The 230,144-nt window shown below is 57.7% G+C and carries 214 protein-coding genes, 3 tRNA genes and 4 pseudogenes (2 of these 221 cut by a window edge); 104 read left to right on the forward strand and 117 right to left on the reverse strand.

All coding sequences use genetic code 11. From position 1 onward, the window contains the following. Both mnmD and G6R15_RS13235 read left to right on the forward strand, forming a co-directional pair. Window positions 1-508, forward strand: partial view of a tRNA (5-methylaminomethyl-2-thiouridine)(34)-methyltransferase MnmD gene (gene mnmD / locus G6R15_RS13230; protein WP_164660371.1) — the 3' portion only. 158 nt of this gene lie to the left of the window's left edge; the window shows 508 of its 666 coding nt (coding positions 159-666); its start codon lies off the left edge, out of view; its stop codon occupies window positions 506-508. A gap of 35 nt (window positions 509-543) precedes the next feature. Next, entirely contained in the window at window positions 544-1,380 is an 837-nt protein-coding gene (locus tag G6R15_RS13235; RefSeq protein ID WP_164660901.1) for a DMT family transporter, read from the forward strand. Here the strand turns inward: G6R15_RS13235 and G6R15_RS13240 are convergent. Beyond that, on the reverse strand, window positions 1,339-3,321 hold the full coding sequence (locus G6R15_RS13240) for a lytic transglycosylase domain-containing protein (RefSeq protein ID WP_164660373.1): 1,983 nt from the start codon (window positions 3,319-3,321) through the stop codon (window positions 1,339-1,341). The genes G6R15_RS13235 and G6R15_RS13240 overlap by 42 nt on opposite strands. A 133-nt stretch (window positions 3,322-3,454) precedes the next feature. Between G6R15_RS13240 and dapA the strand changes: the two genes are divergently transcribed. Both dapA and G6R15_RS13250 read left to right on the forward strand, forming a co-directional pair. After that, window positions 3,455-4,327, forward strand: a complete 873-nt coding sequence (gene dapA / locus G6R15_RS13245) for a 4-hydroxy-tetrahydrodipicolinate synthase (protein ID WP_164660375.1) — start codon at window positions 3,455-3,457, stop codon at window positions 4,325-4,327. Window positions 4,328-4,578: 251 nt separating this feature from the next. Beyond that, window positions 4,579-5,655: a DUF2652 domain-containing protein gene (locus G6R15_RS13250; RefSeq protein WP_164660377.1), complete on the forward strand. Its 1,077-nt coding sequence runs from the start codon at window positions 4,579-4,581 to the stop codon at window positions 5,653-5,655. A gap of 180 nt (window positions 5,656-5,835) precedes the next feature. Here the strand turns inward: G6R15_RS13250 and G6R15_RS13255 are convergent, their stop codons facing one another. The 7 genes from G6R15_RS13255 to G6R15_RS13285 all read right to left on the reverse strand — a co-directional run bounded on the left by G6R15_RS13255 (window position 5,836) and on the right by G6R15_RS13285 (window position 15,823). Continuing rightward, window positions 5,836-6,708, reverse strand: a complete 873-nt coding sequence (locus tag G6R15_RS13255) for a DmsC/YnfH family molybdoenzyme membrane anchor subunit (RefSeq protein ID WP_164660379.1) — start codon at window positions 6,706-6,708, stop codon at window positions 5,836-5,838. Then, complete coding sequence (locus G6R15_RS13260; RefSeq protein WP_164660381.1) at window positions 6,708-7,472, reverse strand: 4Fe-4S dicluster domain-containing protein; 765 nt, start codon at window positions 7,470-7,472, stop codon at window positions 6,708-6,710. The genes G6R15_RS13255 and G6R15_RS13260 overlap by 1 nt, the downstream gene beginning before the upstream one ends. Beyond that, on the reverse strand, window positions 7,472-10,294 hold the full coding sequence (locus tag G6R15_RS13265; protein WP_164660384.1) for a molybdopterin oxidoreductase family protein: 2,823 nt from the start codon (window positions 10,292-10,294) through the stop codon (window positions 7,472-7,474). Before G6R15_RS13265 ends, G6R15_RS13260 begins: the two co-directional genes overlap by 1 nt. 26 nt (window positions 10,295-10,320) lie before the next feature. Then, window positions 10,321-11,352 carry a YeiH family protein gene (locus G6R15_RS13270; RefSeq protein ID WP_164660386.1) on the reverse strand — a complete coding sequence of 344 codons (1,032 nt, stop codon included), beginning with the start codon at window positions 11,350-11,352 and terminating at the stop codon, window positions 10,321-10,323. A 73-nt stretch (window positions 11,353-11,425) separates the two neighbouring features. Then, window positions 11,426-12,433: a phosphate acetyltransferase gene (gene pta / locus G6R15_RS13275; RefSeq protein WP_164660387.1), complete on the reverse strand. Its 1,008-nt coding sequence runs from the start codon at window positions 12,431-12,433 to the stop codon at window positions 11,426-11,428. Between the two features lie 23 nt (window positions 12,434-12,456). Next, window positions 12,457-14,232, reverse strand: a complete 1,776-nt coding sequence (gene xsc / locus G6R15_RS13280; protein ID WP_164660389.1) for a sulfoacetaldehyde acetyltransferase — start codon at window positions 14,230-14,232, stop codon at window positions 12,457-12,459. A gap of 130 nt (window positions 14,233-14,362) precedes the next feature. Then, the gene (locus G6R15_RS13285) at window positions 14,363-15,823 is read right to left on the reverse strand and encodes a PLP-dependent aminotransferase family protein (protein WP_164660391.1); all 1,461 of its coding nucleotides are present in this window, start codon (window positions 15,821-15,823) and stop codon (window positions 14,363-14,365) included. Window positions 15,824-16,100: 277 nt separating this feature from the next. On the opposite strand from G6R15_RS13285, the gene G6R15_RS13290 reads away from it, so the two are divergent. Together G6R15_RS13290 and G6R15_RS13295 are read left to right on the forward strand one after the other, a co-directional pair. Beyond that, the gene (locus G6R15_RS13290; protein ID WP_164660392.1) at window positions 16,101-16,409 is read left to right on the forward strand and encodes a helix-turn-helix transcriptional regulator; all 309 of its coding nucleotides are present in this window, start codon (window positions 16,101-16,103) and stop codon (window positions 16,407-16,409) included. Beyond that, the gene (locus G6R15_RS13295; RefSeq protein WP_164660395.1) at window positions 16,402-17,430 is read left to right on the forward strand and encodes a permease; all 1,029 of its coding nucleotides are present in this window, start codon (window positions 16,402-16,404) and stop codon (window positions 17,428-17,430) included. The genes G6R15_RS13290 and G6R15_RS13295 overlap by 8 nt, the downstream gene beginning before the upstream one ends. 48 nt (window positions 17,431-17,478) lie before the next feature. Here the strand turns inward: G6R15_RS13295 and G6R15_RS13300 are convergent, their stop codons facing one another. Further along, entirely contained in the window at window positions 17,479-17,862 is a 384-nt protein-coding gene (locus G6R15_RS13300; RefSeq protein WP_164660398.1) for a hypothetical protein, read from the reverse strand. Between the two features lie 127 nt (window positions 17,863-17,989). Here G6R15_RS13300 and G6R15_RS13305 point away from each other — a divergent pair, with 127 nt between their 5' ends. Together G6R15_RS13305 and G6R15_RS13310 are read left to right on the forward strand one after the other, a co-directional pair. Then, complete coding sequence (locus G6R15_RS13305) at window positions 17,990-18,496, forward strand: hypothetical protein (RefSeq protein WP_164660401.1); 507 nt, start codon at window positions 17,990-17,992, stop codon at window positions 18,494-18,496. Between the two features lie 126 nt (window positions 18,497-18,622). Continuing rightward, complete coding sequence (locus G6R15_RS13310; RefSeq protein ID WP_164660403.1) at window positions 18,623-19,123, forward strand: hypothetical protein; 501 nt, start codon at window positions 18,623-18,625, stop codon at window positions 19,121-19,123. 36 nt (window positions 19,124-19,159) lie between these two features. Here G6R15_RS13310 and G6R15_RS13315 read toward each other — a convergent pair whose 3' ends face one another. Next, complete coding sequence (locus G6R15_RS13315) at window positions 19,160-19,789, reverse strand: ribonuclease T2 (protein WP_164660405.1); 630 nt, start codon at window positions 19,787-19,789, stop codon at window positions 19,160-19,162. Window positions 19,790-19,917: 128 nt separating this feature from the next. On the opposite strand from G6R15_RS13315, the gene G6R15_RS13320 reads away from it, so the two are divergent. Next, window positions 19,918-20,688, forward strand: a complete 771-nt coding sequence (locus tag G6R15_RS13320) for a DUF1013 domain-containing protein (RefSeq protein ID WP_164660406.1) — start codon at window positions 19,918-19,920, stop codon at window positions 20,686-20,688. A 71-nt stretch (window positions 20,689-20,759) separates the two neighbouring features. Here the strand turns inward: G6R15_RS13320 and G6R15_RS13325 are convergent, their stop codons facing one another. The 4 genes from G6R15_RS13325 to G6R15_RS13340 all read right to left on the reverse strand — a co-directional run bounded on the left by G6R15_RS13325 (window position 20,760) and on the right by G6R15_RS13340 (window position 24,744). Beyond that, window positions 20,760-21,302 (reverse strand): NADPH-dependent FMN reductase, encoded by a 543-nt coding sequence (locus G6R15_RS13325; RefSeq protein ID WP_164660408.1) that lies wholly within the window; start codon window positions 21,300-21,302, stop codon window positions 20,760-20,762. 849 nt (window positions 21,303-22,151) lie between these two features. Continuing rightward, entirely contained in the window at window positions 22,152-22,814 is a 663-nt protein-coding gene (locus G6R15_RS13330) for an OmpA family protein (RefSeq protein WP_164660410.1), read from the reverse strand. Between the two features lie 90 nt (window positions 22,815-22,904). Beyond that, window positions 22,905-23,636: a YafY family protein gene (locus tag G6R15_RS13335; RefSeq protein WP_164660412.1), complete on the reverse strand. Its 732-nt coding sequence runs from the start codon at window positions 23,634-23,636 to the stop codon at window positions 22,905-22,907. Between the two features lie 256 nt (window positions 23,637-23,892). Further along, window positions 23,893-24,744 (reverse strand): bifunctional helix-turn-helix domain-containing protein/methylated-DNA--[protein]-cysteine S-methyltransferase, encoded by an 852-nt coding sequence (locus tag G6R15_RS13340; protein ID WP_164660414.1) that lies wholly within the window; start codon window positions 24,742-24,744, stop codon window positions 23,893-23,895. A gap of 135 nt (window positions 24,745-24,879) precedes the next feature. On the opposite strand from G6R15_RS13340, the gene G6R15_RS13345 reads away from it, so the two are divergent. The 3 genes from G6R15_RS13345 to G6R15_RS13355 are packed head-to-tail and all read left to right on the forward strand — an operon-like array spanning window position 24,880 to window position 27,346. After that, window positions 24,880-25,674, forward strand: coding sequence for a class I SAM-dependent methyltransferase (locus G6R15_RS13345; RefSeq protein WP_164660416.1), 795 nt, complete (start codon window positions 24,880-24,882; stop codon window positions 25,672-25,674). A 41-nt stretch (window positions 25,675-25,715) separates the two neighbouring features. After that, a complete protein-coding gene (gene nth, locus G6R15_RS13350; protein WP_164660418.1) occupies window positions 25,716-26,360 on the forward strand; it encodes an endonuclease III in 645 nt (214 codons plus the stop codon). Continuing rightward, window positions 26,357-27,346: an adenosine kinase gene (locus G6R15_RS13355; protein WP_164660419.1), complete on the forward strand. Its 990-nt coding sequence runs from the start codon at window positions 26,357-26,359 to the stop codon at window positions 27,344-27,346. Before nth ends, G6R15_RS13355 begins: the two co-directional genes overlap by 4 nt. A gap of 104 nt (window positions 27,347-27,450) precedes the next feature. Here the strand turns inward: G6R15_RS13355 and G6R15_RS13360 are convergent, their stop codons facing one another. From G6R15_RS13360 to G6R15_RS13370, 3 genes are all read right to left on the reverse strand, one after another. Further along, entirely contained in the window at window positions 27,451-28,299 is an 849-nt protein-coding gene (locus G6R15_RS13360; RefSeq protein ID WP_240336762.1) for a DUF547 domain-containing protein, read from the reverse strand. Beyond that, on the reverse strand, window positions 28,296-29,681 hold the full coding sequence (locus tag G6R15_RS13365; protein WP_164660420.1) for a radical SAM protein: 1,386 nt from the start codon (window positions 29,679-29,681) through the stop codon (window positions 28,296-28,298). Before G6R15_RS13365 ends, G6R15_RS13360 begins: the two co-directional genes overlap by 4 nt. A 492-nt stretch (window positions 29,682-30,173) precedes the next feature. After that, window positions 30,174-30,659, reverse strand: coding sequence for an RNA pyrophosphohydrolase (locus G6R15_RS13370; protein WP_164660421.1), 486 nt, complete (start codon window positions 30,657-30,659; stop codon window positions 30,174-30,176). A gap of 253 nt (window positions 30,660-30,912) precedes the next feature. Between G6R15_RS13370 and G6R15_RS13375 the strand changes: the two genes are divergently transcribed. After that, on the forward strand, window positions 30,913-32,940 hold the full coding sequence (locus tag G6R15_RS13375) for an NADPH-dependent 2,4-dienoyl-CoA reductase (protein WP_164660422.1): 2,028 nt from the start codon (window positions 30,913-30,915) through the stop codon (window positions 32,938-32,940). 116 nt (window positions 32,941-33,056) lie between these two features. Beyond that, on the forward strand, window positions 33,057-34,577 hold the full coding sequence (locus G6R15_RS13380; RefSeq protein WP_164660423.1) for a trimethylamine methyltransferase family protein: 1,521 nt from the start codon (window positions 33,057-33,059) through the stop codon (window positions 34,575-34,577). Window positions 34,578-34,612: 35 nt separating this feature from the next. Here the strand turns inward: G6R15_RS13380 and G6R15_RS13385 are convergent, their stop codons facing one another. Next, complete coding sequence (locus G6R15_RS13385; protein WP_164660425.1) at window positions 34,613-35,053, reverse strand: DUF4399 domain-containing protein; 441 nt, start codon at window positions 35,051-35,053, stop codon at window positions 34,613-34,615. A 96-nt stretch (window positions 35,054-35,149) separates the two neighbouring features. Further along, window positions 35,150-35,482, reverse strand: coding sequence for an NIPSNAP family protein (locus G6R15_RS13390; RefSeq protein WP_164660427.1), 333 nt, complete (start codon window positions 35,480-35,482; stop codon window positions 35,150-35,152). A gap of 71 nt (window positions 35,483-35,553) precedes the next feature. Between G6R15_RS13390 and G6R15_RS13395 the strand changes: the two genes are divergently transcribed. Continuing rightward, window positions 35,554-36,234: a helix-turn-helix transcriptional regulator gene (locus G6R15_RS13395; RefSeq protein ID WP_164660429.1), complete on the forward strand. Its 681-nt coding sequence runs from the start codon at window positions 35,554-35,556 to the stop codon at window positions 36,232-36,234. Between the two features lie 171 nt (window positions 36,235-36,405). Then, window positions 36,406-37,311, forward strand: a complete 906-nt coding sequence (locus tag G6R15_RS13400; RefSeq protein ID WP_164660431.1) for a LysR family transcriptional regulator — start codon at window positions 36,406-36,408, stop codon at window positions 37,309-37,311. Window positions 37,312-37,387: 76 nt separating this feature from the next. Here G6R15_RS13400 and G6R15_RS13405 read toward each other — a convergent pair whose 3' ends face one another. From G6R15_RS13405 to G6R15_RS13420, 4 genes are read right to left on the reverse strand one after another with little or no spacing between them, the layout of a single operon-like run. Next, on the reverse strand, window positions 37,388-38,287 hold the full coding sequence (locus tag G6R15_RS13405; protein WP_240336763.1) for an OmpA family protein: 900 nt from the start codon (window positions 38,285-38,287) through the stop codon (window positions 37,388-37,390). Between the two features lie 5 nt (window positions 38,288-38,292). Next, complete coding sequence (locus G6R15_RS13410) at window positions 38,293-38,865, reverse strand: peroxidase-related enzyme (protein ID WP_164660435.1); 573 nt, start codon at window positions 38,863-38,865, stop codon at window positions 38,293-38,295. Between the two features lie 15 nt (window positions 38,866-38,880). Beyond that, window positions 38,881-39,591 (reverse strand): GNAT family N-acetyltransferase, encoded by a 711-nt coding sequence (locus tag G6R15_RS13415; protein ID WP_164660436.1) that lies wholly within the window; start codon window positions 39,589-39,591, stop codon window positions 38,881-38,883. Further along, entirely contained in the window at window positions 39,588-40,310 is a 723-nt protein-coding gene (locus tag G6R15_RS13420) for a molybdopterin-binding protein (protein WP_164660437.1), read from the reverse strand. Before G6R15_RS13420 ends, G6R15_RS13415 begins: the two co-directional genes overlap by 4 nt. A 408-nt stretch (window positions 40,311-40,718) precedes the next feature. Here G6R15_RS13420 and sfsA point away from each other — a divergent pair, with 408 nt between their 5' ends. Continuing rightward, window positions 40,719-41,426, forward strand: coding sequence for a DNA/RNA nuclease SfsA (gene sfsA / locus G6R15_RS13425; RefSeq protein ID WP_164660438.1), 708 nt, complete (start codon window positions 40,719-40,721; stop codon window positions 41,424-41,426). Window positions 41,427-41,431: 5 nt separating this feature from the next. Next, complete coding sequence (locus G6R15_RS13430; RefSeq protein ID WP_164660439.1) at window positions 41,432-41,665, forward strand: hypothetical protein; 234 nt, start codon at window positions 41,432-41,434, stop codon at window positions 41,663-41,665. A 13-nt stretch (window positions 41,666-41,678) separates the two neighbouring features. Here the strand turns inward: G6R15_RS13430 and G6R15_RS13435 are convergent, their stop codons facing one another. Next, a complete protein-coding gene (locus G6R15_RS13435; RefSeq protein WP_164660440.1) occupies window positions 41,679-42,050 on the reverse strand; it encodes a VOC family protein in 372 nt (123 codons plus the stop codon). Between the two features lie 226 nt (window positions 42,051-42,276). Here G6R15_RS13435 and map point away from each other — a divergent pair, with 226 nt between their 5' ends. After that, entirely contained in the window at window positions 42,277-43,083 is an 807-nt protein-coding gene (gene map / locus G6R15_RS13440; RefSeq protein ID WP_164660441.1) for a type I methionyl aminopeptidase, read from the forward strand. Here map and G6R15_RS13445 read toward each other — a convergent pair. The 4 genes from G6R15_RS13445 to G6R15_RS13460 all read right to left on the reverse strand — a co-directional run bounded on the left by G6R15_RS13445 (window position 43,077) and on the right by G6R15_RS13460 (window position 45,779). Beyond that, window positions 43,077-43,259 (reverse strand): hypothetical protein, encoded by a 183-nt coding sequence (locus G6R15_RS13445; protein WP_164660442.1) that lies wholly within the window; start codon window positions 43,257-43,259, stop codon window positions 43,077-43,079. The two genes, map and G6R15_RS13445, sit on opposite strands and share 7 nt — an antisense overlap. Before the next feature lie 24 nt (window positions 43,260-43,283). After that, window positions 43,284-43,919 carry an HAD family phosphatase gene (locus G6R15_RS13450; RefSeq protein WP_164660444.1) on the reverse strand — a complete coding sequence of 212 codons (636 nt, stop codon included), beginning with the start codon at window positions 43,917-43,919 and terminating at the stop codon, window positions 43,284-43,286. A gap of 91 nt (window positions 43,920-44,010) precedes the next feature. Further along, a complete protein-coding gene (rsmD, locus tag G6R15_RS13455) occupies window positions 44,011-44,571 on the reverse strand; it encodes a 16S rRNA (guanine(966)-N(2))-methyltransferase RsmD (protein ID WP_164660446.1) in 561 nt (186 codons plus the stop codon). Next, the gene (locus G6R15_RS13460; RefSeq protein ID WP_164660448.1) at window positions 44,568-45,779 is read right to left on the reverse strand and encodes an NAD(P)/FAD-dependent oxidoreductase; all 1,212 of its coding nucleotides are present in this window, start codon (window positions 45,777-45,779) and stop codon (window positions 44,568-44,570) included. The genes rsmD and G6R15_RS13460 overlap by 4 nt, the downstream gene beginning before the upstream one ends. Window positions 45,780-45,877: 98 nt before the next feature. On the opposite strand from G6R15_RS13460, the gene G6R15_RS13465 reads away from it, so the two are divergent. Further along, window positions 45,878-46,363, forward strand: a complete 486-nt coding sequence (locus G6R15_RS13465) for a peroxiredoxin (RefSeq protein ID WP_164660450.1) — start codon at window positions 45,878-45,880, stop codon at window positions 46,361-46,363. A 145-nt stretch (window positions 46,364-46,508) separates the two neighbouring features. Here G6R15_RS13465 and G6R15_RS13470 read toward each other — a convergent pair whose 3' ends face one another. From G6R15_RS13470 to G6R15_RS13485, 4 genes are read right to left on the reverse strand one after another with little or no spacing between them, the layout of a single operon-like run. Next, on the reverse strand, window positions 46,509-46,802 hold the full coding sequence (locus tag G6R15_RS13470) for a 4a-hydroxytetrahydrobiopterin dehydratase (protein ID WP_164660451.1): 294 nt from the start codon (window positions 46,800-46,802) through the stop codon (window positions 46,509-46,511). Further along, entirely contained in the window at window positions 46,799-47,986 is a 1,188-nt protein-coding gene (locus tag G6R15_RS13475) for a GNAT family N-acetyltransferase (RefSeq protein ID WP_164660453.1), read from the reverse strand. Before G6R15_RS13475 ends, G6R15_RS13470 begins: the two co-directional genes overlap by 4 nt. A 46-nt stretch (window positions 47,987-48,032) precedes the next feature. Next, window positions 48,033-48,803 (reverse strand): glycerophosphodiester phosphodiesterase family protein, encoded by a 771-nt coding sequence (locus G6R15_RS13480; protein WP_164660455.1) that lies wholly within the window; start codon window positions 48,801-48,803, stop codon window positions 48,033-48,035. After that, window positions 48,800-49,258, reverse strand: coding sequence for a RidA family protein (locus tag G6R15_RS13485; RefSeq protein ID WP_164660457.1), 459 nt, complete (start codon window positions 49,256-49,258; stop codon window positions 48,800-48,802). The genes G6R15_RS13480 and G6R15_RS13485 overlap by 4 nt, the downstream gene beginning before the upstream one ends. 317 nt (window positions 49,259-49,575) lie before the next feature. Between G6R15_RS13485 and G6R15_RS13490 the strand changes: the two genes are divergently transcribed. Together G6R15_RS13490 and G6R15_RS13495 are read left to right on the forward strand one after the other, a co-directional pair. After that, a complete protein-coding gene (locus G6R15_RS13490) occupies window positions 49,576-50,367 on the forward strand; it encodes a VacJ family lipoprotein (RefSeq protein WP_164660458.1) in 792 nt (263 codons plus the stop codon). Further along, window positions 50,357-50,965, forward strand: a complete 609-nt coding sequence (locus tag G6R15_RS13495; protein ID WP_164660460.1) for a phospholipid-binding protein MlaC — start codon at window positions 50,357-50,359, stop codon at window positions 50,963-50,965. The genes G6R15_RS13490 and G6R15_RS13495 overlap by 11 nt, the downstream gene beginning before the upstream one ends. A 294-nt stretch (window positions 50,966-51,259) precedes the next feature. Here the strand turns inward: G6R15_RS13495 and G6R15_RS13500 are convergent, their stop codons facing one another. After that, a complete protein-coding gene (locus G6R15_RS13500) occupies window positions 51,260-53,452 on the reverse strand; it encodes a transglycosylase domain-containing protein (protein WP_164660462.1) in 2,193 nt (730 codons plus the stop codon). 257 nt (window positions 53,453-53,709) lie between these two features. On the opposite strand from G6R15_RS13500, the gene G6R15_RS13505 reads away from it, so the two are divergent. Then, a complete protein-coding gene (locus tag G6R15_RS13505) occupies window positions 53,710-54,048 on the forward strand; it encodes a P-II family nitrogen regulator (protein WP_085793953.1) in 339 nt (112 codons plus the stop codon). A 34-nt stretch (window positions 54,049-54,082) separates the two neighbouring features. Continuing rightward, entirely contained in the window at window positions 54,083-55,396 is a 1,314-nt protein-coding gene (locus G6R15_RS13510) for an ammonium transporter (protein WP_164660464.1), read from the forward strand. A gap of 104 nt (window positions 55,397-55,500) precedes the next feature. Here G6R15_RS13510 and G6R15_RS13515 read toward each other — a convergent pair whose 3' ends face one another. Beyond that, window positions 55,501-56,685: an amino acid aminotransferase gene (locus G6R15_RS13515; protein ID WP_164660466.1), complete on the reverse strand. Its 1,185-nt coding sequence runs from the start codon at window positions 56,683-56,685 to the stop codon at window positions 55,501-55,503. Then, on the reverse strand, window positions 56,685-57,539 hold the full coding sequence (gene sseA, locus G6R15_RS13520; protein WP_164660468.1) for a 3-mercaptopyruvate sulfurtransferase: 855 nt from the start codon (window positions 57,537-57,539) through the stop codon (window positions 56,685-56,687). Before sseA ends, G6R15_RS13515 begins: the two co-directional genes overlap by 1 nt. Window positions 57,540-57,742: 203 nt before the next feature. Between sseA and G6R15_RS13525 the strand changes: the two genes are divergently transcribed. From G6R15_RS13525 to G6R15_RS13535, 3 genes are read left to right on the forward strand one after another with little or no spacing between them, the layout of a single operon-like run. Continuing rightward, the gene (locus G6R15_RS13525) at window positions 57,743-58,069 is read left to right on the forward strand and encodes a hypothetical protein (RefSeq protein WP_205520525.1); all 327 of its coding nucleotides are present in this window, start codon (window positions 57,743-57,745) and stop codon (window positions 58,067-58,069) included. A 48-nt stretch (window positions 58,070-58,117) separates the two neighbouring features. Further along, window positions 58,118-58,840 carry a HupE/UreJ family protein gene (locus G6R15_RS13530; RefSeq protein ID WP_164660470.1) on the forward strand — a complete coding sequence of 241 codons (723 nt, stop codon included), beginning with the start codon at window positions 58,118-58,120 and terminating at the stop codon, window positions 58,838-58,840. A gap of 19 nt (window positions 58,841-58,859) precedes the next feature. Continuing rightward, a complete protein-coding gene (locus G6R15_RS13535) occupies window positions 58,860-59,465 on the forward strand; it encodes a transmembrane anchor protein (RefSeq protein WP_164660472.1) in 606 nt (201 codons plus the stop codon). A 37-nt stretch (window positions 59,466-59,502) separates the two neighbouring features. Here the strand turns inward: G6R15_RS13535 and smpB are convergent, their stop codons facing one another. The 3 genes from smpB to G6R15_RS13550 form a co-directional block, all read right to left on the reverse strand. Beyond that, window positions 59,503-59,979, reverse strand: coding sequence for an SsrA-binding protein SmpB (gene smpB, locus G6R15_RS13540; protein ID WP_164660474.1), 477 nt, complete (start codon window positions 59,977-59,979; stop codon window positions 59,503-59,505). Window positions 59,980-60,035: 56 nt separating this feature from the next. Continuing rightward, the gene (locus tag G6R15_RS13545; protein ID WP_164660476.1) at window positions 60,036-60,305 is read right to left on the reverse strand and encodes a hypothetical protein; all 270 of its coding nucleotides are present in this window, start codon (window positions 60,303-60,305) and stop codon (window positions 60,036-60,038) included. Window positions 60,306-60,380: 75 nt separating this feature from the next. Beyond that, window positions 60,381-61,277 carry a LysR family transcriptional regulator gene (locus G6R15_RS13550; protein ID WP_164660478.1) on the reverse strand — a complete coding sequence of 299 codons (897 nt, stop codon included), beginning with the start codon at window positions 61,275-61,277 and terminating at the stop codon, window positions 60,381-60,383. 85 nt (window positions 61,278-61,362) lie between these two features. Between G6R15_RS13550 and G6R15_RS13555 the strand changes: the two genes are divergently transcribed. Then, the gene (locus G6R15_RS13555; protein ID WP_164660480.1) at window positions 61,363-62,001 is read left to right on the forward strand and encodes a class I SAM-dependent methyltransferase; all 639 of its coding nucleotides are present in this window, start codon (window positions 61,363-61,365) and stop codon (window positions 61,999-62,001) included. A 15-nt stretch (window positions 62,002-62,016) separates the two neighbouring features. On the opposite strand, the gene G6R15_RS13560 is transcribed toward G6R15_RS13555, so the two are convergent. Next, window positions 62,017-62,832: a sulfotransferase family protein gene (locus tag G6R15_RS13560; protein WP_164660482.1), complete on the reverse strand. Its 816-nt coding sequence runs from the start codon at window positions 62,830-62,832 to the stop codon at window positions 62,017-62,019. A 146-nt stretch (window positions 62,833-62,978) separates the two neighbouring features. Between G6R15_RS13560 and G6R15_RS13565 the strand changes: the two genes are divergently transcribed. Further along, window positions 62,979-64,556, forward strand: a complete 1,578-nt coding sequence (locus G6R15_RS13565; RefSeq protein WP_164660483.1) for a DUF5928 domain-containing protein — start codon at window positions 62,979-62,981, stop codon at window positions 64,554-64,556. Between the two features lie 146 nt (window positions 64,557-64,702). Here the strand turns inward: G6R15_RS13565 and G6R15_RS13570 are convergent, their stop codons facing one another. From G6R15_RS13570 to G6R15_RS13605, 8 genes are all read right to left on the reverse strand, one after another. After that, window positions 64,703-65,344, reverse strand: a complete 642-nt coding sequence (locus G6R15_RS13570) for a DUF1523 family protein (protein WP_164660485.1) — start codon at window positions 65,342-65,344, stop codon at window positions 64,703-64,705. An 11-nt stretch (window positions 65,345-65,355) separates the two neighbouring features. Continuing rightward, window positions 65,356-65,622 (reverse strand): hypothetical protein, encoded by a 267-nt coding sequence (locus G6R15_RS13575; RefSeq protein WP_164660486.1) that lies wholly within the window; start codon window positions 65,620-65,622, stop codon window positions 65,356-65,358. Next, complete coding sequence (locus G6R15_RS13580) at window positions 65,623-66,960, reverse strand: DUF6638 family protein (RefSeq protein WP_164660488.1); 1,338 nt, start codon at window positions 66,958-66,960, stop codon at window positions 65,623-65,625. Then, window positions 66,961-67,515: a hypothetical protein gene (locus tag G6R15_RS13585; RefSeq protein ID WP_164660490.1), complete on the reverse strand. Its 555-nt coding sequence runs from the start codon at window positions 67,513-67,515 to the stop codon at window positions 66,961-66,963. Window positions 67,516-67,653: 138 nt separating this feature from the next. After that, on the reverse strand, window positions 67,654-69,591 hold the full coding sequence (locus G6R15_RS13590) for an ATP-binding protein (RefSeq protein ID WP_164660492.1): 1,938 nt from the start codon (window positions 69,589-69,591) through the stop codon (window positions 67,654-67,656). 91 nt (window positions 69,592-69,682) lie between these two features. After that, entirely contained in the window at window positions 69,683-70,801 is a 1,119-nt protein-coding gene (locus G6R15_RS13595; protein ID WP_164660493.1) for a hypothetical protein, read from the reverse strand. Continuing rightward, window positions 70,794-71,015: a hypothetical protein gene (locus G6R15_RS13600; RefSeq protein WP_164660495.1), complete on the reverse strand. Its 222-nt coding sequence runs from the start codon at window positions 71,013-71,015 to the stop codon at window positions 70,794-70,796. Before G6R15_RS13600 ends, G6R15_RS13595 begins: the two co-directional genes overlap by 8 nt. A gap of 1 nt (window position 71,016) precedes the next feature. Continuing rightward, window positions 71,017-72,096: a hypothetical protein gene (locus G6R15_RS13605; RefSeq protein ID WP_164660497.1), complete on the reverse strand. Its 1,080-nt coding sequence runs from the start codon at window positions 72,094-72,096 to the stop codon at window positions 71,017-71,019. 303 nt (window positions 72,097-72,399) lie between these two features. Here G6R15_RS13605 and G6R15_RS13610 point away from each other — a divergent pair, with 303 nt between their 5' ends. Then, complete coding sequence (locus tag G6R15_RS13610) at window positions 72,400-73,521, forward strand: serine/threonine protein kinase (RefSeq protein ID WP_164660501.1); 1,122 nt, start codon at window positions 72,400-72,402, stop codon at window positions 73,519-73,521. A gap of 123 nt (window positions 73,522-73,644) precedes the next feature. On the opposite strand, the gene G6R15_RS13615 is transcribed toward G6R15_RS13610, so the two are convergent. Beyond that, complete coding sequence (locus G6R15_RS13615; RefSeq protein ID WP_164660503.1) at window positions 73,645-74,862, reverse strand: aminopeptidase P family protein; 1,218 nt, start codon at window positions 74,860-74,862, stop codon at window positions 73,645-73,647. Window positions 74,863-75,132: 270 nt separating this feature from the next. Here G6R15_RS13615 and G6R15_RS13620 point away from each other — a divergent pair, with 270 nt between their 5' ends. Then, on the forward strand, window positions 75,133-76,608 hold the full coding sequence (locus G6R15_RS13620; protein ID WP_164660505.1) for an NAD-dependent succinate-semialdehyde dehydrogenase: 1,476 nt from the start codon (window positions 75,133-75,135) through the stop codon (window positions 76,606-76,608). Between the two features lie 15 nt (window positions 76,609-76,623). Here G6R15_RS13620 and G6R15_RS13625 read toward each other — a convergent pair whose 3' ends face one another. Beyond that, complete coding sequence (locus tag G6R15_RS13625) at window positions 76,624-76,956, reverse strand: globin domain-containing protein (protein ID WP_240336764.1); 333 nt, start codon at window positions 76,954-76,956, stop codon at window positions 76,624-76,626. A 551-nt stretch (window positions 76,957-77,507) separates the two neighbouring features. Between G6R15_RS13625 and G6R15_RS13630 the strand changes: the two genes are divergently transcribed. Further along, window positions 77,508-78,755, forward strand: a complete 1,248-nt coding sequence (locus G6R15_RS13630; protein WP_164660508.1) for an Hsp70 family protein — start codon at window positions 77,508-77,510, stop codon at window positions 78,753-78,755. Window positions 78,756-79,007: 252 nt separating this feature from the next. On the opposite strand, the gene G6R15_RS13635 is transcribed toward G6R15_RS13630, so the two are convergent. From G6R15_RS13635 to G6R15_RS13665, 7 genes are all read right to left on the reverse strand, one after another. After that, window positions 79,008-79,475 (reverse strand): Hsp20 family protein, encoded by a 468-nt coding sequence (locus G6R15_RS13635; protein WP_164660510.1) that lies wholly within the window; start codon window positions 79,473-79,475, stop codon window positions 79,008-79,010. Between the two features lie 147 nt (window positions 79,476-79,622). Next, a complete protein-coding gene (locus G6R15_RS13640) occupies window positions 79,623-80,381 on the reverse strand; it encodes a serine protease (RefSeq protein ID WP_240336765.1) in 759 nt (252 codons plus the stop codon). Between the two features lie 41 nt (window positions 80,382-80,422). Beyond that, window positions 80,423-81,235, reverse strand: a complete 813-nt coding sequence (locus G6R15_RS13645) for a serine protease (protein ID WP_164660514.1) — start codon at window positions 81,233-81,235, stop codon at window positions 80,423-80,425. Window positions 81,236-81,333: 98 nt separating this feature from the next. Further along, on the reverse strand, window positions 81,334-82,563 hold the full coding sequence (locus G6R15_RS13650; protein WP_240336766.1) for an iron-containing alcohol dehydrogenase: 1,230 nt from the start codon (window positions 82,561-82,563) through the stop codon (window positions 81,334-81,336). A 27-nt stretch (window positions 82,564-82,590) separates the two neighbouring features. Continuing rightward, window positions 82,591-83,913 (reverse strand): glycolate oxidase subunit GlcF, encoded by a 1,323-nt coding sequence (glcF, locus tag G6R15_RS13655; RefSeq protein ID WP_164660516.1) that lies wholly within the window; start codon window positions 83,911-83,913, stop codon window positions 82,591-82,593. 3 nt (window positions 83,914-83,916) lie between these two features. Next, on the reverse strand, window positions 83,917-85,002 hold the full coding sequence (locus G6R15_RS13660) for an FAD-binding protein (protein ID WP_164660517.1): 1,086 nt from the start codon (window positions 85,000-85,002) through the stop codon (window positions 83,917-83,919). A gap of 46 nt (window positions 85,003-85,048) precedes the next feature. Further along, window positions 85,049-86,497: an FAD-linked oxidase C-terminal domain-containing protein gene (locus G6R15_RS13665; RefSeq protein WP_164660519.1), complete on the reverse strand. Its 1,449-nt coding sequence runs from the start codon at window positions 86,495-86,497 to the stop codon at window positions 85,049-85,051. Window positions 86,498-86,577: 80 nt separating this feature from the next. Here G6R15_RS13665 and G6R15_RS13670 point away from each other — a divergent pair, with 80 nt between their 5' ends. Both G6R15_RS13670 and G6R15_RS13675 read left to right on the forward strand, forming a co-directional pair. Then, window positions 86,578-87,288: a DUF599 domain-containing protein gene (locus tag G6R15_RS13670; protein WP_164660521.1), complete on the forward strand. Its 711-nt coding sequence runs from the start codon at window positions 86,578-86,580 to the stop codon at window positions 87,286-87,288. A 36-nt stretch (window positions 87,289-87,324) separates the two neighbouring features. Next, complete coding sequence (locus G6R15_RS13675; RefSeq protein WP_164660522.1) at window positions 87,325-87,672, forward strand: hypothetical protein; 348 nt, start codon at window positions 87,325-87,327, stop codon at window positions 87,670-87,672. Between the two features lies 1 nt (window position 87,673). On the opposite strand, the gene rlmH is transcribed toward G6R15_RS13675, so the two are convergent. Together rlmH and rsfS are read right to left on the reverse strand one after the other, a co-directional pair. Next, window positions 87,674-88,144, reverse strand: coding sequence for a 23S rRNA (pseudouridine(1915)-N(3))-methyltransferase RlmH (gene rlmH / locus G6R15_RS13680; RefSeq protein ID WP_164660524.1), 471 nt, complete (start codon window positions 88,142-88,144; stop codon window positions 87,674-87,676). A 40-nt stretch (window positions 88,145-88,184) separates the two neighbouring features. After that, entirely contained in the window at window positions 88,185-88,547 is a 363-nt protein-coding gene (gene rsfS, locus G6R15_RS13685; protein WP_164660904.1) for a ribosome silencing factor, read from the reverse strand. A 227-nt stretch (window positions 88,548-88,774) separates the two neighbouring features. Here rsfS and G6R15_RS13690 point away from each other — a divergent pair, with 227 nt between their 5' ends. The 7 genes from G6R15_RS13690 to G6R15_RS13720 all read left to right on the forward strand — a co-directional run bounded on the left by G6R15_RS13690 (window position 88,775) and on the right by G6R15_RS13720 (window position 94,640). Next, the gene (locus G6R15_RS13690; RefSeq protein WP_235820224.1) at window positions 88,775-88,873 is read left to right on the forward strand and encodes an isopropylmalate isomerase; all 99 of its coding nucleotides are present in this window, start codon (window positions 88,775-88,777) and stop codon (window positions 88,871-88,873) included. Between the two features lie 53 nt (window positions 88,874-88,926). Further along, window positions 88,927-90,333 (forward strand): 3-isopropylmalate dehydratase large subunit, encoded by a 1,407-nt coding sequence (leuC, locus tag G6R15_RS13695; RefSeq protein WP_164660525.1) that lies wholly within the window; start codon window positions 88,927-88,929, stop codon window positions 90,331-90,333. Window positions 90,334-90,371: 38 nt separating this feature from the next. After that, window positions 90,372-90,914: an HdeD family acid-resistance protein gene (locus G6R15_RS13700; RefSeq protein WP_164660527.1), complete on the forward strand. Its 543-nt coding sequence runs from the start codon at window positions 90,372-90,374 to the stop codon at window positions 90,912-90,914. A 56-nt stretch (window positions 90,915-90,970) separates the two neighbouring features. Beyond that, window positions 90,971-91,798: a hypothetical protein gene (locus G6R15_RS13705; RefSeq protein ID WP_164660529.1), complete on the forward strand. Its 828-nt coding sequence runs from the start codon at window positions 90,971-90,973 to the stop codon at window positions 91,796-91,798. Beyond that, complete coding sequence (gene leuD / locus G6R15_RS13710; RefSeq protein ID WP_164660530.1) at window positions 91,798-92,403, forward strand: 3-isopropylmalate dehydratase small subunit; 606 nt, start codon at window positions 91,798-91,800, stop codon at window positions 92,401-92,403. Before G6R15_RS13705 ends, leuD begins: the two co-directional genes overlap by 1 nt. 333 nt (window positions 92,404-92,736) lie before the next feature. Beyond that, window positions 92,737-93,570 (forward strand): hypothetical protein, encoded by an 834-nt coding sequence (locus tag G6R15_RS13715; RefSeq protein ID WP_164660531.1) that lies wholly within the window; start codon window positions 92,737-92,739, stop codon window positions 93,568-93,570. Beyond that, window positions 93,567-94,640: an endonuclease/exonuclease/phosphatase family protein gene (locus tag G6R15_RS13720; protein WP_164660533.1), complete on the forward strand. Its 1,074-nt coding sequence runs from the start codon at window positions 93,567-93,569 to the stop codon at window positions 94,638-94,640. The genes G6R15_RS13715 and G6R15_RS13720 overlap by 4 nt, the downstream gene beginning before the upstream one ends. Here G6R15_RS13720 and G6R15_RS13725 read toward each other — a convergent pair. Continuing rightward, window positions 94,587-95,495, reverse strand: coding sequence for a sugar nucleotide-binding protein (locus tag G6R15_RS13725; protein WP_164660535.1), 909 nt, complete (start codon window positions 95,493-95,495; stop codon window positions 94,587-94,589). The two genes, G6R15_RS13720 and G6R15_RS13725, sit on opposite strands and share 54 nt — an antisense overlap. A gap of 88 nt (window positions 95,496-95,583) precedes the next feature. On the opposite strand from G6R15_RS13725, the gene G6R15_RS13730 reads away from it, so the two are divergent. Further along, on the forward strand, window positions 95,584-96,495 hold the full coding sequence (locus tag G6R15_RS13730) for a LysR family transcriptional regulator (RefSeq protein ID WP_164660537.1): 912 nt from the start codon (window positions 95,584-95,586) through the stop codon (window positions 96,493-96,495). Here G6R15_RS13730 and G6R15_RS13735 read toward each other — a convergent pair. Next, the gene (locus G6R15_RS13735) at window positions 96,471-97,004 is read right to left on the reverse strand and encodes a redoxin domain-containing protein (protein ID WP_164660539.1); all 534 of its coding nucleotides are present in this window, start codon (window positions 97,002-97,004) and stop codon (window positions 96,471-96,473) included. The two genes, G6R15_RS13730 and G6R15_RS13735, sit on opposite strands and share 25 nt — an antisense overlap. Window positions 97,005-97,097: 93 nt before the next feature. On the opposite strand from G6R15_RS13735, the gene leuB reads away from it, so the two are divergent. Beyond that, window positions 97,098-98,201: a 3-isopropylmalate dehydrogenase gene (gene leuB, locus G6R15_RS13740; RefSeq protein WP_164660541.1), complete on the forward strand. Its 1,104-nt coding sequence runs from the start codon at window positions 97,098-97,100 to the stop codon at window positions 98,199-98,201. 228 nt (window positions 98,202-98,429) lie between these two features. Here the strand turns inward: leuB and G6R15_RS13745 are convergent, their stop codons facing one another. Beyond that, on the reverse strand, window positions 98,430-98,669 hold the full coding sequence (locus G6R15_RS13745) for a hypothetical protein (protein WP_164660542.1): 240 nt from the start codon (window positions 98,667-98,669) through the stop codon (window positions 98,430-98,432). Window positions 98,670-98,784: 115 nt separating this feature from the next. Here G6R15_RS13745 and G6R15_RS13750 point away from each other — a divergent pair. Beyond that, window positions 98,785-98,861: transfer RNA gene (locus G6R15_RS13750), tRNA-Pro, on the forward strand. 220 nt (window positions 98,862-99,081) lie between these two features. Here the strand turns inward: G6R15_RS13750 and G6R15_RS13760 are convergent. The 3 genes and pseudogenes from G6R15_RS13760 to G6R15_RS13770 form a co-directional block, all read right to left on the reverse strand. Then, window positions 99,082-100,249 (reverse strand): annotated as a pseudogene (locus G6R15_RS13760) (IS3 family transposase). A 228-nt stretch (window positions 100,250-100,477) separates the two neighbouring features. After that, entirely contained in the window at window positions 100,478-101,884 is a 1,407-nt protein-coding gene (locus G6R15_RS13765; protein ID WP_240336767.1) for a Fic family protein, read from the reverse strand. A gap of 1,111 nt (window positions 101,885-102,995) precedes the next feature. Further along, window positions 102,996-103,070, reverse strand: a tRNA-Asn gene (locus tag G6R15_RS13770). A 691-nt stretch (window positions 103,071-103,761) separates the two neighbouring features. Between G6R15_RS13770 and G6R15_RS13775 the strand changes: the two genes are divergently transcribed. From G6R15_RS13775 to G6R15_RS13785, 3 genes and pseudogenes are all read left to right on the forward strand, one after another. Then, window positions 103,762-103,995 carry a hypothetical protein gene (locus tag G6R15_RS13775; RefSeq protein ID WP_164660544.1) on the forward strand — a complete coding sequence of 78 codons (234 nt, stop codon included), beginning with the start codon at window positions 103,762-103,764 and terminating at the stop codon, window positions 103,993-103,995. Between the two features lie 144 nt (window positions 103,996-104,139). After that, window positions 104,140-104,415, forward strand: a complete 276-nt coding sequence (locus tag G6R15_RS13780) for a phage protein Gp36 family protein (protein WP_164660545.1) — start codon at window positions 104,140-104,142, stop codon at window positions 104,413-104,415. Window positions 104,416-104,503: 88 nt separating this feature from the next. After that, window positions 104,504-105,527: pseudogene (locus G6R15_RS13785) on the forward strand (IS5 family transposase). Window positions 105,528-105,884: 357 nt separating this feature from the next. On the opposite strand, the pseudogene G6R15_RS13790 reads toward G6R15_RS13785, so the two are convergent. After that, window positions 105,885-106,549: pseudogene (locus G6R15_RS13790) on the reverse strand (helix-turn-helix domain-containing protein); the annotation flags it as partial. A gap of 570 nt (window positions 106,550-107,119) precedes the next feature. Between G6R15_RS13790 and G6R15_RS13795 the strand changes: the two are divergent. Continuing rightward, window positions 107,120-108,046: an aminotransferase class IV gene (locus G6R15_RS13795; RefSeq protein WP_164660546.1), complete on the forward strand. Its 927-nt coding sequence runs from the start codon at window positions 107,120-107,122 to the stop codon at window positions 108,044-108,046. A 4-nt stretch (window positions 108,047-108,050) separates the two neighbouring features. On the opposite strand, the gene argE is transcribed toward G6R15_RS13795, so the two are convergent. Genes argE through G6R15_RS13810 form a run of 3 tightly spaced genes read right to left on the reverse strand, consistent with a single transcriptional unit; the run spans window position 108,051 to window position 111,786 of the window. After that, a complete protein-coding gene (argE, locus tag G6R15_RS13800) occupies window positions 108,051-109,208 on the reverse strand; it encodes an acetylornithine deacetylase (protein ID WP_164660547.1) in 1,158 nt (385 codons plus the stop codon). A 3-nt stretch (window positions 109,209-109,211) separates the two neighbouring features. Then, on the reverse strand, window positions 109,212-110,396 hold the full coding sequence (locus G6R15_RS13805) for a M24 family metallopeptidase (RefSeq protein WP_164660548.1): 1,185 nt from the start codon (window positions 110,394-110,396) through the stop codon (window positions 109,212-109,214). A gap of 16 nt (window positions 110,397-110,412) precedes the next feature. Continuing rightward, a complete protein-coding gene (locus G6R15_RS13810; RefSeq protein WP_164660549.1) occupies window positions 110,413-111,786 on the reverse strand; it encodes an aspartate aminotransferase family protein in 1,374 nt (457 codons plus the stop codon). Between the two features lie 540 nt (window positions 111,787-112,326). Between G6R15_RS13810 and G6R15_RS13815 the strand changes: the two genes are divergently transcribed. The 5 genes and pseudogenes from G6R15_RS13815 (at window position 112,327) to G6R15_RS13840 (ending at window position 115,952) form a co-directional block, all read left to right on the forward strand. Continuing rightward, window positions 112,327-112,797, forward strand: coding sequence for a 7-cyano-7-deazaguanine synthase (locus tag G6R15_RS13815; protein ID WP_255456169.1), 471 nt, complete (start codon window positions 112,327-112,329; stop codon window positions 112,795-112,797). A gap of 28 nt (window positions 112,798-112,825) precedes the next feature. Then, window positions 112,826-113,426: pseudogene (locus tag G6R15_RS13820) on the forward strand (IS5 family transposase); the annotation flags it as partial. 179 nt (window positions 113,427-113,605) lie between these two features. Beyond that, window positions 113,606-113,911: a zinc ribbon domain-containing protein gene (locus G6R15_RS23120; RefSeq protein ID WP_164660551.1), complete on the forward strand. Its 306-nt coding sequence runs from the start codon at window positions 113,606-113,608 to the stop codon at window positions 113,909-113,911. Between the two features lie 79 nt (window positions 113,912-113,990). Further along, on the forward strand, window positions 113,991-114,677 hold the full coding sequence (locus G6R15_RS13830) for a hypothetical protein (protein WP_164660552.1): 687 nt from the start codon (window positions 113,991-113,993) through the stop codon (window positions 114,675-114,677). A 960-nt stretch (window positions 114,678-115,637) separates the two neighbouring features. Then, window positions 115,638-115,952 carry a hypothetical protein gene (locus tag G6R15_RS13840; protein ID WP_164660312.1) on the forward strand — a complete coding sequence of 105 codons (315 nt, stop codon included), beginning with the start codon at window positions 115,638-115,640 and terminating at the stop codon, window positions 115,950-115,952. A 487-nt stretch (window positions 115,953-116,439) separates the two neighbouring features. Here the strand turns inward: G6R15_RS13840 and G6R15_RS13845 are convergent, their stop codons facing one another. Continuing rightward, the gene (locus tag G6R15_RS13845) at window positions 116,440-117,174 is read right to left on the reverse strand and encodes a Crp/Fnr family transcriptional regulator (protein WP_164660554.1); all 735 of its coding nucleotides are present in this window, start codon (window positions 117,172-117,174) and stop codon (window positions 116,440-116,442) included. 122 nt (window positions 117,175-117,296) lie between these two features. Between G6R15_RS13845 and G6R15_RS13850 the strand changes: the two genes are divergently transcribed. Then, window positions 117,297-119,222 (forward strand): DUF3604 domain-containing protein, encoded by a 1,926-nt coding sequence (locus G6R15_RS13850; RefSeq protein WP_164660555.1) that lies wholly within the window; start codon window positions 117,297-117,299, stop codon window positions 119,220-119,222. A 759-nt stretch (window positions 119,223-119,981) separates the two neighbouring features. Here G6R15_RS13850 and G6R15_RS13855 read toward each other — a convergent pair. Continuing rightward, entirely contained in the window at window positions 119,982-120,899 is a 918-nt protein-coding gene (locus G6R15_RS13855) for a LysR family transcriptional regulator (RefSeq protein ID WP_164660556.1), read from the reverse strand. Between the two features lie 256 nt (window positions 120,900-121,155). On the opposite strand from G6R15_RS13855, the gene G6R15_RS13860 reads away from it, so the two are divergent. From G6R15_RS13860 to G6R15_RS22925, 4 genes are all read left to right on the forward strand, one after another. Beyond that, on the forward strand, window positions 121,156-122,736 hold the full coding sequence (locus G6R15_RS13860) for a DUF1254 domain-containing protein (protein WP_164660557.1): 1,581 nt from the start codon (window positions 121,156-121,158) through the stop codon (window positions 122,734-122,736). An 83-nt stretch (window positions 122,737-122,819) separates the two neighbouring features. Then, on the forward strand, window positions 122,820-123,221 hold the full coding sequence (locus tag G6R15_RS13865) for a hypothetical protein (protein ID WP_164660558.1): 402 nt from the start codon (window positions 122,820-122,822) through the stop codon (window positions 123,219-123,221). A gap of 54 nt (window positions 123,222-123,275) precedes the next feature. Continuing rightward, window positions 123,276-124,256 carry a DUF1214 domain-containing protein gene (locus G6R15_RS13870; RefSeq protein ID WP_164660559.1) on the forward strand — a complete coding sequence of 327 codons (981 nt, stop codon included), beginning with the start codon at window positions 123,276-123,278 and terminating at the stop codon, window positions 124,254-124,256. Window positions 124,257-125,595: 1,339 nt separating this feature from the next. Beyond that, window positions 125,596-125,733, forward strand: a complete 138-nt coding sequence (locus G6R15_RS22925) for a helix-turn-helix domain-containing protein (RefSeq protein WP_240336768.1) — start codon at window positions 125,596-125,598, stop codon at window positions 125,731-125,733. Between the two features lie 211 nt (window positions 125,734-125,944). Here G6R15_RS22925 and G6R15_RS13880 read toward each other — a convergent pair. Next, window positions 125,945-126,031: transfer RNA gene (locus G6R15_RS13880), tRNA-Leu, on the reverse strand. Window positions 126,032-126,252: 221 nt separating this feature from the next. Here G6R15_RS13880 and G6R15_RS13885 point away from each other — a divergent pair. After that, entirely contained in the window at window positions 126,253-127,236 is a 984-nt protein-coding gene (locus tag G6R15_RS13885) for a complex I NDUFA9 subunit family protein (protein WP_164660560.1), read from the forward strand. Here the strand turns inward: G6R15_RS13885 and G6R15_RS13890 are convergent, their stop codons facing one another. Beyond that, window positions 127,237-128,040, reverse strand: a complete 804-nt coding sequence (locus G6R15_RS13890) for an undecaprenyl-diphosphate phosphatase (RefSeq protein ID WP_164660561.1) — start codon at window positions 128,038-128,040, stop codon at window positions 127,237-127,239. It abuts the gene before it with no gap. 230 nt (window positions 128,041-128,270) lie between these two features. Between G6R15_RS13890 and G6R15_RS13895 the strand changes: the two genes are divergently transcribed. The 5 genes from G6R15_RS13895 to G6R15_RS13915 all read left to right on the forward strand — a co-directional run bounded on the left by G6R15_RS13895 (window position 128,271) and on the right by G6R15_RS13915 (window position 136,602). Then, complete coding sequence (locus G6R15_RS13895; RefSeq protein WP_164660562.1) at window positions 128,271-129,704, forward strand: NAD(P)-dependent oxidoreductase; 1,434 nt, start codon at window positions 128,271-128,273, stop codon at window positions 129,702-129,704. Between the two features lie 129 nt (window positions 129,705-129,833). Next, window positions 129,834-130,508 carry a hypothetical protein gene (locus G6R15_RS13900; protein WP_164660563.1) on the forward strand — a complete coding sequence of 225 codons (675 nt, stop codon included), beginning with the start codon at window positions 129,834-129,836 and terminating at the stop codon, window positions 130,506-130,508. Between the two features lie 12 nt (window positions 130,509-130,520). Then, window positions 130,521-130,958, forward strand: coding sequence for a GFA family protein (locus G6R15_RS13905; RefSeq protein ID WP_164660564.1), 438 nt, complete (start codon window positions 130,521-130,523; stop codon window positions 130,956-130,958). Beyond that, window positions 130,955-135,487 (forward strand): glutamate synthase large subunit, encoded by a 4,533-nt coding sequence (gene gltB, locus G6R15_RS13910; protein WP_164660565.1) that lies wholly within the window; start codon window positions 130,955-130,957, stop codon window positions 135,485-135,487. The genes G6R15_RS13905 and gltB overlap by 4 nt, the downstream gene beginning before the upstream one ends. 200 nt (window positions 135,488-135,687) lie before the next feature. Beyond that, a complete protein-coding gene (locus tag G6R15_RS13915; RefSeq protein ID WP_164660566.1) occupies window positions 135,688-136,602 on the forward strand; it encodes a Hint domain-containing protein in 915 nt (304 codons plus the stop codon). Window positions 136,603-136,606: 4 nt separating this feature from the next. On the opposite strand, the gene G6R15_RS13920 is transcribed toward G6R15_RS13915, so the two are convergent. Beyond that, on the reverse strand, window positions 136,607-137,947 hold the full coding sequence (locus tag G6R15_RS13920; RefSeq protein ID WP_164660567.1) for a FliI/YscN family ATPase: 1,341 nt from the start codon (window positions 137,945-137,947) through the stop codon (window positions 136,607-136,609). Between the two features lie 86 nt (window positions 137,948-138,033). On the opposite strand from G6R15_RS13920, the gene G6R15_RS13925 reads away from it, so the two are divergent. From G6R15_RS13925 to G6R15_RS13965, 9 genes are read left to right on the forward strand one after another with little or no spacing between them, the layout of a single operon-like run. Beyond that, complete coding sequence (locus G6R15_RS13925; RefSeq protein ID WP_164660568.1) at window positions 138,034-138,423, forward strand: FlgB family protein; 390 nt, start codon at window positions 138,034-138,036, stop codon at window positions 138,421-138,423. Window positions 138,424-138,434: 11 nt separating this feature from the next. Further along, complete coding sequence (flgC, locus tag G6R15_RS13930; RefSeq protein ID WP_164660569.1) at window positions 138,435-138,827, forward strand: flagellar basal body rod protein FlgC; 393 nt, start codon at window positions 138,435-138,437, stop codon at window positions 138,825-138,827. 29 nt (window positions 138,828-138,856) lie between these two features. Then, entirely contained in the window at window positions 138,857-139,147 is a 291-nt protein-coding gene (fliE, locus tag G6R15_RS13935; RefSeq protein WP_164660570.1) for a flagellar hook-basal body complex protein FliE, read from the forward strand. Between the two features lies 1 nt (window position 139,148). After that, window positions 139,149-139,421, forward strand: a complete 273-nt coding sequence (locus tag G6R15_RS13940) for a flagellar biosynthetic protein FliQ (RefSeq protein ID WP_164660571.1) — start codon at window positions 139,149-139,151, stop codon at window positions 139,419-139,421. Then, the gene (locus tag G6R15_RS13945; RefSeq protein WP_164660572.1) at window positions 139,421-140,134 is read left to right on the forward strand and encodes a flagellar hook-basal body complex protein; all 714 of its coding nucleotides are present in this window, start codon (window positions 139,421-139,423) and stop codon (window positions 140,132-140,134) included. Before G6R15_RS13940 ends, G6R15_RS13945 begins: the two co-directional genes overlap by 1 nt. A gap of 21 nt (window positions 140,135-140,155) precedes the next feature. After that, window positions 140,156-140,941 carry a flagellar basal-body rod protein FlgG gene (gene flgG / locus G6R15_RS13950; RefSeq protein ID WP_164660573.1) on the forward strand — a complete coding sequence of 262 codons (786 nt, stop codon included), beginning with the start codon at window positions 140,156-140,158 and terminating at the stop codon, window positions 140,939-140,941. Continuing rightward, window positions 140,941-141,357 carry a flagellar basal body P-ring formation chaperone FlgA gene (flgA, locus tag G6R15_RS13955; RefSeq protein WP_164660574.1) on the forward strand — a complete coding sequence of 139 codons (417 nt, stop codon included), beginning with the start codon at window positions 140,941-140,943 and terminating at the stop codon, window positions 141,355-141,357. The genes flgG and flgA overlap by 1 nt, the downstream gene beginning before the upstream one ends. After that, window positions 141,357-142,091 carry a flagellar basal body L-ring protein FlgH gene (flgH, locus tag G6R15_RS13960; protein ID WP_164660575.1) on the forward strand — a complete coding sequence of 245 codons (735 nt, stop codon included), beginning with the start codon at window positions 141,357-141,359 and terminating at the stop codon, window positions 142,089-142,091. Before flgA ends, flgH begins: the two co-directional genes overlap by 1 nt. Before the next feature lie 12 nt (window positions 142,092-142,103). After that, on the forward strand, window positions 142,104-142,613 hold the full coding sequence (locus G6R15_RS13965) for a flagellar basal body-associated protein FliL (protein ID WP_164660576.1): 510 nt from the start codon (window positions 142,104-142,106) through the stop codon (window positions 142,611-142,613). 52 nt (window positions 142,614-142,665) lie between these two features. Here the strand turns inward: G6R15_RS13965 and G6R15_RS13970 are convergent, their stop codons facing one another. The 10 genes from G6R15_RS13970 to fliL all read right to left on the reverse strand — a co-directional run bounded on the left by G6R15_RS13970 (window position 142,666) and on the right by fliL (window position 152,505). Then, the gene (locus G6R15_RS13970) at window positions 142,666-143,079 is read right to left on the reverse strand and encodes a hypothetical protein (protein ID WP_164660577.1); all 414 of its coding nucleotides are present in this window, start codon (window positions 143,077-143,079) and stop codon (window positions 142,666-142,668) included. After that, complete coding sequence (gene flhB / locus G6R15_RS13975) at window positions 143,079-144,164, reverse strand: flagellar type III secretion system protein FlhB (protein ID WP_164660578.1); 1,086 nt, start codon at window positions 144,162-144,164, stop codon at window positions 143,079-143,081. The genes G6R15_RS13970 and flhB overlap by 1 nt, the downstream gene beginning before the upstream one ends. Then, window positions 144,161-144,925, reverse strand: coding sequence for a flagellar biosynthetic protein FliR (locus G6R15_RS13980; RefSeq protein WP_164660579.1), 765 nt, complete (start codon window positions 144,923-144,925; stop codon window positions 144,161-144,163). Before G6R15_RS13980 ends, flhB begins: the two co-directional genes overlap by 4 nt. 3 nt (window positions 144,926-144,928) lie before the next feature. Beyond that, the gene (flhA, locus tag G6R15_RS13985; protein ID WP_164660580.1) at window positions 144,929-147,019 is read right to left on the reverse strand and encodes a flagellar biosynthesis protein FlhA; all 2,091 of its coding nucleotides are present in this window, start codon (window positions 147,017-147,019) and stop codon (window positions 144,929-144,931) included. 1 nt (window position 147,020) lies between these two features. Then, the gene (locus G6R15_RS13990; protein WP_306432349.1) at window positions 147,021-147,767 is read right to left on the reverse strand and encodes a transglycosylase SLT domain-containing protein; all 747 of its coding nucleotides are present in this window, start codon (window positions 147,765-147,767) and stop codon (window positions 147,021-147,023) included. A gap of 81 nt (window positions 147,768-147,848) precedes the next feature. After that, on the reverse strand, window positions 147,849-150,038 hold the full coding sequence (locus G6R15_RS13995) for a hypothetical protein (protein WP_164660581.1): 2,190 nt from the start codon (window positions 150,036-150,038) through the stop codon (window positions 147,849-147,851). After that, window positions 150,035-150,904 carry a flagellar motor stator protein MotA gene (gene motA / locus G6R15_RS14000; protein ID WP_164660582.1) on the reverse strand — a complete coding sequence of 290 codons (870 nt, stop codon included), beginning with the start codon at window positions 150,902-150,904 and terminating at the stop codon, window positions 150,035-150,037. The genes G6R15_RS13995 and motA overlap by 4 nt, the downstream gene beginning before the upstream one ends. Before the next feature lie 57 nt (window positions 150,905-150,961). Continuing rightward, window positions 150,962-151,546 carry a MotE family protein gene (locus G6R15_RS14005; protein WP_164660583.1) on the reverse strand — a complete coding sequence of 195 codons (585 nt, stop codon included), beginning with the start codon at window positions 151,544-151,546 and terminating at the stop codon, window positions 150,962-150,964. After that, window positions 151,543-151,989, reverse strand: coding sequence for a hypothetical protein (locus G6R15_RS14010; RefSeq protein WP_164660584.1), 447 nt, complete (start codon window positions 151,987-151,989; stop codon window positions 151,543-151,545). The genes G6R15_RS14005 and G6R15_RS14010 overlap by 4 nt, the downstream gene beginning before the upstream one ends. Before the next feature lie 9 nt (window positions 151,990-151,998). Beyond that, window positions 151,999-152,505, reverse strand: coding sequence for a flagellar basal body-associated protein FliL (gene fliL / locus G6R15_RS14015; protein ID WP_164660585.1), 507 nt, complete (start codon window positions 152,503-152,505; stop codon window positions 151,999-152,001). A gap of 119 nt (window positions 152,506-152,624) precedes the next feature. On the opposite strand from fliL, the gene fliF reads away from it, so the two are divergent. The 4 genes from fliF to fliP are packed head-to-tail and all read left to right on the forward strand — an operon-like array spanning window position 152,625 to window position 155,848. Next, window positions 152,625-154,226: a flagellar basal-body MS-ring/collar protein FliF gene (fliF, locus tag G6R15_RS14020; RefSeq protein ID WP_164660586.1), complete on the forward strand. Its 1,602-nt coding sequence runs from the start codon at window positions 152,625-152,627 to the stop codon at window positions 154,224-154,226. Further along, entirely contained in the window at window positions 154,226-154,825 is a 600-nt protein-coding gene (locus G6R15_RS14025; RefSeq protein WP_164660587.1) for an ABC transporter ATP-binding protein, read from the forward strand. Before fliF ends, G6R15_RS14025 begins: the two co-directional genes overlap by 1 nt. Continuing rightward, window positions 154,818-155,105 (forward strand): FliM/FliN family flagellar motor switch protein, encoded by a 288-nt coding sequence (locus G6R15_RS14030; protein WP_164660588.1) that lies wholly within the window; start codon window positions 154,818-154,820, stop codon window positions 155,103-155,105. The genes G6R15_RS14025 and G6R15_RS14030 overlap by 8 nt, the downstream gene beginning before the upstream one ends. Beyond that, complete coding sequence (gene fliP, locus G6R15_RS14035; RefSeq protein WP_164660589.1) at window positions 155,102-155,848, forward strand: flagellar type III secretion system pore protein FliP; 747 nt, start codon at window positions 155,102-155,104, stop codon at window positions 155,846-155,848. Before G6R15_RS14030 ends, fliP begins: the two co-directional genes overlap by 4 nt. 375 nt (window positions 155,849-156,223) lie before the next feature. Here fliP and G6R15_RS14040 read toward each other — a convergent pair whose 3' ends face one another. The 7 genes from G6R15_RS14040 to G6R15_RS14070 form a co-directional block, all read right to left on the reverse strand. After that, window positions 156,224-157,324 carry a flagellar basal body P-ring protein FlgI gene (locus G6R15_RS14040; protein ID WP_164660590.1) on the reverse strand — a complete coding sequence of 367 codons (1,101 nt, stop codon included), beginning with the start codon at window positions 157,322-157,324 and terminating at the stop codon, window positions 156,224-156,226. Next, window positions 157,321-158,208 carry a flagellin gene (locus G6R15_RS14045; protein ID WP_164660591.1) on the reverse strand — a complete coding sequence of 296 codons (888 nt, stop codon included), beginning with the start codon at window positions 158,206-158,208 and terminating at the stop codon, window positions 157,321-157,323. Before G6R15_RS14045 ends, G6R15_RS14040 begins: the two co-directional genes overlap by 4 nt. 123 nt (window positions 158,209-158,331) lie before the next feature. Further along, window positions 158,332-159,783, reverse strand: coding sequence for a flagellar hook-associated protein FlgK (flgK, locus tag G6R15_RS14050; RefSeq protein WP_164660592.1), 1,452 nt, complete (start codon window positions 159,781-159,783; stop codon window positions 158,332-158,334). Between the two features lie 36 nt (window positions 159,784-159,819). Further along, window positions 159,820-161,121 (reverse strand): flagellar hook protein FlgE, encoded by a 1,302-nt coding sequence (locus G6R15_RS14055; protein ID WP_205520526.1) that lies wholly within the window; start codon window positions 161,119-161,121, stop codon window positions 159,820-159,822. Between the two features lie 98 nt (window positions 161,122-161,219). Further along, entirely contained in the window at window positions 161,220-162,059 is an 840-nt protein-coding gene (locus G6R15_RS14060) for a flagellar motor protein MotB (protein WP_164660594.1), read from the reverse strand. 123 nt (window positions 162,060-162,182) lie between these two features. Further along, window positions 162,183-163,808, reverse strand: coding sequence for a long-chain-fatty-acid--CoA ligase (locus G6R15_RS14065; protein WP_164660595.1), 1,626 nt, complete (start codon window positions 163,806-163,808; stop codon window positions 162,183-162,185). A gap of 18 nt (window positions 163,809-163,826) precedes the next feature. Then, entirely contained in the window at window positions 163,827-165,455 is a 1,629-nt protein-coding gene (locus G6R15_RS14070; RefSeq protein ID WP_164660596.1) for a GMC family oxidoreductase, read from the reverse strand. 201 nt (window positions 165,456-165,656) lie between these two features. On the opposite strand from G6R15_RS14070, the gene G6R15_RS14075 reads away from it, so the two are divergent. The 6 genes from G6R15_RS14075 to thpR all read left to right on the forward strand — a co-directional run bounded on the left by G6R15_RS14075 (window position 165,657) and on the right by thpR (window position 173,511). Next, on the forward strand, window positions 165,657-167,198 hold the full coding sequence (locus G6R15_RS14075; RefSeq protein WP_164660597.1) for a class I adenylate-forming enzyme family protein: 1,542 nt from the start codon (window positions 165,657-165,659) through the stop codon (window positions 167,196-167,198). A gap of 186 nt (window positions 167,199-167,384) precedes the next feature. Then, a complete protein-coding gene (locus G6R15_RS14080; protein WP_164660598.1) occupies window positions 167,385-169,487 on the forward strand; it encodes a hydantoinase/oxoprolinase family protein in 2,103 nt (700 codons plus the stop codon). After that, complete coding sequence (locus G6R15_RS14085) at window positions 169,484-171,133, forward strand: hydantoinase B/oxoprolinase family protein (protein ID WP_164660599.1); 1,650 nt, start codon at window positions 169,484-169,486, stop codon at window positions 171,131-171,133. The genes G6R15_RS14080 and G6R15_RS14085 overlap by 4 nt, the downstream gene beginning before the upstream one ends. After that, window positions 171,130-172,197: a histidinol-phosphate transaminase gene (locus G6R15_RS14090; RefSeq protein ID WP_164660600.1), complete on the forward strand. Its 1,068-nt coding sequence runs from the start codon at window positions 171,130-171,132 to the stop codon at window positions 172,195-172,197. Before G6R15_RS14085 ends, G6R15_RS14090 begins: the two co-directional genes overlap by 4 nt. Then, window positions 172,194-172,931: an Asp/Glu racemase gene (locus tag G6R15_RS14095; protein ID WP_164660601.1), complete on the forward strand. Its 738-nt coding sequence runs from the start codon at window positions 172,194-172,196 to the stop codon at window positions 172,929-172,931. The genes G6R15_RS14090 and G6R15_RS14095 overlap by 4 nt, the downstream gene beginning before the upstream one ends. Before the next feature lie 43 nt (window positions 172,932-172,974). Continuing rightward, window positions 172,975-173,511: an RNA 2',3'-cyclic phosphodiesterase gene (gene thpR / locus G6R15_RS14100; RefSeq protein WP_164660602.1), complete on the forward strand. Its 537-nt coding sequence runs from the start codon at window positions 172,975-172,977 to the stop codon at window positions 173,509-173,511. Here thpR and G6R15_RS14105 read toward each other — a convergent pair. Both G6R15_RS14105 and G6R15_RS14110 read right to left on the reverse strand, forming a co-directional pair. Beyond that, complete coding sequence (locus G6R15_RS14105) at window positions 173,508-175,046, reverse strand: trimethylamine methyltransferase family protein (protein WP_164660603.1); 1,539 nt, start codon at window positions 175,044-175,046, stop codon at window positions 173,508-173,510. The genes thpR and G6R15_RS14105 overlap by 4 nt on opposite strands. A 7-nt stretch (window positions 175,047-175,053) precedes the next feature. Beyond that, window positions 175,054-176,406, reverse strand: a complete 1,353-nt coding sequence (locus tag G6R15_RS14110) for an MmgE/PrpD family protein (protein WP_164660604.1) — start codon at window positions 176,404-176,406, stop codon at window positions 175,054-175,056. Between the two features lie 196 nt (window positions 176,407-176,602). Between G6R15_RS14110 and G6R15_RS14115 the strand changes: the two genes are divergently transcribed. Next, on the forward strand, window positions 176,603-177,490 hold the full coding sequence (locus G6R15_RS14115) for a LysR substrate-binding domain-containing protein (RefSeq protein ID WP_164660605.1): 888 nt from the start codon (window positions 176,603-176,605) through the stop codon (window positions 177,488-177,490). Between the two features lie 167 nt (window positions 177,491-177,657). Here G6R15_RS14115 and G6R15_RS14120 read toward each other — a convergent pair whose 3' ends face one another. Further along, window positions 177,658-180,075: an FAD-dependent oxidoreductase gene (locus G6R15_RS14120; RefSeq protein WP_164660606.1), complete on the reverse strand. Its 2,418-nt coding sequence runs from the start codon at window positions 180,073-180,075 to the stop codon at window positions 177,658-177,660. A 414-nt stretch (window positions 180,076-180,489) separates the two neighbouring features. Here G6R15_RS14120 and G6R15_RS14125 point away from each other — a divergent pair, with 414 nt between their 5' ends. Together G6R15_RS14125 and G6R15_RS14130 are read left to right on the forward strand one after the other, a co-directional pair. Beyond that, window positions 180,490-181,587 (forward strand): SRPBCC family protein, encoded by a 1,098-nt coding sequence (locus G6R15_RS14125; RefSeq protein WP_164660607.1) that lies wholly within the window; start codon window positions 180,490-180,492, stop codon window positions 181,585-181,587. A gap of 109 nt (window positions 181,588-181,696) precedes the next feature. Next, window positions 181,697-182,431 (forward strand): hypothetical protein, encoded by a 735-nt coding sequence (locus G6R15_RS14130; protein WP_164660608.1) that lies wholly within the window; start codon window positions 181,697-181,699, stop codon window positions 182,429-182,431. Between the two features lie 428 nt (window positions 182,432-182,859). On the opposite strand, the gene G6R15_RS14135 is transcribed toward G6R15_RS14130, so the two are convergent. The 3 genes from G6R15_RS14135 to betB form a co-directional block, all read right to left on the reverse strand. Further along, window positions 182,860-184,125, reverse strand: coding sequence for an aminotransferase class V-fold PLP-dependent enzyme (locus G6R15_RS14135; RefSeq protein ID WP_164660609.1), 1,266 nt, complete (start codon window positions 184,123-184,125; stop codon window positions 182,860-182,862). A 147-nt stretch (window positions 184,126-184,272) separates the two neighbouring features. After that, window positions 184,273-184,773: a lactoylglutathione lyase family protein gene (locus G6R15_RS14140; RefSeq protein WP_164660610.1), complete on the reverse strand. Its 501-nt coding sequence runs from the start codon at window positions 184,771-184,773 to the stop codon at window positions 184,273-184,275. A 134-nt stretch (window positions 184,774-184,907) separates the two neighbouring features. Next, window positions 184,908-186,362 (reverse strand): betaine-aldehyde dehydrogenase, encoded by a 1,455-nt coding sequence (gene betB / locus G6R15_RS14145; protein WP_164660611.1) that lies wholly within the window; start codon window positions 186,360-186,362, stop codon window positions 184,908-184,910. A 184-nt stretch (window positions 186,363-186,546) separates the two neighbouring features. Between betB and G6R15_RS14150 the strand changes: the two genes are divergently transcribed. The 7 genes from G6R15_RS14150 (at window position 186,547) to G6R15_RS14180 (ending at window position 193,167) form a co-directional block, all read left to right on the forward strand. After that, on the forward strand, window positions 186,547-186,879 hold the full coding sequence (locus tag G6R15_RS14150) for a hypothetical protein (protein WP_164660612.1): 333 nt from the start codon (window positions 186,547-186,549) through the stop codon (window positions 186,877-186,879). A 687-nt stretch (window positions 186,880-187,566) separates the two neighbouring features. After that, a complete protein-coding gene (locus G6R15_RS14155) occupies window positions 187,567-188,829 on the forward strand; it encodes an imelysin family protein (protein ID WP_164660613.1) in 1,263 nt (420 codons plus the stop codon). A gap of 28 nt (window positions 188,830-188,857) precedes the next feature. Next, on the forward strand, window positions 188,858-189,136 hold the full coding sequence (locus G6R15_RS14160; protein ID WP_164660614.1) for a bacterioferritin-associated ferredoxin: 279 nt from the start codon (window positions 188,858-188,860) through the stop codon (window positions 189,134-189,136). After that, window positions 189,099-189,584 carry a bacterioferritin gene (gene bfr, locus G6R15_RS14165; RefSeq protein ID WP_164660615.1) on the forward strand — a complete coding sequence of 162 codons (486 nt, stop codon included), beginning with the start codon at window positions 189,099-189,101 and terminating at the stop codon, window positions 189,582-189,584. Before G6R15_RS14160 ends, bfr begins: the two co-directional genes overlap by 38 nt. Beyond that, window positions 189,544-191,082 carry a di-heme oxidoredictase family protein gene (locus G6R15_RS14170; protein ID WP_164660616.1) on the forward strand — a complete coding sequence of 513 codons (1,539 nt, stop codon included), beginning with the start codon at window positions 189,544-189,546 and terminating at the stop codon, window positions 191,080-191,082. The genes bfr and G6R15_RS14170 overlap by 41 nt, the downstream gene beginning before the upstream one ends. Continuing rightward, window positions 191,082-192,086 (forward strand): imelysin family protein, encoded by a 1,005-nt coding sequence (locus G6R15_RS14175; protein WP_164660617.1) that lies wholly within the window; start codon window positions 191,082-191,084, stop codon window positions 192,084-192,086. Before G6R15_RS14170 ends, G6R15_RS14175 begins: the two co-directional genes overlap by 1 nt. Then, window positions 192,076-193,167 carry a DUF1513 domain-containing protein gene (locus G6R15_RS14180; protein ID WP_240336769.1) on the forward strand — a complete coding sequence of 364 codons (1,092 nt, stop codon included), beginning with the start codon at window positions 192,076-192,078 and terminating at the stop codon, window positions 193,165-193,167. Before G6R15_RS14175 ends, G6R15_RS14180 begins: the two co-directional genes overlap by 11 nt. Here G6R15_RS14180 and G6R15_RS14185 read toward each other — a convergent pair. Then, entirely contained in the window at window positions 193,154-193,669 is a 516-nt protein-coding gene (locus tag G6R15_RS14185) for a potassium channel family protein (protein WP_164660618.1), read from the reverse strand. The genes G6R15_RS14180 and G6R15_RS14185 overlap by 14 nt on opposite strands. A gap of 213 nt (window positions 193,670-193,882) precedes the next feature. Next, window positions 193,883-194,800 carry a rhodanese-related sulfurtransferase gene (locus G6R15_RS14190; protein ID WP_164660619.1) on the reverse strand — a complete coding sequence of 306 codons (918 nt, stop codon included), beginning with the start codon at window positions 194,798-194,800 and terminating at the stop codon, window positions 193,883-193,885. A gap of 173 nt (window positions 194,801-194,973) precedes the next feature. Here G6R15_RS14190 and pncA point away from each other — a divergent pair, with 173 nt between their 5' ends. From pncA to pncB, 3 genes are all read left to right on the forward strand, one after another. Then, complete coding sequence (pncA, locus tag G6R15_RS14195) at window positions 194,974-195,567, forward strand: bifunctional nicotinamidase/pyrazinamidase (RefSeq protein WP_164660620.1); 594 nt, start codon at window positions 194,974-194,976, stop codon at window positions 195,565-195,567. Window positions 195,568-195,642: 75 nt separating this feature from the next. Further along, window positions 195,643-197,862, forward strand: coding sequence for an ATP-binding protein (locus G6R15_RS14200; protein ID WP_164660621.1), 2,220 nt, complete (start codon window positions 195,643-195,645; stop codon window positions 197,860-197,862). Between the two features lie 62 nt (window positions 197,863-197,924). Next, window positions 197,925-199,214, forward strand: a complete 1,290-nt coding sequence (gene pncB / locus G6R15_RS14205) for a nicotinate phosphoribosyltransferase (protein ID WP_164660622.1) — start codon at window positions 197,925-197,927, stop codon at window positions 199,212-199,214. Here the strand turns inward: pncB and G6R15_RS14210 are convergent. From G6R15_RS14210 to G6R15_RS14240, 7 genes are all read right to left on the reverse strand, one after another. Further along, entirely contained in the window at window positions 199,211-200,131 is a 921-nt protein-coding gene (locus G6R15_RS14210) for a DMT family transporter (RefSeq protein WP_164660623.1), read from the reverse strand. The two genes, pncB and G6R15_RS14210, sit on opposite strands and share 4 nt — an antisense overlap. Beyond that, a complete protein-coding gene (locus G6R15_RS14215; RefSeq protein WP_164660624.1) occupies window positions 200,124-201,575 on the reverse strand; it encodes an aldehyde dehydrogenase family protein in 1,452 nt (483 codons plus the stop codon). The genes G6R15_RS14210 and G6R15_RS14215 overlap by 8 nt, the downstream gene beginning before the upstream one ends. Window positions 201,576-201,632: 57 nt before the next feature. Next, on the reverse strand, window positions 201,633-203,231 hold the full coding sequence (locus G6R15_RS14220) for an ABC transporter ATP-binding protein (protein ID WP_164660625.1): 1,599 nt from the start codon (window positions 203,229-203,231) through the stop codon (window positions 201,633-201,635). Then, on the reverse strand, window positions 203,228-204,043 hold the full coding sequence (locus tag G6R15_RS14225; RefSeq protein WP_164660626.1) for an ABC transporter permease: 816 nt from the start codon (window positions 204,041-204,043) through the stop codon (window positions 203,228-203,230). The genes G6R15_RS14220 and G6R15_RS14225 overlap by 4 nt, the downstream gene beginning before the upstream one ends. A gap of 121 nt (window positions 204,044-204,164) precedes the next feature. Beyond that, window positions 204,165-205,112: an ABC transporter permease gene (locus G6R15_RS14230; RefSeq protein WP_164660627.1), complete on the reverse strand. Its 948-nt coding sequence runs from the start codon at window positions 205,110-205,112 to the stop codon at window positions 204,165-204,167. Window positions 205,113-205,122: 10 nt separating this feature from the next. Continuing rightward, complete coding sequence (locus tag G6R15_RS14235) at window positions 205,123-206,166, reverse strand: hypothetical protein (protein ID WP_240336770.1); 1,044 nt, start codon at window positions 206,164-206,166, stop codon at window positions 205,123-205,125. A 98-nt stretch (window positions 206,167-206,264) separates the two neighbouring features. Next, on the reverse strand, window positions 206,265-207,752 hold the full coding sequence (locus G6R15_RS14240) for an ABC transporter substrate-binding protein (protein ID WP_164660629.1): 1,488 nt from the start codon (window positions 207,750-207,752) through the stop codon (window positions 206,265-206,267). A 174-nt stretch (window positions 207,753-207,926) separates the two neighbouring features. Between G6R15_RS14240 and panB the strand changes: the two genes are divergently transcribed. From panB to G6R15_RS14260, 4 genes are all read left to right on the forward strand, one after another. Continuing rightward, window positions 207,927-208,766 carry a 3-methyl-2-oxobutanoate hydroxymethyltransferase gene (gene panB / locus G6R15_RS14245; protein ID WP_164660630.1) on the forward strand — a complete coding sequence of 280 codons (840 nt, stop codon included), beginning with the start codon at window positions 207,927-207,929 and terminating at the stop codon, window positions 208,764-208,766. After that, window positions 208,763-209,614, forward strand: coding sequence for a pantoate--beta-alanine ligase (panC, locus tag G6R15_RS14250; protein WP_164660631.1), 852 nt, complete (start codon window positions 208,763-208,765; stop codon window positions 209,612-209,614). Before panB ends, panC begins: the two co-directional genes overlap by 4 nt. A 69-nt stretch (window positions 209,615-209,683) precedes the next feature. After that, window positions 209,684-211,162 (forward strand): glycerol kinase GlpK, encoded by a 1,479-nt coding sequence (glpK, locus tag G6R15_RS14255; RefSeq protein ID WP_164660632.1) that lies wholly within the window; start codon window positions 209,684-209,686, stop codon window positions 211,160-211,162. Beyond that, window positions 211,159-211,644: a VOC family protein gene (locus tag G6R15_RS14260; protein ID WP_255456172.1), complete on the forward strand. Its 486-nt coding sequence runs from the start codon at window positions 211,159-211,161 to the stop codon at window positions 211,642-211,644. The genes glpK and G6R15_RS14260 overlap by 4 nt, the downstream gene beginning before the upstream one ends. A gap of 163 nt (window positions 211,645-211,807) precedes the next feature. Here G6R15_RS14260 and G6R15_RS14265 read toward each other — a convergent pair whose 3' ends face one another. The 11 genes from G6R15_RS14265 to G6R15_RS14315 all read right to left on the reverse strand — a co-directional run bounded on the left by G6R15_RS14265 (window position 211,808) and on the right by G6R15_RS14315 (window position 221,262). Then, window positions 211,808-213,061 (reverse strand): flavin-dependent oxidoreductase, encoded by a 1,254-nt coding sequence (locus tag G6R15_RS14265; RefSeq protein ID WP_164660634.1) that lies wholly within the window; start codon window positions 213,059-213,061, stop codon window positions 211,808-211,810. Between the two features lie 68 nt (window positions 213,062-213,129). Continuing rightward, on the reverse strand, window positions 213,130-213,672 hold the full coding sequence (gene idi / locus G6R15_RS14270) for an isopentenyl-diphosphate Delta-isomerase (protein WP_164660635.1): 543 nt from the start codon (window positions 213,670-213,672) through the stop codon (window positions 213,130-213,132). 198 nt (window positions 213,673-213,870) lie between these two features. Beyond that, window positions 213,871-214,284, reverse strand: a complete 414-nt coding sequence (locus G6R15_RS14275; RefSeq protein WP_164660636.1) for a cytochrome c family protein — start codon at window positions 214,282-214,284, stop codon at window positions 213,871-213,873. Between the two features lie 104 nt (window positions 214,285-214,388). Further along, window positions 214,389-215,405: a P1 family peptidase gene (locus G6R15_RS14280; RefSeq protein ID WP_164660637.1), complete on the reverse strand. Its 1,017-nt coding sequence runs from the start codon at window positions 215,403-215,405 to the stop codon at window positions 214,389-214,391. Window positions 215,406-215,409: 4 nt separating this feature from the next. Further along, on the reverse strand, window positions 215,410-215,763 hold the full coding sequence (locus G6R15_RS14285; RefSeq protein WP_164660638.1) for a cupin domain-containing protein: 354 nt from the start codon (window positions 215,761-215,763) through the stop codon (window positions 215,410-215,412). Next, window positions 215,760-216,506 carry an SDR family oxidoreductase gene (locus G6R15_RS14290; RefSeq protein WP_164660639.1) on the reverse strand — a complete coding sequence of 249 codons (747 nt, stop codon included), beginning with the start codon at window positions 216,504-216,506 and terminating at the stop codon, window positions 215,760-215,762. Before G6R15_RS14290 ends, G6R15_RS14285 begins: the two co-directional genes overlap by 4 nt. Before the next feature lie 216 nt (window positions 216,507-216,722). Then, window positions 216,723-217,142 carry an alternative ribosome rescue aminoacyl-tRNA hydrolase ArfB gene (arfB, locus tag G6R15_RS14295; RefSeq protein ID WP_164660640.1) on the reverse strand — a complete coding sequence of 140 codons (420 nt, stop codon included), beginning with the start codon at window positions 217,140-217,142 and terminating at the stop codon, window positions 216,723-216,725. A 296-nt stretch (window positions 217,143-217,438) separates the two neighbouring features. Continuing rightward, on the reverse strand, window positions 217,439-218,068 hold the full coding sequence (locus G6R15_RS14300) for a queuosine precursor transporter (RefSeq protein WP_164660641.1): 630 nt from the start codon (window positions 218,066-218,068) through the stop codon (window positions 217,439-217,441). A 97-nt stretch (window positions 218,069-218,165) separates the two neighbouring features. Continuing rightward, on the reverse strand, window positions 218,166-219,050 hold the full coding sequence (locus G6R15_RS14305) for an esterase-like activity of phytase family protein (RefSeq protein ID WP_164660642.1): 885 nt from the start codon (window positions 219,048-219,050) through the stop codon (window positions 218,166-218,168). Continuing rightward, window positions 219,023-219,892: a penicillin-insensitive murein endopeptidase gene (mepA, locus tag G6R15_RS14310; protein WP_164660908.1), complete on the reverse strand. Its 870-nt coding sequence runs from the start codon at window positions 219,890-219,892 to the stop codon at window positions 219,023-219,025. Before mepA ends, G6R15_RS14305 begins: the two co-directional genes overlap by 28 nt. 5 nt (window positions 219,893-219,897) lie before the next feature. Next, window positions 219,898-221,262 carry an MFS transporter gene (locus G6R15_RS14315; protein WP_164660643.1) on the reverse strand — a complete coding sequence of 455 codons (1,365 nt, stop codon included), beginning with the start codon at window positions 221,260-221,262 and terminating at the stop codon, window positions 219,898-219,900. Between the two features lie 203 nt (window positions 221,263-221,465). Between G6R15_RS14315 and G6R15_RS14320 the strand changes: the two genes are divergently transcribed. The 3 genes from G6R15_RS14320 to yaaA all read left to right on the forward strand — a co-directional run bounded on the left by G6R15_RS14320 (window position 221,466) and on the right by yaaA (window position 224,691). Beyond that, the gene (locus G6R15_RS14320) at window positions 221,466-221,753 is read left to right on the forward strand and encodes a YggT family protein (RefSeq protein ID WP_164660644.1); all 288 of its coding nucleotides are present in this window, start codon (window positions 221,466-221,468) and stop codon (window positions 221,751-221,753) included. A gap of 95 nt (window positions 221,754-221,848) precedes the next feature. After that, the gene (recQ, locus tag G6R15_RS14325) at window positions 221,849-223,888 is read left to right on the forward strand and encodes a DNA helicase RecQ (protein WP_164660645.1); all 2,040 of its coding nucleotides are present in this window, start codon (window positions 221,849-221,851) and stop codon (window positions 223,886-223,888) included. Between the two features lie 32 nt (window positions 223,889-223,920). Further along, window positions 223,921-224,691, forward strand: coding sequence for a peroxide stress protein YaaA (yaaA, locus tag G6R15_RS14330; RefSeq protein ID WP_164660646.1), 771 nt, complete (start codon window positions 223,921-223,923; stop codon window positions 224,689-224,691). On the opposite strand, the gene G6R15_RS14335 is transcribed toward yaaA, so the two are convergent. Continuing rightward, window positions 224,682-226,910 (reverse strand): response regulator, encoded by a 2,229-nt coding sequence (locus tag G6R15_RS14335; RefSeq protein WP_164660647.1) that lies wholly within the window; start codon window positions 226,908-226,910, stop codon window positions 224,682-224,684. The genes yaaA and G6R15_RS14335 overlap by 10 nt on opposite strands. A 137-nt stretch (window positions 226,911-227,047) precedes the next feature. Here G6R15_RS14335 and G6R15_RS14340 point away from each other — a divergent pair, with 137 nt between their 5' ends. Further along, on the forward strand, window positions 227,048-230,144 hold the 5' portion of the coding sequence (locus G6R15_RS14340) for an alpha-2-macroglobulin family protein (protein ID WP_164660648.1). The gene runs 2,333 nt beyond the window's last position; only the first 3,097 of its 5,430 coding nucleotides appear in the window; it begins with the start codon at window positions 227,048-227,050; its stop codon lies beyond the right edge, outside the window.

Genomic DNA, 230,144 nt, shown 5'->3' on the forward strand with positions numbered 1-230,144 from the left:
TCGCATTGCCGAGCTGGGATTTGGCACCGGTCTGAACATGCTGACTGTTTGGGCGGAATGGGAACGGTCAGGGCAGACGACCCCCCTGCACTTCACCAGTTTTGAAGCCTATCCGATGGACCCGGCCGACATGTCCCGCGCGCTGCAGGCCTTTCCCGAACTGTCGGATTGGTCGGCACGGTTTCTGGCGCACTGGAACGGCAAGACCTGCGATTTGGGTACGTTGCAAGTGCACGTCATTCAAGGGGATGCACGCCAGACGCTCGCAAATTGGAAGGGCGCGGCAGATGCCTGGTTCCTGGACGGGTTTTCGCCCGCCAAAAATCCCGAACTGTGGGAGTCGGATTTGATGGCTCATGTCGCAAACCACACAGCACCGGGCGGTACGGCTGCCACATATACCGCAGCAGGTTTCGTGCGCCGTGGGCTTGACGCAGCGGGCTTCACCGTCACGCGCACCCCCGGATACGGACGCAAACGGCATATGACACGGGCGGTTTTGGATTGACGCAAAAGAACAACATTCCTGCGGGCATTGCCCTGATGGTGGGCGCGACCGTGGTCTTTGCCTTGCAGGATGGCATGTCGCGGCATCTGGCGGGCACCTACAACACCTACATGGTCGTTATGATCCGCTATTGGTTTTTTGCGGCCTTTGTTATTGCTCTGGCCGCGCGCGCGCCTGGGGGACTGCGCGAGGCCGCGCATACCGAACAGCCTGTGCTGCAAATTTTTCGTGGAATGCTGCTAGCCGGTGAGATCTGTGTCGCGGTCTATGCCTTCACTATCCTTGGATTGATCGAAAGCCAGGCGGTGTTTATCAGCTATCCGCTCTTGGTTGCCGCACTCAGCGGGCCAGTGCTGGGTGAAAAGGTCGGCTGGCGTCGGTGGGCCGCGATCGGAGTGGGGTGCATCGGGGTTCTGATCATCTTGCAACCGGGCGTGGGCGTGTTCAACCCGGCAGCGATCATCCCGTTGATCTCGGCCCTGATGTTTGCGCTTTATGGTTTGCTAACCCGCTACGCGGCGCGCAAAGACAACACTGCAACGTCGTTCTTCTGGACTGGTATCTCTGGCGCCGTGATGATGACCGCGATTGGTTTGTGGTTTTGGGAACCGATGGCACCTGCCGATTGGGGCTGGATGGCGATGCTGTGCGTGTCAGGGGTTACTGGCCACTGGTTGTTGATCAAATGCTACGAGATGGCCGAGGCCAGCGCGGTACAGCCTTTCGCCTATTTTCACCTGATGTGGACTGCGATCGTGGGCATTACAATCTTTGGCGAGACCCTGCGCGATGCCGTGGTCATTGGCACGGCGCTGATTATCTCGGCAGGTCTATTCACTCTGTGGCGCGAACGCGCGCAAAGTCGAGCCTGACAGCTCTTTTGAGAAGGGGATCGGTAGAGCCTCTTTCCCCAGTCGGGCGCGGTAAACCGGCAGGCTTTCAGTCACGCGCATGACGTAATTCCGAGTTTCGTTGAAGGGGATGTGTTCGATCCAGTCGACCATGTCCGGCGTGCCCGTGCGAGGATCACCAAAACGCTCCATCCACGAAATAGGTCGGCGGGGACCTGCGTTGTAGCCGGCAGACATCATCACAACGTTACCGACAAAATCACCTGCCAGACCCGCCAGATAGTTGGCGCCGAGCTTGGCATTGTATTCCCAATCCCGTGTTAGTCGATCGGTTTTGTGACCACCAAGCAAGCCAAGATCCGTCGCCACCAGCTTGGCCGTTGCAGGCATAACCTGCATCAATCCGCGCGCCCCTGCACCGCTGATGACCACATGATCAAATTCACTCTCGCGACGCGCGATGGCGAGCGTCATTTCCTTGGCCATGGGCAGTTCTTTGCTCGCAACCGGGTGCAATGGGTAATAAGCAGATGGGATTACAACGCCTTGGCGCGCGGCGCGTTTTGCAACCATCACTGCAAGGTGGGGTTGGCCCATGTCGATCACCATATCCCCCAGTTGCGCGGCTTGCTCGGCTGGCAGGTCCTCGACCAGATGAGTCAAGAAACGCTCTGCCAGATTGGTTTCACCTGCGCTCAGGAAGAGAAGCGACGCCTCAAGAACGCTCGACTTCATGAATGTAGCCTCTCGCCACGGCGGGTTCTCTGGCGGATTTGCCAGATCGGGATCGAACCCACGACCGATTTGCTCGGCAGCCAGCAGCCCATAAAACGACGTCTGATAGTTCGCGCCCGAGGCATAAGCCTCTTGCGCTTTGTCCACATCCCCCAGTTCAGCATAAGCGCGGCCGCGCCAGTATCCACCGCGACCTTTGGAAATCGGTGACGCAATCGCTGCCTCGAACCGCTCGAAATGGCGCACGGCAGTGGCTGGATCGCCCAATTTGCGTAGGGCAATAAAGCCTGCCAACCATTCCAGATCGGCATAGGCGTAGCCCATTTCGGGTGTCATGTGATGGCGTGCGGCAACGCGGTAAGCCCGTTGATTGTTGCCTTGTCGCATTTCCAGCCTTGCCAACCTGCGCCGTCGTGGACCCCATTTGTCTGGCTCACCCAAAGCCTCAGGGCTGGTGGAACGTTCCAGCATCAGGTCTACGGCACTGTCGTCCAGCTCTTTACGGTCGCGCCAGACAAATCGTTGATAGGCCAGACCTGGAGAGTCCGACAGGGACTTGGGGATCGCGGTGATCTTGGTGTCCACTCCCGGCTCCATCTCGAACAATGCGATCCGCGCCTCGGCCAGCTTGCGCTGTCCTTCGCTGACCAGAGACAACATACGTTTCGAGCTGATCATGTGCTCGTCCCAGATCAGCCGATCCAGACGCGCAGCATGATGTGGTTTCAGCAACTTGCCAAAGTTTTCCAGGTAGTCCTTTTGTAACCCGCTGCCCATCGGCATCGTGCGCCAGGCCTTGACCAGTTCCGCCTCGGCATCACCCCGCTGGCCCGTGGCCATCAAGGCCGCGGCGTAGTTTAGGGCGCCCTCGGCGGTTTGTGGGGGCATCTGGGCATAGAATTTCAGCACCCGGTCCGGGTCGGCGTTGGTAAACGACGGCTCGCTCTTGCGGCGCAGAAAGTCCAACCCCGGCCAGTCAGGCCGCCGGGCCAGAAACACCAGCACATCGCCCGATGTGCCAAATCCCTTACGCAGCCAATGCCACACAATGATGTCGCGCGGCACCGACCCACGACCGCCCGAAACGCGCAGTGCGTCGTTCCAATTTCCGGCCCGCATTTCCTTGAGACCTAGTTTCAGATCATCTGCCGGTCCTGCACCTGCAGAGCCCCCTATCGCAGCGCCAAGCAAAATTAGGGCCACAACAGCGGCCAGAACGCGCGTCATCACTTGCATTTCCCAATCAACCAAGGCTAGAGCCTGTTACGTTAAGCCGTGTTCGGCCGGGATCAACACACAATCCCGAAAGAATGCAAGTTCGGCGGGTCACTGCCCGCATTGCCAACCAGGGAGCATCCCAATGTTCACAGGCTCTATGCCAGCCCTCGTCACCCCGTTCCTCAATGGTGAGTTGGACCTGGATAGGCTCAAACACCTGGTGGAATGGCATATCAGCGAAGGCTCGACTGGCCTTGTGCCCGTGGGCACCACGGGCGAAAGCCCGACCCTGAGCCATGACGAGCACGAAGCCGTTATCGCCGAGGTGGTCAAAGCTGCAGCCGGTCGCGTGCCGGTCATCGCCGGTGCTGGGTCGAACAACACGGTCGAGACGATTCGCTTTGTTGAATTTGCTGCCCGCGTCGGTGCGGACGCTGCATTGGTCGTGACGCCATATTACAATAAACCGACACAGCGTGGCATGGTCGCGCATTTCACGGTGGCACATGACTGCGCCGATATCCCGATCATCATCTACAATATCCCGGGCCGTTCGATGGTAGACATGACCCCGGACACCATGGGTGAGCTGGCCAAGCTACCGCGCATCATTGGCGTCAAGGATGCCACGGGCGACATCGCCCGAGTCAGCCAGCAGCGCGGCTCATGTGGTGCGGACTTCTGCCAGTTGTCGGGCGAAGACGCGACCGCGCTTGGGTTCAACGCACATGGTGGCGTGGGCTGCATCTCGGTCACTGCAAATGTGGCGCCTAAGCTGTGTGCTAAATTCCAGCAGGCGACGCTTGCGGGCGATTATGCCAAAGCGCTGGAGTATCAGGACAAGCTGATGCCGTTGCACGAAGCGATCTTTATCGAGCCGGGTCTTGTCGGTGCGAAATACGGCCTGTCGAAACTGGGCCTGTGCAGCGAAGAGGTCCGCTCGCCGCTGACTGGTCTGGAAGACAGCACCAAAGCCGCCATCGACGCGGCCATGGCGCACGCAGGATTGATCTAATTGGCTAAAGTCGGGCAGCCGTCGAAAAGGGCGGTGCCAAAGCGGGTAAGCCTCTGACCAAGAGGGTTGCTGATCATGCGCTTGCGGGTGCGCGATCAGCAACACCTCAATGACCGGTTTGAGCCCAAATCTGCCGGATGCCGCTGCTCTAAATCAATGCGTCAAACTACCGATTTCTGCTTGTGTATGAATGGTTTCCGCATACTCTGAGTGCTCTCTATCGTTTTCACTTCAATACGGGAGGTCCAACAATGTCGACGCACACTGGATATCTGCTGATCGCTGATATCACCGGCTACACTCAATTCCTGACCTCCTCAGAAATGGATCATGCCAATCCCATCTTGCAATCCTTGCTGAGTGTTTTGCTCGAGCAAATTGGTGACCCGCTGAACTTTTGGAAAACCGAGGGTGACGCTGTTTTGGCGTATTCGACGCGTCAGGACTTCCCGTCTGGTGAGACGTTTCTCACCATCTGCGAGACCATTTATAATGCGTTTACTCAGAGGCGGCAGGACATAATCGCCAATACGACATGCCCATGCCAAGCCTGCGCCAATGTCGGAAATCTGGACCTCAAGATCATCGCCCATCATGGCAAGTTCGATGAGATGCAACTTGGCCCCACCAAAGACATTTCCGGCCCCGATGTCATCTTGGTGCACAGAATGACGAAGACCGACGTCACTGAACGTACCGGTATTGGCAGCTATGCCCTGTTCAGTGAAGCAGCCGCACAAGCAATGAATATCAGTGACATAATGGAACCTTTTTCGCAGGACTTTGAGCACTTTGGCGAAGTCAAAATGAAGGTCTACGATTTGGCCAAATCATGGGAAAAGATGCGTGCCACCCGCGAACGCGATTTCCTTGAAGAAGATGACGGCATCTGGACAATACGATACCATTTCGACGCTCCAAAGGGAGTTGTTTGGGAAGCGATCGTCGCTCCCGAACACAAGGTGAAGTGGACAGCCGATGTCACTGATATCAGGATGGAAAACCCGCTTGGACGTCTTGGCCCAGGGTCCGGCTACCATTGCGCACACGCAATGTCCGATTTTTTCTTTCGGGTCACCTACTGGGAACCCTTTGAATATTTTTCGACGCAAATGCTCCACCCTGCGCGGCCAGAAATCAGCTTCCCAGACACGTACCATCTGATGGAGACCGATACCGGTACCGAAGTGCGCTATACCATTGGTATTGCTACTGACGCTGATGGAGTGCGATCGGAAGTTGCCGAACAAGAGCTATTGGCATTTGCTGCGGAATTCTGGGCGGCTTCATTTGCCGACTTGGATGCGCAACTCAGCGCTTCCAAATAGACCACCATTATCAGAGCGAATCGAAAGCTCTATCATTGGACAGAGCAACGGCGGCTTTGTCCGCACATTTGCCTTTTGAAATGGCAGCACCCTCGCAGAAATCTGCGAGGGTGCTTGTATCTTGGGGGCCGCTGCTTTCTTTGTGTGAAGCCGGGGGAACCTGCCCCAACCCCGCGCAGTTTATCGTTTGCCGTAGTAAAGGCCGACCACGTGTTCGGCCTGAGCAAAGAACAGCCAGCGTGATGTGGCGATACCTGCCAGGTGCGACAGCACCGCGATCAGCGCGCCAAAGTGGTGGGGCGAGAGCAGCAGGATCAGGATCGGGAGTACAAAGGCCAGAGTGAAGGAAATCACCCGCAGCTTGGCCGCGTGTTTGCGACCGACCACATGCACAAACTCGCGCAGCAGATAGTTGGTGCCGGTGTGGGGCGGTTCAAAGGCGCGGACCTTACCGCGCGAGCCCAGACCCGTTGCCGTGCCCATATCGGTGCCCGAGTTGGCAAACGCACTGTCGCCCTGTTTCCAATAGGCGAGTTGCACCAGCGCAGCGATGGCCAGCAGGATCATGGCTGCATCAACCTGGCCAGCCAGCAATGCGCCACCTGCGATTGAGAATGACAGGAACATCGCCGGAGTCAGCTTCATGTTCCAGCGCGGGATGGTCTTGAGCTGGGTATAAATCATCGAGGTGGTAAAGACTGTCAGCAGGCTGAACAGTGCTCCGATCAGACCCAAGGCAGTGTAGCTTGTGTCAAGGAACACCAGACCGGCCCCGTAAGGTGCCATGACCAGCAGCGCGATGACCGCGCACCATCCTTCACGGCTGAGCCAGCTTGAGCGCCACTGTGTGAATGCCTTCATTGCGCGCTCGGGGTGACCCAGGTGAAAGGTCGACGCCATCAGGCCACCAACCGCCAATGCATAGGCGATGGCAAAGAAGACAAACGCGACCCAACCTGTCACGTCAGGATATCCCAAGCCCAGGAACAGCAGCAGGCCAAAGCCCAGGCCCGACAGGGTGGTGAATACGATAACTGAAGGTGCGGGATGCATCAGGCGTTACCTCCGGGGAGTTTGTCGAGGGCTTTGTCCAGCCATCCCATGAAGCCCTGAGGCTCTTCGGCCACGGGGGCCAGCAGGGGGGCGAGAATGTCGATTTGTTCTTCAATCGTGTCCTTGGGGCGGGGCGGCAGGTATTTGTTGACGGGCTTGGTGCCCATTTCGGGCATCAGGTCCATGCCACCACGCTCATCGACTAGTTTCGAAACTTCGCTGTTAGGGTCACCCAGATCGCCAAAGTGACGAGCACCGGCGGGGCAGGTCCGTACACAAGACGGGACACGGTCAACCTCTTCGAGGTTCTCGTTGTAGATCCGGTCAACGCACAAGGTGCATTTCTTCATCACACCTTCGGTCACGTCCAACTCGCGCGCGCCATAGGGGCAGGACCACGCACACAGGCCACAGCCGATGCAGTCGCTTTCGTTGACCAGAACGATGCCGTCCTCGACTCGCTTGTAGCTGGCCCCAGTGGGGCAAACGGTGACGCAGGGCGCGTCCTCGCAGTGCAAGCAGGATTTCGGGAAGTGGACCAGCTGTGCGTGGCCCTGTTCGGGCTGCACCTCAAAGCTGTGGACACGGTTCAGGAATGTGCCCGACGGGTCCGAGCCGTAGGCATCTTGATCCGATAGCGGAGCACCGTAGTTTTCTGTGTTCCAGCCTTTGCACGAGATCACGCAGGCGTGGCAGCCGACACAGGTATCCAGGTCGATCACCAGACCCATCTTGCGGTCAGTGGATTGGGGGAGTTGGGTCATTATTTGCCTACCTTCCACGCCAGGTTCTTGGGACCGGTTCCCACCGGTGATTTGATCGGTTCAAAGACCGGCTGACTTTCAGCCAAATCTTCGGGCGCGCCTGCCTTTTCGATTTTGACCTTCAGGTCGAACCATGCGGCCTGACCGGTTACGGGGTCCGAGTTTGCCCACCGCATTCCGTCACCCTTGGCGGGCAACAGTTCGTGGATCAGGTGGTTGAGCAGGAAGCCTTTGGTCGCTTCGGGCGCGTCTTCTTCCAAGGCCCACGCGCCTTTACGTTTGCCGATGGCGTTCCAGGTCCAGACGGTGTTGTCGTTCAGCGCCGCCATCTCCATCACCGGGACGGTGATCTCGCCGTGGGGCGAAGTGACTTTGGCCCAATCGCCGTCCTGCAAGCCATGCTCGCGCATCAGCTTGGTCGGGACATACAGCGGGTTGCGGCCATGCAACTGACGCAGCCAGGCGTTCTGGGTGCCCCACGAGTGGTACATCGCCATGGGGCGCTGTGTCAGCGCGTTGACGGTGAAACCTTCGTTGCCCTGCTGATCGGTTTCGTACCAGATCGGCATCGGGTCCAGCTTTTCCTTGATCCGCTCGCGCAGATGTTCGGGCGGCTGGCGGTCGCCATGACCTTCGGCAGCCAGCTGGAATTTGCGCATTGGTTCCGAATACAGCTGGAACAGATAGGGCTGCGGGCTGTCATAGATACCCATGTCCACAGCCCAGTTCTGATAGGACGTGTTCCAGGGTTTATAGTAATCCGCACCATCCGGGATGTGGGCCACGTAAAAGCCGCCATTCTCGATGTAGCGATCCAGCTGCTCGGGGTTCACTTCGCCCCGGCCTTCTTTGTCGCCGTTTTCACCACGGAATCCTGCGAGCGGGCCAATGCCCGGTTTACGCTCGTGGTTGACGATGTAGTCGGCGTAATCCTGCCATTTGGCACTGCCGTCTTCGTGTGTAAAACCGGGCAGTTTCATCTTGTTGGCCAGCTGCACCAGAGCGGTCTGGAAGCCACGCACATCACGGTCAGGTTCGATCACCGGCCAGCGGATGGCGTCTGCTGCTGCATCGGCTTCACAGATCGGGCGATCCAGCAGCGAGATACAATCGTGACGCTCCAGATAGGTGGTGTCAGGCAGGATTAAGTCGGAATAAGCCACCATTTCCGAGCTGTAGGCGTCGGAATAGATGATGCGCGGGATGACGTATTCGCCGCTCTCATCCTTGTCGGTGAGCATCTCCATGACACCTTTGGTGTTCATGGACGAGTTCCACGACATGTTCGCCATATACATGAATAGCGTGTCGATCTTGTAGGGATCACCCGCATGTGCGTTCGAGATCACCATATGCATCAGCCCGTGGCTGGACATCGGGTTTTCCCAAGTAAACGCCTTGTCGATCCGCGCCGGGCTGCCGTCTTCTTTCAGCGCCAGGTTTTCCGGTCCACGCACAAAGCCCAAGTGCGGGCCGTCCAGCGGCGCGTCAGGGGTCACTTTGGAGTGCGGTGCAGGGTGCGCCTCTACCGGTTTGGGATATGGCGGCTTGAAACGGAAACCGCCGGGGACTTCGACGGTGCCCAGAATGATCTGCAGCACATGCAGCGCGCGGCAGGTCTGGAACCCGTTGGCGTGGGCAGACACACCGCGCATCGAGTGCATCGAGACCGGGCGGCCAATCATCTTGGTGTGCTTTTCGCCGCGGAAGTCGGTCCATTCCTTGTCGAGCTCGAACGCTTCGTCGAACGCAACGCGGGCCAGTTCACCGGCGATGGCACGGATGCGCTGAGCCGGGATGCCACACCGATCAGCCACGGCCTCGGGCGCATATTCGTCCGACATGTAACGTTCGACCATGTCGTGGAACACGGGGCGGTGGGTGACGCCGTCTGTTTCGTATGTCGCGGACAGGTCGGGCCGGACGCCTGGCTTGTCGAACGCGGTCAGTTCGCCTGTTACGCGGTCGATGACCAGCGGCTTGTCGTCTGCATCGCGCAGGAACAGACCTTTTTCGGGGCCTTCGCTTGCGTTGATCAGAACCGGCGCGTTTGTGTAGCGGCTAAGGTAATCAAGGTCGATTTTACCGGCCTTGAGCAGCACGTGGATCATCGACAGGATGAACAGACCATCGGTGCCGGGCGTGATGCCGACCCAGTCGTCGGCAATCGCGTTATAACCCGAGCGGATCGGGTTGACGCCTATCACCCGCGCGCCGCGCGCTTTGATCTTGCCCAGACCGATCTTGATAGGGTTGGAATCGTGATCTTCGGCGACGCCAAACAGCATGAACAGCTTGGTGTGGTCCCAGTCGGGTTGACCAAATTCCCAGAACGCACCACCCATGGTATAGATGCCGCCCGCCGCCATGTTGACCGAGCAAAAACCGCCGTGTGCCGCATAGTTGGGCGTGCCAAAGTTCTGCGCAAAGAAGCTGGTGAAAGATTGCGACTGATCACGCCCTGTAAAGAACGCCAGCTTTTCGGGGCTGTCCTTGCGGATCGGCTCCAGCCAACCTGCCGCGATTTCCAGCGCCTCGTCCCAGCTGATTTCTTCGAACTCACCCGAACCACGGGGGCCGACGCGTTTCATCGGCGCCTTCAGCCGCGATGGGGCGTTGACCTGCATGATCCCTGCCGAACCCTTGGCGCACAACACGCCTTTGTTCACCGGGTGGTTTCGGTTGCCCTCGATATAGGCGACCTTGCCGTCCTTCATGTGCACGTTGATGCCACATCGACAGGCGCACATGTAACAGGTGGTCTGCCGGATCTCGTCCGAGACCTTCGGAGACGTGTCGATCTTAGGTTGCTGGATTGTCATCTGGCGTCCTTCTGTTGGGCGGCGTCTCAGGTCAGGAAAGTCATTCCCCCGAGGATCACTCCGGCAATGAATAAGGTTTCAACGATGATCAGGGCGATGGCGGCGCCGCCGACCGAGAGTACTTGTTTGAGGTTGGTCTTCATGCCCACCGCTGCGATGGCGACGAGCAAGAGCCAGCGCGAGGCTTGGCTCAGGAAATCCGAGATCACGGGCGGGATCAAACCAAACGAGCTGGCAGCGGCCAGAACCAAGAATCCGATCACGAAACCGGGCAGGATTGGCGGCCGATCACCACCTTCGTCCATTTCGGTAAAGCGGCGAATGATCAGCGAAGCGACCAGAACGATGGGGGCTAGCATGGCAACGCGAAAGAGTTTGACGAGCGTTGCGGTGTCTCCGGTCTGTTCCGAGATCGAGAAACCCGCACCAACGACCTGCGCCACGTCGTGGATCGTGCCACCCAGGAATACACCGCCTGCGACGTCGTTCATGCCCAGCGTGCGCACCAGGATCGGATAGGCGATCATGGCGATGGTCGACAGGACGGTCACCCCGAGAACAGTAAAGATCAGGCGTTCCTCCGAGCGTTCATCCTTGGGCAGGATGGCACTGATCGCCATAGCGGCGGATGCCCCACAGATGGCAACCGACCCGGCAGTCAGAAAGGCAAAGCGCCATTTGTGGCCAAAGAACCGCGCAATCGCGAGACCGAATGCGATGGTGGCCAGAACGCCTCCCACTACCAGCGCGATCAGATCCCAGCCAAGGCCCATCATCAGCGTCATCGAAACACGAACACCCAGCAGGGCCACACCAAGGCGCAACAAAGTACGGGCAGAGAAGGCAACACCCTGAACAGCTTTGCCCTCTTCGCCCAGGAAACTGATGGCGATGCCCAGAAGCAGGGCAAGCAGCATGGCCGGGGTGGCGTAGTGTTCAGACAGAAATTTTGCGGCCACAGCCACCATAATGGCGACCATGATGCCGGGGAACAGCTCGCGCGTGCGCGCTGTGTACCGCTCAACAAACGACAGGGTTTCAGGATTTGCGGACGCCATATCTATTGTTCTTTCCTTTTTTCAATATGGGTCGCAAAGACCCCGGCTCGGGGTCGAGCTGCCTAGGTAAGTGTCAGTTGGACTGCGCCTGCAAGATGGTGACCGCGATGATCTGGGTCACGTCATCCGCGCTACAGCCGCGTGAAAGGTCGTTTGCAGGCTGTGCAAGGCCCTGCATCACCGGACCGATGGCCGAATAGCCGCCAATCCGCTGAGTGATCTTGTAGCTGATGTTCCCAGCGTCCAGGTTGGGGAAGATCATGACGTTGGCCTGACCGGCCACGGTTGATCCGGGCGATTTACGCTCGCCCACTGACGGAACAAATGCTGCGTCGAATTGCAATTCGCCATCTACGTCCAGCTCTGGCGCGTTGGCATGCAAGGTCTCAGTCGCCTCGATGACCTTGTTCACAACAGGATGCTTGGCGCTGCCTTTGGTGGAGAACGAGAGCATCGCGATCTTGGGCTCGGACCGCAGCAACGCTCGGGCCGAAGTGGCCGAGGCGGTTGCGATCTTGGCGAGTTCCGCCGCGCTTGGATCGATGACCAATCCGCAGTCGGAATAGAGCATGGCGCGCGCACCGGGTTGGGCGTTTTCGGGCGGGTACATCAGGAAGAAGGACGAAATCATTCCTGCGTTCGGCGCCATACCGATGATTTGAATGGCAGTGCGAACCACGTCACCGGTGGTGTGCACGGCGCCGCCGACTGTTCCCGTGGCACGGCTCGTTCGCACCAGCATCGCGGCATAGGCCAGCTGTGTTTCGGCGGTGGCGCGTGCCTTGGCGGGGTCCACACCTTTGTGCTTGCGCAGTTCGAAATAGAGATTTGCGAACTCTTCGGTCAATTCCGAGGTCGCCGGGTCGTGGATTGCAACGCCATCAGATGCAGAGGCCCCTTCGGCCTGCAACGCAGCTTCAACCTCGGCTTGCGGTCCAACAAGAATAACATCGGCCAGATCGGCCTTGTGGGCTGCCAGGGCCCCCGCAACGATGCGGGGATCTTGGCCTTCGCTTAGAGCAATAACAGGGCGGGTGGCCGGGGCGCTTTCACGCAACAACTCGATAGGTGTCTTGGTCATGCGTCCCGGCCCCTAGTCTTGAATTAAACTTGCTGCTGCTGCATGTCGTCAGCGCTGATGCCGGCAACTTCGACAGGCTTCTTCATCGCGTCACGACGGAAGGGGTCACCCAGTTCCTGGTTGATCATCGCTTCGATCAGGGTGGTGATGCCGTTCTTCTGATCTTCGATGGCCTGTGCCAGTGCTGCTGTCAGTTCGTCCTGAGTGCGCGCGATAACACCTTTGAGGCCACATGCGTTGGCGATGCCTGCATACGAAACGCCTTCATCCAGCTCGGTTCCGACAAAGTTGTCGTCGAACCACAGTGTCGAGTTACGCTTTTCAGCACCCCACTGGTAGTTGCGGAAGACGATCTGGGTGATCGCAGGCCAGTCGCCGCGGCCGATCGCTGTCAGTTCGTTGACAGAGATGCCGAACGCGCCGTCACCAGCGAAACCAACAACCGGTACGTTTGGCTGACCGATTTTCGCACCAACAATCGACGGCAGACCGTAACCACAGGGACCGAACAGGCCAGGTGCCAGATACTTGCGGCTGTCGTTAAACGAAGGATAGGCGTTGCCGATGGCGCAGTTGTTGCCGATGTCGGACGAGATGATCGCTTCGACAGGCAAGGATGCCTGAATCGCGCGCCATGCCATACGAGGGGACATCCAATCAGGCTTGGCTGCACGTGCACGCACGTTCCAGTCGGTGCCGGGATCGTCCTGCTCTTCGGTCATCGAAGTCAGTTCCTGCGCCCATGCCGACTTGGTGGTCGAGATCAGGTTCTTACGCTCGGCGCGGCCTGCGTCGCCCGCATCGTCAGCCAGTTTGGCCGAGATCGAGGATGCAACTTTGGCTGCGTCACCAACGATACCAACGGTAACTTTCTTGGTCAGGCCAATACGGTCAGGGTTGATGTCGACCTGGATGATCTTGGCGTCTGTGGGCCAATAGTCGATGCCGTAGCCGGGTAGGGTCGAGAACGGGTTCAGTCGGGTGCCCAAGCACAGAACAACATCTGCTTTGGCGATCAGTTCCATACCGGCTTTGGAGCCGTTGTAACCCAGAGGACCTGCGTACAGCGGGTGGTTGCCCGGGAACGCGTCGTTGTGCTGGTAGCCAACGCAAACAGGTGCGTCCAGAGCTTCGGCCAGAATGCGCGAGGCTTCGATGCCGCCTTTGGACAGGATCGCGCCAGCGCCGTTCAGGATGACCGGGAATTTGGCCGACGACAGCAGGTCAGCTGCGTTCTGTACGGCAACGTCACCACCCTGGGGCAGTTCGAAATCAACGATGACCGGCAGGTCGATGTCGATCACCTGGGTCCAGAAGTCGCGTGGGATATTGATCTGAGCCGGAGCGGATGCGCGCTTGGCTTGCATGATCACGCGGTTCAGGGTTTCGGCGATGCGCGACGGGTCGCGGACTTCTTCCTGGTAAGCAACACAGTCAGCGAACAGGTTCATCTGTTCCATTTCCTGGAAGCCACCCTGGCCGATTGTTTTGTTCGCAGCCTGGGGTGTAACCAGCAGAACCGGTGTGTGGTTCCAGTAAGCGGTTTTCACGGCGGTCACAAAGTTGGTGATGCCGGGGCCGTTCTGCGCGATCATCATCGACATCTTGCCGGTGGCGCGGGTGTAACCGTCGGCCATCATGCCGCCGGATGTTTCGTGGGCGCAGTCCCAGAATTTGATACCTGCGTCGGGGAAGATGTCCGAGATCGGCATCATGGCGGAACCGATAATACCAAACGCGTTGTCGATGCCGTGCATCTGCAGCGTTTTGACGAAGGCTTCTTCAGTGGTCATTTTCATGAGGGCGCACTCCAAAAATAGATTATGGTTGACCGGCACGAGTGTACCGGCGGTTTGGAACTGGTTTAGGCGTAAGCAGACGCCACGGGTTAGGGCCAAAAAGTTGAACCGCTTAGGTCCAGATGCCCCATCAAAAGCGGTTGATGGACTGGGCCAGGATTTCGATACCCGGTTCGATCCGATTGACGGGAATAGAGGAATAGCCAAGCCGGAAATAGTTTTTCGGCTTTTCGGGGCCGGAAAAGAACGGTTCACCCGGTTCGATATGAACACTCTGCGCACGCAATTTTTCTGCCAGAACAGTTGTATCCACGGTTTTTGGGGCCTGCATCCACAAGGACGAGCCGCCATAGGCCCCACGCCCTGCAATCGTCAGCCCATGATTGGCAATGGCCGATTCCATGACTTTTCTGCGTTCGAGAAGGGCGGCGGAAACACGGCGAATTTGGGCGTCATAATGGCCCAGTGACAGGAAATAGGCGGCCGTGCGCTGGATATGTCCAGGCGGGTGCCGTAGGACCAGCGACCGCAAGGCGCGGGCCTCGCGAATGAATGCTTCGGACCCGACCATGTATCCCAACCTCAACCCTGGAAACAGCGATTTGGAAAAACTGCCGACGTAGATGACCCTCCCGTCACGATCCAACGACTTCAACGCTGGTGAGGGCGCGGCCAGAAAGGCCATTTCGAACTCATAGTCGTCCTCTACGATCATCGCATCGATCTCACGTGCGCGTTGCAACAGATCATGCCGTCGGTTCAGCGGCATGGTCGCCGTTGTCGGGCTCTGATGGCTGGGCGTCGTGAAAATCACATCCGTATCGTGAGGGATTACGTCAGGCGGCAGCCCGTCCATGTCCACCCGCAAAGGAGCAACCTGGCAGCGGGCCTGAATTAGCAGTTCGCGCAGCGCGTAGTAACAAGGGTCTTCAATAGCGGCTTTACGGCGACGATTAAGCAAAACCCTTGCCGCCAGCCAAAGTGCGTTCTGCGCGCCGAGCGTGATCAGGATTTCTTCGGGTTTGGCGGTTATCCCGCGCCGTGGCAGGGTGTGTCGCGCGATGAACTCGATCAGCAGCGGATCGTCCTGGTCGACGTAATCGGCCGTGAGCGAGGCAAAATCCTTTTGCCCCAAAGCCCTGACTGCACACAAACGCCAATTCGCGTGGTCAAACAGCGTCGGGTCGGCCTGCCCGTAGATGAATGGATAGCGATAGTCGCGCCAATTGCTTGGCTTGTGCAACGTGTCCCCTCCGGTAAACCGGCGGGCGATGGCGCGATTCCAGTCTACTGTCTCTTCCGCACGCTGCAGTGGGGTATAGCTGGGGGGAACAGGCGCATTATCCGACACGAAGTATCCAGACCGACCCCGAGACGTCAGGTAGTCGTTCGCCAAAAGTTCGGTGTACGCCAGGGTCACCGTAATCCTGCTGATCCCCAGATGGGCGGCCAATTTGCGCGATGAGGGCAGTTTTTCGCCCACGTGAAAGCGCCCCGACAGGATGCCTTCAGCAATCATTTGCTGGATTTGCGCCTGCAGGGTGCCCTGCGCGTCAGATTTCAGAAAGAAGGTGTCGACTGAGATGCCCATTGCGGCACCATAGTGTGGCCTTAAGTGGCGTGCAATCTGGACTTACAGTTAGGGTCGAAATTTTGTCGTTTCATTCGTGCAAGTGCAATTCGTGTCATGTGCGGAGGTTTAGAAAATCGATACGTTCGGGCTCAATTTTTGGATAATTAGGCGCAAACACCAAGTATAACAGGGGCTTGATATAGGTCGAACCATGTCAGGTTCGATCAAAAATCCTATTGCGGCTCTCAAATAAACCATATAACTAGAAATCTAGTTTAATAGAAGGGTTCGAAAAATGTGGGAATTAGTAGCCGCAGGTTTTTCGGCGATGGGGTCTGAATCTCGATTGAAGGTTCTCAAGGTTCTGGTGCGTGCAGGCGAATCAGGGCTGACCGTCGGCGAGATTCAGGAGCGGACGGGAATCGCGCCGTCGACCCTGGCGCATCATCTCAAGTTTCTCGCCGGTGGTGGCGTGGTGGTCCAGGAAAAGGCGGGCCGCAGCACCATCAATCGGGCGAATTTCAATCAACTGCGCGTTTTGGCAGACTTCATCCTTGGTGAATGCTGTGCCGACGCGCCCCAAAAGGCAGCGAACGATGGCTGATCTTACACAAAACCCAAGGCGCAGCGCGTCCCTCCTCAAATTCCTGAAAACACCCTGGGCGGTAATCGTCTTTGCATTGATCGGCGTGGCGGCGCTGGATCCGGACAACCTGCGTGGCGTGATCGAGTTTGCGATCAAGGCGCTGGCCCACACCGGCCAATACATCCTGTTTGCCGTTCTGCTGCTCGCGTACCTCAAGGCCACCGGGGCCGAGGTCATGGTGGCGCGCGCCTTTGTTGGTCGCGAGACGCGGATGATCTTTCTGGCCGCATTGTTTGGTGGCTTGGCGCCGTTCTGCTCTTGCGAGGTGATCCCCTTTATCGCTGGCCTTCTGGCTTTGGGCGCGCCGTTGTCGGCAGTCATGGCGTTCTGGCTCAGCTCGCCGCTGATCGACCCGCCGACCTTGTTGATCACTGCAGGCGCGCTTGGCTGGCCCTTTGCCATCGGCAAGGCAGTGACGGCGGTTGCTTTGGGTCTGTTTGGTGGCTTTGTTATCAAGGGTCTCATGTCGCGCGGTGCCTTTGCTCAACCTTTGCGCCAGTACAAGCCATCGGGGTGCTGTGGCAGCGGATCGAAAGAACAGGAAAAACCTGTCTGGAAATTCTGGACCGAGCCTGCCCGCCGTTCCGTGTTCAAGTCCGAATTCGCCTCAAACGCGGTCTTCCTCTTCAAGTGGCTGGCGATGGCCTATGTGCTCGAGGCCCTGTTGGTCTTCTACGTCCCTGCCGATTTGATCGCGCAACTTGTGGGCGGCGAGGGTGTCGTGCCAATTGCAACGGCTGCTTTGGTGGGCATGCCTGCCTACCTGAACTCTTACGTCGCGCCGCCGCTGTTGGCAGGATTGATGGAACAGGGGATGAGCGCGGGCGCTGCGATGGCCTTTATGGTGGCGGGTGCCGTCAGCTCGATCCCTGCGATGGCAGCGGTCTGGTCGCTGGTGAAACCGAGGGTATTTGCAATGTATCTAGGTCTGGGCATCAGCGGCGCGATCATCGCCGGGATTCTGTTTCAGATGATCTGAACAAGCCGAATTACCAGAACCATGGCCGGGCATAGCGCCCGGCCTTTTTCAATTGCAATGGCGCGGAAGCTTGATCCGATATCGGGCTTCGCCACTTTGGACATAAACCCGTTTTTCGATGCAGGCAGTTTCGCCAACAGTGCTGGCAACTGGCCCTTCGGTCGAGGTGATCGAGGTCGCTGATCCGTCAGGCAAGCGCACCGAGGCTATCACACCGCTGCGCAGATCCCCGTTGATCGCGGTTGCTGACAGAACCGGCACGGTCATGAATGCCTCATGCTCGTGGGTCTCGTCACCCGACATCAGCAACAGACCGATCAGAATGCCAGCCAAGGCAAGCACACCCAAAAAGGCGATCCCCTTGGTCTGAAGGAAAGCGTAAACCGTTACGGCCCGATGCGGGCCTAGAATCTTGGACAGGATATTCAACATGCCGCTTGGTACGCAGACGCGTGCCTCTCTTCAAGGGGGATAGGGATAAGGCTTGGTTCCTGGGGTGATTTCTGTACACATTGGGGCAGACCAACATATTGGCCCAACAGGATTTTGGAGAGAGATCATGAAAACATTGACCGCGCTTGGCCTTGCGGCCGCATTGACCTTTGGCGGCGGATTTGCGTCCGCGCAAGAGCTGATCGACAAGGGAATGGTTCATGGTTGGAACCTGATGGTCGATCCGCAGTTCGGTGATGGCTGCCTGATCCAGACTGTATATCAAGATCTGTCTGTCGTCCGCCTAGGCTATGACATGGTTGGGGGTCGCGGCTATCTGACCATCTTCAATCAGGCCTGGGGCGACATCGAGAACGGCAAGGAGTACCCGGTGACCTTTGATCTGGACGGCGAAAAGTTCGATGCCCTCGCTACGGGTATTAAAGACGGCAAGATCTCGGCCGCGATCTTGTTCTTCAACGACCGCAATTTTGTGAATGCTATCGCAAAGCGCAAAATCATGACCGTCTATGGGCAAAGCGGGCAAGAGGTTATGGCCATAGACCTCAAAGGCACATCAAAAGCGCTGGAATATGCGCGACAGTGCCAGAACGAAATGACCGGCGGCGGCTGATGATGCTTTCGGGCGTTCATTTCAGAAAATCACATGGGCTTGAGGGTGCTGACATGTCGTTGTTCTGATGGCTGCGCTATGGTCAGCCAAAAGCAACATTGGTTGCACCATCAAGGACAAATGAAAATGCACAACCACACTTCGCCCCGCCTCGTGGGTTCCATGCCCGGGCTGAGCGTTCAGACCTTGGGCTTAATGTTCATCTCGGGTTTTTTCGCGTCGAACGCCTTTGACCTGTGGGGGCAGTTGATCAGCCCGACATTGGGCTTTGCCAACCTTTCCCCCCACGGCCTGGCCCGTAGCCTGTTGCAGACACTGGGCCTGCCGAGCGGAGAGTTCGCAGGCTATTTTGTGCACTTCTATCTGGTTGGTTTGGTGGGTTATCCGATTGGCTGGATGTTCATCTTTGCGCCGATCTGGCAACGAGTGATGGGCGCCACGCATTGGTTCCTGCCGTCGGCCATCTATGGCTTTGGCCTGTGGGTTTTCGCCATCGGTGGAATCACCGTGATTGCGGGCCTGCCGTTCTTTCTGAACTTCACCGGCATCACCTGGGTCGCGCTTGTCGGGCATGTGCTTTACGGCATCGTGATGGTTGCCGTGCTCAGAATGATCGAAAAGAAGTGAATCGCTGATCAGCCGCGCCAGTGTGCGGCTGATCCCTCAGCGGACGGGGTCGAAAACAGCCCCTTCCAGCGAGCAGTCGCGGATCACGTCCCGACCGCATGGAACAGGCTTTAGCTCTCGGGACAGACAAACCCGCGCCTCTTCGATATAGCCATCCCGACAAGTAATCGTCACCATATCCGCCTCCAGCTCGGGGTTGGCCTTCAGAAATGCTTCCTCGACCACGGAAGCAGGCAGTTTCACGCTGCGGTCTAGTTTGCGGAACACCTCCGGGCGGTTGATCTGGCCGTAAGCCTCTCGAGACAAGGCAAAATATTCGGTGGCATTCAGGCCCGAACAGGTGCCGTGTTTCTTCCACTGGTGCCAGGCCAAGCCGGGGCTGCCCTGAATATCCTGCATCTCACGGGTCATGCGACGCGAGGGGGCAGAGTGAGGCGTGCGGCAATATGCAGGCCAGCCCTGGTGATACTGCGGCCATAGCCCGTGCAATATCCAACCATAATTGTGGCGGGTGTCACATTGCTCGGACTCGCGCGCATCGCCCGTGGTGGCACACCAATTGGGTGACCAGCTAAGCGACAGGACGTAGTAGTCGAACTCTCCGGCTTTTTCCCCATCTGCCAGAACCGGCAGAGCCGATAACACCCAAAAAACCAACCAACGCATTCGCTCTTTCCTTATTGCCTTTGCGCGACTATATACGGGCGAAGTTCCCCGACAACGGTAACCTGCCTTGGATCGCCAAGGCGCCTGTTTCAGGCGGCGGGGAAGATGTGTTTTAAGGAGACGTTCACATGGCAAAGCCGTTGATGACCAAAGCGACCGCCGTGTGGCTGGTCGACAATACCACGATCAGCTTCAAGCAGATTGCGGACTTCGTTGGCATGCACGAACTCGAAGTTCAGGGCATCGCAGACGGCGATGTGGCCGCCGGCGTGAAAGGGTTCGACCCCATCGCCAACAACCAGCTGACCCAGGAAGAGATCGACGCCGCGCAAGACAGCCCAATGCACAAGCTGCGGCTCAAGTTCAACCCGGCCGCGTCGGGCGAGGAAAAGCGCCGTGGCCCGCGCTATACGCCGCTGTCCAAACGTCAGGACCGCCCGGCTTCGATCCTGTGGCTGGTCAAGTTCCACCCGGAACTCAGCGATGGTCAGATCTCGAAACTGGTGGGCACCACCAAGCCGACGATCCAGGCGATCCGCGAGCGCACGCATTGGAACATCTCGAACATCCAGCCTATCGACCCGGTCGCCCTGGGCCTGTGTAAACAGTCCGAACTGGACCAAGTTGTACAAAAAGCTGCCGCCAAAAAAGCCGCCGAAGGTGGCGTGATGAGCGACGACGAACGCCGCAAGCTGGTGTCGACCGAGCAGTCGCTGGAAATGGACGCCGAGCCCAAGATCCCGACTGCGATCGAAGGTCTGGAAACCTTCACGCTCAGCGGCAGCGATGACGAGAAGGAAAAGCCAAGTGAAAACGTGGCCGATCCCGACAGCTTCTTCAGTCTCCCGGCTGGTGACGACGACGAGGACGAGGATACCTCGCACGACCCGCGCTACTGATCCCGGTTCACCTGCAGATCAATGAAACCCCGGCCGTTATGCCGGGGTTTTTTATCGGTTGTTGCCTGAGCCTAGCGGTCGACCTCGGTGCGCAGTTTGGCCATCAACGCCTGCAGCGTCTTGGTGTAGTGTTCGCTTGTCAGCTTACCGTTCTCATCGAATTCGTTTGAGCTGCCGGCCAAATGAACCTCAGGCCCCTGCAAGATACGGGGCTGGAACGGCACCATGAACCCGCGCAGAACCATCTGCGCGCGCTCACCACCTGCCCGACCAGCCGCTGCCGACATGACAGCAACAGGTTTGTCCACCCAGGGATTTGAGCCCGTTCGACTGACCCAATCCAGCGCGTTCTTGAGCACGCCCGACGGGCCTTTGTTGTATTCCGGGGTCGAGATCACGATCGCATCGGCAGCTGCAATCTGATCGGCCAGAGTTTGGACGACGGCCGGGATACCCTCGGCGTTCTCCACGTCACCATCATAAAGCGGCAGGTGCAGGTCCGCCTCGACATAGGTGCCGGCGTCGAACAGGCGCGCGGCCTCTCGCAGCAGCTTACGGTTGGTGGCATCTTTGCGCAGCGAGCCAGACAGGCCCAAAAGAACGGGTGCGGACATCTTGAATAACTCCGTATTTGTAGCTGTTCCCTATGTAACGATATGCGACCAAGGACCAACCCCAACCCGCGCGCAGGAGATGTTCAAAAATCTGCAGGCAGAAAGGAAAATCCGCCCTGTCGGCTTTATTAAGAGGCTGGTCACCAGACAATTTGCGGACCAAAGCGATCCAAGCACTGATCCCCCAAATCTCAAACAACCTTGCCTCAGTTGATGCATATCTCAATGACCCTGCTGCCAAAACCGGACCGGAAATACAGCCGGTCGGCTCAACAGTGCCGCGTTTGCCAGACATCCATCGTTGGATATAGGACACATAAGTGCGCTATGAAAACTGGTGGCCTGGGAATTGCCGTCGACTTGGTCCGGCCACTTTCGGTACGCTGTGGTGCCATGGCGACACAGAGATGGGTCGGCGTCTGCCGCGCTTGTCGTAATACTTCGAGAGGCAAATGCGGTTGGCTTATATTATGTGGTGATAACCACCAGCCCCAACGATGCCGCATCCGTTCGAATTATCGAAAAAGTGAGCGGCACTTGGTGAAACCCTATACCGCCGACATACCTTTTGGTGGGTAGGGATTTTGGAAGTCAAAACTTCGCTGACATAGCTTGCAACGATCAGAAAGCAGGCATACGCCACCGACGAACCCAAAAACCAAACCATGATCTGGCTAATTCAGAAACCTTCCTGAAAAACGAGTTGTAACATTCTCGAAGAAATATTCGAGTGAAGGTTGTTTGGAGAGATCGTTCGGTGCTTTCGAACGCACAGAAGCCTGAAATTCCATCCCGCCATCAGCGGCGGGACAGAGACGTTTTATCACTATTAACAAGCGCTAAACACGATCAAGCGTTGGTGGGGATAACCACAATCTCGACCCGGCGGTTCTGGGCTTTGCCTGTGTCGTTCAGGTTCGATGCAATGGGGTCATCTTCGCCCCGGCCAATGGTCGAGATACGGTTGTAGGGCACGCCACCGGCCTGGACAACATCGGCCACCGCGTTGGCGCGGCGTACGGACAGACCTTGGTTGTATTCTGCTTCGCCATCGCTGTCAGTGTGACCGATGATCTGGACGCTGCTTTCAGGGTACTTCAGCAGGTTCTGCGCGACCTTGTCCAAGTCGGATTGCAGGGCGGGTCGCACCGACGAGCTGTCGGTGTCAAAGGTGATGTCGTTGGGCACCGACACGATCAGACGGTCGCCGGTGTTGGTGATGGTGATGCCGTCATTGGCAAGCTCTTGGCGCAGGTCAGCGGCCTGCTTGTCCAGATAGGACCCAACCGCGCCGCCCGCCAAGGCCCCGGCGGCAGCACCAACAATCGCCGATTTGGCGGATGATCCAGTAATGGCACCAATACCTGCGCCCAGAATACCACCGGCAATCGCGCCGGTTTTGGTGTTCTGCTTGGGATCGGTTTGCGAACCCAACTGGGCCGGATCAGTACAAGCGCTCAAGGTAAGAGCCGTGCCCACCAGCACGGCCAACGAGGTTTTCGAGATCGACATAAGGTCACCTTCTGCTCAACGGCCCTTGTTCGCAGGGCTTTTCATTACCACCACTATATCATGCTTTGGTCGCGTCCGCTCAACCGACAATCAGGTGAATTCGGCGGTTCCTTGCGCATCCGAGCCCGAATTGAAGGTTCTGTCCCGGTCTTCCCATCGGTTTTGCTGGTGCCAGACCTCGCGCAAAGCTGCACCTTGCCCCGCAAACCGCTGCTCGAGCCAGTCACAATCCCAGATGCGATCGGTGCGGAAGTGTCGAAACCCGCCACGCATTTCGCACCAGGCAGCCAGCATCGTGCACTCGAGGTGATAGATCAAAGCCACCGGGCGCACGACGCGCTGTGTTTCCCGGCCAGTCTCGTCCCGATAAGTCAGTCGCAGCTTTTGCTCCTGCCGGATGGCCGAGCGCAGGCTCGACTTGGACACACAGCCCCGCTCGACATCATCCAGCGGGGCCCCCCATGGGGCCACCTGCAACCATTCTGCCGGATCGTGCAAATCCTCGATCTTCTGACAGATCCTCTTGGCTGCCTGCTGCAAGGCACTGTCGCCAGTGCGCTCCAGCATCGACAAGCCGACGCGCAGAGCCTCAAGTTCTTCTAGGTCGAAATTCAGCGGCGGCAGATCGTAGCCGCGCCGCATCAGATAGCCTAGCCCCGCCTCGCCCTCGATCGGGGTTCGCATCGCCTGCAATGCAGCGATGTCGCGATAGATGGTGCGGGCCGAAACCTCGAGTTGTTCGGCCAGCGCATCAGCCGTCACTGGTCCGGGAGCAGCGCGCAGAATCTGGATGATTTCGAACAGGCGGTTGGATCGGTGCATGTGAGTCTCCGGACTAGTCCTGACACCTTAGCACAGCCCCCTGACAACAGAGTGTCAGGAGGGTTCTGATTTGGTCAGATGCACAAGTTGAATTGGAGAGTGCAGATGTATTCCTACGACCATACGACACTGATGGAGCTGGGGCTGGGCCGTTGGCACAGACGCCGCGCGCCGAAATCCTGGGAAATCGAACGCGCCGCTGTCGCCGAGCGTGAAGTGACCAATCCGGTCCAGACCTGTGAGCCCAAATCCCGGATCAGGCTTCGGCTCTGGCGGCCTCATAGGCCAGCATCGCGCGTTTGACAGGCAAGCCCCAGTGATACCCACCCAAGCCCCCAGATTTGCGCAAAGCACGGTGGCAGGGGATGATCCAACTGATCGGATTGCGGCCCACAGCGGTGCCCACAGCGCGCACTGCGCGCGGGTTGCCGATGGCTTCGGCGATTTCGGAATAGGTGGTGACCTGACCGGATGGGATGCGCAGCAGCGCCTCCCATACCTTGATCTGTAAGGGCGCGCCGATCAGGTAAAGCGGCGTTGGCTCCAGGCGGTCGCTGGCGGCGTTGAACATGTTCAGAACCCAAGGACGCAGGCGCATCGGGTCCTCGATAAACTCGGCCTTGGGCCACCGTGACAGCAGATCCTCCATTGCCGCCTCGGCTGTGGTTTCAGCGGCAAAGCCAAGCCCGCAAATCCCCTTGTCCGTGCCCATGACCAGAGCTGGACCAAAGGGGCTTTCGAACCAACCCCAATAGATCGTCAGACCCTGCCCGTGACGGGCATATTCGCCTGGGCTCATCGCTTCCCATCGAACAAACAGATCGTGCAGGCGACCAGTGCCGGACAGACCGACGCTGTGCGCGGCCTCGAGCGTTGTGAAATGCTCTTGCAACAGCGCCTTGGCGTGGCCCAGTGTCAGGTATTGTTGGTATTTCTTGGGCGACACACCGACCCATCGAGAAAACAGCCGCTGAAAATGTGCTGGGCTCATGTTCATCTGGCGCGCCAAATCTTCGAGCGACAGGTTCCCTTCGCCCTGGTCGATCAGTTCGATGGCTCGACGCATGACGCCGTAGTGATAACCCTCTTCCCCGGTGCGCATGTTCATCACGATACCCTTTCTTCCACTGACCTCACATTAGCGAATTACCTCGCAAAGACGCGACCCGGAACTTGCGCAACCATCTGAATTTGGGCCTCGTAGCGGGATATGCTAGAGTTTTCCTTTTGTGGATTATTCGCTATGCCCGATTCATTTCGCCTGACTGAGGCAGCCGCCCGCAAGTACCAAGCGCATTCCGTTCCAGCGATGTTCGGACCTTTGGCAGAGAGAACGGTGGAGCTGCTTCGTTTGCAATCAGATGCTCACGTTCTTGACGTGGCCTGTGGTACAGGTGCCTTGACCCGGGCCATCGCCAAGAGCCTTCCCGGTCGGGGGCGAATATTGGGAACGGATCTTAATCAGACCATGATTGATGTGGCCCGTGAATTGACACCAGACACAACCCACACGCTGGAGTGGCTGGCGGCAGACGTAACTGAACTACCACTTAAAGACGGTACTTTCGATCTGGCTTGTATCCAGCAAGGGCTGCAGTTCTTTCCTGACAAACCCGCTGCATTGCGGGAGATCCAGCGGGTTCTGAAATCAGACGGCCGCCTGTGTCTGACGTGCTGGAAAGAGATCTCACCATTCAACGATTCCCTGGCCACGGCCCTGGAACACCACATCAGCACGCAAGCCGCTAAAAAGGCGCGCGCACCCTTTTCCTATCGAGACGGCGAGGCAATCCGCTTACTGCTTGAGGAAACCGGATTTACTGTCAAGCGGCACGAAACGATTGACCTTCAACGCGAGTTCGATGAACTCGGTGAACAGATTCTAGCCCTCCCCATAGAAAAAGATCTTCGTGAAGCTGGAGCAGAGAAAACCCAACTTGTGATCGACACAACCGCCAAGCTTTTAGCGCCTTATGAAAGGGATGGCGTGTTCATTGTGCCGCAGAAAGCACACTTCTTTGATGCCCATTGTGGTTGAGTGACTTTACCCAAGCCCTTCCCCACGGCATTAAGACCACCATGGCAAAGCAACTTGATTATCATACGATCCGGGAGATCTTCTCTCGGTTCCAGGCAGCAGAGCCAGTGCCCAAAGGGGAACTGGAACATGTGAACGTCTACACCCTTGTGGTCGCGGTAGCGCTTTCGGCGCAAGCAACCGACGCTGGAGTGAACAAGGCAACGCGGGAGCTGTTCAAAATCGCGGACACGCCGCAGAAGATGCTTGATCTGGGTGAAGAGGGGCTGACCGACCACATCAAGACCATTGGCCTGTTCCGCCAGAAGGCCAAGAACGTCATCAAGCTGAGCCGCATTCTGGTCGAGGACTATGGCGGTGAAGTTCCTAATTCCCGCGCCGCCCTGCAATCATTACCAGGTGTGGGTCGCAAGACGGCCAATGTGGTTCTGAACATGTGGTGGCACCAGCCTGCGCAGGCGGTGGACACTCATATCTTTCGCGTCGGCAACCGATCTGGTATCGCGCCCGGCAAAGACGTCGACGCCGTGGAACGCGCCGTCGAAGATAACATTCCTGCCGACTTTCAGCTTCATGCCCATCACTGGCTGATCCTGCATGGCCGGTATCATTGCAAAGCGCGCAAGCCGATGTGTGGCACCTGCCTGATCCGTGACTTGTGCATGTTCGAGGACAAGAACCTATGAAGACCTACCAACTCGTCGGGATCGGCAATGCCGTCGTGGACGTGATCAGCCAATCCGATGACAGCTTTCTCGAGCTTATGGGGATCGAAAAGGGCATCATGCAGCTGATCGAACGCGAGCGGGGCGAGGTGCTCTATGCGGCGATGGAAAGCCGGGTGCAGACGCCGGGTGGTTCGGTCGCCAACACTATCGCGGGTGCCGGTGCGCTTGGGCTGGACGCCGCGTTCATTGGCCGGGTGCACGACGACGCTTTGGGTCGGTTTTACGCGAATGCGATGAACGAGGATGGCGTGGATTTCGTCAACCCGCCGATCGCCGGGGGTGAACTGCCGACGTCTCGTTCGATGATCTTTGTGTCACCCGATGGCGAGCGGTCAATGAACACCTATCTAGGCATCTCGTCCGAGCTGAGCTCGGATGACGTGTCCAAAGACGTAGCTGGCAAATCGCAGATCATGTTCCTGGAGGGGTATCTGTTCGACAAAGACAAAGGTAAAACCGCATTTCTGGAAGCCGCGCGGGATTGCCACGAGGGCGGCGGCAAGACCGGCATCGCCATTTCCGACCCATTCTGCGTCGAACGGCACCGCGCCGATTTCCTTTCACTGATCGAAAACGAGCTGGATTTCGTGATCGGCAACGAGGACGAGATCAAGTCGCTGTTCGAAACCGACGATCTGGAGGCTGCGCTGGCCAAGACCGCCGAAATCTGTCCCCTGGTGGTCTGCACCCGCTCGGGTGATGGCGTATCGGTGCTGAGCGAGGGTCAGCGGATCGACGTACCGGTCGAAAAGATCGTACCGGTTGACGCCACGGGCGCGGGCGATCAGTTCGCCGCCGGTTTCCTGTATGGCATGGCCACGGGCCGCGATCTGGAAACCTGCGCCAAGATCGGCTGCGTCTGCGCGCGTGAAGTGATCAGCCACATCGGCCCCCGCCCCGAAGCCAACATGCTCGACCTGCTGCGCGAAGCAGGTCTGCTGTAAACTCGGGGATGCTCCCGCCCATCGTCGATGCCCCTAACGGGGCATCTTCTCTGGTTGGGCCGGGCGCTGCGCGGGGCTGACGCCCCCCGCAGCGCGGTTGCGTTCTATTTCTGACGTAGTGATCGATCGTTGAGGGCCCAATCGTAGTCATATCGCGAAATGCGGCTGACTGCGTCCAAGCGCGCCTTGAGTTCAGGGTCGGCAACAGAGCGCAGATAATCCAAGACTCCGGCTGGAGTATCTGCAAAATCCTCGCGGAACCAAGCATATGTCTTTGACACTATCAGTCGGCCCTGCCCGTCGAAGCGCACACCCCGCCGGTCGTGGACATAGGCGTGTTCGGCCTCTGCCAAGTCAACATCTAGGGTTGCCGCCTGCCAAGCGCGAGGCATCAAATTCGGGCACCCCACCGCAGCGCAATTCAGCGCATAATGAATACGAGGCTCAGCATAGTCTGGCCGGATGATCCTGTGTTCGATGTCGTTGAGGGACAGGCTTTGTCCAGCCACCTGGGCAACCGGGCGATCCCAAGGGCCGATCGACAACAGCCCGTCGTTTATGTCCCGGATCGACGCCACTGGATAGGCATCCAGCACCTGATCTACAGTCAATGCATTGTAGAGATTGATCCAAAAAGCCAGCTGTTGCTCTCGGGTTAAGCGGTGCGGTCGGACCTGCTGCAACGTAGCCAGATAGCGATCAAGCGTTTCTCGATCTGATTTGCTTACAGTCGCATAATCCACCCTGTTCACATCGTCTGCATCCCTACGCACAAAGCGGGATAGGAAAGTTGACCAGGGTCGATGATCCACTGCCTGTCCGGGAGGTTGTGCGAATTGAGTCGGGAATACGTCGGCCCGCGGATCCGCCTTTGGCACTGCGGCTCTTTCGATGGCTGTACAGGCCGAAAGGAGCGCGACCACCGTTAGCACAGCCAGGGTTCGCAACCTCATAAATCCTCCTTTGATTGGCCGGCCACGCGGGCCTGTTCCCGCAACCGACCCTTGAGGCGCTTAAACGCCAATGCACTGGGATGGGCCACAACGTTGGGCAGATCATCGGTGTCGGACAGGCCCGACACGGCGCCATTCCACCAGCGCGGGCCCTGGGTCGTTTCAATCTGGTCCACAGCTGCCAAATGCGCATCCCTGTGCGCATTGTGAACACACATTGACAGCGGACCATTGGGCGTTGCGACCATGAAAACACAAGATGCACAGCGGCCCGCATCCAGATCATCAGACGCCATGAAGTTGTGCAAAAATACGGTTTGTCGGGTTGGTCTCGCCCATCTGTCAAAGAAAGCGACGCGCAGATAAACATGCAAAAACCCAAGCGCCGCGCGAGTTGCCAAGATTGGATGCCTAATAGTCAATCGCCGCAAGCTGTCTTGGATATCCAAATGCCCGTCGGACGACCGATCCACGCCCGCCAACGCCGCAATCATAATACGAACCAGCTTCCGCTTCGCCAACAAGGACATCGCGTATCCCGGCCTCCGCAGTACGCTGGCATACCTGTTGCACTGAGAATGCCCCACCTGAACAACATCAAAATCAAGCGTGCTACCATACCCCACCTCAATTGCACGCATCACGCTGTCCTGTGTGATCACATCAGGACGCGCCCGCAAGACACCCCGCCCAGTGTCAGCCTGCATCTGAAACGAGACGAAGGCGACCTGATCCTGATCGCGAAAGAACCGCGCCAAGTCAGAAAGTTCGGCGAAATTCCCGCCAAAAACGGTGGTGTTGAATAGGATACGCACCCCCAGACCCTGGGCGCGAGCAATATAATTCAACCGGACCGCGTTCAATCCGGCCTCATCCGAAAACCCCTTTCGTTCTTGGGTCATGTCTACGTGAAAGGCAACGTCGTTTAATCCGGCCTGCGCCAACCGTCGCAGTATATCGCGCGTCGCACGGATGCCGTTGGTCATGAGGCAGGAGCGCAGACCCAGGCGGCGGATTTCACGACACAGCGCCTCTAAATCATCGGTGCTGCGCAAGGTCGGGTCTCCACCGGTCAATTGAACCGAAGTACCAGGTCCATAGTGACTGTGGATCATGGCAAGCCGCGCAAAAAGAACTGGCAAAGGCGGATCATTAGTCGCTTCAGCCTGATCCGAGAGATAACACAAGGTGCAATCCAGATTGCACCTTTGAGTCACTTCCAGTGCGACGCATGCCACGGGGTAAAATTGCCCTGCCGTCTGGGTTGGACCAAACTCGCCACAAGCGCGCAGGCCGCTCTGCAAGGGTGCTCGCTGATCGGTTCCCGAAAACTTTCGTCCAGCCGGAGTAGGCAGCGGTAGGGGGTGAGTGGTTTCTTTCATGGCGACAAACCTAGGTATGAAATCGACCTACGCCCACGCCCCTTCACGTCAAGTTGTCGCCGGGTGAACGGCCACCACACCCAGATGGCTCTAAGACATCACAACTGGACCGTGCCCTCTGCAGAGAACGAGAGATCAACAGCGCGGACTGCAGACTTCAGGCAACTATCAAGCGCACACACTGGCGATTGTGCTGGATCCACCAAGCTTATTTTGTTCAAAAAGCGGGGTCGTGTTCTTTGTCAGCAAACTGACACCCATGTTTGAATGGGCGAACCCAAGCAACGACGTTTCGTTCAGAGCAAACACACTATCGCAGTAAATGGCAGGCCCGGCCCCTGGCGGAGCCGAAGCCTGCGTCATGGATAACGCCACCCGAGGACGAAATAGGAGTACTTGAAATCGCCTGTGTTGTTGACGCCGGTTTTCAGGCGGCCAACCAGTTGAAAATTGACCGAACGGGCGAGGGACCGACTATCCGGTCATCGCCAATCAACTCAGGTGTGCGGCAAAAGCGTCGATTACACGGGCATAGACTTCGCGTTTGAACGGCACAATCTCAGCGATCAACTGTTCCGGCGCCTGCCATTTCCAATCTGTGAATTCCGGATGCTCAGTCTGAATGTCGACTTGATCGTCGGTGCCCGTAAAGCGCAGCAGGAACCATTTCTGCTCTTGCCCGCGATACTTACCTTTCCAGATCTTGGGCACGATGTCATGGGGCAAGTCGTAAGGCAGCCAACCCTCGGTCTCGGCAACGACCTCAACCAGATTTGCGGTCACGCCCGTTTCTTCCCATAGCTCGCGCAGGGCGGCGTCGCGGGGGTCTTCACCTTTGTCCACACCCCCCTGGGGCATCTGCCAGGCATCCTTGTACCGGTCGCTACGCTGGCCCACAAAGATCTTGCCATCCGCGTTCATCAACATCAGCCCAACACAGGGACGATAGGGAAGTTTGACGATCTCATCGGGTGTCATGGCAGCCTCATCTTTGCACAAGCACTCCCTAGCAAATGGGCAAGGCCGAGCCTAGAGGCAATGCCTTCTCGTTCTGCGATGGCGCGCTGAGCCGAAGGCGATGCGCCCGGCCCAACGCCGCAAAGGCCCGGCAGGGCATGCAGCGGGGGCGGGAGCGCCCCTGGGTTAACGTGGATGCCGGTGACGTCGGGTTTCGCGTGACTCCTTACGGCGGTGCGGCAATTCTGCGCGTCAACAAAGGGAGAGTTTGCCAATGACTGCGTACCCAAACATGCTGGCGCCGTTGGACCTGGGGTTCACCACGTTAAAAAACCGGGTGCTTATGGGCTCGATGCACACCGGATTGGAAGAAACCCGCGACTGGAACCGGGTGGCCGAATTCTACGCCGACCGCGCGCGCGGTGGCGTTGCTTTGATGGTGACCGGCGGAATTGGCCCGAACCTAGAGGGTTCCGTATTGCCCGGTGCTGCAATGATGACCACCGAAGAGGACGTCGCCAACCATTCGATCATCACGGATCGTGTGCACGAGGCGGGTGGCAAGATCGCGATGCAGATACTGCATGCGGGTCGCTATTCTTATGGTCCCAAATGTGTTTCCCCCAGCCCGGTCAAATCCCCGATCTCTCCCTTTCCGCCCAATCCGCTGGACGAAGACGGGATCGAAAAACAGATCGCCGACATCGTGAACGCTTCCGTTTTGGCCCAGAAAGCAGGTTATGACGGGGTCGAGATCATGGGGTCCGAGGGTTATTTCATCAACCAGTTCCTAGTCACCCACACCAACAAGCGCGACGACCGCTGGGGCGGGTCTTATGAAAACCGCATGCGTCTGGCCATCGAGGTGGTGCGCCGCACGCGCGAGGCGGTCGGTACGGATTTCATCATTATCTACCGCCTGTCGATGATCGACCTCATCCCCAATGGCTCGACCCATGACGAGGTCGTCCAACTGGCGCAGGAAATCGAAAAAGCGGGCGCCACGATCCTGAACACCGGCATCGGCTGGCACGAGGCGCGCATTCCCACCATTGCGACAAGCGTACCGCGCGCGGCCTTTGCCTGGGTCACCAAAAAGCTGATGGGCAAGGTCTCAATCCCTGTCATCACCTCGAATCGCATCAACACGCCCGAAGTCGCCGAAGAGGTCCTGTCGACGGGATGTGCCGACATGGTGTCGCTAGCGCGCCCAATGCTGGCGGATGCGGATTTCGTCAACAAGGCCATCGCCGGAGATGGGGCAAAAATCGCACCCTGTATCGCCTGCAACCAAGCCTGCCTGGACCACACCTTTGGCGGCAAGCTGACATCCTGCCTGGTGAACCCACGCGCTTGTCACGAAACCGAACTGGTGATCGACAAGGCCGAAGTCACTAAATCCGTCGCCATCGTGGGCGCTGGTCCGGCAGGTCTGTCGACAGCAATGGCCGCCGCTGAACGCGGCCACACCGTGACCTTGTTTGATCGCGCGGATGAGATCGGCGGTCAGCTCAACATGGCCAAGCAGGTGCCCGGCAAGGAAGAGTTCTGGGGCCTCGTCGATTGGTATCGCACCATGGTTGCCGATCTGGGCATCACCGTCCAGTTGGGGCGCGAGGTCGGCCCGGATGATCTGACCGGCTTTGATGAGGTGATCATCGCAACCGGCGTCATCCCACGCGATCCCAGTATCCCCGGTCAGGACCGGGACAACGTTCTCAGCTACATCGACGTACTGCGCCACAAGGCCCCCGTAGGCGACCGTGTGGCTGTGATCGGCGCGGGTGGTATCGGCTTCGACGTGTCCGAATACCTGCTGCACGAGGGCGACAGCCCGACCGAAAACCTGCCGCTGTGGATGAAGGAATGGGGTGTGACTGACCCGGCCGAGCACCGCTCTGGCCTAGCACCCGAAGGTCCGCAACCGCACGCACCTGCCCGTCAGGTGACCTTGCTGCAGCGCAAGAAACAGGCGCATGGCAAGGGTCTGGGCAAGACAACCGGCTGGATTCACCGCGCCACGCTCAAGATGAAGGATGTGAGCTTTGTCGGCGGCGTGAATTACGAGCGGATCGACGATCAGGGCCTGCATGTCAGTTTTGGCGAAGAACGCGCAGACCCGACCGTCATCGAATGCGACACAGTTGTTTTGTGTTCCGGGCAGATTTCCGAGCGGAGCCTCGCGGACGCGCTGGAAGTCAAGGGCGTGAACTGCCATGTGATCGGCGGTGCTGATGTGGCCGCCGAACTCGACGCCAAACGTGCGATCAATCAGGGCACACGACTGGCCGCGTCTCTCTAACGCGCCAACACATCCCTGTGACACCTGCCCCGGGACCGACGCTTTGTCGTTTCCGGGACAGAAACGGCCCCTCTGTCCCTCTCACGGTTTCCAAATCAACCGCCGAGAGAGGGACCATGACACGCCCAGTCCGACGCCGCCGCGCCCACAGATCCGCAGGCGCAACCGCACCGCAGATCATCACCGGCGCGCGCCGTGAAATCCCCACCTATGACCTGATCAGCACCGAAGGTCTGGAACAGATCGAGGCCCGGTCAGCGCAGTTGCTGCAAGAGATCGGTGTCCGGTTTGTCGAAGACCCCGAGTCCTTGCGCCTGTTTCACGAGGCAGGCGCCGAGGTCCAAGGCGACCGGGTCCGGTTCCCGCCGGGACTGCTGCAAAAGGCGCTTGAAACCGCGCCAAAGACCTTTCGCCAACACGCGCGCAACCCCGAGCGCACGATTGATTTGGGTGGCAAGAACGTGGTCTTTGGCCCGGGCTATGGCATGCCCTTTGTCAGCGATCTGGATGGCGGTCGGCGCTACGGCACGATCCGGGATTTCGAAAACCTGACCAAGCTCGTGTACATTTCACCCTGGCTGCATCATTCGGGCGGCACCACCTGCGAACCCACCGACCTGCCGGTGAACAAGCGCCATCTGGATATGGTCTATGCCCATCTGAAATGGAGCGACAAGCCGTTCATGGGATCGGTCACAGCCCCGGAACGCGCCGCAGACAGTATCGAGATGACCCGCCTTGCATTTGGGGCCGATTTCGTCGACCAAAATTGCGTGATCATGGCCAACATCAACATGAACTCGCCACTGGTCTTTGACTATGCCATGTCGGGCGCCATCCGCACCTATGCTGCCGCCAACCAATGCCCTGTCATTGTCCCCTTTGTCTTGGGCGGCGCGACCGCGCCTGTGTCGATGATCGCCGCCGTGACGCAGGCCTATTCCGAGGTGCTGGTGGGCTGCGCGCTTGCTCAATTGGTGAGACCCGGCGCGCCCGTGGTCTTTGGCAACTTCGTGACCACTGTGGATCTGAAGTCCGGCTCGCCGTCATTTGGCACGCCGGAATCCGCCCTGGCGTCCTATGTCGCCGGTCAACTCGCGCGCAGGGTTGGATTGCCTATCCGATGCTCGGGGGCTTTCACCAGTTCCAAGATGCCAGACGGACAGGCCATGATGGAAAGCGTCACCGCCCTGCACGCCGCGGTTCTAAGTGGAGCCAACTTTGTGCTGCAATCGGCGGGTTGGTTGGAAGGCGCGCTGACCATGTCCTATGAAAAGCTGGTCATGGATGCTGATTACTTGGGTGCGATGCATCGGCTCCTGAAAGGCCTGTCCCTAGATGACGAGGCCTTTGCCATGGACGCCTTTGCCGAAGTTGGCCCAGGCGGCCACTTCTTTGGCTGCGGCCACACTATGCGCAACTATGAGACCGCATTCTATGACGCGCAACTGTCTGACACACAGCCGTTCGAAACCTGGTTCGAAAAAGGCGGCACGGATGCAGCACGCCGCGCTAACAGAAAGTGGAATGAGGACTTGATGCGATACGAGGCACCGCCGCTGGATGAGGCGACGGACGAAAGCCTGAGGGATTTCATGGAACGCAAGAAAGCCACCCTGCCCGACCTTTGGCACTAAGCCGCGTCGGGTCAGGGCAACTTGTTTATCGCGCCTTACTCCACGGTGATGGTGATCACATCAGAAACAACCGGTGTGGAATGGGGCACATGACCATAGTCACCCAACACCAATTGCAGCGTGTGTTGTCCGGGCGCCAGATCAAGGGTCACCTCGGTCTGCCCCCCACCGAAATGCATGTGGTTTTCATCCGAAGCGATTCCATTGGACAGTTCATCGGTTCCATCCTCGCCCTGCCCCAGCGGTGGACGATCAATAAGCAAATGGTGATGCCCGGTGTTCTCCTTTTCCGTGCCCGAGGGCGCGACGCCCATTCCGCTCAGGCCAAAGACAACTGTAACCGGCGAGGAAACGGTATCCCCATCAGACAGGCTGGCAAAATAGACACGGGCGTCAGGGTTGGATGGCGTTTCACCTCCGGCCCAGACAGGGGCAGCGAACAGCGTCAGCGCAAGAATGGCAGCAAGGTGTTTCATCTATCTCTCCTCAAATAGGTCGTGCAACCTGAGGCAATAGATAGCACAGAGCACCGGATTTTCGAATTGGGACGCCCAAAATCCCACAGTACAAGTTCATCCAACACTGCGTTTTGCGCTATGCGGAGCCGAGACGCATTTCAGCCAGGTGCGATCCTCGCGCAGCAAGAACTTTTCCCGTTGCGCAAAGTCATAGTTTTTCCGCCCTAACGGGTCCTCCGTCAAACGCGCTCGATAGGCTTCATATTCAGTCAGGTTGGGAATGTTATAGACCCCGTACGCCAACGTGGATGACCCTTCGTGCGGGGCGAAATACCCAATCAGGTCGGCGCCACATCGTGGGATCGCTTGCCCCCAGTTTCGGGCATATTCGGCGAACTGTTCTTTCTTGGTCGGGTCGATGTGGTAGCGAATGAAACATGTCAGCATGTGGATCTCCTGTGTCAGTAGCGGTGGTCTAAACACTTTCGCTACATCAATGCTTCGACTAAGATCGAAGTATGAAAAACGGACCTGACATTGCTCGCGTGGCCGCATTGATCGGCGATCCGGCGCGCGCCAACATTCTGACGGCCCTGATGGCGGGCAAAGCGCTCACCGCGACCGAACTTGCGTCCGAAGCCGGTGTGACAGCTCAAACCGCCAGCACGCATCTCAAACGACTTTTGGATGGCGGACTGCTGCGCCTGCGCGGTCAGGGACGGCACCGATACTATTCTTTATCAGGGCCAGACGTCGCCGCGACTTTGGAAAGCTTGTTGGGGCTGGCAGCAGGTCACGGACATCTGCGAACACGAACCGGTCCCAAAGACGCGAACTTGCGAGAGGCGCGGGTATGCTACAACCATCTGGCCGGAACACGGGGCGTTCAAATGTATCGCTCGATGATCCACCGTGGATTTCTGACCGAAATTGACGAGCAGGTGAAACTGACCGACCGCGGCCGCGCCTTCATCACAGACTTCGGCATAGACTTGTCGACGCCTTCCCGCAGCAAGGCCCCCTTGTGTCTGGGCTGTTTGGATTGGAGCGCTCGGGAAACCCACCTTGCCGGCCGACTGGGTCGCGCGATGTTTGCGCATATGGAGAATCGGGATTGGATCAAACGCGTGTCTGGCTCACGGCATGTTCAGTTTTCTGTGTCAGGACGCGAGATGTTTGAACAGCAGTTTCCGGTCTGAAATTCGCTCATAAGGAAGGCACCGCCCACTCCGGAAACGATTGTTTCGTCGTTTCCATGACGCAAACGATCCGTGACAAAACCCTGATATTATCTCACCTCCGCCCCGTTCTCGCCCAGATTGACCAGCATAACCGATCCTCGAAACGCTGAATAAGCCGAGGAACCGAGCATGGATCGACTGACCGAAATGGAAGCCTTTGCCAATGTGGTGGACCAAGGTGGCTTCACCGACGCCGCCAAGAAAATGGGCATCTCAAAGTCGGCTGTCTCCAAGCACGTCTCTAGCCTAGAGGCCCGCCTTGGTGCACGCCTCTTGAACCGCACCACACGCCGTGTCAGCCCGACCGAAATCGGTCTGGCCTACTACGACCGAGCCCGCCGGGTTCTGAATGATGCGGGCGAGGCTGATGCACTGGTCACGTCCATGCAATCTGCACCTTCGGGCCTGCTGCGGATCAGCGTAGCCACCGATTTCGGGGTCAACCACCTGTCGCCTGTCCTGTCGGATTTCCTGTCGGATTTCCCGGACATCACTGTGAACATGGTTCTCAACAACCGCTACGTCGAGCTGATTTCAGAAGGGTTCGACATGGCCGTTCGCATCGGTGAGCTGGAAGACAGCACCCTGCGTGCCCGCAAGCTAACCGAAACCACCAAACGCATGATCGCGAGCCCCGAGTATTTCGAAAAATATGGCCGCCCGCAAAAGATCGACGATCTGAACGAACACAAGCTGCTGCATTATTCCAACCAATCCAGCGGCAACGTCTGGAGGCTGACAGCCCCGTCAGGTGAGAAACGTCAAGTACGCACTGCCGGTTGGCTAAGCGTCAATGACGGGCAATCGCTGCTCAATGCAGCAATCTCGGGTCTGGGGATCGCCTATCTGCCCAGTTATCTCTACGCCGACGCGATGGAGCAGGGCCTGATCGAAGACGCCATGCCAACCCTACCGGACGAAACCCAAGGCATCTATGCCGTCTATCCGCCGGGACGCTTCACGCAACCCAAAGTGCGCGCATTCATCGACTTCCTGGTCCACGCCTTTTCAGAAAAAGGCCCGCTGGACTGGTAACCAATTTCTTGCTTCCCTTGGCAAACCAACTAATCCCCGTGCACCTCTGGCGTACGGGGCCTTTTTTGTTTGGTCGTTACTGTATCGGCAGCAGCACTGCCTCGACCCGCCGGTTTATTTCGCGCCCGTCAGATGTCGCATTCGAGGCGATTGGCGCAAGATATCCTGCGCCTGCGGTTTCCAACTGATCCAAGGCGACCCCGAACTCTTTGTTCAAACGTACCTTGACCGCCTCGGCGCGGCGTTGACCTAAAGAAATATTCCGCTCAAGCAGCCCAATGTTGTCCGTGTGCCCGACCAAGGCCACACGACGTCCGCCATCCTGTTTCAACCAGTTCGCCAAGTCCGCCAAAGTTAAAAACGGCCCGGTCCCCAGGGCATCTTCACCGGTTTCAAACTCAAGATCGCCTAGAACCACATGTCCGGCTGTCTCAAGACTGGCTGCAAAGTTAGGTTTTGACGCCTCCACAGTTTCAGTCCCTTGCACAACATCCAAAGGTGAAACAGTTGTTGGTGTCACCGAGATGATCTGCACATAGGCATCTGGCGGATTGCGGCTGACCAGCAGGCTGAGCACTTCGTCATCGCGGATCGCGGACAAGAACCGGTAATCACGGATCGCTACATACATGTCCGGTGACGGCACCACCTCGGTCGCAAACCGAAAATCAAACCCACCGCAAGCTTCGGCCGAACAGTCCAACAGAACGTCATAGCCTTGCGATTCAATCTGGTCACGCAAAGACGCAAAGACTTGCAAGGTCGTTTTTGACCCCACCGACATGCGCCAAGTCCGCTTGGCGACCCGACCCTGAACCTCACGAGACGGTACGCTAGATCCATCCCAAACGGCTATCGGCAGATCATAGCTGTCGAGCGGATTGACCCTGTTGGTCAGCTGCCGCGCCTCAGACGGCAAAGCCAACTCCTGCGCCGTGGCAGGCACTGCCGCACATGCGGCGCAGAAGGCAAGCATTCTGATCATCTGAACTGACTGTGGTACTCGTCGTTGGGCACCATGGCGGTGGCGCTGGCCACGCGGTTGGACATGTTGAAGAATCCGATCACATTGGCCAGATCCCAGATGTCCCGATCACTGAGACCAACATCGCGCAGCGCTTGGCGGTCGACCTCTTCGATGGTAGCGCTTGCCGTCGTTACCTTGACGGCAAAGTCCAACATCGCACGCTGGCGCGCATCCAGCGGGGCAACGCGGTAGTTCATCACCAGCATCTCGCCCAGTTTGGGGTCGCCCGACAACTGCCGGACCGCGGCGCCATGTGCCACAAGACAGTAGAAACACTTGTTGATCGAAGAGACGACAACGGCGACCATCTCTCGTTCCAACTTGCTCAACCCACTAGGGGCAAGCATCAGGTCGTTGTACATCGTGGTAAAGGCAGTCAGCTTGTCGATGTCAAAAGCGTTGGCCTTGAGCACATTAGGTATCATGCCCAGCTTTTCGACGCAGATGTCAAAGTAGCGCTGCGTCTCTTCTGGCAGCGGATCGACCATGGGCAAGTCCAAGGCGGTGGGTTGGGTGTCTTTGGTCACGTTTGTCTCTCTCCCCTAGACAAGATGGCGATAATGGTACTTGCTGACCGGCTGCATTCCCAGCGAGCGATAAAGCGCATTGGCGCCCTCGTTCTCGACGGTACACATCACGCTCAAGGTCTCTGCGCCGTTATCCAGCGCCCAGAAGGCGACGCCGCGCATGGTCCACTTGCCAAGCCCTTGCTTACGCTGGAACGGTACGATTTCGACGGCATGAACCATGGCAATCCCGTCGTGAATTGCGGCATAGGCGGCCCCGCCGGGTTTTTCATTGTGGCGCAACAGAATGCCGGTTTTGGGACCTGTGGCCCGCTCCATCACGGCAAGACGTGCAGGGCCAATGTCACCTGCCGCCCAAATCTCGCGCATGATGGCCAGTGGCTCCCAGATAGTGAAGACAGTCACGCGGGGGATCGCAATATCCGTCAGTTGTTTGGCCGGACAGGAATAGATCGTGACAGCATCCACAACCCGATAACCGCGTGCATCCAATTGCGCGTCCAGCGCTTCATCTCCTGGGCGGATCATGAAAATCTGTTTCTGCCCCAGGTCACGCATCGCTGCTTCAACCGTTTCAATCTCGATCTCGGTCACAGGACAATCTGCAGTCGCCGCCGACACCCGGCTGCCCCCACCTTGCCCCTCTCGCAGGGTGAACGGACCGACGCTGTGACGCGCCGCAGCGGGCCATGTTCCGTCGATGACGTCAAACCAGGAAACACTCACAATTCTAACTCCCGCGCCACACGGGTGACAGCGGCATCAATACGCGCGCCGTCTGTGCCACGCACCACCACATTGGCGCCGAACACGCCATCCTTCTGGAACGGGTAACATCCAATCGACAGATCGTTGAAATCCTCGGCCAACGTCGAAAGAGTCGAAGCAATGTCACCCTCCCCCCGATTGACCCGCAGGGTTTGCGACAAAAGCGGCGCACCACCGGTCAGGGTCGGCAGTACGCTGGCGACCATGGCACGGAACACGCTGGGGACACCGGCCATCACATGGACATTCTCCAGCGTGAAACCAGGGGCGGTCGAGACCGGATTTTCGATCAGGATGGCATCGTCAGGAATGCGAGCCATGCGCAAGCGCGCCTCATTCAATTCCACTCCGGTCGCTTTGTAACGCGCCTCGAGCAGCGCGCGAGCGTCCGCGCGCACGTCAATGTGCTTACCAAAGGCCCGGGCGATGCAATCGGCGGTGATGTCGTCATGCGTGGGGCCAATGCCGCCGCTGGTGAACACCTGATCATTGGCCGCCGACAGTGCTCTGACCGCCCCTTCGATGGCGGTTGCATCGTCGCTGACAATCCGCACCTCACACAAGTCGATGCCGTGTTTTGTCAACTCTTGTGCCAGGTGAAACATGTTGGCATCGCGTGTCCGCCCCGAAAGGATCTCATCCCCGATGACAAGCATGGCAGCCTTTGGGTTCGACATGGTCGGCCTCCTGTGAAACGCGTGTGCAAGATATCTGTCCTGCCCTGCCCCGCAAGGGCAGAAAGCATTTAAGGCGCAGGTGTCGCAGAGATTCGGTCAAAAGTACCACGTCGCCCGGCAGAGCACTGCGACAGGCCGCGGTGTAGCGCAGAACCAGATCTGTCCGGGACCGCAGCCCCTGACGCAACACCTGGTAAAGGAACAGACCCCTGTGGGCTCACCCGCCGTTGTCGTCACACCGATCCAAGGTGCTTTCAATCAACCCTGATGAGATCGAGATGACCCTGACGGTTGGATTCTACGCCTTTCACCCCGCTGACCAGGTCGGTCAGCCGCAAGATTTGGGCGTGATGGCTAGCGTCGCTTGATCCCTCTTTTCCCGTAAGCGGGGCTGCGTTAGGCAAGGGCATGAACTTTCCCACACCCCTGATCCCCGCCCGTTTGATCCGTCGCTACAAACGCTTTCTGGCCGATTGCACACTAGACGATGGGCGCGAGGTCACGGCTCATTGCGCTAACCCCGGCTCGATGATGGGGTTGGCCGAGCCAGGATCGAAGATCTGGCTGGAGCCCAATGACGACCCTAAGAAGAAACTGAAATTCGGCTGGCGATTGGTCGATCACGAGAACGGGCATTTTACCGGCGTCGATACTTCGGTTCCCAACCGGGCCTTACGGGCAACGCTTGAAACGCGGGAAATTCCCGAACTCGCAGCCTATGAAACCGTCCGGGCCGAGGTAAAGTATGGTGAGAAAAGCCGCATCGATTTTCTGCTCACCCAGCCCGGTCTGCCGGATGCCTATGTCGAGGTCAAAAGCGTCACTCTGTCCCGTCAACCAGGCCTGGCCGAGTTCCCCGACAGCGTCACCGCGCGCGGCACCAAACACCTGAACGAGCTGGCGTCGATGGTAAAACAGGGCCACCGCGCTATCATGCTCTATCTTGTGCAACGCACCGATTGCGACCGCTTTGCGTTGGCTGCGGACATCGACCCGGCCTATGCGGCGGCCTTTGATGCTGCACACAAAAACGGCGTCGAGCGGTTGATTTATGCGACGCAGATCTCACCGAACGGGATCACTGTCGACACCTCTCGCACTTTGCAGCCCGAGTGACGATCATGACCATTGAGATCACCGAACTTAGTACTGACCTGATCCCGCAAGCAGCCAAGTTATGGCACGCAAGTTGGCACACGACCGCATGGTTGGCTTGCACTGTCGGCAATGTTCGCGCCGCCAGATTCTATGGAAAGAACGGTTGGGTGAACGCGAGAACGGAAACCCTGCGTTTTGAAACGCATGTCGGGAGCTACCCGGTGAAAATCTGGCGATTCGAAAAGCCCATGGCTTGAACCGCCAGAGGCCTTAGCCGAAGACGTAGAAGCACAGCTTGTTGCCGTCGGGGTCGCGCACGTATGCGCCATAGAACCGATCCGGCACGCGCTGGCCCGGCTCACCCTCATCCGTTGCGCCTAGGCTAATGGCGCGATCATACAGCGCCTTGGCCGCATCCTTGTCATCGGCCGGAAAGGAGATCATGACGCCATTACCGCTGCTGCAGGCTTCGCCATCATACGGCGTGCAAACCGCAAGCATCGGTTGGCTCGGGTCCGCGCCGATAAAGGCGATGCGGCCTGCGTCGATTACGACCTTGGCGCCCTTGTCAGCAAATAGCCCTGTGTAAAAGCTCTTGGCGCGGTCCATGTCCGAGACGCCGACGGTGACATAACCGATCATCTGATTGTCCTGTTCTGTTTCAACTCACAACTGCGCCGAACGCTCGGGCAAGCTTTAAGGATTATCAAATCACGAAAACGGCATCGGTATGCCGCCTAAATCAATGACCATGCGTCGTGAAGCGGTATGCTTTCTCTCGAAAACCAAAGACTGCGCACCCTCTGGCCCTTTGTGCCCAAGCAGACTAAATAGAGGTCAAGCGCGCAACGAATGGAGCCCCGCGTTGATGAAAGAACATCGTGGCCGACTGACCAAGGACGGCATTCGCATTTATGAACAAGATGACTTTGCCGGCATGCACGCAGCAGGGGCGCTTGCGGCGCAGATTCTGGATGACATCGCACAGCATGTTTTCCCAGGCCAATCTACAGGCGTGCTCGACGGCTTGATCACGCAGATGGTCGAAGACGCAGGCGCGACCTCGGCCACCATCGGCTACAAGGGCTATCAGCACGCCAGCTGTATCAGCGTGAACCACGTTGTGTGTCATGGTATTCCGGGCGAAAAGAAGCTCAAGGATGGCGACATCCTGAACGTCGACGTGACCGTCATTGTCGACGGTTGGTTCGGTGACACCTCGCGCATGTATGTTGCAGGCAAGCTACCCCGCAAAGCCGAGCGTCTAATCCAGGTGACCTATGATGCGCTGTTCAAGGGCATCGAGATGGTCAAACCGGGCAACATGTTTGGTGACATCGGCCACGCCATTCAGGCCTATGTCGAAGCACACCGCATGAGCGTTGTCCGCGATTTTTGTGGCCATGGCCTGGGTCAGGTGTTCCATGCACCACCAAACGTCCTGCACTATGGCCGCCCCGGAACCGGCGCGGTTCTGGAAGAGGGCATGTTCTTCACCATCGAGCCGATGGTGAACCTAGGCCGCCCCGAGACCAAGACATTGGCCGACGACTGGACCGCCGTGACCCGCGACAAATCGCTGTCGGCGCAATTCGAACATTCCGTGGGTGTAACGGCGGACGGGTTTGACATCTTCACCCTGTCTCCGGGCGGAAAATTCCACCCGACCTACTGATCGTCTTCCTTGGCCTGCTGGTGCCGCCAAAGCGCCAGCAGCATGGTCGTATCGCCCACAGGCGTCACCGCATCATGGATTAACACGGACGACCGGCGCGGCTTGCGCTCTGGTCCCGTCGCCTCTTTCGCGTGCTCAAACGGCCCCCAAAGGCCCGATGTCATCGTGCTGTCCATGTGGAACACGGTAACACGATTGCATCACAGCTCCAAAAGCGAAGGTAATTCGGCCATATCGTGGAACACATGCGCGCCATTGGCGGCCAATAAGGCGTCGTCGTCATGCTCGGCGTAGCCAAAGCAGCGCATGCCCGCCCGCTGGGCCGCCAACGTACCGCTCGCGCTGTCTTCGATCACGGCGGGTGACATCGCCCCAAAATGCTCTACCGCCGCCAAGAACAGATCCGGTTCCGGCTTGCCGACACCCAACTCATGAGCCGAGAACATTGCCGGTTCGAACCGATCCCACAGTCCATTCTGGCCAAGCGTGATCTTCATCTTTTCTCGGCTGCCGTTTGAGGCGACGCAGTACGGTATGTCGCGCGCATCCAGACAGGCGAGCACCTCGGGGATGCCACGAACAAGCGGAACACCCGCTTTCAACCCGGCATAGGTCTCGGCATAAATCTCGTCAATCCAGCCTTCGGGCAGGTCCGCTCCCATTTCGCGCGCCTTGACCATGACCCCTGTCATAGTCCCGCCGACGAAGTGCCCCATGCACTCTTTCAGGGTGAGTGTCAGGCCGTAGCGTGCCAAATTGTCGACAAGCACCTGGTTCGAGACAACCTCACTGTCGACCAGCACCCCGTCGCAATCGAAAATCACCAAATCAAACACGTCGCTGCTCCAAGTTGCTTTTACGGACAGGATTATCGTTCAAGGTCAAGGGGATCAAATGCAGGCTCGGCGATGCCCCGCCCGCTTCGTTTCAGTCTGAAACAGAGCGCCACAGCAACGTCACATGCGTGTCGCCGTATTTACGCCGGTCGTGCAGTTCAAACCCGCCGGGGGCGTCCATAGGACGGCTTTCTTCCCAAACAATCATCGCGTCATCCGCGACCCATCCACCGGCCACGGCCAGGTCCAGCGCCTTTTGCCCCAGATCTTTGCCATAGGGCGGATCAAGGAACACCAGATCATAGGGCGCGTCAGGGTTCGGTCCCAACCGGATCGCATCCCGCCGGATCAGCGCCGTGCTGTCCTGGCTGCGGGTCAGGTCGATGTTCTTGCGGATCAGCCCCTGCGCCACGCGCCCGTCATCGACAAAGCTGACGTGGGCAGCCCCGCGCGACAGCGCCTCGAGCCCAAGCGCGCCGGTGCCCGCAAACATATCTAGCACGCGGGCGTCAGGAATGGCGCCGGTGTGCATCAGGACGTTGAACAGGCTTTCGCGGACCCGGTCGGTGGTGGGGCGCAGATGTGCACCCGCATCCCCCTTGCCGACCGAGGCCAAGGCGCGGCCCCGGAACTCTCCGGCGATGATCCTCACGCTTTGAGGAGCGGTTTCAAGTCCGCATCAGGATCAGCCACAACCGCCGGATCGGCGGTCTTGCCGCCATCAATCAAACGCTTGCCGACCATATAGGCGCGCGGATCGTTCATCGCGTCTACGGCCAGCAACTGATCGCCTTTGTAGTACCAGAACGAGGTGGTCAGCCCCTCGCCCTTGCGAGTCACGACACGATCATAGCCAGTGTTCAGACCCGCGATCTGCAGCTTGACGTCGTACTGATCCGACCAGAACCAGGGCGTCGCGACATAATCCTTGTCGCCGCCCATCATGTTCTGCGCGACGATTTCTGCCTGATCGATCGCGTTGGGGACGCTTTCCAGACGGATACGCTCGCCCTTGTAGGGGAACGAAGCGCAGTCACCGGCCGCCCAGATTGCAGGATCTGACGTACGGCCGTGTGCGTCCGTCTTGATGCCATTGTCCAGCTCGACCCCGGCCATTTCGGCCAGTTGCGTTGCAGGTGAAATACCCACGCCAACCACAGCAAAGTCGATCTCAAGCTTAGAGCCGTCCGTCAGAACAGCGCCCGTCACCTTGCCGTCAGTACCGACCAGACGATCAAGGCCCACGCCCTCGCGGATGTCCGCGCCATGGCTGCCATGCAGGTTGCGAAAATAGTCGCTGGTTTGGGGCGCTGCGACGCGTTGCAAAATGCGGACGGCCATTTCGACCAGAGTAACCTGAACACCGCGCTTGGCGCAGACCGCGGCCGCCTCGAGCCCGATGTAACCACCACCAATGATCAAGGCGCGGGCGCCATCCTTGAACTCGGGTGCCATGGCATCGGCGTCGGCCAGATCGCGTACCAGGAATACATTATCCAGATCGCCGCCGATCTTGGCAGGCAGGCGGCGCGGGTCGGATCCGGTGGTCAGCGCCAGTTGATCATAGGCAATCACTTCATCCCCAACCGTCACGGTCTTGGCCGGGGCATCAATCGCGGTCACTCGGCTCCCCAGCTTCACGGTGATGTTCTGCTCTTCGTAAAAGGACGCAGGCCGCAGGAACAAACGCTCCAGTTCCATGTCACCCAATAGATAAGCCTTGGACAGCGGCGGTCGCTGATACGGCAGGACCGTCTCGGCCCCGATCAGAGTTATCTCGCCTTCGAACCCATCTTTGCGCAGCTTCGCTACTAAAGACGATCCCGCCTGTCCGGCCCCGATCACGACGATATGGCTCATTTTCTTCCTGCCTCACTAAAAAATGATGGTCATCTTTCGATCGACAGCTATATGCCCAAGGGCACAAAACCGCAAATCCAACAACGAGGTATCAAAGTATGATTGCAGTTGGCGAACAAATTCCCGACGCCACAGTGACGTTTATGGGCTCTGAAGGGCCGCAGCAGGTCAACATCGCGGACAAGGCCAAAGGGCGCAAGGTTGTGATTTTCGCGGTACCTGGAGCCTACACTCCGACTTGCCATTCTGCCCACGTTCCCAGCTTTATCCGCACCAAGGATCAGTTCGCCGCCAAGGGCGTGGACGAGATCATTTGCGTATCCGTCAACGACCCGTTTGTCATGTCGAGCTGGGGTGAGGCAACTGGCGCATCCGCGGCCGGATTGACCATGCTCGCCGATGCAGAATGCACGTTCACAGACGCCATCGGCGCGCGCTTTGACGCCCCGCCTGCGGGCTTGATTGCACGTTCAATTCGCTACGCAATGCTGGTCGAAGACGGCAAGGTTACGGCCGTGAATGTCGAAGCAAACCCCGGCATGTGCGAGCTGTCAGCGGGCGAAGGTTTGCTTGAAGCCATCTAAGGATCGACCCCCGAAGCCGCTGGTTTCGGGGCGTTTTCCAATCCAGATCACTATTATTACTAATGACGTGCAATAATCCGCCTATGCGCCTGAATTTTGCCAGAACGCGGCCACACGCCCCAAATTCACGAGACTTTGATTCGCCTCACGTCAGCGAATCCATCTTGCGCGCCAGCTTGGCATCCAGCGCCGACAACCCGTCTACATCATGCGTGCTCAGCACAACCTCGACAGTGCGATAGACGTTGCTCCACTCTGGGTGGTGGTTCCATTTCTCGGCCCAAATCGCGACACGGGTCATCCAACCAAAGGCTTCGACGAAATTATCGAAGATGAACGTCTTGGTGATTGCGTCGCGCCCATCAACCATGGTCCAGCCGTTGTCGAACAGCGGGCTTAGCAGCGGGCCGCGTGTGGCGTCTGACAGTTTCTCGGTCATTGCTGTTCCTCCACATCCACCTTCCTGAAGGGGCCGTAATCCGTCAACAGCTCAATCTCTTGATCAATTGCCTCGCGTTCGGCCTCTAGATACCGGGCAATCGCATCGGCAAAACCAGAGTCCCCAACCCAATGCAGGCTGTGGGTCTGCGTCGGCATGTACCCTCGCGCCAACTTGTGCTCGCCTTGCGCACCTGCTTCGACCCGTTGCAGCCCTTCGGCGATGGCGATATCGATGGCGCGATAATAGCACAGTTCGAAATGCAGACAGGGGTGATTTTCGATACACCCCCAATAGCGGCCAAAAAGCGTCTCGCGCCCAATGAAGTTCAGCGCGCCAGCCACATAGGCCCCGTCCCGTTCCGCCAGCACCAATGCCATGTCATCGGCCATTGTCGCATGCGCGATCTCAAAGAACTGCCGCGACAGATAAGGCGATCCCCATTTGCGCGCGCCAGTGTCCTGATAAAACAACCAGAACGCGTCCCAATGTTCTGGGCGCAACTGATCGCCCGTAAACGTATGAATCTGACCGCCAAAGTCATTGGCCTGCCGTCGTTCTTTGCGCAGCGTCTTGCGTTTTCGCGAGGATAATGCTGCCAGAAACCCGTCGAAATCCGCATATCCATCGTTCAACCAATGAAACTGCTGCGTGGTGCGGTGCATCAGCCCAATTTCGCGGCCAATCTCCGCCTCGGCCTCGGTGCAAAAAGTGACATGCACGGTCGAGACATTGTTGTCGGCGGCCAGCTGCACCATCCCCTGCACCAGCGCTGATTGCCCGATTCCCTCGTATCCCGAGCGCACCAGGAATCGCCGACCCGTGGCCGGGGTAAAGGGCACCGCGACCTGCAGCTTAGGGTAATACCGCCCCCCTGCATTCTCGTACGCATGGGCCCAGTTGTGATCGAAGATATATTCGCCCTGACTGTGCGACTTGGCATATAACGGCGCAGCAGCAATCATCATGCCATCAAGGTACGCCGTCAGATATTGCGGCTGCCATCCGGTTCCAGGTCCAACCGAGTCGCTCTCTTCCAGCGCGCTCAGGAACCGATGCGTTGTGAACGGATCAAGCGGGCGACCACCATCTGCGGCCTCGGGACAGGCGCAGGCATCCCAGTCTTGCGCCGACACCTGCGACAGCGATCCCAGAACCTGAATTTCGATCTGCGCCTGATCCATCATCCCTCCGGCTTTTCACCACTATCTGTGGCCTGCACCGCTGGGATCAACCCGGCGCTTGGGCAAGATACCCCTCAAACGTCACGTTCTGGGCAACACGCCGCGCAACGTGGTCCTGATCGGCAGATTTCGAGGTCCAGCATAAAATATCCGCGCCAGCCGCCCTAAGTTCGGCGACGCGCGGACGCATCAGGTCCTCAACCTCGTGACTAATAAAGCTCGACCTAGTTCTGTCATAGTCGGGAATATCGCGCAGATGGTCACAGATCTTTCGCGGCAACGGCCACTCAGTTGGATCATAGGCGCTGGTCACGATACCGCGTGGCACGTCAGGCAACAGATCAGCCAGCAGGGCCACGCTGTTGGGATTGAACGACATGAGCGCAACCGGCCCCTGATACCCGGCAAGCGCCGTTGCCGTGGCCTGTTCCAGCAGACCAATGTTGGTGCCCATAGCACCGTCCTGATCCTTGAGTTCGATCAGCAGCGGAGCACGCCCGCCGACCTGTCCCAGCACTTCTGACAAAGACGGAATACGCTCATCTTCGCCCCCTAACAGGGACAAAGCCTGCGCTTGCTCGGACGAGACAAGGCGTATGGCGCCCGGCGTGCCGGTCAAACGTCCCATGTCATAATCATGAAACACTATCGCCTGAGCGTCTGACGTCATTTGCAGATCAATCTCGATGCCATAGCCCGCATCCATCGCCGCGCGGATGGCCGCGCGGCTGTTTTCGGGTCGACCGTCTGTCGCATCATGCAGACCACGGTGCGCGATCGGCGCGTCCAGAAAGGCCTTAGGTAGTCGCGGGATCATTTGATCTGAAAGAACCCTTCGATCTCAACCGCGACACCTAAAGGTAGTGCCGCAGCACTTACAGCAGAACGCGAATGACGGCCGGCATCTCCAAGAGCTTCGACCATAAAATCGGACGCGCCGTTGATAACCTGCGGCTGAGCGGTGAAGTCAGAAGTCGAATTCACAAAACCGGTCAACTTTACGACACGCACCAAGCGGTCCAGATCGCCACCACAGGCAGCTTTTACCTGAGCCAGCAAATTGATGGCACAGCGACGTGCTGCTGCAGCGCCGACCTCAACATCCATGTTGTCGCCCAGCTTGCCCAGAATCAGGCCGTTTTCATCGTTCGAGATTTGACCCGAAACGTAAACCATGTCGCCCACCTGAACGAAGGGCACATAGTTGGCTGCCGGAGCCGGAGCATCCGGCAAGGTAACACCCAGGCTTTCAAGTTTTGCTTCGATGCTCATGGCGCGTGTCCTTTCGAATTTCACAATCGAAGGGACGCTAGCCGGGATCACGGACCACGAAAAGCCCGAAACGCAGCACATATTTGTCACTTCGTCGAAAATTGTGATCGCACTCACCCCAATCACAAATGCCCATGTTCCGCCAAAAACACACCAGACCGCTTTACGCGGTTCACTTTGCAAGCTAAACGCGGGTTTGTTCCAATTGCGTCACACATCGACCCCGATAGTGCGATGCTGCTGTCAGGGACATTGGTTGCGATTATATCCAAGGCTTGGCAATCTAGCCGGAACTTGTTGAACGGATTACGAACAGAATGACCAATTTCGCCGGAACCGCTCTGCGCTTGTGCATCATGGCTCTGGCCCTGTTCGTTGCAGCCTGCGCTCAGACGACAACCGTCGAGCAAGCCAATGGCGCGTTCCACGATCCATACGAGAACAACAACCGCTCTGTCCATTCGTTCAACCGTGGGGTCGATAGATATCTGTTCCGTCCGGCATCCAAGGGTTACGTCAAGATCATTCCCGATCCGATGGTGACCAGTTTCAATTCTTTTGCCGAGAATATTTCTTTGCCGGGCCAAGCCGTCGACTACTTGTTGCAGGGCAAGCCCAAGGAAAGCGGCATTGCGCTCTATCGATTCCTGATCAATTCCACTGTGGGCTTTGCCGGGCTTGCCGATCCTGCGACTGATTTCAAGGTTCCGCAGGTCGACACCGACTTTGGTGAAACGTTGCATGTCTGGGGCGTAGGCGAAGGGCCCTACCTGGAACTGCCGCTGTACGGTCCATCAACCACGCGAGACGCTGTTGGGGTCGTGGTCAACCTGTTCACCAATCCGCTAGACTTTGCCCCCACCCGCCCAATCGACAACCTAGGGCTTTATACGGAACTCGTGCGTCGCATGGGCGACCGGGGCCGGTTCTCGGACACGGTCGATTCGATTTTGTATGAAAGTGCAGACAGTTACGCCCAGGCGCGCCTGATTTACCTGCAAAATCGTCGCTTCGAACTGGCAGGCGATGATGAGGACGCCTATCTTGGTCTATACGCCGATCCGTATTCAGATGCGTCAGACCCCTACGAGGATCCCTATGCCGAGTGATATTTTGAACCGCCGCACATTTGTTGCTTCTGCCGTAGCTGGTGTTGCAGCGACCGCCCTGCCGCTGCCCGCGATGGCCCTGACCGAAGCTGGCGCGCGTAATCTGGTGAACAATGTTGTGTCCGAAATCAACCGGGTCATTGCTTCGGGCAAGTCCGAAGCAGCAATGTTGCGCGATTTTGAAAAACTGTTCGTGCGCTATGCCGACGTATCAATCATGGCGCGCTATGCCTTGGGCGCAGATGCGCGGTCGGCGTCAAAAGCGCAAATGCGGTCCTTTACCAAAGCGTTTCAGAGTTACATCTCGCGCAAATACGGTCGTAGGTTCCGCGAGTTCATCGGCGGTCAGGTGACCGTGAAGTCCGCGCGCAAGATCAAAGCCGGGTACGAGATCAAGAGCCTTGTCAAATTGCAGGGCTCGGCCCCGTTCGACGTGACATTCTTGGTGTCGGACAAATCTGGCAAGGACAAGTTCTACAACATGTTCATCGAAGGCGTGAACCTGCTGCTGACCGAACGTACCGAGATAGGTGCCATGCTGGATCGGCGTAAGGGCGACCTGAACAAGCTGATCGCAGATTTATCCAAGGCAGGCTGAACTGCTCAGAATATAAGATTGCAATAAGCCGCCCTATTCGGGTGGCTTGGTTGTTATGATTGGTTTGACCCAGAGTACAACCCAAACCGGGACCATCAACTAAAGTAACGTTGTCTTTTGCAAGAGACCGGAGCACTCCCGCCCGTCGTCGATGTTTCTGACGAAACACCTCTTCCCGTTGGGCCGGGCACTGCGCTTTGCGCAGTGCCCGGCCCAAAGCCGCTAGCGGGATCGACGAAGTCGGGGGCGCTCTGGTGCGGGAGTTCCCCCGAGTCCGGGTTCAACGAACTTAGATCAGTTCCGGCCGCCAAAGATGTCCTTGAGCAGCTGATCCACCGCGCCTCCCAATCCACCTTTGCCACCCTGGTTTCGTTTGGGTTCCGGGATACGCGTTGGTCGGGTCGGTGCGCGCATTGGCAAAGGTTTCGCCGTTAACCCGTCCTGCACCCGCACCATGGTTTCATGCCAGATCTCGGCCGGCAAGCCGCCACCGGTGACACCTGAAAGCGGCGTATTGTCGTCATAGCCCATCCAGACACCCGTGACGTAATCCGCCGTAAAGCCGATGAACCATGCATCGCGCGCAGCCTGCGTCGTGCCGGTTTTGCCCGCCGCCTGCCAGCCCGGCAATGCCGCGCGGCGGCCTGACCCCTCGGACACGACCTTTTCCATCATCCAAATCAACTGTTCCGCCGCTGCCGTTTGAACGACCCGCTCTCCAATACCGCCTCCGGTGCCCATCAGCGGAGTATCATCACCCAGCAACTGCAACTCGACCAAACCATAAGGTGTCACGGACGAGCCGCCGTTCAGGATGCCGGCATAAGCGCCTGTCATCTCAAGCAGCGTGCTTTCAGACGCCCCCAAAGCCAACGCAGGACCTGCCGCCAGATCGCTATCGATGCCAAAGTCGGCGGCCACCTTGCGCACCAGATCGCGACCTACGGCCTCGGACACTTTGACTGCGGGTACGTTCAGCGAGTCCTTCAACGCCTGGGTCAAACTCACCTGACCGTAATGCTTGTTGGTGTAATTCTTGGGGCACCACTCGCCCGAACCTGGAATATTCAAACAATACGGTGCGTCCACCACAGTATCGAGCGGTGAATGCCCCAGTTCCAAGGCTGTGGCGTAGACAAAGGGTTTAAAGGCCGAGCCGGTTTGCCGCATCGCCTGCGTCGCCCGGTTGAATGCGCCCGTCACGCGCGTCTTGCGTCCGCCCACCATGCCGCGCACCGCTCCGTCCGCCGACATCACGACAATCGCGGCCTGCGCTTTGGACCCTTTGCGCACCTTTTCCTGGAACACGAAATTCATCGCCTCTTCGACAGAGGTCTGAATGCGTTGGTCCAGAGTGGTGCGAATGATGACATCCTCGGTTGTGTTGCGGGTGAAATACTCGGGCCCGCTCGACATCACCCAATCGGCAAAGTAGCCGCCGGCACGCGCAGCTGCTGCCGCCGACAACTCGGCTGGGTTCGCCCGCGCGCCATCAGCCTGCGCCGTCGTCAGATAGCCCTGATCCTCCATCAGGCCCACAATGACACGCCCGCGATCCTGTGAACGTTTGAGGTTGTTCGTCGGCGCATAGCGTGTGGGTGCCACCAGAAGCCCTGCCAGCATTGCTGCTTCAGCGGGATCAACTTCAGCGGCTGATTTACCAAAATATCGTTGGCTGGCGGCCTCGAACCCACGGGCGCCTGCGCCCAGGAAAGCACGATTCAGGTAGATGGTCAGGATCTCGTCCTTGGTATATTTCACCTCCATCGCCATCGAATAGACCGCTTCCTTGATCTTGCGCCACAGCGAGCCCTGGCGGCAATCGTCTTCGTAAGCCTTCTCCGACTTCCATTGGGACTCGTCGTAAGGCACGCCCAGACACAAAAGCTTGGCAGTCTGCTGTGTGATCGTCGAGCCACCGTGACCCGACAAAGGCCCGCGCCCTTCGCTCAGGTTGATGCGCACCGCACTGGCCACGCCGCGGGGGCTGATCCCGAAATGGCGATAAAACCGCTTGTCCTCGGTTGCGATGACTGCATTCTTCAGATGCGGTGACACGGTTTCAGCCGTTACCACGCCGCCGAACTGATCCCCCCGCCAGGCAAACACATTGCCATCCTTATCCAGCATGGTCACGGACCCGCGCGCCCGGCCATCGAGTAGCGCGGTCACATCTGGCAGCGTCGTGTAAACCAGACCAACAGCCAGAGCGATCAACAACGCCACGATCACGCCAATACGCCAGATAAAGCCCCAGATCAGACCGAACACCCAAGCAATGAAACGTCGCAGCGCGCCGATGATCCCACCACCGCCGCCGCCCTTTTTACGACCAGGCTTGCGCGTTTTGCGGTTGGCCGTTCTCCTGGTCGCCGCTTTCTTTTTAGGTGCAGCTTTTGATTTGCTTTTGGTCGCCTTGGTTCGCGTCCCAGACGCGTACCGTTTGTCTGCAACCAATGGCGGTTTACGCCGCTTTGAATCACTCATGCTCTACCCTGCCCGGCTCTGGCTTTTGGGGCACAATAGCCCGCGACGCCTCAGGTGTTGAGGTGTTATTCACATTCAATTCCCCTTTAGCATTCGCCTATTTTTTAATCCAACGGGGATAATTGTGCAAAAAATGTGCAACTCTTTCAGATTTTCACACCAATTCCTCAGCGCAACGGTTTCTCTGCAGCGCAGCAACAGTCTTGATTTCCCCATCAAGACACGCGGGCCGTCGCCTGCCAATCGAGGGAAACAAAGTGAAACTCATCATCGCAACGATTAAGCCGTTCAAACTGGAAGAGGTCCGCGAAGCGCTGACCGAGGCCGGAATTCGCGGCATGATGGTCACCGAGATCAAGGGCTTTGGCTCGCAATCAGGCCACACCGAAATCTACCGCGGCGCGGAATATGCCGTGAACTTTGTCCCCAAGATCAAACTGGAAATCGTGGTTGCCGCCTCGATGGTCGACCAGATCGTCGAAACCATCTCGAGCACAGCTCGCACCGGCAAGATCGGCGACGGGAAAATCTTTGTTCTGGACGTCGAACAGGCCGTGCGCGTGCGCACCGGGGAAACCAACGACGACGCGCTCTAAGCGCCCGCACACTCTCACCCAAGGGAAAATCGAAATGAAACTTCTCAAGACACTACCTGTTGCGGCCGCGCTGATTGCCCTGCCGACGCTGGCCCTGGCGCAGGATGCCACGCCCAGCTTTGACGAAATCGGGCCTTATATCATGACCACCCTGCTGTTTTGCATGGCGGGCTTTCTGGTCTTCTTCATGGCTGCTGGCTTTGCTATGCTCGAGGGCGGTCTGGTCCGTTCCAAAAACGTGACTATGCAAATGACCAAGAACATCGCGCTCTATTCGATTGCGGCGATCATGTATTGGGTCATCGGTTTCAACACAATGTATCCCGGCGACTTCAACGGCTTCTTTGCCATCGGCGGCCCAACAGTGTTGGACGCAGTCGGAGTTTCGGCGGCAGATGCGGCGCTCGATTATGCTTCGGTAGGGTCGGACTTTTTCTTCCAGCTGGTGTTTGTGGCCGCGACCGCCTCGATCGTGTCGGGGGCATTGGCTGAACGGATCAAGCTGTGGCCATTCCTGATCTTTGTCGTGATCTTGACGGGCCTGATGTACCCGATCTCCGGGTCATGGAAATGGGGCGGCGGCTGGTTGGATGCCATGGGCTTCCAGGACTTCGCAGGTTCGACCGTTGTTCACTCGGTAGGTGGCTGGGCTGCTCTGGCGGGCGCCATCGTGCTGGGTCCGCGCATTGGCAAGTATGGCAAAGACGGCAAAGTCATCCCGATCCCGGGTTCGAATCTCGCATTGGCCACTTTGGGTACGTTCATCCTGTGGATGGGTTGGTTTGGCTTCAACGGCGGCTCACAGCTGGCCATGGGCACAGTTGGTGACGTATCTGACGTGTCGCGCATTTTTGCCAACACCAACATGGCCGCGGCTGCCGGTGCTATTACCGCTCTGATCCTGACGCAGGTGATGTTCAAAAAGCCGGACCTGACCATGGTTCTGAACGGCGCGCTGGCTGGTCTGGTGTCGATCACAGCTGAACCGCTGGCACCCACGCTGTTCGGCGCTTTGTGGATCGGTGCCGTAGGTGGCGCGATCGTGGTCCTTGCCGTGCCGATGCTGGACCGCCTGAAGATCGACGATGTTGTTGGTGCGATCCCGGTACACCTGTGTGCCGGTATCTGGGGCACGATCGCTGTGATCTTCTACAACTCCGACGCCACGCTGATGACGCAGCTGACTGGTATCGTGGCCTACGGCGCCTTCACCTTTGTTGTCAGCCTTGTCTTGTGGGTCATCCTGAAAGCGACGCTGGGCATCCGTGTCAGCGAAGAGGATGAGGTCAACGGTTTGGACATGGCCGAACTGGGGATGGAAGCCTACCCCGAATTCTCGCGCGGTTGATCCGGCGAGACAGAGAAAGGCCTGGGCCATTCGGTCCAGGTTCCAACAAAAAAGGGCCGCCCATCCAGAGAGGGGCGGCCCTTTTCATCAATGATTAGGCCCGATCAAATACCAGCGTCGACAATCGCCTTGGCCAAGATCGGTACAGTCTGCGCATTCAAGCCTGCAATGTTCATGCGGCTGTCGCCAACCATATAAATAGCGTGCTCAGCGCGCAGCTTTTCCACCAGTTCGGGCGAGGTGCCCAGGCGCGAGAACATGCCGCGGTGCTGTGCAATAAAGCTGAAGCGGTCCGAGCCGGACAGGCGCTGCAACTCGTCTGCCAGATCCTGACGCAGACCCAGCATCGACACGCGCACATCTTCCAGCTCGGCCATCCAATCGGCCCGCAGGGCGTCGTCGTTAAGGATGGTGGTAACGATGCGGGCACCGTGATCAGGCGGGAACGAGTAGTTCTGGCGGTTCAAGAACGCCAGCGTCGCCTGATTGAGCGCCGTCTGAGTGCTGTCCTGCGATACCGCCATCAAAAGGCCTGTGCGCTCGCGGTAAACACCGAAGTTCTTGGAGCACGACGCCGCGATCAGGCATTCTTTGACAGATGAGGCCACAAGGCGAACCGCCTGCGCGTCTTCTTCCAGACCGTCGCCAAAGCCCTGATAGGCGATGTCGATCATTGCAACCAGGTTTTGCGCGTTGATCAGGTCCACGACCTCTTGCCACTGCACCAGATTCAGGTTGGCGCCGGTGGGGTTGTGGCAGCAGCCATGCAGCAGCACCACGTCGCCCGCCTTGGCGGTTTTCAGATCTTCGATCATACCGTCGAAGTCGACACCACGGGTTTCGCCATCAAAGTAGCGATAGGGCACGGTTTCGACGCCCAGGTAGTTCAGGATCGAGATGTGGTTCGGCCAGGTCGGGTTCGACACAAACACACGTGCCTCGGGCGAGGCCATCTGGATCAGCTCAAACGCCTGACGACAGGCGCCGGTGCCACCAGGGGTCGCGGCGGCGCCCACGTTTTCGCGCGCAACGGAATCGCCCAGGATCAGTTTGATCATCGCGTCCGAATAGGCCGGATCACCGACCAGACCAACATAGGCCTTGGACTGTTGTTCTTCCCAGATCTTCTGCTCAGCCGCCTTGACCGCGCGCATCACCGGGGTGACGCCCTGGGCGTTCTTATAGACCCCGACACCCAGGTCGATCTTGGTGTCGCGCGGGTCTTCGCGATAGGCTTGCATCAGCGCCAGGATCTTGTCTGCTGGCTGCGCTTTGAGGTTTTCGAACATCAGTTCTCTCCGGTTGCGACGGGCAGGGTCGGGAAAGCACCCCATTCAGCCCAGGAGCCGTCATAAAGCGAGTAGTCGTGTTTCCCCATGCGGTGCAGGGCCAGTGCCAGAACGGCAGCTGTCACGCCCGAACCACAGGTGGTGATGGCGGGTTTCGACAGATCTACCCCGGCGGCCTCGAAAACTTCGCGGCACAGTTCAGGGGATTTCATCGTACCGTTCTTGTTCAACAGCGTGTTGAACGGCACATTTTTCGAGCCGGGGATATGGCCCGATCGTAACCCTTGACGCGGCTCGGCTGCCTCGCCCCGGAAACGAGCGGCTGCACGTGCGTCGATGATTTCATGGTCATCCAGCTTGGCGGCAGATGACACTTGGGTCACATCGCGAATCAGATGGTTCTGCACGCGAACGGTCATGTGGCGGTCGCGCACGACAGGCGGCAGATCTTCGATCTCGTGACCCTCGGCCTGCCATTTGGGCAAACCGCCATCGAGAACGGCAACATTGTCCTGCCCCATCAATTTGAACAGCCACCAGACGCGCGCCGCAGACATCAGACCGGCACCATCATAAACGACGACCTGATGTCCGTCGCCCACACCCATGGCCCGCATCCGCGACATGAACTTTTCCACCGGCGGCACCATGTGCGGCAGGTCCGAACGCCGGTCGGAGATGTCGTCGATGTCAAAGAACCGTGCACCGGGAATATGCGCCGTCTGATATTCGATCTCGGGGTCGCGGTTCTCGGTTGGCAAATACCAGGATGCGTCCAGCACACGTAGGTCCGGGTCCTTCAGGTGATCGGCCAGCCAGCTGGTGGATACAAGTGTTTTCGGATCGTCGGTCATCCATGCCTCCCCTATGCTCTAGTTTGTCCGTATACCTGCAGGAATTCTGGCGCAAGTCCAGCGCAAGCCGATGCGACCACAGAACCGCACTCGAGACCTCTAAATTGCACTCAATGGCTCACTTCATCGGCTTGACCGCATCCCCCCAGGGGGATAAGTCAGGAAAAACATTCGAGCACCCGGTCATGCGCAGCCCCCTCCCCATGTTGCAGATCCTTTTTGCGGCCGTCCTGACGGTGGCGATTCTGCTGCAAGGTCTGACCGGGATTGCAAAGCACTTGCCCCAGATCGAGCCTGAAATCGTGTTTCAAATCAAAGCCCACGGTCACAGCCATGATCCGGTGACGGATACAATATGGTCGGGGCACGGACACAGCCATGACGTCGCCGATCATGACCACAATCCGATGCTCGCACTGATTGGCGAAGATCCGCTTTCTTCATACCCACGCACCAAAGCGACCCGTGCGATCCTTTCCTTTGCAGCCTGGAACATGAACACAGGGCCAGAGCGACCTCCGAGAGCCTGACGTTTCCCCATCGAAACGAAACTCAACACATAATTCTCGGAGCATATCATGACTTCTGTTTCCCTTGGCGGGGTTGGATGGCGTTCGCGCGTCATCGCACCCCTGCTGGGCCTGCTTGCGCTGTGGTTCAGCGCCAGCGTGGCCACCGCACATAACGTGACCGCAGGCGATGCCGGTTACATCCAGGAAATCTGGGGCGTCAAACTGATCCCCTTCGCCTACCTGGGCGCTAAACACATGGTGACGGGATACGACCACATCCTGTTTCTGTTTGGTGTCGTCTTCTTCCTTTACCGGATGCAGCACGTCGCCACTTACGTCAGCCTGTTCGCCCTTGGCCATTCCACAACCATGCTATTGGGCGTCTGGTTCGGCTGGAACGTGAACGCCTATCTGATCGACGCCATCATCGGTCTGTCGGTTGTCTATAAGGCGCTGGACAATCTAGGCGCCTATCAACGCTGGTTCGGGTTTCAACCCAACACCAAGCTGGCCACGCTGATTTTCGGCTTCTTCCACGGGCTGGGACTGGCCACCAAAATCCTAGACTACGACATCGCACACGACGGGCTGCTGGCCAATCTGATCGCCTTCAATGTGGGCGTTGAAATCGGACAGGTTCTGGCCCTGTCGCTGATCCTGATCGTCATGGGCTACTGGCGCCGCAGCAACAGTTTTTGGTGCCATGCCTACACCGCCAACGTCGTGATGATGACCGCTGGTTTTGTCCTGATGGGCTACCAGCTCGCCGGTCTTGCCCTGTCCGCATAACCCATTTCGGAGATATCCAATGTACAACGCAGAAAAACCAAACCTCGCCGAGTTGCCAAGCAGTGCGCAGCTGGTGAAATCCACGATCATCGCGGCGGTGGCCGCGGCAGTCATCCTGATCACCATCGTGCTGCCCGCCGAATACGGCATCGACCCCACCCGCATCGGCCGCCTTCTGGGCCTGACCGAGATGGGAGAGATCAAATCGCAACTGACGGATGAGGCGGAACAAGACCGTCAAGCCGACGAACAGGAAAAATCGAGCCTTCTGGACTTGTTCATCCCAGCCGCCCACGCGCAAGAGGCCGAGGTGTGGCAAGATCAGGTAAGCTTCGAGCTGACCCCGGGCCAGGGTGCCGAATGGAAGTTGGTGATGGGAAAGGATGCACAGGCCGAGTTCCGGTGGTTCACCTCGGACGGGCGCGTGAACTATGACCTACATGGCGATGGCAGCGGTAAGTCGATCTCGTACAAGAAGGGCCGAGGTGTAGCGAGTGAAACGGGAACCATCAGCGCAGCCTTCACCGGCAATCACGGCTGGTTCTTTCGCAACCGGACCAGCACGCCGCTGACCGTGACCCTGCAACTGCGCGGGGCCTATACCGACATCAAACGCACATTTTGAAATCTGTTCGGGCCGACCCAAGCGTCGGCCCATCAAATCAACGGGCGTCTTTCAGCAAACGTTGCTTCTGCCGAGACCAATCGCGCTTGGCTTGGGTTTCGCGTTTGTCGTGGTTCTTCTTACCCTTGGCGATACCGATCTTGATCTTGGCCATTCCACGGTGATTGAAATACATAACCAGCGGCACCAGCGTCATGCCCTTGCGCTGTGTTGCGTTCCACAAGACCGACAGCTCTTTACGAGAGATCAGCAGCTTGCGACGCCGCCGCTCTTCGTGCTTGAACATCTTCGCCTGCACATACGGCGCGATGTAAGAGTTCACCAACCACAGCTCGCCGTTTTCCACGGCCGCATAGCTTTCGGCGATGTTCGTTCCACCGACGCGCAGCGATTTAACCTCGGACCCTTCGAGCATGATGCCGCATTCGAGATCGCTCTCGATGGCATAGTCGAAGCGCGCCCGCCGGTTCTCGGCAACCACCTTGTAATTCGGATCTGTCTTTTGCTTGGCCATGGGGGCCAGATTTAGGCGTGCACGCGTCCCGGCGCAAGCGGGACTTGCATCGAAAGTCAGCCAGAGCGACGCGTACGCAGGTTCTGAGCGATGCCCACGATGCTGATGACGATCCAAAACCCTTCCATCAACATTGAGGCAAGGTTAAAGTTATGACTGAGCGAATAGGTCAACAGCAGCGCGCCCAGCAGGTTCACCACCGGAAACATCAGATCGTTCGAGTTCAGATACCGCATCTGCGTCGCAAAATAGGCAAGTGCAATAATCAGCGTCCCGGTTATGCCGATGGCATCTGGCCAACTGAGACTGGAAAGAAATTCGGCCATGAACTGCGAACCTATCAAAATACGTTTGGCGCGCGCACTACCGGGCACCGGACCAACAGGCAAGGGATCGACGATTCACGCCGCGTCTTTGGACAGGAAGTCCGCCAGCAGGTCAAACACCAACCGTATGCGGCGCGAGGTGTGCAGTTCGCGGTGGGTTGTCAGCCAAATCGGAAAGCGCACCGGTTCCAATACGCTCACCACCCGTTCAACGCCGGGACAACGCCGCGCGACCTGATCCGCCATCAACGACAAGCCCAGCCCCTGTTCGACCATGGCCCAAGCCGCGCTGCCCGATGTCGATCCCATGCGAAAGTTCTCGGGCGACAGCTGCACACCCTGTTCGCCAAAAAACTCGATCATCCGCGAAATGTCACCGAATGAGATAAAGTCGTGACGCGCCAGGTCCGCGACCGAGCTTGGTCGCCCACGTTCGGCCAGATACCTGGGAGCGGCGTACAGATGCGCAGTGGTTTCCGTGACCAGACGCGCAAAAAGCTCGGGTTGTTCAGGACGCACATGGCGGATTGCGATATCTGCCTCGCGCATCTGCAAGTCGCGCAAGTCATCAGCCGAAACCAGATCTACTTCAAGCTTGGGTGCCACTTCGCGCAGACGCAGCAACGCCAATGGCATGATGTGGGTGCAAAAAACCTCGGACGCGGTGATCCGTATGGTGCCTTCGATGGACTGGGACTGACCGCTGGCCACCAGCGACAGGTGCATCGCCGCCTCGCGCATGGATTTGGCATGGGCCAGCATCTCACGCCCCGCTTCGGTCAGCGCAACCGATCGGCCTGACCGCTCAAAAAGAGTGACACCCAAAGATTGTTCCAGGGCCGCCACCTGACGCCCCAAAGTCGGCTGCGTTTGACGCAAGACCCGAGCCGCGGCGGAAAGAGACCCCTCTTCCGCTGTCGCCAAAAAGGCCCGCACATGGGACCAGTCAAAGGAGACACCCTGCCAATTCATGCGTTTGTGTATAGCAGGTGAACGGTTTTGGGCAATTCATCAATGGTTTCCGCATGAGTATTCATCACACAAAGGAGATCACATCATGGCCCAAGCAACTGCATTCTGGGACGGCATTGCCGAACGCTATGCCAAATCCCCCATCAAAGACGTCCAAGCCTATGAATACACGCTAGAGCGCACCCGGTCCTACCTGAGCGCGGATGACAGCGTTCTAGAACTGGGCGCGGGCACGGGCTCGACTGCGCTGCAATTGGCCCCCAGCGTGGCGCATTACGTGGCCAGTGACCTGTCCCCAAAGATGACCGAAATTGGCCGAGCCAAGGCCCGTGACCAAGGAGTGACAAATGTGGAGTTCATTGCAGCGGATGTATCTGATACGCAGTTGGCGAGCGCGCCTTATGACACAGTGCTGGCCCTGAACCTGCTTCATCTGCTACCCGATCTGAGCCAGGACTTGAAGCGCATCCATCAAATGATCAAACCGGGTGGGCTGTTCATCTCGAAATCCGTCTGCCTTAACGCCAAGGGCTTACCCCTGCGCCTGCGGATCATGAAACTGGCCATCCCGCTTATGCAGATGGTCGGCAAGGCACCCTATGTCCGCTCACTCACGACCGAAGACCTGGAACACGAGATTTCGGCAGCCGGGTTCGAGATCATCGAAACCGGCAATTACCCGGCTGTGCCCCCCAGCCGTTACTTGGTGGCACGGCGCGTCTGATCCCGGGGCCCGGTCTTACGACAGCTTGGCGTGCACCTCGTCTAAGTCGATCTGATCAATTGGCATCTTGTTGGCGGGATTTTCGAAATCGTATTTGAACAAATCGAAATCGCGCTTGTAAATCTCGTACACCAGATGCATCGACAGATCGTCGAAATAATCCTCGACCGGGTGGGCGCGCTTGGGTCCGTGACCTTCGGATTCGTTGAACCGCGGGATTTGGCCAAGGTCGACTTTTACAGGGGTTTCGATGTGGTTCATCACGTCCTGCATGCCGTCGTTGAACTGTTCCGTCCAAAAGATGTTGTCATACCGCCCGCCGTTCGAAATGAACGTCGATACATGACCGGACATCGCCGACCAGTGAATGTCCGGGTCCATCGGCCGCCGCCAGCGGATGGTGTCACGAGCAAACAGCAGGAACCGCCGGAAACTTTGGATTTGGTCGAACTCCTGCTTGCCGTCGTCGCCGCCAACTTCGATCCCGTATTTGTAGATCAATGTTGGCACCAGATTGCCACGATACCGCTTGCCGTTGCGCTGAATACCACAGATCTTGTCAAAGAACGATGACAGGATGCGCGTGTAGGGATTGCGTACGCAGGTGAACGCATACGATTTGTGCGCCTGCACATTGCGGGTGATGGGGCCCTGGCTGTTATCCAGAGCCCATTTGTGCAACCCACCTTTGGCGTCGTGAATGTCGCCATCAAAAAACTCGCCATGATCCGAGTAGTACATGATCTGACCAATGGTCGAGCAGGCGCATTTTGGCACCACTCGATACACAACACTTTCGCTTTCCGTCATCCAGGTGCCTGGAAAACCCATCTGCCTTGCCTCCGTACCCCGTTTCGCCCTAGCTTGTGCAACAGGCGTCTTTACCTCAAAAAACCAAATATACCCTGTTTATTCAATCACTCTTCACCTTTAACAGGGTAAACAAAGGGCAGAAACAAGGGCTCGTCGTTTCCAATATGGCAAAAATTGCCTACATCTTGCTGTGCCACAAGGATCCGGATGCCATTATCATGCAGGCCGAGCGGCTCACTGCGGCCGGTGACTACATGTCTATCCATTTTGACGCCAGCGCCAAGTCAGAGCATTTTCGCAAGATTAGAACCGCCCTTGCCGAGAATCCAAATGTCACCTTTGCCCGCAAGCGAATCAAATGCGGCTGGGGGGAATGGTCGCTGGTTCAGGCCACGCTTTTTGCGATCGAAGCTGCAGTGGATGAATTCCCTCGTGCCACGCATTTCTACATGCTGTCCGGTGACTGCATGGCGATCAAGACCGCCGAATACGCCCACCAGTTTCTGGACGACAATGACAGGGACTTTGTCGAAAGCTTTGACTACTTCGAAAGCGACTGGATCAAGACCGGCTGGAAAGAAGAGAGGCTGATCTACCGCCATTGGTTCAACGAACGGACACAAAAGAAACGCTTCTATGCGATGTTCAATCTGCAGCAACGGCTGGGATGGACGCGCGAAATTCCTCACGACATCCAGATCATGATCGGCAGCCAATGGTGGTGCCTACGACGCCGCACAGTCGAATGGATCCTGGATTTTACCAAAACGCGGCGCGACGTTATGCGGTTCTTTGCGACCACCTGGATTCCGGATGAAACGTTCTTTCAGACTCTGGTACGTCATCTGATTCCCGAGGATGAAATCGATTCCCGCACACTGACTTTCCTGATGTTTTCTGATTATGGAATGCCAGTCACTTTCTACAACGATCACTACGACCTGCTGCTCAGTCAGGATTTTCTGTTCGCGCGCAAGATCAGCCCCGAGGCCAAAGAGCTCAAATCCCGACTGGGACGACTTTATGCAGCCTATGACGTGCAATTTCAGATCTCGAACGAGGGGCGCAGTCTGTTCAAGTTCCTGACCGGCAGGGGCCGGATCGGCCGTCGGTTTGGCATGCGGTTCTGGGAAACCGAAAGTTCGTTGGGACGCGAACGCGAGTTGATGATCGTTGTGAGCAAGAAATGGCACGTCGCCAAACGCCTGCTGGAACAGATCAGGCAGGTCACGAATGTGCCCACCATCGAATACCTGTTTAACGAAGAAGGCGCTCCGCTGCCCGATCTGGGCGGCATTCAGGCAACGCTTGAAAAACGGACCCGTCACCGGCGCGCGCTGATGCGGATGCTGTTTGAATACTACGACACTGATCGGCTGGTCATCTGCATGGACCCCTCGAACCTGGACCTGATGCATGACTTCTTCTCGGATCGGTCTGTCACCCGAATGCTCGAAGTCGAATGCAAATTCACAGACGAGTACCTGATCGGACACGCTCACCGTGTGGGCCTTGCAGGAGAACGCACTCCAAAGGCAACGCTGGAACGTCTGTTGCCCACGATTCGCAACGATCTGGCCTATGAGGGTGACCGCATCCGGGATGCGGGCTTCGCGCGATATGTCCGAATACGCGAAGTAGCCCAACCCGAGGAAAACGCCGAAAAGCTGTCCGAGTTTCTGTCGATCTCCTGGGAACAGGGCCTGCGGTTGGCGCAGACCGAGCATTTGTTTGCAGACTAACCCAAGCGGTTATTTTAAAGTCAACACGCGTTTGTAATCCGAGATCAGCGGGGGTTTCGACGCTCTCAGCGAACTTGATTTTCAATCGCTTATCTTTCAGATCCTAAAAGAGCCGCGGTAAATCGCGGCTCTTTTAGATTAGTGTATCAGGATCTCCAACTGTCCAGCCATTTGCGGAACCGGCCCCGCTTTTCGTCGATGGCGTCGCCGGCGGCATACAGGCTGTCCTCGACGCTTTCGACCATGGGATCAATCCGCGCCTGCCGGAACCGGCGCCAGCGGACGTAAAGCGCCCAACCGATGGCGGCCAGCAGGATCAGGAAGATGATATTGAACCACGGAATGATCCGCACATCCGGCCCATCCACACGCCAGATTTTGACCGCGTTGGGAAAGATCGACATGAACTCGTTCCGCCAGCCATAGTGGCGCACCACGGCCCATTTCGGGTCTGCCTCGGATGATTTCAGATCCGCGGCCTCCGCCTGCAGGTTAGATGACGTCACCTTGAAGTAGGGCGGCCAACTCCACCCCGTATCCTCGTTGCGGTAAACCATCACCTTGCCATTGGCCTTGCGGGTCTGGATGAAGAACACATCACGGTTCGACGTGGTGGTATCGCTGCCCACATCCTGCGCCGCCCAGAACAGGCTGTTCTCGCCCGGATCGATCCGCTTTTCATAAGTGTCACTGACACGGACGATATCATGCTGCGGAAGGGTGTAGTGCAACACAGCCACCACTGTGCCCCAGAACAGGATGATGAACGCCCATTTGATGTAAGCCATGGATCAGGCCCTCACATAAAGTTCGAATAATAAACTAGGAACGCGATGATCCCCAGCGGGACAACATACACGCCCAGGATCAGCTTGCGCCGGAACGAGCCGTCGTATTTCTTCAGCCCACGCTGAATAAACGCCTCGCGATCACCAGTCATGCCTTTCTTGTCCCAATGCGCTTCCAGCTTACCGCGCCGCACGCGTCGGGAATAGATCGACACGATCACATAGATCACCGTCAGGACGATCAAAAGCGGGATCATCAACCGCAACATCACGATCATTTACGGCCTCCTTACTGCGCCCCAGGGTCCGACACGTTCGATCAGATCATCCACGCGCGTCTCGCCGTCCATATCCGGTTCGTGCCCAAACAGCGCCTCGCGCGCGCCTGCCTTGTCCACCTGATACTCCTGCGCAAGGAAATCAGCAACATAGGCCTTCTTTGCCTCGGGCCAGCCCGCATAGGTGCGATAGAACAGATCCTTGTGACAGATGAACAGCTGGCGCACGTCCAGCGGACACAGTTCCGCCAGCAGCATATTAACCAAATCGCGGTGCGGCGTGTCGGCCGCGCGCAGCGTGTAAAAATACGCCGGATGGTCCGAGCTGATGCGCGGCCACCTCCCGCCCGACTTGGCCCAAGACATCAACTGCGACAACGCGTGGTACACTTCGGGCAACTGATCCACATGCCGCCGCGCCAGCCGCCGCATGTCGCTGCGCCCCAGCTCACTCAGGTCAATGCCAGCGTTGGCCGCCGTGTCGATGGTGATGAAATCCATCTTCTGCTGCAGGATAGCGGCAGCATCCACGCCACGCGCTTTGACGATGGGTTCAGCCAGATCGTTGTAATCCAGAAACTTGGCGATCCGGTTCCGGTCGCTCAGGTTAAAGACGTATTTGATCGGCAGCTCTTCGTCGGGCTTTTCACCGCTCACAATCATCGCCGGATGGTCCAGATCGGTGAACAGATACATGCCGCCAAAATGCGCCGTCCAGAACGCGCCCTGTTCAAACGTCCCCTGGCTCAGATGCACCGGGTTGCGGGTTACATCGCCGGTTTGTTTTGCCGCCCCGATCATGTCGGCGATCAGCACATCATCGAACCAGGCGTCCTCTTCCGTCTTGAACCGCTCGACCATATTTGCCAACTGCGTCGCGGTTTTCAGCGTCCCGCCCACGGTGTCCGCCTCAACCTCGACGCTTTTCAGATCAAACAAATCGCGCGGCGAGCGGATCTTGAAGACCGAGTTCACCAGTTCCCCCGCAACCGCATCCGTGGCCGTCAGGGCAAACAACTGGCTTTCGTTATCCTCGATGAACTGACGCAGAATATCGCGCGAGGTCGAGAATTTCACATTCAGCAGCGGCGCCCGCTTCTGCTCGGTCGTGAGCAGAATGAACTGCCGATTGACCCCATTGGGGTTTAGGTAGAGCGGATCGCCCAGCTCCTCCCCCACCTCCGGCGAAAACCCCGAGATATCGACATGAAAGTCACTCAGCTGCGTGGCCTTGCCACTCAGATGCCCAAGCGCACGGTTATAGCGTTCGATCAGGGCAGGGCTGGAGATATGGACCAGATTGCCAAACATCAGACCTTTTTGGATGAGGCGCTTCATTTAACTGCCTCCTGACGTGGTTGAAGTTTGTGTTTTTGAGTGTTCAGTATTTTCTAAGGCGTCTCGCATACTTGCCCATTCAATCTCCAAGATTGATTGAGATGCAATGACAAGAAAGCCAGTCCCACCAGATCTGACAACATCGACGTTTCCAATTCCTTGGAGACATTTGGTCAACCTGCCTCGTTCCGCTGATGCGGGAAACGATCCTACCAAAACACCTAACCTGCTGTAGGCATCATTGAACTCGATTACTTGATCAGCATTTCTCTCACCAACAAGACTCAGCGCAGCCAATTTGCCTACATCTTGGCGAAAGGCTTCTAGTCGATTGTATCGAATATCTACGAGCTTCATTTCCCGCTGTAGACTTCGCTCGATAAGTTGCGCGGATGCTAGCCTATTTAAAGAAGCTTTCTCGAAGGATTTTGTTACAAACCAAGCCAAAAACGGTATTAAAACCACTGTAACAAGCTGTAAATGCGCATTTACCCAATCTTGGAAAATGCCTGCAAACTTGTTCATCCCGGCCAATAAATTCAATATGGTGTCCATTAGGAAATGTTCTCCAAAACTTGATCACATATTGCCCACTTCATCGCTTCAATCACTCCCCAAGCCCCCTCCCCATGGGGGGAGGGAGGGGGCTGCGCGGCAGAGCCGCGCTGGTCTGCGGACACATCTGTTGTGCGCTCACCCCTTCCCCTCCAAATACCGCTTCTTCGCCTCTTCCTGACGGCCAAAGTCGCGGACCATTGCTTCGATGGCGACCTCATCGCTCTTGTCGGCATAGCGGAATTCGCTGTCGGCGTAGCGGTTGATCTCTTGCAGGACCATGTCCACCGTGATCGGCACGCGCAGCTCGGAAATCATCGCCCTCTTGGTGTCGTAGTCCTTGAACAGGAACAGCTCAGGCGTCTCCATCCATTCATCGGGCAGCTCAAAATCCATCGCGCGGACCTTGACCGCATCGGTGATGTTCTTGATCGCGCGACCCGTGAACCGGTCATCCGCCTGCTGGATGCCCTTCAGGTACGTGCCCAGCTTGGCAATAGTGTCCAGCGGGCCGATCTGATCCGACACCCGGTCGAACACATCCAACAACCCCTGTTCATGGGGGCGGTTGTGCCCCTCAAAACTCGCCGCCACCGCGCGTTTGATTTCCTGCGCAGCCATCAGGTCGTGATCGCCCAGGGGGATGTCGTGGTTCTTGCCCATCAGCAGCGACAGGATGTCGATGTAATCTGCGCGGCTTTGCGGCCCATCCACCAGAAACCGCGCGCCTGCCCGCTGGCGCAGGGCGTCGTCGACATTCTCGGGGTAGTTCGAGAACATGCCGAATGTGCAGTTTCCCCGCACAACCGTATTGGCGCCAGCAAAGCTTTCCATCAGCACCGCCGTGATCTCCAACTGCCCGGCCGACGACTGCCGGTCGCCCCGCTTGCCCGCTAGCTGGTCGATGTCGTCGATGGTGCCAAAGCCGATCACGGACGGGTCCAGAATGGTGTTGATGAACGCCTTGGCGTTCTGGCCCGACTTGCCCTGATAGCTGTCGATGTTGTCAGTGCTCAGGTTCTGATAGCGGAAAGGATAGCCCGCGACCTGACAGTAATCGTTGAGCAACCCCGCCATCATCTGGATCAGCGTCGTCTTGCCCGTCCCCGGCTTGCCATCGCCCATGAAGGTAAAGATGAACCCGCCCAGATCGGCAAAGGGGTTCAGGCGGCGGTCGAAATCATAGGCCATCAGCATCTTGGCCAGCCGCAGCGCCTGATACTTGGCGATGTGGTTGCCCACCACTTCGGTCGGTTTCTTGAACGTCATCGTCAGCGTGGTGGATTTCGCCTTGGACGCCGGCTCAAACCCCCGCAGGGTCAGGTCATCCGCCTCTACATGCCACGCGCTGCCCGCGAACCCCGCCAGATGCTGCGCCGATTGCGCCCGCTGCGCGGCCTTCTCCATCAACGCTTCGGCATAGGCGCTGACAGCGGCCACCAGATGCGCGTCGTCGGGGGCCTTGGTGGCGAGAACCTGATCCAGTTCCCACAGCGCGCCATGCAGGGCAAGCTGGCCATTGTCAGTCAACAGCTCCTCAACCTCGCCCACATCCACCGTGATTTCGGTCAGGTGAGACGACATCAGATAAGCCAGCGCGTTGCCTAGAACATGGGCCGAGATCAGCGCTTCAGCCGTCAGCAACTCAGAGAACTCGGCCTTGCGCGCAGGTGGCAGATCGCCAGCCAGATTGGCCCGTTTCAGATCGCCCAGCGCGGTTTGATCCGAATAGACCTCGGCCATCGCCAACGCGATCGCCACCGCCCGCCGCAACCCATGTTGCACCGTCGCCTGCAACGGAGACGTCAGCGCATCGCCATCATCCGCCGCCTCGATCCGGTCAATCAGATGCACACCATCGGCGCGCACGGTCCGGCGTGTCACTAGTCCGGGCGTGGTCGAACGGAACCGACGTCGCGTGCCAACGCCAGGGCTGCGCTCAGGCGCAACACTCTCGGCAACCGGTTTGGCGACCCGGGGCGCGTGGTCGAACCCCTCAAGCAACGCGGTCGCTGAGGGGTAATGCTTGCGAATATCCTCTTCGCGCAATTCCATCTGGTCAGACGTCAAACTCATATCAATATCGCCCTTGTTTCACCCTTTTGAAAATACTCTCGTCCCGCTGCCCGACAGGACCCTGAAAAGGTCCGTAAGAGGAGGCAAAAAATCAGTACCGCAACACCTGCCCCGAGGTGCTGACGACAAACTTACGCACATCGCCAAATCCCGGCGGATCCTGTTCGGCCAGAACCTGAAACGGGCGTTGCGGCAGGATGATTGACCGTTGGGTGTGCGTCGCCCCGGTTTCCGCCCCGCGCCCCCCAAAGGGATCCAGCGCAAAGACCTCGCGCTCGACGGTCGAAAACCACCCCGCGCGTTCCTCGACCACATCCTCGCTCTCCAGCTCTTCGGTGGTCCAGGCCAGCGCCCAATCCTGCCCCTCGGACGCGCCCGCATCCTCCAGCACTTGGCGCAACGGTCCCGATTGTTCGGTATAGGCCGAGGAATACATCGGCCCCACGTGGAACCGTTTCAGCCGTTTGGGGTGCAGGTCATCGAAATCCTGATCGAACCCTTTGGCGATGGTCACCAGCTTCAGCCCACCCAACGCTTGCGCCATAAGATGCGCCTGCACCTCAGGCCAGCGGCGTTCGTCTTTGGGCAGAGCAATCTTGCCGCTGTCCTCGACTTCCATCAGGTAGATCACCGGCAGGTTGATCTGACTGTCATAGACCGCCCAATGCAGCATGAACCGACGCCGATCATCCGTATTCCCCATCCACAGGCTTTCGGGATCATTGCGAGCCCAGAACAGCTCACCCTTCATCAGCTCTTCGTAATAGAGCCGCTGGGACAGCGCGAATTGCAGCCGCGTGGGCACCTGCTGTTCGCCAATGATCTGGCGCACCATGTCGTGCTTCACCTGCGCCTCGGACGGCATGTTTTCCAAATGCCGCCGCGCCTGCTGTGCGTCGTTGGCCATGGTCATCAATTCAGCCGCCACCGGAAAGCCGCTGTCGCGCCGGTCCATGGCGAGGCTGCCAAAAAAACGTCCCGTATCGCGCCCGACCAGCAGGTATTTCATGCTCAGTGCGCGAAAGGTGTAGAGCAGCCCCGACAGATAGCGCGAGACGATCTTGACCTCTTCTTTCGAGATCGCCCCCTCGGCCTGCATATTCGCGGCCACGCGCAGCAAGTGAACGGTGATCACCTCGAACTTGCGGAAATACCGGCGCGAGGCAAAGGTGTCGGTCAGGCCGACGTGGTCACGGGCTGCGTCAGTCATGTTTCTCAAAACGCTGCTCAACGCGCCACTTTGCAAAGAAAAAACCAAATACCCCCAACACCAAAATAGCCGGGACCACAATTTCAATCATCTTGGGTCCGCCACGCGTGGTCAGGAACCAAACAGTGAAAATCATACCGGCAATTGGTGGTAGAACTTCCTTGAACCAGCATAACCAGACTTCACGGCGCTTCACCGCGTCCTTGAGGGTCATTTTACCCACCATACAAGTTCTTGTCGTGCTTCTCGACGATCGAGGCAAACCGGCGCGCGAACCGTTCATCGGCCTTTGCCTTCTTCTCCAACACATCGCGGGCAAAGACCATGTGGTCCTCATGCGCGTCCAGCATGTCGGCCATCTTCTGGTTGGTTGCGGTGCCGATGGCGGCCATGGCGGTCTGCGCTTCTTGGTCGGTCTGCACGCCGATCTCGTTGATCCGGTGCGCCACGTCCTGCTGCTGCGCCGTCTTCAACGATTTAGTCAGCGCATCATACAGCACCACACGCTGCTGCGTGTCAGTCTGCAGCTTGTTGATCAGCACCATCTGCGTCGCCGCCTGGTTCTGCAGTGAATCGACCCAGGATTTGCCCTTTTCGATGTAACGCTCCAACGTCTGACTTTTGGCAAGCTTCACCTGCTCGTCCTGCACCAGCGCGTTGTAAGTCTTGTTCAGATCGGCCAGCTCGGTTTCCAGCTTGGTCCGCGCGGCGGCGTCCTGTTCGACGCTGATCTTGTTTTCCAACGCGATGATCTTGGGGTCCATGCCCAAAATCTCGGCCCGCGCGCCTTCAAGCTCTTGTACCGTGAATTCGCGGTCATCCAGCGTCGAGGTCAGGTTGGTTTCCACCTTCTCCCGCTGTTCTTCCAACACGCCCAACTGCCCTTGCAGCAGCTGCACGATCACATCGGATTTTGCGATCAGGTCTTGCAGCTTGTCGTCAATATTGGCTGTGCGCATCCGCTCCTGCCGCATCGATTCCGATTTGGCGCTGGCAAAGATGCCGACAAAGCTCTCCCACCCAGTTTTCGACCTCATTTCGTCGAAATCCTTGGAAAAGGCCGATGTCACATCGTCCAGCCCCATGATCAATTCAGCGATGTTGGAATTCATCACCTCGGTGTGGGCATGTACGTCTTCCAACGTGGCATTTTCAATGTCGATGTCTGCCTCGGCTGTGCCGATCTTGTCGCGCGCGGATTCGATCCGGCTGGTCAACCCTTCGATCTGCGATTGGCTTTCATGCACGCGTCGCTGGGTTTCCTGGATCATCGTTTCAAATTCACTATTCGACATCCCGCTCTATCCCTTTTTGTTTGTATACCATTGTATATAGGGAATGTTACAATGATTTACATCCCCCGCGAGTCTAAGTTTGGGGAGAGTCTCGCAAAGCGGGATCGGAATTGAAAGGGGAATGGCGAGCTAAACCGTCTTCCCCGCGCCATTCACCAATGCTATATCGCGCTCAGGGCTCACAGGCGATGGCGTCGCCAGAGAGATTGGCTCTCGCCCCGCACCCACGCTCCTGCACGCCGGGACTTTCAATCGGGAGATTGAGGGCCCCGCCTGATGCCTCCCCCAAAGATGGAGGCACCGATGGCCTGGTCGCCTGAGAAAACTGAAGTCAAAAGCTGGAATGAATGGGACACCCTGCGCCATGTAATCGTGGGCCGTGCCGATGATTGCCACATCCCGCCCGAAGAGCCCGCGCTGGACGCCAAAGTGCCCGAAGACAGCGACATGCGCGGCCAATGGGGCCGTCGCCCGCAGGAAACCATTGATCGTGCCAACGAGCTGCTGGACACCTTCGCCAATCAGCTAAAGGGTCGCGGCATTCGCGTAGACCGTCCCGAGTCTATCGACCACTCGCTGCCCGTAACCACCCCCGATTTCCACACCGACAGCCAGTTCGGCTGCATGCCGCCGCGCGATGTGCTGTTGACCGTGGGGCACGAAATGCTGGAAGCGACGATGTCATATCGTTGCCGCTGGTTCGAATATCTGAACTACCGCCCACTGCTGAAACAGTATTGGGAAGAAGACCCCAACTTCCGCCACGAAGCCGCACCCAAACCGCGCCTGACAGATGCGGACTATCACCCCGACTATCTGAGCGAGAAAATCGGCGACGCCAAACGTCTGGAATGGGCGGCTGACAAGTTCTTTGTCACCACCGAAGAAGAGCCGTTGTTCGACGCCGCTGACGTGCTGCGGTTCGGAAAGGATCTGGTGGTCCAGCACGGGTTCACCACCAACCTCAAAGGCATCGAATGGCTGCGTCGTCACTTCCCCGACCACCGCGTACACACCGTGAACTTCCCCGGCGACCCTTACCCGATCCACATCGACGCGACATTCACGCCGCTGCGCCCGGGTCTGATCGTCAACAACCCACAACGTCGCCTGCCCGAAGATCAGCGCGAGATGTTCCGCAAGAACGGGTGGGAAATCGTGGACGCAGCGCAACCGGCCCACAACAGCCCACCGCCGCTGTGTTATTCCTCGACCTGGCTGTCGATGAACGTGCTGGTGCTAGACCCAAAAACCGTCTGCGTTGAAAAGTCCGAGGTTTATCAGGCCGAGCAGATGGACAAGCTGGGGATGGAAGTGGTCGAGGTCGAGCTGCGCGATGCGTATGCGTTCGGCGGCGGCCTGCACTGCTGCACGGCGGACGTCTATCGGGACGGCGAGTGCGAGGATTACTTCCCCAACCAATAAACAAATATCAAGAAAGCCGCACCCTTCGATGCGGCTTTCTCTTTCAAACCATCTGCAACAGGCGGAACCCAGAAAATTCAAATTTTCTGGGCGCAAAGTTTTTGAAAAACTTTGCGCCCAGAATCACCCGACGACGTTGAACTCGGGCCCATAGGGATAGCCGGTGATGTTGTCGTTGCCATCCTCGGTGATCACCAGAATGTCGTGCTCGCGGTAGCCACCCGCACCCGGTTCGCCATCCGCGATGGTCAACATCGGCTCCATCGAGATGACCATGCCCGGCTCCAGCACCGTGTCGATGTCCTCGCGCAGCTCCAGCCCCGCCTCGCGACCATAGAAATGCGACAGCACACCGAAGGAATGGCCATAGCCGAACGTGCGGTATTGCAGCAGGTCACGCTGTTGGAAGAACTCGTTGATCTTATGTGTGACGTCCGCACAGCTGACACCGGGTTTCAGCAGCGACATACCGTATTCATGGGCGGCCACGTTTGCTTCCCAGATCCTGAGCGAGGCCGGATCAACCTCTTGAACAAACATCGTGCGTTCCAGCGCGGTGTAATAGGCGCTGATCATTGGGAAGGTGTTCAGCGACAGAATATCACCCCGCTCCAGCACGCGGCCCGTCACCGGGTTATGCGCGCCATCGGTGTTGATCCCTGACTGAAACCAGACCCAGCTGTCGCGGTATTCCGCGCCCGGGAACCGCTTGGCGATCTCCAGCTCCATCGCGTCGCGGCCCGCCATGGCCACGTCGATCTCGCGCACGCCCACCTTGACTGCATCGCGGATCGCATAGCCGCCCACGTCGGCCACATTGGCCCCATGCCGGATTAGGGCAATCTCGGCCGGGGATTTGTGCATCCGCTGGCGCATGGTGGTCTCGAACAGATCAACCATGATGATGGGCTTCAGAAAGTCCTCCATCTTGTCACGTTGCATCAGCGTCAGGTGATCGCCCTCGTAGCCGATGACCTGGCTTTCCCCCGTCACCGACAGAATCGCCCGCCAATAATTGTCGCGCTGCCAGTCGGTATAGGTGATGTTGTCACCATAACTGCGGCGCCATGGCTGACCGGCGTCGATCCCCGCGCTGATGGTGACGCATTCGGTCTCGGTCACGACCAGGGCGTAAGGCCGCCCAAAGGCACAGTACAAAAACCCGGAATAATACGCGATATTGTGCATCGACGTGAACACTGCGGCAGAGGCGCCAGCGGCCTCCATCCGTTCACGAAGCTCGGTAATGCGGGCCTCGTATTCACTATCGGCAAACGGCAGCGTGGCCTTTACGCCGTTGTGATAACGGTAGAAATCAGGGCGCGGTGTAGTGATGGTCATGGGTTGACCCTCCTTTTCAGAAAGGTCCTGGCGTTCAGGACAGAACATGGGCGCATGCCATCAGCATGAGGCGACGCCATCGCCAGGGCCCGTGCGCACATTGACCTTATCCCCCCGTTCGTGCAACCCCTTTCGTGACACGATCTGACAAGGGCTTTAGTGACGTTCACTTTACTCTGGACTGCTCATCCTTTTTGGCTTGGCACTAGACAAACCCAACCGCAGATGCACTGTGTGTACGCAAATGACTTTTGAGCCGGAGACCAACCCATGCTGGACGCAACAACTGATCTGAAATCGCTACTCAAGGACCCTGAGCTGCTTGCAACCAAAGCCTATATCGGTGGTCAGTGGGTTGATGGTGACAACGGCACATTCCCCGTGACCAACCCCGCCCGTGGCGACGTTATTGCCGAGGTCGCGGACCTCAGCCGCGCCCAGGTGGCCGGTGCCATCGCCCAAGCCGAGACCGCCCAGAAAGAATGGGCTGCGATGACCGGCAAGGAACGCGCCGTGATCATGCGTCGCTGGTTCGACCTGATGGTGGCAAACGCACAGGATCTGGGCACCATCCTGACCGCTGAGCAGGGCAAACCTCTGGCCGAGGCCGTGGGCGAGATCGGCTATGGCGCGTCCTTCATCGAATTCTTCGGCGAAGAAGCCAAACGCATCTATGGTGAGACCATTCCAGGCCACCAACGTGACAAACGCATCACCGTTCTGAAACAACCCATCGGCGTTGCCGCTTCGATCACACCGTGGAACTTCCCCAACGCAATGATCACACGCAAGGCCGCGCCTGCACTGGCCGCTGGCTGTTCTTTCGTCGCGCGCCCCGCCAAAGAAACACCGCTGTCGGCCATTGTCATGGGCGTTCTGGCCGAACGTGCCGGCATCCCCGCAGGCGTATTCAACGTCGTGCCCTCGTCGTCGTCCTCGGAAATCGGCAAAGAGTTCTGCGAAAACCCCGGCATCCGCAAGCTGACCTTCACCGGCTCGACCGAAGTGGGCCGCATCCTGATGAAACAGGCCGCGGATCAAGTCATGAAATGCTCGATGGAACTGGGCGGCAACGCACCTTTCATTGTATTCGACGACGCCGATCTGGACGCCGCCGTCGAAGGCGCGATGATGTGCAAGTTCCGCAACAACGGCCAGACCTGCGTCTGCGCCAATCGCATCTATGTACAGGCCGGCGTTTACGACGAGTTCTCAGCCAAGCTGAAAGCAGCTGTCGAAGCTCTGCAGATCGGCGACGGTCTGACTGAGGGCACCACCACTGGCCCGCTGATCAACGCCGAGGCTATCGATAAGGTCCAGGAACACATCGAAGACGTTGTCTCCAACGGTGGCGCGGTCCTGACTGGTGGCGCAGCGCATGATCTGGGCGGCACCTTCTTCAAGCCGACCATCGTGACCGGCGTCACGCAGGACATGAAAGTCGCTCAGGAAGAGACATTCGGCCCCCTCGCCCCGCTCTTCAGGTTCGACAACGAAGATGACGTCATCGCCATGGCCAACGACACAATCTTTGGCCTGGCGTCCTACTTCTACGCCAAGGACCTCAGCCGCGTTTACAAGGTCGCCGAGGCGCTGGAATATGGCATCGTTGGCGTAAACACCGGCATAATCTCGACCGAGGTTGCGCCCTTTGGTGGCATCAAACAGTCCGGCCTCGGCCGCGAAGGCAGCCACCACGGCATCGAGGACTATCTGGAGATGAAATACATCTGCATGTCGGTCTAAACTGCATCTGCGGCCTTAACGCGTGACCATCGTTGATGTCAGTTTGACAATGGCGCGGGTCCAGGCTGATTCTTCTTCAGGGGTCAGTTTCCCCTCCATCACATCGTGCAACGCGGCCTCAAGAGAGTGGGCCGCGTTCGTCATTTGTACCTCGCTTAATGCGAACCGTGCATGGCTTTGCACCAACATCTGCGCCAACTGCGAAAACGACTCGTAGTTTGACAGGCTGCGCACGGTCGAGGCCAGCATGGTTGCAAACATTTCTTTCTGCTTCACGAAGTCGCCACGAAACAACGATTCAACCTCGGGCATTCGGGTAAACAGATGCGCATAAAATCTGTCCGCCAATTCTGCTTTTCGGGCAAAAACGCGGGCGAAACTGGATTGAACCAGAGCGATATCGGAGCTGTCCAATGAACTGGGCCTTCTACGGGGCAGGGCCGCAGTATCTTCGCAATCGATTAACGTTTGGTTTCCACCGGCCGGACTCATTCTTACAAAACTGAGTCAAAATTATCGCACTGCCGTCAACTTGCACAGCCGTCCCACATCCATCCGTTACATCAACAACGCAATTCTCCTACAATTGCGCGCCGGAGCAATGGCAATGGTCCCGCAGACAGACGGCGCGTTGAATTACGCAAACGTAAAGCTCTCTGACATCACCGCTGTAGGTGAAGCCGTGATAATTCTTCAGAAAAACAATCACGTCGTCGTGGTCGACAAGGACGGCGTCGACAATGCCTCGGGCAGAACGAGTTCATTTCCAACTGGACAGTCTCGACCGGCAGCTGATCTTACAGCACTGATAAAGGGCGTTGGGCGGTCTCCGCTTGACGCCCTTAGTGCCCCCCCCTAAACAGCCCGCTTTCCAGATTGACGGATAATGGGGTTCGGACATGGCGCAACATCGTCCCGTATTGGGTATCGATTTCGGAACCTCCAACTCGGCTGCAGGCATTCTGCTGGATGGCGAGCCGCATCTGATCGAGATTGAGCCGGGGCAGAAAACCCTGCCAACCACGTTCTTCTTCGACTTTGACACGAGGAAAACCCTGATCGGTTCCCCCGCTAACACCGCCCTGATCGACGGGCTTGATGGGCGGTTCATGCGTGCCCTCAAACGGGTGCTGGGCACCACCCTGATGCACGAGAAACGCCAGATCCTGAACGAACGCGTAACCTTTGTCGACATCATCGCCCGCTTCCTGTCCCGCATCAAAACACGGGCCGAGGCACAGACGGGTCTGACTTTCGACACCGCCCTCTCTGGCCGCCCCGTCAACTTTCATGGGCCAAATGACCCGCGCGAGGGACAGGCCGAGGATGATCTGCGGCAATGCTATCTGGCGGCCGGGTTCAAACACGTGAACTTCATGGCTGAGCCCGAAGCCGCCGCCATCGCCAGTGGTGCCACGGGCGGGCGCGGTCTGATTGTGGACATCGGCGGCGGTACATCGGACTTTTCACTGTTTGACACGGGCGCAGACGGGCAGGTGAACATCCTCGCCAACCACGGCATCCGCATCGGCGGGACAGATTTCGATCGCGCCATCAACGTCGATACGGTCATGCCGCTGCTGGGCAAGGGCACACAGCTGCGCAAAGATATCAGCGCGGGCCTGCTGACGGCCCCCAACGCCATCTTCAACGACCTGGCAACATGGGAAAAGATCCCGTTTCTCTACACCGCTCAAACCCGCCGCATGGCGTCTGACATGCTGACGCTCGCCGAAGAACCCGCTAAGCTGCAACGTCTTGTAACGGTGCTCGAAGACGAGCTGGGCCACGATCTGGCCTTTGCCGTGGAACGCGGCAAGATTGCCGCCAACGCCCCCGACACCGCACAGGCCCGGATCGTCCTCGACATGATCGACCGCGGCCTCGATGCCCCGCTGGATGCTCTCGACATCGCACGCAGCCTGTCCGAGTTTTCCACCGCCCTGTATCAAGGGGCCCAAGATACACTGCGCATGGCCAACTGCGCGCCCTACGACGTGCACAATGTGGTCTACGTCGGCGGCTCCAGCCTTATGTCGCTGGTGCCCCAGGCGATGCAAGCGCTATTCCCCGACGCCAAACACAGCTTTTCCGAAGTCTTCACCGCCGTCGCAGACGGCCTTGCCATCGCCGCCAACCGTCCCTGAGGATTTTTCAGACAACAGCGGCTGGACGCACCAGCGCCGAGCCGAAGGCGAGGCGCCCGGCCCAACCCTGACGGGTCTTTCGTCAGAAAGGCACCAAAGGGGCGGGAGCGCCCCCGAAATCAAAGGCCCAACACACCTAACCCCGCACCAGTCTGGCACGGGGTCGGCACGATAACCGAGGGAGGGAAAGATTATCGTCTTGGCCCCCTCGCGCCCGAATTCCGCAATGGACGCGAGAGGTGGGAGGTTTCGTCAGTTGACGGGTTTGGCGTCAACAAGGTCCTGTTCAACCGATACACCGGATGCAATCTCGATCCGGCGCGGCTTCAACGCTTCGGGCACTTCGCGCTGCAACTCGATGTGCAGCATCCCGTCTGTGTGGCTGGCCCCGGTCACGCGCACATGGTCTGCCAGGGTGAACCGGCGCTCAAACGCGCGGGTGGCAATGCCACGGTGCAGATAGGTGCGCTCGGTCTCGTTTGCGGCCTTCTTGGCCGACACAACCAGCGAATTCTCTTTCATCTCGACCGACAGGTCGGCGTCTGAAAACCCGGCGACGGCAATCGAAATACGATAGGCATCAACGGCGGTTTTCTCGATATTATAGGGCGGATAGCTGGGCTGAGCCAGGTCGTTGGTCAAAGTCCGGTCCATCAGGTCCGCGATCTGGTCAAAGCCGATGCTGGCACGGTGCAGCGGTGCAAAATCAAAACTACGCATAGGGTATCATCCTCATCTTTTGAGCGATTTACGTCTGTTGCCCTCCGTTCGGACGGGCGTTTTGTCTTGCCGAACCCCTGTATCAGGCGGCCCGGTAAGTTTGAGATGGGAGTGGTGATTTCGGGTTTCAAGCCCCCTTCGACCAACTTAAGGACGAACGAACTTGGCCCCTGTCGAATTGCGGCGCGTGCCAACCTGCAGCCGCCGCACCGTCGCCTTGGGGGCGCTTGCTTCAACCCGCAACCTCTGCTTCAAAAAAGAAACGATTTCAGGCAGCTCCATGCCCCACGCCACCTTGCGCCCCTCGGCCTGTGTCATCCCCGACACCACCGACAAAATCCGCCCCCGATTGCCGACTTGCGCAAACACCGCCGACCCGGACGAACCAAAAGTGACATTACAATCAAACGCCAGCAACCCCTCGGCGCGATGCAACACCTGACACGAACGCTGACGCGAAATCGCCTCGGCGCGCCCCCGACCATAGGACGAGACACTGACCTCGACCCCGGTCAAATCCCCAGAATGCAAGATGAACGGATCAGCCTGCGCAACCGTGATCGGCTCGGCCAGTCGCATCAACGCCACATCGACGCGCACCCGATCCGCCGAGGGCGGCTGGTTGGCCACAAAATCAGGATGGGTCGCGATCTGGCGGACCTGCCGCTCGGCTATGGACTGACCATCTCGAAACCCCGCACGAAAGACAATCTGATCCACCGGATAATGCGCCCCAGTCGATCGATCAAAGGCACAATGGGCCGCCGTCAACACAAGATCAGGCGCAATCAGGGTTCCAGTACAAAACCCCTTTCCCGCCAAATCCAGACGCCCCACGGCCTCCCAACCCAGAACATCTTCACGATCTGTAAGCCGCACCAAGCCCGAGCTCTGTGCCTGAGCCATTCCGCTCAGTGCCACCCCTAGGATCAGTGCGATCAAACCCCTCATGGTTTCACAAATTTCGCACCCATCTCGCGGCGCACTTGTCCGACTTGAATCCGGTTGGTCGACGGTGATGGAGATTGATCAAACCCCTGACCGGATGCCAGTTGCGCCCTCAGGAGCACCAACGATTCTTCCAAAGCGGTCCCAAGCGCCACGCGATCCCCTTGCACCTCGGCCTTGGCTGAAACAACCGACACGATACGGGGTTCAGAACCAGAGAACGAGAATATCGGCGCGCCCGACGATCCAAAATCCACATCACATGACATCACCAGAATGCCCTGCTGCTGCGCCATGACCGAGCAGACCTCTTGCAACGAGGGTGCCTCGGACCGGCTTTGCGCATAGGACACAACGCCAACATCTTCGCCCCGCGTCGGGCGCTTGCCGGTCTGAAACGGAACGACGGTGGTGTTGCGGATCGGGCGTTGCAGTTCAAGCAGGGCGACGTCATTTCGCACCCGCTCGGTCGATACCGCGCCGTCATAGACATAATCAGGATGCACCACGGCGCGACGGACAAACCGATAGGCCGACGCACGGCCATTGCGCCACCCTGCCAGAAACTCGATCTGTTCGGCGTCAATGCGCTCTTTGGTGGATTTGTTGAACAGGCAATGTGCCGCTGTCAGCACTAGATCCGGCGCAATCAATGCGCCCGTGCAGAACCCGGTGCCGTTGATGTCCAGACGGCCAACCGCTTCCCAATCTCGTCCCGAATGGGTGGTGTCCAACCGTTGCAGGTGCGCATCCTCGGCCGCTGCCGCAAAGGGCATCATCGCCAAAACTAGGGTTTTCAAAAGGGTGCGCATACGTGTCTCTGCATCATCTGAGTTGTCTCAAATTGGTAGGAGCGCGGTGGGGCGAAATTAGGGCGCGCGTGCGGCAACTTGGGATCGGTTTTGCGCGTTTATCTGGCCTGCCGGATCGCTTGTTCGACCAACGCACGGGCGGCGTCCAGATCAACGACCACGGGGTTGGTGCCCGCCGCACTGTCGTGCAACGATTTTTCGGCAACCCGTTCGACACAGTCCAAAGGCACACCAATGTCTGCCAAGGATTTTGGGATCGCCAGGTCATCCAGAACCGCTTTGACCGCAGAAATAAGCCCAGCAGGCGTTTGATCTGCGATCCTCATAGCCTCGGCCATCCGCCTTGACTTGACCTCCATGCCGGTCAGGTTGAATCGCATCACCACCGGCAGGACAATCGCATTGGTCAGACCATGCTGGGTGTCATATTCGGCCCCTACCATGTGCGAGATAGCATGCACCATGCCCAACCCTTTCATGAATGCGATCCCGGCAAGGCATGATCCAACCAGCATCCCGCCGCGCGCTGCCACGTTGCCAGGCTCGCGATACGCAACCGGCAACCACTGCGAAATCAACGCCAGCGCCTCAAGCGCCAGCCCATCGCACAGCGGATGAAACTCGGGCACGCAATAGGCTTCGATCGCGTGAGTCATTGCATCGACCCCGGTCCAGCCGGTCAGGTGAGGAGGCAGTCCAACCGTCAACGCCGGGTCCAGCAAGGCCAGAGAAGGCTTCAGATCGGGATGCCAGATACAAAACTTCATCCCCTTTTCGATGTGGGTGACCATCGCCGTGCTCTCGGTCTCGGCCCCGGTTCCTGCGGTCGTCGGAATGGTGATCAACGTGGGAAAGGGCTGATCGACAGGCACATCCGGCACAGGTTGTTCGAACTCGAACGCCCACAGGTCGATGGTGTTGTTGGCCGTCAGACAAATCGCCTTGCCTCCATCCATCGCGCTGCCGCCGCCAATGGCGATGATGGCATCGTGATCCCCTGCGCGAAACGCCGCACATCCAGCGCCAATCTCGTCATCGCGAGGGTTTGGCGACACATCGGAAAACACCTGCGATCTCAGGCCAGCGGTTATGAGGTGGTCGGTCAACTCGGCAATGAAAGGAAGACTACGACTGCCCCGATCTGTCACGATCAAAGGGTTGCGCACGCCCAGCGCGACGCATTTCGCCCCAATCTCAGCCAACCGCCCCGGACCATAGGCGATGGGAACCGGAAAGCTCCAATCATGCGCTTCCAGCAACCTGCTTTGATCAATTCCCGACGGGTTCCCCATCTGCGCCTCACTCAATTGCGTTTCATTGCCGGGCACCCTAGCAGCCCAGCCCTGCACAACAAGTCAACGCAGGATTGGCACTTCGGGCGCGCGTTTACCCTTGGCGGTCAAAGCGGGCGGTTGCGGTCCGCCCGTCGCCCAATCCAACAGCTCAACAGTGTGCACAATCGGCACCTCGGTCGCTGACCCGACCTGCATCATACAGCCGATGTTCCCTGCCGCGATAATATCCGGGTTCTTCGCTTCCAACGTCCGCACCTTGCGCGCCTTCAGCTGCCCTGAAATCTCGGGTTGCATCAGGTTGTAAGTGCCCGCACTACCGCAACACAAGTGCGAATCCGCAGGCTCCACCACTTTGAACCCGGCGCGTTTCAGCAAGGTTTTGGGGTGCGTCTTGATCTGCTGCCCGTGCTGTAAGGAGCAAGCCGCATGATAAGCCACCGTCAGCGCCTTGTCCGTGCACTCGGGCAAGTCGAGCTGCATCAACAGCTCGCTGACATCCATGGCAATCCCGGACACCCGCGCCGCATCAGTCGCTAACGGATCATTGCGGAACATGTGGCCATAGTCCTTGACCGTGGTGCCGCAGCCCGAGGTATTGATGACGATAGCATCCAGTCCCTGACCGTCCATCTCTTTCGTCCATGCATTGATGTTCCTGGCTGCTGTCTTGTGGCTCTCTGCCGTCTTGCCCATGTGATGGGTCAGCGCCCCGCAACAACCCGCACCTTCGGCCACCACAACCTCGCATCCCAATCGCGCCAGCAGCCGGATCGTGGCGTCGTTGATGTCAGTGTTCAGCGCCTTCTGTGCACAGCCCGTCATAAGCGCCACACGCTTCTTGGGTGGGGCTAACGGCGCAAAACTCTGCGGATCGTCGTTACGACTGACCGGCGGGATCATCTTGGGCGCCATGTCCAGCATCGCCCTGAGCCGCGCATCCGGCACCACCCCCCGAAACGGCCGCCCGATCTTGGCCCCCAGCAAGGCCAATCGAAACCGCATCGGGTACGGCAGGATCTGGGCCAGCACCCACCTGAGGGCCCGATCCGACAAAGGCCGCTTGTAGTTATCCTCGATATACTCGCGCGCATGATCCACCAGATGCATGTAGTGAACGCCCGAGGGACAGGTGCTCATGCAGGCCAGACAGGACAGGCAGCGGTCCACATGTTTGACCACCTTCTCATCCGGTGCGCGGTTGTTTTCCAGCATATCCTTGATCAGATAAATCCGCCCGCGCGGGCTATCCAATTCATCCCCCAACACCTGATAGGTCGGGCACGTCGCGGTACAAAACCCGCAATGGACACAAGACCGCAAAATCTCGTTCGAGCGTTGGATCGCAGGGTCCTGTAACTGTTCTGGCGTAAATGTCGTCTGCATGTCCTACCCCATCAGTCCCGGATTAAGGAACCCGCGCGGATCAAACCGCCGCCTCAACTGCTCAGTGATCACCGCAACCGGTGCAGGCTCGGGCTGAAGCTTCGCCTGCCCTTTGCCCCGCACAAGCGTCATATGACCAGCCACATCGCCCAGTTTTGCCCGCAGATCCGTCCCCTCGGATACCCGCGCCCAGATCAGCCCGCCACCCCAGTCAAACAGCAACCCATCTGCGGCCAAACGATCCGCCAAATCTGGTGCATCCGACGGCTTCACCGAAATCCGCCAGACATCGCCCGGTGCCCCTTGAAACGCCGCAACATCACGTACGTCACGCCACAACGTGGCACTGTCGCCAGCCATGGAGACATCACCAAACCCGCCGACAACACCCCGCAACTGTTCAACCCGATAGGCCACCGATCCGGCAAACCCTTCGACCCGCAACAGCATTTGTCCTGCTGCAGGATCAAACGCCGCCCCCGACACCTCGAACGGAGAGCCCAGCGCCGCCGACATCGCCGCGACTGCCTGCGCGACCCCGTCCACGGCGACACACAGCGTCTCCTCAGCCTCTGCCATTGGCAGCACCTTCAAAGACACTTCAGTCAAAACGCCCAACGTTCCCCATGACCCCGCCATTAACTTGACCAGATCATAGCCGGTGACATTCTTCATCACCCGGCCCCCGTTCTTGATCACCTGACCCAAACCGTCGACATAGCGAACGCCCAACAGGAAATCGCGACACGCCCCCGCGTGCACCCGACGTGGCCCCGAAACATTGGCCGCCACGACACCACCAATCGTCGGCGCACCGGACGTGCCCAAAAGCCCACGATGATCCATCGGCTCAAACGCCAACCGCTGACCCTCAGCCGCCAGCGCCGCCTCAACCTCTGCCACCGGTGTGCCCGCCTTGGTCACCAATGTCAGCGCGCCCGGCTCATACAGTTCAATGCCGTTCAGCCCCGTCACGCTCAACTCAGCCCCCGACGTGAAAACACCACGCGTCCCCCCGCCCAAAATCCGCACAGGTTCACTCAATCTGGCCACGATCTCGGCCAATTGGCCCTCGGTCTCTGGTCTCATTTCATCTTTTCCAAAATACTCTGGGGGTTTGGGGGCAACGCCCCCATCATTCCGCTGCAATCCGCGCGTCACGCCGCGCTTCGGTCACCGACAACGGAAACACCTTGGCCGGGTTCATCAGCCACGCGGGGTCAAACACATCCTTAACCGCCATCTGCGCTTCCAAATCCGCCGCCGTATACTGATGCAGCATCAGATCGCGCTTTTCGACGCCAACTCCATGCTCGCCGGTCAGACAGCCACCCGCATCGACGCAGAGTTTCAGAATCTCGGCCCCGAATTCTTCACACAGCTCCAGATCACCTGGCTTGTTGGCGTCAAACAGGATCAGCGGGTGCATGTTGCCATCGCCCGCGTGGAACACGTTGCCCACTGCCAGGCCGTACTGCGCGCTCAGCTCACCAATCCGGCGCAAGACCATTGGCAGCGACGACACCGGAATCGTGCCGTCCAGACACATGTAATCGTTCATCTGCCCCATGGCACCGAAGGCAGACTTGCGACCCAGCCAGATCTTGGCGCTTTCCTCTTCTGACTGACTCTCGCGCAGCTCCACCGGATTGTGGCGCTTGGCGATCTCGACGATCTTGGACAGCTGATAGTCGATCTCGGCCTCTGATCCCTCGACCTCGACAATCAACAGGGCGTTGCAATCGGGGTATCCCGCCTTGGCAAAGTTCTCACAGGCCTTGATGCACAGTGTGTCCATGAACTCGATCGCGACCGGCAGGATACCCGACTTGATGATGTCGCTGACGCATTGGCCCGCGACCTCGTTGTCATCAAAGGCGATCAGAACAGGGCGCGCGCCTTCGGGCTTGCGTAGGATGCGCAACGTCGCTTCGGTCACGACGCCCAACTGCCCCTCGGATCCGCAGATCACACCCAGCAGGTCCAACCCGCCCGCATCCAGATGCGCGCCGCCGATCTCGATCACGGTGCCGTCCATCATTACCATGGTCAAGCCCAGCAGGTTGTTGGTCGTCACGCCGTATTTCAGACAATGCGCCCCGCCCGAGTTCATCGCCACATTGCCGGCAATCGCACAGGCCAGTTGTGACGAGGGGTCTGGCGCGTAAAAGAAATCTTCTTCCTCAACTGCGCCGGTGACGCTCAGGTTGGTACGCCCCGACTGCACCCGGATGACGCGGTTGGCATAATCCGTCTCCAGCACATCATTCATCCGCGCCACACCTAGGATGACACAATCCGCAGTGGGCAGCGCCCCACCGGCAAGCGAAGTGCCCGACCCGCGCGGCACAACCGGCACGCCTTCTTCATGACAAATGCGCAGAACGTCCGACACTTCTTGCGTCGTGGTCGGCAGAACCGCCAGCATCGGAGGACATTTGTAGGCCGTCAACGCATCGCATTCATAGGCCAGCGTTTCGGCTTCGTCATGAATCACCGCATCCGTCGGCAACACGCGCTGCAACCGCTCAACCAGCTTTGCCTTGCGCGCCAGAACGGCCGCGTTGGGTGTGGGCATTTCCATGCAGATCCCTCCGTTTGGTAAATTAATATTACCAATTATGCGATCTGGCAAGTCCAACTGGTAAATCGTAGGGTCGGCATATGACGTGGATTGACCGCTCCTTGTTGTTTTCGCCGCTGGATTACGTGGCCGTGATTTGCCTGATAGCGGGGTGGCTCTGGATCGGGTGGCGGATTGAAAACCCCAACCCGAACAAGCCCTCGGTCTCGGCGCTGATGGATGCATTTCGGCGCGATTGGATGACCCAGATGATCACCCGCCAGCCCCGCGTGTTCGATGCCCAACTGGTTGGGAACATGCGTCAAAGCACAACGTTCTTCGCCTCCACTTCGATGATCGCAATCGGGGGTGGTTTGGCTTTGTTCGGCAACACCGAGCGGCTGGCAGGCGTTGCAAAGGACCTCGCCATCGGCAGTGCTCCGGCCATGGTGTGGGAGATCAAGATCCTGATCGCAATACTTCTTTTGTCAAATGCGTTTTTGAAATTCGTTTGGTCCCACCGTCTGTTTGGGTATTGTGCCGTTCTAATGGCCGCAGTGCCAAACGACCCCGAAGACCCGCATTGCGCGCCCCGCGCCTCGCAATCGGCAGAAATTTCGATCACCGCCGCGCGCAGCTTTAACAAGGCGCTCCGCACGATTTATTTCGCGCTTGCCTCCACTGCGTGGATGCTTGGCCCCATCCCCTTGCTGCTGGCCACCGCTGTCACGCTCGCAATCCTCTACCGGCGTGAGTTCGCGTCGCACTCGCGCAAGGTTTTGCTGGAACTGCCACCGAACACACAGTCGTGACCTGAACCCGCCGACCATCCACGTTAGGCTGACATGATGAAATACCTGATCCCCGCCCTGTTCCTGGCTGCGCCCGCCTTGGCCGACGCCCCGCAGATCGAAGACGCCGCCGCCCGCGCCAGTGGTGACACCTGGCGATTCGACGTCACCATCCGCCATCCCGACACGGGATGGGATCACTATGCCGATGGTTGGCAGGTGCTGGATATGGACGGCAATGAGCTGGGCATGCGTGTGCTGCATCACCCGCACGAGACCGAACAACCCTTCACCCGCTCATTGGGTGGCGTACAAATCCCGGCGGGCACCAAACAGGTCCAGATCCGCGCGCGCGATTCTGTCCACGGATGGAACCAAGACACCTACGTCATCGAATTAGAGTAAGTCACACCCGGTGATATGGCCCGCCCGCCAGAATGTTGGCAGCGCGATAAAGCTGCTCGGTCAGCATCACCCGCACCAACATGTGCGGCCAGACCATCTTGCCGAATGAAATCGAAAAATCCGCCTCGGCCCGCAAAGACGGATCAATCCCGTCCGCGCCACCGATTACAATCGCCAGATCCTGCCGCCCGGCATCGCGCCATTTGCCCAGCTGACCGGCAAAATCGGGCGACGACAACACCTTGCCGCGCTCGTCCAGGGTACAGATCACCGAGCCCTTGGGCAGAGCCTTGCGCAGCAACGCCGCCTCGGCGCCCATGCCGGCGTTTTTCTTATCCTCAACCTCAATTATCCGTGCAGGGCCAAGGCCCAAGGCCCGCCCTGTCCGGTCGAACCGGGTCAGATAATCGTCAATGAGGGTTTTCTCGGGTCCAGACCGCAAGCGGCCGACCACGCAAATGCTGATGCGCATAATGTGTAACGCACCCCCGAAACAACGGGGGCGAAACGCCTCAGTTGGCTGAGGCGCTGCTACCTTGGGGCAGCCACATTTTTTCCAGCTGATAGAACTCGCGCACCTCTGGCCGGAAGATGTGCACAACCACATCGCCCGTGTCGATCAGGACCCAATCGCCGGTATCCTTGCCTTCGACCTTCGAGGTAAACCCGAACTCCTGCTTGATGCGATCCGTCAACTTCTCGGCCATCGACGACACCTGACGCGTCGAGCGACCCGACGCGATGATCATGTAATCACCGATCTCGGTCTTGCCGCGCAGATCAATCTGCACAACATCTTCGGCCTTATCGTCGTTGAGAGAAGATAGAATACGCTCAAGCAGCTTTTCGCTGGTGAGTTGGGACCCGGCCATCATAGCGGCCCGTCCGTCGGTGGATTTAGCCACCTCTGCATGCGTTGACAGGACATTGTCCTCCTTTTAGCGCGTCGACAGCCCCCCGACGCTGGGGTGCCTTTAAGGTAACAACGCGCAGATGACAATTCAATGAATCGCCTAAGTGAGCTCACGCAGCTGTGCCATTGTGGCACTGATGTGCAATTGCAGACCTTGATAGACTCACTTTGCGCCTGTATCTGGGGGCCATGACACCCGTTTACGCCTCATGCATCTATCTGCAAGACCGTGCCCGCCTGCGCGAGCGGTTCTTTGGGGCTGCCCGCACGGTTCTGGCCCGCCTATAAGCGGCATCCAGCCACCCAACGCCAGCTATTTCCAAACCACGGGAGAGGACCACATGTCCCCCAAGACACTCTATGACAAAATCTGGGATGCGCATCTTGCGCATGAAGCCGAAGACGGCACCAGCCTGCTTTATATCGACCGCCACCTGGTTCACGAAGTGACTAGCCCACAAGCTTTTGAGGGCCTGCGCATGACTGGTCGCAAAGTGCGCGCACCGGAAAAGACCATCGCTGTGCCGGACCATAACGTGCCGACAACGCAGGGCCGCGAAGATCCCAACCAGATGACCGAAGAATCACGCATTCAGGTTCAAGCTCTGGACAAGAATGCCAAGGAATTCGGCGTTCATTATTATCCCGTGTCCGACATCCGTCAGGGTATCGTGCACATCGTTGGCCCCGAACAGGGCTGGACCCTGCCCGGCATGACAGTCGTTTGTGGTGACAGCCACACGGCGACTCACGGTGCGTTTGGCGCGCTGGCCCACGGCATCGGCACATCCGAGGTTGAACATGTTCTGGCGACGCAGACGCTGATCCAAAAGAAATCCAAGAACATGAAGGTGGAAATCACCGGCAAACTGATGCCGGGTGTGACTGCCAAGGACATCACGCTGGCCGTGATCGGTGAAACCGGCACCGGCGGCGGCACCGGCTATGTCATCGAATATTGCGGAGAAGCGATCCGCGATCTGTCGATGGAAGGGCGCATGACCGTCTGTAACATGGCCATCGAAGGCGGAGCACGCGCCGGCCTGATCGCACCCGACCAGACCACCTATGACTATGTCAACGGCCGCCCCCACGCCCCCAAAGGCGCACAGTGGGAAGCCGCGCTTGACTGGTGGAAAACGCTCTTCACCGACGAAGGCGCCCATTTCGACAAGGTCGTCACGCTTAAAGGCGAAGACATTCAGCCGGTCGTCACTTGGGGCACCTCGCCCGAGGATGTTCTGCCGATCACCGGTGTTGTTCCATCTCCGGAAGACTTTGAGGGCGGTAAAGTCGAAGCAGCCCGTCGCTCGCTTGACTACATGGGCCTGACACCGGGTCAGAAACTGACCGACATTGAAATCGACACCGTGTTCATCGGTTCGTGCACCAATGGCCGGATCGAAGATTTCCGCGCCGTGGCCGAAGTGGTCAAAGGCAAGAAGATCAAGGACGGCATGCGCGCCATGATCGTTCCGGGTTCGGGCCTTGTCCGCCTGCAAGCCGAAGAAGAAGGCCTGGCCGAAATCTTTAAAGAGGCCGGTTTCGAATGGCGTCTTGCGGGATGTTCCATGTGTTTGGCGATGAACCCCGATCAGCTGTCCGAAGGCGAGCGTTGCGCCGCCACCTCGAACCGCAATTTCGAGGGACGTCAGGGCTACAAGGGCCGCACCCATCTGGTGAGCCCGGCCATGGCTGCCGCAGCGGCACTTACAGGACGGCTGACAGACGTGCGTGAACTGGTGTAAGCTCCACTCAAATATGAATTTTTGAGAGGAATAGAGACATGAGTGATTGGCTGAAACTGCTCCTATTGGGGCTCCTATCCATCGTATTTGGCGTGTTCATCCTGGGCGCGCCGGTCGTGGCCTCGATCGCGGTAACCGCGATCACCGGCGTTCTGTTGCTGATAAGTGGCGGTTTGCAGTTGGTTGGCGGCTTTACGGTCGAAGGCATGGGAAACAAGATCCTGTCCATCCTGATGGGCGCGATCATGTTGTTCCTTGGCTGGTCATTCCTGGCTCATCCGCTGCAGGGCACCATCTCGTTGGCAATGCTGATTCTGATCCTGTTCATGGCTGGCGGTATTGCCCGGGTTATCCTGTCGTTCCAGATGCGCGGCACTGCGTATTTCTGGCCGACAATCATCTCGGGCGTTCTGTCCATCGTGCTGGCCGGTATCATCTGGACCAACGCGGCGGCAGAACCCGCATGGCTGCTGAACCTGGTTGGAATCCTCTTGGGCATCGAAATGTTGTTCAACGGTTTTGGCCTGCTCTTTGCCGCGCTGTTCATGCGTGGCGCCGAAAAGGACTCCGGATCGGCCTGATCTGACTCCGGTTCACCGGACAGACCCACAGGCCGACGTAAGCAAAAAGGTAGTGAATGTCATTCAGTACGTCCTTGCCGCCCGTCGCCAGCCTGTGGGTTGGAGGTGAGCTGAACTGGCTGCACAAATTGTGCCTGGCCAGCTATGCCCATCATGGGCATGAGGTCGTGCTGTTTTTTATGGCAGACACGGCCCCGACTGTTCCTCCGGGCGTTCGCACGGCACCGATCACCGACATCTGGGATCCGGCCCCGGCTGGGCATGCAGATGCACCTGCGTCGATGCTGTCGGATCTGTTCCGGCTTCATCTATTGAAGCAGACGGACATGGTGTGGATCGACACCGACATGCTGGCCGTCCAGCCGATGCAGGTCGCTGAATACCACGTCGGGTTCGAACCCTCAGGGTCGCTCAACGGTGCCGTTCTGCGTTTGCCCAAAACTTCGCAGACGTTGAACACGCTGCTGGACTGGTTCGCAGATCCGGAATGGATCACGCCCTGGCTGAGTGCAGAAGACCAAGCAGAAATCGCCAAAGCCCCTCCGGGCAAGCGGTTGCTGCGGGCCTTTGAACTCAGACGCCCTTCGGTCGGACCCCGTGCGCTGGCTTATACCATGCGCAAATTCGGCGAGCTCAAACACGCACAAAAACCCGAGGTCTTCTATCCCTTGCGCGGCGTCATGACCGACGTTCTGTTCAGCGGGCATTGTGTCGAAGACCATTGGAATACCAAAAACACGCTGGCGGTCCATCTCTATCACTCGATGGTCCGCTGGTATCACAAAACACACAGACCCCAAGAAAACAGCTTTATCGCCCGGGCGGTTCAGGACATCGGTTTTGACCTGACCGGGGTGAAGCAGCAGAAGCTAGGAAAACTCTGATGGAAAAGTTTGAAAAACTCCAAGGCATTGCCGCGCCAATGCCGCTCGTCAACATCGACACCGACATGATCATCCCCAAGGTGTTTCTGAAATCGATCCAACGCACCGGCTTTGGTGTAAACCTGTTCGACGAGATGCGTTATAACCGTGACGGCTCGGAGATCGACGATTTCGTGCTGAACAAGCCGCAGTACCGCGACGCCGAAATTTTGGTGGCAGGCGACAATTTTGGCTGCGGGTCGTCGCGCGAACACGCGCCTTGGGCGATTGCAGATTTCGGCATCAAGTGTGTAATCTCGACAAGCTTCGCCGACATCTTCTTCAACAACTGCTTCAAGAATGGCATCTTGCCCATTGTTCTGCCCCAAGAGCAGGTCGACGTGCTGATGGCCGACGCCGAAAAAGGCGCGAACGCGCGCATGACCATCGATCTGGAAGCACAGGAAATCACCACTTCGGACGGTCAGGTCATCACTTTTGACGTTGACGCATTCAAAAAGCACTGCCTGCTCGAAGGTCTCGATGACATCGGGCTGACCATGGAGAAAGTTGGTTCGATCGACACATTCGAAGAGCAAGCCGCTCAAGCGCGTCCTTGGGTCTGATTTAAGCTTCAGATCAAGATAAATGCTTCCAAGCACTTGGGCCGCATTTCGATGTGGCCTTTTTGCATTTTGCGGCCCTTGCCACAATATCCACAACATTTAGTGCCGAGGCGCAGGGATGCCCAATTTCTGCTCTGCCAATGATGCAAAGAGGCACCAGTCTTGCCATCTTTTCGCCTGAAATCAGGTATTTCGTGGGTCGGTGACTTGAGTGGGTGACCAAATGGCGGCACAAATGGGGCCAAAATGAGGCACGGACCCTTCGGGGTTTGATCAAGTTGGAACAAAGGCTCGGCAACGCATCGGCCTGTCCAGTTTGAAGGGATTCGGACAGTGATTGCACGCATCACGGGCGCGGCTTTGCGCGGGATACTGGTGGCCTTGATGGTGGTCACCCCTGCGCTATATTTGCCGGGCTACACAACAGACTCTCCCGAGATCGTGGTTCTGCTCGCGATCCTTGCATTTGTGCTGACTTTTGCCGAGTACAACTCGACCTTTCCAAGCTTCATCGAATTCCGCGATGCCCCACCGTTGAACCGCCTTCGGTTCATCGCGCTGATGTCGATGGTGGTTTTGCTTACGTTGATTTGCAAACACAAATACGCGCCCACCAATGTCACCACGCTCTTTGCAGGGATGGGCGTTTTGATCGCACATTTGGTCGACTTCCCGTTTTCTCCAGTGCGCTTGGTCGTGCTGATGCTGCCCGACCACGCAACATTGAGCACCGTGAACTCGGTCCGCATCGCGGCAGGCGTCTCGTATGTGGTGGCCCTGGCAACTGTTGCAGCCTTTTACATCGCTGTCCGCGTACGTGGCTGGCCAGTCGGCAACGGGGCGTTCAACGTCTGGATCAACCTGCCCCTGTTCGACCCTACCACAGGCGGCGACGTGGTCTCGCGCCTGCAACGGGACGGCCGGATTAACGTCGTCCTGGGCGTGTTGCTCCCGTTCTTTATCCCTGCAGTCGTCAAAGCAACTGCCGATCTGGTCAACCCCATCATGCTGGACAATCCGCAAACGCTGATATGGACCATGAGCGCCTGGGCCTTCCTGCCAGCGTCGATGATCATGCGTGGTATGGCAATGCTGCGTGTCTCGGACCTGATTGAAGAAAAGCGCAGACGCACCTACGCCAACGCCGAGGCCGTGCAAACCGCATGAAGTGGCTGCTGGTTGCGCTGACACTCTTGCCCGGCATGATCACAGCCGAGCCGCTGCGCATCGCAAGTTTCAACACCGAACTGTCCCGCGATGGCCCCGGCCAGCTGCTGCGCGATCTGCAAAAGGGTAAGGACAAGCAAATTGCTGATGTCTTGGCCGTCATCGCCCGGACCTCACCCGACATTCTGGCGATGCAGGGCGTGGATTGGGATCATGATGGGCTGACGCTGGATGCGCTGGCCAGGGCCTTGGCCGATGCAGGCACCCCCTACCCACACCGTCTGGCGCTGAAACCCAACAGCGGAATAATGACTGATCTGGACCTGGACGGCGATGGTCGTTTGGGCGGGCCGGGAGATGCACAGGGATACGGCAAGTTCACCGGTCAGAACGGCATGGTCATCCTGTCCCGCTATCCAATCGACCATGGCAGGGTGCAGGACTTTTCGGCCCTGCTGTGGAAAGACCTCCCCGGCGCGCGTCTACCTCAACGCGACGGCGCGCCCTTCCCGTCCCAAGCCGCGCAAGACATACAACGTCTGTCCTCTGCCGGGCATTGGGTCGTGTCGATCAAAACCCCCGTGGGCCGCATCCACCTGCTGACATCCCAAGCCGGGCCGCCCGTGTTTGACGGGCCCGAGGATCGCAACGGGCTGCGCAACCGGGATGAAAACCGCTTTTGGTCGCTGTTCCTGGACGGCACACTTGGCCCTGCCCCGCCACACGGCCTTGTCCTGTTAGGCGGCACCAACCTGGACCCATGGGACAGCGATGGCTATGGCGGGGTGGTTCAAGGCCTGCTAGACGACCCGCGCCTGCAAGACCCCGCCCCCACCAGCGACGGGGCCGCCACCGCACCCGATCAAGGGCACCGCAGCCCCAATGCAACCGACACCGTTGATTGGGACGGCGTCGGGCGTTTGCGGGTCGATTACGTCCTGCCGTCGCGCGATTGGACCGTTCAAGGTTCCGGCGTCTACTGGCCCGCCGAGGGCGAGGCAGGTAATGAGATTGCCCTAGGTGCCAGCCGCCACCGGTTGGTTTGGGTTGATCTGATCGCCAAAGAGTGAGGCCGGAATGGCCGAGGCTAAAGCCTGCTCAATCGGCGTTTCCTGAAAAGCGGGCAGCACCTCCTGAAACCGGACCCCATCCAGACTGTGAGCTGTGCGCCACAAATAGCTCATCTCGACCAGACACCTCGCCAGCGGCCAAACCGGCTGCATCAACTTGATCTGTAGCCAGTTCATCCGTTTGACCACCACCTTGCGTCCCAGGATCGCCCCCAGATGCCCTGCCATATCTGCACCGCTGGCGGTGTAGCCCGGAAACGGAACATCACAGAATTGCGGTAGATCATGCCGCATCTCGGCCAATTGCACCGCAGCCCGACATAGATCCGGCAGATAGGCCCAACTGTGGTCGATATCCGGGTCGCCGGGATAGACAAACCGACCCATGGACAGCTTCTTGGCCATAATCATGTCGAACCAATTGCCCGAAGCCTGGGAGTCAATGAAATCCCCAGCCCGCAGGATTATCGTGCGCACACCGGATTTGGCATAGGCGCGCTCCATCTTAACCCGAACGCGCCCAAGCGAGTTTTGGGCCTGATGCGGCGTGGCCTCAGACCAGGGCGCAGGCGTGTCAGCGCCGTAGACATAGACGTTGCCCGGAACGATCACCGTGGCCTTGCTCAGCCGCGCCGCCTCGATCACTTGGGCATGCAATCGGGGCACGGTTTTGGCCCATTCAGGATAGGCTGGATTCCAACCATTCACGATCACATCGGCCCCTTGCGCGGCCAGGTTCAGACTGTCGCGACTGCGATCAAAGGTTTTGACGGTCCACCCGGCAGTCCAAAATTGTTCAGCTGCATTGCGGCCAAATCGGCCTGTTGCACCAAGAATAAGTACGGTTCTGGTCATGGAAGTCCTCCTTTGCATGGCCCAAAGGTACCCATTCACATCAACACTATGAATTGCCCCCAAATGCAGATCATGTATTCATTGGTGAATGGACAACACACTCACCTCAACCGACTGGACCCTGATCCAAAGCTTTGTTGCTGTCGCTGAACATGGCTCTCTCTCGGGCGCGGCTCGTGCCCTGGGACGCAGCCAGCCCACCTTGGGACGGCAAATTCAGGCGCTTGAAACGTCCCTTGGGGTGTCCCTTTTCGACCGACATGCCCGTGGCTTGAGCCTGAGCGATACCGGAGGCCGCCTGCTCCCGCTGGCGCAACAAATGCACGACGCGATGCAGGCCCTGACGTTGACGGCAGCGGGGCAATCCAAGGACCTAAGCGGCACAGTACGCCTGACCGCATCCGTCTTCATGTCTCACCACGTCTTGCCCGAAATCCTGGCCCGGATCAGAACTGCCGAACCGCGCATCCAACTGGAACTGGTCCCCACCGATGCGACCGAAAACCTGCTCTACCGCGAGGCCGACATCGCCATCCGCATGTATCGCCCCAAACAGCTCGACATCGTGGCGCAACGCGTGGGCAGCATCCAACTGGGAGCCTATGCCGCGCACAGCTATCTGGCCCGCAAGGGGCATCCCGTGAAACCCGATGATCTGTTTGATCATGACATCGTCGGCTATGACAGTAACGACCTGATCATCCAGACTATGCAGCAGATGGGTTACTCTGTGACCCGCTCACAATTCCCGGTGCGCTGCGACAACCAAAGCGCCTATTGGCAACTGGTGCGTGCAGGCTGTGGCATCGGGTTTTGCCAGACATCCGTGGCCGAGGCCGACCCGACGGTCGCAAAGCTGGACCTCAACCTAGACATTCCACCGCTCGAGGTTTGGCTGGCAGCCCCCCAAGCGATGCACCAGACCCCACGTATTCGCAGGGTCTGGGATTTACTGGTGACAGAACATCTGGCCGTTCAGGACGGCAAGTCGCCGGTATAAGCACCGCGTGGCGGATATTTGTTTTCCAACGCCCATTTGATGCCGCCAAGCATGTCCGCTGTCGATGGCCGCGCAAATGGCGTCGATTGCTGCCACCCAAAATACAGCGTCCGATCCGGCGCGATGTAGAAATGCCCAGGCTCGGCAAACAGATCCGCCTCGGCCGACCCTTCGCGCTTGGATGAAATCCACAGCCCCCAATCCTCGTGCGCCGCCCTAAGCGACAACTCGTACCCGACCCGCAACTTCGACGTGCCCGCCTTTTCAACCGTCTGCTCGGCGCGATCCTTGGTATCGGTGCTGATCATGACCACCTCGATCCCTTGCACCGCAAAGTCATCCAGCGCTGCCTCGACCTCGGCCATCTGGCGGATACAGATCGGGCAATGCAGACCGCGATAGACGATCACGACAGTGCCATTCTCCCCATGATTCTTGTCCAGATCAAAGGTCCCCTGACCCAAAGTCTCGATTGTTAGCGCAGGAACCTGTTTTCCTGGTGTCAGCATCGTCATTTTCCCTTGTTTTTGCCGGGATCGTCACATTGACCCCTCTGGCTGCACACGCTAGGCCCATTGCGACAGAACGCAAGGAGAGCCCCGATGTCCAACCCCTCGCTCCTCATCCTTCCCGGTGATGGAATTGGCCCCGAAGTCATGGCAGAAGTGCGCAAAATCATCACTTGGTTTGGCGATAACCGTGGTCTTCAATTTGACGTGAGCGAGGATCTGGTCGGCGGTGCGGCCTATGACGCGCACGGCGCGCCCCTGTCGGACGAGACAATGGCCAAAGCGCAAGAGGCCGACGCGGTTCTGCTGGGCGCCGTGGGTGGCCCCAAGTATGACGACCTGGATTTCTCGCTGAAACCCGAACGCGGCCTGCTGCGCCTGCGCAAGGAAATGGATCTATTTTCCAACCTGCGCCCGGCCCAGTGTTTTGACGCGCTGGCCGATTTCTCGTCGCTGAAGAAAGACATCGTTGCCGGTCTGGACATCATGATCGTGCGCGAGCTGACCTCTGGCGTCTATTTCGGCGAGCCGCGCGGTATCTTTGAAGAAGGCAATGAACGCGTGGGCATCAACACCCAGCGTTACACCGAATCTGAAATCGAACGCGCCGCACGCTCGGCGTTTGAACTGGCAATGCGCCGCGGCAAAAAGGTCTGCTCGATGGAGAAGGCCAACGTGATGGAATCCGGTATCCTATGGCGCGAAGTGGCCACGCGTGTCGGCAAAGAATACCCCGAGGTAGAACTGAGCCACATGTACGCCGACAACGGCGCGATGCAGCTGGTGCGTGCACCCAAACAGTTCGACGTAATCCTGACCGACAACCTGTTCGGCGACATCCTGTCCGACTGCGCCGCCATGCTCACCGGTTCGCTTGGCATGTTGCCGTCGGCCTCGCTGGGAGCCCCGATGGCCAATGGCCGTCCCAAAGCGCTGTACGAACCAGTCCACGGTTCGGCCCCGGACATCACCGGTCAGGGCAAAGCCAACCCCATCGCCTGCATCCTGAGCTTTGCGATGGCTCTGCGTTATTCGTTTGATCAGGGCGAAGAAGCTGCCCGCCTTGAGGCTGCCATCGAGAAAGTTTTGGCAGATGGCGCCCGCACCAGCGACTTGCTGGGCGAAGAGGGTGTATCGCCACTGTCGACCTCGGAAATGGGCGACACGATTGTGTCCGCTCTGAACGACAGCCTCTGATACGGCATCAGCCCGCGCTGGATTTCTCTGGCGCGGGCAACTTCTTAATCGCGACGATGTCCATGTAGTGATGCGAGGCACGCTCGACGTAGTGGAGCTACTCGCTGCAACCGTCGCAACGCGTCGGTATGCACACACATTGTCCGGTGAATAGGTCCCCGCTGCTCACCCGGCATCAGCCCTCAATGATGGCAGGTCCGGCGCCGCTCGACCAGATGACCTAGTCGCTCACCCCACAGCACATTGCACAGATAAACCCACGATCATAACCGTCGTCGCGCTCAAAGATTGCACACGCTTTGTCCCAAGCATACCGCTGCAAACGCCCTTTAACAGTGTCGCGATGAATCGCGTCAAAATCTCACGCAGTTTACCCCTGGCGGCGAATTTCAACACGGCAGACATGATATCTAAACCAACCGGAATCATGCAGATGCGGTCGACGAGAGCGCAGAGGTTGACGCTCATGTACGCTCCACATTTGCGATCAGAATGCCCAAAAGCAAGAGCTCCGAATTTCGCTATCGCCCTGACGTTTCCCCTTGCGAATGCCGAATCCGGGGTATAAATCACGCGCCACGGTCGGAGTGTAGCTCAGCCTGGTAGAGCACTGTCTTCGGGAGGCAGGGGTCGGAGGTTCGAATCCTCTCACTCCGACCAACAAAACAAGGCGCCCAGCAGCACCTTTGTTGTTGTGAGACAGTGATCCGAGGTTCGCTGAACCTGAGCCTAATCGAACTCCAACGCGCTGGCGGCTTTGCGTAGGTGTTCCGGGCTGTAGCGCGCATAGACAGACGCGGTGTTCCGCGAGGCCGAATGGCCGAGAAACTGCGCAATCTCCTCCATTGAGCAGCCTCATCTGACTGGTCCAAGTTGATTGTTAGTGCATCATCGGCCTCTGATCCACCGGGATGATGGTTTCAGGCGCTGGCGGGCGATAGCCCAGTGCACTGTGGGGGCGTTTTGTGTTGTAGTGTCTCCTCCATTGTTCGATCAGGATTTGTGCTTCGCGCAAGCTGTAGAAGATTTCACCGTTGAGCAGCTCATCCCTGAACCGGCCATTGAAGCTTTCACAGTATCCGTTCTCCCACGGGCTCCCAGGTTCGATGTAAGCTGTCTTGGCGCCAACGGCGGCGATCCAGTCTCGGACAGCCTGGGCGACAAATTCCGGCCCATTGTCGGAACGTATGAAACTCGGCGCGCCGCGAAGTATGAACAGGTCTGTCAGGACATCGATTACATCGGTCGAGTTCAGCTTCCGCTCGACCCTGATAGCCAAACATTCCCGACTGAACTCATCAAGGATGTTCAGCGTCCGGAAGGCTTTGCCATCATCGGTTAAGCAATGGACGAAGTTATGTGACCAAACATGGTTGCGATACTCCGGCCTCAGGCGAACACACGATCCGTCCACTGCCCGGCAGGGCATTGCGCAGCAATGTCCCGAGAGGGTTCAGCCAGAGCCGTCCTTTCTTCGGTTGCTTTATTGGCACTTTTCAGCCCCTCTCGCCGCCAAAGCCGTGCAACCCGCCCGTCGCTGGCAGACCATCCGGCCTCTCTCAGCAGTGCAGCGATCCTGCGATAGCCATATCGGCCGTATTGACGGGTCAGCTCGATCATGTCGGCGACCAGTCGGTCTTCGTCTGCGCGACCCTGTGGGACGCGCCGTTGCGTGGACCGGTGTTGTCCAAGCACGCGGCAGGCGCGTCGCTCAGATACTTTGAGCTGGCTGCGGACATGATCGATGCAGGCACGACGACGAGCGGGGCTCAGTAGTTTCCCTTTGTGGCTTCCGTCAGGATCAGTTTGTCCAGCGTCAGATCTGAAACTGCGCGTCTCAGCCGCTCGTTCTCTTTCTGAAGCCGTTTCAGTTCTTTCAATTGATCAACACCCATTCCACCATACTTCTTCCGCCAGCGGTAATAAGTTTGCTCAACAACGCCGATCTGTCTGATCGCATCAAGACGGGACATCCCTTGCCCCATCAGAACTTCAACCTGCCGTAACTTCGAGACATTCTCTTCAGGCTTCGGTCTCTTGTTTGCCATTCGTGGTCCTCCATTTCCTAAACATAACGGTGGACCAGTTCAGTTGGGGAGGCTCAGCCGGAGCGAAATCTGCATTGCTTTGGAGCTTGCATGTCTCCGCAGAGCACTCATCAGGATGCTCTCAACGGCAGAAGAAATCATCGGAACAGAACATGAAGGAGATTTAACAATGCGTTGATAGTTTTTGATTTTTCGCCTGATTGCTGCCCAAAGTTCCTTACTCTCGTGTTACGCCCAGCTCTCAGCATAGAGCTGTTCGATCTGCACAACCTCATCATCGCTCAGGGCCTCGAATTCGCCACTGCGTGCTCTTCTGGAGAGTTTGCCGTTATTCTGTGCCAGGAACTTTCTGAGCAATTCAGTTTCCTTATTGGGCATGTCGACAATGCGAGCAAGCCCCGTGGCGAAACGGTCATATCCTTCAAGGAAACCGACTTCCCGTGGCAGGTCTTCATCAATCGTGGTTTGAACACAACGCGCCAGGAAGGTGGCCTGTTCCGTTGCATCGAAATACCGGTAGTAATGCGCCGTCTCTCCGGCGATTTTTACATTTCCTTTTGGATCAGCACCCCAATCAATGAATGGCAGAAGCGGGCCGGAATAGGCTCTCAGAACCCGGTTGTACGCGTCTATATTTCTCAGAATCACCGCGCTGATAGGGAATACGACCCCGGGAGGATTGAAACCGGCGCGGGCCAGCACGTGATGGAACAGGTACCTGTGCAGTCTGCCATTGCCATCGACATAGGGGTGAATGAAGACGAAACCAAAAGCCAGCACCGCCGCCGTCAGGATCGGATGCTGATGCCGCGCCAAAGAGATCTCATCATAATCGATCAGGCCTTTCATCAGGCTATCAAGGTCTTCCCACCGCGCGCTGATATGAGATGGAATTGGCTCCATGGTTGTTCTATCATGGGAACCGATGAACCCTTCTTCCTTCCGGACGCCAAGCCTCACAAACCTGGCATCTCCGATCACGATTTGCTGAAGGCGGTTAAGTTCGTCGACAGAAAGCTCATGCTGCCCAGCTTCTCCGATGGCCTGTCCCCAACGGGCACCCTGGGCGGGGGTTGGTTTTTCGTTCTCAATGGCAAATGATGCCTTGCTGTCATCAAGGAGCATGAATGCCGCGGCCCGGCGCATCAGGTCTTCAGGAACCCTGCCAGCGGCTGCACTGGCTTCATCCGTCAGGTTTCTGACTTCAAGCAGATGAACCAGTTCCGGTGTCCGCCGGACAATTGGACAGAATGCGGGCGTGCCGGGCAGGTTGTCATGGATTTTGTGGCGCGAAGAATTCTCAACAATGATACCGGTGTAATGCAGTTCCTCATCGAGGAAACTGACATATTTGACCTTGCCAAGATCAGGCAAATCCAGCCGTGAGCCAGTCATCCATTCATAGATGAACCACAGACGCCGGGAAAACGTGCTGGTGATATGGTGCAGTACCATCTCGGTGATCTCTTCTGCGGGGACGACCTGAAAAAGGCGATCCAGTACACTGAGATTGATGCCTTCATACCGGAACGCGAGTTGAAGATGATTGGCCAAGTTGTCATCGGGCTGTTGACGTGATCGCAACATGATCCAGTCATCGGTGGATACTGGGCTATGCCGGTCTGCAACGGCCATCAGACGCGGAGGCATAGGGATATGAAGTTTGTGGGTATCGACAACCCAAGCATAACCGGCCGGGTTACCTGCTTCTGGCAGTCTTCGACCATGAAAGTGGGATATCACCGTACAGTTCCCTCACAGAATTTAACATCACGTACAATATCATCACCCCCGCCGCACAAAACAATCACTCTTCGTACCTTTTATTCACTGTGAGTCATTTTTGTACATTTTAGTCACCACCATGTCCAGACCATGGATCAGTACATTTCTTTCACCAAGCACACAATCTCATAACCTCCGTGGCTGCTTCATACATACCACTCACCCTTAACATCGACCGACGCATGTCGCGGCGCCCCACAACCGCTTTGCAGTTGGATCTGGCCCGCACCGCCAGATCAGATGATCATCAAGTAATGGCGCGCATTGCGGCTCCGAAATCACCACTTTCGTTTATCATATCGACTTCGGATAACATCGACACAGGGACCGGGATTTCCGCAGCCGACGTTGCTGCCGGGACCGGAAAATTACGTCTTCACTTCTGACTTCTGGAATCTTCCCAGACTTGCGCCTTTGCACAATCGATGGCACAAAGTTTTGCACAAACTGGTGTCTGGCAGTTTCGGTGCTGGATTTTATCGTTTGAAATCAACGCTGTGCAAAATGGCTCCGGGCCCTACCGCCGGAGCCAAAATCTCTCTTAGATAACAAGAGAGTAACAAGCCGCCCCTAGGGGCGGTTTTTTGTTTTCTGCAACACCTCTGCAACATGGCGATTTGTACTGATTTAATACGGGATATCGTCGTCAGAAGTTTCGAGGCTACACTCGAAGTCGCCATTACCATCCAAAGTTTCACGCTCTGCACCGCGAATGAACCACCATGCACCGCGCCTTTGGTTCAGCGACCTAGGTATAGCACACAATTTCCAAAGAACATGTAGACCTCGAATGATTACATCCCCGGCTTTGTTCTGTCAGTATATGGGCGTCAATTCAACTTCCACGAAAAAGAATGTTTCGAAGGATTTTGATGTCGAATAGTTGATGAATAGCTACCTGAAAACGACAAAGATCACCCTGAAGAGCGACCTTTATGTCATTGATCTCATTTAGAGATTTTGGCTCCGGCGGTAGGGATCGAACCTACGACCAATTGATTAACAGTCAACTGCTCTACCGCTGAGCTACGCCGGAACGGTGCACGCCGTATAGCAACCGCATTTGGAGACGTCCAGAGCCGATTTTGAGAATTTTCACAGGACGGAAGTGCAACAGGGTAGGCAACACACTGTCACTTCAGACCCGCTTCTCCTGACCTGCTCATATTCGTTTGTGAAACGACATCCTCGCGGACACAAGATGTACAAAACCAATCGGGAAAGATCACCCTCAGATCTTTCAACCAAAAAGACACAGCTCGCGTCTTCACATCTCTTAACTCACTAGATTGCTACTGGATTTTCAATTGATGCCTGAAATTTGACTGTCGCACTGATGTCGTCTCTGGCACCACAAATTTAGGCGACCCACCAGGCGGTGAACACATACCGGGTCGCGGTTTGATCTAAGTGCGCGACCGATCCCGGACCATACCGCCCGCGGTGCCGGTTAAGTCCCTGTTGACGCAAGTCGACCGGGGTCTTGGTCAGAGAACAAACAAAAAGGCACGCGGTGGCTTAGGTTTGGCTGTTGGACGTAACCTCGGCCCAACTTTAAACTCCAGTCGCACGACAATCAGTGTAGTGAGACACTTATTATTGCAGTAACTGGAAGAGCCCCGAAGAAGGCGGAAGAATACGGAAAGAACCCACGAAATAGGGGGGGGTTCAGGGCCGATTGATCCCAAATTGGACGATTGTTCGAATGTCTTTCAAAGAGGCTTAGAATGGGCGTTTTAGGCGTACCAGGCGAATTTGGAACACACATATCTGCAAACTACGTCAGCGCTTCTGAGGGCCAATGGAATAAGGCGGATGGTCGTCGGCGTGGCGGCCGCCGCTGGGAAGGCGGCGAGAACAAGATCTCAGCCGAGGATCTCAAAGAGCTTGGCGAGAAGAATGTTCAGGCCATCGACGATGATAAGATGTTCACCATCGTGCCCCCCCGTTCGGGCCTCTGAATTCCAAGCGAAAGCCCTGGGCTGATCCGGCAAAGGTGACAGAACCCTGACCGGGGACCTAAGCGAGTAGATCAGAGCGACGGAGCTGATGACAGGCCGTGACAGCCGGGAGAGACCGGCACCCCACCAAACCGGAGCAAGATTATGACCTATGCCACCGTCGATGATCTGAAGAACGTCATCCCGGCGCGCGACCTCGCGGTCCTGACCGATCGGGACGGCCCCGCCGATACCATCAACGACGCAGCCCTGACAGAAGCGCTTGATGATGACGCCGCAACGATCGACAGTTACATCTCAAAGCAGCTCAGCTCTGAAGACCTGCCCCTGAGCGATGCAAGCCGCAGGGTGTTCGATGCGTGGCATCAGTGTGTGGGACAAGACGGAAGGAGTTCGGCCAATTCGCGGCGCATTCCGTAACCAGGCCGAGTTTATCGTCTGGGGGGCTTTGTTGCACAAATGTGCTGAAGGGATTCATTGTATGAATCCAGCGTGATAGCCGAGGGGGATGAGCAATTGGGCCCCTACAAAGTATAAGACCAAGAATTGGTCATCTTACAATGGCAGCTTGAAGCGGCGCGGATCGCTGTCGATCTGGTTTGATCCGGAGATGGTTTGGACACCGTCGCCAAGCGGCAAACGAGGTCGGCAACAGCAATTCAGCGACGCCGCCATTCAGACTTGTCTGACGTTGAAGGTCCTGTTTGGCATGCCGCTTCGGCAGACAACTGGGTTCGTCCAGAGCTTGCTGCTGTTGGTCGGTCTGGACTGGACCGTGCCGGACCTCAGCACCCTATGTTGCCGCCAGAGAACACTGAATGTGGACCTGTCATATCGAGGTTCCAAGGGTCCATTGGACCTCCTTATCGACAGCACAGGCATCAAAGCCGAAGGTGAAGGTGAGTGGAATGCCCGCAAGCACGGTGGCTCCAAACGCCGCATCTGGCGCAAGATACATATAGGAGTTGATGAAGAAACGCTGGAGGTTCGGGCAGTCGAAGTCACCGGCAGTAACATCGGGGATGCGCCCATGCTGCCAGAACTTCTGAACCAAATCCCGCCCGATCAGGACATCGGAAGCGTCAAAGCCGATGGGGCATATGACACGCGTAAATGCCACGAGGCGATTGCCGCCAGAGGTGCCCATGCGCTCGCCATTGTGCTCGAACCAATGGCGCACAAGGCTCGCTCCCGCCACGCAAGAATGCCAAGCCCTGGAAACCGACGAGTGACGGAGCGATTGCCCGTAACCATGCGGTCAATGCGCAACGATATCTGGGCCGCACCGTGTGGCGACGTTGGAGCGGATACCACCGCCGAAGTCGTGTCGAAACGAAACCTCTCGGGATCATGCCGCGCATAACCCTGCCGGTCAGCGGATGCATTGTATGAAACTGCTCGGCCAATCTGTGATSGCAAGGGACTTCGAAAGGCAGGTCGCGGAAATCCAAATCCGCATCGCCGTGCTGAACCGTTACACTGCTCTTGGCATACCTATCACTGAGCCCGTAGGCAAAATCCGTCTGGGGTGAGGGGAAGCACGACCATTAGACGGTTTGTGCAACAAAGCTAGTCCTGAGCCTAAATCACCAAGTCGGCTCGTGAGGCAGACCACTAAAGTCACTAAGCCGAGCTGGCGGTACCAGGGGAACGCAAGAGGCAGGTACGACATTACAACGAGAAGGGTGGAATCCGTACCTTCGCTGCAAATAAGAACTTCGGTCGCGTTTCATCAAAGCGGACATTCCAATCATGCCAACTAGCTTCTGTATCCCAACCAACCCAAAAGTTTGGTCATAGGGCCTTTCTTGAAGCCAGAGGCCTGACCTGATTGTGACTCATTCTGCACGCTTGCAAGGTTGGATTGCTGATTTTCAGCATAGAACCATTGCTTTGATGACTGATCTCTTTGCTTGTGATGCAAGCGACGTGCCTCGGGTGTTTTTCGTTTGGCCGTCTAAGATCGTGCTGAGGTAGAACCAGCCCCAGCCAAGCACTTTGAAATAGGTGAAGTCTGTCTGCCACAGCTGGTTGATGGCCGTGGTTTTGTCTCTGAACTCGCTGGCGGCCTCGATGACAATGAACGCGGGGCTGGTGATCAGGTCGTGCGCCTTCAGCACGCGGTAGACTGAAGCCTCTGATACAAAGTAACTTTCCTTGTCAGTGAACGTCACTGCCAATTCCCGTGGCGACAGTTCCGTCTCCTTTAGCGCCAGATTGACTACCTTGCGCCGCACCTCATTAGGAATGCGGTTCCAGACGTGCCTGGGTTTGGGTGATTGGTCCTGCAGGCCTGCCTCGCCACGCTGCAGATACCTATCATACCAACGGTAGAATGTCGTGCGCGGGATGCCCAGCTTGGCCAGCGTCTGACGCGCTGACAGATGACTTCCCTCGACCAACCTGATGATCTCCAACTTCTCAGATGCAGGATACCTCATTCTTGGTCGCCCCCATCGCCTGTCATGCTTTTTTTGAGCAGGCGGAGCTCGAGTGTTTGTTCCGCCACCACTTCTTTCAGATCACGGGCCTCGCGTCGTAGGTCCTTCACCTCAAGGGAGTCCACATCTTCGATTTGACAGCCCGTAACAGACTGATAAATAATGTTTAATATCAAAAATGTCGCACCTCTTCTGGGTACCATTTCACATTTTGATGTGATTTTCTCAGAAACCTCCAAAGTTGCAGATGCTTGCCGAGTACGATAACCGTTTGGACCGCTGTCTGTCAGCGAATGCCAATTTTAAGATGGTACTACGCACTTTGAGTACTTCATTTTTGCAGGTATCCCAATGATTTGCTAGATATGCTCGGCTTTGTTGCCCAAACCTGATGACAGGCAGGTTCCCGTTACCTTGGGCGGATTTATTCCACAGACCCGGTGACGGGTGTGCCAAGTGCAGCGCGGCGATTGGGAAAGGCTATACGAACCTGAAGCGCGCCAAACTTGTGCATAAGCTCAACGGGGGTAACCAGACGCAAATGGTTCCGATCGCAACAGATACTGAGTTTGCGGCCGAATGACCGACGTGGCCAAATCTAGGCTTTCTATCAATTGCGAAATCCGAAAGAATTGCCGGGCGAGACGATCGCCGATGAACATCTATGCAATTGATGGACCCAGATGACTGACACTCACACCACGCATGACGCGTTGGAAGATCCGCGCAATGCGGACATAAAAATCTATGTGAACGGGGATCTGCTTCACCGCGATGACGCCAAGGTATCCGTTTATGACTCTGGCTTTATGCTGGGTGACGGCATGTGGGAAGGGCTGCGGCTCTATAGTGGTCAGTGGGCTTTTTTCGAAGAGCACATGGATCGCTTCTTTAATTCTTGCAAATCAGTCAGTCTGGATGTTGGCATGGATGAGGCAGGTATCTTAGACGCCCTGAACTCAACGGCCCAAGCCAACGGGATGACCTCGGACGTGCATTGTCGGATGATGCTGACCCGTGGCGTCAAGGTGAAGCCGTTTCAACATCCGTCGCTGTCCCAATCGGGCCCGACACTGGTCATCATCCTGGAACATTCCAAGCCGGTGAACAGCCTGCAAAGCGCAGGCATTCGCCTGGCCACAGTGCCGCAAGTGCGCGGCCTGCCGATGAGTCAGGATGCCAAATACAACAGCCATTCCAAACTGAACTGTGTCATTGCCTGCCTTCAGGCCGAGCAGGCCGGTGCCGACGAGGGGTTGATGCTGGATCCGCATGGATTTGTGAACACCACCAACGCCTGCAATTTTTTCATTGTGCGTCGCGGTGAGGTTTGGACCTCGACCGGGGATTATTGCATGAACGGGGTAACCCGGCAAAAGGTCATCGACCTGTGTCGGGCCGATGGCATCCCGGTCTTTGAAAAGAACTACTCGCTATACGAGGCCTACGGCGCAGACGAGGCATTCTTGACCGGTACGTTTGGCGCGCAGACGCCGGTCGCTTCAATTGATGGAAAACCTATCGGAACCATGGAGCGCCCGATCATGACGCGTATTCAGGCTCTCTACAAACAGGCAATTGCGGAATATGTCGCGTCAAAGTCAGCGTAGTCGTCTAATTTTGCGCATGCCGGGTGCTTAGCATTTCCAGCAACCTTAAGCTGGCCTTCAATTGATCCAACGAGACAAACTCGTCCGCTTTGTGTGCCTGCTCGATAGAGCCGGGGCCACACACCACCACATCCATACCCATGGATTGAAACAATCCAGCCTCGGTGCCAAAAGGCACAAGGTCAGCGCCGTTCGCTCCGCTCAGTTCTATCAGCAAATCGCGTGCTGCGTTGGTATCCTCTGGGATCAGGCCTGCGACCTCGCCCACTACTTCGGTTTCGATGCTCGCCTCGGGACAAACCTTACGCATGGCGGGCAACAGTTCGTCTTCACAAAAGACCCGAAGGGCGTCTTTTACAAATCTGACGTCGCTGTCTTGTACCGGGCGCATTTCCCAATCGACCTGCGCCTTAGGTGCGATAACGTTGTGTACGCTTCCACCGTTGATGGCACCGACGTTTACCGTGGTCCACTGCGGATCAAAGCGGCTTGATGCAGGCGCCATAGTTGTCAACTTAGCCTTCAATTCCAAAAGGCGGGACACGTAGCGGGCAGCGTATTCTACGGCATTTACCCCCAGATCCGGCGCGGACCCGTGCCCCTCAAGCCCTTGAAAGCGTGTGCTGTATTCATGGCATCCTTTGTGACCTTCGATGATGCGCATCGACGTTGGCTCGCCAATGATTGCAAGTTTCGGGTTAAGATTGCGCTGTTTTAATACCTCGACCAGATGGCGCGCACCAATGCAGCCGGCTTCCTCGTCATAGGTAAAGGCAAAGTGCACCGGCGTATCGTTGATCCGCTCGGCAAAGGTGGGGGCCATCGCTATGGTGGCGGCGATAAAGCCCTTCATATCGCACGTGCCCCGACCGTAAAGCCGTCCGTCGCGTTCGTCCATAACGAAGGGATCAGTGGCCCAATTCTGATCAGTGACCGGTACCACATCGCTGTGGCCGGACAGGACAATGCCACCGTCGACCTCTGGTCCCAAAGTGGCAAAGAGGTTGGCCTTTTTGCCACTGTCATCAACCATGATCTCGACCGTTGCACCGCAGTCTTCAAGACGTGAGGCCAGGTAAGCGATCATGTCCAGGTTGCTGTCAGCAGAGATGGTGGGGAACCCAATCAGGTCAGACAGGATGTGTTTTGTGTCTTCAAGCATGCATCACCCTTTGACGATGAGCTTGCGCTCAATGTTGCAGAGTGGTTCAGCCGCGCCAGTTTCGCGTATCAGAATGGTTTCCGTGGTTTCCAGTCCCCAACTGTCCATCCACAGGGCGGGCATGAAGTGGAAAACCATGCCAGGCTGCAGCACGGTCTGATCCTCTGTTCGGATCGAGGCGGTGCGTTCGCCCCAATCGGGCGGATAACTTAGGCCGATAGGATAACCCATGCGGCCTGATCGCTCGATGCCGTGTTTGGCCAGAACGGTCATAAATGCGTCGGCAATGTCACAAGTGCGGTTGCCCGCACGTGCGGCCTCAAGACCCGCTGCGATTCCTTCCAACTGCGCTTCTTCTGCTCGCAGCACGTCACCTGACGGCGTTCCAAGGAAAACGGTTCGGCACAGCGGCGCGTGGTATCGACGATAGCAGCCGGACAGCTCAAAGAAGGTCGCTTCGCCCTTGCGCATTTGGGAACCATCCCACGTGAGGTGCGCGGCAGTGGCATCCAAACCCGAAGGTGTCAGGGGTACAATGGCAGGATAATCTCCCCAGTCATCATCGACACCTTCAATGCCTGCTTTCATGATATCGGCCACCACATCGTTTTTACGCACGCCGGGCGCGGCGCGGTCGATGGCGGTATTCATGACTTTTTCTGAAATGCGCGCAGCTTTGCGAATAAACACCAATTCGTCGCCGGATTTGATCAGGCGTTGCCAGTTCACCAGCGCGGTCGCGTCGATCATTTCTGCGTCTGGCAATTCCTCGGAAAGTACGGCATGGGCTTTGGCCGAGTAATAGTAGTTCTCCATCTCCACCCCGATGCGCGCGGCCGTAAAGCCGCGCGCTTTGAGGTGTTTTGCCAAGTCCTGCATCGGGTGCACGACGGTGGATTGCACAAAATGATCGCCGTAGCCGAGGATACTTGCGTGATCCATCCAGCAGGTGCGACGACCCCCCATCATGTCCATGTTGCGACCCCACCAGATGGGCTCACCTTCCATGGTCACAATCACACCTTGGTGGACGTAAAACGACCAACCATCATACCCGGTCAACCAGGCTTGGTTGGACGGGTCTGTCACAAACAGTACATCCAGACCTGCCTGTGCCATGGCGGTTCGGGTTTTGGTCAGGCGACGTTCATATTCAGCACGGCTGAAAGGGGCTTTGGACTTGGTCATCTCGTGCTCCTTTGGGTTACGGCAAAACGGTTGCGACAGCCCTTACTGTAGCAGCCACCACATGATCGACTTCATCGCGGGTCATGCAGAACGGCGGGGCAAAGCCCAGAATGTCACCTTGCGGCATAGCGCGAGCGATCACATTATCCTGCTCCAGCAGCTTGGCTGCGATTTGCGGACCAATTTTGTCGCTGGCCTCAAAGAAGGTTCGGCTGTCTTTGTCTGCCACAAACTCAACAGCGCACAACATGCCTTCGCCACGGATGTCACCTACATTGGGGTGTGCGACGAGCGCTTCTGTCATGGTTTTGTTGAAGTATGCGCCAACGGAGCCTGCGTTTTCCACCAGTTTCAGGTCGTCAATCAGTTTGAGGTTGGCGACACCGGCGGCGGCACCGATCGGGTGTGCAGAGTAGGTCCAGCCGTGGCCGATAGGACCGTTTTCATCTGTACCGCGTTCCAGAACAGACCACATTTTGTCAGACACAATGGAACCTGACAGCGGCGCGTAGGCCGAGGTCAGACCTTTGGCGATGGTGATCAGATCCGGTTTCAACTCGTAGTGATCCGAACCGAACATAGAACCCAACCGGCCAAACCCAGTGACCACTTCGTCGGCCACCAACAGAATGTCATGCTTGTCCAAAACCGCCTGAATGGCAGGCCAATAGTCTGTAGGAGGAGGCACGATGCCCCCAGTGCCAAGAACCGGTTCACCAATAAAGGCGGCGATGCTATCCGCACCCTCGCGTTCGATGGTCTCTTCTAACGCGGCCACACAATGAGCGACAAACTGTTCTTCGCTCTGGCTCTGGTCTTTGCGACGGAAGAAATATGGCGCTTCTGTGTGCACCACTTGCGTTAGTGGCAGATCAAATTTCTTGTGAAAGAGCTCCAGACCTGTAAGAGAGCCCGTCATCAGACCGGACCCGTGGTAGCCACGCCAGCGGGAAATGATCTTCTTTTTCTCTGGGCGACCGAGGATGTTGTTGTAGTACCAGATCAGCTTGATGTTGGTTTCATTGGCGTCAGACCCCGACAAACCAAAGTAGACTTTGGACATATTGTCAGGTGCACGGTCCAGAACCATTTTGGCCAACGTGATTGATGCTTCTGTGCCGTGACCCACATAGGAATGGTAATAAGCCAACTCTTTGGCTTGATCGGCAATGGCTTCAGCGATGTCGGACCGGCCATAGCCGACATTCACACAGTAGAGGCCGGCAAAAGCATCCAGCAAACGGTTGCCGTCACGATCTTCAATGTGGCAGCCCGTGCCGCCAGTCACCACGCGATGCGGCAGGTTGCCCCGTGTAAATTCAGCAAGATGTGTGGAGGGATGAAAGAAGTTATCCCGATCCCATTGTTCAAGTTGGTCGTTGTGCAGCATGGTAAAACCCTCGTGCTTGTGGCGGCGCGCCGCCTAATATTCACATGAATGGAGCCGTGCGCACGCGTGAGACCGAAAAGATCTCTGATGAGCAGAGTGGCTCCGCTCACCCAGGCAGCAGCGCGCAATGCCTTTATTGCCGGGGTTCGTATTACATTTTTGAGCATTTCAGCCCGCAACAATCAATGAAAAAGAGGATCAAGGTTTGCGTTTAGATTCAGGACGCATCGCCTCACCAAAACCTGTCGCCATAGGGATCATCTGCGTGTGCCAACGCGAGTAACTGGAACGATCTTGTTGAATTACGTTCGAACACGAGTACCTGATTTTGCCCAAACTAACCCGCTTTTCAGTATCCGTGTGCGGTAATGTACTTTAGGTGTTCAGTCCCGGCATCTGCTGGGAATATGCTCTGTTTCGGTTTCAGGGCTGTTCAGCGAACTGGATGTCGTTATCCACTGCCCGGCAGGGCCTTGCGCAGCAATGTCCCGACAGGGCGCAGGATCGTATGGATGCGATAAGGGACCGCTGGGCTCTCCTATGAAAGTGCTACTTCTTACTGGAGGGATGGCCTTAATCGCAGTCGCGTATTGGAAGCGACCTGAAATCGCGATCACAATAAACTACGGTCAAAAAGCAGCAGAAGCAGAATCCACTGACGCCGCGCAAGTTGTGAAAGAGCTGAGCCTCAAGCACGAGATTCTAAAGATCGATTGTACCAACATTGGTTCCGGCGATATGGCAGGCAATGACCCATTGGAAAGCGCACCTGTCCGAGAATGGTGGCCTTTTCGGAACCAACTACTCGTCACATTTGCAGCCGCACGGGGTATGTCCTTCGGCGCGACGGAAGTCATGACCGACTCTGTTCCATTAGATAAAAGTCATGCTGATGGTCGTCCCGAATTCTATCGTGCATTGGACCTGCTTGTCGCTTTACAAGAGGGTGGAATCAAAGTTTCGGCACCTGCCCTAGGCTCAGGACCCATTGATTTCCATCTGTTGGCGTGATTCACGGTTTGGAAAACGAGCGGTGAACATGCCTGATCTAATTTGGTTATCCGATGCGCAGATGGAGCGTCTTGAGCCCTACTTTCCCAAATCCCATGGCAAGCTTCGCGTTCACTGCCCGGCAGGGCATCACGCAGTGATGTCCCGAGAGGGATTACAGACGTGTTCTAAGCGGGATTATCTATTTTAATCGCAACGGTTTACGGTAGCGTGATGCGCCCAAGGAATATGCTCCGCACAAGACGCTATATAACCGTTGGAAGCGTTGGAGCGAAAAAGGCACCTTCGCACAGATGATGATTGGTTTGGCCGCTGAGCATTGCGAACAGACGACGGTCATGATCGACGCCACCTACCTCAAAGCCCATCGAACGGCGTCCAGTCTGGGCGTCAAAAAGGGGGGGCGTGGTCGCCTGAGTGGCCGCACCAAGGGCGGGATGAACACGAAATTGCACGCGATCTGCGACAGTTACGGCCGTCCGCTAAATCTGTTCGTGACCGCCGGTCAGGTCAGCGACTACATCGGCGCAAGGGCGCTGCTGAGCGGTTTGTCAGATGTCGAATGGTTGCTCGGTGATCGAGGTTATGATGCTGATTGGTTCAGAGAAGCGTTGAACGACAAAGGGATAACGGATTTGATGGAAAGGTCTGTCTACACCGGGCACGTGGAATTTGCAGACTGGGGCATTCCGCTACGCAAGGGCTATAACGAGCCGATAATCAGCCTTGAGACCTTTCAGAGGGTGCAGGAACGGCGAAGCTGCCTAAACGCTCAGACATCAACAAGGACTTTGTCTTGCGAGGTGCCGTGTGTTGTGCGGATTGCTCCGCGCCGTATCGTTCTGCATGGTCACAAGGAAAGCGGAAGAAATACGCTTACTATGTGTGCCAGACCAAATCTTGTGAAAGCTATGGCAAGTCCATTCCTCGCGATAAGCTGGAGGGTGTGTTTGAGGCTTTCCTACGTCGCCTGAGCCCCACTGAAAGCCAGTTCAAGGTGGTGCGCGCCATGTTCAAGGATGCTTGGGACCAACGCGCGACACAGGGCGCACACGTGCGAAGTGACCTACAAAAGCAACTAAGAGATTCGGAGAAGCAATCGGATATTCGTTAAGCCAAAGGGTAGTGTTGGCTGTAGAACGATTTTTGATCCTGGTCTGGAACAACGCGCCCGCCAGATAATCATTCGTAATTTGATATCGGCCCAAATCGATGAACGGCCATGGGATCAGAAACTTTTCAATGGCGGCACAAGGGCCGCGATAGAGCAAATCAAAGCAAACCATGAGGAGGGCTACAAATATACTTGTCAGCTTGACGTCGTAGAATGCTATTCGAGCTTCAATGTGGAGAAAGTAGCAGCTCTGCTTTTTCTGCCTGAAGAGGTGGCAGACAACGTCCTCTCAGGGCGAAACTATGCCATCGAACTGTCCCCTACTATTCTAGGGGAAGATGCTTCCGTTCAACCCACGGGCATTCGAAATATCGAGGATGCCAAGGAGAAGGCCCGGCGCGGCCTGAGCACAGGGAGCAAGGTTTCACCCTTGGTTGCCGATGTTATGCTTACGCAAGTTCACATCGCCTTGATGGACTGTGGAGACATCAAGGTAGCGAGCTTCGCCGATAACTTCATTGTGCAGGCAGCGGAGAGAGCAATGCTCCGAAATCTTGTTCGTAGCCTATGCGACGCACTTCACACGCACCCCGCCGGGCCGCTACGGACGCACAAGGTCGAAAAAATGCAGATGCCATTCGATTCATTTGAAGTTCTGGGTTATCGTCTTGAGCCCGACGGAATTCGACTCTCAGTATCATTGTTGGATCAGAATGCAGAAGCGGCTCGTGTTTTGCGAGCGCTAAGCTATCGAGCGCTTCGCTAAGCAGACACTGAAGACGAAATAGTCGCAATAGTAATCGAGACAAACAGAAAACACCGTGCACTGATGAACGCATTTTCAGCCTGACCAGGTCGAAATCGCTTCCATGTTCGCAAGATGACGAAGATCAGGAATTTCGCAAAGAAACTCCTGGAGAAGCTGTAGAACTAAAGCCTACGATGTGCGCACGGCGGGATAGGTGTCCTTCAAACCTGCGCGTTTGGCGAATGGAACGGCATTGTATCAATAAGAGATTGAACCGTTGAGTGCTCGCGGACATGGAATTCGCTCCTTAAACAATAATTTCGGGCTGCTGAAACTGTAAACGAACTGGTTGATTGATTACCCTTTCGATATGGGACATCAGCGCCGAAACCGATTTAATGACAAGAAGAAATCGACACCTCAACGAGCTCGACGCTTTGAAGAGGTTTGACGGTATTTCCTCAGTTCACGTGGCAAAAACAGGCCCTGGAAAAACAGAAATGAGAGGAGAAGTTTAGGGACCCTAACGGAAGCGAGCGCGTGAATGAGATTGTTTTATTACACTGGGCCAGAATTTATTGAAGAGAATCTACAGAATAAGCGAGTGAATCTTTCAAGATTCGGCGTCGGAGGGAAGCTGAATGATCCCTTTGAGCTTTCGTCGTACAATTTACAGGACAAGGCATTCAGAGCAGCACATAAGGCTGTAACCAACAAATTCGCTGATAAACGTGCATTCCTATGTCTCAGTGAAACTGGGCATTCTCCATTGATGTGGGCGCACTACGCTAAAAGCCATCAAGGTGCCTGCCTTGAGTTAGAAACCCAGTATGAACCGCTCTTCAAAACCGAGTATGAGGAGGAGCGCCTGTTCCCAGGCATAACGCTAGATAACCACAAGCAGTACTTAAACAGCGACAACATAAAAATGATCATGGGGACAAAGGCAAAGGGTTGGTCCTACGAAAAGAGTGGCGAATGCAGATACCGCTCAACAGCGATGCGATTTCTAAGGATTCTTCTGGACGCTACTTTTTGCCATTTCAAAATATTGAGGGCCTAAAGTTCAACCTTAAGAAAGTTCATGTCGGATATCGCTGCAGGATCGGGATCAATATCTTGCAATCAATATTAAAAGGATACGGCCACAAGGTAGAAGTCATTCAAACAAGACCGGCATTTGGAGAATTCAGTGTTGTAGAGCAGAAAGCGAGAAAATTTTGGAACTGGGAGGCAACCCCAGAAGATCAGACCTGTCCAGCGGAGCAAGCGCTATATGGCGGAGATGAGTGAGTTTGGAAACCAAGAAGCCACTTCGCAATGCGGTTCAGTCCACAGGACGTTTTTACGCTGTGTCGGCATGGTCCGGCCAGAGACCCCTGATCACATGCGGACAGAATGCAATCCACAGTATGTGCAGGACTGGTGGCGTGGCTGACGCTTATTGAAGAAACGGAAAGGCCTGCTTGCAGCCCAAAGCGGTCCTTGTCTGCTGACACCTCGGGCGCAAAACCGGACCTCCGCTACTGGCGCTGGGTGAGATTGCTTCAACGGAGAGAGCCGACTTTCAAATGGCGGCAGATCGGGTGTTCGTTCTGCGCCGCAGAAGGCAGTCGCGAACCCGAAGGAGGCATGGCAAAATTCAGATTTGGCAACTCCTTCATGTTGCCCCCAACATATCCAAAACGGAACTCTGCGCAGGTGACAGCAATGCCGAGGCGTTTATTCGATACACCTTTTCCAGTGAGTTTGTCATAATACACCTCGTCCTATGACAGGTTTAGTCGAGGGTATTGTCCAGAAATGCCTTAAGCCCTTCGCAATCTTTCACAAAGAACTTTCCGTATTCTGTCGTCACAATGTCTTCGGATTTTAGTTGTCGAAAGGCACGCTGGACCGTTGGAACAGATACGCCCATAGACGAGGCCAAATCATGCTGTGACAAGATAAATGGGTAGCGCGGATCAATACGACCGGAATTCAGCATCCACAACAAACGCCGCGCAACCAATTCGACACCGTCGAATGTAACCAGATCTGTCACAACTTCCTGAAGGTGTCTACGCAAGGCGTTATCATGAGAGATGATCCGGTGATACCTGTCCGGCTCTGCATCAAGAAATGCCATGAACTCTGAACCAGGAATGCTCAGCATCAGTGTCGGTCTATGCGCAACTGCCTCACCCACGGCCTTTTCCTGGGCTATCACGTCCGCGAAACTGTACCATTTGTCAGAACCGGTAGCGGGATACACCAGCTCTTCATTGTGTTGTGACAACAGACACATGTCTATCTGCCCGCCGATCAATCCGTGCACATGTGTTGGAACCTTGCCGCGGTAGTACAGTACGTCCCCGGGTTGCAGAAGGTTTACCGCGCCTAAGTTCAAAAGTGCGTCTTGAAATGTCTTAGGGCACGACGACAACCAGCCGGAACGACACATCATTTTCTTTTGTTTTGGTGTCAGCTTTCGCACGCAGGCCGAGGTAGCATCAGTTCCTTGAGTTTCATTCATATCTTAAAATAGCAGAATTATTTGATAAATGCATGAGATATGATCTGAGGATCATTTCTTTCAGATGGGATTGTGCCAAGCTTTGCGCTGGATCAACAGGTCTACAACTTGGAGGTTATGGGATGAAATACACGAAGTTTCTGGACCGGACATCGCTCGTTACGTTTTGTCTGAGCACTGCGTTGATGTCGTCTTTGGCGTTAGATGCTACGGCTTTCGAAGGCGTAGTTTCAACCGAGACTGTCGAAACTGAACCAAATTACTCTCCATTTGTCGGCCGATCTTATCCAGATCAGGTGCTGTTCGGCGACCTGCATTTTCACACTGAAATCTCTTTTGACGCGGGTCTGATTGGCACGTCGCTCAATATTCATGACGCATTTCGCGTCGCCCGTGGCGAAAGAATAACCTCGAACACGGGGCAGCCGGTACAGCTCATTCGTCCGCTGGACTTCCTTGCCATAACGGAACATGCAGAGATGCTCGGGCTGGCAACCGCAATTCGCACGTCGCATCCAAACCTGTTAGCAGATGATTGGGGTCGCCGCATCCACGACGGATTTACCGAAGGGCAGGAATCCAGGATGGCCGCCTTTGCAGAAATCATTGAAATGGCGACGGTACAGGGCATCGATCCGACCGGAGGGTTGGGTCTCGACGGGGACATCTGGCTCGATATTGTGGAAACTGTGGATCTGTACAACGATCCCGGCGCTTTTACCGCGTTGAGCGGGTTTGAATGGACCTTTACCCCCAAAGGCGACAACCTGCACCGGGTTATCATCTTCGGGGATGGCGCGGACAAAACCAGTCAGACCAGACCTTTATCCTTCTTCGAAGCCCCGGACCCCGAAATGCTGTGGGATTATCTTGCAGACTATGAAGCGACTATCGGCGGAAATGCCATTGCTGTTCCTCACAACGGGAATATGTCGAACGGCTTGATGTTCAACAAGAACAAGTTCGATGGGTCGCCAATGGATGCCGAATATGCAGCCAAGCGCATTCGTTGGGAGCCAATGCATGAAGTAACCCAGATCAAAGGGGACGAGGAAACCCATCCGATGTTGTCGCCGGATGACGAGTTTGCTGGCTTTGAGCGCTGGGATGTGTCCAACCTTGGGGGGACATCCGCAAAGACACCCGAGATGTTGAAATACGAATACACGCGTTCCGCGATGAAGGTCGGGCTGGAGATTGAGCGCGATATCGGCGTAAACCCCTACAAGTTTGGACTTTATGGCACGACGGACGCGCATACGGCGCTTCCGACAACGCGTGAGGATAACTATTTTGGGAAGTATCAGCACACGGAACCATCCGCGAACCGGCACAACAGGGATGTGATCCCAGCAGAAAATCCCGCGCTTCGCATTTTGACTGCACAGGAATCCGCGTCAGGTCTGACAGCCGTCTGGGCACGGGAAAACACGCGCAAGGAAGTGTACGGCGCAATTACACGCAAAGAAGCTTATGCAACAACCGGTAGCCGGATAAGGGTTCGCGTTTTCGGCGGTTGGGAGTTCGAAGAGGCTGATTTGCGCGCACCTGACTTTGTTTCCAACGGATACCAAAACGGTGTACCGATGGGCAGCGATCTGATTGATGCGCCCGAAGGAACCACGCCCCGTTTCCTGATCCATGCTCTGCGCGATCCGGATGGAGCCAACCTGGACCGCGTTCAGATCATCAAAGGATGGATCGACGACACCGGTGAAACCTTTGAGCGTATCTATGATGTGGCTATTTCCGACGGACGCGAGATTGGCGAAGATGGCCGTGCGCGACAGATCGTCGGATCGACTGTCGATATCGAAAACGCGACTTTTACCAATTCGATTGGCGCAGCCGGGCTGGAAGCCTATTGGCAGGATCCAGAGTTTGATCCGACCCAAAATGCATTCTATTATGTGCGTGTCATAGAAATTCCTAAACCACGTTGGACGACATACGATGCAGCTTTCTATGACATCGCGTTGCCAGACAGCGTGCCACCGCAAATACAGGATCGGGCATATACTTCGCCAATATGGTACACTCCGGGGTGAGTGGGTTTCATTGTGTGACTGTTCAGTTTCTTCCTGTTGTTGTTGCCGCCGGGCTTGTCCTGATCGCACGGTCATACGGCAATTCGTAGGTTGATCCCCAAGGCCATCTGCTTGGGCCTCCAATTGAAGGCATGAACTCTTCTTTCAGGTTTGATGTATTGAAGTGAAATCTGCTGCACCCGCATCAGGCAGATTTATCCGCAGACCGTCGTTCTACCGGGCAAAATGCTGCACTCAGCACGAATGGCCGCAATGACGCCCGGCATCGTAGTATTGGATGCTGTGCTCAATGGCCGGTCACGGTCGGGCGCAATACTTTGCAAAGTGCGCTATCTGCGCATAGCCGCCGCCCCTGCGGATGGCTGCCCCCAGCCCATAGCAGGCGTAATGGTTCGAAGGCTGGATCGGGATAGCTGACTTTCATTGCAGCGCTGTCCACGAACAAGGAGGCCACTGAGCTGCCGTTCGCTGCGTTTGCGACACTGGCGTCCACAGACGGCCGTTTTGCGCAGATAAGGTACGTTGCAAAGTTACACGAACCGCCCAAAGCGGACCTCGTTGAAACACGCATCAAACGGCGGCTGAGAGCCCAATCAAATGATACTGCACATGCTCAACGCGGCCAACATGGTGTTCAGGCAGGGCGGTACGGCGTCAGGCGTAGCACTCCGTTCGCTGCACATCCGTCATAACTACGTTTGCCGCCGGGTTGACAGCGAACGGCTTGAATCAAGGTCGTTTAATCCACCTTTCTTCGGTTCAAGAGGTTGCAACCGATTCCATAACCTCATCCGCGATGGTTGATATCTTTTCGCGCAACCAGGCGTGTGCCGGATCGTTGGTGCTGCGTTGATGCCAAGTCATGTAAATCGTCATAGTGTCCGATGGCCTTGGCAAAGGGGCCATTTCAAGCTCGCTCAGGGCATTTAGCTTCATTAGGTTCATTTCTGTTGCGAGATTATCTGAGCCTTTGATGAACGCAGGGATGGAGTTGAAGTTGGGCACTGATATGCGGGCCTCGCGGATTTCTGATTTGTCCACTCCCGTCAGTGCCCTTAAGGATGTTCCTCCATCTGGAAACCGCACTGTAACGTGATCTGCTTGACAGTAGTCTTCCCACGTCACAGGGGCTTTTCGTACTGATCCGTCAAAAAAGCACATCATCTGACCGTTCAAGATCGGTTTTAGAACAATGTCCGTGGCATCGGGCGGGAACGGTGTCAGCGCAAGATGACAGCGGGATTCGCGCATCATGCCCGAAGTGGGATGCCCGGAGGGAATGAACTCGAATGCGGCGGATACACCGTCTCTGCGCAGGTCACGCAGCAATTTTGGAAAGATCAAATCGCGCTGCATGTCATTCGCCGCAACGATAAAGAAGAGGTCTTCGTTCTCGGGCTCAAAGCTGCGTTCGAAAGTGAGCCTTTGAAGGGCGTCCAGCGCATTTTGAACCGGAATCCTTAAAGAGTTCGCACGTTCTGTCGGCAGCATTGCCTGACCCGAACGTACAAAAAGAGGATCGTCGAAAAAGTTCCTGAGGCGAGCAAGCGCATGACTGACCGTTGATTGCGCAACCCCAAGGCGCATGCTTGCTTTTGAGACTGAAGATTCTTCGAGCACCGTCAAGAAGGTCACCAAAAGCTGTCCATCAAGAGAGGCAATATCAAATTTCTTCATAACCATTATCGATAACCTTCCCTTGAGCCGATTGCCACTGCTTCGTAGGGTTTGGACACATATTCAAATCGCTTTACTTGCAGAAAAGTTCGAAACCCAAATTGGCTCGTAAGTCCCCGCGCTTAAGCTTTCATCCTTAACAAGGAGCATGGCCTTAACAGCAAAAGCGGCAAAGCGCGGTTCGTGGCCGCCTCGAACAAAGCGCTGCCACCTCATAAGCCGAAAACTAAAACATGATCTTCAGGGAGGAAGACCGATGGGAAGTTTCAACTCATTGAGTATTGTCGCTGGTGCGGCCGCAATTGTCGGAAGCCTATTTGCTGGCGCCTTGCATGCCGATGACCCAACACCGGGTTACAATACCAAAATCCCCAAGGGATTGCTTACACCAGATAAGTACCCCACACGTGTCGGCGATATCGAGTTTTTCGATGGTATCCCAACAGCTGCTACTGCGGAAGCTCTGTACAATCACCTTGATTACATCCGAGGTGTGCAGACGTTCCTAAATGGCATGCCCGCTGCATCGCTGGAAGCGATTCGACGCAGTGAGATGGCCGACGGGAAAACCAGTTCTAACAGGGTGTCGATTTTCGATACGCTCATGGACAGCAATTCGCTGTTCCTGACCGGCAATACCGACACCGTTTACGTCAGTGCTATCCTGAACCTGAAAGAAGACGGGCCGACGGTCATCGAACTTCCAGCGGGTACTGGCCCTGGCACCGTGAATGACGCATTCTTCCGGTTTGTGGTTGATACAGGTGCGCCGGGTCCGGACGCGGGAGAGGGCGGAAAATACCTGATTCTGCCACCTGACTACGAAGGCGAATTGCAAGGTCCGGTTGGTGGTCAGGAGACCGAGATCGACGGTGAAAACTACTACGTGGCTCAGTCGACCAGTTGGATCAACTGGTTCATCGCCCGAGGGTTTCTCAAAGATGGCAAGCCGGACTTTTCAAGCCAGCTTTTTCGTGAGGGGCTGAAAATCTACCCATTGGCGGAAAAGGACAATCCACCTGAGATGGTGTTTGTCGACAAATCCGGCGTCGCCTACAACACCATTCACTCCACCGATTTTGACTTCTTCAAAGAGTTGTACACCGTTATCGACCGTGAGCCTGTGGCTTTCCTTGACCCGGAACTGCGTGGCCTGTTTGCATCTGTCGGGGTTCAGAAAGGCAAGCCGTTTGCCCCCGACTTGCGCATGAAAAACATCCTGATCAAAGCTGCCGAGGTCGCCAACGCGACCGCCCGCACGCTGCTTTGGTACGAGCGCAATCCAGCTGATTTCATCTATGAAGGCAGCTACTGGAAGATCGGGTTCCCAGGTGGAAATTATGAATTCCTACGTGACGAAGGAGCAGGTGGCCGCGATCTCGACGGGCGCACCGAGTTTTTCTATTTCGCAACTGTGAACACGCCCGCCATGACACTGAAGCTCGTCGGGAAAGGGTCGCAATATGCGTGGGGCGCGTTGGACGAAAACGGGGACTACCTTGATGGAAGCAAGACCTATCGTCTGAACATTCCGGCGGACCCGCCGGCGGAGAACTTCCTGTCAATTGTGCTGTATGATCCGCAAACACGGTCCCAACTTCAGACAGGTCAGCCATTCCCAAGCTACAACAGCGAAAAGCACAAGGAAAAGGTGACGTATAACGAAGACGGCTCCGTTGATCTGTACTTTGGCCCGGAAGCTCCGGAAGGCTGGGAAGACAATTGGATTGAAACGGTTCCCGGAAAGGGCTTCTTTGCCATCCTGCGGCTCTACAGCCCGACGGAACCCTGGTTTGAAAAAACCTGGCGTCCGGGTGACATTGAACTGCTGGACTGAACGCAGGTGCCGGGGCTGCTGTCGCAGCGCCCGGCACGTGATCAAACACCAAGTTTTCCGAGAGAACCGAAACAGGAAACAGAATGAGAATTGTCTACTACCTTACATGGCTGATGGTCGCTGTTTTTCTAGTTGGCGAAACAGCACGTAGAGGCGTTGGATATTTTTCCATCAACGCCACAACAATGATCGAAGACTACTTGTGTGGCTTGTTGCTTTTGACAGCTGCTCTGGTCTGGCGCAGCGGTGCCATTTGGGGGCCGACGCTTATGGCTTCGGCTTGGGCTTACGCGACAGGGGGAATGTTTGTTCCCTTTGCAGCGCATCTGGAGGCTTGGCTCAGACAAGAGACCTTCCGGGCGGACCACCCGCACGATGACGTGAATTCAGTCATATTGAAGGGGGTGATCTGGGCGATCTGCTTGGTTTGTTTCCTCGTTTCAATGAGGAATGTGGTCAGCAAGACCCAAGAGACAAACCTATAAGGAACCAACCCTGGAACAGTGATAAATGCTGAAAATAAGTCAAAGGATCATGGAATGAAAAGAACCATTTTGCTCGCCGCGGCTGCCGCGGTAACGGCGACCGTCGCCCATGCAGAATCGATCACAGTAACCGAAGAAAATTTTCCGCAGGCCTACACCAACCTGCGCTTTGCAAAAATCATCGAAAAAGCCGGTGGCATCAATACCTTCCTGAAGATGCCGGTGCCAAGTAGCGATCCAGCAGAACAATTTGTCGTACGCATGAACCGCGACACTGACTATTCGACCTCGGTGTTCGATGTGTCTAGTCGAGAAGTGTACATCACCATCCCTGAGACAGACAAATACGTGACGACCCAGATCATCGATGAAAACCATGAAACGCAACGCATGATCTATGGGCCGGGTCGCTACAACATTACTGCAAAAACGGATTTCGCATTTGTGATCGTGCGAACCCTTGATCCGGATCTGCGCGACAACCTCGTTGTCGAAGCGCCTGAGCCACAACAATTCATCATACAAGACTGGGAAGAAGTGTCGTTTGAGGAAATCGAGGTTAAAGGGAATGCCGATTTTAGCGACGGCTATCATCAGGCGACAGCCTACAGCAACGTCGAGAGTGGCCAGACATCCTATATGAATTATGTTGGTGCGGCCGGTGGTTGGGGCGGCGCGATGGTGCTGGACAATATCTACCAGACAAGTCCCTACTTTGATGCAGACGCCTGCTATGAGACCACTTTCGTTGACCCGGAAGCGGAATATTTCTGGTCGGCAACGGTGTACAATGCCGATGGCTACATGTTCAACGACGTCGCAAACGTCTCTAGTGAAATGGACCCGGAGCAAAACGCAGATGGCACGTTTACGCTGCGCTTTGGGTGTGCCGGCATGCCGAACAACATCCCGACCGTGGAAGGCAACACCACAGGAAAATTCAACGTCCTCATGCGCCATTACGGGCCCAGTCAAATGGTCAGTGACGGTGAATACGGCTACAATATGACTCAGTTTATCCGAAAAGTAGAATAGGTGCCTTTCACCCAAGTTCTGCCAAACAGATGGTCCAACAATCTCAACTCGGGAGCCTGAGTCTTTTCAGGCTCCCTGCGCGCATTTCACCAACTGGCATAGAGCAGCTTGAGGATGCATAGGAGACCTTGGTGCAAAACGCAGCGAACGGCGGCTCCCCGCCCGTGGTGTAGAAGGGCCATGTCTGCTTTGGGCTGCAAGCCGACGTCCGAACGGGATGGTAACTCAGCGTTGTTTGCAAAACACTCGTTTGGTCCGAACTAGGCAGTGCACCTATTAACTAATTTGGTTGCGGCGGGCGTATCAGACCAGTCAGAGGCATTGCCAACACACCACCTCCATCACTTGTTGCGCCTTCACGCGTGATAAAATGCTGGACCTCTTCGTCTGATGTTTCCCCCACAGTGACCATCTTTCCTCCTGCCACCTGCCAAGATGTTGCTGGACGATAAAGGAGATGACTCCGACTGATTTCGGAAGACACTAGCTAAACGCGGCATCAAAGCGTGCATTCCAGCACGTCGAAGAAGGCGAAACTCTGCTGCTTGCGACGTCACGCTTTACTGAGCGCGAAATCGGGTCGAGACCTTGTTTGCCAAGCTGAAGGATTGGCGTCGTATCGCGACCGGCTGTGACCAATGTGGTGAACTGTTCCAGTCAGTAATCTGTATCGCCGCGACTGTCACCTTCTGGTCATGAATCCTAAACCTAGAAGCCCCCGCCGGTCGACACTAACATCCCTCACCAACGCTGGAGATGTGGCAAATGCAATCGAGATCGCCAGGTATTTCGGGCAGCGCTAGTCAGAATAGACATCCATTTAACGCACTTCATTTCAGCGTTACCATCCAACGACCACCCTTATCTTCGAGTTCATACTTGTATCGAAAACCGTTGCAGACGACATCGAAGCCAACGCTGAACACCCAACGTTGAAGACTCGAAATACTATCGCACTTATAGCCATTCTTTCGAACAAGCGCGCTTGCCTCGTTTGCTAGTTTCTGCGCATGGACTCTGAGTCCAACCGGTAGTCAAGATGGCATCTTTCTCCAGCGGCGCTGCTTGTACAGTGGAAACTGTCAAAAGGGCAGCAAGTGTCAGGGGGTAATGAGTTTCATAGTGAACCTGTCATAAACGTTTTCATCTCTTCGATGATATCGAATGTATCTTAAAACAGGTATAGCTAAAAGCGGTGAGTGCGCCAGAACTCCGGTGTGAGACGAACCGAAAAAAGTCCCCTCCGCGATGTCCTCGCCCGCAATATGCGGCTCCTGCGTGCCGATAGAGGTTGGTCGCAGGAGTTTTTGGCGGCTGAAGCGGGGGAAACCGAACTTACTTGAGCGCGGTTGAAAGATCTGAGCAGAACATATCTGTCAACAACCTCTACAAGATTGCAAAGGCGCTGAACGTAACTGCAAGCGACTTATTGGATGAGAACTTACCGATCAGGTTGGTAGAGGCAAAACAGAAATGAGCCGTAGCGTTTGCGCACGGGGTGCGCCACGTTGCCTCGACGAAGCGCTGCCAAATTAACAGGCGCGCTTTTGAGTGGGTTTCTTGTTCTCGGAACGCCAAGTCGCAGAGATATTGTTTCCCCATTACGGCCGACAGGTGGACAGAGGGGTGGATAGGCATTCTTGATCTTCACTTAAGCCATGGAAAATACATGTAAATGTCAAGATTTTTGGTGCCCAGGAGAGGACTCGAACCTCCACGTCCATACGGACACTAGCACCTGAAGCTAGCGCGTCTACCAATTCCGCCACCTGGGCAGGTGTCGTGGGGCGGGACTTACGCTTAGCGGCGGGGAGCGTCAACTGGATTTTTTGAACTTTGTGAAACTTTTTTGATGGCGCTGACCATGACCGTCCGTACACCGCTAATAATGTTGGTGGAATTGTACCTTAGTCGATCCTTTGCGGCATATTAGAACCTTGTTTGCGGGGGCTTGGAGCGGTACATCGAACTGTGTCTTAGTGAACAGGAGCCCCTCATGTCGAAAATGGTCACGATCTATGGTGGATCTGGATTCGTCGGTCGCTATATCGCGCGGCGTATGGCCAGTGAGGGGTGGCGTGTTCGTGTCGCGGTTCGGCGACCGAATGAAGCAATGTATGTCAAAACCTACGGTGTCGTGGGGCAGGTCGAACCGATCCTGTGCAACATCCGTGATGATGCCTCGGTCGCAATGGCGATGAAGGGGGCCGATGTTGTTGTCAATTGCGTCGGAGTTCTGAATGAGCTGAGCAAAAACACATTCGACGCGGTTCAGGTCGACGGAGCAGAGCGCGTGGCACGTTTGGCTGCGGCCGAGGGGATCGAGCGCCTTGTCCATGTCTCGGCCATCGGGGCTGATGCGGAATCGGACAGTGAATATGCGCGCACCAAGGCCCAAGGTGAGGCTGCGGTGCTCGGGCATATGCCAAATGCCATGATCCTGCGGCCTTCGGTGATTTTTGGGACCGAGGATCAGTTTTTCAATCGCTTTGCTGGTATGACCCGCTTTGGTCCGTTCCTGCCTCTTGTCGGAGCAGAGACCAAGTTTCAGCCGGTGTTTGTGGATGACGTGGCAAAGGCGGCAGTCACTGGCGCCTTGGGCGGGGCCAATGGTGGTGTCTATGAATTGGGCGGTCCAGAAGTCGCGAGTTTCCGCGAATTGATGCAGGTGATGTTGGGCGTGATCCACCGTCGCCGTGCGATTCTGGGTGTTCCGATGTTTGTGGCCCGGATCATGGCGGGTGTGCTGGACATTGCAAAGTTCGCGTCGTTCCAGTTGTTCCCCAATAATATTCTGACCCGTGATCAGGTGCGCAACCTGGGGCGTGACAATGTGGTGGCCGAGGGCGCCAAGGGTTTTGGCGATCTGGGGATTGAACCTGCAACGATGGAATCGGTGCTGCCGGACTATCTGTGGAAATTCCGCCCGTCAGGTCAGTACGACGCGATCAAGGATTCGGCCAAGAACCTACGGACCTGATCAGGCGTAGGCGTATACCAGCAGGACAATACCCAGGATCACCCTGTAGATGACATAGGGGGTGAAGCTGACGCTGCGCAACAGACGCATCATCAGGCTGAGTGCAAGCAGGGCCGAGGCAAAGGCCATGACGGCAGCAATTGCGCCGTCACGGGCAACAGCGGCATCAGCTTGTACAGCGACCTCTGCACCTAACAATGTACCGGATGCGATGATCGTGGGGATCGACATCAGCATGGCGATCCGGGCACCATCTTCGCGGCTGTAACCCAGGCGCCGCGCGCCGGTGATGGTGATGCCCGAGCGCGAAGTGCCGGGGATCAGGGCGATGGCCTGCCAGAGACCCATTAGGACCGCGTCTTTAAGGGTCCAATCCTGTGCGGTTTTGGTCTCTTTCCCTGTTTGGTCGGCCCAGTAAAGGACGAGGCCAAAGATCAACATGGTCCAGCCGATTACAGCGACGGAACGAAGCGAGGCGCTGAGGCCGGTGACATGCAGGGCTAGGCCAAGCAGGACTGTGGGAATGGTGGCGACGATAAGGCCGGCGGCAAGGCGTGATCCTTCGGTGTCGATCTTGCCGGTTAGCGCGCGGGGGAGGCCTTGGAGCCCCAATTTGACGTCGGACCAGAAGTAGAGCACCACGGCGCCCAAAGTGCCGATGTGCACGGCCACGTCGATCACCTGGCCTTGATCATCCAGACCTGTCAGGCTTGGCAAAAGAATCAAGTGGCCGGAAGAGGATACGGGTAGGAATTCCGTGATTCCTTGAATCAGTGCGACAAGAAGTAATTGAAACAGAGGCATTTTTTATGAACTCAGGTCAGGCGATTTTAGCTTGAAGGTCGGTATAAGTGCTTTGGTTCAAAAAGAAAGTCGATAATAAGAGCCGAATCGGACCTAACTTATTGCCTTTTTTGTCCTGAAATTCTAAACCACCTTCAGAAAACCCAAAATAAGGTCAGTATGGCTGACTTTTAATACCGCGCAGCGTCTTGTAGAGAGGCGCGACGTAGCCAATTCATGGAGTTTGACCCGTGGCCAAGCAACCGATGCTAAAATTCGTGCAAATCGATCGCGACATGCCCGCAAAGCGTGACGCCACTGTACGCAGGGAAGATTTCGACGAAATTTACGCCGAGTACGCCGCGGCCAAAGCTGAAGAACAAGCGAGCCGGTGCAGCCAATGTGGTGTACCTTATTGTCAGTCGCACTGCCCGCTGCACAACAACATTCCCGACTGGCTGCATCTGACCGCGACGGGCCGTCTGGAAGAGGCATATGCCACTAGCCAGGCCACCAACACTTTCCCGGAAATCTGTGGTCGCATCTGCCCGCAGGACCGTCTGTGCGAAGGTAACTGTGTCATCGAACAGTCGGGCCACGGCACCGTCACTATTGGTTCGGTTGAGAAATACATCACCGACACGGCGTGGGACAAAGGCTGGGTTCTGCCGAACGCACCCACACAAGAGCGCCTCGAAAGCGTTGGCATCATCGGCGGTGGCCCCGGCGGTTTGGCGGCGGCAGACATGCTGCGCAAGGCCGGTGTGCAGGTCACGGTTTATGACCGCTATGACCGCGCGGGCGGGTTGCTGATGTATGGCATTCCGGGCTTCAAGCTGGAAAAAGACATCGTTCAGCGCCGCAATGATCTGCTGGCCGATGGCGGCGTGAAGTTTGAGCTGAACTGCGATGTGGACGCGGCCAAATTTGCCGAGATCCGTGAACAGCATGACGCCGTAATTATCGCCACAGGCGTCTATAAATCACGCGATCTGGCCATGCCGGGCAGCGGTTTGGGCGGTATCGAGAAGGCGATCGATTTCTTGACTGCGTCGAACCGCAAAAGCTTTGGTGATGCGGTTGAAGAGTTTGACAATGGCCGCATGAATGCCGACGGCAAGAAGGTTGTTGTGATCGGTGGCGGTGACACCGCGATGGACTGTGTGCGCACCTCGATCCGACAGGGCGCGACGTCTGTGAAGTGTCTGTATCGTCGCGACCGGGCCAACATGCCGGGTTCGCTGCGCGAGACGCAGAACGCCGAAGAAGAAGGCGTGGTATTTGAGTGGCTGAGTGCGCCCAAAGGGTTCACTGGCGATGACAGTGTCAATGGTGTGATGGTGCAGAAAATGCGCCTGGGTCAGCCCGATGCATCTGGTCGACAGGCGCCCGAAGTGATCGAAGGCGCGGATTACGTTGAAGAGGCCGATCTGGTCATCAAGGCGCTGGGGTTCGAGCCCGAGGATCTGCCGACACTGTTTGGTCAGACCGACCTGCCCGTGACCCGTTGGGGCACCGTCAAGGCGGCGTTCCAGAGCGGTGAGACCGAGATGGACGGTGTCTATGCCGTGGGTGACATTGTCCGGGGTGCAAGCCTGGTGGTTTGGGCCATCAAGGACGGGCGCGATTGTGCAGATGCGATCCTGAAGAAGCTGGATGCTGCATCTGCGATCGCCGCTGAATGAGGGCGCAAATTCGCCTGTGACATGCGTGCACCAAGCGTGCACCACCCGTACACCGACGCCGCATACATTTGATGCGGCACTGCAGCCAAAGGGTCATAATCAATGACCCACAAGCCGAAGGACAGGAAAATGATCGCACGAATGACAGCTGCTCTGATCCTGAGCGTGTTTGGAGGAATGGCGTTCGCGCAGGAGGTGGCTGAGGTGCCAGAGGGCTGCACGCCGCTGGCAACTGTGCACAAGAACGAGTGCCGCACCTCGACCCTGTTGATGTGCGGACAGGACCGCCAAGTGCTGACCTTTGCCAATGGTCGTCCCGACATCGTGCATTTCTATGACGGTGATTGGGGGCTGGATGGGTTCCTGTATCAGGCCAACGCGCAAACCCGGTTTGAACGTAATCCGGGCGTGGGCGAGTGGCTGAATCTTGGCGATCTGATTGCCGACGGTCAGGACATCGAAGATGGCGTTCTGCTGTTTTCGACCCGCGTGGTGAAAAATCGCGAGTTCGTGGTTCAAGGCGCTTATTCATTGAGCGATGAGGTGGTCGATCTGAGCGGGCATGCGTTCCGCAAAGGCACGCTGCACCGCGAGTTGCAGCGCGAAGGGATCGACAGCAGCTGGTTGGGGTTCGATTTGGACATCTACGTGTCCGAGGCGCTGGGCCTGTTTGTCGAGGGTGACCTGACAAGCCACGCGCGGGATCGAGACTCGTTCACCGCCGATCACACGCCACGTGCGATCCGTTTCGAAGGTGAACCCGGATTTCTGGCAACGCGGTCTGACTTTGGCTGCGACGGATAAGAGGACAACGTGATGACTGAACTGAATGGCCAATGCATGTGCGGCGCCGTGAGCGTCACGGCGACCCCCACAAGGAACGCGATTGGCGCTTGCCATTGTGATATGTGCCGCCGCTGGACCAGCTCGGCCTTGATGACCTTTCAGGCCGAGCCGGGCTATGCCGCGCTGGGCCCGGTCAAGACCTATGTATCGTCCGACTGGGCCGAACGCGCGTTCTGCGAGGAATGCGGATCGGCGTTATGGTACCGGATGACCGCGCCGGGGCCGATGCACGGCCAGACGCAGATGGCGGCCGGACTATTTGAAAATGCAGGCGGCAACACGCTGAGCCTGGAACTGTTTATCGACAAGAAACCCGAGGGTTACGCATTTGCAGGGGATCGCAAGCAGATCACCGAGGCCGCGATGTTGGCCATGTATGCCCAGTCGGAAGAAGGAGACAACCAATGACCAAATATGATGCCGATTGGGTGCGCGCCGAAGAGGCCAAGCGTCAGTGGATGGCCGAGAACGGCCTGTATTCCGAGGAAGAAGAGCATTCGTCCTGCGGTGTCGGCCTTGTGGTGTCCGTCGATGGCAAGAAAAGCCGTAAGGTGGTCGAGGCCGGTATCGATGCGCTGAAAGCGATCTGGCACCGCGGTGCTGTGGATGCAGACGGCAAGACCGGTGACGGTGCGGGCATCCATGTGCAGATCCCGGTGATGTTCTTTTATGACCAGATCCGCCGCACCGGCCACGAACCCCGCATGGACGAGCTGATGGCCGTGGGTCAGGTGTTCCTGCCGCGTACCGATTTTGGCGCGCAGGAAACCTGCCGGACCATTGTCGAGACCGAAGTGTTGAAGATGGGGTATTACATCTATGGCTGGCGTCATGTGCCGGTGGATGTGACCTGCCTCGGTGAAAAGGCCAACGCGACCCGCCCCGAGATCGAGCAGATCCTGATCTCGAATTCCAAGGGTGTCGACGAAGAGACCTTTGAACGTGAATTGTATGTGATCCGTCGCCGGATCGAAAAGGCGGCCTCGGCTGCAGGCGTTTCCGGCCTGTACATCGCGTCGCTGTCGTGCCGGTCGATCATCTACAAGGGCATGATGCTGGCTGAGCAGGTTGCCGTGTTCTACCCCGATCTGATGGACGAGCGGTTTGAATCTGCGTTTGCTCTGTATCACCAGCGGTATTCGACCAATACCTTCCCGCAGTGGTGGTTGGCGCAGCCGTTCCGCATGTTGGCCCACAACGGCGAGATCAACACGCTTAAGGGCAACGTGAACTGGATGAAAAGCCACGAAATCCGCATGGCGTCGTCCTTCTTTGGCGAAATGGCCGAGGACATCAAGCCGATCGTACAGGGGGGATCGTCGGATTCCGCCGCGCTGGATTCCGTGTTCGAGGTTCTGGTGCGTGCGGGCCGGTCGGCCCCGATGGCCAAGACCATGCTGGTGCCTGAGTCGTGGTCCAAGCAGGCGGTGGACCTGCCGCAGCCGTGGATCGACATGTATTCCTATTGCAACTCGGTGATGGAGCCTTGGGATGGTCCGGCTGCGCTGGCGATGACCGATGGTCGCTGGGTCTGCGCGGGTCTGGACCGCAATGGTCTGCGCCCGATGCGGTACGTTGTGACCGGTGACGGGCTGCTGATCGCAGGGTCCGAGGCGGGCATGGTGCCGATCAACGAGGCAAACGTTGTGGAAAAAGGCGCGCTGGGTCCGGGGCAGATGATTGCCGTGGATATGGCCGAGGGCAAACTGTTTCACGATACCGAGATCAAAGATACGTTGGCGGGCAGCCGTCCTTTTGGCGACTGGGTCGGCAAGATTGTCAATCTTGAGGAGAAGCTGAAGGGCGTAAGCGAGGCGGCGCTGTTCAGCGGCGAAGAGCTGCGCAAGCGCCAGATCGCGGCGGGTTACAGCATCGAAGAGCTGGAACAGATTCTGGCGCCGATGGCCGAAGATGGAAAGGAAACGCTGGCCTCGATGGGCGATGACACCCCATCGGCGGTTTTGTCGAAGATGTACCGCCCGCTAAGCCATTTCTTCCGCCAGAACTTTAGCCAGGTGACGAACCCGCCGATCGACAGCTTGCGCGAATACCGCGTCATGTCGCTGAAAACGCGGTTCGGGAACCTGAAGAACGTGTTGGACGAGGACAGCAGCCAAACCGAGATTGTGGTGCTGGAAAGCCCGTTCATCGGCAATGCCCAGTGGGAGAATCTGGTCCAGGGGTTTGACGCTGCATTGGTCGAGATCGACTGTACCTTTGAGTTCGGTCAAGGCGCGCTGAACGCGGCACTGGCCCGTATCCGGGCCGAGGCCGAAGAGGCCGTACGTTCGGGCGCGGGGCACATCGTTCTGACGGATCAGCATTCGAACGCCGACAAGGTTGCGATGCCGATGATCCTGGCGACATCGGCGGTGCACAGCCACCTGACGCGCAAGGGATTGCGGACGTTCTGTTCGCTTAACGTGCGCGCGGCGGAATGCATCGACCCGCATTACTTTGCGGTTCTGATCGGCTGTGGTGCGACTGTTGTGAACGCCTATCTGGCCGAAGATTCCATTGCTGACCGCATCGAGCGTGGTCTGCTGGACGGGTCGTTGACCGAGAACATTGCGCGCTATCGCGAGGCCATTGATCAGGGCCTGCTCAAGATTATGGCGAAGATGGGGATTTCTGTGATCTCATCCTATCGCGGTGGTCTGAACTTTGAGGCCGTGGGCCTGAGCCGCGCCATGTGCGCCGAGTTCTTCCCTGGTATGACCAGCCGGATTTCGGGTATCGGTGTGACTGGCATCCAGACCAAAGCCGAAGAGGTTCACGCCAAGGGTTGGATTAGCGGTTTGGATGTGCTGCCGATCGGTGGTTTCTACAAAGCGCGCAAATCGGGTGAGACCCACGCGTGGGAAGCGACCAGCATGCACATGATGCAGATGGCGTGTAACAAAGCGTCATTTGAGCTGTGGAAGCAGTATTCGGCCAAGATGCAGAGCAACCCGCCGATTCACCTGCGCGATCTGATGGACTTCAAACCGCTGGGTCAGGCGATCCCGTTGGAAGAGGTCGAGTCGATCACTTCGATCCGTAAACGCTTCGTGACGCCGGGCATGTCGCTAGGGGCGTTGAGCCCTGAGGCGCATAAGACGTTGAACGTGGCGATGAACCGGATTGGCGCCAAATCGGATTCGGGTGAGGGCGGCGAAGATCCCGCACACTTTGTGCCCGAACCCAATGGCGACAACCCGTCGGCCAAGATCAAACAGGTGGCGTCGGGTCGTTTTGGTGTAACCGCCGAATACCTGAACCAGTGTGAAGAGCTGGAGATCAAGGTGGCCCAGGGTGCGAAACCCGGAGAGGGCGGTCAGTTGCCGGGTATGAAGGTCACCGACCTGATTGCGCGTCTGCGCCATTCGACCAAGGGTGTGACCCTGATCTCGCCCCCGCCGCACCACGATATTTACTCGATCGAGGATCTGGCGCAGCTGATCTATGACCTGAAGCAGATCAACCCGCGCTGCAAAGTGACGGTGAAGCTGGTGGCGTCTTCGGGCGTTGGCACAATTGCTGCCGGTGTGGCCAAGGCCAAAGCCGATGTGATCCTGATTTCGGGGCATAATGGTGGTACAGGGGCCTCGCCTGCGACATCGATCAAATACGCGGGTCTGCCGTGGGAGATGGGCCTGACCGAGGCGCATCAGGTTCTGGCGATGAACAACCTGCGCGAGCGGGTCACGCTGCGCACCGATGGTGGTTTGCGCACCGGTCGGGACATCGTGATTGCCGCGATGCTGGGGGCCGAGGAATACGGCATCGGCACTGCGGCGTTGATCGCGATGGGTTGTATCATGGTGCGTCAGTGCCAGAGCAACACCTGCCCGGTTGGTGTCTGTACGCAGGACGAAGCCCTGCGTGGCAAGTTCACTGGTAACGCCGACAAGGTTGTGAACCTGATCACCTTCTACGCGCAAGAAGTGCGTGAGGTTCTGGCCTCTCTGGGTGCGCGGTCCATCGAAGAAGTTATCGGCCGTGCGGATCTGCTGGCGCAGGTCAGCCGCGGTTCGGCGCATCTGGATGATCTGGATTTGAACCCGCTGCTGATCACGGTCGATGGCTCGGCCAACATCGTTTACAACCGCGATAAGGACCGCAATGTGGTACCTGATACGTTGGACGCAGAAATTGTGCGCGACGCGGCGCGGTTCTTGCAGGACGGTGAAAAAATGCAGCTGTCTTATGCGATCCAGAACACGGATCGGACTGTGGGTACGCGTACGTCCAGCCACATTGTTCGCAACTTTGGCATGCGCAACACGCTGCAAGAGGATCACCTGACGGTGAAGCTGCAAGGCTCTGCCGGGCAGTCGTTGGGGGCCTTTGCGGCGCCGGGGCTAAAGCTGGAAGTGTCGGGTGATGCTAACGATTATGTGGCCAAGGGCCTGTCGGGGGGCACCGTTGTGGTGCGTCCGCCGCAGGTGAGCCCGCTGAAGGCGTCGGAAAACACCATCATCGGTAACACTGTTCTGTATGGTGCGACCGACGGTTATCTGTTTGCGGCGGGCCGCGCGGGTGAGCGGTTTGGGGTTCGCAACTCGGGCGCCAAGGTGGTGATCGAGGGATGTGGTGCCTGTGGGTGTGAATACATGACCGGCGGCATTGCGGTGATCCTGGGTGATATCGGCGCGAACTTTGGCGCGGGCATGACCGGCGGCATGGCGTATCTGTATGACCCCGAAGGTAAGGCTGAGACGGTGATGAACATGGAAACGCTGGTAACCTGTCCGGTGACAGTGGACCATTGGGAGGCCCAGCTGAAAGGTCTGGTTGAACGCCATCTGGCCGAGACCGGCAGCCGCAAGGCCGCGGATATCCTGCAGCATTGGGATGTGGAAAAGGCGAACTTCCTTCAGGTCTGCCCAAAGGAAATGCTGGCGCATCTGCCGGCGCCCCTGAGCACTGAAGAGCAAGCGGTTCCAGCAGAGTAATCCTGTCGAAACAAGACCGACGTTTTGCGTGGATCGTTTCCCGTGGCCAGACACATGGCCGCGGGATTTTCTTTTGGGGAACCGTTTGGCGGAAATCCCCTATGTTTGAAAATTTTTAGAATTTAGATTTGGATTGTCTGCCGAGGTTTGGCTGCTGCCAGGTGCCAAATCTCTTGTACCAGTGAAGTTGGGGGGGATTTATGCCCACGAATTACCTTGATCAGTTCTTTTTTATCGACCCTGCGAATCCGCCTTCTGTAGGATCGGCCTTGGTGTTTCAGCAACTGACACTGACCGATCAGAATGACGATGACGATCTGGACCGGTTCAACGGTGATGCCATCAACGGGGTGGATATCACGCGGTCTTGGCCGGGGGATACGGTTACGGTGAATGTTCAGGGACAGGGCGACATCACTTATACTGGTATTACATTCTACTTGGCCGATGGCAGTCGAGTGTTTACGCCCACGGATGGGCAGGTTCTGCAAAATGGGACGTTTCAGGGATCGACCTTCGTCAACTCGCAAGGGGCGTTGGATGTGGACGATCTGGGGCCGATCTGTTTCACGCCAGGCACCAAGATCCTGACGCCCCAGGGAGAGCGCAAGATTGACGCGTTGCAGGTGGGCGATCTGGTCACAACGCGCGACAATGGTGATCAGCCGATCCTGTGGATCGGGCGTACAACCGTCGAGGGGCACGGGGATCTCGCGCCCATCAGGTTCAAGGCCGGCGTTTTGGGGGCCAAGCGGCCGCTGATCGTGTCGCCGCAGCATCGGATGGTGGTGGATGATTGGCGCGCGGCCTATCTCTTTGGCCACAAAGAAGTGCTGATTGCGGCGCGGTCGTTGGTGAATGGTGATACGGTCAAGCAGGTGAAGCGAGACCAGATAGATTACATCCACCTGCTACTGGCCGAGCATGAGGTGCTGTTTGCCAATGGTGTGGCATCGGAAAGCTATTTCCCCGGTCATGCCCTGACCCGATCAGACCGTGCGGCGCAGGCAGAGATTCTGACGCTGTTTCCCGAGCTGGACCGTGTGGCGGTGCTGCAGAAAAAAACCGTTCTACCCGTGGTGCGCGCCCGCGATGCGCGGATGCTGGCGATCTAACTTGTTAGCGCATCGGTGGCGGCGTGTTTGCCCGCCGCAGGATCAGGTTCAGCCGGTCAAAGCTGGCTTGCACCGAATCTGGTTCAGGACGGGCAAAGAAGCCGTCGAGTTCATCAAACACCCGCACGGCCTGATCCAAGACAGGATCGGCCCCTTCGGCATAAAGACCGGCTTTGATCATCACTTCGGACTGCTCATACGCGCCGACCAGTCGGCGGACGCCGTGGATGGCATCGTTTTCTTCCGCTGTGGCGGCGTCGGGCAAACTGCGCGAAACCGAGCGGCTGACGTCGATGGCGGGATAGCGTCCGCGCTCGGCAATCTCGCGGTTCAGAACGATGTGACCATCCAGCACCCCGCGCAGAATGTCGGCGACCGGTTCGTCCATGTCGGACCCGGCCACCAGAACGCTGAACACTGCGGTGATGTCGCCTTGCGTGTGCGTGCCAGGACCAGCGCGTTCGCACAGGCCGGTGATCAGTGGTGTCACGGACGGGGGATAGCCGCGCAGGGCCGGTGCCTCGCCTTGAGAGACTGAGATCTCGCGGTGAGCTTCGGCGAAGCGGGTGACCGAATCAGCCAGAAACAGTACATTCATCCCCTCGTCGCGCAGGGATTCGGCAACGCTCATCGCGGCCCAGGCACAACGGCGTCGCACCAGCGCAGACTGGTCGGATGTAGCGGCGACAACAATGGCGCGCTCCATCCCCTGAGGTCCCAGCGTTTTTTCAACAAATTCATTCACTTCACGCCCTCGTTCACCGATCAGGGCGACCACGACCGCATCGGCTTGCATCGACTTGGCAAGCTGCGCCAGCAGGCTGGATTTGCCCACACCAGAGCCTGCAAACAGGCCGATCCGCTGCCCCTGTACGATCGGTAAAATCGTGTTGAGCACAGATATCCCCGTCGACATGCGCGCGCCCAGGGGTTTGCGTTCAACGGCGGGGGGCGGAGAGGCCATCAGGTCGCGCGACCCCTCTCCCCTGAGCAGGGGACGACCATCCAGCGGGCGACCAAAGGGATCGACGACGCGCCCGATCCACGCTGGGCTGGGTGCGAATTCGGGCATCTTTTGCAGAATCACCCGGTTGCCCAAGGCAACCCCGTCGGGTGCCGCGTCGGGCAACATGTTGATGGCGTCGGCGTCGACCTGCAGAACCTCGCCATGCAGGGCAGAGCCGGTGTTGCGTTTCAGTTCCAAGCGATCGCCGATGCGGGCCGCGTTGGCCAGCCCCTGAATTCGGATCACACCGCCCTGCACCCCCATCACGCGCCCGACGTGTCGCGACAGGCTGAGAGCTTGGAATTGTGCTTGTAGGTGGGCCGGGTTTGGGGCGGACATAAGGATTCTCCGTTTTGTTCCTGAAAACGGTTTCTAAAGGAATCGGGGTTAAGCCTTGATTGAAATTGATCGAGGGAGAAGCCCCGATGTTCTCTGACTTGAACGTCTTTAAGATGGCGTACGCCATGGCAACACATGCCGGTAAACGACAGGCCATCGTGTCGCAAAACATGGCCAATGCCGATACGCCCGGATACCAGGCCCGCGACATTGAATCCTTTTCCAATGCTTATGTGAAGAATGGTGCGCGTGTTGAAATGCAGGCCAGCCGGGCAGGGCATCTGAACGGGGTGGAACGTGGCGCGCCCGATTGGGCCGTGTTCCACCCGGACCTGCCCAATGATCCCAACCAGAACAATGTCGCCATCGAAGAAGAGATGCTGAAGGCCGTCGAGGTCAAGCGTCAGCATGACCGGGCCATCGCCATCTACAAGTCGTCGATGGCGGTGCTGCGTGTCGGTCTTGGCCGAGCGTAAGGAGTGTTTTCATGAGTGAGTTTTCCAAATCCCTTTCGGTCACCGCCAGCGCCTTGCGCGCGCAGGCAACCCGCCTGCGCCACGTGTCCGAGAATATTTCCAACGCCGATACGCCGGGCTATCGCCGCAAATTGGTCCCGTTCGAGGTCAATCGTGCCGAAAACGCGGGTGTGGATATGGTCAAGGTCGGGCGCGTCAATCTGGACCGGTCTGATCTGAACGAGATCTATGACCCGGCGCATCCACTGGCCAATGAGGTCGGCAATTTCAAGGGCTCGAACGTTGATCTGATGATCGAGATCGCTGACGCGCGCGAAGCGCAGCGCAGCTACGAGGCCAACCTCAAGATGTTTGAACAGGTGCGGCAGATGTCGTCGTCGCTGATGGATCTTCTCCGCAAGTAACTCTTCCCCAAATAGTAAGGACAGCCAGAATGGATATCCGCTCACTTTCCGCCGTCAACAGTTATGCTTCGGCGCGGCCTGCGACGCAGGTAGACCCCAGCCACCAAGGCGCCGCACAGGGCGTGCGCCAGACCTTTACCGATTTCGCAGCGACCCTGCAGCACAGCGAACAGACCGCCCAGGCGGCGATGGTTGGCCAGGCCGATCCGCACGCGTTGGTGCAGGCGTTGGCACAGTCCGAACTGGCGGTCGAGACGGCCGTGACCGTGCGCAACAAGGTGGTCGAGGCCTATCAGGAAATCCTGAGGATGCCGGTTTGACATGCTGAGCGAGGGTCTTTTCTTTGACACAGTGCGCCAGGCGCTGTGGATTTCGGTCATTGTTTCGGTGCCGATCCTGACTGTGGCGCTGGTCACGGGTCTGGCGGTGGGCCTGTTTCAGGCGCTGACGTCGATCCAGGAAATGACCCTGACATTTGTCCCCAAGCTGGCCGCCATCGTTGTCGTGTTCTGGATCTCTATGGGGTTCATGACCAAGACGCTGGTGTCCTTCTTCACCGCAACGATCATTCCCCTGATTGCCGGAGGTTTATAATGGAAACAGCAGGTTACGCCACGCTATCGCGTCAAACCGGCCTGATGAACGAAATTCGGGTTATCGCCAATAACATCGCCAATTCGGCCACCACCGGATACCGACAAGAGGGGCTGGTGTTTTCCGAGTTCATCAAAGACGGCCCCAATCAGGCGTCGCTGTCGATGGCGCGGGCGCAGGTGCGCAACACGTCTTTTGCGCAAGGTTCCCTGACCCAAACCAACGGCAAGTTTGACGTGGCCATCGAAGGCGACGGGTTCTTCAAGGTCGAGACCGGGCGCGGTGAACGTCTGACCCGTGCGGGCAGTTTCACCCCCAACGCCGAGGGTGATCTGGTCAATATGGACGGTCACCTGGTGATGGATGTCAGTGGCACCCCGATCTTTATTCCGCCAGACGCGCAGACCATCAAGATCGCTGCTGATGGCACGATCAGCGGCGATGGCCGCCTGCTGGGGCAAGTGGGGGTGTTCACCCCGGTGAACCCCTCGGGTCTGACCCGCGAGGGCGGTGTGGTGTTCCGCGCCGACGAGGGATCAGAGCCCACCGAAGAAGCCAAAGTGATGCAAGGGTTCCTAGAAGGATCAAACGTCAATGCCATTGGCCAGGTTGCGCGACTGGTGGAAATCCAGCGGGGCTATGAGCTGGGCCAGAGCTTTTTGGAAACCGAAGATCAACGCATTCGCGCCGCCGTCAAAGCGTTGCTGCGATAACTTTTCAGATAGGAGAATTTCATGCGTGCCTTGAAAATTGCAGCGACGGGAATGACGGCTCAGCAGCTGCGGGTCGAGACGATTTCCAACAACCTCGCGAATATGAACACCACCGGCTACAACGCCCGCCGGGCCGAGTTCGCGGATCTGCACTATCAGCAGGTCTCGCGTGCGGGGACGGTCAATGCGTCTGATGGCACGGTGCTGCCGACCGGCGTTCAGTTGGGTCTGGGCGTACGGCCTTCTGCGGTGTCGATCCATCTGGCCCAGGGGACGCTTTCGGAGACCGGCAATGATCTGGATGTGGCGATCGAAGGGCGCGGTTATTTGGAGATCACGCTGCCGTCAGGGCAGTCCGCCTATACTCGGGACGGCAGCCTGAAACGCTCGGCCGAGGGGCTGATCGTCACCTCGGACGGCTATTCCGTGACGCCCGAAATCACTATTCCCACGGATGCGCGCAGCATTTCGATCAATGGATCGGGTGAGGTGTTTGCCTATTTCGACAACGCTGCCGAGGGGCAGCTGTTGGGTCAGTTCACATTGGCGAGCTTTGCCAACGCCAAGGGGCTTGAGGCGATTGGCAGCAATATGTTCAAGGAAACCGAAGCTTCGGGAGCGCCAGTGGTTGCGGAACCCGGCGTCGACGGGTTGGGCACGATGCGGCAGGGGTATCTTGAAGACAGCTCGGTCGACGCGGTGCGCGAAGTGACAGAGCTGATCGAGGCGCAGCGCGGTTATGAAATGAATGCCAAGGTCATCTCGGCGGTCGACCAGATGATGAGCGCGACCACGCAGGTGCGCTGATGCGGTTATTCGCAGTCGCCCTGATTTTGGCATTTGGGACGCCCTCTTTGGCCGAAATCCTGGTGCCCGCGCGCGCAATCCGCGCCAAAGAGATCATCGGCGCGCAGGATCTGGTGCCCAAATCGGCCGATGTGCCGGGTGCTGTGTCCCACGCCGACGAGGTCATCGGAAAAGAGGCGCGCGTGGCGCTGTATCCCGGCAGGCCCATCCGGTTTTCTGACATCGGCCCGCCCGCAGTCGTTGATCGCAATGATGTGGTGTCGCTGATTTTCAATCGCGGTGGTTTGACGATCATTGCCGAGGGGCGCGCGATGGGGCGTGGCGCGACCGGCGAAATCATTCGCGTGATGAACTTGACATCGCGCTCTACAGTCACCGGCCGCATTCGGTCTGACGGTTCAATCGAGGTTCACTGATGTATTCAATCACGAAGAAGTCCCTGCTAGTTGGTCTGCTTGCGCTGGGCGCTTGTGGCCGAATGGATCACCTGGGCAAGCCGCCCAGCTTTTCGGAAAGCTCGCAGACCCCGGAACATGTGGCCATGTTGTGGCCCGGCCTGCCGCTTAACACCGTCCCGCAGCGCAGCGTCGATCAATCCTCGCTTTGGAGCGGCGGGCGCGCATCCTTGCTGGGCGATCGGCGGGCGGTGCAAAAGGGTGACATCATGACTGTGGTCATCGAGATCGACGAAAAGGCCGAGATTTCCAATGACACGAAACGTTCGCGCACCGGGTCCGAGGATCTGGGGGTTCCCAACCTGTTCGGCCTGCCGCAGCGGCTTGATGAAAAATTGCCCGCCGGTGCGAGTATGGCTGATGCGGTCGGCGTCACATCATCCAGCAAGACCGACGGCAAAGGCTCGGTCAAGCGCAAGGAAAAGCTGACCTTGCGAGTGGCGGCGACGGTGGTCGATGTTCTGCCCAACGGGGTGCTGGCGATTTCAGGCACGCAAGAGTTGCGCGTGAACTTTGAACTGCGTGAATTGCTGGTTACCGGGTATGTCCGGCCCGAGGATATTTCGCGCCAGAACGAGATCACCTATGACAAGATCGCCTCGGCCCGGGTGAGCTATGGGGGTCGCGGTCAGATTACGGATGTGCAGCAGCCACGTTACGGCCAGCAAATCCTTGATACCGTTCTGCCGTTCTAAGGAGCCCGCGACGTGAAGAAATTGTTACCCATTCTGTTCCTGATTGTTGGTCTTGGAGCTGGCGTCGGCGCCGGGGTGTTCCTGGGGCCGGGTGAGAAAAAGCACGATATGGCCGAGGATGCAGAGCCCGAACATCACAAAGAGGATGAGAACAAGAAAGAGGCCAAGGCCAAGCCGGAAAAGGACGAAAAATCAAGTGGCAGTGAATATGTCAAACTGCCCAAGCAGTTTGTCATCCCCATCGTGACCAAGGATCACATCTCGGCCTTGGCCACCGTGTCGCTGAGCCTGGAAACCGTCGAGGGCAGCACCGAAGCGGTGTATTCGAAAGAGCCAAAGCTGCGTGATATGTTCCTGCAGGTGTTGTTTGATCACGCCAACATGGGCGGTTTTGACGGGGCATTCACGCGGCCTGACAATCTGGCGCCGCTGCGCAAGGCACTAAATGAAGTGGCTCGGAAAGAGCTGGGCGATATCGTCAAGGATGTGTTGATCGTGGATATTGCCCGCCAGGACACCTGATCAGGGTCTGCCATAGATGAAAACGCCGTGCGGTTGCGCGGCGTTTTTTTGCTCACCGCCTGGTTAAGATGCCGTCGAGCAGGCTGTCCTGGCGTTGGGTCTGTCGGTGGTGCAGCCGCTTGGCGTGATCAAGCTTTTGCAGCTTTGCCATCGCGTCCTTTTGGCCGAACGCTTTGCGCAGCTGCGCCATCGCGCCCAGCTTGCGGGTCTGAACCTGTGCCAGATGCGTGTGCAGCTGGCGGCGCGTCTTGGATTCCCAGCCGCGCCACAGGATATCGGCACCCACCATTCGAACTGAATGCGTTTGCTGTTGTTTGGTGGCCGCCTGCGCGACCAGCGCGTCCAGGCGCGCCAGTTGGGCGCGGATCTCGGCCTCTTCTGCTAGGGTTTCTTTGATCGCCTCGTGTTCGCGCAGGTAAAGTGCTTCGGTCACGTGCACGGTTTGTTGGAGCGTTTTTTGTTTCATTAGACACCTGCCCGAGCTTTCTTGCGCATGGTTTCGGCAAATCGGATAGCGGCAGCCACGGGTTTATAATGATCTTCCAGAATCTCGTCGCCAATCTCGACCGTGGCATGGATGGCCCGTGCCGTGGGCGGGTCCGATTGGATCGGCACACCGGATTCATTGGCGATCTGGCGGATTGTGGCGGCGACTTCGTCAACGCCCTTGGCGACACAGGTTGGCGCAGCGCCTGGCAGGCGTGACCATTTCAGAACAACCGCGTAATGCGTCGGGTTCACGATCACCACGTCAGCGGCTGGCACATCGGCCATCATCTGGTTCATCGCGATCTGCTGGCCCTTTTGGCGACGCTGCTGTTTCATGTGCGGATCGCCTTCGGAATCCTTGGTCTCGTCCATGATTTCCTTGCGGCTCATACGGTTTTTGCGGATGTGTTCGAAATATTGCCAGATGTAGTCGATCGAGCCGATCATCAGCGCCACGGCGAGCACGATGAACAGGAATTGAAACACCAGATCCATCATCATCGGCACGACAATGCGCGGCGCGACGCCAGTGCTTGAGATGATGTCGCTCAAGTTGGCATGCAGGAACACGCCCAGGCAGATCGAATAGAGGATGAGCTTGGTAAAGCTTTTGGCAAATTCAAACAGGCCCCCGCGGCCGAATTTGTTCTTGGCGTTCGATATCAGGGAAATCCGCGACAGCTTGGGTTGGAGCTTGCTGGGTGTCACCAGAAAGGCGCGTTGGGCGATCACCGACAGGATAATTGCCGCCATGGGAACCAGAAGCCAGGGTCCGATGGCCAGCGCGACCGACCCGATCATACCCCCGACCGGACCGGCGGAGGGACCGTTCACAAGCAGGGTCGACAGCCCTTCGGGTTGATCGAGAAAGACCATGAGCGTGGTGCCAAGGGAGGTGATCGAGGCATGGCCAATGGCCAAAAACACAAGCACCAGACCGGCATAGGCGGCCACGACCGACAGGTCCGCGGATTTTGCGACCTCACCCTTTTCCCGCGCCTTCTGGAGTTTTTGCGGCGTCGGATCAAAGGACTTTTCACTGTCGTCGTCGGAAGCGCTCATCTGGTGCCGCCAAGGGGGTTCGTCAAGAAGTCGTTCACCGCGTCGACCCAGATGGTCAGCAAAAGTGGGGTTGCGGCAAAGAGGATAAAGAGCCCGCCAAAGGTGATCACCGGGGCACCGACAAAGGCCACCATCAGCTGTGGCATCGCGCGATTGATCGCCCCCATCGCCAAGTTATAGATCAGCGAGGCGATGACAAAAGGCGCAGCGAGCGAAAACGCCAGAGCAAAGACGGTGGCGACTTGTCCGACGCCCCAGCGAGTCAGATCGCTGGCGTCTGGCAACGTGCCGACGGGAAAGAGCTGATAGCTGAGTATCGCGTATTCCGCGGCACGCACATGCAGCCCGGTCATCACTGCCAACGTCAGCCCGGCCATGACCAGCAGGAACCCCATTGCTGGAACCGGTTCAACTGCAGCGCCACCCAGGATTTGCGACAGCGACGTGGCCTGCGCTGCGATCGAGCCTGCGGTTTGAAGTCCCAAAACAAACAGGCGCACCATCAGGCCCAGGATCAACCCGATCACGATTTCTGTCATCGCCAGCTGCGCAAAGGCGGCGAAATCCGCCGGCTCGAACCGCTCACCAAGCGCGGGCGCGACGATGGCGGTAAAGGCGATGGCGATCCCCATTTTGACCCGCGTGGGCACCGTTCGTTCGCCAAAGGCGGGTATGACCGAGACGAAGGCTGAAACGCGCAGGAGCACGGTGAAGGCGTGCCAGAATTCGGACGTCAGATATTGGGCCAGGGGCTCGCTCATGGGTTATGCGGCCACCAGCCCGACCAGCGACGGGCGCGCCTCGAGCCCGATTTCCTCGAACGACAGGACGGGGTTGGAGATGCCGCGGGCGCGCATCACCGTTCGTAAGAAACGCCTGCGCCGAGTCGACGTCACGACAGCGGGATAGATGCCGTTTTCGGCCGTTTGCCCGACCTGCTCTGACACACCATCGGCCAGACGGTTGAACAAATCGGGCGGCAACACGATGTCCAGACCGCTGGCACCGCCATCGACTTGATAGGTCACAAAGGCGTCTTCCCATTCGGGTGCCAACTGCACCAGCGGGATCGAACCATCGGCGCGTTTCATTTCGGCCACCAGCTGAAAGCCCAGGCGGTGGCGCACATGTTCGCAGATCGCCTCGGGCTGGGTGGTGATCAGCCGGGCTTCGGCAATGGTTTCCAGGATCAGCGGCATGTTGCGGATCGACACGCGTTCCTCCAGCAGCAGGCGTAGAACACTGTGGAGCGTGTCCATCGGCACCTTGTCAGGGATCAGTTCGTCCAGGAGCTTGCGGTTGGCGTCAGCCCGGACGGGATCGCTGAGGCGTTTCATTTCGTCCAGCAGGCGGCGCAGGGATTTCAGCGACAGCAGGCGCGCAAAGTTCTGTTTGATCACTTCAAGCAGATGGGTCGCCAGAATTTCAGGCGGGGAGACGATGGTGGCCCCGGAAATGGCTGCGCCATCCTGATCTTTGGACGAAATCCAACGCGCGGGCGCGCCATAGACGGGTTCAGTCACGTCCTGGCCGTCGGGCAGGGCGGTAAAACTGTCAGGCACCAGCGCCAGCACCAGATCGGGGTGCAGTACACCGCGCACCTGTTCGACACCTTGGACGCGGATGATGTAGGTGCCCGGGGTCAACTCGGCCTGATCGGTCAGGCGAATATCGGGCAGGATCAGGCCAAACTCTGATGCCACATGGGTGCGCATGTTGGCGATACGTGCGTCCAGGCCCGTTCCCGGATCCAGCACCATACCAACCAGGTCGGGGGCGAATTCCAGATGCACGTCGTCCAGATCGAGGATGTCGCCCAGACCCCGATTTTGGGTGGGCTCTTCGGGCATGGCCGTGCCGGTGGCCTCCTCCTCGGCCTTTTTGTGCTGTTGCAAGATCATCCAATAAGACGCCGCCCCAAGCGCGCCACTGCCCAAGATGAACGGCAGAAACGGCAGACCTGGCACCAGGGCAAACACGCCCATCAAAACCGCCACGGTGGCGAGGGCTGCGGGGTGCTTGCCCAACTGATCGAGCAGCGCCAGATCAGTGGCGCCTTGCATGCCGCCGCGTGCCAGCAACAGGGCCGAGGCGATCGAGATGATGACGGCGGGGATCTGCGAGACAAGGCCATCCCCGACGGTCAGGATTGCATAAGTTTCAAACGCTGCAGATATGGGCATCTGGTGGACGACCACGCCCATAACCAGTCCCATGACCAAGTTTAACAGCGTGATCAGCAGACCTGCAATGGCGTCGCCTTTGACGAACTTCGATGCGCCATCGAGCGAGCCGAAAAATGTTGTTTCTTGCTGCTCGCGCTCGCGCCGTTCCTTGGCTTGCGCGTGGTCGATGGCGCCTGCGGACATGTCGCTGTCGATGGCGAGCTGTTTACCGGGCATGCCGTCCAGGGCAAAACGCGCGCCGACCTCGGCCATGCGGGCGGCGCCTTTGGTGATCACCATGAAGTTGACGATTAGCAGAACGCCGAACACGACAAGGCCCAGGAACACGCTGCCACCCATGATGAATTGGGCAAACCCTTCAATCACGTCCCCGGCGGCGTTTGGGCCGGTGTGGCCCTGTCCGATGATGAGCTTCGTGGACGAAATGTTGAGCGACAATCGCAACATCAAAGAGGCCAGCAGGATGGTTGGGAAAGCCGAGAAATCCAGCGGGCGTTCGATGAACAGCGTGATGGTGAAAATCAGGATTGCCAACCCGAAAGAGGCTGCGAGACCAACGTCGAGCGCCCAGGCTGGCACCGGCAGGATCATCATGATGATGATCGTCATCAAGGCAACGGCCAAAAGAACTGTCGGGCTGAAGAAAGAGTTTAGCTGAACTTTTGGCATGTCAGTTGAAAACAATCAGAGAGAGGGAATTTGATTTTGCACCGGTGGGCACCAGAGAGCCCATGCCGACGTCTCCGGACCCGATCAAAGGTTGGCGCGAGGCGTGTCCCAGAATCGGCATAGGGCCGATGTCGATCGATGGGGCATCGCCATTCAGATCCGCCCGTGCGGCGTCGAATCGGGCTATGTAGATGTCGGCGTATTGGCGGGTTCTGGAGTGATAAGCCCCTGCTGCTTTGGACCAGTCGCCGAATTCGTCGTGCAGTGTTTCGAGGAACCGGGCGGCATAAGTGGCGTTCAGGTCCGGGTCAAACATCTCGTCAATCGATTTGAACCCGCTGCTGTGCCATTTGTAATTGATCTGGAAGCACCCGACATCAAAGCTGCGCGCGCCATCCTTGAACCGTGAGAAGACGTATGATCGGGCCTCATCTTCAGTCGTAAACCAATGGCCTGCCCCCTCCATGTTGACCGTCCAGGGCCAAGAAGATGTGCGTCCTTGCGCGGTGCGCCCGGTTTCGACGCGGGTGATGGCAAGCATTACGTCTTCGGGAATGCCATGGGTGCGCGCGGCCCTGAGGGCAGCCCGGTCGCACAGGTTTCCGGTGGTACGGGTTTGGGGCAGTGCATTGGCCAGGGCCGGGGCCGGGCTGACCATGATGAGTGCCAGGAAAAGTGCCGTTTGCCCTTGGTTGCGTCCGGCAAATCGTAGCCAGTTCCAAGGTCTGGAATGAAGGGGTTGGGGCATTCTGCCTATCCACATTATGCGTCGAACAGAGGCTATGAGCCGAGTGTTTAGAAATGGTTAGCTGAACCCAAATCCTTGGGTTCAGTTGATGGCTTCCAACAGCTCGCTGATCGCGGCCCTTGCGCTTTCGCTTTCCGAGATCAGGTTTCGCGCTTCGGACAAGCGATTAGGGATTTCAGTGGTTTCAGGTGGCCTGAGGTCGATCGACAGCTCGGCCGCGCGAGTGTATTCGCTTTCGACGTTGGGCATCTGCTCCCAATCTTCGGTCAGCCACAAGGCGCGTGCAGCTTCATCCAGTTGACCCGATTGGACCAGTTGTTCTGCGGCCGCAGTCAGCTCGCCCTTCTGTTCGAGTGCTTTGGCCCGTAGCCTTGCGCCCTCGGGGCCCTTTGTTCCTAACAGCTCTAACTGCGCTCGGTGCGGCAAGTTCAAACCCAACGCAGCCCGCGCCAGAAGGAACTTGCGATTCTGGGCCACACGACCCTTGAGCGGATCATCCAGGAGGTCCATCGCTTGCTTGTAAAATCCCAAGTCGATCAGGCGTTCGGCGATCAGATCGACCGTTTCACGAGCAAGAGTTCCGGGGCGCTGATTGCCGTGCTCTAGTGCAAGTTTCAGGAATGACACGTCGTCCGCGCGTTCTACCAAAAGCGTTAGAATTCGATTGAGCGATGCGGGGCGCTGGCTTGCGGCCAGTTCACCCAGTTCAGAGAACCCGTCGTCAAATTGCCCATTCAACGCCAGCGCCAGAATATAGGCGCGTTGTAGGTCGGCTCCGAGTTCTGATTTTCGAAACTCATGCACGTGCGCGGACAGCAATTCGGTGTCCGCTTCGGAAAACCCCTGGCGCAAATGCCAGCGATCTTCGAGCAGTGCGATCAGGGCTCGCGGGGCCTGCTCGGAATCGCTGGTGTCTTCGACCACGGCTTCAAGCTTTTCCTGATATTCCTCATGATCCCCTTCGAGGCGGGCAACCTCTGCCTCGATCAGGGACACCTCGGGTTTGGGACTTGGCAGGCTGCGGTTCAGGATGCGTAAGACGGCGCGGGTCGAAACTTTGTCTCCGGCGCGGGTCAGAATCATGCCCAGTCTCGGGCCCAATTGAAATTGCAGATGCTCAGGCAGCTTGGAGAAGGCGTTGGTTATGGCCTGCGTGTTTGCGTCCTGGGCCAGGTCTTCTTGCGTCAAAACGGACCACAAAGAGATCGGGCCGTCACAATGTTGAAACCCGGACAGCTCTTCAGAACTGGCTGCCGCGCCTGAGTCCAGAAGCCCTGCAAGAATGGGAAGCTCCCACGAGATCTGGGACGGGTCGGGGTGCAAGGACAACGTGCTCAGCGCCTCGGTTCCGAAGCCGAAATAGATATATTGTTGGGCCAGTTCCAAAACCACCTCGGGATCGACGTCACCGGCTTCTGTCACCACTCGGTTTCGCAGATCACCGATGTGGTCGGCAAAGCCACCGGGCTCGCCCCATTGCGCCAGTTTCAGGTCGTCGATCGCGGAACAGGTTCGTTTGGGCGACCCGGTGGACATGTGGTTGGACAATCCATAGAGATCCCGGTCGATCACCGTCGCGATGCGAATGTTCTCATTGATCCCAAGGGTGTCCGAGAGTATCGGGTTTTCTGCGGTCTTTGGGCTGTCAGTTTCAATGGCAACCACATCCGGTGCAATATCCAGGATATCCTGGTCGACTGCTCTAGTGAGCTGTGTGAGCAGGCGAAATTCCATCTGCCGTTGATCTGGAAGGATCTGAGCCAAGTCGTTCTGCGTTCCGCGCCGCGGCAGATCGAGGGGCAAAGAAATGGGCGGAGCGGTCTCAATCTTGATCTTGGGAGAAGCATCAGCACCCAATACTCCCGAGAGGTTTGGCAGTACCGGGCGTTTTAGGGCAATTGGCCCCGACGCGGTAGATTTTCTGATGTCTACGACCAAGTAGTTTCCGGCCTCGACAAATGCTTTTGCTTCGCAAAAACATCCAAAAGACAGCCGTAAGGGATCGCCGGGAGTGTCCTGTTTGAGGTCTGCCAGCCGGTCGCGTGGGATTCGGGTGAATACGCCCGTGATGTCAAACTCTAGGTCCGGCAAGGCGAATTGTAACTCTGCCTCGCTGGTGCCCGTTCTAAATGACCATTCTACGCCGGTTGGCAGCTTCATGACCAGACGGGTGAAGTTCGGATGCTCACCCGAACGCACAGCCAGACGCTCGGCTAGTGCTGAAGTCGTGCCGAAGATCGCGAAGACGAGCAGCAGAAAAAACCGGGTCATGCGGCGTCCTGTTTGATCGCTTTGAGCGCTTCTTCCAAGTCTGCAAACTTGGGACGGATGTGTGACGGGGTGTTCTGGCGCCCGACCTCGATACAGATGGCGGCCGCGTGATTGTGCAGGTTGGCGACCAGAACCTCGCGGATCAGCTGATAGAAATGTGCGTCCTCTTCGACCACGGCTTTGACTTTGGATGCAAAGGGGCCAACCAGGCCGTAGGCGAGGAACACGCCCAGAAATGTTCCGACCAGAGCGCCGCCAATCAGCTTGCCCAGAACCTCGGGCGGCTGATCGATCGAGCCCATCGTCTTGATCACGCCCAGAACTGCCGCGACGATCCCTAGAGCGGGCAGGCCGTCGGCAACGGTTTGCAAGGCGTGGCTGGAATGCAACGCGTGATGCAAGTTTGCATCCATCCGCTTTTCCAGAACTTCTTCGACCTGATGGGGATCGTCATAGTTCATCGAGGCCGAGCGCATGGTGTCGCAAATCAAGTCAACCGCCTCTTTGTCTGACTTAATTTTGGGGTATTTGGAAAACAGGCTCGAGTTGTCCGGGTCTTCGATATGTTGTTCAACTTCGACCGGGTTCTGGCGCGCGACGCGGATCAGAGCAAACAGCAAACACAGCAGATCGCGGTAGTCGTCGGGCTTCCATTTGGCGCCTTTGAAGACCTTGGCCATATCTTTGGCCGTATGTTTGACGCCACCCATGTCGTTGCTGATCAGAAACGCGCCGACGGCCGCGCCGCCAATCATCATCATTTCAAACGGCAGCGATTTCAGAATGATGCCCATTTTGCCGCCGGCGGCCAGATAGCCGCCGAAAACCATCGCGAAAATGCACACAATCCCGATGATTCCGATCATGTCAGTACTCCGAGTTCAGATGTTGGGTGGAAAGGGTCACACAAAGTGTCATTGCGGTCAGTCCCCTGGGACATTGGCGTTGCGACCGGCCAGAACCACGCTGATGGTATAGGCTGCCGTTGGACTAAGCCCGGCCATGATCCCGGCGGCGGCTTCGGGCGGCATGCGGGCCAGAAAACCGGCGGCGAAATCGGGGTCCATCTCTTCGAACAGGGCGGCCGATTCCTTTGGCTTCATCTGTTCGTAGACATCGGTCAGTCGTGTCAGGTCATTTTCGGCGGCGACATCGGCCAAGGCGATGGTCTCGCGCAGTGCCTCTTCGGCTTCGGTCAGGGCAGTGAGTTTTTGCTCGATGGCCTGATTCGCTACGGCGAGCGCTTTGTTGCGTTCTTCGATCTGCGATTCGCGGCGGGCGAGGTCTTGTTCGCGCTCTTGCAAGGCGGCCAGCAACTTTTGATATTCGACGGCTGTCTCACTGACCTTGGGTGCCATGCTGTCTTGGGGCGCTTCGGGTTTTTCCGTGTTGATTTCGCGGGCGATGGCGGGCCCGGCCTCGAACCCCACGCGCAGCACAGCCGAGCCAAGCATGAGGACCGCGATCACGGTCAGGGCACCGTTGCGTGCTGTCACAGGCTTGCTCATGTTTCAGCCCTCGCCGGGCCGCGATCACGGCGCATGAACATCAGCCCTGGGGCAGGTGCCTCGGTTTTGCACTCTATTTCTGCGACATCGGGTCGCGAGATTTCGTCGGGTTTTTCCGGAGATTTTGCCTCGGGCGCTTTCGGTTCGGGCGTGTCGTTGATCGGCACATCATGCATCGAGGCCATCAACAGCTCGAGCCGTTGAGCGGCGGCCTCGGCCTTGATCGTCAGATCGCCCAATGCTTCGTTTGAGCTGTCCGAAGCCGCTCGGGCCGATTGCAGGGTCTTGTTCAGATCATCCACCTGCGCGGACAGAACGGCGACGGCACCGCCGACCCCCTTTTCCAGGTCGTTGAACCGGTTCAGGCGGCGAGCCAGAACAAAACAGTAAAGGCCCGCACCCAATGCGCCAGCTACAAGAAGAATATCTGCCACGAGTTCCAATTTATTCTCCTAGTTCAGTACAAATTCGATCACCAGCAAGTCACGCACGCGCCCTTTGCCAGCTACAATGCCAATACGGCGCAACATCTGGCCGCGCAGGCGGGTGAGAGCCAAGGGATCGCGCAGATCCGATAACTCCAGCGCCCTGAGATAGCCGTTGAGAACGTCGAGAATCCGCGGACGGATTTTTTCGACGTCAGAGTGGTATTTCGATTCCACCTCGAGCTGGGCATGGAACCGCAGTTGGTGAATGGTTGCGCCACCGCTCAGCGTGATCATGATTGGGGTCAGATCCACATATTCGATATCGGGAAGTGCTGCCGGGTGTTCACCAGTGTCCTCGGCAGGCGCCTTGTCATCTTGCGTGTCAGCGGAATTGACAATGGGAATCAGCCCCGAAGTGGTCGCATAGAACCCCATACCTGCACCAACCAGACCCAGAACAAGCCCAATAACCAGCGGAAGTTTCGCGCCTTTTTTCTCTGGTTCCAGTTCATCTGCCGTCACATCGGCCATGGCTTACCCTCTTCAAGTTCGAGAACATTCATAGCCGGTCAGGAACTAACCGATTGTTAAGGCCAATCGACCAAAACAGGGGATGTGCCGAACAGAATGTCGGTGAGACGGAGGTTAGCGTGCAGCAGATTAGAACTGTCTGGGCAAGTTTAGACAAAAGAAAGCAAGTGATCGTCATCGGCGCAGCCGTTGCGGTGTTCCTTGCAGTCCTGGCGATGTCGCGAATCGCGGCGAACCCGAGCATGCAATTGCTCTATGCGGGGCTCGAAAGTGGATCGGCCGGTGATGTGGTCCGCTCGCTGGAACAGCGTGGCATTCCGTATGATGTGCGGGGTGGGTCGATTTATGTCCCGGTGGCCCAGCGGGACGAGTTGCGCCTGACATTGGCAAGTGAAGGGCTGCCAGCGAATGGGGGAAAAGGGTACGAACTGCTTGATTCGCTAAGCGGATTTGGGACGACATCGCAAATGTTCGATGCCGCCTATTGGCGCGCAAAAGAAGGGGAACTGGCGCGCACCATCGTGGCATCGCCGTTCATCAGCCAAGCGCGCGTTCATATCGCCAACAGCGCTTCCTCGCCGTTTCAGCGAAGCGCGGAACCCACGGCGTCGATCTCTGTCATTCCGACGGGCAGCCCGGTCACGCCAACGCAAGCCAATGCGATCCGTTTTCTGGTCTCTAGCGCGATCAGCGGGTTGTCGGTGGACAACGTGGCGATCATCGATGCAAACGGCACGCTGATCGGATCGCCCGAGGCCACGGCGGCGGCAAGCACAGCCGATGACCGCGCACAACAGATGCGGGACCGCGTTCTGCGCCTGGTTGAGGCGCGCGTCGGTAAGGGCAACGCTGTGGTCGAGATCAGCGTTGATACGGTGACAGAAACCGAATCTATCCGCGAACGCCGATTTGATCCCAGCGGGCGCGTGGCGATCAGCACGGATGTCGAAGAACGCTCTGACAACTCCAAGAATCAATCCGGCGACGTGACTGTGGCGTCGAACTTGCCGGACGGCGATGGCGCGACAGGGGATGAATCGAACTCGTCCACCAGCGCGACCCGCGAGCGCGTGAACTATGAGGTGTCTGAAACCGAACTGGAAATTCTGCGTGTGCCCGGCGCCGTCAAACGCCTGAGCGTCGCGGTTCTGGTGAATGGTACACCGGCCGAAGCTGCTGGTGGGACCTTTGCACCACGCCCCGACGAAGAGCTGGACACACTGCGCGAGCTGGTTTCTTCAGCGGTTGGTTTCGATGCTGATCGTGGTGACGTCATCACAATCAAGTCAATGGAATTGCCCACGATCGAACCCTTGGGAACGGCAGTTGGTCCGTCGTTGTTTCAGGGCATGCATCTGGACGCGATGTCGCTGATCCAGATGGCAACGTTGGCTCTTGTGGCGCTTGGGCTCGGGCTTTTTGTGGTCCGTCCGATCCTGAGCAACAACGCCCAGATTGGTGCCCCGTCCATTGCTCTGCCGCCTTCGGCTCCTACCAGTGCAAGTTCAACCACGACCGGGCAACCGGCTCTGACCGGCGAGATTGCTACAGGGGAGGGCGGTGGGTTCGAAGCGCTTCAAGCTCCGAATGCGGGGGTTCGACAGATTGCGGGTGGAACCGAGGACCCGGTGGACCGTTTGCGCTCGATGATCGGTGACAAACAGGAAGAGACAGTAGAAATCCTGCGCAGTTGGCTGCAGGAAAGTGAGGAGAAGGTCTGATGTCAATCGCACATTTGCTGGAAGACTTTGAAAAGAACATCTTTCAAGTCGGTCGTGTTCAGATGATGGACGAGGACTCGTTGGAAGAGTATCGGCTGACCGCCTTTGAACAAGGGTATGCCGCGGGTTGGGACGACGCCGTGTCGGCCCGTACCGAAGACCACGCACACGTATCCGAAGCTCTGGGTAAGTCCCTTGAGGATCTGTCGTTCACCTACCATGAGGCGTTGTCGCAGATGACTTTGTCGCTGGAGCCGATGTTCAGCAGTCTGATGGATACGGTTTTGCCGGACACCATCGAAAGGACGTACAGCCAGCACATCGTGGATGAGCTGAAGGAGATGGCGCGGGATCAGGCGGCGCAACCGGTTCTGCTGATTGTTCCATCTGGGGTGAGTGCGGCACTCAAACCAGCCATGGATCGCGAGTTTTCCGTCCCTGTTCAGATGGTTGAAGAATCCAGCCTGCCTCCGGGTCAGGCCTATCTGAGGGTCGGCACAGCCGAACGAGAAGTAGATTGTACAGCTTTGATGGCGTCAATTTCTGAGGCTGTCGACGCATTCCTGTATCAGGCAAAAGAGGACGTCCAACATGGATAACGAGGAACCTACCACTCCCGAGCAGGGCAATCCGTTCACCTCGGTTCCGATCGAAATCATGGTTTCGGTCGGTCACGCAAGACCACTGATCAAAGATCTAGTTGGGTTAGGTGAAAACGCCGTTCTAACTCTCGACAAACGGGTCGAGGATCCAGTTGAACTCTATGTTGGGGGTACGCTTGTTGCACGGGGGCAGCTCGAAGAAATGAACGGCGATCAGGCCGGGCAGTTGGCCGTTCGATTGACAGAGATCACCGATCTACAGAGCGGGTTGGGATGACGCGTCGGTTTCGTTTGCCTATCGTCGCACTGCTCGCATGTTTGATTGTTACCTTGGCTGGGCCCGCCGACGCGCAGGAGTTGTCCTTGTCGTTGGGCGAAGGTGGGTCCTTGTCCGGCCGAACGATCCAGTTGATCTTGCTGATCACAGTTCTGAGTCTGGCGCCTGGTCTGGCCATAATGATCACCTGCTTTCCGTTCCTGGTGACGGTCTTGTCGATCCTGCGCCAGGGGATCGGGCTGCAGCAATCGCCTCCTAACATGTTGATCGTAAGTCTGGCGCTGTTTTTGACCTACTTCATCATGGAACCGGTGTTCACCGAGGCCTGGGAAACCGGGATTCAGCCACTTGTCGAGGAAACGATGGAGGTTGAGCCCGCGCTGCAGCAGGCGATCGTACCGTTCAAAGGATTCATGGCCGCGCGTGTTGATCCAGATACTTTTGAGGCCATGGCATCCCTGCGCCCGCCCACCCAAGAAGTCGATTTGTCACCTGAAGCGCCGATTTCCGTTTTGGTCCCGTCTTTTCTGCTCTCTGAGATTTCGCGCGCGTTTCAGATTGGATTTCTGGTGTTCTTGCCGTTTCTGGTGATCGATTTGGTTGTTGCAGCGGTTCTGATGTCGATGGGCATGATGATGGTGCCGCCCGCAACGGTTTCATTGCCATTCAAATTGGCGTTTTTCGTGATTGCCGACGGTTGGTCCCTTGTCGCCGGAGCTTTGGTCCGCAGTTACAGCCCTTGAAGTAACTGCACGCCAAGCCGCACACCCGGCTAAGTAAATACCCGGCCTTCGAAAGAAGAGTCGGATGTTTCCAAAGTGAAATTCCTGATTGTTGACTCGTGTCCATTGAGGGGAGCGCGCGGCACGCTGGTATCGACCAGGTAATGCCGCCGCATTGCCTGTATTAACCAAGGGAACCTATGCTTAGACCAGATCCAAACCTTGCAGCGTTGCGGTTTCGGGCTCGAGACACGACTATCAACTGGATGCTGCCGCAGTGTGCCTGAGATTTGTGTCAGACCCTCGGCAACATGTCGACGCGCTTCCCGACAAAAGTGATCCCGTCCGGATCTTGTCCGGGCGGTTCTGTTTTTGCGGTACGGGGTTTCCACGCAACTACCTGACAATGAACTCGGCGTGCAATGCGCCGGCGGCCTTGATCGTCTTCAGGATGTCGATCATGTCGCGTGGCGAGACGCCCAAAGCGTTGAGGCCAGCAACAACCTGAGACAACGACGTTCCTTCGGGCACTTCGGCCAGAGCAATTCCCTCATCTTCTTCGATTGCGGCATTTGTTCTGGGAACAACAACGGTTCGACCGTCGGCGAATGGGTTGGGCTGTACAGCCAGAGGTGTTTCTTCGACGCGCAGGGTCAGGTTGCCTTGGGACACTGCCACGCGCGAGATGCGAACGTCATCGCCCATAACGATTGTGCCCGAGCGTTGGTCCACCACCACACGCGCCTTGCGTTCGGGCTCGATCAGAATGTTTTCCATCCGACCGATTGCGTGCGCGGTTGAGGCAGCACGCGTGGCGGGAATATCGACCTCGACCGTGCCGGAATCGCGCATGATGGCCACGCGCGTGTTGAAGGTGCGGTTGATCGCCGTTTCGATCCGGCCAGCGGTTGTGAAGTCTGGCTCACGAAGGGCCAGCCGGATCTGGGTCAGGTCGCTCAAGGTGAAGTCGATTTCGCGCTCGACCCGAGCACCGGATGGGATCACGCCGGATGTCGGGACACCCCGCACAACCGAAGCTGCCTCGCCTTCGGCAACGGCGCCCCCGGCCAGAACCGTACCTTGGGATACGGCATAAATCTGTCCGTCAGCGGCGTTGAGAGGGGTCATCACCAGGGTGCCGCCCAGCAGGCTTTTGGAATCCCCGATGGCGGACACCGTCACATCGATCTGGCTGCCGACCCGCGAAAAAGGGGGCAGACTGGCGGTGACAAAGACCGCAGCCACGTTTTTCGGGCGGAACTGTTCGCCGGTCACATTCACCCCGAGGCGTTCCAGGATGTTGGACATGATCTCTTCGGTGAAAGGGGCGTTTCGCAGGCCGTCGCCGGTGCCATTCAGACCAACGACGAGGCCATAGCCCACCAGATCATTGCCACGTACCCCGTCGAAATCGACCAGATCCTTGAGGCGCACGGTACCGGCTGTGAGCATCGAAGGAAGAAGTAGGCAGAAAATTAGACAGATCAGTTTTTTCATCTCAGGAAATTCACCAAGTTCAGGGAGGAGGTTCGCGCTGTGACCGTGTAAAGGCTTTGCAGTTGCACCTGGACGCTTTGCAGGCGTGTTGTGACCTCAAACGGATCGGCGCCGATCAATTTATTGCGTGCAAATTCCAAACTGGCCTTGGTCGCTGAATTGCGTGCCTCGGCCTGATCAATTCGGGCCTCGGCGTGGCCGACATCTGCACGCAGACCAACGATATCGTCTTTGGTGTTGGTCAGGCCGACCCCGGTTTTCTTGAGCAGATCGGTTTGTTCGGTATCGCTAAGACCAACGGTGCCATCTGTGGCCAGCGCGGCCAGGGTTGTGTTGAGCAGAACCTCGCGGAACGTGCTGTTGTCGGCCCTGAGAGTCAGCGAGACCTCGTCGTTCTTTCCGACCGAAAGCGGCGCTAGCGATTGGGCCGAGCCCCGATAAATTACGGCCTCGAACCCGGCGGGGTCGTTGAACCAGGCGCGCGCGGCAGTGATGGCGTCGTCGGCGGTTGCGCTGCCTGTGATGACGGTCCGGATCTCTTGCAGCAGCGCGTCGGCGGATTCCAGCGGCACATGGTCGGTTGCGATCCCGGCAAACAGACTGCGGCCCGCCACAGCCTGATTCAGAGACCCGATCATCGCGCCGAGCTCGGATTTGGCCTGCGAACTGACCTGGGCCCGGTTGATGTCCTGCCCAAAGTTCCCGATCGCTGTCAGGCTGTTGGCCAGATCGCCGGTTCGTTGATCCAGGTTTTCCAGGCTGAGTTGCATGGTGGTCGCGAACAACCCGGCTTCCGCAGTCGCTGTCGAGAAACTGCTCAATCGTTCGAGCGAATGCTCGATGTCGGCCAGGTGCGAGAACTCTCCGTTTAGGTGGGCAGACACATCTGAAACGCGCCCGCTCGCAAGCTCTTGTGTGAGCTGTGAAATTTCGGTTCTGATTTCTGTGCTTCTGTTTTGAAACATCAGGGTTCGGGCGAGATCGCCAATTGAAGACATGCTCATAACTTACAACCTCAACAAAGTGTCCATCAGCTCGTCTACCACTTGGATGACACGGGCGTTGGCGGCATAGGCCTGTTCGACCAGGATCAGGTTCTGAACTTCGGCGTCGGTATCCACGCCGTTTTCCTGCTCGACGCGCATCATCTCGGCCTTGTTGGCAGAGGCAAAGCTGAGCGCCCTGGTCGATGTGCTGTTGTCTGACGCGACCTTTGACAACAACGCGGCGCTGATGCCTGCCGCTGTCAGATCACCGGTGCCAAAACGGTCGTCAGGTTGCCCGCGCTTGGCGGTCAGGACAGCCTCGAACGCTTTGAGTTGGCGAGCTTCGCCTTGCTCGCCGGGGGTGGTGGCGCCCAATCCGGTGCGGAGTTTCCAGGTGTCCCCGCCGCGATTGGGATCAACGATTGCGTTCACCTCAATTCGGCCAGCAAGCCCGGCAGGCGCTGTTGCAGAGAAAGGGTTGCCATCGTCGGTAAAAAGGCCCGGCTGACCGGCGGCTACTGTAGTGTCCAGGCCAGAGGTTTCAAACCGTTCGATCAGATCGCGTGCGACAGCGTCCAGATCCCCTTGGGCTTGAACCGACAGGACATCGCGAACTTCGAATTGGGCGGCCAGTGTGCCGCCGCGGATAGCCGAGGTTGGGCCGCTGGTGTTTACAGCAATCCCGTTGATTTCCAGACCAGACAAAAGGTTGTTCTGCACGGTCATATGGGGTTTGGTTTCCCCGGTCAGATTAAAGCTGAGCGTTGCCGCCTTGCCATCCACTAAGATGGCACCGCCATCAGTGAAGAGGGCAATCTGACCATTGCTGCGCCGTGCGATGTTGACCGGCACGATCTCGTTGATGTCGTCTACAGCCTGCTGGCGCTGATCCAGCAGCGCATTCACATTGCCGCCCGAGCCGGAGACATCCTGGATTTTCTGATTCAGTTCCTCGACGTTTTTTAGTCGGGCATTCAGGCGGTCCACCTGGCTTGCTATGCTGCGATCTGCCGCCGAGCGGGTTTGGCGCAGCTCTTCGGATGCGTTTGAGATGGAGCTTGCCAGATCCTTGGCCCCAGACACCGCCAACCCCAATCGCGTGGCTGATTCCGGCATGCTGGCTGCTTGCAGCAGGGCGCTTTCGAACTCGGCTAATCGAGAAGTTATAGAGGTCTGGTCGTCCGTTGTTCCGATTGCTTTTTCCAAGGCCGCGTGAAAATCGGCGATGGTGTTTGCATGGCCGTGAGCGGCGTCGGCGTCGCGACGGTTCGAAAGCAGTATGGGATCCGCGTGTCGGGTCACACCAACGACGCGTACCCCGTTGCCGCTGTACCCGTTCGAGGCGACCTCCAACGACCGGCGCGCATACCCAGGTGTGAGTGCATTTGCGATATTGTCCGACACGATGCCAGTAGCGCGTCCAGCAGCTGTCAGGCCGCTGAGCGCATTGTTGAATGCCGAAGAAATGGTCATGGTTGACGTCCTCTGAACAGGCTTATCAAGCGCTGGTTAGCGCTTGATGTTGGTGGTTTCCTGCAACATCTCGTCCACGGTCGTAATGACCTTTGCGCTGGACGAGTACGACCGCTGCGTCTGAATCATTGCCGTTAGCTCATTGGCGATGTCGGTGGTCGATTCCTCGCGCGAGAAACCGGCGATGCTGCCGGTCGGGCCTTCGCCCGCGTTCCACAGGAAGAAGGTGCCGCTTTCGCGTGACGGCTCATAGGTTTGACTGTCAAGCGCGACCAACCCGTTGGGGTTCGGCAGGTTCACCAGCGGGATCTGAAACACCTTGCGGCTGGCACCAGAGTCAAAGAAGGCGTGAACAAAGCCGTTCTCATCCACCTCGACCCGCGTCATGGTGCCAACGGCAGATCCATCTTTGGTGATCGATACCGGAGCAAAGGTGTCAGACAGCTGCGTGATCCCGTTGGGGTCATCCGGGCGACCGATGTTGATCTCCATCGGGCCGCCGGCGACGTTGACGATCATTGTTCCGGTTGTCGCATCATAGGCGCCCCCGGTGGTGCTGGTCACACTGGCCAGGGTGCCGCCGTCGGTTCGGCTGTCGTTGAAGTTCAAAGTGTATTCGCCAACGATTGCGCCACCGGATGCAGTGTCTCGCATGATCATGGTCCACTGGTTGCTTTCACCGGTGGCGGGGACGACCGGGACCAGTTCAACCTGCAGATTTTCCGACTTGCCCAGGTTGTCGAAGTATTCGACTGAAAGCGGCTGTGTGTCGCCGGCAGACCCGGCCTCGGTTGCGGTTGCAGGCAGGTTCATGCGCAGGTTCATCTGGGTGGTCGGCGAGCCCGAGAGTTGATTGACGCTGAGTTGAACCGGGGTGAGACCGTCCGCAGTATCGCGAGGCAGGTTGGGGATGGTGCCGTCCGGGTTGGCGCGCCAACCCATCAGTACCAAACCGGATTCGGTCACCAGGTAACCATCGGCATTGGTTCGAAACGAACCGGTTGTCGTCAGCAACATGTTGGGGTTGCCGTTGCCGCCTGCGATTTCGGATGTTTTGGCCACGGGCAGCATACCACTGCCGCGCACCGACAGATCGGTGGCATTTGATGTCGTTATCAACGATCCGCGCTGATCAATCATCCGTTGGGTTGTCGAGCGAACTCCCCCGGCGGAGTAAGTGCCGCCGCCGGCCGAATTCACAAGAGAATGAAAATCGGTTTCAACGCGTTTATACCCAAAGGTCGAAGAGTTCGCGATGTTGTCTGAAATCGACGCTAGTCGGCTGGCATTTGCGGTAAGCGCCGCTATGCCCGCATTCAGCGAGGAGGAAATCGTCATGGATACGCCTTTCTGCTGCATCAAGAAATTCTCGAAGCAACAGCTAGCGCACCAGCACTTAACACCCCGCTAACAGCTAAAAACCTATCTATCTTGTTCTACTGGTCGCGCAGATAGATGATTTCGATCCGGTCGTTCCTGGCGCCCATCGGATTTTTGGCCGTCAACTTGCGGTCGGCATGTCCGGTCACCCGTTTGATCCGTTTTGCATCCAGACCGAAGCCTTCGAATAGGGTCCTGGTGCGCGCGGCACGGGCAGTTGATAATTCCCACACTGGGCTATCGGCCAGCACCACGGGATGGGCGCGGATGTGCCCGCCAATTGCGATACCATTGGACACCAGGCCGGAATGGCGCACGACCAACCTTGCCAGCTCTTTCATCAGTGGCGTCGGGCGGTCGGTGTGCTCTTCGAACAGGGGGGCGCCTTCGGTTGAAAACAGTTCAACGATCAACCCCTCATCCGTCACCCGCGTGACGACATGTTTAAGCGTCTCTTTGCTGACCAGGCTTTCACCACCGCGTCCCATTAGGGCGGCTTCGAGCGACTTGAACTCGTCCTTGGAAGCGCTGTCGCCACCCTGTTTGTCGACGCCGGTCGAGCCACGCGCCTTGTTGCCATCAGACCTATACCGATTGCTGGCACCGGCACCGTTCATCGCCATTGTCTGTTCGGAAAACATGTTGTCCCCGCCAAAGGCGCCATTGCCGCCCCCGGACACAGGATTCAACGGAATGGACGGCGAAAAATAGTCGGCCAGACCCTTTCGCTGTTTTTCAGTTGTTGCATTCAGCAGCCACATCAACATGAAAAAGGCCATCATCGCCGTCACAAAGTCCGCATACGCGACCTTCCAGGCACCGCCATGGTGGCCACCGCCACCTACTACCTTTTTCCGTTTAATGATGACTGGCGCCGCATTGGTTTGCGCACCCATCTCCACCACCTATTTTAATCACCCGAGGATAGGAATATCAGGGCAGGCGTTAAGAGATGTCTAACAGGTAAAACTGTTGATAATATCCGGGCCCCGACCCATTTGGCAGGGGCCCGGAATAGATCAGCCAGCGTCCAGCAGAACATCGCCGAATTGATCGCGCAGCTTGTTTTTCAGCACCTTGCCCGTGCCGCCCAAGGGCAGTTCGTCGACGAAGATCACTTTGTCAGGGATTTGCCAGGACGCGATCTTGCCTTTGTAATGTTCCAGCAGCGCGGCCTCGTCCAAATCCACATCTGCGTGTTTGATTGCGATGATCACGGGGCGTTCGTCCCATTTGGCGTGTTTGGCCGCGATAGCGGCGGCGTTGGCCACGGCGTCGTGCGAGATGGCGATGTCTTCCAGCTCAACCGTCGAAATCCATTCACCGCCAGATTTGATGATGTCCTTGGATCGGTCGCGAATGATCATGTAGCCATCCGAGTCGACGGTCGCCACGTCGCCGGTGTCGAACCAGCCATCCTCGGTCAGCGCAGAGCCGTCCGCCTTGAAGTAGGTGTCGACTATCCAATGGCCACGGATTTGCAGATTGCCCTGCGTTTCGCCATCCTCAGCCAAGCGGGTGCCCTCGTCATCGACCAGACGCAGTTCTACACCATAGGGGGGCCGTCCCTGACCTTCGCGGATCTTGCCTTTTTCGGCGTCCGATAGCCCGTCGTGCTTTTGCAGCAGTTGGTTGAGTGTGCCAAGCGGGCTGGTTTCTGTCATGCCCCAGGCGTGAATCAGTTCCACGCCATAGCGGTCACGGAAGGTGGGGATCATCACCGTGGGCAAGGCCGAACCCCCTACGACTGTGCGTTTCAGGCTTTCGGCCTTTGATCCGGTGGATTCGAGCGCCGCCAGCAGGCCCATCCAGATCGTCGGAACCCCTAGAGCGACCGTGACTTGTTCTCCGTCGATCAGTTTTACCAGGCTTTCGCCGTCCAGGTTCGGCCCCGGCAGCACGATTTTGCAGCCGATCGCGGCGGCGATGTAAGGCACGCCCCAGGCGTTGGCGTGGAACATCGGAACAACGGCCATCACCGTGTCTTTGGCAGATAGGGCCATGCCGTCGGGTTGGTTGCCCGCGATTGAATGCAACACGTTGGTGCGGTGGGTGTACTGTACGCCCTTGGGGTTTCCGGTGGTGCCGGAGGTGTAACACAGGCTCGAGGGCAGGTTTTCGTCCAACTCAGGCCATGTGGCGTCGTCGGATTCACCGTCAAGAAGTTCGTCGTAGAACAACAACCCGTCGATCAAGGCGGCAGCCTCTTCATCGCGGGGGCCCATCAGCACCACATGCTTGAGGGTTTTCAGGTGCTCGCCCAACTTGACCGCTACCGGGAGGAAGGTCCGGTCCAAGAACAGGATCTGATCTTCGGCGTGGTTGATGATGTAAATCAGCTGCTCGGGGAACAGACGCGGGTTGATCGTGTGACAAACCATGCCAGCTCCCGCGACTCCGAAATATATCTCAAGGTGTCGGCGGTTGTTCCAGGCGATGGTGGCGCAGCGGTCGCCGGTTTTCAAACCCAGTCGCGCCAGGGCAGCTGCCAGTTTGCGGGCGTTGGCCTCGACCTTGCGCCAGTTGGTGTGAACAACCTCGCCACTGGTTTCCGCCGATACCACCGTTGTATCGCCGTGGTAGCGGCCCGCGTGTTCGACCAACGAGCTGATGGTCAGCGGCTGATGCATCATTTTGCCAAGCATAGTGTGTGCCTCTCTTCGTTATTCTGCTGCTTGCTGCGCAGCTTGTGCCGCGCGGATCATGTCGGCGGCTTTTTCTGCAATCATGATTGTGGGGGCGTTGGTGTTGCCGCCGATCAGCCGGGGCATGACCGAGGCATCGACAACGCGCAGCCCCTCGAGCCCGTGCACGCGCAGTTCCGGGTCAACCACGGCCATGTCATCAAGACCCATCTTGCAGGTGCCCACTGGGTGATAAATCGTATCTGCCCGCTCGCGAATGTGGTCCTCAAGCTCGGTGTCGGAGGGGTCATTGTCGATGAACATCTCGGACTTGATGTAGCCCTTGAGCGGTGGTGTCTGCAGGAGTTCGCGGGTCATCCGCGTGCCTTTCATCAGCACAGCCAGATCTTCGTCACTGCTCAGGAATTTGGGATCAATTCGGGGTGCATCCATCGGATCGGCCGAATTCAACGTGACTTCACCGCGTGTCTTGGGTCGCAGGACGCAGATGTGGCAGCTGAACCCGTGACCCAGATGCAGCTTGCGGGCGTGATCGTCGACGACCGAAATCACGAAATGCAACTGCACGTCGGGCCGATCCAGGCTGGCGTCGGTTTTGAAAAACGCGCCACCTTCGGCAAAGGGCGTCGCCAACATGCCGGACCCATCTTTGCGCCAGGCCGCCATATGTTTGAGCAAACTGACTGAAGCGGACAGACCGATCCCGAAGTTATCCTTGTCCGCCGTTTTGTAGCCCAACACAAAATCCAGATGATCTTGTAGGTTCTGGCCCACACCTGGCAATTCGTGCACCATCTGAATGCCATGGGGGGTGATGTCCTTTGGTCGCCCAACACCCGAGAGCTGCAAAAGCTGCGGTGAATTGAAGGCGCCACCGCACAAGATCACCTCATGGTTCGCGCGCACCTCGTGGTCGGCCTTGCCGTTGCGATAGGTGACACCGACGGCACGTTTGCCCTCGAACAGAACACGGGTGGCATGGGCGTTTGTGATGACCGTCAGGTTGGGGCGGTCCATAACCGGGTGCAGATAGGCCGCCGCCGCCGAACAGCGTTCGCCCACCTTTTCTGGATCATGGAATTGGGTCACCTGATACAGGCCGATGCCCTCGTTGTCGCCGGTGTTGAAATCTTCGACCCGGCGCATCTGCATCGCCTGGCCTGCCTCGACAAAGGCCTGCGAAATCGGGCGGGGGGATTGCTGATCAGACACCTGCAAAGGGCCGCCATCGCCATGCATGTCACTGGCGCCGTGTTGATTGTTCTCAGCCTTTAGGAAGTAGGGCAGCACATCGTCCCAGGACCAGCCGTCACACCCCAGTTCAGCCCATTCGTCATAGTCCTTGGCGTGGCCGCGCACATAAAGCATGGCGTTGATCGCGCTCGACCCGCCAAGTGCCTTGCCGCGTGGTTGATAGCCTTGCCGCCCTTTCAGCCCCTTTTGCGGAACGGTCTCGAACGCCCAGTTGTTGATCTTGGGCTTGCCCGGCAGCATCGCCACGACGGCTGCGGGCGCGCGCACAAGGATACTGTCGCCACGTCCGCCAGCCTCGATCAGGCAAACAGTTGTGTTCGGGTCTTCGCTCAGGCGTGCGGCCAGCGTCGAACCGCCGGACCCTCCTCCAACGATCACATAGTCATACGACATAGGTCTCTCCCCCCCTGTTGTCGTTGTCTGGTGTCATGAAGCCCAGCATGGAGCAGGAATGTCCACTTTGACCGGGCGTCAGATTGGGCAACCAGCGAGACTTGGCCGACGTACCGTCGTAAGGTCCGTTTGTGTATCATCAGTTGAAGCAGGGGCGCGTTTCGGCAAGGGTTGCGACAGTGCTCGCAGTTGAACCGAGAGATGACCTTGACCAATTCGCCGACCCGCATCACCGCGCCACAGTCCGACGACATCTCGTTTCTGGACTTCGGAACCGCTTTTGTCCGGCATGCGAAGGAGCGCCCGGACCACATCGCAGTCGTGGACGAGACTGTGACTTTGGATTGGCGCAGTTTTGATCACCACGCGCGTTGCGTGGCGGCGCAATTGCAGCAAGAAGGCGTTGGTTCCGGCACACCGGTGGCGGCGTTGGCCGACAATTCGGCGGCTTACCTGACCTTTTATGCCGGCGTAATCCTGGCTGGTGGTGCGATGGTGCCATTGCCCACCAGTGCCACGATTGATGTGTTGGCCAAGATGTTGGACGATTGCGGTGCGCGGTTACGGTTTGTGTCCGAGCGCCATGTTGAAACGGCCAATGGCCTTGGGTTCGTGGAGGCCATTTTGGCCAATGACTTGTTTGATTGGGGGCAGGCCGCACCCATGGAGCGTCCGGTGGCAGTACCACCTGAGAGCCTGTTCGATCTGATCTATAGCTCGGGCACAACCGGAACGCCTAAGGGGATCATCCACGATCATCTGTTTCGCGGGCGACAGTTGATGCGGATGCCGGTGTTTGGATTGGATCAGGATGCACGCTTGTTGATGTCGACGCCGCTCTATTCCAACACCACTCAGGTCGCCGTCTTGCCGGTGCTCGCGCGGGGCGGGGCGGTGATCAGCATGGCCAAGTTCGACACACAGCGATTCCTGCAACTGTCGCAAGATCACGCCATCACCCACGCCATGCTTGTCCCTGTGCAGTACATGCGGTTAATGCGCGATCCGTCGTTTGATGACTTTGATTTGTCCAGCTACAGCACCAAGCTGTCGACATCGGCCCCGCTGCCTGCGTCGTTGATCCGGGATATTCTGGATCGTTGGCCTGGCGAGTTGTTTGAACTTTACGGCATGACCGAAGGTGGAATCAGCTCGGTGCTGGATTGTGCCAGCTTCCCCGACAAGCTTGATACCGTAGGTCGCCCGGTTCAAGGCTGCGACGCGCGGATCATTGACGAACAAGGCTATGAACTGCCCATCGGCGAATTTGGCGAGGTGGTTGGACGGGCAGGGGCCATGATGCAAGGTTACCTGAACGCAGACGACAAGACGCAAGAGGTCATCTGGCGCAGTCCCGAAGGGGAAGATTTCATTCGCACCGGAGACATGGGGCGGTTCGATGCGGATGGTTTTTTGACGCTGATGGATCGGAAAAAGGACATGATCCTGTCTGGTGGCTTCAACATCTATGCCGCCGATCTGGAGCGGGTGCTGCGCGATCATCCAGATGTCGCCGACGTGGCCGTGATCGCAATCCCGTCCGAGATCTGGGGAGAGACACCTCTGGGTTTGGTGGTGCCGGTTGCGGACGGACAGGCCACGGCGGTTCAAATCATGGACTGGGCCAACGCACAGCTTGGCAAAACGCAGCGCCTGTCGAGGGTCGAATTGCGCGATGACCTGCCGCGCAGCTCGATTGGAAAGATCTTGAAACGGGAATTGCGCGCGCCCTATTGGGATTAGCATCGATAATTTTTGGCGGGTGTCGTTTTCAGAAAAGATTCATTGTGATGCAACCTCATGATAAGCGCATGACTGGGATTATACCAAAACGCATGGATCGTCGCGCGACAGGCGCGAACCTTGTGCCGCACTGACGGGGCTTGCCCCCGTTTTGCGACCCCCAACCCCTGCTTTTTGGAAGACGTCATGACAGCAACAGACATGCTGCGCCTCGCCATTGATATTGGCGGCACATTTACCGACACGGTTCTGGTGGAAGGAGAGGACACGATCCTGGCCTCGACCAAGACGCTGACCACCCACAGCAACCCCGCAGACGGTGCGATGGAAGGCGCCGCGCGGGTTATGGTCCAATCCGGGCGGTCTTTGGCCGAGGTGGCGGGCTTTATTCACGGCACTACTTTGGCCACCAACGCGCTGATCGAGCGGCGCGGGGCAGTGGTGGCGACTGTCACCACAGAAGGGTTCCGAGATATTCTCGAGATCGCCTATGAGAGGCGGTATTCGCAATATGACATCAACCTGGAAAAGCCCGATCTGCTGGTGCCTCGTGAACGTGCGCTAACAGTGCGCGAGCGCATGTCGGCGGACGGGGCGGTGTTGATCAAGCTCGAAGACGCCTCTGTTGACGCTCTACTTGTGGACATTGATGCAAGTGGAGCCGAAGCGGTCGCGATCTGTCTCATGCATTCCTATGCCAACCCAACTCACGAACGCCGTTTGCGCGATGCGCTGGTCGAGAAACGCCCTGATCTGACTGTTTCGATCTCGTCCGATGTCAGTCCCGAAGCGCGCGAGTTCGACCGGCTCTGCACTACCATTGCCAACGGCTATATCCAGCCATTGATGGAAAGCTATCTGAAGCGGTTTATTGAACGCTTCCAGGCAGAGGGCGTGACCTGCCCGATCTTGATGATGACCGCTGGTGGTGGCATGTGCACGATCGAGACGGCTGCGCGCTTCCCGATCCGGCTGGTGGAAAGCGGTCCTGCTGGAGGAGCTATTCTAGCCGCCCGGATCGCAGCGCGGGCGGGGCTGGATCAGGTGCTGTCGTTCGACGTTGGCGGCACCACGGCCAAGCTCTGCTTGATCGACAATGCCCGCCCACAGACCTCGCGCCAGTTTGAAATCGCCCGCGCGGCACGGTTCATCAAAGGTTCGGGTATGCCGGTGCGCATTCCGGTGATCGAAATGATCGAGATTGGCGCAGGCGGTGGTTCCATCGCGGGGGTCGACCGGTTGGGACGTCTGACCGTCGGACCGAAATCGGCAGGCTCCGAGCCTGGACCGGTCGCCTTTGGTCGGGGCGGAACTGAGCCGACCGTGACCGACAGCGATATCGCGCTTGGCTACATCGTGCCCGATACCTTTGCCGAGGGGCACATCAGTATTGACCCCGAGGCGTCAAAAGCGGCTCTAACACAAGTGATTGGTACAAGACTGAACGCCGATTCCTTGGGCTCGGCAGATGGGGTCAGCCGCATTGTGGATGAAAGCATGGCCAGCGCCGGGCGGATGCACGCTGTGGAATCGGGCAAGGACCTTGGTCCGCGCACGATGATCGCCTTTGGCGGCAATGGTCCGCTGCATGCCACTCGTGTGGCGCGCTCTGCCGGAGTAGGACGTATCGTGATCCCGCCCAATCCGGGTGTTGGATCGGCTGTGGGTTTCCTGTTCGCGCCGGTGAGTTTCGAAATCGTGCGCTCGCGGTATTCGCTGCTCGACGCGCTGGATTTGGACGGCGTGAATGCGCTGTTTGCAGAGATGATTGGCGAAGCCAAGGCGGTCGTAGCTCAGGGCGCTGGGGACCGCGCGACCGAGACCCGCCGCGGCGCTTTTATGCGCTACAACGGCCAAGGGCATGAAATCGAGATTGTTTTGCCGGATCGTGCGCTTGAGGAAGGCGATATTCAGCCTCTAACAAGGGCATTTGAAGAAGAATACCGCAAACAGTTCTCGCGCCCGGTGCCGGGGATGCAGATCGAAATCCTCAATTGGGCGGTGCAGGTGGCAACTCCGGATGATGCTGTTCCGCCGACGCCACAGATGCTGGAATTGAGCGCGGCGGAGCCGGGCGACACGCGCTCAATCCTATGTGATGTGGATGGCACGATGAAGCAGGCAGGGTTTGTCCCGCGTGACAGCCTGGCCCCGGGTCAGCGCATCAACGGTCCGGCACTGATCACCGAGCCGCAGACCACGACGCTCGTTTCGGCCGATTTCTCGGCCCATGTGGATGCCATCGGCAACCTTGTTTTGATCCAAAACCAGAAGGGAGATGCGGCATGACCCAGACCTCTGCTGCCCGCTTGCAAGTGATGTGGAATCGGCTGCTGGCCGTGGTAGAGGAGCAGGGGCAGACCCTGATCCGCGCGGCGTTCAGCCCGATTGTGCGGGAATGCGGTGATATTTCCGCTGGCATCTTCGATGTGCAGGGCCGGATGTTGGCCCAGGCTGTCACCGGCACGCCAGGGCACATCAACACCATGGCTGAGGCGGTTTTGCACCTGCGCGAACGCTTTCCAGTTCAGACCATGAAGCCTGGCGACATCTACATGACCAACGATCCCTGGCTAGCGTCGGGACACCTGAACGACTTTCTGCTGATGATGCCCGCGTTCAAGAACGGTAAGGTTGTTGGTTTCACCTCTTGCACCTCGCACCTCGTTGATCTGGGTGGCTTGGGCATGGGTCCGGAGGGCTCCGACATCTTTGACGAGGGGCTGCTGATCCCGCCGTGCAAGCTGGTTGATCAGGGTGAGCTGAACGCGTTGCTGATGGACATTGTCCGCGCCAATTCGCGCGAACCTATCGCCAATGAGGGCGACATCTATGCGTTGGTCGCCTGCTGCGAGGCCGGGGTGAACCGGTTAGTGGCGATGATGGAGGAGTTCGGGATCGACGATCTCGAAGAACTGGGAAGCTATATCATCGACACCTCGCGTCGGGGCACTTTGGAGGCGATCGCAGAGGTGCCCAAAGGCATCTACAAGAATGTTTTGCGAATGGATGGATACGAGCGAGAGTTGGAGCTGCACGCCACCCTGACAGTCTCTAAATCAGGGCTTCACGTCGATTTTAGCGGCACGTCGGGCTGTTCGTCCAAGGGCATCAACGTGCCGCTGAACTATGCGACGGCCTACACCGTTTTTGCCCTGCGGTGTATCGTCGGGCCGGATATTCCCAATAACGCGGGTTCGCTAGAGCCGTTCACGGTGGACGGGCCAAAGGGCTGCATTCTGAACGCGCAACGACCGGTGCCGGTGGCCATGCGGCACACGCTGGGGCAGGTAACACCGGATCTGGTGCTGGGGTGCCTGCATCAGGCGTTGCCGGATCAGGTCCCGGCCGAGGGTGCGTCGTGCATGTTCGACCTGCCCATGCGCCATGCGCCCGAAGTGGCAGCAAGCGGCGGGCGCGAGTTTGCGATTGAGCCGGTCCACAATGGCGGCACTGGCGCGCGGCCTCATGCGGATGGGCTGTCGGCGACCGCCTATCCGTCGGGCGTATTTGGGTCGCAAGTCGAGATTACCGAGGCAGTTGCCCCAGTTATTATGTGGCGGCGCGAGTTGCGACCTGATTCCGGCGGTGCGGGCAAGTATCGCGGCGGGCTAGGGCAGCGAATCGAAATGACCTCATCCAACGACGCGCCCTTCATCGTGTTCCTGTCGGTCGAACGGCTCAAGTTCCCGGCCTTGGGCCGCAGGGGCGGACAATCTGGCGCGCCGGGGCGTATTTGGTTCCGGGACAAGGAAGGTGATTTGCCCGGTAAGGGAGAGTTGCGGGTTGAGGGTAGCGATTATTTGATTTTTGAAACCCCCGGTGGGGGCGGATTTGGGGACGTATCTGAACGTGACCCTGACGCTTTGGCTTTGGATGTCATACGCGGGCTGGTCAGCGACGAAGGCTCTAAAGAGTACGGAGGTGCCTCATGATCAAACCCGTTCCTCATGTCGCGGCGCTGGGCGCCTATGCGCTGGCCGACTTAGGTGGGGCCAAGACCATTTCGATGGCTCAGAACGAAAGCGCTTTCCCTGCAAGCCCTGCGGCGATTGCAGCGGGGCGGGCGGCGATGACTGAACTGCCTTGTTATCCCGACCCAGAGTGGAGGGAATTACGGACAGAAATCGCAGAAATCCACAAGTTAGAACCTGATATGATCCTCTGCGGGGCCGGTTCGATGGAACTGATCGGGTGTTTGATCCGCGCCTATGCGGGACCGGGTGACCGGGTTCTGGGAACTGACTATGGCTATGCCTTTGTGGTGTCGGCCTCGGCCCAAGTGCAGGCAGATTACGTCAAGGCACGTGAGGTGGATCTGACCGTTTCCGTTGGTGACATCTTGGACGCTGTGACGTCGGACACCCGCATTGTCTTTGTCTGTAATCCCGGCAACCCGACAGGCACTTTGATCACAAATGCCGCGATCATCAGCTTGCGCAAGGCGTTGCCCGCAGATGTCATACTGGTGGTGGATCAAGCTTACGCTGAATTTTCAGACGTAGAAAACGACCCTGCTGAGGTTTTCGCGCTTGTGGATCGGGGCGACACGGTTGTGATGCGGACACTGTCCAAGGCCTACGGCATGGCGGGTGCGCGAGTCGGTTGGGGGTATTTCCCGCCCGCGATTGCGGCAGAGGTGCGTAAGCTGCTTAACCCCAACAATATCTCGATTGCCGCGCAGGCCGCAGCCGCCGCCGCGATGCGCGATCAGGATCATATGCGGGATGTGGTTGCCAGAACGGCCGCGATCCGGGACCGGTTTGCTGATGATTGCCGTGCGATGGGGCTGAGCGTGCCGCAGAGCCATACCAACTTTGTCCTGCTGCGCTTTGCCTCGGATGAGCAGGCGCAACGGGCGGATCAGGCCTTGCGTGTCGAAAACCTGCTGATGCGGGGAATGGGTGGCTATGGCCTGTCCGATTGTCTGCGCGCCACTATTTGTACGCCCGAGATCATGGATCGCGCACGCGATGTTCTGAAGGGAGTGATGACATGAGCGAAACCCGAACCGCCGCCAAGATTGGGGTGCTTGTTCCCTTCACAAATACCAATTTAGAGCCTGATATAGAGTTATTGCGTCCGCCCAACACGACGGTGCATTTTCAGCGTATGGGCGGCTATGACGTCGATGAGATCCCCGGTTCGGATCAGATGGCCGGGCTGGGGGCGTCTGATATTAGCCATGACTTGCGGATGATTTCAGGCGTGCGACCGGATGTGGTGCTTTATGGTTGTACTTCGGCAACTCTGACTCACGGGTCGTCCTTTGACGCTGAACTGGCAGATCAGATCAAGGCAGGCTCTGGCGCGAAATCGCTGACCGCCGCCGGATCGCTGATTGCCGGGATCAAGGCGATTGGTGCGACCAAGGTCGGGTTTTCGTCGCCATACCTGGGCGAAATCAACGAACAGGCCATGGCCTTTATGACTGAGAACGGGATCGAGACGATCAATTGCACTGATGTGGGTCGCGAGCTTGGCAACTATGGTCAAGGTGAATTGACCCCGGATGAGGTGTTCGATCTGGCCTGTAAGGCGGATCATCCAGACGCGCAGGCCATTGTACTAAGCTGCACCGATATGCGCTCGGTCGAGGTAGTCGAGCGTGTAGAGGCCGTGTTGAACAAACCGGTCGTGACCTCCAATCAGGCGATGATGTTCTGTTTAATGCAGGCCTTGGGCCTGCCGCGTCATGACAGGCTGCCGGGGCGATTGTTTGACCATCTGTGAAACACCATTGGACCGATCTTGTGGGCAGGATTAGGCTGAGGATATGCGCAGCTTTCTTGCCATCGCTCTCTCCCCTCAAACAAGATCGGTTCTGACCGGCCTGCAGCGAAATCTGCAGGCCGGTCGACTTGTTGATCCCGACAATTTGCACATCACATTGGCGTTTCTGGATGACCAGCCCGAGGCGGCGCTGGAGGCGTTGCATGACGAACTGTCTCTGCTCACTTCCCCTGCCTTTGAGTTGTCTCTGCGGGGCCTCGGCTGCTTTGGGGGCCAAAACCCACGGATCGTTCATGCCGAGGTCGAACCCTCTGAGGCGCTGACAGCGCTGCATCGGGACATCGTAAAAGCAACGCGGCGCGTCGGCATCGTGTTGCAGCGGCGAAAGTTTCACCCGCATGTGACCTTGGCCCGACTGGCACCCCACGACGCAGGCGCGGTGGGGCCATTTCTGAGCGGCGAAGCCGGATTCTCATACCAGGCTGGCCTTGTGACCTGTTTTGCCCTGTACGAGTCAGTGTTACGCCCCGACGGGCCAATCTATCACATGTTGGCTGACTATGAACTGAGCGGCACCTAGGGTTCGCCTGTTCCGATCTCTTCCTTGCGTTTGGCGACATAGGCATCCAGTTCTTCGCAGATGGCCGGGTCCATGGTTGGTTCCTGATAGTCGCGCAGGGCTTGTTGCCAGATCTCGGTGGCGCGTTCAGCCGCATCCTTAGCGCCTGCGGCTTCCCAGTTCTCATAGTTCTGCCAGTCCGACAGGATCGGGCGATAGAACGCGGTCTCATAGCGTTCCATCGTGTGTTCTGCGCCAAAGAAATGCCCGCCTGTGGGCACCGATTGAATGGCGTCAAAGCCCAGCTCGGCCTCGTCAAACTTCATCGGTTTCAGGAACTCGATCATGTTTTGGATGATTTCCACATCCATGATGAATTTCTCATAAGATGCGGTCAGCCCGCCCTCTAACCATCCGGCCGCGTGATAAACGATGTTTGCTCCGCCCAGAACCGCGCCCCAGGTGGCCATCATCGTTTCGTAGGCTGCTTGCAGATCGACCGCGTTCGAGGCGTTGGCGTTGGATGTGCGATAAGGAATGCCATAGCGCCGCGCCAGTTGCCCCCCGACGATGTTGGCCTTGGCGTTTTCAGGCGTCCCAAACGCCGGCGCGCCCGAGCGCATGTCGACGTTTGAGGTGAACGAGCCGTACATGACCGGCGTGCCCGGCTGCACCAGCTGTGTCAGGACTACGCCAAACAAAGCCTCGGCGTTCTGTTGCGCCAGTGCCGCAGGCAAGGTCACGGGCGTCATCGCCCCCATCAGCGTGAAGGGCGTGACCGTGACGGGCTGGCCATATTCCGCCATGGCGATCAGCCCGTCGCCCATCGCATCATCAAACAGACGCGGAGAGTTGACCGAAATGATGGTGATCACGCCGGGATCATCGCGCATCTGTTCCGGTTTCTGCCCACGCGTGATGGCCATCATGTTGATCCCGTCCATCGCGCGACCCCGCCCGATGGCGGTGCAATGAAACGACAGATCAGAATAGGCGAGGTTGGCCAGATAGGTGTCCAGATGGCGGTTGTTGGCAGGCATCTCGATAGGGGCCATCACCTGATTGCCGATCAGGTTCACCGCGTTGAAATGATGCGCCAGTTTGATGAAGTTGCAATAGTCGGTGTAGTTTCCCTGTCGCCGTCCGTTGATGCGGTCGTGAACATTGGGCGGGCCAGCCACCAGACCAAAGTTGACGTGGTTGCCGCCCATGATGATACGCTTGGCAGGGTTGCGGGCGGTGAGTGTGAACTGGGAAGGCACAGTTTTCAGCGCCTCGGTCACGATGCTTTCGTCCATGCGAATTGTCTTGGTCTTGCGGTCGACGATGGCACCGGCACGCTCGAAAAAATCCATCACGTTGTCGCCCATCACACGGATCCCGGCCTCGGACAGGATCCGCATGGATGTGACGTGCAACTGATCCATCTGTTCTGGATTGAGCAGCTCGTAGGGTGGATAATGGTTCTGCACCTGCTGCCAGGGCAACTGATCGATACGGCCACCTGCGCGCGCTGATTTCCCGCGACGGCCGCCGCTTCTTTTGTCTCGTGCCATGTTGCGCTTACGCCTCCGGCGCGTCGTAAAGATGTTGTGTCAGGTCCGAGAGCTTGCTCTCGGGACGGGTCAGGCCCAGGGCCGCATCGCGGATCGCAGCGGCGCGGGTTTCTCCCAGTGACGGCGTGGCGAACTCCATGAACTTGGCAATGACTTCGTCGCGGCTCATCGGGGCTTCGGGCCCGCCGCGCGCGTTGGTGTCGCCAGACTTCAGGACCTTCCCATCCGTAATGGTGATCTGAACGTCAGCCCATCGACCGACTGGAAAACGAACGCTGTGGCGTTCCGTTTCCGCAACCGAAATGCGCGACATCACGTCGATCACTGTTGCATCGTTGAGACCTGCGCCAGAGATCTGTTCGACACCAATCCGGCCATGCACAATCTGCGCCGCCACGGCAAAGGGCAGCGAATATTGCGCTTTGGAGGTGTTGTTCGGCACCTCGCGGAACAGGCAGGCGGCCTGATGAAAGCTGTTGACCTGAACATGTTTTATGTCGGTATGCGTGAGCCCGTGTTCCAACATGATCGCCCGCGCGCCATCTATGGCAGCATGAGCCCACCGGCAAATTGGATAGGGCTTCACATACTGATGTTCCATCTGCCAGAAGCATCCCAAATCCTCCCAATGGTTCAACACCTCTTCGGCTTCGATAGTGATGGCCGGTGCGCCGGTGAACCCCCGTTCGGCCAACACAACCGCCGACAGCCCTACCATCGCGCCCCAACCCGAGCCGTCGTGCAGCATCGTGGGGTTGGCGATCTCGCGCATCATCTGGCTGCGAGGGCCGTGGTATTCCGCGATGCCGAACGCTTGTCGCATCTGTTCCCGGCCCATGCTTTTGAGCCGTGCGGCCATGGCGACGACGCCAAGCGCGTTCCAAGCACCCGAGGTGTGATAGTCACTAACCGAGTCGTGCAGCGACAGACCGGCGCGGCCTGCTACTTCATATCCGATGGTTATGGCGGTCAGTGCTTCCGGGCCTGAGACATCTTGGATAACTTCGGCGAGTGCGGCGAGTGCGGGAACAATCACAACACCGATGTGTCCCTTGGTCGGATTGTACCCGTCATGCCCGTCGAGATTGTCGGTCTGTGTGGCAGATGCATAGGCGGAACCAGCGATGCTGACAGGGCGGCCGTCGAACATCATCCGCGCCGTGAAGCTTGGATCGCTTGAGCCATAGAGCAGCGCGGCCGTGTCACGCGCGATTACACCTGCCTCCATCGGGCCAGAGCCGATGGTGATCCCAAGCGTGTCGAGCAACATCAACGCGGCTGCCTCGCGTGTGGTGTCCGGCAGCTGGTCGGGGGTTAAGTCCAACGTGAAGTCGGCAATGCGGTCGAACGTTGCGGTCATGGGCGATCCTCCGGGCGCGCGGATTGGGTTTAACAAAAGCTAAAGGGTTGGCCCGTCACCGACACGCAAAGAAGCAAGGGGCAATGCCCCGGATAATTTCGCGCATCAAGATCGGCGGTTTGTCGCTGTTTTACGACATTTCGCGGCGGAGACAGGACAGTCGCACCTGCGTAAATTGCGCGATAGGGTGGCCACCATGAAAAACCTACCCCATCTCACCTTTCTGCGCTCGTTTGAAGCTGCCGCCCGGCACCTGAGTTTCACCAGCGCATCCGAAGAGCTGAATTGCACCCAATCAGCGGTCAGCAACCATGTCCGTTCGCTTGAGGAGTTTATTGGTCGCCCATTGTTTGTACGCCTGCCGCGCTCGCTGTCTCTGACCGAGGTCGGGGAGGCGTATGTACCTTCGGTGCGCCACGCGCTGCAGGAGATTGATACAGCAACCGAGAGTCTGATTTCACAGAAGCGCAAACGCGAGGTCGTAGTGTCATGTCCCACCAGCCTGGCGTCAATGTGGTTGGCCAGCGTGTTGCGGGGTTTCACCACCGAACATCCGCACATACAGGTCAAGGTGCACGGAACGGTTTGGGCCGATGTGGACGAGGATGTGTCGGACATCTCGATCACGATGAACCTTGCCGACGATATACCGCACGGCGCGGTGCAGCTGTGGGCCGAACGGCTGATGCTGGTCTGTGCGCCGGGGTTTTTGGTTGAAGGTGAGCCGCTGACTCGGCCCGAGCAACTGCCGCATGCCCGTCGTATTCAGGTGCTGGGGCGGCCGGTTTATTGGGAATTGGTAGCGAAACATTTTGATCTGCCCCCTCTAGTGGCCGCGGGTCAGCATCAAACGGATGTGTCCACGCTCGCGCTGGAATTGGCGGCCGAGGGTATGGGGTGTGTGGCTCTGCCGCGAGCTGTTGTGTTGCCCTATCTTAGGCGTGGTCTGGTGGTAGAACCCTTTGCTACAGACATCGCGAACCCTTGGATTTACTGTGCCAAGTTCAAGGACCGCACACCGGCACCCGCAGTGAAGTTGTTCAAATCCTGGTTGCTGAGCGCAGCCATGGGGTTGGAGACGTAATATTCCGATCTCGAAACGCTCCCGCCCGTCGTCGATGTTTCTGACGAAACATCTCCTCCCGTTGGGCCGGGCACTGTGCTTTGCGCAGTGCCCGGCCCAAAGCCGCCAGCGGTGCCGACGCAGTCGGGATCGCGCGGGTGCGGGAGCGCTTGCGAGATGGGTGAGCCTTATCCCCGCAACCGTTCCCCTTTGGGATCAAACGGAGCTTCGGTCAGTAGAACTGCCTTGTGAGGCCTGCCCAGAATGAACACCTCCAGCTCGTCGCCTGGCTGGGCCACTTTGGGGTCGGCGAAACCAATCGCCAGCGATTTTCCGACAGAGTAGCCATAGGCACCTGACGTCACCCGGCCGACCGACTTACCATCTTTCGTGAAGATCGGCTCGCCGCCCGAAGCGTCGGCATCGTGAACTGCGTCCACTTCAAACACTGACAGCACCTCGCGCGATGGATTGTCCTTTATCGCCAGATAGGCGTCCTTGTTCAGGAACTCTTTGTCGAGCTTGATCAGGCGTTCCAACGCCACCTCTTGTGGCCAATACTCGGGGCTGTATTCGCGACCCCACGAGCCATAACCCTTTTCGATTCGTAAGCTGCCCAATGCACGCCCGCCCACTGGTCCGCCGTCAAACTCGCGGGCCCGTTCGATCAGCGCAGTGTAAAGCCGGACCTGATCAGCCTCGTCGCAGTGCAACTCCCACCCCAGATCGCCGGTGAAAGAGACGCGGATCGCCAGACAGGTCACACCTGCCACCTCGATCGTGGCGGACCGCATGAAGCGGAAGGCCTCGTTTGACAGATCCGAGTTGGTCATCCGCCGCAGCATGTCGCGCGCTTTTGGACCGGCCACATTGAAGCCCGCGATGCGATTGGTGGCGACCTCGAATGTGGTGCCCTCGGGCAGTTCGATCATATTGAAAAAGCGCTGGTGACAACGCTCAGCCATACCCGAGCCGACCATCATGTATTCGTCGTCCGCCACCTTGGTGATGGTGAAATCGCCCGCAATGCCACCCCGTACGCCGATCAGCGGCGTCAGGCACGACCGCCCGACCTCGGACGGCGCATAGTTGGCCACCAGCGCGTCCAGCCACTGTTGCGCGCCGGGGCCTTTGATCACGTAGTTGGCAAAGTTTGAGATGTCGATAACACCCACGTTTTCGCGCAGCATCTTCACCTCTTCACCCACGGGTGCCCACCAGTTCTGGCGGGTAAAACTGTTGGTGTCCACAATGCCGGGCTTGTCAGCAAACCACAGTGGATGTTCCCAGCCGCAATTAATGCCAAATACCGCGCCCAACTCTTTCTGCGTCTCATAGGCGGGGCGCACTCGGGCGGGGCGGCCTGCGCTGCGTTCCTCGTTCGGGAAATGGATGGCAAAGCGGTGGGTGTATTGATCTTCGACCCGCGCCTTGGTGAACTTTTTGTCGGCCCAATCGCCAAAGCGCGCCAGATCCCAAGCGAACATGTCGTATTGAGGTTCACCTTCGATCATCCACTGCGCCGCCAGCAGTCCTAAACCACCCGATTGAGAGAAGCCGGGGATAATACCGCCGCAGAGGAAGTAGTTTTTCAGCTCCGGCACCGGCCCCCAGAGCGCGTTGCTGTCCGGCGACCAGATCATCGGGCCGTTGATCACCCGCTTCACACCAGCGGTGGCCGCGGCCGGGACACGCTCGGTCGCGCGGATTACGTTTTCCATGATCCGATCCAGATCATCGGGAAACAGTTCATGGGCGAAATCCAGCGGCGTGCCGTTTTCAGCCCAGAACCTCATGTCCTTTTCATAGGCGCCAATCAGCAGGCCGTTGCCTTCTTGACGGAAGTAGTACTCGCCATCGCGGTCGGCAATCGACGGCAGGCGGCGGCCCAAGTTGGCGACCTCGTCAATGGTTTCGGTTACAAAATACTGGTGCTCGGTGGGTTGCAGCGGCAATTCAAGCCCGGCCAAAGCCGCCACCTCACGCCCCCAAAGGCCAGAGGCGTTCACAACCCATTGCGTGTGAATGTCGCCCTTGTCGGTGCGCACGATCCATGAGCCATCGGCTTGCTGCTCGGTGCCGATCACGGGGCAGAAGCGTTCGATGGTGGCACCCATCTTGCGTGCGCCAGTTGCGTAGGCGTGTGTCACGCCCGAGGGGTCGACGTTACCACCATCGGGTTCATACATGATGCAGCGGATGTCATCGAATTGCGCCAGCGGGTGCAGTTCCTTGGCCTGCTCGCGGCTGACCTCGTGAAAGTTCAAGCCGTAGAACCGCGCCTTGGCCTCTTGCAGGCGCAGCTGGTGTTCACGTTCTTCGGTCTGCGCCAGATAAAGCGATCCAGGTTGAAACACGCCGCAGCCTTGGCCGGTTTCCTGCTCCAGCTCTTTGTACAGGTTCATCGTATAATGCTGGATACGGGTGATGTTGTTATTGTCGTGCAGCCCATGAATGTTGGCCGCTGCATGCCATGTGGAGCCGGACGTCAGCTCGTCCCGTTCCAGCAGGATGCTGTCCGTCCAGCCGAGCTTGGCCAGGTGGTAGAGGATGGAACAACCGGCAAGGCCGCCCCCGATTACAACGGCCTGGGCGTGGGTTTTCATCGGCTTTTGTCTCCGTCAATGCGCTGGAGGAGACGCTAACCGGGACTGCGGCTCAACACCCGTCAAAAAATTGGGGGGCGAGCCACGGATTTTGTTGTGCGAGCTGTTCCCTAACGTCCGCTCTGAGCCCAAAGGGTTGGGACTCTGCAATGCAACCAGTGTCAGCTCTCCAAGTTTGCAGCTCCAACATTGATGTACGCAAACCAACCGCAACATTTGGGTAGGATATTCAGTCAGAAATCCATTAGGGGTGAGCTAGTTTGTAACATTTTTTGCCAACTATCTTGATGTTTTGTTTCATTTAGCATTGAGTTGTTCGGTCTAAACCGCTTACGATTGGAGAGCGTCTTGCCCACAACAGCACCGGTTGCGTCACAAAATTCATCAGAACAGCCCCTTCTGAACACACCTCAAATGGTGCGTCGTATTTTTGATCACATCGACAACAAAACCACTGACCTTGGTACAGAGACATGGAATGAGCCAGTCGCGAACTACAGATCACAGGCGCGCTTAGATGCCGAATTGGATCTGATAAAGCACTCTTTCGTTGTGTTTTGTCCCAGCCTGGCTTTGGCGAAAACGGGCGACTACGTTGCCCGGTCTGCAGCAGGGGTGCCCTTGATCGCAGTACGGGCCGAGGATGGCACTGCGAAGGTCTTCAGAAACGCGTGTCGCCACCGCGGGGTGCAAGTGGCTGAGGGTCATGGCTGCAAGCGCGTGCTAGTGTGTCCCTATCATGGGTGGGCCTATGCGTTGGATGGCCAGCTCAAGAATATTCCCCACGGCGGGGGCTTTCCCGAAGTCGACGCCAAAACGAGTGGTCTGGTGCCCGTGCCGAGCAAGGAAATCGACGGTCTTGTCTATGTGGGGCAAGAGGCTTCCGACTCGGCGGCCTCCCCCCTTGAAGTCATTCCCAAGATCATTCCCGACAATTATGAACTGGTTGAAGTCGACGAAATGGATGTTGACGCCAATTGGAAGCTCTACATCGAAAGTGCGCTTGAGGGCTATCATATCCGATCCACGCACACGCAGACATTCTTCCCTGTTCAGTATGATAACCTGACAGTTGTGGAAAGGTTTGGAGCGAACTCTCGGGTCACGTTCCCGTACCAAACCATCGAAAAGTTACGCAACAAGCCGCAGGAAGAATGGTCAACGGATGGCCGCGTGACCCATGCTTACCACCTGTTTCCAAACGTGCTCGTGTCAACCTTTCCCAATTGCCTGCAGGTTGTGGTTCTGGAGCCCCTGGGCTTGGAGCGGACGCGTCAACATACCTATCTGCTTGGCCGTGTTGCGGAAGGCACGGATGAAGAGCGAAAAGCGCTGACGGAGTCCATTTTGCAAGGTCAGGCATTCGCGAAAACCGGTGCCATTGAGGATCGCGAGGTCGTCATGTCGGCGCAACAAGGGCTGAACAGCGGTGCTAACGACCAACTGACATTTGGACTGTTTGAAAGCGCAATTGGGCGGCTTCATGCAGGCCTTCAGCGGGCGCTTGGTTAACGGCTTCATGCTTTCAAAGGTGAAAGGCCCTAACCCTGCTGATCTAATAAATTTCCAACGACGCCCCACTGCAAAGCGGTTGATCTTGTCTTTGCTCAGCCAGCCGAACATGGCCACGTTATCCTTGCGCCAACTGGCCGCCTGGGGCGCGTTGCTCGACCAAAAGCCAGCGGCGATCCGCGTAACTGCTGGCCGATTGGTCAAGGAAGACCTGCTCGAAACGGTCCGTAGAGGGGTCTATAGGGTTGGTCCCGCTGGAATGGTGCTCAAGAACAAGGCGTCCGAATGGATGACTGCCCTTGACCAAACACGCGACTGGGAAGGGGCTTGGCTTTGCGTCCACACAGCGCATATTGGCAAAGCAAACCGACGCAATTTGCGCTCCCGAGAACGCGCCTTTCGCTTGTTCGGATTCAAAGAGCTGGTTGATGGAGTTTGGATCAGACCAGACAACCTGGCGCACACGGCCACAGAAATGTACGCGGCGCTTTGCCAGCTTGGGCTAGAGCCAGAGGCAGTGCTGTTACGCTCTGACGTGATTGTGCAGGAGCGGGGACAACTGCCTTTAGGTCTTTGGGATGGTGGTGCCTTGAATGCGGGCTATGAAAGGGGCGTCGAGCTGCTTCAACGCAGCCAAAAAGAGCTAAAGGGGCAAGACCTGCGCAGTGTCACGAGGGAAACATTTTTGATCGGTGAACACGTGATCCGGCAGATAAACGCAGACCCTTTGTTGCCCACAGAATGCATTGATGCGTCCAAGCGCGAAAGCTTGGTTCAGGCAATGAAGCAATACAGCGCATTTTGCCATTCCCATTGGGCCGCGTTTTTGGAGCAGTCCGAATGAAGGTACCCACCTTTTCCGAGCTGATGTCATAGCCGCCTCTGATCCAAGACTGCACAAGCCCGGTGAACTCGATGCTGTTGTCTTGGTAAAGGAATTGGCCATAAATCTCGAATATCTTAAGCCCACTTTTGGGCAACCGCCGGTGTAGGCGTACTGCGTTGTCGACCGTAAGAAACGCGTCATGTTCACCCCAAAAGATTTGGACAGGCACATTCAGCTTAGAGGCAATGCTGACATTCGAATTGATTTGTTCAACGGCAGCAAAGTCCGCATAGCGGCCTTTGGGTCGTAATTCGTCTACGAGAAACCAAGAGCTTGCTGCGCGGAGTCAAAAGCTAGAGGCGTTCGATCTCAGTCGGCGGGGAAGGGGCACTGCCCCCGTCGCTGCGCGACCTTCCCGCCGAATTTGGTTCAAGAAATATGGGCCATCAGGCGGCGATGGTTTTCATTGCCGCCAGAAACTGCGCCACTTCGTGTTCCGAGTTGTAGTGGCACATTGACACGCGCACACAGCCATCCAGCCCCAGAGGCGTTAGGATGTTGCCCGAGTAATGGTCGGCTTTGCGCAAGTGAGTGCGGATGCCTTGTTCATTCAGCATCTTGACCACATCCACCGATGGCACGCCGGTCACGGTCAATGACACCAGCCCCTCGCGCGCGGGGTTGTCGACGCCGCCGATGATTTGCACCTTTTCCATGTCCTTGAGGCCCGCCAAGTTGCCGGTGCCGTGGATCATCGCGTCGGTGAGTACCTTTTCCTGAGCATGGATCGCCTCTCCGGCGGCGACGAATTTGGCGCGGCGGTCTTTGGGGTTAGAGGTGGTGGCATCGCTGACCTGTTCGCCCAGCCATTCGAAATAGGATACGACGTCGGACATGGTGGCATAAGACCCGGTGTCGCGGGTGCCCATTTCCCAGTTGTCCTCGGGTCCGTCGATCAGCGAGTTGTGCGGCAGGTGGGTCAGCCGGCCCGAGATCCAGGCGACGCCATAGCCATGGCGCGAGAACACCTTGTAGGGAGAAACCACGTAGCCATCGACGTCATAGGCGGTCAGGTCGATGCGACCGTGGGCGGCGTGCTGGATGCCGTCGACGATGATAAAGCAGTCGGGCGCTACGGTGCGGATCGCCTTGACCACGGCTTCGACATCGACGCCCATTCCGGTGACGGGCGAGGTATGGACGATGGTTGCGACCTTGGTGTCGGGCGTGACCTTGGCGGCATAAGCTTCGGCGGTCACTGTGCCGGTGTCGTCGTCATGCTCGACCAGAATGTGGGTCTGTCCGGCCACACCTGCCCATCGGTCACAGGCGCTGCGGGTCGCGGGGTGTTCCAGGGTGGTGCCCAGAACCTGACCCGCGCCGGTGCCCAGGCAGGCGTTCATGATCAGACGAAAGAGCAGCTCGGTGCCGCTTTCGCCGACAAAGAACTGCCCCCCCGGCGCGTTCATGAAAACGGCCATGTCTTCCTTGGCCTTGGTGATCACGCGGACCAACTCGTGACTTCCGGGGTTGTCGCGTCCCTGGTTGTCGGGGATTGCGGCGTAAGCCTGCGATGTGTCCACCACCGAGTTCAACGTCAACGCACCGCCCGCGTTTTCAAAGAAAATGCGTTCGCCCTGCTGCGGGCAATGGTCGATCTGGGCAAACCGGCCACGGATATCGTTCAGCAACTCGGGGGTGATATGTGTCATGAAGGCTCCGTCAGGTTGGCGCAGAAAGTCCAGCGCAAGCTATGGCCTGAGTTATGCAATGACACGCAAAACTTTCTAGCCCTTAAGGTGCGAATTGATATTGAATTCAGTGAGCGGTCATCCGTCAGATTGTGATGTATCCTGACCCTAAGACCTGTAAGCGCCCGAGGAATAGGTCAGCTCATAGGAGTGACTGTAGAGCTCGAACACGATTCCGAACGGATCCTCGACATAGACCATCCGATAAGGTTTCTCTCCGGGATAGTAGTAACGGATTGGCATGCGCTGCTTGCCACCAGCTGCCACGATCTTGTCCACCAGCCCCTCGACATCCGGGTCCTGGATGCAGAAATGAAAGGTTCCGTTGCGGCGAAAGTCCATGTTGTTTTCTGCCGGGTAATTTCCGTCAAACTCGAAAATCTCGATCCCCACGCGGTCTGCGGTCGCCAGATGTGCGATACGTAATTTACGCCACTCTGGTCCGAACACATCCGTGCACATGACGCCAATGTCGCTGTCGTCTTCGGTGACGTCTGTTGGTGGCATGATCACGTAGAACCCCATGATCTGCGAATAGAACTCGACGGCGGCATCGACGTTTGGAACCGATAAACCAATGTGGGAAAATGTGCGGGGATACTGTGTCATGAAACCTCCGAAGAAAACGCGCTGAAATTGCCTTGGAAAGGAACATAGCACGACCTGCTGTGCGACCTAGAGTGCAGGAAAAAACGGCCCGACAGATCCTTGCCGGGCCGTTCTTTGTCAGGTTGTCGCTGTGATCAATAGGGCGCTTCGACGTCGTTCATTGACACATAGACCGTCTTCATCTCGCTGAAGTGGTTGATCGCCAGTTTCGAATTTTCGCGACCGACACCCGACATTTTCGACCCGCCAAAGGGCGCTTCGACCGGGGCCAGATTGTAGGTGTTGATATAGCACGTGCCGGCCTCAAACCCCGCCACGATACGATGCGCGCGGGTCAGGTCGTTGGTGAAGACGCCAGCGGCCAGGCCGAATTCGGTATTGTTGGCACGAGTCATGACCTCTTCTTCGGCGTCGAAATCCAGCACCGACATTACAGGGCCAAAAATCTCTTCGCGGGCGATTGCCATATCATCGGTGACATCGGCAAAGACCGTGGGGTGCAGGTAGAAGCCATCGCCGTCGATGGGCTCGCCGCCATGAACCAGCCGCGCGCCCTCGTCCTTGCCCTTGGCAATGTAGCCCAAAACGATGTTCATCTGGTTTTCGCTGACCATCGGGCCAAAGTTCACATCCTCGTTCAGCGGGTCGCCGATTTTGGCGGTGGCTAGACGTTCCGACAGCCGCGTAAGGAAGGCTTCTTTGATGCCTTTCTGAACAAACACGCGGGTGCCGTTCGAACAGACTTGGCCGGACGAATAGAAGTTGCCCAAGATCGCGCCAGAGACGGCATTTTCGATGTTGGCGTCATCAAACACGATCATCGGGGATTTGCCGCCCAATTCCATCGTGACGTGTTTCATGCCGTCGGCGGCGGCAGCGTAAACCTTGCGGCCCGTGGGTACGGAACCAGTCAGGGACACCTTGGCGACGCGGTCGTCTGTGATCAGTGAAGCGCCGACATTGCCGTAGCCTTGCACCACGTTGTAGACGCCTTTGGGCGCGCCCGCGTCGATTAGGATTTCGGCGACTTTCAGGGCTGAAAGCGGTGTGGTTTCGGACGGCTTGAACACCATCGTATTGCCACAGGTCAGGGCGGGGGCGCCTTTCCAGCAGGCAATTTGCGTGGGGTAATTCCAGGCGCCGATCCCGACGCAGACGCCCAATGCCTCGCGGATGGTATAGACGAAATCACCCCCACCCAGCGGGATGTGCTCACCGGTCAGCGACCCGGCCAGACCGCCGAAATACTCCAACGCATCCGCGCCCGAGGTCGCATCGGCCACCAGTGTCTCTTGCAACGGTTTGCCGGTGTCGTGTGTTTCCAGGATCGACAGCTCGCGGTTGCGCTCGCGCATGATGTCGGCGGCCCGGCGCAGGACGCGGCCACGTTCTGTGCCCGACATGGCGGCCCATTCGGCTTGCGCAGCCTTGGCGGCATTCAGGGCCTGATCGATGATGGCGGGGGTGGCGGAATGCAACCGGGCGATCACCTCGCCGGTTGCTGGATAAATCACGTCAATGTGTTCGCCTGCGGTGTCCTCGACGTACTCACCATTGATGAAGTGACTGGCGATGGGTTGAAATTTCATGCCGGGATTCCTTGATTCTTAGTAAGCGTGAAAAACGCAGGTCGGTTACGCCCGACTTATGGTCGCAGGACGACGGGACAGGCTGCTTCAGAAACGGCGCTCAAGGCGCCTCGAACGGCGCACACCTTGAAAAAGTTCCACGGATGTTCTATATTTGTTCCATCTGGAACGGAGGATCATAATCATGGCCCACCTGCCTAAGGCCGCATCGCTGGATAGCACCAGCAACGACTATCATATTCTGCCGGTGACGCAGAAACAATTGCAGTACGCCCTTGCAATTGCTGAGAAATCCTCGGTTGATCTGCCATCCGACGCGCGTGCGGATCGCCGGGCCATGTCCGCCTGGATCGAAGCGCATCGACCGCGCCGGGCCCCGTCACGGTTCGACAACTACCCGTCATCCAAACAGGTCGCCTTTGCCGAGCGTATCGCGCGCAAGAAACGGCGCGAAGTTCCGCGCGAGTGTTTTCGCGATCGGATGATGATGTCACGCTGGATCGACAGCAATCTCTGATCTTAGTTTCCCTTCAGCGGTGGGTTGAAATAACCCAGAAACGTTGTCAGCCCGACGATGCTGCCGATGACACTCATGTTGCCCGCAACAAACACCTTGGCCAGTTTGCGACGATGACCCAACGCAGGTAACCGCCTTCTCGCAAGGGTGATGCATAAATGTTGCGCGTGTCGTGATCAAAGATCGACAGGGAGCCGTTGCCAGGCCACGCGGCGGCGGTCACAAACTCCGACCCATCTGACAGGTTCGGCAAGCATACAGTATAAGTCAGATCGGGGGATGTGCGCCCCACCGGTCGATTGAGACGTCCAGAAACGCGGGGCTCGGTTCGTAGATACTCAGGGTCAGATCAAACGGCAAGTGTTCACCTTGGTTCACCAGCAGGGGTTTGGCGCGCGTTATTGGCCCTGGGAAACCCCTGTTCCCATCAAGACGCTGACGCCTCCGACAATTGCGCCAACAAAAATTCCGGCGAAAACAGCAAAGACTCTGCCCGCGATAGCAGGGAACCTGACGAGAGGGTGACCTAATGATCCTGTCGCGGCGGAACGTTGTTGAATCTATGGCCGATAAAAAAACTCAGGATTGACTTAACTGAGTTATTTTGTCAGATAAGTGCCAACCATTAGGCCGCTCGCGATTTCTGCGACAGGTGTCAGGACTCAATTCAAACAAGGATCAAATCGGATGAAATCCCTATTCTTCGCTGCAACGGCGCTTGGCCTGACCATGGGCACTGCAGTGCTGGCAGCCAACAAAGCCGATGTACTGAGCAACTATGCCACCATTGCTGAAGCCAAGTATCAGGACAGTCTGATTACGGCGCAGCTCTTGCAATCTGCCGTAAACAAGCTGATCGCTAACCCGTCGGCTGAAAATCTGCAGTTGGCCAAAGATGCTTGGTTGGCCTCGCGCGTTCCGTATCAACAGACCGAGGTCTATCGTTTTGGAAATGCCATCGTCGACGAGTGGGAAGGTAAAGTGAACGCCTGGCCGCTGGATGAAGGTCTGATTGACTATGTCGATGCCAGCTATGGTGGCCCGTCGGATGAAAATGAACTCGCTGCACTGAACATCGTGGCAAACCCGTCGTTCACCCTGTCGGGTAAAACAGTTGACGCGGTCAAGATTACGCCGCAGCTGCTGGCCGATACCCTGCACGAAGCAGATGGGATCGAAGCAAACGTGGCGACCGGCTATCACGCCATCGAATTTCTGCTCTGGGGTCAAGACCTGAATGGTCACGGTATTGGCGCAGGCAACCGTCCCTGGACCGACTATGCCAAGGGCGAGAATTGCACCCACGACAACTGTGACCGCCGTGGCCAATACCTCAAAGCCGCGACCGATCTGTTAGTCAGCGACCTCGAATGGATGGCCGCGCAGTGGGCCGACGGTGGTGCGGCGCGTGCGTCGGTTCTGGAAGATGAAAACGCTGGCATCGTGACCATCGTGACCGGCATGGGCAGCCTGTCTTATGGCGAGCAGGCCGGTGAGCGGATGCGCCTAGGCGTGATGCTGAACGACCCCGAGGAAGAGCATGATTGCTTCTCGGACAACACCCACAACAGCCACTACTACGATGGTCTAGGCGTGCAGAATGTGTACTTGGGCGAGTATGTTCGCGTGAACGGCGAACTGGTTTCGGGCCCTGCTCTGGCGGATCTTGTTGCGGCGGCAGACGCGGATTTAGATGTCGAAATGCGCACCAAACTGGCCACCACAATGATGGCCTTGGGGCGGATCAAGACAGCTGCCGAAAGCGGCTTTGCCTATGACCAGATGCTGGAACGTGGCAACGCGGCGGGTGAGGCGCTGATCATGGGCGGTGTGGACGGATTGATCGACCAAACCCGCAGCATTCAGCGCATCACGGCAACCCTAAAGCTCGACAACATCGATTTTGAGGGATCGGATTCACTAGATAACCCCAACGCGGTTTTCCACTAACCGACGCACTCAGTATGGATCACAGAACATGATCGTTTGTCACTGTACCAACATTTCTGACCACGAGATCCGAGCCGCCATCGACTGGATGCGCGCTTCGGACCCCGAGGCGATCATCACACCCGGCAAAATCTATCACGCCCTTGGCAAGGCGGCGGATTGTGGCGGGTGCATGCCATTGTTTCTCGACACAATGCAGTCGAGTGATAACCTTGAAGTCCCAATGCATCTGCGGCGCCTGCGCGTCGTGGCAACACAGGAGAGTGGTTATGAAGGGCGACGCAAAAGTTATCGAGTATCTCAATAAATCCTTGCGGCACGAGCTGACGGCCGTCAGCCAGTACTGGTTGCACTATCGCCTGCAAGAGGATTGGGGCCTCATGCATATGGCGAAGAAAAGCCGCGAGGAATCCATCGAAGAGATGGAACATGCGGACAAGTTGATCGAACGGATCATCTTCCTTGAAGGTCACCCGAACCTGCAAAAACTGGATTCCTTGCGTATCGGGCAGAATCCGCGCGAAACTCTGGAATGTGACCTTGCTGCAGAAATCGATGCCCGTGCGCTTTATGCCGAGGCGCGTGATTATTGTCGTGAGGCGGGCGATTACGTGTCGATGTCGCTGTTCGAGGGGCTGCTTAAGGACGAAGAGAGCCACATTGATTTCCTGGAAACCCAACTTGACCTCTACGACCGGATCGGCGCCGAAAACTATGCGATGCTCAACGCAGCAAAAATGGACGAAGGCGAGTAAATCGCTGATTGGGGTTGCCGTTCTGGCGGCGACCCCTGGATTGGCGGATGTCCTGTCCGATCCACATCTGAACACCCTTCCACGCACCCAAGACGAAGCCAATCGCGTTCAAGCGGTGACCTCGCCCGTGTCTGATTTTTCCACGGCTGAGAAGTTTGAGGCCCGCTCGGGAGGCGCGGCGTCGGTTCCGGCCAGGGCGGATGCAGACGCGTTTTCGCAACCTTCGGGCAATATGGCGTTCGAGCGGGAACTGGATTTTCGGCTGGGCAATGGCCTGTTCAAAAAGCTTTGGGTGTCGTCGCCCTCGTCGACTTTGGCTTCGGACGGGTTGGGACCGCTTTACAATGCACGTTCGTGCCAGCGGTGCCACGTCAAGGATGGTCGCGGGCATACCCCCAATGGCCCCGACGACAAGGCAGTGTCGATGTTTCTGCGCATCTCGATCCCCGGTAGCGTGACGCCTGACGGGATCGCGGATTACCTCGCAACCCAGCCCGACCCAACCTACGGGCTGCAATTGCAGGATTTTTCGCTCCCGGGACATCCGGCCGAATACAAACTGCAGGTGAGCTATTCGGAAATTCCGGTTGTGATGTCGGGTGGTGAAGTGATCACCTTGCGCAAACCTGATTATTCGGCTGCCAATCTGGGCTACGGACCGCTTCACCCGGATGCGATGCTCAGCCCTCGTGTCGCGCCGCAGATGATCGGTCTGGGCCTGCTCGAAGCCATCCCGGCTAGCGATATCTTGGCGAATGTAGACGCAGACGACTTGGACGGTGATGGCGTCTCGGGGCGGGCGAATGTTGTTTGGTCTGCGGAATTTGATCAACCGATGTTGGGACGTTTCGGTATAAAAGCCGGGTCGCCGACGATCAACGAACAATCCTCGGCCGCGTTTTCTGGTGATATCGGCATTTCGACCCCGTTGTTTCCTGATCCGTGGGGGGAATGCACTGTGACGCAGGCCGCCTGCCGCGCTGCGCCGCATGGCGATAATGATGTGCGTGGGCACGAGATTGATCACGAGGCTATGAATCTCGTTACCTTTTACAGCCGCAATCTGGCCGTGCCCGAACGCCGAGACGAAAGCGACCCGCTGGTGTTACGCGGCAAACAGGTGTTTTATGACACGGGTTGTATCGCCTGCCACACTCCTAAATTCGTAACCCATCGCTTGGAAGGCCAACCCGAGCAGAGCTTTCAGCTGATCTGGCCATATACGGACATGCTGTTGCACGACATGGGTCCCGGCCTGGCCGACAACCGCCCTGAGGCGCGTGCGACCGGATCGGAATGGCGCACGGCTCCGCTTTGGGGGATTGGCTTGACGCAGCAGGTTAGCGGTCACACGCAATTCCTGCATGATGGGCGCGCACGATCGCTGATCGAGGCGATCCTGTGGCACGGCGGTGAGGCGCAGGCGCAACGCGATGCCGTGGTGGCCATGCCCAAAGCCGACCGGGCTGCCCTTGTTCGATTTCTGGAGAGCCTTTGATGTTTCGAACTTTTGCCTTGTCTCTTGCGCTTGTCTTGTCAGCCCCGGTTCTGGCGGATCAAGCCAGCAAGATTCTGGACGAACTGGTGCTGCCCGGTTTTGCAGATCTCGCGACGTCCAGCGCGGTTATGGCCGATGTGGCGCAGGCTGACTGCACCGCAGCGTCTGAACCACTGCGGGTGGCCTATGCCACAGCATTTGACGCTTGGATCGGTGTAAGCCATCTGAGATTTGGTCCGACTGAGACAGAGAACCGTGGTTTTGCCCTGGCCTTTTGGCCCGACAGCCGCAGCAGCACGCCCAAGACCTTGAGCGCGCTGATCGCAAGCCAGGACCCTGTTGTGGACGATACAGAGGCGTTTCGATCTGTGTCGATTGCGGGGCGTGGGTTTTATGCGTTGGAGTATTTACTTTACGATGATCGGTTGAACGCATTAGGCGATGAAAGTTACCGCTGTGCTCTGGTTCAGGCGATCGCGCGGGATATCGCAGACACCAGCCATGCAATGAATCGCGACTGGCTGGTCCGCTATGCCGATGAAATGCGAACCCCACGCAAGGGTGGGGTGTACCAAACGCGAGACGAGGTCTTGCAAGAGCTTTATAAGGCGCTCGACACCGGGTTACAGATCAATTCCGACCTGCGATTGGGCCGTCCTTTGGGCACATTCGACAGACCCCGCCCCAGACGGGCCGAGGCATGGCGGTCGGGTCGGTCATTGCGGCATGTGCAGATATCTCTGGAACGGGTGCACGCGTTGGCTGGATTGCTGGCTGCCGGAAATGCCCAGTTGTCTCAGGTCTTGGACGTCAAGTTCGAGACAGCGTTGCGAAAGGTCGATGCTTTGGACGATCCCGATTTCGCGGGTGTTGCGACGCCTGCGGGGCATTTTCGGGTAGAGGCCTTGCAGCAGGTGATCAACGACATCCATACAGAAGTGACGCACTCGCTCGGGCCTGAATTGGGCGTATCTGTAGGGTTCAATTCCCTGGATGGTGATTGAAATGGCGACGCGGCGCGGATTTCTGGCAGGTCTTGCAGCCTGCACCCTGACCCCGGTTGCGGGATGGGCCAAGGTGGGTGGCCCTGCGTTCCTTTCGGCGGCTCGCGCATCTGACAACTCGTATCACCTGTTTGGTTTGACCGGGCAGGGGGAGTCTGTGTTTCATATCCCCCTTCCGGCGCGGGGCCATGCGGCAGCGGCGCACCCTGACCGGGCCGAAGCTGTGGCTTTTGCCCGCCGACCCGGGCGCTTCGCGGTCGTTCTGAACTGTGCGTCTGGGGCGGCTCTGGCCGAACTGAACGCGCCAGAAGGGCGGCACTTCTATGGACATGGCGCCTTTTCTTCGGCTGGAGAGTTGCTGTTCACCACTGAGAATGATTTTGAAAATGCCAGAGGCGTCATAGGTGTTTGGGATGCGTGGACCTATGACAGGATAGGTGAGTTTCAATCGGGCGGAATTGGTCCGCATGACATCCGATTGATGCCTGACGGGCAAACCTTGGTCGTCGCCAACGGAGGCATTGAAACGCATCCCGATAGCGGGCGAACCAAGTTGAACCTGCCGTTCATGCAGCCAAACCTGACTTATCTGTCAGTAGAAGGGGACGTGCTGGAACAGGTGGAATTGGCGTCCGAGATGCACATGAACTCGATCCGTCATCTGGATGTGCGAATGGATGGTTTGGTGGGCTTTGCCACACAGTGGCAGGGCGGCAGGGCCGACAGCCCCTCAGTCATCGGCCTGCACCGTCGCGGCGATTCGCCCAAGCTTGTGAACGTCGGGCGAGATCAGGCGCGCGCCATGGACGGCTATGGCGGCAGCGTGGCGTTTTACGATGGCGGTGTACGCATAGCCGTTTCGTCACCTCGAGGAGGGGTTGTGCAACTGGGGGATGTCAGTTCCTGCGTGGTCGATGGTCAGCTGCACATGCCGGACGTCTGTGGTTTGGGTGTGTCGCGCGGTGCACTGCGAACGACAACCGGATCCGGGGCGTTCTGGGCGGCGACCGGCAAGCCGAAAATTCTGAACGAGCAGCCATTGGCCTGGGACAACCATCTGGTGCGGGTCAGTCGGGATTAAACCGGCGTTGCGCACGGTGAGAATATATCCCCACGGCGGCGGATACAAAGAGGCCCAGTAGAATATAACCCGCCACGGCTTCTGCCACGGCGACGCCCCGGCAGAGGCCCTTTGGATGCAGATCGCCAAACCCCACAGTTGTGAAAGTGACGTACGAAAAATAGAGCACATCGGCTGCAGTTCGCGCGCCAACCACGCACAAGTCATAGTAGCCGAATGAACCATAAACGGCAGCAAACAGAAACGGCACCACTTGGATGAAAGACACGCCCATCAGCATCAGCTGATGATGCGGAGATTTGATGCGCGTGGCGTAAATCCATATCTGCGAGATCATCCAAACCGTGAGCCCGATTATGGCCCAGGTGCCGATGGTGTTGCCAGCTGTGTCGTCGTGCAGATGGGAAAGCGCATAGAATGCGGCCGAGCTGACAACCACCAGTCCGGCGGATCCAAACAAGGTCGAGCGCCACCATTCCAGGTTCATTTCCGGCTCTGTCATTTTTGACCCCGTTGTGTCGTTCAGCTTTCACATTGAAACATAACGCTTTTGCCTCATCGAGAGAACGCCTCAATTATTGGAGACTAATTGCGTAATGTAACGGGGTGCTCCCGCCCGGCGCTACGCCCAAAGCCGCTAGCGGTACCGACGTAGTCGGGATCGCTCGGGTGCGGGAGCTCTCCCGTCAACCATAGATGACTTATAGCAGTGGGCTTACTTGGGTTGCGGCGTGACGCCCAGATGCTCTTCGCCACGTTCGCGCGACAGCGAGATCTGTTTTTGCCGCTCTCGGAATCGGCTCTTGTCCGCCTCTGTTGTTTCATCCACGCAGCGGTGACACGACACGCCGTGTTCGTACTCCGGGCGCTTCATATCTTCGGGCAAGATCGGGCGGCGGCAGCCGTGGCACAGGGCATGCGGCCCCTCGACCAACCCATGACCGACTGACACGCGGTTGTCGAAAACAAAGCAGTCACCGTTCCAGGTGCTATTGTCGGCAGGCATCTCTTCTAGATAGCGCAGGATACCACCCTTGAGGTGATAGACGTCCTCGACCCCCTGGCCGAGCAGGAAGTTGGTCGACTTCTCGCAGCGGATGCCGCCGGTACAGAACATCGCCACCCGTTTGTTATGAAAGCGATCCTTGTTCTCCTCCCACCAGGCAGGGAACTCGCTAAAACTGGCCGTCTCGGGGTCAATAGCGCCTTCGAACGTGCCGATTTCGACTTCGTAATCGTTGCGAGTGTCGATCACCACCACGTCATCGGCGCGGATCAGCTCGTTCCAATCCTCGGGCTCGACATAATGACCAACGCGCGCGACCGGATCGACGTCGGGTTGCCCCATGGTTACGATCTCTTTCTTCAGGCGCACTTTCATCTTGCCGAACGGCGGAGTGTCGCTGCTGGCTTCCTTCCACTCTAAATCTGCACAGCCGGGTAGTGCGCTTATATGAGCCAGTACCGCATCAATGCCGGCACGTGGGCCTGCGATGGTGCCATTGATCCCCTCTTGCGCCAAAAGCAGCGTGCCTTTGACGTCATTGGCCTGGCACAGTTCAAGCAACGCTGGCTTGATGGCTGCGGGATCGGGGAATCGGGTGAAGTGGTAGAGTGCTGCAATCGTGTACATGACAGGGGCTTTAGAACCATGTCCCTTTGGGTGCAATGGGCTGAAACACCTTATTTGCATGGTTAAAACCTACAAGTTTCGGACATGTTTCCGATATTTCGGCGGATCACAGGTGGTTTGCAAAGCGCTGTCAGCGGGTTACACCCGTGATCAGTCACAATGGGAGAGTGTGAATGAGCAACGCGTTGATCGTCATTGATGTGCAGAACGATTTTTGTCCGGATGGTGCTTTGGCCGTGGTCGACGGGGATAAAATCGTGCCCGGAATCAACGCGATGATGGCAGAGTTCGACGCGGTAATTTTGACGCAGGATTGGCATCCGGCGGGGCATTCGTCTTTTGCAAGTTCCCACCAGGGTAAATCCCCGTTCGAGATGATCGAAATGTCCTATGGGCCGCAAGTTCTGTGGCCCGATCATTGCGTTCAAGGGACAGAGGGCGCGGCATTTCATGGTAACCTCGATGCGTCTGCAGATCTGATCATTCGCAAGGGATTCAGACCCGGCGTCGACAGTTATTCGGCATTTTTTGAGAACGATCAGTCTACACCGACTGGGCTCGAAGGTTATCTGAAAACACGTGGAATCTCAGATCTCACGATGGTGGGATTGGCGCTGGATTTTTGCGTGCATTTCTCGGCCGTTGATGCCGCACGTCTTGGGTTTCAGGTCACAGTTGATCGTGCCCATTGTCGGGCCATCGACATGGACGGCTCGTTGGCTGCTGCTGAAACGGCGATGCGGGACGCGGACGTCAGGCTGGTCTGAAGCAAAAGTTGCAATTTCTTAACTGACTGGCGGTTAGGCTTTGGACAATGGTGATCATTGTTCCAAGGGCCGGTCATGCCTGAAAACGCCTCGTCAGACGCGGGCCGATTGGCCGCGTACGAACGACAATACAGTCCAAACGGATTGTTGATACGCTACGCGCGCGGGCGGGTGGCCAATTTCTCGGCGCGCCAGATCATGACGGTGATTGGTGGTGTCGTTCTGGGTACAATGAACAGTCCCTGGCAGGGGGCGCTTGTCATGTGTTTAGCGCTGTTGGGCGAGGCCGTGGACTGCTTCTATTTGCGTCACGCGGATCGTCAGTTGGCAAAGGGCGTATCGTTCCCCAAGCTGCGTCTTATCAGTACGTTTACTGCTGGATTTCAGGCTGCGACGATTTCCGTCTGTGTAGTCCTGGCTTGGCAAGGGCCAGTCACGGGCCTGTCTCCATTGTTTTCATCGGCGTTTCTGGCAGGTGCTGCGATCAACGCGGGGCTGGTTTTGCCATTCCACCGACCAGCAGCAATCGCGCGGCTCGGCATTTATGCGACGACGGCGGTCGGACTGTTTGCTTATGACGCGTTCACCAGCGTGGTCCATGGCGCCGATTTGGTGATGAACACCGTCGGGGCCGCCATGTTGGCTTATATGGTGGCGTTGTTTCTGCAATTCGTCGTCAGTGGCTTTCATCGGCACAAACGGTCGATGTTTGAATTGACTGAAAAAGGGAAAGAGCTGATCAACAGCCGGAAAGAGGCCGAGAGGCTTTCGCTGGTTGCGCGAAACGCGAATGACAGCGTGATTGTGTCCGGCCCCGCAGGCGAGATCCTGTGGGTCAACGATGCGTTCAGCCGAATAACCGGATACACAGCACAAGAGGCCGTGGGGCGCAGTCCGGGTGAGTTGCTCAACAGCCCGGAAACCGACCCCAAGGCAGTTGACGACATTCGCGAAGCCATCCTGAGCGGTCAACCCTATCGGGGCGAGATCCTAAACAACACAAAGGACGGGAGAACGATCTGGGTCGAAACAAATCTGGTTCCCGTTCTTGATGACAACGGACAGGTTGAGGTTGCCGTGGCTGTTGAACGCGACATAACCCAAGCCAAGACCTACGCCCGTGAAATGGCGGCCGCCCGTGAAGCAGCGGTTGAAGGTGCGCGTGCCAAGGCCGAGTTTCTGGCAACAATGAGTCATGAAATTCGCACGCCAATGAATGGTGTAATTGGCATGACTGAGGTGTTGTTGGATACGCACCTGACAATAGAGCAAAGAGAATTCACCGATACCATTCGCAGTTCGGCTCGCGCTCTGCTGACCATTATCAACGACATTTTGGACCTGTCGAAACTCGACGCGCAAAAAGTAGTGCTTAGCCAGGTAGACTTCGACCTTACCCGGTGTTTCGAAGAGACGCTCAGGCTGCTTCGTCCGCAGGCAAAGGGCAAAGGACTGACGCTGACCCTCGATGTGTCCGGTACCTTGCCTAAGATGGTCCATGCCGACGATGGGCGACTGCGGCAGATCCTGATTAACTTGATCGGAAATGCGATCAAGTTCACGGAATCAGGCGGGGTCACTGTAACGCTCTCGGCCAATCGTTGGGGTGATGGTCATCTGCTTTCCATTGATGTGATAGACACCGGAATCGGGATTCCACCTGACAAAATTCAGCAGATATTTGAGCGGTTTTCGCAAGCAGATGCTGCGACCACGCGTCTTTATGGGGGCACTGGCCTGGGCCTGACGATTTCTCAGGAGTTGGTTCAGATCATGGGAGGAGAGATCCGAGCAGACTCCACTGAAGGTGCTGGATCCCGGTTTTGTGTTGAATTGCCAGTGGGCGCGGTCGAAGATTGCGCAGGACATGATGCAGAGTGGCGTGATGGGCCGACAATGGATCTTAGCCTTTTGGCAGGGAAGCGGGTTCTTGTGGCCGAGGATAATCGCGTCAACCGCCTGCTGATGCGCAAATTCTTGGCCGATACGCCAGTTGATCTGTCTTTTGCCCACGATGGGCAGCAGGCCATTTGCCGTGTTGAGGATGACCCGCCTGATCTGATTTTCATGGACATGTCGATGCCAGTGATGGGTGGCATTGATGCAACTCGACGCATTCGTGAAATGGGTGGAAAGCAACCAGCCATTGTTGCGTTGACCGCAAATGCCTTTGACAGCGACAAAGCTGCTTGTCGTCAGGCCGGTATGGATGACTTCCTTAGCAAACCGGTGCGTCGCGCTGATTTGCTGGCCTGCATGATGGCTCAGTTTGGCGGCGGCAAGGGGGCTGCGTAATCAAATTGCGTTGCCGGTGCTCGTGGCGTATCCATGCGGAAGTCAAAGGACGAGGGCTGCCCGTGGACATTGCTACACGCGTCTATAATCACAAGTGGAAAATCGATCCGATTGTCCGCTCGTTGATAGATACCGATTTCTACAAACTTCTGATGTGCCAGTCGGTTTTTCGCAACCGTCCCGAGACGGATGTGACTTTTTCACTGATCAACCGGTCGACACACATCCCGCTGGCTGATTTGATCGATGAAGGCGAGTTGCGCGAACAGCTGGATCACATCCGGTCGCTGCGGCTAAGCCGGGGCGAGAGCACCTGGCTGCGCGGCAATACGTTTTACGGCAAGCGTCAGATGTTCCGTCCCGATTTTATGGAATGGTTTGAGGGGTTGCAGCTGCCGCCTTACCATCTGGAACGCAAGGGTGACCAATACGAGCTGATGTTCGAGGGCAAATGGCACGAGGTGATGCTGTGGGAAATTTCTGCATTGGCTGTGCTTATGGAGCTGCGTTCGCGTGCGGTGATCAACGACATGCGCCGGTTCGAGCTGCAGGTGCTTTATGCCCGCGCCATGACCCGTGTCTGGGAAAAGATCGAACGGTTGCGGGGTATTGACGGGCTGAGCATCGCTGATTTTGGCACCCGTCGGCGTCACAGCTTTCTTTGGCAGGACTGGTGCGTACAGGCCATGATGGAGGGTCTGGGCAAAAGTTTCACCGGCACCTCAAATTGTCTGATTGCTATGCGCCGTGAGGTCGAAGCCATCGGCACCAACGCGCACGAACTGCCGATGGTCTACTCTGCTCTCGCCAAGGGTGACGGGGCGCTGGCGCAAGCCCCTTATGACGTCCTGAGCGATTGGCATGATGAGCACGACGGTAACTTGCGGATCATTCTTCCCGACACTTATGGAACCAAGGGCTTTCTAGACCACGCGCCGGATTGGCTGGCGGGCTGGACGGGTATCCGTATTGACAGCGGCGACCCGGCATCTGGTGCCGAGATCGCCATCGACTGGTGGAAAAATCGCGGTGAAGACCCCACGCAAAAACGTGTGATTTTTTCGGATGGTCTCGATGTAGATAAGATCGCCGAGCTGCATGCGCAGTTTGCGGGACGGGTCAATGTTTCGTTTGGTTGGGGCACTTTGCTGACCAATGATTTTCGGGGGTTTGTGCCCGGCGATGGGTTGGCACCGTTTTCGCTGGTGTGCAAGGCTGTATCAGCTAACGGCAACCCCACGGTCAAACTGTCCGACAACCCGGAAAAGGCAATGGGTCCAAAGGATCAAATCGAGCGTTACAAGCGCGTGTTCGGTGTTGGCGAACAACAAGCGATTGAAGTCGTGGTCTAACGCCTCAACCGTCGTTCGCGCCAGATCACCAGTAACCCTCCGGCAACGATCAAAAGAGCGCCGGGGAACAGATCGCTCCATGGTGCCTCGTCAAACACCAGCCATCCTGCGACAAAGGCAATCGGGATGCCGAAATAGCTGAATGGGGCCAAGTTGCTTTGTTCTGTCATCCGATATGACACGACCAGGAACAGCACGGCGGTGCCGCCAAACATTCCCATGGCTACGATCCACAGCAAGTCCTGGGTGCTGGCAATGGGGGAAAACCCACCGGCAAAAAACGCCAACGCGAACGCTCCGAACAGGGCGGCCAAAACCGAATAGAGGTTGATCAGCGGCGACGGCACATCTGGGTCCATCTGGCGGGCGGTCACCCCGGTCAGGGCGTAGAAGAACGCCGCCGCGAGTGGGGCCATCGCCTCGAACCCGAATCCATCGCCCGTTGGATTCATGACCAGGATCACGCCGACAAAGCCCAAAGCCACTGCAAACCACCGGATCATCCCCACCTTTTCCCCCAGCAGCGGCACAGCGAGCGCGGTCATGAAAATGGCGTTGGAGTACGAAATCGTTGTGGCCGTTGCAAAGGCCATGACGCCCAAAGAGTAATAAAAGCAGAACTGTGCAAAGGTGACGATCACGCCGCGCATCAGCCCCAGTTTCCATTGCCGGATGCGCCATGGACGTCCCGATTTGTGCCAATTGGGTGAGGACCAGAGCGCGATCACGCTGGGAATGATACCAAAGAAGTTGCGATAGGCCGACAGTTCGGCGGCCGAATAACGCGGCGACAGATATTTGATGATCAATCCCATAATGTCGAACAGGGTCAGCGCCAACAGCGACAGGGCAATTGCAAGGATTAGGTTATCTTTGCGTCCCGATGTGGCCGATGGCGTGGCCGCATGTTCAGCCATGATAGGCTGCGACGGTTTTCAGTTGTGAAAAACCGTACAACGCCTCGAATCCTTTTTCGCGCCCGTGCCCGGATTTTCCGACACCACCAAACGGTAGCTCGACCCCGCCGCCTGCGCCATAATTGTTGATGAACACCTGACCTGCCTGCAGTTGCTTAGCCAGTCGCATCTGCCGTGCTCCGTCGCGCGACCAGATGCTGGCAACCAAACCATAGTCGGTGGAATTTGCGATGCGGACGGCCTCTTCTTCGGTGTCAAAGGGGATCAGTACCTGTACGGGGCCGAAAATCTCTTCCCGAGCCAGCGTGTGATCGGCGGGCACATCGGCAAAAAGTGTGGGACGAACATAGGCGCCAGTCTCGGGCGCGTTATCGACAATGACACCCTGGCCCGCGACATTCAGGTCCGCGCCTTTTTTCAGGAACCCGGTCACGATCTCTTTCTGCCTGTTAGAAATCAGTGGACCAACCCGCAAGTCATCCCGCGCGGGGCCAACAGAGAGCGCACCATATGCCTCGGCCATGCGGGATTTAACCGTTTCGTACACTCCGCGTTGAACCAGAATTCGTGACGATGCGGAACAGGTCTGGCCTGCGTTCTGGATACCGGCGTTGACCAGAAACGGCAGGGCCGCGTCCAGGTCGGCGTCGTCAAACACCAGTTGCGGTGATTTTCCACCCAGCTCCAACGTGACGGGCACGACGTTTTTACCCGCCGCTTGCTGCACCAAAGCCCCCGTCGCGACTGACCCGGTGAACGAGATATGGTGAATACCGGGATGCGCTGACAGCGCCGCGCCGGCCTCGGCCCCGATGCCGGGCACCACGTTTAGCGCCCCCGCCGGCAGACCGGCCTGCACGGCCAGATCGGCAAAAGCCAACGCTGTCAAACAAGCTTCTTCCGCCGGTTTCAGAACGGCCGCGTTGCCCATGGCCAGTGCTGCCCCAAGCGACCGTCCGATGATCTGCATCGGGTAGTTCCATGGCACGATATGTCCGGTCACCCCATGTGGTTCGCGTAGGGCGTAAACGGTGTAACCGTCCAGATAGGGGATCGTCTGGCCGTGGATCTTATCTGCCGCGCCCCCGTAGAACTCGCAATACCGCGCCAGGGCCACTGCATCGGCACGGGCTTGTGTCAGGGGTTTGCCCACATCGGTGGCCTCGATGGCGGCCAATTCATCGACCTTGTCCAGAACCAGCTGCCCCAATCGGGTCAGGAGACGACCGCGTTCAAATGCGGGCATTTGACCCCATTCTCCGTCCAATGCGGCCCGCGCCGCTTGAACCGCCGCATCGATATCTGCCGCCGCGCCGCGTGCGATATGGCATATCTCGGACCCGTCCGACGGATCAACCAGAGGCAATGTCTGCCCCGAGACCGCAGGGCGCCATTCACCACCGATCAGGCACAGGGTTGGATCAAACCAAAGGTGGGTGGTCATGGCGGGCTCCAATTGCTTTGAAATATCACGAGCGCGAGTAGGGCGCGTGTTGCGCGATCATGCAACCCCTCGCGTGATCTTGGGAAGACGCGGTGCGGCGGCCAAAAGCGCCTCGGTATAGGGGTGTTGTGGGTCAGAAAACACCTGTTCGGTGTCACCCTGTTCCACGATCTTTCCGGCCTGCATGACCATCACCCGATCCGTGATCGTGCGCACCACGTTCAGGTCGTGACTTATGAACAGATAGGTCAAGTCGTAGGCTTCACACAGTTCGGCCAGAAGATCGAGGATTTGCGCCCGGACCGAGACATCGAGGGCCGAGACGGCTTCGTCAAACAGGATCAATTTGGGGCGGGTGATCAAGGCGCGTGCGATGGCAATGCGCTGGCGTTGGCCGCCAGAAAACTCGTGGATGTATTTGCTGGCATCGTCGGGGGACAGGCCAACGGCGGCCAGCATTTCGGCGATGCGATCCGAGCGCTCTGTGCCTTTGGGCGGGGCATCCATCAAGTAAAATGGCTCGGTGATCAGCCGGTGCACTTTGTGACGGGGATTAAAACTGCCGAAAGGGTCTTGAAACACGACTTGCATCTTGCGGCGCACGGCTCTGTCCGGTTTGTGTCCGGAAAACACTGTGCTGCCATCTAGCAAGATGTGACCCTGTTGTACTTCTTCAAGTCCCAGAATGGCCCGTGTCAGGGTCGATTTCCCGCAGCCCGATTCCCCGACCAAACCTAGGCGCTCACCCCGGTGCAGGGTAAAACTCACGCCATCCACGGCGCGGTGGAATTCAGGCGGTGCGAAAAGTCGCGTTCGGGGTTTGCGGTAGTCCCGCACCACATCCGCCACCGCCAGCAGGGGTTGCAGGTCTGGCACCGGGGGCAGCGTTACCTGATGGTCCGAAGCCTCGAACAGCATCCGGGTATAGGGGTGCTGCATGTGGCGTAGCAGGTGTCGGGTGTGCCCGGTTTCGACCACTTCGCCATGGCGCATGACCACGATGTGATCGGCCAGATCGGCCACGACAGCAAGATCGTGGGTGATCATCAACATGCCCATGCCATACTCGGTGACCAGTCCCTGGAGCAGGTCCAGGATCTGCGCCTGTGTGGTAACGTCGAGCGCCGTGGTCGGTTCATCCGCAATCAGAAGACGCGGGCGCAGGGCGATGGCCATAGCGATGACGACCCGTTGGCGTTGTCCTCCCGACAGTTCGTGTGGGAACCGGGACAGTGGAAACCGGTTGGGGGGCAGGCCCACACGGGTCAGAACTTCACGCGCGCGTTCTTCGGCTTGGGCAGGTGGCAGGGCTTTGTGGATGAGGATGGTTTCCATCACCTGATCGCCGATAGATTTGACAGGGTTGAGCGCGGTCATCGGTTCCTGAAACACCATACCAATGGATTGACCCCGCAAGGCGCACAATTGGTCCTCGGGCAGGTCGAGCAGCTCTTGCTCCTCCAGTTGGATGGAGCCGGATGCTTCGGCAGTCTCGGGCAGTAACTGCATCACCGAAAGCGCTGTCATGGACTTGCCCGAGCCGCTTTCGCCAGTGACGGCCACGATTTCCCCTGGGCTTAGGCTCAGGTCGACCCCTTTGAGGATGTTGTGCGCGCCAATTGACAGGGACAGGTTCCGGATCTCGAGCAAATTCATGTGCGGGCCACCCGGATGCGGGGATCAAGCCAATCGCGTAATCCGTCGCCCATCAGATTCAGACCCAGCACTGTCAGGATGATGGCGCAACCCGGGATCAGGGCCAGATGCGGGGCAAAGCTGACCATTGTCTGTGCGTCCGCCAGCATACGGCCCCAGCTGGGGGTGGGGGGCTGCGCGCCAAGGCCGACGTAACTCAGCCCTGCTTCGGCCAGGATGCCCAGGCTGAACTGAATGGTGCCTTGCACGATCAGCAGGTTTGCGACGTTGGGCAAGATGTGCTCGGCCGAAATGCGCGCGGCGCCTTTGCCCGCGACGCGGGCGGCCATGATAAATTCACGCTCCCACAGACTAAGCGCCGCGCCGCGGGTGATCCGGGCAAAGACCGGGATGTTGAAGATACCGATGGCGATGATGGCGTTGATTGCTCCGGCGCCAAAGATGGCAGTTATCAGGATGGCGATGACCAATGAGGGAAAGGCAAAAACCAGATCGTTGCCACGCATGATCAGCTCGTCCAGCCACATGCCCTTGCGAGCTGCCGCAGTCAGGCCAAGGGGAATACCCGCCGTCATACCGATACCGACGGCGACCAGGGCCACTGCGATCGAAGTGCGGGCACCCACCATGATCATCGAAAGCATGTCGCGACCAAAGTGATCTGTGCCCAGCCAATGGGTCGCATTGGGCGGTTGCAGCTTGTTGGGAATGTCGAGCGCGGTATGGTCGTAGGGCGTCCACAGGAATGAAAGTACAGCGGCCAGAACCACGAGTGACGATAAGGCCGTACCAAGGATCAGATTGCGGCTCATGATGATGCTCTGAACCAGGAGCGGGCGCCGCGGGCGAGGCCGTATGGGCGCAGCGCGCCCATACGGCCTCGCCCGCGGCGCGGTTCCGCGTTATGGAAATGGTATCTTAAGGCAGGGCAGGTCATGTCCGGCTCTTTAGGCGGGGATCGACAGCGGCATAGGCCAAGTCAACAACAAAATTCACCACGATCACCGCAAAGACCAGCAGCATCACCACCGATTCCACCACGATTAGATCACGCGACGAGATGGCCTGAAACACCAACCGCCCCAGCCCTGGCAGATAGAACACCTGTTCGATAATGATTGACCCTGCCAGCAGAAACGAAAATTGCAATCCAATGATGGTCAACACCGGGATCAGCGCGTTGCGCAACCCGTGCCGCCAGAGCGCCTGACGGCGGCTGAGGCCCTTGGCGCGGGCAGTGCGCATGAAATCTTCTCCCAAGACGTCGAGCAAAGCGGATCGCATGACGCGCGCCAGAATGGCGGCCTGTGGCAAGGCCAGCGCGATGGCGGGCAAGGTCAGCGATTGCATCGCCGGGCCAAACCCCTTGTCCCATCCGGCAAATCCGCCCGCGTTGAACCAGCGCAGGTTGATGGCAAAGACCAGCACCAGCATCATAGCGAACCAGAAGTTGGGCACCGCAACCCCCAACTGTGTCGCCCCCATCACCGCAATATCGCCGGGCTTACCCCGGCGCGAGGCGGCGTAGATGCCAGCGGGAAAGGCGATAAGCGTGGACAGGGTCAAAGCATAAAGCGCCAGCGGCAGCGACACCCACATCCGATCCGCGATCATCTGGGATACTGGCGTGCGGTAGGTATACGACGTGCCAAAATCCCCGGTCAGCATGCCCCCAACCCAGGTCAGATAGCGCTCGGTTTTGGGCACATCCAAACCCAGCTCGGTCCGCAAGGCAGCCAATGTGTCAGGCTGCGCATTTACCCCCAGCATGAAAGACGCGGGATCGCCCGGTGCCACTTCGATCACGGCAAAGATCACCATTGATGCGACCGCAAGGCTAAGGGTCAGCGACAAAAGGCGTTTGAGGGTATAGCGAAGCATCGACGCAGACTCAGTCCACGACCAGATAATTCATCACGGCAAATCCCACGATTGCGGCATACCCCAACGGATAGATCCATTTGATCGCATAGTTGTCGAGCTTTCGGGCCACGTCCTCCCGGTCCGAGGTTTTGAGCCGCCTGAGCAGCACGCTGAATATGATGATTGCACCCGTCACGACGAACATCCATTGCAGGATGAAGTCCAAAAACGTCAAATAACCTAGCTTGGGCAAATCGTCCGAGATCACCCAGTTGAACGCCACAAACACAAGCAGGTTGGCGCCTGCGATCTCGATCCTCTTTCGGTATTCATCCAGAAAGAACAACGCCCAACTGCAGGCGATCAGCACCAGCATCGGCATGAAGATGCGGATGGCATAATACATGATATGCCGACGCCCTTCGAATGCCAGTGCGACCTTGGCGCTTGGCGCACCAGAGAGCCCAGTGGTGGTGCTCAGAACCATGTTGGGGCGTTCCAGAATCCACTCTTCTTCACCTAGCAGGTCGCCCAGACCGGAAAACTCTTCGAGCACCGTGTATTGCACGACGTCAGCTGGATAGACCGAAACGATTTCAAAAAAGAACTGCTGCTGGTCAAAGGGGTATTTTTTGAAGTTGAAATAAGGCGCTTGCAATGTCAGCGAGGACTTTTCGAAATACGTAACCTTGCCGGTGTATTCGATGGCGACGATGGATTGGTGAATCCAGCGGTTGGATTGCTGGTTCTGCACGACAAAGGCAGGCACGATTGTTGGCAGCGCTGTTGCGTATTCGACAAAAGCCTCGGGTTTGACGATGCGTGTGTCGCGTCCAATTTCATCCCGGTCAAATGCCAGAGAAGGATCATGCCAACTGGCGCGGATCGTGGCCACAGCGCCGTAGTTTTCGGACTTTTGATCCACGAACGAGATTTGGTCGATGTGAATCCCGACACCGACCTGCAGCGGGTTTTCGGGCGTGCCAACGGCCTGATTCATGTCCGAGCGGAACAAGCCCTGCGCAGCCACTTGGGCAGGCATCAGCATGTCTAGCGCCATCAGAAAGGACATCAACGCAAGTGGCTTAAGGAAATGTAGGATATTCATATCACGTATAATTCACTGAAAGCGGCCACCGGGCCCTCAATCGGGGCCCGGTGGCGTTTTCATCAATCAGCCCAGCTGACGGCGGTCAGATCATTGGCCGCTGTAGGTGCATTGACCCACAGACCCTGAACGCCCGCCTTGGCGACGCTTAGCGCAGCCAACTGGAACAAATAACCGTTCACATAATCTTCCGAGATCATGGTTTGCGCCTGGCCCAGAAGCTTGGACCGCTCATCCGGATCAGTGGTCGAATTCAACGTGGTCATCAGCTCTTGGAACGCTGGATTGTCGTACTGGAAATAGTATTCAGGCCGGGCATAGATGCCGATGTCCATGGGTTCAGTATGGCTGACGATGGTCAGGCCAAAGTTCTTGCCACGGAACACGGTTTCCAGCCACTGCGCCCATTCCACGTTGGTGATCTCGGCCTTGATGCCGACCTGGGCCAGTTGCGCGGCGATGATCTCGCCACCGCGACGGGCGTAAGAGGGGGGCGGCAGGTGCAGGGTGGTTTCAAACCCATCCGCAAACCCGGCCTCGGCCAGCAGGGCCTTGGCCTTTTCCGGGTCATAGGCCGAATTGCCGGTCAGATCGACGTATGCGGGATGATGCGGTGCAAAATGCGTACCAATCGGCGTGCCGTAGCCAAACATCGCACCATCCACGATGGCTTGCCGGTCGATGGCGTGGGCCACAGCCTGACGAACGCGGACGTCATCAAATGGCGGCTGCTTGTTGTTGGTCGACAGAATCGTTTCGCCCTCGGTCGAGCCCACTAGAACCTGAAACCGCGGATCTGCCTCGAACTGTGGCAGGTTTTCGGGGGCAGGGAAGCCGCTGAACACATCCACATCCTCGGCCATGACGGCGGCAAAGGCGGCGGTAGGGTCCGAGATGAACTTGAACGTGGCCTTTTCCAGCGCAGGCTGATCGCCCCAGTAATCCGCGTTGCGTTCCAGGTCGATCTTGTCGCCCTGCACCCAGCCCGCGAATTTGAAGGCACCGGTGCCGATGGGGTTGGTCTTGATGCCGTCGATGCTTTCTGGCGCCACGATCACCGCGTCACCCCAGGCCAAGTTGAACAGAAAATTGCCGTTGGGCTCTTTCAGCGTGATCTTGACAGTCAGCGGATCGATAACCTCGACCTCTGTGATCCCGGAAAACAGTGCCTTTTGCGCGTTGGCGCTGTCTTCTGAACGGGCGCGGTCGAGGCTGAATTTGACGTCTTCGCCGTCCATCGTGGTGCCGTCATGAAAGGTCACGCCGTCATGCAGTTTGAACGTATAGACCGTGCCGTCATCCGAGATTTCCCAGCTTTCGGCGAGCCCTGGCACAATAGCGCCGTCGCCCATGAAGCGGGTCAGCCCTTCGAATACATTGGTGTAAACGACAGAGTCGATGGCCTGCGCTGCGGCACTGGTAGGATCCAGGTGAGGCGGTTCCAGCTGCATCGCCACGGTGATGTCCGATTTGGCAATGGCCTGAGTTGCCAGCAAGCTGACGCTTAGCGCCAAAGCTGCTTGAAATGTGTGTTTGAATGCGTGTCCCATTATGTTCTCCCCAGCAATATCTCGCTCGCCCGACCCGGGAATCTGGCGGCTCAAGCTTCACTGTTTCCTTAAACTTTGGGTCAATCAAGGAAATGTTGGCGCAACCGGGCTTTATATGTGCAGTGCAGAAATGCTATGCCGCGCTGCAACATAATACGCCCGCAGGAGGGAACCATGAGCGCCACCGCCCGCAAGCAAGCGCCAAATGCTGAAGATATCCGTGCCCGCAAAGGTGGGGAACCACTGGTCAGCCTGACCGCCTACACCACGCCGATGGCGCAGTTCATGGACGCGCATTGCGATTTCGTTCTGGTAGGGGACAGCGTTGGCATGGTGCTGCATGGCCTGAAATCGACCCTGAGCGTGACAATGGAGATGATGATTCTGCACGGTCAGGCCGTGGCCCGCGGGCTGTCCAGCGCGATGATGGTCATCGACATGCCCTTTGCCTCTTATGAAGAGGGGCCGCAACAGGCATTTCGCAATGCTGCGCGGCTGATGGCCGAGACCGGTGCCGGAGCGGTGAAGCTCGAAGGTGGGGTCGAGATGGCCGAGACCATCCGCTTTTTGGTCAAACGTGGCATCCCCGTCATGGCCCACATTGGCTTGACGCCGCAGTCGATCAACACGCTTGGTGGATACAAGGTTCAAGGCCGCGATGCGCAGGCTGACTCTGTTTTGGCTGACGCAAAGGCTGTGACTGATGCAGGGGCGTTTTCGGTGGTTCTGGAGAAGGTGCCGCAAACGTTGGCCGATCAGATCACGGCTGAGATCGCCATCCCGACAATCGGCATCGGCGCATCCGCCGACTGTGACGGCCAGATCCTTGTGGTCGACGACATGTTGGGTTTCTTTACCGCCTTCAAACCCAAGTTCGTCAAACGCTATGCCGATTTGGGCGAGCAGGCCGAGTCCGCCATCGCTGAATACGCCGCCGACGTGCGTGCGCGCAGCTTTCCGGCTGCGGAACATGTTTTCGCCGACACTACACCGGCGAAGGGAAACAAGAAATGACTGCCCCGATCCTGCGCACCCTGGCTGAGTTGCGCGAGTTGACTGCCACCTGGAAACGCGCGGGCGAAAGCATCGGCGTCGTGCCGACCATGGGTGCGCTGCATGCGGGCCATCTGTCGCTTGCGCAAGCGGCGCGCGCAGGTTGTGACCGGGTGATCGTGACGATTTTTGTGAACCCCAAACAATTCAACAACCCCGAAGACCTGGAAAACTATCCCCGGACCGAGCATGAGGACGCTGAGAAATTGGCACCCATCGGCGTCGACGCAATCTATGTGCCCGGACCCGAGGAAATCTATCCTAGTGGTTTCGCCACGAATGTGTCCGTGTCAGGTTTGACCGACGTGATGGAGGGCGAGTTTCGCCCCGGTCACTTTGATGGCGTGGCAACGGTGGTGGCCAAATTGTTCCTGCAGACCGCAGCGAATCGGGCGTATTTCGGGCAAAAGGATTATCAGCAGCTGATGCTGGTAACTCGGATGGCTCGCGATCTGGATATTCCCACCGGAGTCATCGGCTGTCCCACGGTGCGCGAGCCCTCGGGCCTTGCCATGTCTTCGCGCAACCTGCGTCTGTCCGAAAAGGGGTTGGCCAAGGCTGCAAAGCTGAATCCGATCATGCAGGACGTGGCCGCAGCTTTGGCGCAAGGTGCGCCTTTTGGGCCCTTGGCGAAACAGGCAAAGGACAAATTGGAACAGGCGGGTTTCGCGGGCATCGAGTACTTTGACCTGCGCTGCGCGACCTCGCTCGAATCGCTGGATACACCCACGCGTCCTGCAAGGATGCTGGTGGCAGCCTGGATGGAAGGCGTGCGCCTGATCGACAACATCGAAGTGCCGGAGGCCTGAAATCTAGGCTGGAACGTTTCCCCGCGCTCGGGCTAACCTCGCGTAAAATCAAGCGGGGAGCGCGCGGCAATGACCTATATTCTGGCGATCGATCAGGGAACCACATCCAGTCGGGCGATCCTGTTCGACGGTGACATGGCTCGTGTGGGTACCGCTCAGCAGGAGTTCACGCAGCACTTCCCGCAAGCCGGATGGGTGGAACACGACGCCGAAGAGATCTGGTCGACGACGCTGGCTGTCTGTCAGAAGGTTTTGGCCAATCATAGCGTCGGGCCAGATCAGATCGCCGGGATCGGCATCACCAATCAGCGCGAAACCACCGTCTTGTGGGACCGCGAAACCGGAAAGCCCCTGCACAATGCCATCGTTTGGCAGGACCGCCGCACCGCCGCGATCTGCGACGTCTTCCGCAGCGAGGGGTGCGAGGATGACATTGTCGCCCAAACTGGTTTGCTCCTGGACCCCTATTTTTCTGGCACCAAAGTCAAATGGCTGCTCGATAAGATCCCTGGCGCTCGCGATAGGGCGGAACGGGGCGAGGTGTTGTTTGGGACCATCGACAGTTTCCTGATCTGGCGCCTGACGGGGGGCAAGGTACATGCCACTGACGCCACCAACGCGGCGCGGACTTTGCTGTTCAACATCCATTCGGGTGAATGGAGCACCGACATCTGCGATCTGCTGCACGTGCCCATGTCCATGCTGCCCGAGGTACGCGATTGTGCGGCGGACTTTGGGACGACCGCGCTTTTTGGTGGGTCAATTCCCATTCTGGGCGTGGCCGGCGATCAGCAGGCGGCAACGATGGGGCAGGCCTGTTTCCAGTCCGGCATGATGAAATCCACCTATGGCACAGGCTGTTTCGCGCTGCTTAACACGGGGACGGAGCCGGTGGCATCGAACAACCGCCTGCTGACCACCATTGCCTATCAGCTGGGCGGGCAGCGGACCTATGCGTTGGAAGGGTCGATCTTTATTGCGGGGGCTGCTGTGCAATGGCTGCGCGATGGTTTGGGCATCATCGAGAACGCCCCGCAAAGTGGTGAGTTGGCGGCCCAGGCTGATCCGGCGCAGAATGTGGTGCTGGTTCCGGCCTTTACCGGGTTAGGCGCGCCCTATTGGAAACCTGATTGCCGGGGCGCTGTGTTTGGCCTGACCCGCAACTCTGGCCCGGCCGAATTTTCCAAGGCCGCATTGGAAAGCATTGCCTATCAGACCCGCGATCTGTGGGAGGCGATGCAAGGCGATTGGGGTAGCGATGCTGACGTGACCTTGCGCGTGGATGGGGGCATGAGCGCATCCAGCTGGGCGATGCAGGGCTTGTCGAACCTGTTGGGCGCGTCTGTGGACCGTCCGGTGATGCAGGAAACCACGGCGCTTGGCGCGGCTTGGCTTGCGGGCATGCAGGCTGGCGTCTACCCGGATCAGGCGGGCTTTGCCGAAACCTGGGCGTTGGATCAGCGGTTCGATCCCAAGATGGACGAGGCCGATCGCGAAGCAGCTTACGCCCGCTGGAAATCGGCAGTCGCGGCAGCAATGGCGTTTTGAGGCTTTCACACATCAACATCGTGGCGCGGGACGTGGAGCGATTGGCTGAATTCTACCGTCAGGTCTTTGGCTGTCGCGATCTGCGTGCGTCCCGGACCCTGTCCGGCGCGGCTATGGATCGCGGGATGGGGTTGAGTCGTGTACAAATTCGCTCGGTCTGGCTGTCCATGCCTGGGTGCGATGAGGTGTTTCTGGAGCTCTTTCAGTTTGCCTCGCCCGGTGATCGTACGGGCGACCACGCCAACACGCCGGGCTACGCGCATATGGCTTTTGACGTGAGCGATCTTGTGGCCACCTGCGACGCGATCCTTCGGGCCGGAGGTTTCGCTTTGGGCGAGGTCACCAACCTTGGCACGGACGAGAACCCGTCTCTGGCGGTCTATATGCGCGACCCCGAAGGCTCGATATCATCGAGCTTGCGGAACACTAGCCGGGAATCTCTCCGATTACGGGGTGCTCCCGCCCGTCGTCAATTTTTCTAACGAAAAACCTCCTCCCGTTGGGCCGGGCCTCGCTTCGCTCGGCGGTTGGCGTTTGTGGCGAAACAGGTGCCACAAACGGAACCGCGCCGCGCAGCGGCGCCCGGCCCAAAGCCGCTAGCGGTGCCGACGCAGTCGGGATCGCTCGCGTGCGGGAGCACCCCCGTCAACCGTCAACACGCGCGCCTTCTGGAATGATACGGGGTTTGGCATTCAGCGCCTCGATCGAGAAGCCTGCAATGGACTTGTATTTCTCGGCATGCGCCGCGAGATCGGCACGGGGGATGACGTCCTCGATCACTTCGAATTCACCACCGCACAGATCCTCGACTCGTTGCAGCACCGCATCCGGCCCGCCGCCCGCGCGGTTGGCGAGACCGACGCCGGTTGTGATTGGGCGCACCTGTTCTTCATACGCCTCAAGTGCCTGCGGTGCGATCCCATGCTCCAGCAGGCGGGCCCCGATGATGCGGGCATCGACGATGGCTTGGCTCGCCCCGTTTGAACCGATGGGATAGGTTGGGTGCGCCGCATCGCCCATCAACGTCACAGCGCCTTGGGTCCAGCGCGGTAGCGGGTCCCGGTCGACCATCGGGTATTCGAATACCACCGACGCGCCGTTGATCAGGGACGGAACATCAATCCAGTCAAACTGCCAACTTTCGAAGTCAGGAAGAAATTCTGCGATGTCAGCAGGGCGATTCCAATCTTCTTTCTTCCAAGCGGCATCGAGCGGAAAGCGCTTTTCGGCGATCCAATTGAGGGTGGTCATGCCGCTTTCGGGGTCAGGTTCGGAAATCGGATAGGCAACGACGCGCAAGTCATCATGCCCGATCATCACCATCGCTGCGCCACCTTGGAATTCGGGCGCTTGGGTCGTTGCACGCCACAGGACACGGCCGTTCCAGATTGGCTCACCCTCGTCCGGGTACATTTGTGCGCGCAGGGCCGAATGGATGCCGTCGGCTGCCACGATCAGGGCCCCTTCCGCTGAACGTCCCTGGTCAAGCAACAGGGTCGATGGACCTTTGAACCCAAAGGCTCGCGCACCGGTTTCGATACAATCCGGTCCGGCGCGATCAAGCAAAGCGCGATAGAGCATCATTTGTAATTCACCACGATGAACCGAGTATTGTGGCCAAGTGTATCTAGCCCAGGTGCCGCGTGGTTCTTCCCAAATGGTTTTGCCAAGTTTCGAATAGAATCCATATTGCTTGGTACGCACGCCGATGGCGTCCAGCTCATGCTCCAACCCCATCTCGAACAACTCGCGCACCGCGTTGGGTTGCAGGTTGATGCCGACACCCATGGGGTGGATCTCTTGTGCGGCTTCAAAGATACGGAATGGCACGCCGATCTGATGCAATGTCAGCCCAAGGCTTAGGCCGGCAATGCCCCCGCCGACAATCAAAATGGTCAAATTCTCTCTCCCTCAACTGAGGTCAGAGAAGCAAGTTCAGATGTAACTGACAAGGGGTCGTGGAGGTCTCAGGCTTTGGCTGAGATGATCAGGTCAGGCCCAAAGATGGTATCGGCGTGGTGCTGTAGGTAAATCTTGAGCCAAGGCGTAAACCGCTCAGGGTGGCGGCGTACTTCGGCCAGCAGATCGTGATAATCGATCCAACGGGTATCCATCACTTCTTCGGGGTTGGGCTCCATCGCCAGATCGCCGCGCGTATGAGCGAGGAAGACATCGACCACTTCGTTTTCGACCATGCCATTGCCAACGTCAGCGTGATATTCCAGACGGTGCCGGTACTCTGGGTAAAGACCGGTGATCCCCAGCTCTTCGTTCAGGCGTCGAACGGCGCAGGTGCTTGACGTTTCGTCCCAGTCGGGATGGGTGCAGCAGGTATTCGCCCACAGGCCCGGCGTGTGGTACTTGTTCATCGCGCGTTGCTGGATCAGGATGTCCATCCCGCGCACGACAAAGACAGACACGGCCTTGTGTTTGAGCCCCTTTTCATGCGCTTCGAGCTTGTCGACAGGAACCAATTCGCCGTTCACCCAGGCGGGGATCAAGATACCCATGTCGAAGTTCCCAGAATGTTGTGCGATTTGCAGGTCATGAAGGGCCGAATTGCGATGTGTTAAGTTGGTTTGTCGGGGCGCGAGGGTCGCAAAGCTGCCCTGCTGACATCAAAGGTGGCGTCGAACGTCAAGCCGATCAATCGCACGAAAGGCCGCAGGGCTGCGGCCTTTTGTTCCCTTTGCGCATTTTGGCCGGTTTTATTCAGCTGTGACGCTTTCCAAGTAGGCATAAATGTCTTCGGCGCCCTTCTTGAGCTTGAAGGACATTTTGGACTTGGCCGAGGTATCGTCGAGGTAGGTTTTCAGGAATTTCTTGGGATCCTTGGTGTATTCGGCAAAATTGGCCTCATCCCAAACCAGGCCGTTTTCGCCCGCTTCAATCAGGCTCTTGCCATATTTGAACCCGTCGACAGTGCCCGCGGTGCGGCCCGCGATACCGTAGAGGTTTGGACCGGTCTTACCGCCCTTCAGGATGGTTTCCCCGTCATCGGACACGATGGTGTGACAGGCTTTGCATTTGTTAAAGGCTTTCTTGCCCTTTTCTGCATCCCCTTCGGCCAGGGCAGGCACGGCCAGCAGGCCGACAATCATTGTCGCAACAAGACGTTTCATGGCTATTCTCCACTAATTTGGCTGATCCTAATGAGAGGTCACGGCCCCGAAGAGTCAAAACGGCACTTTGACGCGCACCGGCACTGTGTCGCAGTCAGCGGGCCCTATTTTCTGTTGGCGTGCGACCACGTCGGCAAAAGATCGCCATCGGATGGTGTCGCCAGATAAACGGCGCGGGCAATGGCGCGCGACAGGCAGATCGCGGCGGCATGACCGATAACCGTCAGGTCGCGCTCTGGGTTTGTCATAGGTCGTGCGCCAGTAGAAACCGAAAACACCAAGTCTCCATCCCCTGGCGAATGTGCTGGCACCGTTGCCCGCGCAATGCCATCGTGGGCCGCAATCGCCATGCGTTGGCATTGCGCTTTGGACAGATCGGCATCGGTTGCCACGATTGCGATGGTTGTGTTGGCCCGGTCCTGTGATTGCTGACGCATTGCCATCAACTTGCGGCTCTCTTGGCTGCGACCCAGCCCGCTGCTCGGGTCTGGACCTGCGCCGCCGAACTCTGCGTCGATTTCAAAGTTTGCGGCCCAGAAATGCCGATCTCCCGGTGTGGTGACGCTGCCCATTGGGTTGGCGCCCACCAAGGCGCCGACCGTTATTCCATCGCCCAACACCAGTGACGCAGACCCTAGTCCGCCCTTGAGCATAGAGGTCAACGCCCCAGTACCGGCGCCTGCAGTGCCCAGTTCAAAGTCGTCGCGCGCAGATTCAAAAGCAGCGCGGCCAAGGGCGCGATAGGGGTTTTCTGCCCAGTCCTTTTGCCCGCCGTTGAGCAGATCGAACAAGATCGCTCCGGGTACCAAGGGGATGATCGCTTCAGCGACCTGAAACCCGCGCCCCTGCGCGCGCAATCCATCCACGACGCCGGAACATGCATCCAGCCCATAGGCCGATCCCCCCGACAACACCAGCGCATCAACCTTGGCCACCGATTTGTCGGGGGCTAGCAGATCGGTCTCTCGCGTGCCAGGCGAGCCGCCCATGACGTGGACGGAGGCCGTGAAAGGTTCAGGCGCGGTCAGAACGGTTGCACCGGACTTAAGCGCATCGTCTTGCGCATTGCCCACCAACACGCCGCGGACATCAGTGATCAGGTTCTTGGGGCCGGGCTGCATGATGTCAGATCCTGGGTTTTGGGGCTGCGGTTGCGGGATCGCCGGTGTTTGGCACGCCCTTAGGCTCAATCAACAAAACTTTGCATTCGGCGTCCGCGCGCGGTCGGTGTATTACGCCCTTGGGAACGACATAGAGTTCGCCTGCACGAACAAATTTGGGCGCTTTCCCTTCGATATCCATCACCATTTCCCCCTCGAGTACGAGAAAGAAATCGTCGGTGTCGTCATGGTGATGAAAAGGAAACTCTCCCTGAAACTTGACTACCATCACGTCGTTGTCGTTGTAATCGGCCACCACATGCGGGTCCCAATGGGACGAGAATTGCGCCAATTTATCTGCCAGGTTCACACGGCTCATATACAGCGGCCCCCGTCGACTTCCATGGCGATGCCAGTGATCATGCTGGCCTCGTCCGAACACAGGAAACACGCAGCATTGCCCATGTCCTCAGGCTGGGAAAACCGTCCCAAAGGGATCGTCGACAGGAACTTGGCTCGCATTTCAGGGGTGTCTTCGCCCATGAAGGACTTGAGCAGCGGCGTTTCCCCGGCCACCGGGTTCAGTGCGTTTACGCGGATGCCGGACGGAGCCAATTCAACCGCCATGGTCTTGGTTGCTGTGATCATCCAACCCTTGGACGCGTTGTACCAATTCAGGTTTGGGCGCGGTGAGACACCAGCGGTTGACGCGATGTTCAGAATTGCTCCGGTGCCCCGCTCTTTCATGTGAGGGACAAGGGCGCGCGCGGTTAGGTACACCGACTTCATGTTCACGTTGAACATGCGGTCGAAATCGGCTTCTCTGACATCTTCGAGCGGAGTGGGCAAATGAGTTACACCGGCGTTGTTGATCAGAATATCGAGGTGACCCAGCTTGGCCAATGCAGCTTCGGCCATGGAATCGACTGACACCGGATCGCCGACATCAACTTGATGAGCAATGGCGTCTCCATCCATCTGCTTGGCGGTGTCGCGGGCCGCATCCATGTTGATATCCGCAATCATCACACGCGCGCCTTCGGAAACGAATTTTGCCACGATCCCGGCACCAAAGCCCGACCCACCACCGGTTACGATTGCCCTTTTCCCCTGCAGTCTCATGTGCTTCCTCTTCCCTGAAAACGCGATGTTGGAGGTACACTAACAGCGCTTGCCAAGGACACCAGTGCAAAGCGCGCGCTGTGATATAGTCAATGGATTCAGGGGTGCTCCCGCCAGTCACCGATGTTTCTGACGAAACACCTCCTCCTGTTGGGCCGCTAGTGGTGCCGACGAAGTCGGGAGTGCTCGGGCGCGGGAGCTCCGCGAATTTGGAATTTAGTCGTCTGCGATCCTGCCACGCAGCGATTTGACTTCGCTGCGGGCCTTCTTGGCCTGCAACCGACGTCGAACCGATCCTTTGGTGGGTTTCGTGGCGATCCGGCGTTTGGGCGCGACCAGAGCGCTTTGGATCAGGGCCACTAGCCGATCGCGCACAATCTCGCGGTTGCGAATCTGCGATCTGGTTTCGTCACACTGCAGGATCAGCGCGCCCTCTTTCGTCCAGCGGCGACCCGCCAGACGTCTGAGCCGCGATTTGACGGCACCGGTGAGCGACGGCGAGCGCTCGGCTTCGAACCGCAACTCTACAGCGGTTGCGACTTTGTTGACGTTCTGGCCCCCGGGGCCAGAGGCACGCATAAAGCTTTCCGTCAACTCCCAGTCCTGAATGGTAATGTCATCGGTGATCCGCATCATGGTGCGACTCTACAGCGACCCACAGCAGGCAAACAGGGTAAAATCAAAAAGGGCTGCCCGGAAACGAGCAGCCCTTCGAAAGTTTAAGGAGGTCGGGTCGGTCAGAGCGAACTCAACGGACCTGAACTCAGATCGTTTCGGGTGGCGTTGCTGCCAAAGGTTGCCTTAGCAGGCGTGCCCCCGAATTGTTCCGACACCTCTCTCCAATCTCTTTCTCGACACTGGATCACCTCCTTTTCTTTTGTTGAACTCAAGGGGAGCGTGACACGGGTTGTCGATTTTTCCAAACAAATTCGTCAGGCAGCGCTGCCGTTCGGATCCAAGCGCCGAACAATCAGGCGGAACGGGATCAGTGCGATCAGAGCCAGCGAAAGCTTGACCAGCCAGTCAGCAAAGGCCAGTGAGACCCACAGCGGCGCAACCGGACCAACGCCTAGCATCGGGATTGCTTCGTTCGCCCAGGACACATCGTTGGCCGGTTCCAGCCAGGCCAGCTGTGCCGAAAACGCGATTGAAAAGAACAGCGCGGTGTCAATACAGGACCCGACCAGGGTCGAGGCCAGCGGCGCGCGCCACCATTTACCACCGCGCAGGGCGGCAAAGATGCTGACGTCCAGCATTTGCGCCGTTAGGAATGCAATGCCTGATCCCACGGCGATGCGCAGGGTGACCAGCGGGCCGAACTCACCCATGATCTGGGTGCCGATCAGCGAGCAGATGACGCCCACGATGAAGCCGATAAAAACCACCCGACGTGCCGGACCGGCGCCATAAACGCGGTTCATTACGTCCGTGACCAAGAATGCAAGCGGATAGGTAAAGGCCCCCCAAGTCAGCCATTGGCCGAACAGGAATTGAACCAGTATGTTAGAAGCCACAACGATGGCGGCCATGGCAAGAATGCCGGGAAGATGTTTACGTGTCATATGTCTGAGCCCGTTTTTTTGACAAGGTAGCGGCGACTTGTCCCACCGGATTGGCAGGTAAGCGGGGCGTTTAGCCAAAAAGGCGTGTTAACGCAAGTCAGTCAGGCAGGGCGTATTCCACCAACTCAGTACGCTGTATGAACAGGAAATTGTCGTCTGACACCATTGTGGCCCGCAACTTCTCGTCCGCGTCGCGCCAGATCGAAAGCCCTTCTAGGTTGTCGTGTGTGCTTGAATGCGTTTTGATCAGGACCTTACCGTTGCTTGGTTGACCGCCCAGCATGTCCCAACGGCGCAACTGAGTGCGAAATCCCAAAATCCCAGCAGAACGCTCCAGCAAATAAAGCCGCCCGTCTGGTCCGATGTCGGCACCGACAGGCAGGAACTCGCCGGATTTCGGCAAGGTAAAGGGTTGCGACCAACGTCGGCCATTCCAGCGATAAACGGGAATGCGCCGCTCGGCAGTCAAGCCGCTTTCGGGCATGGTGTACAACCGATTTTGGTTGTCGATGGCCAATGCCTCGAATGAGCCGTTGATCGCCATTTTTTTGAAGGCATCGGGATGAAGTAAAACCGATGTCGTGCTGTCACTGCGATTGTAGTGTGCGATCCTATGGATGCCTTCGAACGAAATAAAGACGGTGCCGTCTTCGGCAATTGCCAGTCCCTCAGAATCGGCTCCTAGTCCCCGCAGGGTTTTGCCCGTGCTCGACAGCACTCGCGCGCTCGAAGTTATTTCGATGTCATCGATGTTCGTTTCGGTGCGCGAAACACGGGCCGTCAGAATGACTCCCCGGTCGTTGAGCACTGTTATGTTGCGTCCGTCCGCGGATATTTCCAATGCGGAAAAACCCCCGAACCAGGGGGCCGAGTTGTCCCAGCTGTAGCTGCTCAGATAAGTGGCTTTGGCGGTGTCGACCGCGACAACGGATCCGGCCAGTAAGCAGGTGAAAATTATTGAGATTGCAAAACTGAGACGCATTGTTTGGGTAGATCCGCTAACAGATATTCGCGACGTTTCTTGGGAGGTGGCGCGTTGGGGTCCCGCGGTTTGGGCGGGGGCGGGCTGATGATGTTATTGACCCAGGTCTGCGCCTCGGCACATCCATCACCCTTGGGCGGCGGGTCCTGGTTAACGCACCCTTTGGCGTTGCGAGGACACTTGAGGCGTACATGGAAATGATAATGGTGACCGTACCAGGGCCGGATCTTGCGCAGATAAGCACGATTACCCTTTTCGTTGTTGCACATTTGCACCTTGGCACCGGGAAAGACAAAGATGCGCGCAGTGCGCTTGTCTTTGGCAGCGGCCTTGATGATCTCGTGATGTTGGTGCGTCCAGTTGCTGTTGACGAACGCCCCCTTGTTTCGACGCAGCGAGATCGACGAAATGCCCTCGCGTTGCTGCCGAGACAGGCGCAGGTTGTTGGCAGGCAGCATCCAGATGTCGATGTCCAAACCGATCTGATGGCTACGATGCCCAGTCAGCATCGGTCCCCCACGTGGCTGACTGATGTCCCCGATGTAAAGCCCGCTCCAACCACGTTGTTTTGCGGCCTTGCGGCTGAGTTTTTCGATGAAATCTATGGTTTCGGGATGGCCCCAGTTACGATTGCGCGACAGACGCATCGCCTGCCATGTTGGACCGGTTTCCGGCAGTTGCACCGATCCCGAAGCGCAGCCTTTGGAATAACTGCCAAAGGCACTGGCACGCTGACGCGATCCGGCATCCATTGCCCCAAACAACTGTTTCGCCAAGGGCTCAGCCACAGCAGGCAGAGCCAGCACGACGGCACAGGCAACGAAACTCACAACTCGCAACATACGCACTAGGTTCGGTCCCCTTCTGCTTTTACCCAGGTCAACAGGATCAGACCCAGAATAAACAAACCGACCACCGGGGAAACCCCCAAGCGTGCGCTGCCGGTTGCGGTGGTCATGATTGCGATCAATGCTGGGGCTAGAAAAGCGGTTGCGCGACCCGATAAACCATAGAGGCCAAAGCTCTCAGTGGGTGCGTCGGGGTCAGAGTGGCGCACCATCATCGACCGGCTTGAAGCCTGCAATATTCCGCCCATGCCACCAATTAGAATGCCACACCCGAAAAAGATCAGGTCTGGCAAAGTTGACCCTTCGGCCAGTGGAATGCCGAATATTTGCGTCCGGTCCATACCGACAATTGTTGCGCAAACCAGGATCAATACCCAGATCGAGCCCTTGATCACCGGTTTAGGGCCAAATTTCTTGTCGGCCTTACCCCCCAGCCAAGCGAAAAGCGCTGCTGCCAGGACGCTGATGATGCCAAAAACGCCGATCTTGACGATGTTCCATTCCAGAACCAGCGTCGCATAAACGCCGCCAAACCCGTAAAGCCCGTTCAGTGCATCACGATATAGCATCGACGACCCTAGGTAAGCCGCGAGGCTGGAGCGGGACAACACGCGCTTGACCGCCTTGCTAAGCATATTAAGCGCTTGCGACAGGCCGCCCGGTTTGCCAGACGGGTCACTGTCACGGACCCACATGAAGTATGGGATCATGAACAGCGTGTACCAAACGGCGGTCAAGATACCGACAAATCGCGTACCCTCGCGCGCGCCGGCATCCAAGCCAAAGGCCGGGTCCAGACCAATCAGCGTTTTGCCGTTGGGTTGTTCCACAAACAACGCCAGCATGATCGCCAGCGACACCAGTCCGCCAAAATAGCCAAAAGCAAACCCCGACCCCGAGATCTTGCCGACGTTTTCTTCGTCGCCAATGTCGGGGAGCTGAGAGTTGATGAAGATCAGCGCATATTCTGCACCGACAAAGCCCAGGCCAAAGGCAGACAGCATCCACCACATGTTCGACCCGTCGGGCATCGTGTACCACAGCAGGCTCGAGCCAACGACGTACATGACCGAAAAACCGAAAATCCATGGGATGCGCCGCCCGGTGACGTCCGCCAAAGCTCCGATCAGAGGGGCGCCAAAACCGATAACCAGCCCGGTGATGGTCAGGCACCACGACCACACGGTCTGTGCCCGCGCTGCGGCGGCTTGGTTGTCCAATCCGGTTGACAGGAAGTGTTCGGCCGCAACACTCGCGAAATACGGACCAAAGATAAAGGTGACCAGCAAGGTGTGGTACGGCTGACTGGCCCAGTCAAAGAACCACCAACCCCAAATGCGCTTGCGCGCAGAAATTTCCGCCATGTCTATCCCCAATTCGATTGCTTCGATATGACGGGGAATTCATGAACGAAGCAAGGGCTATCGCTGCGCTGCGAGGGTGTCGTTGCCAGGGCGGCACAGTCAGTCGCGTATCAACCATGGGCCTTTGCAGCTCTTGCCCTTTGAGACAGGTCTGCTTAGGTGATATGCGGCCCAAGATAGCGGCCTGACAAAGAGGAAGCCCGATGCAATCGCTGTTCCAAATCCTGATGTTGCTGCTGGACGTAGTTTGGTTCTTCATCATTGCCCATGTGATTATGAGCTGGCTGATCAACTTTCAGGTGCTCAACCTGCATCAGCAACTGGTGTCGCAGATCTGGTACGGACTGAACCGCATCCTTGAACCGCTCTATGGTCCTGTGCGCCGCATGTTGCCGCCGATGTCGGGTTTGGACCTGGCACCACTGGTGGTTTTGCTAGGTGTTTTTGCCCTGCGGATTGTCCTAATCAACAACGCGGCGCTGTTCTACTGACCTCTTGATCCGAGACCTCTTGTTCACGGAATCTTAGTATGTGATTGTGTGTCGTAAGAGCAGACACACAAAATACTGACGAGGCACACGCCCAAATGTTCGACGCCGCGCCGCTGTTGCGAGATGTCTTTGGATTCGACGCTTTCCGCCCCGGGCAGGAAGAGATTGTCGATGCCGTGACAGCAGGCGAAAACGTGCTGGCCATCATGCCTACGGGTGGCGGTAAATCCCTGTGCTTTCAACTGCCTGCGCTGATGCGCGAGGGGGTCACGGTGGTGATCTCGCCGTTGATTGCGTTGATGCGCGACCAGGTGCGGGCTCTGCAAGAGGCAGGCGTCAACGCCGGCGCTCTGACGTCGGGCAATACGCCCGAAGAGACAGAGGCCGTGTGGCAAGCGCTGGACGCGGGTGAGCTTAAGCTGCTGTATATGGCGCCTGAACGTTTGGCGTCGGGCGCGGCGATGAGCATGCTGCGCCGGATCGGCGTCAGTCTGATCGCTGTTGACGAGGCTCATTGCGTCAGCCAGTGGGGCCACGATTTTCGCCCTGATTATCTGCGGATCGGCGAGCTACGCCGTGCTCTGGACGTGCCGCTAGCGGCCTTTACCGCAACCGCGGACGCGGAAACGCAGGACGAAATTGTCGAAAAGCTGTTCGACGGTGTTCCACCGCGCGCCTTTCTGCGCGGATTTGACCGGCCCAACATCCACCTGGCTTTTTCAGCCAAGGACAATCCCCGCCGCCAGATCATGGAGTTCGCCGCAGCACGAAAAGGGCAATCCGGCATCGTTTATTGTGGCACCCGTAACAAGACGGAGACCTTGTCGCAAGCTCTGCGCGAGGCAGGGCACAGCGCGTGCTATTATCACGGCGGGATGGATGCCGAGGACCGCCGGATCGTGGAAACCCGTTTCGCCCGCGAGGATGGGCTGATCGTGGTGGCAACCGTGGCCTTTGGCATGGGTATCGACAAGCCTGATATCCGCTGGGTCGCCCACGCCGATTTGCCCAAATCGATCGAAGCTTACTATCAGGAAATCGGTCGCGCTGGGCGCGATGGCGGGCCTGCGGAAACGCTGACGCTCTTTGGCCCCGACGACATCCGCCTGCGTCGCTCGCAGGTTGACGAGGGGCTGGCACCGCCCGAACGCCGTGCGGCCGACCACGCGCGGCTGAATTCGCTGCTTGGGTTGGCAGAGGCGCTGGAATGCCGCCGGAAAACGCTGTTGGGATATTTTGACGAAACGGATGTGACTTGCGGCAAATGCGATCTGTGCGACACGCCAGCGGATGTGTTCAATGGCACCACCCCGGTGCGTATGGCGCTGTCGGCCATCCTGCGCACCGAAGAATGGTTTGGCTCGGGCCATCTGATCGACATTCTACTGGGTAGTGACACTGACAAGATCCGCGCCCGTCGGCACGACCAACTGCCCACCTATGGCGTTGGCAAAGAATACAGCAAGCCGCAATGGCAGGCGATTTTCCGGCAGATGATGGGGCACGATCTGATACGGCCCGATCCCGAACGCCACGGCGCACTGCGCATGACCGAAGGTGCCAAGCCGATCCTGAAGGGCGAAGCGAACATCCAGCTGCGCCGGGATTCTATCCGCAAAGCCGCGCGAAGACCGGCGGTCAAAGCAATGGTTTCGGATGAAGACGCGCCGCTGCTGTCTGCGCTCAAGGCCAAGCGACGGGCGCTGGCCGAAGCGGGCAAGGTGCCGGCCTATGTGATCTTCCCGGACCGCACTTTGATCGAGATGGCCGAACGCCGCCCCGCATCGCTGGATCAGATGGCGCGGGTGGCGGGTGTGGGGGCCAAGAAACTGGAACGCTATGGCTCACTCTTTCTTGAAGTGATCACCGGCGCCATCGAAGAGCTGCACCCGGCGCGACGCAAACTGGCTGGTCGGGATCGGGCAGACGTTTATGACCAACTACTTGAAAAGCAGACGGAACTGTCGCGCGGCGTGGGCGGGATCGACAAACCGCTCAGCTGCTCGGCTTCGCAATTGGCCAAGGTGGCGCAGCTGAAACCCGAAGACCGATATGGGTTGGAACGGGTGCTGGGCGAACGTCGAGCCGAACGTTTTGGTGATGCCTTTCTGGACGTGTTGCGCGCGGCGGGCTAAGTCTGCGGGAACACGCAAATTGGGGGCAGAACATGCTTGTGGTGATTTCCCCAGCCAAACGGCTGGATTGGGCGGAACGTGATGTGACGGCGACTGAGCCTGCATTTCAGGACGACGCGATCCGCTTGGCCAAGACAGCACGGAATCTGACGCTGGGAGATTTGCAGAAACTGATGGACATCAGCCCCGATCTGGCGCGCCTCAACCACGACCGCTTCAAGGTTTTTGCCGATGAACCTGACGTCGATGTGACCCGCCCCGCCGCGCTGGCCTTTGCCGGTGACACCTATCAGGGGCTCGAGGCGGCATCGCTGGATGCTGACGAATTGGCCTGGGCGCAGGACCATCTGCGCATTCTGTCAGGGCTTTATGGCGTGTTGCGTCCGCTGGACCGCATTCAAGCCTATCGCTTGGAAATGGGCAGCAAGTTGAAAACCCGTCGCGGAAAGTCGCTTTACGATTACTGGCGGGATCAACTCAGCAAGGCGCTAAATGCACAAGGCGAAGCCGTCGGATCAGACGTTCTGGTGAATTGCGCCAGCCAGGAGTATTTTGGTGCCGTGGCCCCCAAAGCGCTAAAGCTACGTGTCGTGACCCCGGTATTCATGGAAGATAAGGCGGGCACCCCCAAGATTGTCAGCTTCTTTGCCAAAAAGGCGCGCGGTGCGATGGCACGCTACATCGTTCAACACCGGCTGACGGACACAAAGAGCATTCTGGAGTTCGACACCGGTGGGTATGCCTATCGCGCCGACTTATCCACGCCGGACAAGCCGGTTTTTGTGCGCCCGTATCAGTCTTGATCTGCATCTGCATTGTTGACCGGCAGAACATCTGCCGGTTGATGTTCTTCAATACGTTCATGGATCAGAGTCTTGCGCAGCGGCTTGGTCATGTAGAAATCCAGGCCCGCGGCCAAGATCCCCTCGGAATCGCCGTCCATCGCGTGGGCCGTCAGGGCCACGATCGGAATATGTCGCCCTGTGCCGTCTTCTAGCCTGCGAATCTCGCCTGTCGCTTCCTTGCCATCCATCTTCGGCATAGAGATATCCATAAAGATCAGGTCGGGTTCGAAGGTGCCAAACGCCTCGACCGCCTCAAGGCCGTTGTTTGCGAACTTAAGCTCGATTTCCAGCTCTTTGACCATTTTGCGGAACACCAACTGGTTGGTTCGGTTGTCTTCGGCGGCCAGAACGCGCATCCGGCGTTTTTCAACCGACGCTGCAGCTTTCGTTCCTTTGTGTGTATCAACTTCGGAGTGCGAATTTTCGGGGGTATCCACCGTTTTTCGCGTCTTGGCGCCCAGATTGGACAGTCGCGAAAAGAGTTCGGCCCGAGGGATGGGTTTTTGGAGTATTCCCTGCAGCAGTTTGCTGGCTGGATCTGCCTGCGCCACGCTGGGGTTAGACGACAGCAGAATAAAGGGTACCTCGCTCCAGCCGCGGGTATGCAAGGCATCGACCAATTCCAACCCGTCCAAATCGGGCATGTTGTGATCGCTCAACACCAGATCGACGCTCTTGTCTATGCAGTTCAGCGCCTCTTTGCCGGACGAACAAGACGTGACATTGACCCCAAGCTGCGCCAACTGCTTTTGCAGGATTGCGCGATTGACCGCCAGATCATCGACGATCATCACATGTTGGATTTCTCCTAGAAAGTTCGGCGGCACCGGTTGCGGCCCCTCGGCCATGTCCATGTTCACGCGGAACCCAAAGCACGATCCGATACCTTCTTCGCTTTCAACCCAGACCGACCCTTCCATCAGTTCGACAAGACGGCGCGAGATTGCAAGACCCAGGCCCGTGCCTTCGAACTTGCGGTTGCGCTCATCCTCGACCTGGTTGAATTCACCGAAAATGTGGTCGATCTTGTCGGTCGGAATTCCGATGCCTGTGTCTTCAATCGCGACGTGAATGGCGCATTTCTGAGAAGCGGGATCCGGCACACCAGTTACGCGGATTAATACGTGACCCTTTGAGGTGAACTTGATCGCGTTGCCCACAAGATTTGTCAGAACCTGCCGTACCCGCCCCGGATCGCCGATGAACAGCGTAGGCAGGAACAGGTCATAATCCACCAAGAGCGTCAGCCCTTTGTCGCGAACCGTGGGCTGCAACAGCATGGCAATTTCGTGGATGCAGCGTTCCAGATCAAACGGCTCGGTGTGCAAGATCAGCTTGTCGGCCTCGATCTTGGAATAATCCAGAACGTCGTTGATGATCACGAGCAGCGCCTCGCCCGAGTTCTTGATCGTGTTGGTGTAAAGCCTTTGTTCCTCGTCCAGGGCCGTATCAGTGAGCAGCTCGGCCATGCCCACAACACCGTTCATCGGCGTGCGGATTTCATGGCTCATGTTGGCCAAGAACGCCGATTTGGCCCGGTTCGCCGCTTCGGCGCGTTCGCGGGCAGAGCGCAGTTCGGTTTCGTAGTGGACAGAAGACGTGATGTTCAGCGCAAGGCTCACGACGTCCCCGCCATGACCGCGCTGGTCGATCAGCTTGACGTATTGGTCGTTCCACATGCGCAACACGACTGGTTCGGGGTTCGGGGCCAGCCAACGCTCGGTCATCATGTGGCGCCATTCATCCGGGGCCAGGGTTTCAGTGTTGACCAACCCCTCGTCTGTAAACAGCTGCAAAATCCGCATATACGAGATACCCGGCGCGACCTCCTCCAAACCATCAAAGGCATTCAGGTAGGCGGTGTTGGCACCTATTAGGTTGCTGTCGGCGTCAAAGAAGGCAAACCCATCCTGGATGGTCTGGATCGAGTGCCACAACCGGCGCTCGGCAATCTCTATCTTGGCGTTGGCCACTGTCAGGTCGGATTTGACCTTTTCATTTTCATCGCGAACGGTCGCAACCTCGGCCTGCTTTTCACCAATCTTGCGCGTCAGGGCCAACGCGTGCCGCCCTAGCTTGCGATTGGCCGCGCTCAATTCGGCTTGCTTCAGTTCCAGCAAGCGTTCGGCGGCTAGACGTGCACGCCGTTCCTCGGCCAATTTGTTGACAAGGCTCATTCCAGACAGTCCCCAGGCGGTTCTTGGCCCGCAGCATCCGACGAGTCGGTGAACAAGTATTTAAGCAAGTCTCAATGTGGGAATCGTTGCCAAGCCGCTGTCGCCCATGCGACCCTGATCCAAACAGGGAGGGCATCATGCCACGCTTTGTCATTAAGCTGATTGGTCAAATTCTTTCGATAATTTTGCTGGCGGGGAGCGCGACTGCGCAAGACGCCGTTCCGGGCTTTCGCTACATCGTGACCCAGGACATGGATTTTTACGGCGCTGATCTGGATGCGCTGTTTGATACGGACCTGAATTCCTGTGTCCGGGCGTGTTCTGCCAACCGTCAGTGCGCGGCTTTCACGTTCAACACACGGTCAAATTCCTGCTTCCCCAAAAGCGGCCTAAGCGATCAGACCCGCTACGAAGGCGCAATTTCGGCGCAAAAGATCGCTACATCTGCGGACGCATTGCAACGCGGGACGGCGCGCGCGCAGGCCCTGAACGTGTTGCGGGAACGTGATTTTACGCAGGCCCTTGTTATGGCACGCGATTTGGGCTTGCGCCATCGCGCGGGTGGTCGCGATATTGAGGCGGTTTTGGGCGCCATGCGTGCCGCGGCCTCGGATCCGGTGCGCGCCTTGGGCTGGACGGGTGTGGCGGTGTCCCTGAGCGATCGCGCCGATCTGTGGGGTGAATATGCACGGCGGTTGCTGCAGATCGAACCGGACGCACGGCGCAGATCCGAAATGCGCGCGATGGCGATTTCGGCCGCACTCAACAGCTATCTGCGTTCTGACAATGCGGGCGCGCAAGTCACCGCGCTGGAGCTTTTGTCCCAGGCATTGGAACGTTCGGGTCGCGGGCGTGATATGGTTGCTGTGCTGCGCCACGCGTCCGAGGTTCAACCGCGCGAGGATATTCTGGCCGCCCTGGAAAGCGCCATCGCCAAATACGGTTTCCGGGTGGTCGACAGCACGGTGGAAAGCGATGCGGCTGCTCCTCGCATCTGTGTGCAATTCTCGGAACCGCTGGAAAAGGCCAGCATCGACTATGATCCGTTTGTTCAACTGCCCACAACGACCCTGTCGGTTCAGGCCGACGAGCAGCAGCTGTGCGTTGATGGTGTCGAGCATGGCGAACGCTATCGGTTCACTCTTCGCAAGGGATTGCCCGCTGCGTCGGGCGAAACCCTGCACCGCGATGTGACGCTGACGCATTATGTGCGCGACCGCTCTCCATCAGTGCGGTTCCCCGGGCGGTCTTACGTTCTGCCAAAAACGGCTGAGGCCGCGTTGCCGGTTGAAACCGTGAACTTGACCCAGATCGACCTGCGCCTGCGCCGGGTCAGCGACCGCAACCTGCTGCGCGCGGTGCAGGATGGTTTCTTTGGTCGTCCACTCAGTCAGTGGCAGGATCAGCAGTTCGCCACCGAGATCGCGCAGGAGGTCTGGACTGGCACCGCCGATGTCACCAGCGAACTGAATCGCGACATGACCGCCCGTCTGCCACTGACCGAGGCGATTGTCGGCCAACCGGCAGGTATCTATGCGCTGACGGCTCGCGTTCCGGGTGCCGATCCTTATGACGATCCGGGCGCGACGCAGTGGTTTGTCTTGTCCGATTTGGGGATGCGCACGGTGTCTGGTACCGATGGTCTGCACGTCTCAGTCTTGGGGCTTGGCGATGCCAAACCGCGCGCCGGTGTCCAAGTTACGCTGATCTCGAAAGCTAACGCTGTTCTCGCCGAAGCGGCGACCGATGCAGATGGCAACGTGCGCTTTGACGCTGGCCTCACCCGTGGCTCCGGTGCGGCAGCACCGGCGATGGTCTTTGCCCGGCAAGGCGACAGCGACATCGGGTTCCTTTCACTAACCGATCCAGCGTTTGATCTGTCTGATCGCGGGGTCGAGGGGCGGCCCGCGCCCGGCCCGGTCGACGTTTTCCTGACCACCGACCGTGGCGCATACCGCGCCGGAGAGGTGATCAACGCCACCGTTTTGGCACGCGACGGCGTGGCCCAAGCCATCGACGGACTGCCGCTGACAGCGATCCTCAGCCGACCGGATGGGGTGGAATATCTGCGCCGCGTTTCAAACGGCGGCGTCGCAGGTGGTCATGTCTTCGCCCTTCCGGTGGATGCCACTGTGCCGCGTGGTTCTTGGCGGTTGGACATCAAAAGCGACCCCAAGGGCACGGTGCTGGCCAGTCAGACCGTGTTGGTCGAGGATTTCCTGCCCGAGCGTATCGACTTTGACCAAAGCCTGCCGAATGCGCCCTTGCGCCCCGGTGACAGCGTACCGCTCAGCATTGATGCGCGTTATCTGTTTGGCGCGCCGGGGTCTGATCTGACCACTGACGGGCAGGTCGTGATCCATACCACGCAACAGCTTGCGGCTTATCCCGGCTATCGCTTTGGCCGCTATGACAGCTCGGTCACCGCGCAAAGCAGCTATTTCGGCGGCGAACGCACGGACGCACAAGGCAAAGCGCAGCTGTTTGTGGACATCCCCAAGATCGACGCCGCAGGTCGCCCGCTAGAGGCAACGTTGATCACCCGTCTCGCCGACGGTTCGGCCCGTCCGGTGGAACGTCGCCTAGTCGCGCAGGTCAACCCGCCCACGGATGTGATTGGGATCAAGCCCCTGTTCGAAGATGTTGTGGCCGAAGGGTCCGAGGCCGCGTTTCAGGTCATCGGCCTGACGCCTGACTTGAAACCGCAAAACATGCGCGTGCGCTGGACCCTGAACCGGGTCGAGACGCGCTATCAGTGGTATCAGCTTTATGGCAATTGGAACTGGGAGCCGACCAGGCGCCGCACCCGCATAGAGACCGGCGAGGCTGATCTGGGCAGCGAGCCTTTGACAGTCACTCAACCGGTTGATTGGGGCGAGTATGAGTTGGAGGTCGAACGGTTGGATGGCACCTACACCGCTGCGGCGTTCGATTTCTATGCTGGCTGGTATCAGGGCGGGGATTCCTCGGTCACACCGGACCGATTGGAGCTTTCGCTGGACAAAGACAGTTACAGCGTTGGCGAGACCGCACAGCTGCGGATCGTGCCGCGCATGGGTGGCACTGCGCTGATACAAGTGATGTCGAACGAGGTGATCCACCGCGAGATGGTTGAGGTCACCGCAGGCGACACCCGAATTCCGCTGAGTGTAACAGCGGATTGGGGCAGCGGCGCTTATGTCACTGCCACTGTGATCCGTCCGATGGACGTGAGCGCAGGCCAAAACCCGGCTC

The sequence above is a fragment of the Tropicibacter sp. Alg240-R139 genome, assembly GCF_900537075.1.
GTDB lineage: Bacteria > Pseudomonadota > Alphaproteobacteria > Rhodobacterales > Rhodobacteraceae > Falsiruegeria.

Coding starts and splice junctions, on each gene's coding strand:
- G6R15_RS13235 (WP_164660901.1), top strand. CDS start 544: ATGGTGGGCGCGACCGTGGTCTTTGCCTTGCAGGATGGCATGTCGCGG.
- G6R15_RS13240 (WP_164660373.1), bottom strand. CDS start 3,321: ATGACGCGCGTTCTGGCCGCTGTTGTGGCCCTAATTTTGCTTGGCGCT.
- dapA (WP_164660375.1), top strand. CDS start 3,455: ATGTTCACAGGCTCTATGCCAGCCCTCGTCACCCCGTTCCTCAATGGT.
- G6R15_RS13250 (WP_164660377.1), top strand. CDS start 4,579: ATGTCGACGCACACTGGATATCTGCTGATCGCTGATATCACCGGCTAC.
- G6R15_RS13255 (WP_164660379.1), bottom strand. CDS start 6,708: ATGCATCCCGCACCTTCAGTTATCGTATTCACCACCCTGTCGGGCCTG.
- G6R15_RS13260 (WP_164660381.1), bottom strand. CDS start 7,472: ATGACCCAACTCCCCCAATCCACTGACCGCAAGATGGGTCTGGTGATC.
- G6R15_RS13265 (WP_164660384.1), bottom strand. CDS start 10,294: ATGACAATCCAGCAACCTAAGATCGACACGTCTCCGAAGGTCTCGGAC.
- G6R15_RS13270 (WP_164660386.1), bottom strand. CDS start 11,352: ATGGCGTCCGCAAATCCTGAAACCCTGTCGTTTGTTGAGCGGTACACA.
- pta (WP_164660387.1), bottom strand. CDS start 12,433: ATGACCAAGACACCTATCGAGTTGTTGCGTGAAAGCGCCCCGGCCACC.
- xsc (WP_164660389.1), bottom strand. CDS start 14,232: ATGAAAATGACCACTGAAGAAGCCTTCGTCAAAACGCTGCAGATGCAC.
- G6R15_RS13285 (WP_164660391.1), bottom strand. CDS start 15,823: ATGGGCATCTCAGTCGACACCTTCTTTCTGAAATCTGACGCGCAGGGC.
- G6R15_RS13290 (WP_164660392.1), top strand. CDS start 16,101: ATGTGGGAATTAGTAGCCGCAGGTTTTTCGGCGATGGGGTCTGAATCT.
- G6R15_RS13295 (WP_164660395.1), top strand. CDS start 16,402: ATGGCTGATCTTACACAAAACCCAAGGCGCAGCGCGTCCCTCCTCAAA.
- G6R15_RS13300 (WP_164660398.1), bottom strand. CDS start 17,862: ATGTTGAATATCCTGTCCAAGATTCTAGGCCCGCATCGGGCCGTAACG.
- G6R15_RS13305 (WP_164660401.1), top strand. CDS start 17,990: ATGAAAACATTGACCGCGCTTGGCCTTGCGGCCGCATTGACCTTTGGC.
- G6R15_RS13310 (WP_164660403.1), top strand. CDS start 18,623: ATGCACAACCACACTTCGCCCCGCCTCGTGGGTTCCATGCCCGGGCTG.
- G6R15_RS13315 (WP_164660405.1), bottom strand. CDS start 19,789: ATGCGTTGGTTGGTTTTTTGGGTGTTATCGGCTCTGCCGGTTCTGGCA.
- G6R15_RS13320 (WP_164660406.1), top strand. CDS start 19,918: ATGGCAAAGCCGTTGATGACCAAAGCGACCGCCGTGTGGCTGGTCGAC.
- G6R15_RS13325 (WP_164660408.1), bottom strand. CDS start 21,302: ATGTCCGCACCCGTTCTTTTGGGCCTGTCTGGCTCGCTGCGCAAAGAT.
- G6R15_RS13330 (WP_164660410.1), bottom strand. CDS start 22,814: ATGTCGATCTCGAAAACCTCGTTGGCCGTGCTGGTGGGCACGGCTCTT.
- G6R15_RS13335 (WP_164660412.1), bottom strand. CDS start 23,636: ATGCACCGATCCAACCGCCTGTTCGAAATCATCCAGATTCTGCGCGCT.
- G6R15_RS13340 (WP_164660414.1), bottom strand. CDS start 24,744: ATGAACATGCGCACCGGGGAAGAGGGTTATCACTACGGCGTCATGCGT.
- G6R15_RS13345 (WP_164660416.1), top strand. CDS start 24,880: ATGCCCGATTCATTTCGCCTGACTGAGGCAGCCGCCCGCAAGTACCAA.
- nth (WP_164660418.1), top strand. CDS start 25,716: ATGGCAAAGCAACTTGATTATCATACGATCCGGGAGATCTTCTCTCGG.
- G6R15_RS13355 (WP_164660419.1), top strand. CDS start 26,357: ATGAAGACCTACCAACTCGTCGGGATCGGCAATGCCGTCGTGGACGTG.
- G6R15_RS13360 (WP_240336762.1), bottom strand. CDS start 28,299: ATGAGGTTGCGAACCCTGGCTGTGCTAACGGTGGTCGCGCTCCTTTCG.
- G6R15_RS13365 (WP_164660420.1), bottom strand. CDS start 29,681: ATGAAAGAAACCACTCACCCCCTACCGCTGCCTACTCCGGCTGGACGA.
- G6R15_RS13370 (WP_164660421.1), bottom strand. CDS start 30,659: ATGACACCCGATGAGATCGTCAAACTTCCCTATCGTCCCTGTGTTGGG.
- G6R15_RS13375 (WP_164660422.1), top strand. CDS start 30,913: ATGACTGCGTACCCAAACATGCTGGCGCCGTTGGACCTGGGGTTCACC.
- G6R15_RS13380 (WP_164660423.1), top strand. CDS start 33,057: ATGACACGCCCAGTCCGACGCCGCCGCGCCCACAGATCCGCAGGCGCA.
- G6R15_RS13385 (WP_164660425.1), bottom strand. CDS start 35,053: ATGAAACACCTTGCTGCCATTCTTGCGCTGACGCTGTTCGCTGCCCCT.
- G6R15_RS13390 (WP_164660427.1), bottom strand. CDS start 35,482: ATGCTGACATGTTTCATTCGCTACCACATCGACCCGACCAAGAAAGAA.
- G6R15_RS13395 (WP_164660429.1), top strand. CDS start 35,554: ATGAAAAACGGACCTGACATTGCTCGCGTGGCCGCATTGATCGGCGAT.
- G6R15_RS13400 (WP_164660431.1), top strand. CDS start 36,406: ATGGATCGACTGACCGAAATGGAAGCCTTTGCCAATGTGGTGGACCAA.
- G6R15_RS13405 (WP_240336763.1), bottom strand. CDS start 38,287: ATGCTTGCCTTCTGCGCCGCATGTGCGGCAGTGCCTGCCACGGCGCAG.
- G6R15_RS13420 (WP_164660437.1), bottom strand. CDS start 40,310: ATGTCGAACCCAAAGGCTGCCATGCTTGTCATCGGGGATGAGATCCTT.
- sfsA (WP_164660438.1), top strand. CDS start 40,719: ATGAACTTTCCCACACCCCTGATCCCCGCCCGTTTGATCCGTCGCTAC.
- G6R15_RS13430 (WP_164660439.1), top strand. CDS start 41,432: ATGACCATTGAGATCACCGAACTTAGTACTGACCTGATCCCGCAAGCA.
- G6R15_RS13435 (WP_164660440.1), bottom strand. CDS start 42,050: ATGATCGGTTATGTCACCGTCGGCGTCTCGGACATGGACCGCGCCAAG.
- map (WP_164660441.1), top strand. CDS start 42,277: ATGAAAGAACATCGTGGCCGACTGACCAAGGACGGCATTCGCATTTAT.
- G6R15_RS13445 (WP_164660442.1), bottom strand. CDS start 43,259: ATGGACAGCACGATGACATCGGGCCTTTGGGGGCCGTTTGAGCACGCG.
- G6R15_RS13460 (WP_164660448.1), bottom strand. CDS start 45,779: ATGAGCCATATCGTCGTGATCGGGGCCGGACAGGCGGGATCGTCTTTA.
- G6R15_RS13465 (WP_164660450.1), top strand. CDS start 45,878: ATGATTGCAGTTGGCGAACAAATTCCCGACGCCACAGTGACGTTTATG.
- G6R15_RS13470 (WP_164660451.1), bottom strand. CDS start 46,802: ATGACCGAGAAACTGTCAGACGCCACACGCGGCCCGCTGCTAAGCCCG.
- G6R15_RS13475 (WP_164660453.1), bottom strand. CDS start 47,986: ATGGATCAGGCGCAGATCGAAATTCAGGTTCTGGGATCGCTGTCGCAG.
- G6R15_RS13480 (WP_164660455.1), bottom strand. CDS start 48,803: ATGATCCCGCGACTACCTAAGGCCTTTCTGGACGCGCCGATCGCGCAC.
- G6R15_RS13485 (WP_164660457.1), bottom strand. CDS start 49,258: ATGAGCATCGAAGCAAAACTTGAAAGCCTGGGTGTTACCTTGCCGGAT.
- G6R15_RS13490 (WP_164660458.1), top strand. CDS start 49,576: ATGACCAATTTCGCCGGAACCGCTCTGCGCTTGTGCATCATGGCTCTG.
- G6R15_RS13495 (WP_164660460.1), top strand. CDS start 50,357: ATGCCGAGTGATATTTTGAACCGCCGCACATTTGTTGCTTCTGCCGTA.
- G6R15_RS13500 (WP_164660462.1), bottom strand. CDS start 53,452: ATGAGTGATTCAAAGCGGCGTAAACCGCCATTGGTTGCAGACAAACGG.
- G6R15_RS13510 (WP_164660464.1), top strand. CDS start 54,083: ATGAAACTTCTCAAGACACTACCTGTTGCGGCCGCGCTGATTGCCCTG.
- G6R15_RS13515 (WP_164660466.1), bottom strand. CDS start 56,685: ATGTTCGAAAACCTCAAAGCGCAGCCAGCAGACAAGATCCTGGCGCTG.
- sseA (WP_164660468.1), bottom strand. CDS start 57,539: ATGACCGACGATCCGAAAACACTTGTATCCACCAGCTGGCTGGCCGAT.
- G6R15_RS13525 (WP_205520525.1), top strand. CDS start 57,743: ATGTTGCAGATCCTTTTTGCGGCCGTCCTGACGGTGGCGATTCTGCTG.
- G6R15_RS13530 (WP_164660470.1), top strand. CDS start 58,118: ATGACTTCTGTTTCCCTTGGCGGGGTTGGATGGCGTTCGCGCGTCATC.
- G6R15_RS13535 (WP_164660472.1), top strand. CDS start 58,860: ATGTACAACGCAGAAAAACCAAACCTCGCCGAGTTGCCAAGCAGTGCG.
- smpB (WP_164660474.1), bottom strand. CDS start 59,979: ATGGCCAAGCAAAAGACAGATCCGAATTACAAGGTGGTTGCCGAGAAC.
- G6R15_RS13545 (WP_164660476.1), bottom strand. CDS start 60,305: ATGGCCGAATTTCTTTCCAGTCTCAGTTGGCCAGATGCCATCGGCATA.
- G6R15_RS13550 (WP_164660478.1), bottom strand. CDS start 61,277: ATGAATTGGCAGGGTGTCTCCTTTGACTGGTCCCATGTGCGGGCCTTT.
- G6R15_RS13555 (WP_164660480.1), top strand. CDS start 61,363: ATGGCCCAAGCAACTGCATTCTGGGACGGCATTGCCGAACGCTATGCC.
- G6R15_RS13560 (WP_164660482.1), bottom strand. CDS start 62,832: ATGGGTTTTCCAGGCACCTGGATGACGGAAAGCGAAAGTGTTGTGTAT.
- G6R15_RS13565 (WP_164660483.1), top strand. CDS start 62,979: ATGGCAAAAATTGCCTACATCTTGCTGTGCCACAAGGATCCGGATGCC.
- G6R15_RS13570 (WP_164660485.1), bottom strand. CDS start 65,344: ATGGCTTACATCAAATGGGCGTTCATCATCCTGTTCTGGGGCACAGTG.
- G6R15_RS13575 (WP_164660486.1), bottom strand. CDS start 65,622: ATGATCGTGATGTTGCGGTTGATGATCCCGCTTTTGATCGTCCTGACG.
- G6R15_RS13580 (WP_164660488.1), bottom strand. CDS start 66,960: ATGAAGCGCCTCATCCAAAAAGGTCTGATGTTTGGCAATCTGGTCCAT.
- G6R15_RS13585 (WP_164660490.1), bottom strand. CDS start 67,515: ATGGACACCATATTGAATTTATTGGCCGGGATGAACAAGTTTGCAGGC.
- G6R15_RS13590 (WP_164660492.1), bottom strand. CDS start 69,591: ATGAGTTTGACGTCTGACCAGATGGAATTGCGCGAAGAGGATATTCGC.
- G6R15_RS13595 (WP_164660493.1), bottom strand. CDS start 70,801: ATGACTGACGCAGCCCGTGACCACGTCGGCCTGACCGACACCTTTGCC.
- G6R15_RS13600 (WP_164660495.1), bottom strand. CDS start 71,015: ATGACCCTCAAGGACGCGGTGAAGCGCCGTGAAGTCTGGTTATGCTGG.
- G6R15_RS13605 (WP_164660497.1), bottom strand. CDS start 72,096: ATGTCGAATAGTGAATTTGAAACGATGATCCAGGAAACCCAGCGACGC.
- G6R15_RS13610 (WP_164660501.1), top strand. CDS start 72,400: ATGGCCTGGTCGCCTGAGAAAACTGAAGTCAAAAGCTGGAATGAATGG.
- G6R15_RS13615 (WP_164660503.1), bottom strand. CDS start 74,862: ATGACCATCACTACACCGCGCCCTGATTTCTACCGTTATCACAACGGC.
- G6R15_RS13620 (WP_164660505.1), top strand. CDS start 75,133: ATGCTGGACGCAACAACTGATCTGAAATCGCTACTCAAGGACCCTGAG.
- G6R15_RS13630 (WP_164660508.1), top strand. CDS start 77,508: ATGGCGCAACATCGTCCCGTATTGGGTATCGATTTCGGAACCTCCAAC.
- G6R15_RS13635 (WP_164660510.1), bottom strand. CDS start 79,475: ATGCGTAGTTTTGATTTTGCACCGCTGCACCGTGCCAGCATCGGCTTT.
- G6R15_RS13640 (WP_240336765.1), bottom strand. CDS start 80,381: ATGGCTCAGGCACAGAGCTCGGGCTTGGTGCGGCTTACAGATCGTGAA.
- G6R15_RS13645 (WP_164660514.1), bottom strand. CDS start 81,235: ATGCGCACCCTTTTGAAAACCCTAGTTTTGGCGATGATGCCCTTTGCG.
- glcF (WP_164660516.1), bottom strand. CDS start 83,913: ATGCAGACGACATTTACGCCAGAACAGTTACAGGACCCTGCGATCCAA.
- G6R15_RS13660 (WP_164660517.1), bottom strand. CDS start 85,002: ATGAGACCAGAGACCGAGGGCCAATTGGCCGAGATCGTGGCCAGATTG.
- G6R15_RS13665 (WP_164660519.1), bottom strand. CDS start 86,497: ATGGAAATGCCCACACCCAACGCGGCCGTTCTGGCGCGCAAGGCAAAG.
- G6R15_RS13670 (WP_164660521.1), top strand. CDS start 86,578: ATGACGTGGATTGACCGCTCCTTGTTGTTTTCGCCGCTGGATTACGTG.
- G6R15_RS13675 (WP_164660522.1), top strand. CDS start 87,325: ATGAAATACCTGATCCCCGCCCTGTTCCTGGCTGCGCCCGCCTTGGCC.
- rlmH (WP_164660524.1), bottom strand. CDS start 88,144: ATGCGCATCAGCATTTGCGTGGTCGGCCGCTTGCGGTCTGGACCCGAG.
- rsfS (WP_164660904.1), bottom strand. CDS start 88,547: ATGATGGCCGGGTCCCAACTCACCAGCGAAAAGCTGCTTGAGCGTATT.
- G6R15_RS13690 (WP_235820224.1), top strand. CDS start 88,775: ATGACACCCGTTTACGCCTCATGCATCTATCTGCAAGACCGTGCCCGC.
- leuC (WP_164660525.1), top strand. CDS start 88,927: ATGTCCCCCAAGACACTCTATGACAAAATCTGGGATGCGCATCTTGCG.
- G6R15_RS13700 (WP_164660527.1), top strand. CDS start 90,372: ATGAGTGATTGGCTGAAACTGCTCCTATTGGGGCTCCTATCCATCGTA.
- G6R15_RS13705 (WP_164660529.1), top strand. CDS start 90,971: ATGTCATTCAGTACGTCCTTGCCGCCCGTCGCCAGCCTGTGGGTTGGA.
- leuD (WP_164660530.1), top strand. CDS start 91,798: ATGGAAAAGTTTGAAAAACTCCAAGGCATTGCCGCGCCAATGCCGCTC.
- G6R15_RS13720 (WP_164660533.1), top strand. CDS start 93,567: ATGAAGTGGCTGCTGGTTGCGCTGACACTCTTGCCCGGCATGATCACA.
- G6R15_RS13725 (WP_164660535.1), bottom strand. CDS start 95,495: ATGACCAGAACCGTACTTATTCTTGGTGCAACAGGCCGATTTGGCCGC.
- G6R15_RS13730 (WP_164660537.1), top strand. CDS start 95,584: ATGGACAACACACTCACCTCAACCGACTGGACCCTGATCCAAAGCTTT.
- G6R15_RS13735 (WP_164660539.1), bottom strand. CDS start 97,004: ATGCTGACACCAGGAAAACAGGTTCCTGCGCTAACAATCGAGACTTTG.
- leuB (WP_164660541.1), top strand. CDS start 97,098: ATGTCCAACCCCTCGCTCCTCATCCTTCCCGGTGATGGAATTGGCCCC.
- G6R15_RS13745 (WP_164660542.1), bottom strand. CDS start 98,669: ATGAGCGTCAACCTCTGCGCTCTCGTCGACCGCATCTGCATGATTCCG.
- G6R15_RS13765 (WP_240336767.1), bottom strand. CDS start 101,884: ATGGCCGTTGCAGACCGGCATAGCCCAGTATCCACCGATGACTGGATC.
- G6R15_RS13775 (WP_164660544.1), top strand. CDS start 103,762: ATGGGCGTTTTAGGCGTACCAGGCGAATTTGGAACACACATATCTGCA.
- G6R15_RS13780 (WP_164660545.1), top strand. CDS start 104,140: ATGACCTATGCCACCGTCGATGATCTGAAGAACGTCATCCCGGCGCGC.
- G6R15_RS13795 (WP_164660546.1), top strand. CDS start 107,120: ATGACTGACACTCACACCACGCATGACGCGTTGGAAGATCCGCGCAAT.
- argE (WP_164660547.1), bottom strand. CDS start 109,208: ATGCTTGAAGACACAAAACACATCCTGTCTGACCTGATTGGGTTCCCC.
- G6R15_RS13805 (WP_164660548.1), bottom strand. CDS start 110,396: ATGACCAAGTCCAAAGCCCCTTTCAGCCGTGCTGAATATGAACGTCGC.
- G6R15_RS13810 (WP_164660549.1), bottom strand. CDS start 111,786: ATGCTGCACAACGACCAACTTGAACAATGGGATCGGGATAACTTCTTT.
- G6R15_RS13815 (WP_255456169.1), top strand. CDS start 112,327: ATGAAAGTGCTACTTCTTACTGGAGGGATGGCCTTAATCGCAGTCGCG.
- G6R15_RS13840 (WP_164660312.1), top strand. CDS start 115,638: ATGCAGATACCGCTCAACAGCGATGCGATTTCTAAGGATTCTTCTGGA.
- G6R15_RS13845 (WP_164660554.1), bottom strand. CDS start 117,174: ATGAATGAAACTCAAGGAACTGATGCTACCTCGGCCTGCGTGCGAAAG.
- G6R15_RS13850 (WP_164660555.1), top strand. CDS start 117,297: ATGAAATACACGAAGTTTCTGGACCGGACATCGCTCGTTACGTTTTGT.
- G6R15_RS13855 (WP_164660556.1), bottom strand. CDS start 120,899: ATGAAGAAATTTGATATTGCCTCTCTTGATGGACAGCTTTTGGTGACC.
- G6R15_RS13860 (WP_164660557.1), top strand. CDS start 121,156: ATGGGAAGTTTCAACTCATTGAGTATTGTCGCTGGTGCGGCCGCAATT.
- G6R15_RS13865 (WP_164660558.1), top strand. CDS start 122,820: ATGAGAATTGTCTACTACCTTACATGGCTGATGGTCGCTGTTTTTCTA.
- G6R15_RS13870 (WP_164660559.1), top strand. CDS start 123,276: ATGAAAAGAACCATTTTGCTCGCCGCGGCTGCCGCGGTAACGGCGACC.
- G6R15_RS13885 (WP_164660560.1), top strand. CDS start 126,253: ATGTCGAAAATGGTCACGATCTATGGTGGATCTGGATTCGTCGGTCGC.
- G6R15_RS13890 (WP_164660561.1), bottom strand. CDS start 128,040: ATGCCTCTGTTTCAATTACTTCTTGTCGCACTGATTCAAGGAATCACG.
- G6R15_RS13900 (WP_164660563.1), top strand. CDS start 129,834: ATGATCGCACGAATGACAGCTGCTCTGATCCTGAGCGTGTTTGGAGGA.
- G6R15_RS13905 (WP_164660564.1), top strand. CDS start 130,521: ATGACTGAACTGAATGGCCAATGCATGTGCGGCGCCGTGAGCGTCACG.
- gltB (WP_164660565.1), top strand. CDS start 130,955: ATGACCAAATATGATGCCGATTGGGTGCGCGCCGAAGAGGCCAAGCGT.
- G6R15_RS13915 (WP_164660566.1), top strand. CDS start 135,688: ATGCCCACGAATTACCTTGATCAGTTCTTTTTTATCGACCCTGCGAAT.
- G6R15_RS13920 (WP_164660567.1), bottom strand. CDS start 137,947: ATGTCCGCCCCAAACCCGGCCCACCTACAAGCACAATTCCAAGCTCTC.
- G6R15_RS13925 (WP_164660568.1), top strand. CDS start 138,034: ATGTTCTCTGACTTGAACGTCTTTAAGATGGCGTACGCCATGGCAACA.
- flgC (WP_164660569.1), top strand. CDS start 138,435: ATGAGTGAGTTTTCCAAATCCCTTTCGGTCACCGCCAGCGCCTTGCGC.
- fliE (WP_164660570.1), top strand. CDS start 138,857: ATGGATATCCGCTCACTTTCCGCCGTCAACAGTTATGCTTCGGCGCGG.
- G6R15_RS13940 (WP_164660571.1), top strand. CDS start 139,149: ATGCTGAGCGAGGGTCTTTTCTTTGACACAGTGCGCCAGGCGCTGTGG.
- G6R15_RS13945 (WP_164660572.1), top strand. CDS start 139,421: ATGGAAACAGCAGGTTACGCCACGCTATCGCGTCAAACCGGCCTGATG.
- flgG (WP_164660573.1), top strand. CDS start 140,156: ATGCGTGCCTTGAAAATTGCAGCGACGGGAATGACGGCTCAGCAGCTG.
- flgA (WP_164660574.1), top strand. CDS start 140,941: ATGCGGTTATTCGCAGTCGCCCTGATTTTGGCATTTGGGACGCCCTCT.
- flgH (WP_164660575.1), top strand. CDS start 141,357: ATGTATTCAATCACGAAGAAGTCCCTGCTAGTTGGTCTGCTTGCGCTG.
- G6R15_RS13970 (WP_164660577.1), bottom strand. CDS start 143,079: ATGAAACAAAAAACGCTCCAACAAACCGTGCACGTGACCGAAGCACTT.
- flhB (WP_164660578.1), bottom strand. CDS start 144,164: ATGAGCGCTTCCGACGACGACAGTGAAAAGTCCTTTGATCCGACGCCG.
- G6R15_RS13980 (WP_164660579.1), bottom strand. CDS start 144,925: ATGAGCGAGCCCCTGGCCCAATATCTGACGTCCGAATTCTGGCACGCC.
- flhA (WP_164660580.1), bottom strand. CDS start 147,019: ATGCCAAAAGTTCAGCTAAACTCTTTCTTCAGCCCGACAGTTCTTTTG.
- G6R15_RS13990 (WP_306432349.1), bottom strand. CDS start 147,767: ATGCCCCAACCCCTTCATTCCAGACCTTGGAACTGGCTACGATTTGCC.
- G6R15_RS13995 (WP_164660581.1), bottom strand. CDS start 150,038: ATGACCCGGTTTTTTCTGCTGCTCGTCTTCGCGATCTTCGGCACGACT.
- motA (WP_164660582.1), bottom strand. CDS start 150,904: ATGATCGGAATCATCGGGATTGTGTGCATTTTCGCGATGGTTTTCGGC.
- G6R15_RS14005 (WP_164660583.1), bottom strand. CDS start 151,546: ATGAGCAAGCCTGTGACAGCACGCAACGGTGCCCTGACCGTGATCGCG.
- fliL (WP_164660585.1), bottom strand. CDS start 152,505: ATGGCCGATGTGACGGCAGATGAACTGGAACCAGAGAAAAAAGGCGCG.
- G6R15_RS14025 (WP_164660587.1), top strand. CDS start 154,226: ATGTCAATCGCACATTTGCTGGAAGACTTTGAAAAGAACATCTTTCAA.
- G6R15_RS14030 (WP_164660588.1), top strand. CDS start 154,818: ATGGATAACGAGGAACCTACCACTCCCGAGCAGGGCAATCCGTTCACC.
- fliP (WP_164660589.1), top strand. CDS start 155,102: ATGACGCGTCGGTTTCGTTTGCCTATCGTCGCACTGCTCGCATGTTTG.
- G6R15_RS14040 (WP_164660590.1), bottom strand. CDS start 157,324: ATGAAAAAACTGATCTGTCTAATTTTCTGCCTACTTCTTCCTTCGATG.
- flgK (WP_164660592.1), bottom strand. CDS start 159,783: ATGACCATTTCTTCGGCATTCAACAATGCGCTCAGCGGCCTGACAGCT.
- G6R15_RS14055 (WP_205520526.1), bottom strand. CDS start 161,121: ATGACGATTTCCTCCTCGCTGAATGCGGGCATAGCGGCGCTTACCGCA.
- G6R15_RS14060 (WP_164660594.1), bottom strand. CDS start 162,059: ATGGGTGCGCAAACCAATGCGGCGCCAGTCATCATTAAACGGAAAAAG.
- G6R15_RS14065 (WP_164660595.1), bottom strand. CDS start 163,808: ATGCTTGGCAAAATGATGCATCAGCCGCTGACCATCAGCTCGTTGGTC.
- G6R15_RS14070 (WP_164660596.1), bottom strand. CDS start 165,455: ATGTCGTATGACTATGTGATCGTTGGAGGAGGGTCCGGCGGTTCGACG.
- G6R15_RS14075 (WP_164660597.1), top strand. CDS start 165,657: ATGACCTTGACCAATTCGCCGACCCGCATCACCGCGCCACAGTCCGAC.
- G6R15_RS14080 (WP_164660598.1), top strand. CDS start 167,385: ATGACAGCAACAGACATGCTGCGCCTCGCCATTGATATTGGCGGCACA.
- G6R15_RS14085 (WP_164660599.1), top strand. CDS start 169,484: ATGACCCAGACCTCTGCTGCCCGCTTGCAAGTGATGTGGAATCGGCTG.
- G6R15_RS14090 (WP_164660600.1), top strand. CDS start 171,130: ATGATCAAACCCGTTCCTCATGTCGCGGCGCTGGGCGCCTATGCGCTG.
- G6R15_RS14095 (WP_164660601.1), top strand. CDS start 172,194: ATGAGCGAAACCCGAACCGCCGCCAAGATTGGGGTGCTTGTTCCCTTC.
- thpR (WP_164660602.1), top strand. CDS start 172,975: ATGCGCAGCTTTCTTGCCATCGCTCTCTCCCCTCAAACAAGATCGGTT.
- G6R15_RS14105 (WP_164660603.1), bottom strand. CDS start 175,046: ATGGCACGAGACAAAAGAAGCGGCGGCCGTCGCGGGAAATCAGCGCGC.
- G6R15_RS14110 (WP_164660604.1), bottom strand. CDS start 176,406: ATGACCGCAACGTTCGACCGCATTGCCGACTTCACGTTGGACTTAACC.
- G6R15_RS14115 (WP_164660605.1), top strand. CDS start 176,603: ATGAAAAACCTACCCCATCTCACCTTTCTGCGCTCGTTTGAAGCTGCC.
- G6R15_RS14120 (WP_164660606.1), bottom strand. CDS start 180,075: ATGAAAACCCACGCCCAGGCCGTTGTAATCGGGGGCGGCCTTGCCGGT.
- G6R15_RS14125 (WP_164660607.1), top strand. CDS start 180,490: ATGGTGCGTCGTATTTTTGATCACATCGACAACAAAACCACTGACCTT.
- G6R15_RS14130 (WP_164660608.1), top strand. CDS start 181,697: ATGGCCACGTTATCCTTGCGCCAACTGGCCGCCTGGGGCGCGTTGCTC.
- G6R15_RS14135 (WP_164660609.1), bottom strand. CDS start 184,125: ATGACACATATCACCCCCGAGTTGCTGAACGATATCCGTGGCCGGTTT.
- G6R15_RS14140 (WP_164660610.1), bottom strand. CDS start 184,773: ATGACACAGTATCCCCGCACATTTTCCCACATTGGTTTATCGGTTCCA.
- betB (WP_164660611.1), bottom strand. CDS start 186,362: ATGAAATTTCAACCCATCGCCAGTCACTTCATCAATGGTGAGTACGTC.
- G6R15_RS14150 (WP_164660612.1), top strand. CDS start 186,547: ATGGCCCACCTGCCTAAGGCCGCATCGCTGGATAGCACCAGCAACGAC.
- G6R15_RS14155 (WP_164660613.1), top strand. CDS start 187,567: ATGAAATCCCTATTCTTCGCTGCAACGGCGCTTGGCCTGACCATGGGC.
- G6R15_RS14160 (WP_164660614.1), top strand. CDS start 188,858: ATGATCGTTTGTCACTGTACCAACATTTCTGACCACGAGATCCGAGCC.
- bfr (WP_164660615.1), top strand. CDS start 189,099: ATGAAGGGCGACGCAAAAGTTATCGAGTATCTCAATAAATCCTTGCGG.
- G6R15_RS14170 (WP_164660616.1), top strand. CDS start 189,544: ATGCGATGCTCAACGCAGCAAAAATGGACGAAGGCGAGTAAATCGCTG.
- G6R15_RS14175 (WP_164660617.1), top strand. CDS start 191,082: ATGTTTCGAACTTTTGCCTTGTCTCTTGCGCTTGTCTTGTCAGCCCCG.
- G6R15_RS14180 (WP_240336769.1), top strand. CDS start 192,076: ATGGTGATTGAAATGGCGACGCGGCGCGGATTTCTGGCAGGTCTTGCA.
- G6R15_RS14185 (WP_164660618.1), bottom strand. CDS start 193,669: ATGACAGAGCCGGAAATGAACCTGGAATGGTGGCGCTCGACCTTGTTT.
- G6R15_RS14190 (WP_164660619.1), bottom strand. CDS start 194,800: ATGTACACGATTGCAGCACTCTACCACTTCACCCGATTCCCCGATCCC.
- pncA (WP_164660620.1), top strand. CDS start 194,974: ATGAGCAACGCGTTGATCGTCATTGATGTGCAGAACGATTTTTGTCCG.
- G6R15_RS14200 (WP_164660621.1), top strand. CDS start 195,643: ATGCCTGAAAACGCCTCGTCAGACGCGGGCCGATTGGCCGCGTACGAA.
- G6R15_RS14210 (WP_164660623.1), bottom strand. CDS start 200,131: ATGGCTGAACATGCGGCCACGCCATCGGCCACATCGGGACGCAAAGAT.
- G6R15_RS14215 (WP_164660624.1), bottom strand. CDS start 201,575: ATGACCACCCACCTTTGGTTTGATCCAACCCTGTGCCTGATCGGTGGT.
- G6R15_RS14220 (WP_164660625.1), bottom strand. CDS start 203,231: ATGAATTTGCTCGAGATCCGGAACCTGTCCCTGTCAATTGGCGCGCAC.
- G6R15_RS14225 (WP_164660626.1), bottom strand. CDS start 204,043: ATGAGCCGCAATCTGATCCTTGGTACGGCCTTATCGTCACTCGTGGTT.
- G6R15_RS14230 (WP_164660627.1), bottom strand. CDS start 205,112: ATGCTTCGCTATACCCTCAAACGCCTTTTGTCGCTGACCCTTAGCCTT.
- G6R15_RS14235 (WP_240336770.1), bottom strand. CDS start 206,166: ATGTCCTTTCTGATGGCGCTAGACATGCTGATGCCTGCCCAAGTGGCT.
- G6R15_RS14240 (WP_164660629.1), bottom strand. CDS start 207,752: ATGGGACACGCATTCAAACACACATTTCAAGCAGCTTTGGCGCTAAGC.
- panB (WP_164660630.1), top strand. CDS start 207,927: ATGAGCGCCACCGCCCGCAAGCAAGCGCCAAATGCTGAAGATATCCGT.
- panC (WP_164660631.1), top strand. CDS start 208,763: ATGACTGCCCCGATCCTGCGCACCCTGGCTGAGTTGCGCGAGTTGACT.
- glpK (WP_164660632.1), top strand. CDS start 209,684: ATGACCTATATTCTGGCGATCGATCAGGGAACCACATCCAGTCGGGCG.
- idi (WP_164660635.1), bottom strand. CDS start 213,672: ATGGGTATCTTGATCCCCGCCTGGGTGAACGGCGAATTGGTTCCTGTC.
- G6R15_RS14275 (WP_164660636.1), bottom strand. CDS start 214,284: ATGAAACGTCTTGTTGCGACAATGATTGTCGGCCTGCTGGCCGTGCCT.
- G6R15_RS14280 (WP_164660637.1), bottom strand. CDS start 215,405: ATGCAGCCCGGCCCCAAGAACCTGATCACTGATGTCCGCGGCGTGTTG.
- G6R15_RS14285 (WP_164660638.1), bottom strand. CDS start 215,763: ATGAGCCGTGTGAACCTGGCAGATAAATTGGCGCAATTCTCGTCCCAT.
- G6R15_RS14290 (WP_164660639.1), bottom strand. CDS start 216,506: ATGAGACTGCAGGGGAAAAGGGCAATCGTAACCGGTGGTGGGTCGGGC.
- arfB (WP_164660640.1), bottom strand. CDS start 217,142: ATGATGCGGATCACCGATGACATTACCATTCAGGACTGGGAGTTGACG.
- G6R15_RS14300 (WP_164660641.1), bottom strand. CDS start 218,068: ATGACACGTAAACATCTTCCCGGCATTCTTGCCATGGCCGCCATCGTT.
- G6R15_RS14305 (WP_164660642.1), bottom strand. CDS start 219,050: ATGCGTCTCAGTTTTGCAATCTCAATAATTTTCACCTGCTTACTGGCC.
- mepA (WP_164660908.1), bottom strand. CDS start 219,892: ATGTTGCGAGTTGTGAGTTTCGTTGCCTGTGCCGTCGTGCTGGCTCTG.
- G6R15_RS14315 (WP_164660643.1), bottom strand. CDS start 221,262: ATGGCGGAAATTTCTGCGCGCAAGCGCATTTGGGGTTGGTGGTTCTTT.
- G6R15_RS14320 (WP_164660644.1), top strand. CDS start 221,466: ATGCAATCGCTGTTCCAAATCCTGATGTTGCTGCTGGACGTAGTTTGG.
- recQ (WP_164660645.1), top strand. CDS start 221,849: ATGTTCGACGCCGCGCCGCTGTTGCGAGATGTCTTTGGATTCGACGCT.
- yaaA (WP_164660646.1), top strand. CDS start 223,921: ATGCTTGTGGTGATTTCCCCAGCCAAACGGCTGGATTGGGCGGAACGT.
- G6R15_RS14335 (WP_164660647.1), bottom strand. CDS start 226,910: ATGAGCCTTGTCAACAAATTGGCCGAGGAACGGCGTGCACGTCTAGCC.